Here is a 223,489-nt window from a genome sequence, read left to right as displayed (position 1 = left end):
AACAGAGGCTTCCGATAAAAAATCTCGTTCCACAACCAATTGGCCGATCTTGGCATGCAGCCGGGCAATCTCGGCATCATTACCCTGATGCTCGGTTTCCTTGCCCTTTGAAAAGCCTGACGCCATATTCTCAATCGCAGTTCGCTTCCAAGCGCTGATCATGTTGGGATGGACATCATACTTCTTCGACAGCTCTGAAAGCGTCAATTCTTCGCGGATTGCTTCAAGCGTAACCTTGGCCTTGAAGTCGGCAGAGTAGCGTTTTCTCTTCGTCATTTCGGATCGTCTTTCTGTTCAGGCGATCCACCTTAACACATGGTCCAAATGCCTGGGACCAGCTCTGGCTTTTTCGATTACTGCCATTGCGCATTCCACAACCGCGATAGATACGAACGTTGGCAAAACATTGACTTGAAGGCCATAGCGACAGAGGAAATATTAGGATCAGAAGCTAAATCTTTTGTGATCTCGGAGGAGTCGCTTAGTGTCCCTGATCGTAAAATTCCAGAAAAACTAGAGTTTCTGAAGAATTTGGGGCAGGCCAAAATAGTGATGTGTGTTCGCAGACAAGATAAATTTCTTCAGTCTCTGTACCTACAGTTCATAAAAGAAAATGGTCGAAAAATAAGCCAGACCTTCCAAGAGTTTATAAAGGACCCCAAAATAGTCAAGCTTGCAACGTTCGATGAAACGTTAGATTTTTGGGCTGGGGTATTCGGGAAAGAGAACATAATAGTTTTGGATTTTGATATATTGAAGGAAAGACAAAATTTTATATCTTCTATGGTTCAAATATTTGGAGTTGTCCCGAATTTTGAGTTTGCGGAAGTTCGCCAAAATCAAAGCATCTCTTATGAGAAAGCAGAAATTATTAGGCGCTTTTCTCAAATGTATCCGAGAGTAAATAGACATCGCTTGACGCATGCACTCAACAAATTAAACCTCGATCAAAATTTGGAGAGGTACGAGCCGCCACAGGTTTCCAGAATAGCTTCGCATTATAGGGCCTCCAATGAGCGGTTAAGAGAGCGATATGGTGTGGATCTCTTGGCTTATGGATCTCCGATGGACATGAGGATGAACAGGAAGGCGAATTTATCAGAAAACATTCAGTTTGAAAAAAGCATAAATCGAATATTTATGAGACTAGTTAAGGATGCGCACCAAGGCGGGAATTGGGATTTCATATAGAGGTAAAACTGAACCCAAAAGCAAACTTTTAAAAACATATTCTTCTAGGAAAGACTCATCCGTATTTCAGGCTGGTCAAGACTCTGCGGCCCTCTTCGCTCCAAAGCTGCTTAATGACTTCATCAGTCAGAAGGTCAAGAAACTGCCGCTTTGCTTCGTCCTCAGAGATCGGCTTGCATTCCAGCATCTCTTCAATGTCAGTGAAAAACATATCTCTGCCGGATGTGTCAGAGAGCCATTGATGAATTGGCTTGAACTTCTCAAACATGACTTGTCTTTGCTCTTGCCCCAAAAGCTCAACCTGCTTGGACGATAGCAAAGACATGTTGCAGGATAGGTCAATCAGCTTTTGGCGGATCGGCTCAGAGTGGCCTTGTCCAAGCTTTGCATTGACATCGCGGATAACGGCCAAGGCGCCTGGCGCGATGCTCTCATTCATCTTTTCAACGGGAATTAGACAGTCGCTTTGCACAGGGAGCTCCGCGAAAAAGTCTTCGACGGACCCGCCTTGTTGCAGCACTTCGCGATATGGACGAAGGATAATTTTACAGTCTTGAATTCGACTAATCCACGGTCTCACTACATCCAAATAGTTAAAATGTATGCCGTTATAATTTACACCATGTTTTAGGTTTTGCAACTTCACAGGAGTTTCTCCTGCGCGTATCGCTTGGCCATGCCATGCAACGACCTGCTCATCGGGACGACGAAGCGTACACCAGAGAGTAAAATCATCAGCAAGGCGTAAGGCTTTTCTGAGACGGTTAATTAGGTTTGGTGCAAGTCTCCCGAAATTTGACATGACCTCTGAACAGATAACAGAGACATCGGGTTGAACAGCCTCAAGCTGATTGTGCAGGCTCACTAAAATTTGGTTCGAATGCGGGATATTAGGATGGAAGGAGGGGACGCGCCAGTCTTTGACGTTATCAGTCATCATCCTGAAAGCAAGTGCATTATGTGCTTCTCGAATGTTCCAAGAAGGGATCTCTTTTGTATCTTTCCCCGACATGGCTTTTTTGAGTGCATAGGAAGCGCCTTGCGATTCAGTCCATGGATAATAAATGCCATGCTTCAGTAGCTGATATGAATTTTGAGAGAGAAAAGTTTGAAGAGAACTGGTTCCGGTTTTGTGGTGGCCAATATGACAAATAACACGCATTAATAATAACTCCCATTTGACCAACACATAATAAGTTTAAAATTAAAAAACAATAAGAAATGCAACCAAGCTGCCATAAGGTGGCTTTACTACGGCTGGTCTTTTAATCGGAGACACCCATGGAACTCGTAACTGACTGGCGGCGCGTTGTCGCAACATCTCTTTCTTTCTGGATGCAAGTGATTGGGCTGCTCCTGATGATCGTCCCAGAAATCTGGTATGCTGCAACAGGGCAGGACTATAACCCCGCTGTGGCTTGGTGGCTTGGAGTTCTGTTTCTGGTCGCGGGTCTTGCTGGTCGTCTCTATCAACAGAAACTTTCGGTAGTGCGTGAATGGATGCGCATTGCCGGCATTGTCTTGATCGTCTTTCTACTTGCCCTCCTGTTGGCTGGGCGCGTCCTTGCCGCTCCTGTCAGCGAAAAGGACACACTGGCCGTGGCCGTGCCTTTCATCGCCCAGGAGGAAGGAGAGCGGCTTGTTGCCTACAAGGATATTGTCGGTGTTTGGACGATCTGTAGTGGCTCAACGCGGGGTGTTTATCCAGGCATGCGCAGGACGGTGACTGAATGTCGGGATCTGCTAAGGGCAGAAGTGGCGGAATACCGCTCCAAGCTTCATCGATACTTCACGGACACGACCAAAGCAAGGCGCCTCACTTCCAAGCGAGATACGGCCTATGTGAGCCTTGCTTATAATGCCGGTGTTTATGCGATCGGACGCAGCACTGCGACACGCCGATTGAATGCCGGCAACATCAAGGGCGGGTGTCAGGCGCTAACCTGGTGGAATAAGGCTGGCGGCCGTGTCATTCGCGGATTGGTCAGTCGTCGAACGCGAGAAAAAGCATATTGCATGGATGGGCTGTGATGACCTGGATCCTTTCTCTCTTCTCAAACTGGCGTGTGATCCTGGCATGCGCTGGATTTGCTTTTCTCCTTGCCTCCCACACCTTCGCTTATTGGAAGGGGCACTGGATCGCTTCTCAGGCCTGTCAGACAGCAGCCCTGGAAGCAGAGAATGCAAATCTCAAGCGAGACATAGAGATCAATAAGAAAGCGCTGGAAACCGCCGTACAGCGAGCACAGGTGCGAGATGCTCAAGCTATCACCCTCGAACAGAAGGTTGAGGACTATGAAGCCCAATTGGAAGATGCTGGCACTTGTGTTCTTTCTGCTGCCGATGCTCAGCGCTTGCAAGAAATCAGATAAGCCACTTGATCCATCCTTGCCGGTGTTGCCTGCAGATCTAGCCACGCTTTGCAAGGATCCGGGTGTAAGGGCAGGGCGCGACGTGCGTGTGGAGCTCGCTACACAAAGGAAGTTTCTGGCCCTTTGCAGCAATCGCCACCGCGACACAGTCAAATTCTACAATCAAGTAAGAGCTCTATACGAAGAGGAAGTCATCAAATGAGCGCGACCGATACCAACATGGAAGCCTGGCGCATAGATCGCCGCGTTCCTTTGCCACTGCTGCTCGCTCTAGCTCTTCAGGCCATGGCCGCTGTTTGGTGGGCTGCCAGTCTTGAGGGGCGTATGGTGGCGATTGAAGCCAAGTATGATCAGCTGATCAAGCAGTCTCAACAGGTTTTATCCCAAGACCGTCGCGTGACAATTTTGGAGACAAAAATCGATAGTCTTTCACAGGACATAAAGGATCTGAAAAATCTAATTGAAAACCGATACAGACAACCTTAAAAGGGGCTTCAATCTCAAAAAGTCTCATATGAGACATGAGACCATATAATTCAGGTCTCACGAAGAGATTGAAAAGAACAGAAAGTTAAGTAATATCAAAAAGATGGCCCCTTAGCTCAGTTGGATAGAGCAGCTGACTTCTAATCAGCAGGTCGCAGGTTCGAATCCTGCAGGGGTCACCACTTCTTTTCCCATGGTCATTCTGCCGTGATGCTGCATTCATGCGCCTTGGGGCATGCGTACACCATTGCCGGATTATCAAATAGACATTCAATTTCTTTATGGTGTCCCTTGTTTATCGAGGCCGCAATCAATAGCATTGCGAAAAATTTGGGACCGATTTGGAAAAGAGAAAGAATGATGAAACTGTCTACTGCCACAACCATTTTAATCATGTCGACATCCGCAGCTTTTGCAGATTGTTCTGAAGTGACATTTTCGGATGTGGGCTGGACAGACATTACGGCAACAACGGCAACAACGGCAACAGTGTTGCAGGCCCTTGGCTATAAAACAGAGACCCGTATGCTCTCCTTGCCTGTTACCTATATTTCGCTGGAGGAAAGCAAGGTAGACGTCTTTTTGGGTACTTGGCTCCCCACGATGGAAGCTGACATCAAGCCCTATCAAGAAAAGGGGACAGTGGATACCGTTCGCGCCAACCTAGAGGGCGCGAAATATACGCTCGCCACCAACGAAGCCGGAGCAAAGTTGGGCATTACGAGTTTTGACAGCATTGCCGAACATGGCGACGCGTTGAAGGATACGATCTACGGTATCGAACCGGGTAATGACGGCAACCGTCTGATCATGTCCATGATCGAGAAGAATGCCTTTGATCTTGGCGATTTCAAACTGCGCGAAAGCTCCGAACAGGGCATGCTCAGTCAGGTTCAGCGCCTTTCCAAGCGCGATAAGCCGGTCGTTTTCCTCGGCTGGGAGCCTCATCCGATGAACTCAAGCTTCAAGCTCACCTATCTAAGCGGAGGCGATGACTATTTCGGAGAAAATTACGGCGGCGCAACAGTTTACACCAACACCCGTGCAGGTTATGTCAAAGAATGCCCCAATGTGGGCAAACTGCTGAACAATCTCGAATTCTCCCTGAAAATGGAGAATGAGATTATGGGCTATATTCTGGATGACGGCATCAAGCCGGAAGAAGCCGCAAAGATTTGGTTGAAAGACAATCCTTCCGTTTTGGATCAATGGCTTGATGGTGTAAAAACACGCGAAGGCGAAAACGCTTTGCCAGCAGCCAAGGATTCTCTGGGGCTGTAATCTCGCAAGCGACGGGTCGCGTGCACAACGGGGCCTCGTCAAATGAAAGATACGCTGAGACATGAGCGCATCAAGACATAAGGAATGCCAGCTTTGGAATGGCTCTATTCCCACAAGATCCCCGTAGGGGATTGGGCAAGCGCAATCTTTGAATGGATTCGCTGGAATCTGGAAGGCGCCCTTGATGCAATGAGCATAACCATCGAGAATATCATCGATGGCATACTATGGTTACTGCACACCCCGCATCCACTCATCATCATTGCCGTGTTCGTTGCCATTACGTGGATTTTGCAACGCAGCTGGAAGACTTGCCTGCTTGTTGGTGTCGGATTTCTCTTTATCCTCAATCAGGGCTACTGGCGCGAGACCACCGAAAGCCTGACGCTTGTCCTCTCGTCTTGCGCCGTGTGTATGGCGCTCGGAGTACCCGTCGGCATTGCTGCGGCCCATCGGCCGCGCCTTTATGCTGTTATGCGCCCGATCCTTGATTTGATGCAAACCCTTCCGACCTTCGTTTATCTCATTCCCGCTATCGTTTTTTTTGGCATCGGTATGGTGCCGGGGCTGATCGCGACGGTGGTGTTCGTTTTGCCAGCCCCGATCCGTTTGACCCAATTGGGCATTTCGTCGACCCCGCCCACGCTCGTTGAAGCCGTGAAAGCGTTTGGAGGCACGAAGAAAGATGTACTGTTAAAGGCCGAATTGCCTTATGCGATGCCGCAAATCATGACAGGTCTCAACCAGACCATCATGCTCGCCTTGTCGATGGTGGTGATCTCGGCACTTGTTGGAGCGGATGGGCTCGGTGTACCGGTGGTTCGGGCGCTCAATCAGGTCAATACGAGCCTCGGCTTTGAGAGCGGCTTTGTCATCGTCGTTGTCGCGATCATCCTTGATCGCATTTTGAACAGGAAGCGCGAAAATTGACCACCGCCATTAAACTGGATCAGGTTTCAATCGTCTTCGGAGACGACCCGGAAACCGCCTTGCCATTTATGGATAAGGAATGGGACCGCGCTGCTATTCAGGAAAAGACCAATCAACTCATGGCCGTGCGTGATTGTTCTCTGGAAGTCGAGGAGGGCGAAATCTTCGTGCTGATGGGGCTTTCCGGCTCTGGCAAGTCCACTCTTTTGCGCGCTGTCAATGGCCTCAACCCGGTGATACGCGGCGCAGTCCATGTCAACAATGGCAATGCGCTGCTTGATGTCACCAAAGCATCCGCAATGCAGTTGCGTAAAATCAGGCGCAATCGCGTCGCCATGGTGTTTCAGCAATTTGCTCTTCTACCTTGGCGGACGGTAGCCGAGAATGTCGGGCTTGGCCTTGAATTGGCCGGCATGCCCAAACGCCACCGGCGGGAAGCCGTGTTGGAACAGCTGGCCCTCGTCGGCTTGGAAAACTGGGCTGACAATCAGGTCAGCGAGCTATCCGGCGGTATGCAGCAGCGGGTAGGGCTCGCACGAGCCTTTGCTACACAAGCCCCGATCCTGCTGATGGATGAACCATTCTCCGCCCTTGATCCGCTGATCCGTTGCAAGCTGCAGGATGAGTTGCTCGACCTGCAGCAAAAGTTAAAGCGTACGATCCTGTTTGTCAGTCATGATCTGGATGAAGCCTTTAAGCTTGGCAACCGGATTGCCATCATGGAAGGGGGCCTCATAAAGCAGATCGGCACGCCACAAACGATTTTTTCCAAACCAGCCGATGCTTATGTTTCGGACTTTGTTGCCAACATGAATCCCCTGGGCGTTCTCAGGGTGAGTGACGGCATGGTCAAGGCCAGCCGGAGCAGCTATGAAATGACAATCGCCCACGATACGCTTCTGTCGGAAAGCCTGGATCATCTGGTTACCACACAAACTCCTTTGGGGGTTACTCGGGACGGAGAAATCATCGGCGAGCTATCCTCTCGCAACGCATTGCAGCTTCTCTCGGGACACCTGTCCGAAGATAGCAACTAAAGCGCTGCCTGATCTACGATTGTATTTCTCCGCTTTCTATCGCTATGATGAAGAACCATGAATCCATTTGAGGTTTGATGCAATGAAGAGCCGCAGCTTTGCCGTTATTGGCCTTGGCACATTTGGCAGCACAGTCGCCAGCGAGTTGGCCAATTTTGGCAATCATGTGCTGGGCATCGATGTGAACGAACAGAATGTAGCCCGTCTAGCTGATACGCTGAGTGAAGCCATCATTGCAGACGGCAAGGATGAAGCAGCTCTGAAAGAAGCTGGACTGGCCGACTATGATGTTGCGATTATTGCCATCGGCGAAGACCTGGAAGCCAACATCCTATGCACCATGAACATCAAACTTCTCGGCGTGGAAACCATATGGGTGAAGGCCCTCAACAAAACCCACCACAGAATTCTATCGCGCCTCGGGGCGGACCGCGTCATTCTGCCTGAACAGGAAGTCGGTCAGCATATTGCGCAAATGCTCCACAATCCGCAGGTGCGTGATTATGTCAGCCTTGGCAATGGTTTCCATGTGGTCGACTTTAAGGTTCCCGAAGTACTGGATGGCAAATCCATATCAGATCCGGACTGGTTTAACCACGGAGAGTTGCGCGTACTCGGGTTCATGCGGGAAAGCCAATATTTTTCAGGCGAAAACCAACAGGCAACCCTCAAAGAAGGCGACAAGCTGCTTCTGCTGGGCAAACGCGCCAACTTGAGACAGTTTGGAGACACTCTGCGTGCCCGGAGCTGACAATCATGGTCGTATCGCACAGTAAACGCAAAGCGACGCAATTGCCGCCACCGTTGGTGCTCGTCCTGCTTTATGCCTCCCTCATCGTAGCTGGAACCATCGGCCTCAAGCTGCCCGTCGCGACGGTGGCGCCCATTGGCTGGTCTGATGCGATATTTACCGCCACGTCAGCGGTCACAGTCACAGGTCTTGCCGTGCTCGATACGGGCAGGGACTTCACGATCTATGGCCAGATCATTATCTGCAGCATGATCCAGCTAGGTGGATTGGGCTTGATGACATTTGCGGTCCTCATCCTTTCCATGCTCGGCCTTCCCATAGGCTTTTCCAATCGCATCTATTTACGAGAAGACCTCAATCAGACCTCGGCAACTGATCTCATGGCCCTGACAAAGGTCATCATACGCATAGTGCTTCTATGTGAGTTGGTCGGCGCACTTGTTCTCTCCATTGTCTTCATTCCAGATCTGGGCGTGGCTCAAGGGGCATGGAGTGCGGTGTTCCACTCGGTTTCCGCCTTCAACAATGCCGGTTTCTCACTCTATTCTGATAGCCTCAGTCAATGGGCGGGGAATCCGTTGCTGAACCTGACAATCATACTGCTCTTTGTAATTGGCGGACTGGGCTTTACGGTTATTGCAGATGTCTGGCAGCTGCGCTCATGGCGCAAATACTCACTGCACACCAAGCTGATGCTCTTTGGCACTGCTATTCTGCTCGTATTCTCAACTCTGGCATTCACCTTGATGGAGTGGAACAATCCCGAGACACTGGGTGGAATGAATTGGGGAACCAAGCTTGTTGTCAGTCTGTTTCAGGCGGCAACCCCTAGAACGGCGGGCTTTAACACCGTCGACATGGCCTCCCTTAATGACAGCACCACTCTGATGTTCATGATCCTGATGGTGATAGGCTCCGGCAGTACGTCCACCGGTGGAGGGATCAAGGTCACGACTTTCATCGTGCTCTTGTTGGCTACCATCGCCTTCTTCAAGCGCCAAACAGCCATCGACATTTTCGGACGCAGGCTCGGCGCCGATCAAATCATGAAGGTTCTGGCGCTGGCCATGGTGTCACTTGCCCTGATTATATCGAGCATGTTTGTGATGCTTGTGTTCCACGAAGGGAACTTTCTGGATATCGCCTTTGAAACCGTATCTGCATTCGGAACGGTAGGTCTTTCCAGAGGCGTCACTGGTGATCTTGACCAGATCGGCCGCACCATCATCATGTTCATTATGTTTGTTGGGCGCGTTGGTCCTCTGACGATCGGGTTCGTGCTAGCGACCCAAAAATCAAAACGGATTTCCTACCCATCCGGCACTGTCTATCTGGGATAGTCAATGCAAATTGATAGTCTAGGCCTATCGATTTCTTATCGTTAGCAACAGACCGTCAAGCTTAGATAAAGACCTGATTGCTATTCACTGGTCGCTCAAGGAAGGTGAACATGGGTCTCGTCTTGCCAAATTTGGGCGTATCGAGATCGAGCCTTTTGTGCATGATGCTATCGATATCGGCCGCCGTGAAGGGCTTTTTCAGGAAACCGGTGATGCCAACAAAGGCGGCAGACCGCTCCAGATGATCGGTGTCGCTCGTCGACATCATATAGATGCCAATGCGCTCCGAAACACTGCGGATCATGCCCGCAAGCTCCAACCCGTCAACATCCGGCATATGAAAATCTGTCAGAATAAGGTTAGGGCGCTCGGCGACGATTGCCTGTAGTGCGGTACGGGCACTGTCTGCTTCTATGACTTCAAAGCCGAACCGGCTTTTCCCAAGGATCTTCTTCGTCAGTTTTCGCATCGTAGCAGAATCGTCAACAACGAGAATGCGATAGGTCTGTGTCATGACGATATAAGTCATGAAAACATCAGCAGCATCCTGCGCTTTGAACGGCTTCTGCATAAAATGATAAGCGCCAAATTCCTTCAGAACGGCTTCAGACTTTTCATCCATTCGTCCAGAGATGGCGATGGTCAAGCATTCTTTGGAAACCGTATTCGGTAATTCGGAAACAAGCTGTGGACCGGTCAGGCCCGGCATATGGATATCGATAAAGGCGACATCGATCTTTTTAGACTTCAGAACCTTTAGCGCTTCCGCGCCATCCGCCACAAAGGTGACGTCCAGATAATGATCATTCTTGAAAGCCAGAATGCCGCGTCGAATAACATCGCGCGTAATCGCGCTATCATCGGCAACAAGCACCCGAAGCATCTTGTGAAGAACATGGGGTTCTTGCTGAACCTTTTTCGGAGAAATCATATCATTTCGCTCTAGCGCAAAAAATATTGGTAAATAGGAAGGGCCAGTAGGTTGGCTGAGTGCTTTTGACATAAAAAACAAAAATTACTATTTCATGACCACAATTGTTCCGGTTTAGATAAAAAGATCATACCACACCCTACTAGGTTTTGAGTTACGCAATCAAAACAAGCACAATATTTAGTGTAAAGCATTGAATTTTATGGAATAATTTTCTATAAATAGTCGGAATAGGCCCAAACCAAACCACCATTGAGTGCTAAATATATTTATACATCCCTGTCCATATTCCAAAATTTCCTACACGCAATTCGCCTCATTTTTCATAATCGGCACCCCTCACAGCCACGCTTCTTCGAACGCGAGAGCACCCGAATTTCATATATTGTAATTGTTGGGCAGAGGGGACATGTCATACCAAGCTTTTTCATCCCGAATGGGCAAGAGCTCTGTCCAACCCACTCGAAATCCGCTAAACAACAAACACCAGTCCCATTTATACGCTGGAGCTGAATAGCATTCTAGGAGACATCCATGTCAGATTTTGGCCCATTTTCTGTCGATCCAAACAGTCCTCCCGGCTATCAGACCACGGGTCCGCAAAAGCCTGAAGCGGACTGGATCACATCCTTAAGCGATTCCATCGAGCATCATCTGTCATCGCTTTGCTCTTCGCGCACCAAGGCCTTCATAGCACTGATGCTTTTTGCGCTTGTTTGTTTTCTGCCCGGCTTCAATTCCATTCCGCCAGTTGATCGTGATGAAGCCCGCTTCGCTCAGGCCTCAAAACAGATGATGGAAACCGGAGACTATGTCGACATCCGCTTTCAGGATGAGACACGCTACAAAAAGCCGGTCGGCATCTATTGGCTGCAAGTGGCCAGCGTCAAGGCGACGGGACAGGACTGGGACGCCCCGATTTGGGCCTACCGCATCCCGTCACTTGCCGGAGCCATGCTCAGCGTTGGCTTGACCTTCCTTGTCGGCATGCGCATGGGATCTGTGCGCAGCGGCTTTCTCGCCGGCCTTGGTATGGCCGCAGCCATATTGCTGGGTGTCGAAGCGCGGCTGGCCAAAACGGACGCCATGCTGCTCGCCACAATTCTGGCCGTGCAGTGGCTCCTTTGGGAAATGTATGATCTGCGGAGTGGCTTGAGCAAAGGGAAGGGCGCCTTACTCTGGGTCGCTCTTGCCTTCGGCGTTTTGATCAAAGGACCGATCATCCTGATGGTCAGCATCATGACCATAATCATTCTTTCCATTCGGGAGCGATCTGTTGGTTGGCTGAAGGGCTCTGGCTGGAAATATGGCCTCCCGCTGTTCCTTGTCATAACCATTCCGTGGTTTCTGGCAATCGGCATCAAAACCGATTGGGCCTTCTACATGGATTCCATCGGCAAGGACATGATGGCCAAGGTCGCTTCCGGCAAAGAATCCCATGGCGCTCCTCCGGGCACCTATCTTGCGGCCAGCATCGGCACTTTCTGGCCTATCTCCGTCTTTTTCATTTTGTCCGTCGTCTGGATTTGGAAACAACGGGCGCAGCGGACGGTATTCTTTGCTCTGGCGTGGCTCTTGCCTACCTGGATCATTTTCGAACTCGTTCCGACAAAGCTGCCACACTATGTGTTGCCCGCAATGCCTGCGCTTGCCATTCTTATGGCAGAAGCGCTTGAGGCCCGCGCTACCAGTTGGGCGAGCCTGTGGGGACGTATTGTCTCCCTACTCATTCCCATTGTCGCAGTCATTCTGGGGCTGGGTGCTCCCATCGGTCTGATTTTCATTGAAGGGATCATCAACCCCGCTGCCTTCGGTCTTGGACTTGTGGCGGCCGGTCTTGGGTTGCTCAGCTATGCCGTGTTGACACGCGGCCGCGTAATGGCTGCCTTCACACTTGCGTGCCTTACAGCGCCTGTTCTGTATCTCTCGCTGCATGGAACCATTTTCCCTCAATTGCGTTCTGTCTGGATATCAAACCAGCTGCAGGAAAGCGTCAATATGGTCAAGCCTTGCGAGAGCGTTGAAGTGGCCAGTGCGGGCTATAGCGAGCCGAGCCTTGTCTTCCTCATCGGAACAGACACATTGCTGACCAATGGCAAAGGTGCTGCCGACTTCGTAAAGGAAGCGGGATGTCGCCTCGCAATTGTTGAACAGCAGCAACAACCTGCCTTCCTCGAGGCGTTGGGGGATAGAAGAGGAGACTTTGAACAAGCAGCAACCGTTGAGGGCTATAAACTCAATGGTGGCAAATGGCAGAGTTTCGGCCTCTATCGCTATAAGATGTAAGAAAAGCAAGGATTGAGACGAAAAGGCATATGTCCCTGTTTACTCGTGTAAAAACCGCGCTCGTCCAGTTGAAAAGCCAGTATTCTGCCTTTTCGACTCTAAGAGCCGTACGCGCTTTCCATGCCAGGTCGAAACGGTATGACCCGACCATCAAGGAGCCCGATTGGGTGTTGGTTCTGGTGGTGACTTTGAGCTTCATCGCTCTGGGCATGCTCTTTGTCGATGAGGCGGCTGGCCATTGGAAAGCAACGCTCTCAAAAGAAACCTACGATCTTTTCCAAAGCGTGACACGCTGGGGCAAATCTGAGAATTATCTCGTGCCATCGGGCCTCGCGGTTCTCATTACAGCGCTGCTTCCATGGCAACGCCTGAGCCTTGGTGCAAAGGCCGCCCTTTGCCAGATACAATTGGCGGGGCTTTTCATCTTTATCGCTGTTGCCGGGGCAGGGCTGTCGAACAATATCCTGAAAATACTCTTTGGCCGCGGCAGACCCCGCTATTTCGAGGAGTTTGGCGCCCACTATTTCAATTCACCCGGATTTGCGTCCTCCTTTCAGAGCTTTCCTTCTGGCCATTCCACAACGGCTGGCGCTATGGCCATTGCTCTTACGCTGTTGTTTCCGCGCCTTAAATGGCTTTGGATCGCCGCCGGGCTCTGGATTGCCTTTTCGCGCGTTGTCGTGGGCGCGCATTATCCGTCAGATATTGTTGCAGGATTTGTCTATGGCGCGGTTTTTACATGGCTCCTTGCCAAATACAGCACAAAACGCAGGCTGTTGTTTCGCGCGCAAGAGGGATTAATCAGATTGCCAAAAACCGGCGGATTTTCCTTTGCCAAACTCATGAAAGCTCTTCACATGCTAGTGCAAAAAGCCTAAAGAGTGAGCAACTCGGCATAAAGTGCCGAAATGATCACCTCGCAAGGCTGAGCATCTTAAAGCTGTCGCATTCTCTGGGCTAATGATATGGCCGGATTGCATTCAGACGACGATGCAAGACTTATCGAAACCATACTCAGCGTCGGGAATGCGCCATGCTATCCACCTTGCCACCGCTCAATCACACCCTTGAAGTCAGTGTGGTTATTCCATGCAAGAATGAAAGAGAGAATCTGGCTTTTCTCATCGACGAAGTGCATGCAGCCCTTAAAGAGCGCGCATTCGAACTGATTATCGTGGATGATGGCTCGACAGACGATACAGGGCCTTTTCTGAAAGAAGCAGCTGCAACCCGCCCGTGGCTGCGTCACGTGCGTCACGAAGCCTCCTGCGGGCAGTCCAACGCCGTGCGTACGGGGCTTCTGCTCGCCAAGGGGGAATTCATCGCAACCCTTGACGGTGACGGCCAGAATGATCCGGCCTTCTTCCCCCAGATGATTGACGCCCTCAAAGCAGGGGGTCCCGATCATGCTCTGGCTGCGGGGCAGCGTATGAAACGTACGGATGGCTTTGTCAAAAAGCATGGCTCACGCCTTGCGAACAAGATCCGCCAGTCCATGCTCAAGGACAACACCCGCGATTCCGGTTGCGGTCTCAAGGTTATCCGCCGGCAGGTTTTTCTCAATCTGCCATTCTTTGAAGCATGGCACCGTTTTCTGCCCGCCTTGGTCGTACGCGAAGGATTGAAGGTGGTCCATATCGATGTGATTGACCGCGGGCGCAGTCACGGCGTTTCCAAATATGGTATTTTCGATCGCCTTTGGGTTGGCATCATCGACCTGTTTGGTGTTCTCTGGCTGCGCAAGCGTCGTAAGAAAATTCCTGTTATCACCGAAATCGACCTCAGCCCCGACACCTCTTCAGATGCCTCTGGCAATGATCAGCACTAACCTTCGCGCAAGATTGCTTAGAAAGACCCTTTGATGCACTCAACTTTGTGGAATGACATTCAAGTCTGGCTCAATACTGTTTTTGTCGCGCAGTGGGATGTCTGGCTGGTCCTTGGTTTTGTGGCTCAGGCCATGTTTACGATGCGCTTCGTGGTCCAGTGGATTGCCAGTGAGCGCGCCGGCAAGTCCATTATGCCCGTCGCTTTCTGGTTTTTTTCCATCGGCGGAGGTGCCCTGTTGTTCATCTATGCGCTCAAACGGGCCGATCCTGTATTTATTGTGGGGCAGGGGGCAGGCCTGCTGATCTATCTTCGCAATGTTTGGCTGATCTTCAAGGAACACAAAGCCAAGAAGTTGATGGAAAATACGCCCGTCGAATAGCAATGCATCAAGCCGCAGCGGCGTGACCAAACATAAAGATCGCGGTCGCGACGATTGCAAGCATCAAAAAAGCGAAACTGCGCCATTTGTCCTGCGGTCGCTTCCTGGCAGCCTCGAAAGCCACGAAGCACTGGAGAGCATAAAATAAAGCGAATGCACGACTGGCAAGAGAAATGACCTCATTTACATTGGTTGCCAGCAATATACCCATGCCGATCACTGTCACCAGAAGATAGGCATGTCTGGCGTCTACCTTGCCGTGCGTTACTTCTCGAATGAGACCGACATTGCCAATACCATCTGCAAGAGCCGCCGATATCTGGCTCCCCATCGCAGCAATCGTTAGAGCTGCAGGCAAGATCAGTCCAACAGAACCGGCGACGGTAATCACAGCGGCTACGCCTTCTCCTTGTTGCAAATCTTTGTAAAGAGGCAACAACAGCAAAAAGAAGACAAGATAAATAATACCGGAAATAAGTTGCGCGTCTCTCATCGCCTTTGTCCGTGTATCCGCCTTGAAGCGCCCTCCGGTAAACCGGGTCGTCTCAAATCCTTGCACAACGACCAAAAGGCCTAGTAGCACAGGAATAGAGGCCGTGGACAGCTTTCCAGCGACTGCGGAAAATGCACTTCCATCAAGTATTATTTGTGAATTCAACACTGCGAGGGAAGCCAGAAACCCTCCAATCACTGCGAGATTGAAGGTTGTCGCAAATCGTTCAAGCCTTGCAACCCTCTCTGCTCCGCCTGACCACCCTAGAATACCGATACCTAAAAGCAGCCCCAAAGCGATAACTGTGCCCCAGTGATTGCTACGGATGCCGAAAGACGTGAGCAGGAAACTCCCCAATAGGGACAAATAATATGCGACAGATATGAAATAGGCAAAAGCGAGAATAATATGGCTTAGTTCTTCCATGGACGAGAGGAGCTTATCACGGCCCTTATCCAACTCGCTTTCAACAACGACAATATTGTAACGAATTGCCCAGCCGAAGAAAAAAGCCAGTAAGACAAGGACCATCATGGCCGGGGCAGCAAATCCACCAAATGATCGAACAAGCAGCGGCGCTGAAACAAGAAACCCACTTCCAACAATGGATGCCAGAGGTGTTATGGTTGCTTGCCACTCTTTACTACGAGAAAAATTAGAAAATTCCAGAAAAACGACGACGGCTATCGCTACTACAAAAAAGGCTATTTGTGTCATGGACTTTGTCTCAGATAAACGCAGCTTGTCGGAAGTCACGATAACCACAAGACAAACTACCTTAAGATAACGCCCGGACAGGGAAATTGTTCCAAAACAAAAGCGGATCACCGGTAAGGCAACCCGCTTATCTTGAACGCGACGACAATTGAACTTTAGATCTTGAGCGCTGCAAACCCCTTTTCCAGATCCTCTTTCAAATCAGCAACATCTTCCAGCCCGACATGCAGTCGGATCAATTTGCCTGGCTCGTCCCATGAGGTTGCCGTGCGGTAGCTACGCGGATCAACATAGGTGATGAGGCTCTCAAAACCACCCCAACTGAAGCCGAGCCCGAACAGCTCCAGCGCATCAATGAAAGCAAAGGCCTGCTTTTGCGTGCAGTCCTTAAGCACAACGCCCAGAAGCCCGCAAGCACCCTTGAAGTCCCGTTTCCAGATGGCATGTCCCGGATCGCTTTCGAGCGCCGGATAAAGAACGCGATCCACTTCAGGACGAGCCTCAAGCCACTTGGCAATCTCAAGAGCACTCTCCTGATGCTGCCTCAAACGCACCCCCATTGTCCTTAGGCCACGCAAGGCGAGATAAACGTCATTCGGCCCCACATGATATCCCATGGCCCCATGCACGGCTTCCAGACGTGGCCATGCTTTTTCATTGGCAGAAACCGCGCCCAGCATGACATCAGAGTGACCAACAATATATTTTGTGCCCGCCTGAATGGTCATGTCAACGCCATGCCCCATGCTGTCGAAATAGAGCGGCGAAGCCCAGGTGTTGTCGAGCAGGACCAGAATATCGCGTGCATGAGCCGCTTTCACGATCGCAGGAATATCCTGCATCTCAAAGGTCTGGGAGCCGGGCGCTTCAGTAAATACCGCACTGGTGTTGTCCTTAAAGAGCGTCCCGATGTCAGCGCCGATCAGAGGGTCATAGTAATCAACCTCGACGCCCATGGAAATAAGCACCGTGTCAGCAAAATGCCGTGTCGGCTCGTAGGCGCTATCGGTGATCAAGACATGGTCACCACTTTTACAGGCAGCAAGCAAGGCCAGCGAACAGGCAGCCAACCCGGACGGCACCAGAACTGTTCCAGCCGCACCTTCTAGATCCGTTAAAGCATCACGCAGTGCATTGGTCGTGGGGGTTCCTCTGCGCCCGTAAGAATACTTAGCCTTGCCAGAGTAAAGTTCTTCTGTAGACTTGAAGATTACGGTAGATCCATGAATCACGGGTGGATTTACAAAACCATCATTTTCTTCCGGGTTTCGTCCGGTAGTGACTAATCTTGTGTCAGTGTGATAGTTTTTTGTGCATTTTTCGTTTTTAGCCATTTTTATTTGGCCCTCCTGGCACTGTTAGTCCGTTTGAAGTTCAGCATATTTAACTGCTAAAACCATAAAAAAGAACAGATAGTTTCAGTTTTACGACATCCGTGCACAATTTTCGTGCGAAATTCGTCTTATTGTCCGCATGTCTGTATTTTGCCTCTTGACCCAAGTGCAATAATTTTCTGAGATACCCCCTGTCAAACGGTATATTTAACGCTTGGCCAACAAAAACGACAGGGGCATGGGCTGCTCATGCAATCCATTGCTATCTGAAACTTATCGAGACAATCCTATTCTTATTTGGGCAACAAACGAAGGCTGCAAAATGAAGAAAGTTCTTATTTCCGTACTTATGGGTTCTGCCATGGCTGTAGGCGCGTCCGCTGCCAGCGCAACAACCCTTGAAGATGTTAAAGCCAAAGGCGCTGTTCAGTGCGGTGTTAGCCAGGGTCTGCCAGGCTTCTCCAACCCGGACGATCAGGGCAACTGGACCGGCATCGACGTTGACGTTTGCCGCGCTGTTGCTGCTGCCGTATTTGGCGATGCTACTGCTGTTAAATACACCCCGCTGTCTGCTAAAGAGCGTTTCACTGCTCTGCAATCCAGCGAAATTGATCTTCTTTCCCGTAACACCACCTGGACCATGACCCGTGACACATCTCTGGGTCTGAACTTCGCTGGTGTGAACTATTATGATGGTCAGGGCTTCATGGTTCGTGAATCTCTGGGGATCACTTCTGCTCTGGAGCTTGATGGCGCTTCTGTTTGCACCAACACCGGCACCACCACCGAGCTGAACGTTACCGACTATTTCCGCTCTCATGACATGCAGCTCGAACTGGTTCAGTTCGAAAAGTCTGACGAAGTTGTTCAGGCTTATGACAGCGGTCGTTGCGACGTTTACACCACTGACGCTTCCGGTCTCTATGCACAGCGTCTGAAACTCACCAACCCTGACGAACATATTGTTCTGCCAGAAATCATTTCCAAAGAGCCTCTCGGCCCAGTTGTCCGTCAGGGCGACGACGAATGGTTCAACATCGTGAAATGGTCTCTTTTCGCCATGATCAACGCTGAAGAACTCGGCGTGTCTTCCGCCAATGTTGAAGAAATGAAAGAAAGCAAAAACCCTGCAATCCGTCGTCTTGTCGGCGTTGAAGGTGCTTTCGGCGAAAATATCGGTCTGTCCAACGACTGGGCTTACAACATCATCAAGCAGGTTGGTAACTACGCTGAAATCTTTGATAACAACGTAGGTCCGGATACTCCGCTGAAAATTTCCCGCGGCGTAAATGCCCTGTGGTCTAACGGTGGCTTCCAGTACGCACCGCCTATCCGCTAATTGGCAATAAAGATCCCCGGCAGGACAAAACCGTCCGCCGGGGTTTTTTATAAGCGTCATCTAAAGAATAACAAAATCTAAACGCGCATACTGTTTGGATGTCGCACTCGATAGATCGGCCTTTTTAGATAGGTCGGTGTCACACGAGGATAATATGGCTGCTAAACCTCAACAGACCGCCGAGCGAAGCTCTGCCAAAGGATCGATATTCAACGATCCGAAGGTAAGAGGCATTATTTATCAGCTCTTGCTGGTCGCCGGGCTCGTATATTTTTTCTGGAGCATCGTTCAAAACGCCTCCCATAACCTGGAAAAACAAAATATTGCTTCCGGGTTCGGTTTTCTGGGAAACACCGCTGGCTTTTTGCCGAACCAGACCCTTATCGACCTTTCCGCAACATCTACCTACGGGCAAGCATTGCTCGCGGGGCTTTTGAATACGCTTTTGATCGCCGTGATCGGCATTTTTCTTGCCACGATCGTTGGCTTTGTCATGGGTGTTGCACGGCTCTCCAACAACTGGGTCATTTCAAAACTCGCTACGATGTATATTGAAATCGTGCGCAACATTCCTTTGTTGCTGCAGCTTTTCTTTTGGTACTTCGCAGTTTTGCGCTCACTGCCGCATCCCAAGCAGTCATCATCGATATTTGATACATTCTTCCTCAACAACCGCGGGCTCTACATGCCGCGCCCTGTTTTTGAAGATGGATCAGGGAGTATTCTGCTGGCACTTGTCATTGCAATTGTCGCCAGCATAGGCATCAGCATTTGGGCAAAACGCCGACAAATGGCAACCGGTCAACGGTTCCCGGCCTTTCTGACCAGTCTGGGACTCATTATAATTCTACCATTTCTAGCCTATCTCGTCTCCGGCATGCCCGTCAGCTACGATTATGCGCAGCTCAAAGGCTTCAACTTCAAAGGTGGCATGAAGGTCATTCCCGAATTTGTCGGCTTGCTGCTGGCTTTGACGATCTATACCGGCGCCTTCATTGCCGAGATTGTTCGCGCGGGTATCCTTGCTGTGAACCATGGCCAAACGGAAGCGGCCCACGCCTTGGGCTTGCGCAATGGTCCGACCTTGCGTCTGGTCATCATTCCTCAGGCCATGCGGGTCATCATTCCGCCACTCACCAGCCAATATCTAAACTTGACGAAGAACTCCTCTCTGGCCGTTGCCATCGCTTATCCCGATATCGTTTCGGTAGGCGGCACGGTGCTCAACCAGACAGGGCAGGCGATCGAAGTTATTGCCGTCTGGATGATCGTCTATCTCAGTATCTCGCTGTTAACATCGATCCTGATGAACTGGTACAACCGGTCCATTGCGTTGGTAGAGAGATAGGAGAACCTCATGTCACAAAAACCATTCTCCTTTGTCCGTAAGGAAATGCTCGACGAGCGATCTGCGCCGATTTCATCGCAAGGGCCGCTCTACTGGATGCATCAGAATCTCCTATCCTCGATCCCGAATGCCTTATTGACGCTGTTCGGTATCTTTGTGATCTATCAGATCCTGAGCGCAATCATTCCCTTCGCCCTCCTCAATGCAGTTTGGGAAGGCTCCGATCGTGAAGCCTGCATCGCCAATGGCGCTGCTCATGGTGCCTGCTGGGCCTATGTAAAGGCCTACTTCCCGCAGTTCGTCTATGGACGCTATCCTGACGACCAAATCTGGCGCGTCAATATCGTCTTCATCGTCGGTGCATTAGGTCTCATTCCAGCACTTATCCCGTCTATTCCCTTCAAGCGGGCCAATGTTCTGTTCATGCTGCTGGTATTCCCGGTCATGACATTCATCCTGCTGACGGGTGGCAATCTGTCCTTTGAAGATCACATTCTGGGCTTCATCATCGGCTTTGCGATTATTCTGGGATTGGGAGCATTGATCACCTATGCCACGCAAGGCAAGATGAAGCCGGTTCTTCTGACCCTGTCGGCCATCGGAGTCGGCATTGCCATCATTTATGCGGTCATGTCCATCGATTTCGGACTGGAACCCGTTGAAACGGCAAACTGGGGCGGATTCCTTGTTACCCTGGTCATTGCGATCACCGGCATTGTGGCATCCTTGCCTTTGGGGATCGTGCTGGCACTTGGCCGCAGATCCCAGATGCCGGTTGTCCGCTTGGTGTCGATAATCTTTATCGAGTTCTGGCGCGGCGTACCACTCATTACGGTGCTCTTCATGTCGTCTGTCGTGCTTCCGCTTTTCCTGCCGGAAGGCGTCAATTTCGACAAGTTGTTGCGTGCGTTGATCGGTGTGGCCCTTTTCTCCGCTGCCTATATGGCGGAGGTCGTTCGAGGAGGCTTGCAAGCCATACCCAAAGGACAGTATGAAGGGGCAGACGCTCTTGGTCTGACATTCTGGCAGTCTACCGGCTTGATCATTATGCCGCAGGCTCTCAAACTCGTCATTCCGGGCATCGTGAACACATTCATCGGGCTATTTAAGGATACGACACTGGTTTTGATCATTGGTCTGTTCGATCTTCTGGGGCAGGTACAATCCTCCTTCACTGATCCAACCTGGTCGACCCCTGTTACATCACATACGGGTTACCTCTTTGCAGCTATGACCTTCTGGATCTTCTGCTTCGGTATGTCCCGATATTCAATCTTCATGGAAAACCGGCTGCACACCGGTCATAAACGATAAGCAGTCAGGAGTAATAAAATGAGTGACAACGCAGTCGAAGCGTCTCCGGCCGAAGTCAAAAAAATGCAAATCTCCGAGACCGATGTTGCCATCGAAATCGATGGTATGAACAAATGGTACGGTGACTTCCATGTACTCAGAGACATCAATTTGAAAGTCATGCGTGGCGAACGCATCGTAATTGCCGGTCCTTCCGGCTCGGGCAAATCGACGATGATCCGCTGCATCAACCGTCTTGAAGAGCATCAGGAAGGCAAAATTATTGTCGATGGTATCGAGTTGACCAACGACTTGAAAAAGATCGACGAGATCCGCAGGGAAGTGGGCATGGTGTTCCAGCACTTCAACCTTTTCCCGCATCTAACAATCTTGGAAAACCTGACGCTGGCTCCAATCTGGGTACGCAATATGCCCAAGAAGGAAGCCGAAGAGATTGCCATGCACTATCTGGAACGCGTCAAGATTCCGGAGCAGGCCCTGAAATATCCCGGACAGCTTTCCGGTGGTCAACAACAGCGTGTGGCGATCGCTCGCTCGCTTTGCATGAATCCGCGCATCATGCTGTTCGATGAGCCGACATCAGCCCTTGACCCTGAAATGATCAAGGAAGTGCTCGACGTTATGGTCTCTTTGGCCGAAGAAGGCATGACCATGCTCTGTGTGACCCACGAAATGGGTTTTGCCCGGCAGGTCGCCAACCGCGTGATCTTCATGGATGCAGGCCAGATCGTTGAACAGAACGAGCCTGAGGAATTCTTTACCAATCCTCAGCATGAACGCACCAAGCTGTTCCTTAGCCAGATTCTTCACTAGAAACAAACCTCTGGATAATCTTGGCAGAAACAACAGAGCCCGGGCAAATGCCCGGGCTCTTTTTTTCAAAATACAAAGGTCAGGTGAGCCAATCAGGCTCTGTCGCAAATAGCGCGATCTTAGAAGTGATAGGTCAGGCCAACTTTTGCCACCGCGCCATCAATATCTGTCTTGGTGCTGGCACCACCGATATTGTAGGTTTTGTCATCAGACCAACGGTAACCGGCCTCTGCACGCATGGATACATTTTCAGCAACCATGGCTTCCACACCACCGGTCAGACCGACAAAGGTATGGACATTGTCGTCATTTGCATCCGTTGCAAGGTTGGTGAGTTCAGCATCCTGAAAACCAACGCCAACGGCTGCATAAGGCATAAAGAAGCCCATATCATAGCCTGCGCGGGCGCGCAATTCGGCGTCCCAGTTGCTTTCAAAGCGAGTGGTTGCGCTTTTGTCGTTGATAGTATTGTAGTTGGCGAGCAATTCAGGGCCGAACACGACATGATCATAAACCATGTTGTAACCAGCATAACCACCAAGTGTCATACCGTCCCCATCCACAGAAGCAGAACCGCCATTGGAGTTGGTTTCGCTCCAGATGCCGCCAAGTGCAACACCGGCATAAGCACCTTCCCATGGATTACCCGCCATGACCTCAGCCGGAGCCGGAGGCGCTACGTAGGGATCAGATTGCGGCAGGTCAGCAGCCATGCTGGCCCCGGTCGCAGCCATCAAAACAACCGCACTTGAAATAATTACTCTTTTCATATTCATCACCGCTAGTTTGTTGTCTTCTCGTGTGAATTACGTAAGAGACTAACGTTTAGCAGTGAGACTTGTTCCTAAAGTGGTCGAAATAAGCCATAAATGTGACGACACTCCGCCGTGACAACTTTGCAACATCTGTCATGCTGAAACCGTCAAATCAAAGCAAAATTATGAAGTTATCCGGTGGAAAACCGTAAAAATGCTAGTCTTTTTCGATGATGCTATCGTCCCTTGAGGCCCATTCTGTCCAAGAACCGTCATAAAGTGAAAGCTTTTTCTGCCCCATTGTGTCGAGTGCCAGAAAGAGGATCGCAGCTGTCGCACCCGAACCGCACGAGGTGATGATGGGCTTGGACAGGTCGACACCGGCCTCAATAAAGCGCTCTTTCAAAAACGCAACATCCTTCAATTGGCCGTTATCATCGATAAGGCCGTTGAAGGGAACATTCTTTGAGCCAGGCATGCGACCAGAGGACAGGTGAGGGCGGGGCTCAGGTGCAATCCCACGCCAACGTTCTTCCGAGCGCGCATCAACAATCTCTACGCCGTCATCCTTGATCGCCTTGAGCATGTCATCAAAATTGCGCACGGCCCCATGGTCCAACTGTGCATTGAAACGACCGCGCGCGCGTGGTCGGATCTCATCCGTAACCGGCCTTTTCTCAGCCTTCCATTTCGGCAGCCCCCCATCAAGGATATAAACGTCTTTGACACCCATAACGCGGAAGGTCCACCAAAGGCGCGGTGCGGAGCTTAGTCCCAGCCCATCATAAACAACCACGGTTTGGCCATCACTGATTCCCATTTTAGAGACTTCGGCGTTAAACAATTCTGCACTTGGCAACATGTGCGGCAAATCCGTAGACAAGTCTGCAATTTCGTCAATATCGAAAAACAGCGCACCCGGAATATGCGCACGCCTGAATTCGGCCTTAGGATCACGTTCAAGCTGAGGCAAATACCAGGAGCCATCTAGAATAACGACATCAGGGCTATCCAGATGCGCTTCCAACCATTCCGAATCCACCAACCAGTTCGTACGCTCAGCCATGTTTATTCTCCGACACTTTTCCTCTGACGACAAGCTGCCGCCAAGAGCGGTGACAAGTCATTCCAATGCATAGCATTTTTTCAATGGCAGACACCATCTTTGCAAACAACAAATCACGACTAAAAAGAAAGAGCGACCCAGCGCTGACGACCAAACACAAAAAAGGCCGGCGCAGGCCGACCTTTCTGTCTTTGAAAATTACTCGAACTGCCGGATCGATTAATCCTTTTTGGAAAGCTGTTCGAATGCTTCCATTGCATGGGCAGAATACATGAGAGCCGGGCCGCCGCCCATATAAATGGCGCAACCGAGTGTTTCTTCGAGTTCTTCCTTGGTGACACCAAGGCGAACCAATGCAGCAGTATGGAAAGCCATGCAAGGCTCGCAGCGCAAGGCAACAGCAATTGCCAGGGTGATCAGCTCTTTGGTCTTTTCGTCAAGCGCGCCATTCTTGGTCGCTCCACCAGCCATGGCATAGAATCCGGCGATGGTGTCTGGCTGGTCCTTTTTCAGAACCGCAACCTGCGAAGAAACGTCTTTCATCATTTGTTTGTAATCGGAAGCCATTACGAACCTCATTTTTAGAATTGTGAACCATGATGGTCGACTAATGTATTACGCGCTCCTGCATGTTATTTCAATAGTTTCAAACATATTCAGGTACAAATATTGAGTATTTGTTCTGCTTGTTTAAAACTTGGATTTATGATTCCCCGAATGCGCATAATCAACACCTGTCCATCTCAGGCATCTGCTGAACACTATAACGCTGTTTAACATATGATTGGACGGGGCGCGTCCAGTTTTGAACTAACAATATCGCGATAAAGAGACGCAAGCCAGTCTCAATAATTGAGACAGTACTAAATGAAGCCCAGCCCAACTTTATATTCAGTCGGCGAATTTGATTCGAATTCTGCGATTCTGTTTACCCTTATTTTCAATCTTGGACACAACAACGGCACCAATCTCGGATGTTTTCTTGACATGAGACCCGCCACAGGGTTGTAAATCCACGTCGCCAATTGCAACCAGACGCACTTTGCCAGACCCACGCGGCGGCTGAACAGACATGGTCTTCACAAGATCTGGCTGGGCATCAAGCTCTTCATCAGAGATCCAACGGGTTGAGACCTCGTGATCCTGATTGATGAGCTTCATTAGCATTTCGGTGAGAGATTCTTTTGTAAAATCAGGATCGGGCAACTTGAAATCGAGGCGCGCTTCCTTTTCACCGACCTGACCACCAGTCACGGGGTAGGGAACTGCAACAGAGAGCAAATGCAGAGCCGTGTGAAAGCGCATATATTTATAGCGCAGATCCCAATTGATTTCACAACTCACAGTGTCGCCCACAGACAATGAATGGCCCTGACCTTCGGCCGGAACATGAAGAATATCAGAACTTTCCTTGTCTTTTAACGTCGTTGCGACATCGACCTTTGTGCCATCGGCCGCTGTAAGAACGCCCGCATCCCCAGGCTGCCCACCCCCCATGGCGTAGAATACGGTTTGATCCAGAACGATGGATCCATCTTCCCTTATATCAACGACCTTGGCTTCGCAGCCGGTCAGGTAAGAGTCATCACGAAACAGATCTTTGGTCACGGGAATTGCCTCACAAATTGTCTATGAAAATTGTTTGCAGGACTGCAGTATTCAAACTGTTGCACGGCCATGAGAGAAGAGCAAGGGACTGCAATCGACGTCATCTCACCAAGAAAAATGGCAAAAAAAAGCGCTCTCTGTCTTGGAGGACTGAAGAGAGCGCTCAGCTGGTTCACAAGGGAGGAAGTGAACCAGAATGGTTGCTTATTGCTTAGTAAGCCTGACGATAGATCGCCTCGATATCGGCAACAGACAAATCAACAGGGTTCCAGTCGAGCAGGCGACGAATGTCGTGCGCTTCTTTCGCCATGGAAGCGAGGTCTTCTTCTGGCACGCCATGTGCGCGTAGACGCATGTCAAGCCCAAGCGCTTCGCAGAAAGAACGAGCCCCTGCCAGAACATCTGGTGTCGTGGTGCCGGTGAAGCCCAGAGCCTTGCAAACCTTAGCGGTCTTCTCAGGTGCAGCCGGTGCATTGGCAGCCAGCGTATGCGGGAAAATCAGCGCATTTGCGATGCCATGCGCCAGTTTGTAGCGCGTTCCCAGAGGGTAGGAAATGGCATGCCCCGAGGTCGTATTGACCGGACCAAGACAAACACCGCCATAAAAAGCAGCCAGAGCCAAGCCCGTGCGGGCTTCTGCGTCTGCACCATCCTCAACCGCACGTTTGAGATATTTACCAACAAGTTCAATACCCTGCAGCGCATAGCTATCGATGATCGGGTGGGAGCGTTTGGACGTGAAAGCTTCTACGCAATGGGCCATAGCATCAACACCCGTTGCCGCAGTTACCATGGCAGGAACCGTCATGGTCATGGTGGGATCGACGATGGCCAGGTCAGCCAGCATATGGACGCTTTCCGTTGCAACCTTGCTCATGGTTTCCGGATTGGTCACCAATGCGCGCGTGCCAACTTCAGAGCCAGTACCGGCAGTCGTCGGAATCTGAACAAGGCCGACTTTGCGGGGGAGGGCGCGGTGAGGGCCTGAGATATCGTCAAATTTGACATCCTGCCAAACGAGAACAGCTACAAGCTTGGCAAGATCCATGGCAGACCCGCCACCAAACCCGATAACGACATCGCAACCGGCGGCAGCCTCAACAGCCTTTTCCATATTGGCAATATCAGGTTCCGGCACAACATCACCAAAACAGGTAACATTTTCCAGCCCGAGAAGATCTAGTCGCGCAACATTGACATCATCTGCGACAACGAAGGGGGCTTTATATCCCTTCTGCTTGATCCAGTCAGCAAGGGTACCAATGGTCCCTTCGCCAAACCTGATGACAGATGGAAACTGCATTTCTAGTGGAGATGTAAGGGTTAGCATCAGTTGAATTCCTCCCAACGAAGATCTTCCGGATATCTGTATGAACGAATGAAAACACCCGTCTCTTTATTAAACTCAGCGCCCAAATTGCGCTCAAAGAGAATATTTGTCAATCTTGTATTTACATGTAAATTCCGAACTTTGAAACCACCAAACACGAAATGCATACCAGCATTGCAAACCAATAATTGTATTTATATGTTATTTTACAATGATATAGAAGATCTTTTCTATCATCGGTAAAGGACTAAAAATTCACACACGCCAACAAAAGTACCTATACTATTCGCTAGGCGATACAATTTAAGTTGACAAATTGGCAGATTGTAAGCATGGTAGCCATCAAGGTCCGAGGAGACCTGTGGGGCCAACCAGCCTCGCCCCTAATTGGAGGACTAAATGTCGACAGTATCGGAACCCAAAAGCGACATGTGGATTGGCAGTGGTTTGCTGATCTTCTGCGCTATCTCAGCCTGGCTAACGCTGGACATCAAAAGCGGCATGAGCAGTTCAGTTGCCGGCCCATCCATGGTCCCATGGCTCATGATTGGTGGCACCGCGCTCTTATCTCTTCTTTTGATTTTTCGCGCCAAAGCCCAAGCGGGTGGGGAAGAAGCCAAGACCATTTCTATGCCTGATGCGCACACTTTGCTCATCATGCTGGCTTTCGTACTCCTTCTGGTCGCCTATGCAATCGCATTTTATCCAATCGGCTACATACCAGCCACACTCGTGACCTTCTTCGTTGGTCTCTGGTTGCTTGGCGAAAGACGCTGGCTCGTCTTTGCCCTGTTCCCGGTGATCATGACACTCGCCGTCTATTATGGCTTCACAGAACTTCTGTCGGTCTGGCTGCCATAAACCCTATAGCCAAACCGTTCATTCTCGGGAGGATAAAGAATGAAAAAATCACTACTCACCCTTTCCGTCGCAGCTGCCGCAGTCATGGCCGCTGGCACAGTCTCCGCAGCAGATTTCCCGGCACGTCCTATTCAGGTCATTGTCCCTTACTCCGCAGGTGGCTCTACCGACCTTTCCCTGCGTGTCTTCGCTGACATCTTCGAAAAGAACTTCGAAGACAAACAGATGGTTATCCGTAACCAGCCAGGTGGAGGCGGTGCTATCGGTACATCTGCAGCCGTTCATGGTCGTCCTGATGGTTACACCCTCGGCGCTGCTGCTCAGGGTCCGATCGCCATCAAGCCACATATTGGCGGCGCTGACTATGAAGTAGACGACTTCAACTTTGTTGGTCTGTTTGCTCGTTCCCTGCAGGTAATGGTTGCTTGTAAAGACGCACCGTTCACCGATTTTGACAGCTTCGTAGACTATGCAAAATCCAAGAAGCCGCAAGTCGGCAACTCCGGTGCTGGCGGTGCCAACCAGGTCTCCGCAGAGGCATTCGCTGAAGCAGCCGGCATCAAGATCGAGTCTATCCCGTTCCAGGGCTCTTCCAAAGCCCGCACAGCCTGCATCGGCGGTCATATCGATGCCATGGTTGCCTCACCGGCAGAAGCCAAAGCTGCTGCTGACGCTGGCCAGATGACGCCTCTGTTCGTCATGGAAGAAAAACGCATCGACCTGTTCCCCGACACCCCGACGGCAGTCGAAAAGGGCGTTGACTTCACATGGTCTTCCTGGAAAGGCCTGATCGCTCCGAAAAATGTAGACGCCGATGCTCTGGCATGGCTGCGTGACGCGGTTAAAACCGTCGCAACTGACCCTGCATTCATTCAGAAGATGACCGACATGGGCGAATTCGTAACCTACGAAGACGCTGAAACCTTCGAAAAGCGCGTTCACAACGACAGTGACGTTGCCAAGAAGGTTCTTGAAGACCTCGGCATGCTGGGCATGAACAAGTAAGCCAAATTGCTTGCTCAAGCCGACTATTACTGGAGCGCGGTCCCCGCGCTCCAGACTCCAACGAAAACAACTGTCACGTCTGAAGACGAAGACTTCAGCAGATTTGCCTGAAAGTTGACCATGGACACGCTCTCCTATCTCGCACCCCTCCTTGACTTCGAAGTACTCTGGACGATTGCTCTGGGCACTTTGGGCGGGCTGGTAATCGGCGCCCTGCCTGGCCTGACTGCCACAATGGGTGTTGCCCTGCTCATTCCCCTCACTTTCAGCATGACGCCCGTCATGGGCCTGAACATGTTGATCGGCATTTATATTGGCGGCATCTATGGTGGGTGTGTTTCGTCCATTCTCCTTAGAACCCCCGGCACGCCAGCCTCTGCAGCCACCGTGCTTGACGGCTATCCACTCGCTCAAAAAGGGCAGGCGGGTAAGGCCCTCGGAATGGCGACCATCGCCTCTACCGTTGGCGGCCTCATCGCAGCCATTGTGCTCGCAACGCTTGCCCCGCAGCTCGCTAGCGTCGCTTTGGAATTCGGTGCTCCGGAATATTTTGCCCTTGCTCTTTTCGGCCTGACCATCATTGCATCGCTCTCTGGCGATCTGGTGAAGGGGGCTATTTCGGGTTTGCTTGGCATTTTGATCTCTTGTGTGGGTGCAGACCCGATTTCCGGCGTCATGCGCTACACCTTCGGCATCAATGGGTTTGCCTCCGGCTTTGCCTTCACACCAGCCCTGATTGGCTTGTTCGCTCTGTCTGAAGTCTTTACCCAGCTCGAACGCTTGTCCACCAAGGACGATTCAATCATTACCGATGTGACTGGCCGCTGGCCAACAATGCAGGAAATGAAAGAAAGTGCCTCGGCCCTGATCCGCGGTTCCCTGATCGGTACCTTTATCGGTATCGTACCGGGCACAGGTTCTGGCACCGCCTCCTGGATTTCCTATAACGAAGCCCGTCGTTCTTCTAAAACACCTGAGAAATTCGGCACCGGTCACGTCCCAGGCGTTGCCGCAACCGAAAGCGCCAACAACGCGGTTTGCGCCTCGGCGCTTATTCCGCTGCTTGCCCTTGGCGTTCCCGGCGATGTTGTGACTGCCGTTCTTATGGGCGGTCTGATGATCCAGGGCCTCGCTCCCGGACCGATGCTCTTCCAGACCAACCCGGACGTTGTCGTCGGCATCTTCGGCGGCACCTTCATCGCAACGATCTTCATGTTCATCTTCGGCATGGCGCTTATCCCGCTCTTCTCGAAGATCCTGATGGTTCCACGCAGAATGCTCACGATCTCCATCGTTATCTTCTGCTTTATCGGTTCCTTCTCGATCAACCTGAACCAGGTCGACTTGCTGACGATGGTAGGCTTCGGGGTTCTGGGCTGGGGTATGCAGAAATTCGGCTTCAGTCAGGCTGCCCTGTGTATCGCCCTTATCCTTGGCCCAATGATGGAATCAAACCTGCGCCGCGGTCTTCTTCAGACCGGTGACAATGTAATTGAATTCATCTCCGGCCCGATCACCCTTCTGTTCATTGGCCTCACAATTCTGTCACTTGGCTGGCCATTCATTTCCAAGGCTATTGCGAATTCCAAAAATTCCAAGCAAGCCACAAACCCAACGGAGTAACCCCATGACCAAAGAGGCATATGTTGCACTCGTCACATGCTTTAACGAAGACGAGACACATAATTACGAAGCAACCCGCGCCCAGGTACGTCGGCAGATCGAAGCAGGAAACAACATCCTGTGCGCAGGCACAAACGGCGATTTCTCAGCCCTGACCTTTGACGAAAAGGTACGCCTGACTGACGAAGTGGTTTCCGAAGCCAAAGGCAAATGCAAAGTCATCGTCAATGCCGGCATGCCCGCAACCTTTGAAACGGTCAAGCTTGCCAAAGAATTCGACCGTATTGGTGTTGATGGTATCGCAGTCATTGCGCCTTTCTTCATCGCCTGCACACAGGACGGTCTGGAACGTCACTATCTGACGGTTGCTGACGCAGTCAACACGCCGATCTATCTCTATGATATCCCGGCACGTACCCAGAACCATATCGAGCCGGAAACCGCTCGCAAGCTTTCGTCCCATCCGAACATTGCCGGCATCAAAGATTCTGGTGGTCAGCAAGAAACGCTGGAAGCTTACATGCAGGTTGGCAAGGACGTAGAAGGCTTTGACGTCTATTCTGGCCCTGACCATCTGGTTCACTGGGCTTTGCAGAATGGCGCTGCTGGCTGCATCTCCGGCCTCGGCAACGTGATGCCTGAAGTGCTTGCCAAGATCGTATCCTGCTTCAATGCTGGCGACGAAGCGGGCGCTGCAGCAGCACAGGAAATCTACGGCAACTTCCGTAAAGACCTCTATGGCCTCGGCTTCCCTCCAGCCATGGTGAAGCGTGCCCTGTGGGTCATGGATCACTCTGTTGGTGCCTCCCGTCAGCCAGCCCTTCTGCCAGATCCTGAGCAGGACAAACAGGTTGAAGCCCTTCTCAAGAAATATGAGCTGATCAAATAATGGTTAAGGTACTCACCACTTCACCCGGCTTTGGCAAACATGGCCGGGTGCCAGATGAAATCGCGGCTCACGGGTGGGATCTCGTGCGCTGTGATGACACCTCCAAACCGGACGGCGGTGTTTCCGAGCAGATCGCAGATGCAGACATCCTTGTTGTCGGTCTGGTTCCTGTCACTGCGGATACACTGGTCGGTGCGGACAATCTCAAGGCCGTCATCAAGCATGGGGTAGGGGTCGACAATATCGACATTCCAGCCTGCACCGCCAAAAACATGCCGGTTTGCAACACGCCTGCCGCGAACGCAGACGCTGTTGCAGAGCTCGCAGTCGGCTTCATGTATGCCATGGCCCGCTTCATCCCGCAGGGGCATGTTTGCGTGACCAGTGGCAAATGGGAACGCCGCGTTGGCACTCAGCTTGGCGGCAAGACCCTGGGCATCGTAGGCCTCGGCAACATCGGCAAACGCCTCGCCAAACTGGCCATCGGCGTTGGCATGAAGGTTGTTGCAACCGATCCTTATGCTGACATGGCATTCGCCAAAGAGAACAGCATCGAAATCCTGTCTCTTGAAGACCTGCTGGGCAAATCCGATTATGTGTCCCTGCATATCTTCGGCGGCAAGGACAATGCAGCACTGATCAACCCGGATACCATCGCCAAGATGAAACCGGGCGCTAAACTGATCAATCTTGCCCGCGGTGAAGTTGTTGATCTGGACGCCATTGCTGCGGCTCTGGATAGCGGCCAGTTGGGCGGTGTTGCCATTGATGCCTATGTCACGGAACCTCCTGAAACCTCTCATCCGGTCTTTAGCCACCCCAATGCGATCTTTACCCCGCATTCCGGTGCCGATACCAAGGAAGCAGTTGAGAATGTTGGCTTGATGGTCGTTGAAGACATTGCCACCATCATGGAAGGCGGCATGCCGAAGCGTTGCCTCAATGCCGGCGACCTGAAATAGGTAAGAAAAACAGGTGAGGGCTGCAAAGCCCTCCGTTTCTATTCTAAGGAGAGAGACATGTCTAACAGCCCGGTAGTCATCACCATGGGCGATCCTTCCGGCGTAGGCGCGGAAGTGACTGTAAAAGCCATGGCAGCGCTTTCTGCCGAACAGAGAGCCCAGTATGCTGTTATCGGCGACATGGACACGCTGGAACGCGCAATCGCGGTGAGCAAAGTGGACCTACCATTGCACGCGCATGGCACTGTGGGTCAGGAAGGGTCTCTGGCCGTAATCCATCTGCCAATTGAAGGACTGCCCGGCGAATTCGGCGTTCTGTCACCGGCCTGTGGCGAAGCTTCCTTCCAGTATATCAAGAAGGCTGTTGACATGGTGCAAGCTGGCAAAGCTGCCTGCATTGTGACCGCACCGATCAACAAGGCCGCCCTCAACGCTGCCGGCCATCACTATGATGGTCACACCGGCATGCTGGCCCATCTGACCGGCTCGAAAAGCTCCTTCATGTTGCTGGCGTCCAAAACACTGAACGTGCTGCATATCTCCACCCATGTGTCTCTCAAGACCGCCATCGAGCGCTCCACGCCTGAACGCGTACTTGACACCATCCGCATGGGCCACAAGCACTTCAAGCGGATGGGATATGACAATCCGCGCATTGCTGTTGCAGGCATCAACCCCCATTGCGGGGAAGGCGGTCTCTTCGGCGATGAAGATGACGAGCATACCTTGCCCGGCGTTGAAATGGCGCAGAAAGAAGGCATCAATGTTGTCGGACCAGTTCCGGCCGATACCGTCTATCACCGCGCACATAACGGCGCCTTTGACCTTGTCATTGCGCAGTATCACGATCAGGGCCACATCCCGATCAAGATCATTGCCTTTGATTCAGCGGTCAATGTTTCGCTCGGTTTGCCAATTGATCGCTGCTCCGTAGACCACGGAACGGCCTTTGACATCGCGGGTACCGGCAAGGCAAATCACGTCAATATGCTGAGCACCCTCGATTACGCAAGCAAGCTTGCGGCAACTAGGGACAAACGGTGATATCACCTTTTCTCCTGATCCCTATTCAAACTAATCCACCTTTATGGGAGCCTTCGGGCTCCCTCTTTTTTACCTTCCTTCGGGTGTGCCACAAGCATGTGCCGCAACAGACAAAGAAAAAGCGCAGAGACCTGATGATCTCCGCGCTCATGTTCGATACTCAATTACAAAAAATAATGCGTTACTGATCCGGCATTGTCAGATCAATAAGGCCACCACCAAACAAACGATCCCGCGAATGCTCAAGGTGGGCACGCATCAGGGATGAAGCCAGCTGGCTATCGTGATTCTTGATAGCCTGATAGATTTCATCATGCTCTTCAAACACATGATAAAGCGCCTTACCACCCTCATTAAGCAGGGATTGCCCATGCATCTGCATGCCCACATAGATATGTTCGCGCAAGGCACGCATCGCCGTTTCGAAATAGTGGTTGTTTGAAGCTTTAGCGATAGCAATATGGAAAGCAAAGTCGGCATCTTCCCTGTGAACCAGACTGCCGGTTGCTGTCCGCATCATTTCCAAAGCTTCTTCCATATCGGTAAGAATGGCCTTATTGTGCCGCTCCGCAGCCAGAACAGCAGAGGTTGTTTCAAGATTCAGCCTGAACTCATAGCATCTCTGGATATCGGCAAGCGTTTCCACCCGCGCAAAGCCAACCGGAGAAACAGAAGGCGCACGCACGAAATTACCTGCACCTTGCCGGGCATAGATCATGCCTTCCTTGCGAAGCTTTTCAAGAGCACTGCGCAGCACCGGCCTGGAGACACCGAGTTCTTCAGACAAATGATGTTCCGACGGCATGCGTTGATTGACTGGATAGTCGCCATTTGAAATCCGGCTGAACAGGGTGTGATACACCTTGTCAGCCAAAAGCCTTCTTGGCCGGCTCTTTGTTTCATTGGCTTCACTGCTCTGAGTCACGATTCTAAACCTCTGGCATTAATTCATTCTGTCTTTTACTAGCTTTGACGCCAAATTTACAAGTGTGTCCTTAGACCCAAAGCCACCTGATTTCGTTATGATATACAAGTGATCGCCGCTTCCAATGGATTTCGACATGGGCAGGCCTGGCAGCACCTCACCAAGAACTTGTAAGATTCCGATATTCAAGCGCGCGCAAATAGCTGCGGCACTTTCTCCCCCACATCCTAGGAATGTGCGGGGTTTTGCGTGTGCAATCCATTTAGAAATACCGTCGGCAAACAGGTCTCCGGCTTCCTGACCCGAAATAACAGTTTCACCGGGCGTCATCTGGATGACCTTTACATCCTTCTGCAATGCGGCAGGCTCTGGCACAACCCCGTTTGGCGCCCCAACAATGTTGAACGTTCCAAGCTGGGCCAGAGTTACAGGATCGCGTGACCCGATGGCAAACAGGGCAGGGGCCTCAGGCGCAGGCATAGCGTCCGTTCTTGGATCGGGTGCAATTTTGCTCGCCAACGCTTCGGCAAGGCCAGCTGCACCAACAAACAGGCCATCATCTGCAAATCCTGAAATGGCAGCCTCGATGTCTTGTTGCGTAGCAGCATCAAGACCGCATGTTTCCGGTAAATCTGCGATGTCAGTGACAGCAATGGGCGTATCAACACCTGCGCCAACCAGAAGCCCGTTTTCGACAAAGCGCCCCAGACGCGGAATAGCCGGACAAATCAGTGTCTGATCACTTGCAAATCCCAGCGCCTTGATCTCAGCGGCCACATGCCCTTTGAGGCGACTGTCGACCTTTTTGAAAATGCGAAGTGATTGCGCACCCTCGTGGGATCGGATCATCGACAATACCTGTTTCACACGAGAAACAGCATCTTCCTGAGAAATTTCTCTGGAACCCGTGGACACGGCAACAACATCGGCCCCCTCGGACATAGCCGCAGGCAACTCGGAAACAGACAAGGCACAGAGAACTTTCAGGCCACGATCCGCAAAGGCAACAGAACTATCAAGCGCCCCTGTCAAATCGTCAGCAACGATAACTAACTTCACGTCTAGACCCATATATTTGTTAATTTTGAATTCCACGTGATGCACGGGATATTTGATTTGAAAAATATAGCATGTTCTGTGCCTTAATCCAACAACGCATTTAGCCGTACCCATGTGTAAAGAAAATTTTATTGACAAATTTGCAAGTCGAGAAGTACCGGTTCTTTGGCTGCAATTATTACGCTAAAGGTTTCTTTGTCAGAACGAAAAATAGATGTTCTCCCAGAGGCAAAAGGTAACTATTACCCAGCACAGTTTAGATAATCACATTTCAAAATTTAAGAAATTAAGCAGTGATACACAAAACCATAACTGAAAGCTATACCATTGTTTTCAAACAACAAAGTCGAGATGGATAGATCTCCATTTTTTTGAATTTAGTTTAGAATTTCTCAAATCAAGTTTGCATCATGAACCCTTTGCCCTTACTGTGTACGTGTATGTACGACGTAACTTTAGATCGAAAAAACCAATTGTTTCTGACTTCTGAGCTGCGCTGCGCTTAAAAATGCATCCGGATTTCCCAAAGGCTCAGACCGAGTTCTCTCCTGCAATTTCGCTGGCAGGATTGACAGGATCAATTGCCACCATATCAGTTGGTTGACACTTGAGAGAGTAACGAATGCCGGATCCCATTATCTCCATTGCCAGTCTGTCTCGCACAGAAGCATTTCCCTTTCTTTTCACCGCCACCCTCTCGGAAGCATCCACTTCGGAGGTATCCGTCGATTGGGGCATACTGCAAGATGGTAGCGCCCGCATTCAGGACGACGTGAATATCGGTTCTGGCACCTTGACGTTTGCTGCAGGCGAAACTGAAAAGACGTTCTACATTTTTTCTCAAAGCGACTCTATAGATGAGGCAGACGAGAACTTTACCGTTGTCCTGACCAACCCTGTCAATGCCACGCTGGCAGGCGGAGAAAATCGCATGACGGCCACCGGCATTATCGAGGATAATGATGGCAGCGGTTCCGATCTTGCTCTGTTTGTCTCTGACCCGATCATCCATGAAGGGGATAGCGGAACCAAGCAAGCTGTCTTCGAGATCCGTCTTTCCGAGGCACCCACGTCGAGTATTTCTCTGGCCTATCAGACCGTTGATGGCTCTGCTGTCGCAGGCGTTGACTATACCGCCAAAAGCGGAACAGTAACCTTTCAAGCGGGCCAGACCGTCGCCACCATTGCAGTGGATATATCTGGCGACACCACCACCGAAGGGGATGAGTTTTTCAACCTTGTTGTCACACCAAACTCTAGCATCGCAAATTCTGTCGAGGATTCCACGGGCACTGCCTATCTACTCGATGACGATGCTGGGTCGGGAAACCAGCCCGTCGTTTCCCTTTCCGGCGGTGTGATGGAAGAAGCAGACTACCAGACCTATCTCTATTTCACGGTTACACTTTCCGAGCCATCCAGCGACACCGTTACCGTCAGAGCAACAACACGCGAAGACGGCAGCGCTACGGCATTGAGCGACTATTACACCAAGTATGATACGATCACGTTCGCACCCGGAGAAACCGAGCAAAAGGTAATCATCTCCATTCTGGCGGATTCGGACGTTGAAAATTATGAGAATTTCTCGGTCGTTCTGTATGAGCCAACAAACGCCGTTTTGGCTGGCGGCGAAGATAGTATTTCTGCCACAGGTATCATTCAGGATGACGACGGCAGCGCAACCGACGTCTCTTTGTTTGTTTCCGATCCGGTCGTCAGCGAAGGCACGACCAGCGGCAAGCAGGTGTTTTTCGAACTGCAACTTTCTCAGCCATCCAGCTCGGATATTACACTCAGTTACAGCACGGAAAACGGGACTGCGACGGCTGGACAGGATTATGTTGCCAAAAGCGGAACGGTCACGTTTCTTGCGGGCCAGACCGTCGCGTCTGTTGGCGTTACGCTCCTTAATGACACGGTCAGTGAGGGAGATGAAATCTTCTCTCTCGTCGTTACGCCCAATGGCAGCATTGCCAATGGAAGCGCGGATTCCACTGGCATTGCTACCATCCAGAATACGGATGTAACGAAGCAGACCATCCGCGGCAATGCGGCAAACAATAGTCTGTCTGGCGGCGTGGGAAATGACACTATCTTCGGTTATGCAGGCAATGACACGATTGTTGGAGGCGCGGGCAACGACCGAATTTATGGCGGAGCCGGTCTGGACACCATGTCAGGCAATGCGGGCAATGACATCTATTACGTCAACGCCTATGGCGACAAGGTCAACGAACAGCCCGGAGAAGGCACCGACCGTGTCTTCAGTTCATCCAACTACAATCTCAAAGCCAACAGCCAATATATCGAGCATCTGACGCTGACAGGTAACGCCAATTTCAACGGCACCGGCAACATGCAAGCCAACATCATGAATGGCAACATGGGCAACAACCGGCTCAATGGCCTCGCGGGAAATGACTCACTCTACGGCAGGGGCGGGGCTGATACCCTCATAGGAGGCACCGGCAATGACCGTCTTTATGGCCACAATGGCTATGACACCCTTAACGGCAATCAGGGCAATGACCGCCTGTTTGGTGGCAATGGCAATGATGTGCTCTATGGCGGCAACGGCAACGACACGCTGTTTGGAGGCGCCCATAATGACCGCCTCTATGGTGGAGCAGGCTTGGACACCATGTCGGGCAATGGCGGCAACGACAGCTATTATGTCGACGCCTATAACGACAAGATAAACGAGCTCGCCGGGCAGGGAATCGATCGTGTCTTCAGCACCACCAACTACAATCTCAAGGCCAACAGTCAGTATATCGAGCATCTGACCCTGTCGGGCAACGCCAACATCAACGGCACCGGCAACATGCAAGCCAATATCATGAATGGCAACATGGGTAACAACCGCCTTAATGGCCTTGCCGGAAATGATACGTTGAATGGCAAGGGAGGAAACGACACTCTTAATGGCGGCACCGGTTTTGACCGTCTCAACGGGCAGTTGGGCAATGATCGTCTCAATGGCAATCAGGGCAACGACATACTCAATGGTGGAAATGGCAATGACATCCTCAACGGGGGCCTGGGCAACGATCAGCTCTATGCGGGCGCGGGTGCTGACAGACTGATAGGCTCCGCCGGAGCCGACAAAATGTATGCAGGCAATGACAATGCCGTTGATACCTTTGTCTTCAATAGCATCAATGATAGCCGGGCGGGCGCAGCCCAGCATGACATGATCTACCTCTTCGAGAGCCGGGAAGATCAGATTGATCTCTCTGGCATCGATGCCAACCTGTCGGCGGTAGGAAATGATAGCTTCCAATTTTCCAGTGCAGGAGCTAGCGCCAACGCTGTCTGGATCCAGACCTCGGGCTCAAGCATCATGCTTTTCGCGGACAATAACGGCGATGCTGTTGCCGACTTCGAAATTGAGTTGGTCAATCTGACTTCACTCGATGGATTGGATATCACATTGTAACCCGTCGTAACCCGACGTGTCTGTCGCTTGTTGACAGAGATGGCAATAGATCGCTGTCAACAAGCGCGCTCTCATTTCATAAAATCACGGTGCCATAAACGCCTCGATCTCTCCTTCTTTCTCTCGAAAAAGGAGGTGGATTTTTCACGCCTATCTGTTGCTAATCAGCAATTGCTTTACTTGATTTGGTGTTTCCAATAGTTTCTGCAACAAACAGACCAACAGACCCAAATGCACGGACCAGATAAGCGATGAAAGACCCAGTCAAAAGCGCCAGCTATCGCACGGAGATCGACGGTTTACGGGCATTCGCGGTGCTTTCAGTCTTCCTGTTCCATCTCAACTTTGCCTTCATTCCTGGTGGCTTCGTTGGGGTAGATGTTTTTTATGTTATTTCCGGATATGTCATTCTGCGCAGCATGCTGCCAGACATTATCGATGGGAAATTCTCGCTTGCAGGCTTTTACGACCGGCGCATCCGCAGGATCTATCCTGCGCTGATTTTGGTTGTCGCCCTCGCGCTGGCGGTTGGCTTCATCATCAACACGCCCAAGGAGTTTGTTTCACTGGCGGAATCATCCGTTGCTGCGTTATTTTCCGGCTCCAATATCTATTTCAATGATCGTCTGGACTATTTTGCCGCAGCGGCCAGAACCATCCCGTTGCTACACACATGGTCGCTCGGTGTAGAGTTCCAATTCTACCTCCTCATTCCCCTGTTGCTGCTGCTATCGGCACGCTTTGCGACCAATCGTTCCAAAGCTATTCTGATGGTTCTGCTGGCCTTGCTCGCTATTTCCTTCATCAGCAATGTGCTTACCGTCTATTTGCTTTTTGACAGCAACTTTGCCTTCTATATGCCCATCACACGCTTCTGGGAAATTGGTGTTGGTGGGCTGATCGCCTATTGGGACGGTCGCTTCAAGCCGGGCAAAGCGCTGTCAGCTGTCTTGACCTATTCGGCAATCATTGGCCTTGTTGCATCCGTAACGCTCATAGATGAGAACACCACGTTCCCCGGCCTTGTCGCTTTGTTGCCCGTCTCGGCAACGGCAGTTCTGGTGCAAATCGTTCCGCGAAACGGCAGTTTTTACAAAAGGGTTGTCACGTCTCCTCCAGCACTGTTCTTTGGCCAGATTTCCTATTCGCTCTATTTGTTCCACTGGCCAATCATCGTATTTCCGGCCTTGTATCTAGGGCGCGACCTGGTTTTTGCAGAGAAATGCGTTCTGTTCCTGCTTGCCACCGGCTTGTCTTTTCTCAGCTGGAAATTCATAGAAACCCCCTTACGGCGAGCGCGTGAAGGGCGTCGCCATAGTCTGGCCCTTGGCGGGATGGGGGCAATACTAGCTGCCCTGTGCCTGATAGCCGGTATCGTGATCAATTTGAAGGGTATTCCGCAGCGGTTGAACCCGCCAGCACAAGAGATCTATTATCAGGTTGAAAATAAGGGCTCCCCGGTTCCGTCTTGTACACCGATTGAAGGATTGCACAGCATGCGCAAAGCGGCGATCTCTTCATGTCAGACTGAGGGCGCAAGCAACAATGAGCTGTTCATCATGTGGGGCGATAGCCATGCAGGAATGCTTTGGCATGAACTCAAGCCTGACCTTAATAAGCTTGGTATGAGTGGCATATTGGCCGTGATGCCAGCCTGTCCGGCGCTACTGGACGTTCATATATCAAAGCTGAAAAACCGCGAGGAATGCGCACAACTGGGACACTATTTACAGGAAGTCGTAAAAGCGAAAAAGGTGCCACTTGTTGTACTCTCCACCCGCTGGGGCAACTATGCCTCGGATATGGTTTCGCCCGGCGATGGGGGCTTGCCTACACCGCTGTTCGACGACAAGAACAATGGCCAGAAAATCAATTTCAACGATGCCTTGGCGCGCACCGTAGCCAATTTTACAGATCTGGGTGCTCATGTCGTCATTGTCGGCCCCGTGCCCGAGATCGACTATAACGTACCCGAGATGCTTATTCGCTCAACAAATCTCGACTTCCTGTTGCCCATCTCTAAGCGAGAAGCATTTGACAAGCGACAGGCCAAAACACTCCAGGCCCTGGAGCGGTTGGCCAAAAGACCCGACGTTACCGTTGTTTATCCTCATGAGAGGTTTTGTTCTCAAGGCGCATGCGCGGTGGTAGAGGGGAAAAGACCGCTTTATATTGATGATGATCACCTAAGCAATCTTGGGGTTGATCTCATCTTGCCCGATATCATCGCGGCGATGCGCTCAAGCCATAGAGCCCTGAATTAACGCGCATCGCGTCGCGCAAGCCGCGCTTCAAGATCTGCAATGCGCACGTCCCGCTCCGCAAGCAGTTCAGACACTTTGTCTGTGTCCATCTTGCGAGGAATATGCTGCGGACAATTGACGTCCCACGCGATAAGATCAAACAGGATAACCCGCTCAGGTCGCCCCTTGCTCTCCGCCATTTTGAGCTGATCCAGCAGCGCTTCATCATCTTCCACCACTCTTGCCGTGCCCCAAAGCTTGATACGCCGCGCTTCTTGGTAGTCGATCAAAAACAGATAGGCTTGCTGATTTTCCGAAAGATTGCCAAGCGTGATATATTGCCTGTTTCCAGCCAGATCGGCAAAAGCAAGTCGGGTATCGGTGAGCACTTGCAGAAATCCAGCGGGCCCGCCCCGATGCTGAATATAAGGTTGGCCCTGAGCATTGGCTGTGCCAAGGAAAAAGCTCGTCTGCTGCGATATGAAACGCTCCAGTTCCGGCGTCACTCGTTCGGACCATGGGCGCTTTTGTTCCATACGGGCATAGAGCTCTCGCGAGCCCTTCGCCTCTTGTGTGGCTTTTACCGCGCATGAAAACGCCACATCACTAGGTGTGAAACCATGAGGGATCATCTTACAGCCCCAGCGCAGCAAGGGATGGATGATCATCAGGCCGACGCCCCAGTGGCCAACGGAAAAGACGATCCGTTTCCTTGATGGGCAGGTCATTGATGCAGGCAAAGCGCACTGCCATCAGTCCTTCTTCATCGAATTCCCAGTTCTCATTTCCATAGGACCGTGTCCATTGACCGGTTTTATCCTGCCATTCATAGGCAAACCGCACTGCAATCCGGTTACCTTGAAAGGCCCAGAGTTCCTTGATCAGGCGATAATCCAGCTCTTTGCTCCATTTCTCGCTCAGAAAGGCAACAATCTCCGCGCGTCCATTGAGGAATGTGCTGCGGTTGCGCCAACGGCTTTCTGGCGTATAAGCGAGCGAAACCGCTTCGGGGTCGCGGCTGTTCCAGGCGTCTTCGGCCAGACGGACTTTTCGAACAGCATCATTGCGCGAAAACGGGGGTAGGGGTGGTCGGCTCATGAGAAACTCCTCAAGCGAGATGATAAGAATAGGGAGAAGAAAAAAGGCGGCGAACACAGGGAACGCCGCCAGTTGGGCACCGATTAGGCGGCGACGCCTTCTGCCACTGGGAAGTCGATCTCTGTTTTGGCGACTTCGTTGAGATAGTTGGTCCAGATATTGAACGCGACATGCAGGACAATTTCGATAACCTGAGCATTGTCGTAGCCAGCAGCGCGGACAGCGGCCAGATCGGAATCCGCGATGTGACCGCGGTTTTTGGCAACTGCCAAAGCAAAGACGATAGCGGCATTTGCCTTTGCATCAGTGGAGCGCCCTTGACGGTTTGCGGAAATCTCTTCGGCTGGCAGCTTGGCAATGTTGGTTGCCAGATAGGTGTGAGCCGAAAGGCAATAGCCGCAGCCGTTAAACTCGGAGATAGCCAGCGCAATCCGCTCACGAGTGGCCGCAGGCAACTGTCCTTTGCCCAACGCACCGAAAAGACCAAGATAGCCTTCAAGAGCAGCAGGGTTTACCCCTGCAAGACGGAAGAGGTTCGGCGCGCTGCCCAACTGCTTGGTTACTTGTTCAAGAAGGGGGCGAGACGCTTCTGGGGCTGCATCAATCGTGGATGGGTATGGTATGCGAGACATGTTTGTTTCTCCTTTGTTAGTATCGCGTTTGCTTTCGATGCAGTCAAAATAGGGCTTCCAATTTATTTGATAAGACAATAAGATTGGAAGGAAACCTTCCGGAATTTGGAAACATGTCTGATCGTCTTGACGCCATGTCTGTTCTCGTTGCCGTTGTTGATGCGGGTAGTCTCTCAGCCGCAGCGCGCAGCCTTGGTTTGCCACTCACAACGGTCAGTCGTCGGATATCCGACCTTGAAAGCCGTATCGGCACCACCATTCTCAACCGGTCGGCCCGTGGCCTGACAGTGACTGATCAGGGCACAGCCTATGTAGCGGCCTGTCGCCAAATTCTTGAGGAAGTTGATGAAGCAGAGCGCACTGCGGCCGGGGAGTTTTCTGAACCCAAGGGGCTCTTGACGCTAACGGCACCGATTGTGTTCGGGCGCTTGCACATATTGCCGGTGCTGACAGATTTTCTGGCGTCCTACCCGGATGTAACGGCGCGTCTGGAGCAAACGGATCGCAGTGTCAATCTTCAGGAAGAGCAAATAGATGCAGCCATACGCATTGGCCATTTGCCAGACAGCAGCTTGCGCGCGCGCCGATTGGGTGAGGTGCGACAAGTGGCCTGTGCGAGCCCATCCTATCTGCAAAACCATGGACACCCACAGACGCCAGAAGACCTTGTCTCTCATCCCTGCGTCACATTTGAAAATCTAATGCCCGCAGACCGCTGGTCATTCGGTTCAGACAAATCCGCAAGACAAGTACCGGTCAATACGCGTCTCGGCGTCAATACCGCCGAGGCCGCAATCGAAGCCGCCGCTTCCGGATTGGGTATAACGCGTGTTTTGTCCTATCAGGTATCCAAAGCAGTCAAAGAGGGCCGCTTGGAAATCATCCTTATGGAAGATGAGCCACAGCCATGGCCCGTCAACATTATCTATCTCGGTCGACCGGTGCCACAAAAGCTGCGCAGTTTCATAGACTTCGCCTCACCGCGTTTGCGCAGTGTCCTCAGCTAGAACATCCACAAACTCCAAGTTGCAACACTCCCATCTCTATCGACATAGCCGCGCGTTTGCATATCGCAGCAAACCGCGACGTCTCGCCTCAATGGATACAAAAGGATACCATAGGATAAGATTTGCGACTTGTACAAAGGCTCAACCGCAAGCTACTTTCAAAACATTGAATTAAAGGAAATTCTGTCCTGATTCTTCCCCGTTTCGAAAGCACCATGAGCCTCGCCATGAACATTCTGAAAAAGACTCTTGTTCTTCCGCCCATCTTGATAGCAATCGCTCTTTTCATGTTTTTCAGCCAAGCGGCCAAGCCTCCAAGGGCAGCAACCGATAAACAGGAAAAAGCAACACCGGTCAAAGTGATTGCCGCCAAACCCGTCTCCGCAATTCCTTCCATATCAGGCTTTGGCAAGGTGCAGCCCAGCCGCACATGGGATGCCGTGGCGCAAGTTGCAGGTCCGGTAATCTGGACTTCAGAAAAACTCCGTGACGGTTTGCTCATTGCAGCGGGAACCTGTCTTCTTCGTATCGACGAACGTGAATATGACCTAGCCCTGGCTCAGATAGACGCTCAAAGCGAAGCCCTTGATGCAAAAGATGAAACCACGAAGGTATCATTAAAGATCGAGGAACGCTCTCTTGCTTTGCTCAAGGAAGATCTGGCTCGCAAAACCGAATTGCTTTCACGTGGCTCGGCGTCCCAATCGATTGTAGACACCGCAGAGCGAGCACTGCTGACGCAGGATGCCAAGGTGCAGTCTTTGTTGAGCGCGCTCAAATTGAATGAGGCTGAACGCAAAGTGCTGCTGCAACAGCGCGAAATTGCTGCACTCAACCGGGAGCGCACCGAGCTGAAAGCCCCCTTCGACGTGCGGCTCGAAAGCGTAGATATCGCCGTCGGCCAATATGTAAACAAGGGCCAACAGCTTTTCTCGGGGGATAGTATAGCCATTGCGGAAATCGTCGCGCAATTCCCCATTGGCGCGCTCAATCCACTCTTTGGCAAAGCTGGCGAGGAGGGGGCTCCATTGGAAGCTCTTGCAGAGGGAGGCGGACTATCGCAGAGACATGACGCCTTGAAAGCCAAGGTGATCCTGCGCACACCGAAAAAAGATATCCTGTGGGATGCCAAGGTCGACCGCGTTTCGGCGGTCATGAACCCCAAAACCAGAACCCGCGGCATCGTGTTGACCGTTACAGACCCGTATGGTCAGGCAACTCCGGGCCAAAAACCACCTTTGGTCAAAGATACCGCCGTGGAAGTCATCCTTCAGGGGCAACCCAAGAAAGACAAGATTGCCGTTCCCGCATCAGCCATTCGCAAAGGCAAGGTGATGGTTGTGGACGCTGAAAAGCGTCTGCATTTCAAGCCGGTCAAGGTGGCTTATATTCAGGGCGACATTGCGGTTCTGATGTCAGGTCTTGAACCAAATGACAAGGTGGTCGTATCCGACCTGCCTGCACCGGTGGACGGCATGCTAGTCGGGCCAAAACCGGACAAGAAGCTTCTGGAACGTGTAATGGCTGAAGCCTCTGGCAAAGCGCCTAGCGAGGGGAACAAATAGTCATGATCCGCTATTTCGCCAAACATCCCACAGCAGCCAACCTGCTGATGGTCGGCATTCTGCTGATCGGTATTCTGGCTTTGCCGAAACTGCAACGCGACACATTCCCGGCAACCGACCCCACCCAGGTGGAGGTCCGCGTCAGCTATCCCGGCGCCACGGCGCTGGACGTTGAAGAGGCGGTATGCCTCCGCTTCGAAGAAGCGCTCGGCGTTATTCCCGACAAGCTGGAAATGACCTGTGAAGCCAGAGAAAATCTCGCCATCGCAGTCGTGACCATGATCGAGGGGCGCGATTTTGATACCTTCTACAACGATATCAAAAGCGAGATTGAAGCCATTACCGGTTTTCCGGCCAATGTAGAGCGCCCCACCGTTACCAAGATGGAGCGGACCGCAACAATCTCGACAATCGCGATTACCGGCATTGACGATCCGGGCGCCCTGTTTGCCTATGCCGACAAGGTGCTCTCGCGGGTAATGCGCAACAAGCAGATCGCGCAAGCCACAATGAAGGGCTTTGCCGACCCATTGATTGACATTCGTGTATCCGAAACGGCCTTACGCGACCTGGGCCTTAGCATCACCGATGTGGCCAACGCCATCAAGGTGCAGAGCGTCGACCTGCCAGCAGGCACATTGGAAACAAAGAGTGGCGATCTGGTGTTGCGCTATGCGGACCAGAGGCGCAAACCACGTGAATTTGCCGAACTCGTCATCAAGAGCTCAGATGATGGTGGCATCGTTCGCCTGAAAGACATCGCCACCGTCACCAAGACTTTCGAATTTGCCGAGGACAAAGTCACTTTCAACGGCCAGCGCGCCGCCCTGATTGAAATTGCCAAGACGCCCAATCAGGATACCCTGAAGATCAAGACCCTCATCGATACCATTCTGGAAAGCGAACGTGCCAGCGCCCCTCCGGGTGTCAGTCTCGATATCTCGCAGGATGTGTCGCCGAACATCGTCGACCGGCTGCGGATCCTCACAGACAACGGCATACAGGGGCTTGTTCTCGTGTTCCTGACCATGTGGGTCTTCTTCTCCCTGCGCTACAGCTTCTGGGTTGCCATGGGACTGCCGGTCTCCTTCCTGGGTGCAATTTTCGCCATGCAAGGGCTGGGCTATACGCTCAACACCATGACCATGGTTGGGCTCATTGTCTCCACCGGCCTCTTGATGGACGACGCGATCGTCATATCGGAAAATATCGGCGCCCGCCTCAAGCGGGGCGAGAGTGAGCTGGAAGCAGCCGTAAACGGCACAAGGCAGGTACTGCCAAGCGTCATTTCCTCCTTCCTGACGACAATCCTCATTGTTGGCCCACTGGCCCTCATGGCAGGCAAGATCGGCGCTGTGCTCAAGGTACTTCCGGTCATTCTGGTCATTACGCTTGCTATCAGCCTCATTGAGGCTTTCCTGATCCTGCCATCGCACCTTTATCACTCGCTCAAGAATCAAGGCAGCAAGAAACAATCCCGATTTCATGCCGCTTTCGAGCGAGGCTTTGAACGCTTCAGAACCGGTATTTTCGGCCCGATGATCGATTGGGCCGTGAGTTGGCGTTATCTCACGACTGGCTTCATCATTGCGTTGCTGATTCTCTCCTTTGGCGCCTTCTCCAGCGGGATGCTCAAATTCCGGTCCTTTCCCAATCTGGAAAGCGACACGATTCAGGCTCGTATCCTGATGCCTCAGGGGACGCCACTTTCTGAGACTGAGCTGGCTGTGCAGCAGGTCGTCAAAGCGCTCGACAAGGTCAACGCGGATTTCGCCCCCATGCAGAAAGATGGCAAGGATCTGGTGAACAACGTCCTTGTCTATTACGGGATCAACGCAGACGCCAACGAGAAGGGCCCCCATCTGGCAACCATCAGTGCCGATCTCCTGCGGGCGCAAGATCGGGAGGGCTCGCTTCAGGAAATGCTCTCCAAATGGCGTAAATATACCGGACCGGTTCCGGGCAGCCTTGCCATGAAATTCACCGACAAGGAACGCGGAGTGGCTGGCAACGCCATCGACATCCGTTTGCGCGGCAGCAATCTTGAACAGATCAAGCAGGCAGGCAACGACCTCAAGGCCTTCCTTTATAATTACGAAGGCGTGGTGGATGTGCTGGATGATCTGCGCCCAGGCAAACCCGAATATATCGTCAAGCTGCATGATGACGCCGGAGGCCTTGGCCTGACAGCCAAATCCGTCTCAGAAGAGCTCAGAGCGGTCGTTCAGGGCAATACAGGTCTGGAGATCCAGACGGGTCGCTACGGCGTTGATGTGCGCGTCAGGCTGGCCGAAGGCGCCATTGATAGCCGGGGAGGGATCAACTCCATCTATGTGACGGCAACAGACGGATCAAAAATCCCACTATCGACCGTAGCGGATGTCACCGAGAGCCGCGGCTATGCCCGCATCAACCGCGTGGACGGTCTGCGCACGGTCACCATTCAGGGCTCCATCAAACCCAAAGTAGTCAATGCGCGCGAATTGATGATGGAAGTGAAAACCGGGTTCGTACCGCAATTGAAGAAAGCATATCCGGCAGTAAGCGTCGCCTTCAATGGACAGGGCAAGGAAGCAGCCACAACAGGCGGTTCGCTTCTCACCAACTTCTATATCGGGCTGGCGTTCGTCTTCATCCTGCTCAGCTTCCAGTTTAGAAGCTATGTCTTGCCTTTCGTGGTGCTGGCAGCCATTCCTCTGGGTGCAATCGGCATGGTAATCGGCCATCTTCTCATGGGGCTGGATATCTCCATACCAAGCCTTGTGGGATTGGCAACACTTTCCGGCGTGGTAGTCAACAACTCTATCCTGCTGGTATCCTTCATCCATGAGGAAATGGCAGCAGGACACGACCCGTTGCAGGCAACAAAGCAGGCAGCCAAGGCCCGTTTGCGCGCTGTGGTGATGACATCCCTCACAACGATAGCAGGCTTGTTGCCGCTGCTCTCCGAGACGAGCACACAGGCGCAATTCCTTATCCCGCTGGTCAACAGTCTCGCCTTTGGCTTGCTCACCGCCACCGTGTTGTCGCTCTTCCTTGTGCCTAGCCTCTTCGCCATTCTGACAGACTTCGGATACGGAAAGAAAAAGGCCTGATCGACACCATGATGTAAGGAATCAAAAAGGCCTGTTACTCGAAAGTAACAGGCCTTTAATATGGCTCCCCAGGCCGGACTCGAACCAGCGACCCAGCGATTAACAGTCGCTTGCTCTACCAACTGAGCTACTGGGGAAAACTCTTTTTCGTTGATCCGTTGTTTCCGTCTCAACGTTGGTGAGGTGGTTTCTAATGGAGAGAGCCGCGCTTGCCAAGCCCCTTTTTTCATCTTTTTAATTTCTCTTGTGGATCAGTGGAAAAGACAGGGCAACTGTCATAGAAAGCTTAAACTGCAGAACAGCACCAAGCAGTGCATAAGCGCCATAATTCCGCTGTTTTGCTGTGGTGGATTGGCAAAAAGAGTAAATTATCAACAACATCGCAAAGATTGCCCGTCAGATGATCAGCCCGCAAAAAGAATTTCGCTTTGGTCCCAAAACGATAAAAATACCCCAGTCACCATTTGCCAGAAAGGTCTTGGGCGTGCTTTTGATTCTGGGTGGTATACTTGGCTTCTTACCGATCCTCGGATTCTGGATGCTCCCGCTCGGCCTACTGATCCTTTCGATCGATTTGCCATTCTTACGCAAATATCGCAGAAAGATCGCCATCAAGATGGAAAAGCGCAAGAGAAGCCAACTGCTTCCAGCGCCTCAGAAAACACAGGAGCATGATCTGGCATGAAGACGCATTCCGCACGAACGACGCTCGTTGTGGGCGGAGCGAGATCTGGCAAAAGCGCATTTGCTCAGACGCTCTGTGAAGACAGTCCCTTCAATCTGATCTATGTGGCTACGTCACCGGTTTTTTCTGGCGACAAGGAGATGGCAGCACGGATACAGAAACACAAGGACGACCGGGGCCCACGCTGGCAAGCGATCGAAGAAGAGATCGCCATTGATCGCGTCGTGAAAGAACATGACAACGCAGAGACAGTGCTTCTAATCGACTGTGCCACTCTTTGGCTTAACAATCTGATTTATCATGATTTACCACTGCAAGACCATGTGGGCGGTTTTCTCGATGCCATGGCAGAAACGCATGCTCATATTGTTATCGTTTCAAATGAAGTGGGGCAGGGGATTGTTCCGTCATCCCCGCAGGTGCGGCAATTCCGCGACCATCAGGGCAGATTGAATCAGCAACTTGCCAAAGCGTGTGAGCGAGTCGTTGAAGTGCGCTGTGGCTTACCCCTTCTGCTCAAACCAAATGACCAACCAAAGCTCGTTCTTTGACGAAGAGGCAATAAGTCGGAAGCTCTACACAAGGACTTCCAGCCTTTAGATCAGAGCGCCGGTGCCAAGCAGTGCAACGATCACAAACTGACACTGACAGGCACGTCCATACAGCTTTAGAGCCAGCACAATATCATCTGCTCCGATCTGCCGCCTTCCGGTGTCGTTGACAAACGGCTCATCCACCAACACGCCTTCATAATAGCGCGGGCCGGAGAGGGCAATGTCAAGCCTGCGCGCCATGGCCCCTTCAGGCCAGCCGGCGTTGGGAGACCGGTGGCGCCGTGCATCAGCGAAAAAGCGCGTCCATGACTGGAAGGCAACCGTGCGGGAGCGATGCAGGGAAACAGGCGAGAAAAGCAATAGAATCATGGTGAGACGCGCCGGAATGAGATTGAGCACATCATCGAGCCTCGCCGCCGCCCAGCCGAAATAGAGGTAGCGCTCATTCCGGTGACCAATCATGCTATCGGCAGTATTGACGATTTTATAGCAAATAAGCCCCGGCAGCCCGAACAGCACCAGCCAAAAAAGTGGTGCAACGATTCCATCGGAATAGTTCTCCGCAAGACTCTCTATGGCCGCGCGCGTAACGCCCGCCTCGTCTAGCTTACTGGTGTCGCGTCCGACAATCATGGAAACAGCAGCGCGTGCACCTTGCAAGTCAGATTGAGATAGCGGCACGGCGACCCGCTCCACATGCTCATAAAGACTTTTCTGAGCGAGCAGGGTCGAAGCAATCACGGCAATCAGAACGCCCCCAACGCCACCAAGCTCCATCAACCCGAGCTGTATCCCGGTTCCCAGAGCGCAGCCCAGCAGAAGAAGGATAGCCAGGGAAAAAGTCCCCGCTAACCGCCCCAATAAGGCACTTTGGTCCTTGGGGCGATTGAAACGTGTCTCGAAAAAGGAAATCGCTTTACCGAAAAAAACCACAGGATGCGGCATCCGGCGCCATAACCAATCAGGCTCACCAAACACCGCGTCCAGAAGCAAAGCCAGAAGGACCGCACCAGCGAACAGTCCACCAAATGGAATCACCGATACATAACCTTGCCAAGTGCTTCGTCAAATCGGTTCATCGCTTTCTGATCGATAGGAATACCGAAACGGATATAATCGGAGCGATAGTCGAAGATACGTGACCAGATGTGCATTTCAGCCAGCTTGCGGTGAAGATCGCGCGCGTCTTCCTTGATCACCAGACGGAAAAGCGACGTGCCTCCAGCGGTGTAAAGACCACGTTTATCGAGTACCTTGTCCATCAGCTCGGCTTGAGCCTGAAGCTTTTCACGCTGGCTCTTTTGCCATTCCAGATCACTCAGCGCTTGAGTGCCAACGCGCAGGGCAGGGGTGGAAACAGCCCAAGGACCCAGCATGTCGCGAATCTTGCTAATCTGGACCTCATGCCCCATGAGGAAGCCGAGCCGGATGCCGGATAGACCAAAGAATTTGCCAAAGGAGCGCAGAATGACGCAGTTTGGCATTTCAGCGAGATGCGGCATTACGCTCAACTGAGGATTTACATCCGCAAAGGCCTCATCAACGATGAGTAGTCCCCGCTGGCGATGCAGCTTGCTCGCCAATTCAACGAGCAACTCAGCTTCCAGCGTTCGACCATCCGGATTGTTCGGGTTGCAAACCAGCAGGCAATCGCCCGGGAAGAATTCCTTCGGCACTTCATTGACCATCGCCACATCAACACCGGCACGCGCCATGGCGCGCTGATGCTCAGAATAGGTCGGTCCGAGAATGAGGCAACTCTGGTTTGTGCCCAACAGCACCGGCATGGACTGAATAAGAGACTGCGTCCCGGATGACGCAACAATCGATACTTCATCGGGAACATTGTAAGCCACGCGCGCAGCTGCCAGACAATCGACAAGATCCGCTTGTGTCGGAAGACAACCAATTGAATCCAGTGCAGAATCTCTATCAAATGGATAAGACACGTGGTTGATACCAGCAGATAGATCCAGCCAACCTTCCCGTGTTCCGCCATATCGGTTCATTGCTGCGGACAGATCGCCCCCATGCATCATAATGTTGTCGTCGCTGGCTACCATAATCCAAGCCCCAAATTGTTCGGCAATTGAGACTAACGCATAGACCTTTTAGCCATGGGATGCAAACCCAAACGGGCTTTTGAGCAACCGTTCGGATTGATATGACCAGAATAATTGCCAATGCCAAATTGATTTGAGAATTCAACAAAACAATAGCATTTACAAATAAAGCGCACCCATTGCGTTAACTTTTGCACCTTTCCCAACAGGGCCGCCCAATAGATGCAATTGTAATCAATTTTTCAATAGCAGAAAAGGCCTGGGTCATGTTCGCATCAGACCCCAACATAACTAATGAAACGTCTGTAAATCTATGTAATGACAAATTTTTTTTCTATCCATGTTTGTCAAGAACACGCCAGAAATTATCCATTTAGAGAAAGGCCATTTCATTCCGCATGAAAGTGCAAATTTCAGCAAGTTTTATTCAATTACGATCACAACTTGAGGTCACATTTTATTAATAAACTCTATGCAAAATACCGGCCAAATTGCCCCCACCAGCCAAGGGAGTTTTCTGGTGACTTGTACTGAACATCGCCGCCTGCAGGAATTGAAGCGCTATGCGATTCTGGACACCGAACCAGAAGAGACATTTGACCGCATTACACGCCTGACCAGAGATTTGTTTGATACCCCAATCGCCCTCATTTCCCTTGCAGACGAAAACCGCCAATGGTTCAAATCCAAGCAGGGGCTGCATCTGGATGAGGCCACCAGAGAAGGGTCTTTTTGCGCCGTCGCATTGGAAAGTGGCCACCCACTCGTTGTCGAAGACAGTTTGCTGGATGATCGCTTCAAAAACTCCGATATCGTACAGGGCCCGCACAAGATCCGCTTTTACGCGGGCGTGCCTTTGACATCGCCTTCGGGCCATCATCTTGGCGTCCTTTGCATCATGGACCACAAGCCACGCAAGCTTACTCACGATCAACTGGCCAATCTATATGATATGGGGCGCGTTGTGATTGACGAAATCGAACTCAGATCTCTCGCAACATTCGATTGCCTGACCGGACTGCAACAAAGACAGGGCTTTTGGCTCAAGGCGCGACAAGAACTTGAACGTTCAAAACGATATGATTCCGATTTGAGTCTGATCCTTTTCGATATCGACAGATTCAAGAAAGTGAATGATTCTTATGGCCATGCGGCAGGGGACAGAGTGTTGCAGCAGATCGCAGATATCTGTCGCAGCCAGATACGCGCTTTTGATACACCAGCTCGTTTTGGAGGGGAGGAGTTCACCATATTGCTACCCCAGACCGAAATAGCTGACGCCTTTCAAATTGCGGAACGAATCCGCACAAGCATTGCCAATATGCCAACCTACTATTGTAATCAGGAGATTTCCGTTACCACCAGCTTTGGCGTCTCATCCCTCAACACAAGCAACGTCTATTCTGTCACGGAATTGTTACGCGTCGCGGATAAATGTCTCTATCAGGCGAAAAGCAAAGGCAGGAACAGAACCGTCACAATCGCAGCATGACATGTCCTTATCTGGCCAGTGTAAAAAGCGCGCCATGAAAGAGGAGGCAGATGTCACAGCATGCACAAAACCAGAAGACCTGCTTTAGCAAGTCTTAATAAGCGCTTGAATTATTTAGGAGAGTTGGAGGCTCGAGCCGGAATCGAACCGGCGTACACGGATTTGCAATCCGCTGCGTCACCACTCCGCCATCGAGCCATCCGTGCGTATGTGGTGGAAGCTCAATAGCAAATGGCTATTGATGTCTCAAGTCCAAATCCACGACATTTTTGACATTTTTGATAACACCCCCAGAAATTTTATCTCCCGGCACAGAAAGTCATACACCTTTAAGTATATATACAGCCTTTGCCCTTGCCACGACGCCATCAGAGCGATATTGAAATTGAAAAGAAATACGCCTTCCCACGGAAGGAATAGCACTTAATATAGTGCACTCTATAAGCCCGCCGGTACAGGCCTGTGAAGCGATGAGGAGTTCGGAAGATGATCCAGTTCGATCAAGCGCGGCGTAACATGGTGGACAACCAGATCCGCACGACAGATGTCACGTCCTACGCTATTCTGAAAGCCTTCCTTTCGGTGCCGCGAGAAAAGTTTGTTCCAGACAGCAAACAGGAATTGGCTTATTCGGACGCAGACATCCGCATCTCCGATACGCGCGTGATGACGCAACCATCGCCTTTGGCGAAAATGCTGCAACTGGCCGACATAAAACCAGACGATCTCGTTCTGATCATCGGCTCTGGCTCTGGGTACACGGCTGCTATCGCATCTTGGCTATCCAACACAGTCGTTGCAGTGGAAAGCGATGAGGCGCTGGCGACAGCCGCAGAGGCAGCCATTTCGGATCTGGGGTATGACAATGTCGCTGTAATTCCGGGCGATGTAAAAGAAGGCGTTCCTTCCGAAGGGCCTTATGATGTCATATTCATCAATGGCACCGTGGAAGAGATCCCTCAATCACTCCTCATGCAGTTAAAAGAAGGGGGAACCCTTGTTGCAGCAAAGGGTGATAAAACCATGGCTGAAGCGGTGCGCATCCTGCGCAAGGGAGACAACTTTTCCAGCATTTCCGCTTTTGATACCAACGCGCCAGTGCTGAGAGAATTCCAGAAGCCGCAAGCCTTTCATTTCTAAGCGCAATCGCCTGATAATCATTTCATAATGACTCGCCGTCAGAATCAGGAATTAAGAGCAGAAATGACCGCTACCAGTATCTTGGAAGAACATTTCCACGAGGAAATCCTTTAGCTTCCACAATATGATACACATGCACGACATCATTGTGCGACAAAATAGTGGCTACATCTTTACGGCACCGTTTCTTAAAGTGTTGCAATAAAGCAGTATTCACATTTTTTTAAGAGAATCGAACGACTGACCTCTAGGAATACATTTGTCTTCCTATTATGGTCCTCGACAAAAGAACATCCAAGTATCGACGTGGTGAGGCTAACCATGTCGAAAATTCATTTAGGAGTAATGGTGTGGCTAGGCTTCGGACAATTTCGCTATGTGCTTTAACTGCACTGCTATGCAACGTGCATGGCGCTTCTGCTGAAAATCTTTCAAACGCATTGTCGCTTGCATATAGCAACAACCCGACGCTCAACGCGGCGCGTGCTGGTTTGCGCGCAACCGACGAAAATGTGCCTCAGGCCCTGGCAGGTTATCGCCCGACGATTTCGGGGACAGCATCAGCCCAGCGCAGTTGGACAAATTCCGAATTCCGTTCCGGGTATCTGGAAAATAGCCAAGCCAATACGCTGAACATGGTGCTTCAGGTCCAACAGATTCTTTATCGTGGCAATCGCACCCAAAATGGTGTCAAGCAAGCTGAAGCAGCCATTGAAGCAGCAAGAGAAAGCCTCAAAAGCACAGAACAGTCCGTTTTGCTCGAAGTAGCCACAGCTTATATGGACATCCTGCAGAACCAGGCCATTCTTGAGTTGCGCAAACAGAATGTTGCTTTCCTGAGAGAGCAGGCGCGCTCCGCAAGAGATCGCTTCGCCGTTGGTGAAACCATCAATACCGACGTCAATCAGGCTGAAGCAAGCCTCGCTGCAGCAATTTCCATGGTACATGCTGCGGAAGCCAATCTGACGGCAAGCCGCGCAACCTACGAACAACTGGTTGGCAAAAAGGCAGGCACTCTGGTTGCCGGCTATTCGGTTGACAATCTGTTCCCCAAATCCTTGAACGCAGCCGTCAATCAGGGCCTTTCCCAGCATCCGGCCATCCGCTCAGCAACCTACAATGTTGATGTATCCGAATTGGCTGTAAAGATCGCTGAAGGCGCTTTACTTCCCACTGTTTCAGTAACAGGGCAAGCCGGCCGAAGCTGGTCGAACAACAACAATAATGCCAACATTGACGGCGCAACCAACAGCGCTTCCATTACCGGTAACATCAGCATTCCGCTTTACTCTGGCGGCGCCAACCATTCAGCCGTTCGTCAGGCCAAGGAAAGTCTCGGTCAGGCGCGCATCCAGCTGGATCTGGCGCGAGCACAGATTCGAGCCGGCATCGCTTCCGCATGGGCGGCCCTGCAGGCTAGTATCCCGTCAATCACAGCCGCTCAGGCACAGGTCAAGGCAGCACGACTGGCCACGCAGGGTGTGATCGAAGAACAGAAAGTTGGTCAGCGTACACTGCTCGACGTTCTTGATCAGCAGGAAGACCTGATCTCTGCACGCATTGCCTTGGTTCAGGCGCAACATGATCGCATCGTTGCATCTTTTGCGGTTGCCTCCGCAACCGGCAATCTTTCCGCTTCCAATCTGAAGCTGAAAGTGCAGCGTTACGATCCTACCGAGCACTACAACGCGGTTCGTGACAAGTGGGTTGGCTTGCGCACCCCAGATGGACGCTGAGTAGCCAACATTCAGATCGCGAAGAAAACTCAAACGAAAAGCCGGCTCATAGTCGGCTTTTCGCGTTTTGGTAGGTCTGAGACCAAATTGATCGCGTACCAAAACAAGTATTTCAGCATCGTTCATTTGTTGCGCATGATCGAAAAGAGCAGGATTACGGGGAAATTAACGCATATTTCCTTCACTCCACATCTCATTGATGCTTTTTTGCGGAACAGATTTCAACAAATTGACAAACACTCTATAGTTAAAAGATGGGCGAATCATGTTCACGGCGGAACATGCGCGCTCTATGACCTGTTTGTCGTTAGTTTCGGGTGAGGCCATGTCAAATTCCAGTGCAGCTCAAGAACCTTCCATGGAGGAGATTCTCGCTTCCATCCGTAGGATTATCTCGGATGAAGAAGCTGCTATCGGAGATGAAGCAACTCCAGCCAAAGAGCCAGAGGCAGATCCCGATGAAGCCATGAGTCAGGAAGCGCTCGACGCCCTGTTTGATGAACCTTCTCCTCAGCCGGAACCGGAAGAAGAGGAAATCGACATGGCCGCGGCTATGGCTGCCATGGAAGAGGAAGAAGCCCCCAAGGAAGAAGACGTTCTTGAGCTTTCATCCGAATGGCAAGAATCCGACTTTGTCGAACCCCAAGACGACGACGTCATGTTCGCCAATGCAGAGCAGGCGACCAAGGAGCAGGAGGAAACGGCTCCGATCGAGGATATCGTCAATCAGAAGCTGGAAGAGGCTGTTCCTGAAGCTCTTCAGTCTGCCTTCAGTTCCGCTTCAATGCCCGATGGACCTCTGCCGAATGTCGAACGCGGCGCACCTCTGGTCTCCGATGACACATCTCAGAAGGTCACCAGCGCCTTTGGTGATTTGACTCATACAATCTTGAACAACAACTCACGCACGATTGAAAATGTCGTCGAAGATATGCTGCGCCCGATGCTCAAGGCATGGCTCGACCAAAATTTGCCAGTGATGGTAGAACGCCTGGTGCGTGCGGAGATCGAACGAGTGTCCAGGGGCGAGCAGCATTACCGCTGATCGCCCGCCCCAACTCCTTCACAATCGTCTCAAGACTCCCCCAATTGCGTGTTTTTGTCGTAAAAATTGCGCCCATAGCACGAAGTTTGACCAGTTAGCCTCGCAAATGGTTGACAGCTTTGGGGGAATGGGATTTACACCATAACCGATACAGTTTTCGTACCGACCAGTGCGCTGTCGTAACTCTGCTTGTGTCGGTTCAAGCCTCAGAATGACAGATCTGCAAGCGAACGCGCTGGGCGATCTGCAATATGGATGTGCAATGCTTGAAAAAACTTTTGATGCGGCGACCGTAGAGCCGCGCCTTTATGATGAATGGGAAAAAGCCGGCGCATTCAAAGCCGGCGCTGGCAAGAAGGATGGACAGGACAGCTTCTCCATCGTCATCCCACCGCCGAACGTCACCGGCTCGTTGCACATGGGACATGCCCTGAACAACACCCTTCAGGACGTCATGATCCGCTATCACCGCATGAAGGGGCTGGACGTCCTCTGGCAGCCAGGCATGGACCATGCAGGTATCGCAACACAGATGGTTGTTGAACGCCAACTGGCCGCCAACAATGAGCCGGACCGCCGCTCCATGGGCCGCGATGCCTTTGTTGATCGCGTCTGGCAGTGGAAGGGCGAATCCGGAGGCACCATCTTCAATCAGCTGCGTCGCCTTGGTGCCACTGCTGACTGGTCTCGCGAACGCTTCACTATGGACGAGGGCCTCTCCAAGGCCGTTCAGAAGGTTTTCATTCAGCTTTACAACGAAGGCCTGATCTACCGTGGCAAACGCCTGGTCAATTGGGACCCGAAATTTGAAACCGCGATTTCCGATCTCGAAGTCGAGAACAAGGAAGTCGACGGCCATATGTGGCACTTCAAATATCCACTCGCAGGCGGTGAAACCTACACCTATGTCGAGAAGGATGAAGACGGCAATATCCTCTTCACCGAAGAACGCGACTATATTTCCATTGCAACGACCCGTCCTGAAACCATGCTGGGCGATGGCGCCGTTGCGGTTCATCCGTCCGATGAGCGCTATGCACCAATCGTTGGCAAGCTTTGTGAAATCCCGGTTGGACCGAAAGAGCATCGTCGTCTGATCCCGATCATTTGTGATGAATATCCCGATCCGGACTTTGGCTCTGGTGCCGTTAAAATTACCGGTGCGCACGATTTTAATGACTATCAGGTTGCCCGACGCAACATGATCCCTTGCTACCGTCTGATGGACGTACAGGCAGGCATGCGCGCCGATGGCGCCCCTTATGCCGAATGCGCTGCCAAAGCACTGGAAATCGCCAAGACCGGCGAATTGCCCGGCGAACGCGAAGTGGATGAAATCAACCTCGTTCCTGACGAATATCGCGGTCTTGATCGCTTCGAGGCTCGCAAGCAGATCGTTGACGCCATCAACGCTGAAGGCCTTTGCGTTTTCGCCAAGGATGAAGAAGGCAACGACGTTCCTTTCGTCGAAAACAAGAAGATCATGCAGCCGTTTGGCGACCGCTCCGGTGTTGTCATTGAACCAATGCTGACTGACCAATGGTTTGCCGACGCCAAGACCCTTGCGGGTCCAGCGATCGACTCGGTCAGGGAAGGGCGCACCAAGTTCGTTCCGCAGAATTGGGAAAAGACCTATTTCGAGTGGATGGAAAATATCGAACCTTGGTGTATTTCCCGTCAGCTCTGGTGGGGCCATCGCATTCCGGCCTGGTTCGGCCCGGATGATCACATCTTTGTTGCCCATGATGATGCAGAAGCGGCCGAACAGGCCAAGGCGCATTATGGCAAGGATGTAGACCTGAAGCGCGACGAAGACGTGCTGGACACCTGGTTCTCCTCGGCGCTGTGGCCATTCTCAACCCTTGGCTGGCCTGACAAGACACCTGAGCTGGAACGCTATTACCAGACCGACGTTCTGGTTACCGGCTTTGATATCATCTTCTTCTGGGTTGCCCGCATGATGATGATGTCCATGCACTTCATGAAGGAAGAGCCGTTCCACACCGTTTATGTTCATGCGCTGGTGCGCGATGAGCATGGCGCCAAGATGTCCAAATCCAAAGGCAACGTCATCGATCCGCTCGATCTGGTTGACGAATATGGTGCGGACGCCGTTCGCTTCACCCTGACGGCCATGGCCGCACAGGGACGCGACATCAAGCTGGCCACCAGCCGCGTTGCAGGCTACCGCAACTTCGGCACCAAGCTTTGGAACGCAACCCGCTTCACCCAGATGAATGGCTGCGAACGCACCGCTGAATTTGATCCGTCTACCGTTAAGGAAACGGTCAACCAGTGGATTGTTACCGAGTTGGCCAAGGCCGCAAAAGACGTGTCTGACGCCATTGAAGCCTATCGCTTCAATGATGCAGCCAACACGCTTTACCGCTTTGTCTGGAACCTTTATTGCGACTGGTATATCGAGCTTTCCAAACCTGTTCTGCAGGCCGAAGGCGAGAGCGCAGCCAAGAGCGAAACACAGGCCTGTGCAGCTTGGGTTCTGGACCAGATCTGTTTGCTTCTGCATCCGATTATGCCATTCATCACGGAAGAGCTCTGGGCAGAAACCGGTAAAACCGGTCCGGCTCGCAAGGGTCTGCTCATTCTGGAAGACTGGCCAAGCTATGACATTAAGGACACAGGCGCAGCTGATGACATCAATTGGCTTGTCGACATGATCACTGCCATTCGGTCGATCCGGTCTGAGATGAATATCAAGCCGTCTACCCAGCTCAAGCTTGAAGTTGTTGGTGCATCAGATGAAACCAAGGCCCGCCTTGCAGCCCATGATGCCATCATCAAACGTCTGGCACGGGTTGAAGACATCAAGGTCTCTGAAGCCGTGCCACAGGGCTCCGCTCAGGTTGTTGTTCATGAAGCAACCGTTGCGCTGCCACTGGCAGGCATCATCGATCTGGATGCGGAAAAGGCGCGTCTCGAAAAAGACCTCGACAAGATCGCCAAGGTCGCCGAAAAATTCGAGAAAAAGCTGGGCAACGAGAAGTTCGTTGCCAACGCTCCAGCAGAGATCGTTGAAGAGCAAAAAGCCAAACTGGCCGAGCAGAATGAACTGAAAGCCAAGGTTCAAGAAGCCCTCGACCGCATTCTGGCCGCTCTCTAGCGTCTGGTCGCACACGACACAAATTGAAACCCCGTTAGCATCCGCTGGCGGGGTTTCTATATCCCTTGTTTGAATTGAGGAGAAGAGCAAACAGGCGTAAACTCGCATTGTAAGGCCCATCAAATGCACCTTAACACTGGGAGGATTTTATGTCTGACTGGGTCATCAAGGGATATGATTGCGCCGAAGAATTCTACTCCAGATCCTTCAGGCGGATGGAACAGAGTCAGGTAGAGCATTTATTGAGAAAGCTCTATGAACAAACACTACCGATCAACGACAGGACGCGCTACACGATGAGTGAGGATGCTTCCTTCATCGTTACGCACCCTGACCGTATCGGCAAAACAATGGCAATCGGCTCCGAGCTTCGTTTCATCGCGCAGAGAATAACCCACTAGCGCCAGACAAAAGGGCGCTGTCTTTACGAAATCTGCACACCCTTGGCGCCAGCGAGATCCTGAATGAACTGCCAGGCTACACGGCCTGAGCGGGATCCACGCGTCGTTGCCCATTCCAGCGCAGAAGAACGCAACTCATCCGCATCCACCTCGATGCCATATTCAGTCACGTAGCCCTCAACCATCGCCAGATAGTCATTCTGAGAGCAATTGTGAAACCCGATCCAAAGCCCGAAACGATCGGAGAGGGATACCTTTTCCTGTACGGCCTCACTCGGGTTGATCGAGGTTGAGCGTTCATTCTCGATCATGTCCCGTGGCATCAAGTGGCGCCGGTTCGAGGTCGCATAGAACAATACATTCCCCGGACGGCCTTCGATACCCCCGTCCAAAACCGCCTTGAGCGACTTATAGGCCGTCTCGCCAGTATCGAACGACAGGTCATCACAGAAGAGAATGCAGCGCTCTTCGTGCTCTCTGAGGATACTCATCAGAATTGGCAGGCTATCGATATCCTCGCGCGCAATCTCTATCAGCTTGAGTGCGGTCGCCTTGCCTTCCAGTTCCTTGTTGACCGCCGCATGACAGGCCTTCACGAGCGAACTCTTGCCCATGCCGCGCGCGCCCCAGAGCAGGGCGTTGTTGGCAGGCAGGCCCTTGGCAAAACGTTGGGTATTTTCAAGGATCATATCGCGGTTGCGATCGACCGCTTTGAGGAGAGAAAGCTCTACCCGGTTCACCTTACTGACCGCCTGCAAATGCGGTACCGGATCTGCATGCCAGACAAAGGCATCCGCCGCTCCAAGATCCACATCTTCGGGAAGTGGGGGGACAGCACGCTCGATGCTCGCATGTATGTCCTTCAGAATTGCGGCAATATCAGCAAGTGTTTTGGCAGTCATGAAACCGGAGTCTCCGTCTTTTGTCGCCCTGTGCCAAATTAGGTGCAGAAAAACAGCAATAATGGCTGCCTTCACCCTTTCCCTTTGCACAAAGGATCATTATGTCTAAGCCTTGATTAGCAGAATTGGACCGGACGTTGCAAACCATCAACTGACTATTTGCAATCTCCGCCGGGACCGCTATAGTCCGCTCAAATTTACAAAAGCCTAAAGGGACGGGATACGTCCATACTGGCCTCAAAGGAGCAAGAAATGTTTGTAACGCCAGCTTATGCACAGGGCGCAGGTGCCGCCGCCGGTCCGGAATTCCTGATTTCCGTTTTGCCGTTCATCCTGATTTTCGTGATCATGTATTTCCTGATCATTCGCCCGCAACGTCAGCAGATGAAAAAGCACGCTGCATTGATTTCCAATGTTCGTCGTGGCGACACAATCGTCTCCAATGGCGGCATTGTCGGCAAAGTGACCAATGCGACTGACGAAAATGAAATTTCTGTCGAAATTGCAGAAGGCGTAAAGATCAAATTGATGCGTAAGTCGATTGCCGAAGTCCGCTCCAAGAGCGAACCAGCAGGCGACGCTAAATAATCGCATTCGAATATTTGATACTCATATGCACTCGGACATGGTCCGGGTGCACTGCCTATGGTGGTAGGATAGCCTTATGCTACATTTTGCCCGATGGAAGGTGACACTGGTTTTACTAGTGGTTATTGTAGGCCTTCTCTTTTCTATTCCCAACCTCTTTTCCGACCAGGAACTGCAAGACGATTATCCAAGCTGGCTGCCAAACAGCAAGATTGTGCTTGGTCTTGACCTGCAAGGTGGTGCGCACATTCTCATGCAGGTGGAAAAAGAAGGCATTATCGAGGATCGGCTCGAGATCCTGCGCGGTGATGTTCGTTCTGCTTTGCGTGAAGATAAAATCGGTTACACTGGTCTGGCTGCTAGAGATGGCGCTGTTCAGGTCCGCATCCGCGATATCACGCAGCTAGACGCTGCGCGTGAAAAATTGCAAGATCTGGTTCAACCTGTCTCGACCTCGCTACTCACTGGTGGTGGCGCGATGGAAACCTCGCTCGAAGTCAATGACGATGGCCTGATGCGCCTTGTGTTGACCGAGGAGGGCATCACCTCGCGCGTATCAAACGCAGTGGCTCAGTCGGTAGAAGTCATTCGCCGCCGCGTTGACGAACTCGGAACGACCGAACCATCCATTCAGCGCGAAGGGGAAGATCGCATTCTCGTTCAGGTCCCTGGCCTGCAAGACCCGGATCGCCTGAAAGACATTCTAGAAACAACCGCGAACCTGTCTTTCCGTATGGTCGACACGTCCATGGCGCCAGAAACGGCTCTTCAGACGCGTCCACCGCTGGATTCCGAAATTCTCTACGAGGCTGACGATCCACAGAACCCGACAGCTCAGGAAAACCGTGTTCCATATCTCGTCAAGAAACGCGTTCTGATTTCCGGTGACGAACTGGATGACGCGCAGCCCACATTTGATTCCCGTACAAACGAACCGGTTGTCTCCTTCCGCTTCAATACATCGGGCGCCAAAAAGTTTGCTCGCGTTACCGAGCAGAATGTTGGCCTGCCATTCGCCATCGTACTTGATGATGAGGTTATTTCAGCCCCATCCATCCGTGAACCAATCCGCGGCGGTTCCGGCATTATTTCCGGCTCCTTTACAGCCGAAAGCGCCAACGACCTTGCCGTGTTGATGCGCGCCGGTGCGTTGCCCGCCAAGCTGACCATTGTTGAAGAACGGACGGTTGGTCCGGGCCTTGGTGCTGACTCCATTGCTGCCGGTGAAATTGCCGGTATCGTGGGTGCTTTTGCCGTCGTGATCTTCATGATCATTGCCTATGGCCTGTTCGGCATTTTTGCCAATATCGCGCTGGCGGTGAACGTTTGCCTGTTGCTCGGGGTACTTTCCTTCCTCGGTGCCACGCTCACATTGCCCGGCATCGCCGGTATCGTGTTGACTGTTGGCATGGCAGTGGACGCCAACGTTCTGATTTTCGAACGCATACGAGAAGAAAACAATTATGGTCGCTCTACAATTGCTGCAATTGATGCGGGTTACTCCCGCGCTTTGGGCACCATTCTCGACGCCAACATCACGACCTTCATCGCCGCAGTGATCCTCTTCTCTCTGGGCTCTGGTCCAGTGCGAGGCTTCGCGATTACGCTGGCCGTTGGCATCGTAACGACCGTCTTCTCGGCATTCACTTTCAACCGATTGATTGTTGCGACATGGATCAAATACCGTCGCCCATCCAATCTGCCAATCTGACCTACCGGAGATAAGAAAATGAAACCAATTCGTTTTATCCCGGATGGCACCAAAATCCGGTTCATGCGGCATCGGTACTGGAGCTTTCCGCTTTCAGCCACCTTGCTTGTCGCATCCATTGTATTGTTCTTGATCGCGGGCCTCAATTACGGCATCGACTTCAAGGGCGGTACGCTGATTGAAATCCAGACGGCTGAAGATGTCGCCGATCTGGCGTCTATCCGTGGCAACCTCAATGCGTTGGATCTGGGCGATGTGGAAGTACAGGAATTCGGCGCACCGAATGACGTGCTGATCCGCGTTCAAACCCAGGGCGGCGAAGGCGAAAGCGCAGAAGAGGCACAGCAGCGTGTCGTGTCTCTGGTCAAGGAAACCCTCGGCAACGCAGTGACTTACCGCCGCGTTGAGGTGGTTGGTCCCCGAGTTTCGGGCGAACTGGCAACGACCGGCGCCATCTCGGTCCTCTCGGCGTTGCTCGCCATCATGGTCTATATCTGGTTCCGGTTCGAATGGCAGTTTGCTGTTGGGGCTGTTGCCGCTACGGCGCATGACGTGATCATGACCATCGGTGTGTTCGCATTGTTGCAGATCGACTTCAACCTGACCACCATCGCAGCTATCCTGACGATTGTCGGTTATTCTTTGAACGATACCGTGGTTGTTTACGACCGTATTCGTGAAGATTTGCGCAAATACAAGAAGATGCCGCTCAAGGAAGTGCTTGACCAGTCCATCAACCGGACGCTCTCTCGTACGACCCTGACATCCTTCACAACTTTGCTGGCACTTGGCTCGCTCTATTTCCTTGGCGGGGAGGTCATTCGCTCCTTCACCTTCGCCATGATCTGGGGTGTTTTCGTCGGCACCTACTCATCGATCTTCATCGCAGCCCCACTGCTGATCTTCTTCAATCTGCGGTCTGAACATGTTCAGAAGCCAGACGATGGAGAAGAAGTAGAAGGCACAGCAGCGTCCTGATCGATGGTATTCAAATGGCTGCAGGGCAAAAAGGCCTCGCCCAATTTGAAAGACAATTCCCACGCCGGAGAGACAACCTCTGGCGTGGACACTGATCCAACGGTTGAAACAGACCAAGATACTATGGCTCCGGCATCCGGCCTTGAAATGACAGATGCCTATTATCCCGGACATGACCCAATCGATTTCTATGGCAATGGCGGCTTCCGCTTTGGCGAAATGTCCCATCAGGGAGCCATTCTGTTTTTGCCCAGTGGCGTGCACCGCTGGGACGTCGAAACAGTCAATGCTCTGACGACTGATCACTTTGCCAAGCTGCTGGCTGAAAGCCGCGACATCGAACTTCTGATCCTTGGAACGGGCAATCTCATTGTGCCACTCGCCCAATCGCTTGCGAACCACATGCGTCAAGCGGGCATAAAGCTGGATATCATGAACACGGGCGCAGCGGTAAGAACCTTGAATATTCTGCTATCTGAGGACCGGGCCGTTGCTGCGGCGTTATTTCCGGTGTCATAACCGACCATCAACGCGGAGTACTCCATGTCTGGTTCCGAAGATGTCTTTTCTTTCTGCCAGAGTGAATTAAAGGCCCTCGATCCTGTCAGCCATTTCGCGGCCCTGACGGCCCCGCAAGAGAAGCGGCCTGCACTGATGGCGCTTTTTGCCTTTCTTACCACTCTTCGCCGCATACCCGCTCAGGTCAGCTCAAAAGAAATGGGCGAAATCAGACTGCAATGGTGGCGAGACATCCTATCGGACACCCAATCAAACTTCACCGACGGATGCGGGCTGGCCAATATTGGCCCCCTGGCTACAGCACTCAAGCAAACGCAGAAACAGTTCCAGCTCCCGTCCGATCAACTGGAAGCCATCGTGGATGCCTACTCATTAGATCTTTCTACCAGTCCGATTCCGAATGACAACACCTATGATAGCTACGCGAGATCGACAAAGGGCATGCGCCTCGCTCTTGCCTGTCGCATTTTGAATGATGGCCAATCGCCAGACCAGCTTGCCCTGCTATTCATGACAGCAGGCAAGGCCATAAGCCTGGCTGAACACCTTCGGACGTGGCCAGAAGCGGCAAAGGCAAAACGGCTCTTTCTGCCGCTTGATATATTTGAAAGTTTTGGCCTTTCCGAGCAGGACCTTTACGCTACGCCGCACTCCAAGCAGAGCGCAGAGGCGATCATGGCCTTGTGCCAGAAAGCGTCCGATTTGCACAAAGAGTCCATAGAGGGTCTCAAGGACATAAAAGAGGGTGGAAACGCCCATCTGACACCAGCCTTTATGGCGCTCGCACCTGTTCTGCCAATATTACTAAAACGCCAGTGGAAACCTCATGATCATCTTGAGATTTCCAACTGGCGCAGCTATTGGAGCATTTGGCGTATGGCCAGCAAATTCTAGAAATCAACTGATTTGAATGGCGTCCAACCAGGCTTTGGTGTCATCCAGCGCGCGTTTGGAAAGAGCTTTTTTCTTGGACAGCTGCTTTTCTACGCCACGCATCTTGGATCCATCCTCACGTCGGCGAGAAAATTCGACCGGTGGAAACAAGCCAAAATTGATATTCATTGGCTGGAAAGAGCGTTTGCCTCCGTTGGAGTCAATCAAGTGCCCACCGGTAATATGAGCCAACAAGGCACCAAAAGCCGTAGTCTCAGGTGGAGGCACAGCAGCCCGCTCATGCATTTCAGCTGCAATGAAACGACCAGCGAGCAAGCCAATAGAAGCGGATTCCACATAGCCTTCACAACCGGTAATCTGTCCGGCAAAACGCAGGTGCGGATGGCTCTTCAGCCGCAAGCTTTCATCAAGAAGCTTGGGCGAATTGAGGAAGGTATTGCGATGAATACCGCCAAGCCGCGCGAACTGGGCATTTTCCAACCCCGGGATCATACGAAACACCTCAGCTTGCGCACCATATTTCATCTTGGTCTGAAAGCCGACGATATTGAACAAGGTACCTAACTTGTTATCCTGTCTGAGCTGGACGACTGCAAACGGGTCTTCATCAGGCTTATGCGGGTTGGTCAGGCCAACCGGTTTCATCGGACCATAACGGGGCGTGTCCCGTCCACGTTCGGCCATGACCTCGATGGGCAAGCAGCCGTCAAAATATTTCGCCTTTTCCCATTCCTTGAACTCGGCTTTATCAGCGCTCAACATAGCCTCGAGGAAAGCGGTATATTCCGCTTCATTCATGGCGCAGTTGATATAGTCAGCTCCGGTGCCCGACGGGCCTTTTTTGTCATATCGCGACTGAAACCAAGCTTTATCCATATCGATGGAATCGAAATGAATGATTGGCGCAATCGCATCATAAAAGGCGAGGGACTCTTCGCCCGTCAGCGCCAAAATAGACTTGGACAGGGCCTCGGACGTCAAAGGACCGGTCGCCACCAAACAAGGGCCTTCATCCGCAGAGGGCAAGGAGTCCAGCTCGCCCCGTTCAATCACTATCAGGGGATGACTGGAGAGCTTTTCCGTCACCGCTTCAGAAAAAGCTTCCCTTGCAACCGCCAAAGCGCCGCCAGCCGGAATGGAATTGGCATCTGCGCATGCCATGATCAGCGAGCCAGCTTCACGCATTTCCTGATGCAACAGGCCAACCGCATTGGCCTCATGATCATCCGAACGGAAAGAGTTGGAGCATACAAGCTCGGCGCAATGATCCGTCAAATGAGCATCCGTTGAACGATTCGGCCTCATTTCATGAAGGGTAACCGGAATGCCCGCATTGGCCAGTTGCCAGGCGGCCTCTGATCCGGCAAGCCCGGCCCCGATGATACGCACCGATTTGTTGCTCTGTGTCACTTCGCTGATCTTTCTGTTTGGATTGACTATGCCTGACGAACCGGCAGAAATCCGTCGAGTAGCGATACCTAACACTGTTTTGGAAAAATGCAAGACATGCTGAAAATCTGACTCAAATTTCATCGCAGGAAACTCGGGTCTTGTTCGTAGGACAATAGCCACTTTTTTGTTGGCAGTTTGACGACGCAGTGATAACACACATTGAACCACAGATCGAAGGCCTATCAAACGGGAACAATCTTCATGAAATTCAAACTCATAACAACCGTTCCCCTTTTGATTGCGTTGGCAGGATGCAACGCCCAGACATCCAGCTCCACCAGCGGCTGGATCAGCGCCATGAACAATCGCGCCCCCACGAAAACTACCATCTATGTTTGCCACGCATTCGGCTGCAGCCTGAAATATGGCTATCACTTTACCAAGGGCGATCTTGCAAAACTCAAGAGAATACTCCACGCCGGGCGCAAAAGCCCCGAGGCGGAGCTTAAGGCCATAGGCAATGCCGTCGCTTGGTTTGAAAAACGTGTCGGCCCCTATGTCGGTTCAGATAAGGACAAGGGTGGGCTGGATATGAGGAATGCCGGCGTCCCCGGCCAGATGGACTGCATAGACGAAGCCAGTAACACCACATCGCTCATCACTTTTGCCCAGCAGCATGGCTTTCTGAAATACCACAAGGTTCAATCGCCGGTCGCACGAGGCTTCTTCCTTGATGGCCGCTACCCTCACGCAACCGCCGTCGTACTCAATACCGAGAATGACAGACGCTACGCGATCGATAGCTGGATCTATGACAATGGCGTCTTTCCCAAGATCAAGCCTCTGGAAGACTGGATGGCTGAATCCCCAGCCAGACATTAGAGCCTCTTTTATCCCACAGCACACCATGATGCTCAGCCGCTAAGCCTGGAGATAGCTGGCTGGCAGAGCATCTACGCATAACAAAAAACACATTCTGCGGCCACTGACCGTTGAGTGTCGATTCTTTGGATTTAATGCCTGAAATTAGAAAAGCCCACCGGGGGAGGAGATCCGGTGGGCTTCTAAGGGTGTTTCAAAACGGGGAGGAATCGTTTCGAAACGTCTCAGACTTTCGGGAGGAGGAGAAAGTCTGGATTCCTATAAATCTGTTACATACCAACCGCGCGTCGTGCGGTCTGCGTTACGTCTGCACGAGAAATGCTGACTTCGCATTCTCTATTCGACAGACGATTAAGATTATCGACCGTGTCACGAAAATTGCGCCACTGCCTATAATTCTGAACAACCGTATCAAGCATCTTTTCGATCCTACGTTGCCGAACCTTCAAGTGACTCTGCATCTCTAAAGAGATGACTGTTTCGTTTTTTAATCAACATCTCGTTGCTGTTGATAAATAGATAGCAAAAGACACCCGACATTTGCACTGCAAAAATATGCATAGCTGTCTTGCAGATCATGCAAAACCGTCATTGCTATTTCAAAGGCCTCGCACATTTCGCATAGCCAGAACGAAATTCAGGAAATTAATACATCACTTCAATGACTTGGAAATATGCGGTTTCGAATCTCAAAATCACGCGAACATACGTAGTAGGACGTATGCTTACTTGGTCAAGAGCAGGGGGCTTGTGAAAAGCAAAAATCTTGAGAAGGAAAGTCAGAAAATTGCAATATTCATTATTGCGAATTTTGCAACGCAACACAAATAGCGATCACATCAGTGATTTAGATCAATGCATGCTAAAACACAATGAGAGTTTTGGAAAAAAATGAACAAGTTCAATATCTTGAAATTTTTCCCAGAAACAATTCTCATTGTGCATCGCCGAAAGTATTACGTATTTTCCCTCAATAAAAATCAAAAAGGACTCACGATTTAGAATCACGCCGTTCCTTCAGTTCTTTCAAAAACTGACCCGTGTAGCTTTCTTCGCACTTCATGACGTCCTCAGGCGTTCCTTCAACGACGATCTGCCCGCCGCCGTCACCACCTTCCGGTCCAAGATCAAGAATCCAGTCTGCAGTCTGGATCACTTCAAGATTATGCTCAATCACGGCAACCGTGTTGCCCTGATTGACCAATTCATGAAGAACTTCGAGCAGCTTGGCCACATCATGAAAATGCAAGCCTGTGGTCGGTTCATCCAGAATATAGAGCGTCCGCCCCGTTGAGCGTTTCGAAAGCTCCTTGGCAAGCTTGACCCTTTGCGCCTCGCCACCAGAAAGCGTCGTGGCTTGTTGCCCCACTTTCACATAGCCCAAACCGACCCGTTGCAAAGTCACCATCCTGTCACGTACAGCAGGAACCGCAGAGAAGAAGTCAGCCGCTTCATCAACGGTCATATCAAGTACGTCTGAAATCGACTTACCCTTGAACTGAACTTCCAGTGTTTCTCGGTTATAGCGATGCCCTTTGCAAACATCACATGTAACATAGACATCCGGCAGGAAATGCATCTCGATCTTGATGACGCCGTCGCCCTGACAAGCTTCACAGCGCCCGCCTTTAACATTGAAGGAAAAGCGACCGGGTGCATAGCCGCGCGCCTTGGCTTCGGGCAGCCCCGCGAACCAGTCTCTAATAGGCGTGAAGGCGCCAGTATAGGTGGCCGGGTTGGAGCGCGGCGTCCGTCCGATGGGGGACTGGTCGATATCGATCACCTTGTCGACATACTCCAGCCCTTCGATCCGCTCATGCGGCGAGGGCATCTCCCTCGCCCTGTTCAGCTTCATGGCCGCGCTCTTATATAGCGTATCAATAAGGAAAGTGGACTTGCCGCCGCCAGACACCCCGGTCACACATGTAAAAGTGCCAAGAGGAATGGAAGCCGTAACATTTTTGAGGTTGTTGCCACGCGCATTGACGACCGTGATCTGTTTCTTTTTCTTTCCCTTGCGGCGACTATGGTCAACAGAAACGGTCTTCGCACCAGAAAGATACTGGCCCGTGAGAGACGCCGGATCGGCCATGATTTCGGCCGGCGTGCCTTGAGACACAATGTGCCCACCGTGAATACCAGCCCCAGGCCCAACATCGACAACGAAGTCAGCTTCCAACACAGCGTCTTCATCATGCTCAACGACAATCACCGTGTTGCCTAGATCCCTCAAATGCTTGAGTGTTTCCAATAAGCGTGCGTTATCGCGTTGATGCAAGCCGATAGATGGCTCATCCAAAACATAAAGAACTCCGGTCAACCCAGAACCAATCTGGGAGGCCAACCGGATGCGCTGGCTTTCACCGCCAGAGAGCGACCCCGAACCACGCGAGAGCGTCAGATATTCAAGGCCAACATCGTTGAGGAACTTCAGCCGTTCGCGAATTTCCTTAAGGATACGTTCCGCAATCTCGATCTGTTTTTCAGACAGGGTGGCGGGCAGATCCTGCACCCACCGGGCTGCGGCGCGAATGGAAAGACTTGAAATCTGTGAGATATGCTTGCCATCCAGCTTGACCGCAAGCGCTTCGGGTTTGAGGCGATGCCCATCACAGGCAGAGCAAGCGTGGGCAGATTGATATTTGCCAATATCCTCGCGCACCATGCTGCTCTCGGTTTCTCTAAACCGACGCTCAAGATTGGGAATGACACCTTCAAACGGTTTGGTCGTCTTGTAGGATCGCGCCCCGTCATCATAAACAAAGAGCACCTTCTCCTTGCCGGTACCATAGAGAATGACTTCCTGCGCCTTGAAGGGCAGCTCGATCCAGGGAACCGTAAGAGAGAAATCGAAATGCTTGGCCAACGCCTCCAACGTCTGGCGATAGAAGGGAGACGAGGTCTTGGACCAAGGCGCAATCGCCCCATCCTTGATGCTCCGGGAGTTGTCAGGGATGACGAGCTCGGGGCTCACCTGAAGTTCACTCCCCAGACCATCACAAACAGGGCAGGCGCCGAACGGATTGTTAAAGGAAAAGAGCCTTGGTTCGATCTCCGGAATGGTGAAACCGGAAACAGGGCAGGCGAACTTCTCCGAAAAAGTAATCCGCTTGGCTTCCCCATTCTCTTCCTTCTGATCCACCATTTCGACGATGGCCAGCCCATCGGCCAACTCCAGAGCCAATTCGAGCGAGTCGGCAAGGCGTTTCTCGATGCCTTCCTTGACCACCATACGGTGAACGACAACCTCGATATTGTGTTTGAACTTCTTGTCCAGCGTCGGCAAATCGCCGTCATCATACATCTGCCCGTCAATCCGGAAGCGCGTGAGCCCGCGCTTGACCAACTCGGCTAACTCCTTGCGGAACTCGCCCTTGCGCCCACGCACAATGGGCGCCAAAAGCAAAAAGCGGGTCTTCTCGGGCAGCTCCATGACACGGTCCACCATCTGGCTGACCGTCTGGCTTTCAATCGGCAAGCCTGTCGCCGGACTATAAGGAATACCCACGCGCGCGAACAGAAGGCGCAGATAGTCATAGATCTCAGTCACGGTCCCGACTGTCGAACGCGGGTTACGCGAGGTCGTTTTCTGTTCGATGGAAATGGCAGGCGAAAGCCCCTCAATGGAATCCACATCGGGCTTCTGCATCATTTCAAGAAACTGGCGAGCATAGGCCGAGAGGGATTCAACATAGCGTCGCTGCCCTTCGGCATAGACGGTATCAAACGCTAGCGAGCTTTTGCCGGAGCCAGACAGGCCGGTCATGACCACGAGCTGATCGCGCGGAATATCAAGATCAACATTCTTGAGATTATGTTCCCGGGCACCGCGAATCGATATCGCTTTCATCGAAGGTGCAACGGACACTTTTTTATCAATCGTCATGTCAAACAGTCTTTCTATCAGCGCGAGGCAGGCGTCTGGTTTTCACCCGACTATGCTTTACGATGCCTGGAGAGCCAGAGATCACAGCTCCCTTGGCAACGGGTCACATTTTTCTCCCGATGCAATATCGGTTTATAAAAATCAAGGCAATGGCCAATTTTGATTGCTTCCAATCATGGTCATGTTAGGCGCAGGGCTTTTATTTGTACCTGATTTGTTCTATGTTGTGAACCTATTCATTGCAACACGACTATGCAAATTACGCATGAACCAAAGGATGGGGATTGCGCCAAAGCCCATATGGAAGTCAGCAGCGAAGCCGCATATGCTGTGCCAAAACCCTGATCGGATCATCAGGACACAGCAAAGAAACAAAGGACAAAGCAATGGCCGGTAGCGTAAACAAAGTCATTCTGGTTGGCAATCTGGGAGCAGATCCCGATATTCGCAGAACTCAGGATGGCCGCCCGATCTGCAACCTGTCTGTCGCCACTTCCGAAAGCTGGAAAGATCGCAACTCTGGCGAACGGCGCGAACGGACCGAATGGCACCGCGTGGTCATTTTCAATGAGGGCCTGTGTCGGATCGCCGAGCAGTATCTCAGAAAAGGCTCAAAGGTCTATCTGGAAGGCCAGCTGCAGACGCGCAAGTGGCAGGACCAGAGCGGACAGGATCGATATTCCACAGAAGTCGTCTTACAAGGCTTTAATGGCAACCTCACCATGCTGGATAACCGCGGCGAAGGCGGTGGCGGTGGCGGATTTGGCGGCGGCCAGTCCGGTGGCGGCGATTTCGGCGGCCCTGGTGGCGGTGGTTATGGTGGCGGAAACCCGGGCGGCTTCGGCGGCGGCGGGCAGGGCCCTTCAGGGGGTGGCCAGCCTTCTGGTGGCTTCCGCGACGAAATGGACGACGATATTCCGTTTTGATGCGTATCCCATCACAGATAAAGAATCAAAAACCCGGCTCAATGCCGGGTTTTTCCTTTAAAGATCTATTTTTTAGCCAGTCGTTACAACGCATATCGGTTCAAAGGATCTCGAGTAACTCAATGAGATGAAGTCAGCTGTGCTTCGACCGATTTGTGGTCTACATAAGACTGCGCTTCAATATAGACGCGATGGACCTGCGGCACACGCTCACGAATGTGACGCTCAAGATCTGCAATCACTGTCTCCAACTGCCCCACAATCATGTCATCGCGAAAATCAAGACTAAGCGCGAGCAGAATTTCGTTCGGCCCACGATGCATGGTGCGCAATTCATTGACCGTGGTCACGGCCGGATGCGCATTGACGATTGCAGCGATCTCGGCCTCGCTCTCGGTGGAAGCAGCTTCCCCAATCAACAGGCTCTTGGTTTCATAGGCCAGCAATATCGCGGTCATGCCAAGAATAAGGCCGATAACAATAGAGGCCGCCCCATCCATCCAGGGAAGCTCAAGATAATGGGAAAGGCCAATACCTACAGCTGCAACGATGAGGCCGAGCATGGCCGCACTATCTTCAAACAGCACAGTGAAGACTGTTGGGTCTTTGGAGTCGGCAACCGCCTGAAAATAACTCCGCTTGCCCTTCGTATTGCGGAATTCGCGCAAGGCCACAAACCAGGCCCACCCTTCAAAGCAGAAGGCTACTCCCAATACGACAAAGTTGATCGTCGGGTCTCCGATCGGTTCGGGATGCAGCACTTTTTCAATGCCCTCATACAGAGACAAACCGGCACCGACAGCAAAAATAAGCAGAGCCACAACGAACGCCCAGAAATACAATTCAGCCCCATAGCCGAAAGGATGCTTGATGTCGGCAGGTCTCCCCGAGCGTCTTATACCATAGAGTAACAATCCCTGATTACCGGTATCGACAAGGCTATGAATGCCTTCCGACAGCATCGCGGATGATCCTGTAATTGTAGCTGCGACGAATTTCGTAATTGAAATCAACGTATTGCCAGCCAATGCTGCATAAATGACTTTCTTTGAACCGTGAGATGCCACGTTATTTTCTCCCAACGACGGTATCTATAAGCAAATTGTCGCTCAATCTTCTACCGGATAGACCTGAGTATGAAAATAGATAAAAACTGGAGATGAGGCTTTGACAATGTAATTGTTTTCTTATATTCGTAATTACTAATATACGTAATTTGACAGCAGGAGAGAGTTTCCATGCGCAAGGCACTCCAAAAACGAGGCACTTTTCTTTCAGCCTGTTTGTTCGCTCTGACCGTTGCAGGCTATGCGACCACCGCAAACAGCTTCACAGTCCAGCAAACATCCATTGAAGACAAAAAGGCGGTTTTTGCCACCGTGCAGAGCACTGATTCCCTCTCGGCCCGCGTGCGGACATCTGGCACCGTGGAGGAACTGAACGTCACTGAGGGCAGCTATGTCGAGGCTGGAGAAACCATCGCCATGGTGCGAGACCCCAAGCTGAGCCTTCAGATCGAAGCCCTTGATGCCCAGATCAATGCGGCGCAGCGACAAGTATCCAACCTCAAGACCGAACTTGATAGGGCCCAGCAACTATTCGAACGCGGCTCGACCACGAAAGCGCGGCTTGATTCTGCAAACACACAGTTTGATGTCGCCCAGAGCAATCTCGAAGCTGCCAAAGCACAAAAAGCAGTCGTTGTTCGCCAGATGGAGGAGGGGGCCGTTTTGGCGCCTCAGGCCGGGCGTGTGCTCGAAGTGCCCATCACGGTTGGTGCCGTGGTGATGACCGGCGAATCCATCGCCACCATTGCCAAAGACAACTATATCCTGCGCATGGCTCTGCCAGAGCGCCACGCCCAATTCCTCAAGAAGGGCGATCCGATCGAGCTGGCCGGTCGTGGCATGGAGTGCGATCCGTCCTGTCTGCAAACCGGCGAGATCGTAAAGGTTTATCCGGAGATCTCGGATGGGCGGGTTCTTGCCGATGCCAGCGTTGAAGGCTTGGGCGACTATTTTGTTGGCGAACGCATTCAGGTCCGCGTCGGAGCGGGCAGCCGCCAGGCTTATCTCGTGCCACAAGATCTGGTCTTCACCCGTTCAGGCATCGATTTTGTGCGTGCCAAGGGCATAGACGGCCAACCGACTGAAATCGCGGTGCAGGTGGGCCAACCCTACAATGAGAATGGCAAGAACATGATTGAAATTCTGACCGGCGTTGCTGTCGGCGACGAACTCATTCAGCCATAAAGGGACGAAAGTCATAAAATGAGTAAGAAATCCCATGCTCTTGGCATTTCGGGCAACCTGGCCAAGAATTTTATCACGTCGCCCCTGACGCCCTTGATGCTGATTACGGCTTTCGCGCTTGGCCTCATCGCCCTAATGATGTTGCCTCGCGAGGAAGAGCCGCAAATTTCAGTGCCGATGGTGGATATTCAGGTCTCTGCGAATGGCCTCAAGGCAGAAGATGCTGTCAAGCTTATCACGGAACCGCTGGAAACCATCATCAAGAGCATCAATGGCATCGATCATGTCTATTCCAACACCTATGACGACCGCGTCATCGTAACGGCCCGTTTTCTTGTGGGAACGGATTCTGATGCCGCCGTTCTCAGGGTGCATGACAAGATCCGCGCCAATCTGGACCGGATGCCCGTGGGCATATCCGAACCCCTAATCGTTGGACGCGGCATCGATGATGTCGCCATCACGGTGCTCACTCTGTCTCCCGAGCCATCGGTAGCTGACAAATGGAACGACACCGCTCTTTATGACATAGCGGACGAGCTGCGCGTAGAATTGGCCAAGCTCGACAATATTGGCCTGACCTATATCGTCGGCGGCCAGACCAACCAGATCCGCGTGGAACCGGACCCGGAAAAACTGGCCCTCTACGGCGTCACCTTGCAACAGCTGGTTGGCAAGATACAGGCAGCGAACAAATCCTTCACGGCCAGTTCCGTGCGTGAAGCGGGCAAAACAGTGCCTGTTGCCGTTGGTCAGACCCTTGATGGTATGCCTGATATCGGCCTTTTGCTCCTCACCACGCTTGATGGACGCCCGGTCTACGTCAAGGATGTGGCGACCATCGTGGTTGGAGGCAGTCAGGATGACCACCGCGTCTGGAACCTGACGCCAAAAGAAGGGGGCGGCTTCAACAGATTGCCCGCTGTTGAGCTGGCCATTGCCAAGCGCAAGGGTGCCAACGCCGTTGTCATCGCGCATTCCATTCTGGATCGCGTCGAACAGCTCAAAGGGGAAATCATCCCTCAGGGCATTCAGGTGGACGTAACACGAGACTATGGTGAAACGGCCAACGAAAAGGCCAACGAACTGCTCTATCATCTGGGGCTGGCGACCGTATCCATCGTTATTCTTGTGGGGCTCGCCATTGGCGTTCGCGAAGGCATCGTTGTGTTGATCGTCATCCCGACGACCATCCTGTTGACACTCGCTGCGGCCTATCTGATGGGCTACACGATCAACCGCGTATCCCTGTTTGCGTTGATCTTCGCCATCGGCATCCTCGTGGATGATGCCATCGTGATGATCGAAAACATCTCGCGACACTGGGCCATGAAGGATGATCGCTCCAAGATTCAGGCAGCCATCGAAGGCGTAGCCGAGGTGGGCAACCCGACTGTTATTGCCACGCTGACTGTTGTGGCTGCGCTTCTGCCAATGATGTTCGTATCCGGCATGATGGGCCCCTATATGAGCCCGATTCCGGCCGTCGCCTCTGCCGCAATGGTGCTGTCCTTCTTCGTTGCTGTCATGCTGACCCCATGGCTGATGAATCTCATCGGCAAACCGGGCCATAGCGAAGCTGAGGACGGCGGCGTGTTGGGGCGCGTCTATCGCTCCTTTGCCAGACCCGTACTCCACGGTCGCAGCCACGCCTGGGCCTTCCTGCTGATCGTCGGCTTTGCCACCATCGGATCGACCATGCTGATCTATACCAAGCATGTGACCGTGAAGCTCTTGCCCTTTGACAACAAGTCGGAAATGCAGCTCATTGCTGATCTGCCCGAAGGCTCTTCCATGGAAGATACCGACCGGCTTCTGCTGGCGGCTGCCCACAAACTGGAGGGCGTTGAGGAAATCAAGTCCATCCAGTCCCACGCGGGCACAGCGGCTCCGTTTGGCTTCAATGGCCTCGTGCGGCACTATTTCTTCCGCTCAAGTCCGGAAATGGGCGATCTGCAAATCAACCTGTCCGGCAAGGCGGATAGAAGCCGCACGAGCCATGAAATCGCCCTTGAAGTGCGTGACCTGATCAAGGATCTGCCAGCCCCTGAAGGCACCGTGCTGAAGGTGGTGGAAGTACCACCAGGTCCGCCGGTTCTCTCGACGCTTCTTGCCGAGATCTATGGCCCCGATCCGGAAACCCGTCGTGCCGTGGCAACCGAAGTACGCAAGCTGTTTGAGGAAGTTCCGTTCATTGTCGATGTCGACGATAGCTTCGGCACACCGACGACACGGGCACGCCTACGCATCGATCAGGATAATCTGGAATATCACAATGTTTCACAAGGCGATGTCTACAACACCATCTCCTATTATCTGAACGGTCAGGTGGTTGGCTATTCCCATAAGGGCGGCGGACGTCGACCGGTTGAGATCGCCGTGAAACCGGACAAATCCGACCTCACTATTTCCGAACGGCTCCTGACCATTCCGGTGCCGCAGAACTCCATTCCCGACGAACGCGGCGTGGTGGAACTTGGCGACGTGATCCGCATTGATCGCGAGCAGGCAAGCTTCCCGATCTATCGCCACAATGGACGGCCCAACGAGATGGTTCAGGCTGACCTTGCCGGAGACTTTGAGGCGCCCATTTACGGCATGCTGGCCGTACAGGACAAAATCGATTCCCATGACTGGGGTGATCTACCAAAGCCAAAGATCATTCTACACGGGCAACCTGAGGATGATTCCGAGGTCGCTCTTTTGTGGGACGGCGAATGGGAAGTCACGTGGGTCACCTTCCGTGACATGGGGGCAGCCTTTGGCATCGCCATCCTTGCCATCTATGCCCTTGTTGTTGCACAGTTCCACTCCTTCCGCGTGCCGCTGGTGGTCTTGACGCCAATCCCGCTGACACTCATCGGCATCATGATCGGTCACTGGATCTTCCATGCGCCATTCTCGGCCACCTCGATGATCGGCTTCATTGCGCTTGCTGGTATCATCGTCAGGAACTCGATCCTGCTGGTCGATTTCGTTGGCCATGAAAAGGGGTCTGGCCGGCCGCTCGAGGAAGTCCTGCTGGAAGCGGGCTCCATCCGCTTCAAACCCATCATGCTCACGGCGCTTGCCGCCATGATTGGTGCAGTGGTCATTCTCGCAGACCCGATCTTCCAGGGCCTCGCCATTTCGCTTCTGTTCGGCTTGGCGTCCTCCACCCTGCTGACAGTGCTGGTGATCCCGGCCATCTATATCGCCCTCAAAGGGACTGACCGGCCGGTCTAGCGAGAAGGAAGAGCACACAAACAAAAGAAAAGCCCGGCACAGTGTGTTGGGCTTTTTATTGAGGCATTTTATACTGACGAACAAGTTTCAGCTATGCTGACGAAGCTGACTTTTGCTCAAGAGCGCAACTATTCGAAACTTGTTATCTAAACTCATAGTTACACAGAACATTCTGGCAATGGAGTATAGCGTTACCAAAAGCCTTTTATTGATCCTGTCTAGAGTGTAATTATCCAACTATGCTACTTACATTGTTTAAAGGATCGATTGTTGTGACGAATGAGAAAAATGTGCCTCCAATCTGGGAAACTTTCTGCGCGGCTATTGGTACAGAGTTTCGTGAAGCCAAGGAGATACGCGGAGCGAGTGGCATTTCACATCCAGTTGAAGCTATCGGGGTCGATGATAGTAGCAAACGGGTAGTTTTGGTTTCTGCCGAATACAATCCTCGAATAGCTGCACTAATGCGAGTTGATGTACAAGCAACAATGACCGATGTGAAAGTTCTTGTAGCTAGGCCACTCGCTCTCGACCTTGCCCATACAGCCCGAAATATGTTTTTCACGGACTCAGGCTCCATCGATATTCAAAAAATCATGCCGCTCACGATGCTTCCTCAGTTAGGTGACAAAGCGAGTGATTTTTTGAAGGAGACTTACGGGGCACCTGCTACTGCTGCACTAAATTCGATTGCCAAAAGCAATCTTCCAGTGAAATCTCATGTACTCACCTTCATGGAACAAATCACATCAATTGATTGGAAGGAGATGGCGCGATCTACAAATAGCGAGGACTTGCCTCAGCTCCTTGTTGACGCTCTGACAAAATTTTCAAAAATAGATAATTTGGCAGCAGATAGACAGCAAGGAATTTGTCCTTTACCAACTTACGAATTATCAGACGATGATTGGGATTTATTCAGCGACATAAAGAAAATTGACAAGGTTAAAGAACGACTTTGCGAGTTGAATATCTTCCAATACTTTTTTCCACCAGCTGATAGCTTGGCATTGGGTCTTATCGATATGGGGTATAGTACAGAAGCTCAAATCGAGGCTAATATGAAAACGGCTACTGAGCATGGCCACCGGATCACCGGAAACGAACTACTTTCTGAAGTAGATCAACTCCCAGAGATTGTGGAACAATTGAAGGACTGTGGTTACGTAGTTGAAGGCGAGTTCGCCAACGAGCTTACAGAAGAGGGGAAAACATTTCGACGATCTGTTAGTTTTCGACCTAGCGAGAGCCTATTTCACAAACTCGCTCGACTTTTCTCCGTGAAAGTTAATCTCAATATTAGAGACCTTTTTGATCGAAATTAGGGTTAACAAAGTAGTCACGGAGAACTGAGTGTGCTTGATTTGATTGATCGACATGCAATTTCAGAACAATGCCCGCAATGCCCCCCTCCAGACCTTCACCCAACAGCGATGATCGCCTTGATGCCATCGGCGATGAATTGCACCGAAAGCGCGGCGAGAAGAACGCCGAGCAGGCGGGTCAGGATGTTCCGTCCGCTTTCGCCCATCATCTTCTCCACCCAGCCCGCAATGACGAAGGTCAACAGCACCAGCAAAAGCACAAAAATGACGATCGCGAAGATCGCCCCGCGGCTGATCCAGTCAGAGGATTGAGAGCCCAAAAGCAGCACGGCGGAGATAGCGCCGGGCCCGGCGATGAGCGGGATCGCCAATGGGAAAACAGCAATGTCATGCATCTCATCATCTGAGAGCGCTTGCTCGGCAGACTGCGATTTCCGCTTTTCGCGCTTTTCAAACACCATTTCGAAGGCGATGGCAAACAACAGAAGACCACCGGCGATTCGGAAGGCTGGCAGCGAAATACCCAGCACCTGCAGTATGACATGGCCAATCAGCGCGAAAATCAATAAAATACCGGCAGCCACGATGACCGCTCGCGTCCCGATTTTAATGCGTGCCTGTTTGGACGCACCACTGGTTACAGCAAGAAAGATCGGCGCAAGGCCAATCGGATCAATGGTAACGAAAAGGGTGACAAATGCATTGAGCATGACGTCAATTGGCGGCATTCAGGGCGCCTTTCTGCGAAAAACAGGGTTGGACAATGAGCGATAAAGCAATGCAATATCAAATGTGAACCCCATCATTGACCATGCGTGCAGCATATTCAACATCCATCCTGTGATTGTTGCGCCATTTTGCGCACAGGAAGCGAGCAAAACTTTGCTGCGCGAGGCTAAATCAGCTATACAGGGATACCTTTTGACAGGGATAGAGATTCTCCTTTGACAGATACACAAGATACACTCTCGGGCGACGGTCCCGGTACCGATATCAAGCCCGTATCCATAACGGATGAAATGAAGCGCAGTTATCTCGATTATGCGATGAGCGTGATCGTGTCTCGTGCGCTGCCCGATGTTCGCGACGGCCTCAAGCCGGTGCATCGCCGTATTCTTTATTCGATGCATGAAAATGGCTACGAGTGGAATAAGGCGTACCGCAAGTCTGCGCGTGTTGTCGGTGACGTCATGGGTAAATATCACCCTCATGGTGATAGTGCCATTTATGATGCATTGGTGCGCATGACGCAGGACTTCTCCCTGCGCGTTCCGCTTGTCGAGGGCCAGGGTAACTTCGGCTCGGTCGATGGCGACAGTGCTGCTGCCATGCGTTATACCGAATGTCGCCTTGAAAAGGTCGCCTCCACGCTGTTGGACGATCTGGACAAGGACACCGTCGATTTCGTCGATAACTATGACGGCTCCGAAAGCGAACCGGCTGTTCTGCCTGCCAAATTCCCGGACCTGCTGGTCAACGGGGCAGGGGGTATCGCCGTCGGCATGGCAACCAACATTCCGCCGCACAATCTGGGCGAAGTGATTGACGCGTCCGTTGCTCTTATCGACAATCCGAGCCTCAGCCCCGAAGAGCTGATGGAAATCGTCCCGGGTCCGGACTTCCCGACCGGCGGCATCATTCTTGGCCGTGCCGGCATTCGCAGCGCATATGCAACGGGCCGCGGCTCGGTCATGATGCGAAGCAAGGTCGATGTGGAAGAGATCCGCAAGGACCGCATGGCGCTGATCGTTCACGAGATTCCCTATCAGGTAAACAAGGCGACGATGATCGAGAAGATCGCTGAAGCCGTGCGCGACAAGCGCATCGAAGGCATCTCCGATATTCGCGACGAATCTGACCGTCAGGGCATGCGCGTTGTTATTGAATTGAAACGCGACGCGGTCCCCGATGTCGTTCTCAATCAGCTCTACCGCTTCAGCCAGCTGCAAACCTCTTTCGGCTGCAACATGGTTGCGCTGAATGGTGGCAAACCAGAGCTGATGAACCTGCGTGATATTCTGGTCGCCTTCAACGCCTTCCGCGAAGAAGTTGTCAGCCGCCGGACCAAGTTCCTGCTCAACAAGGCCCGTGATCGGGCTCATGTGCTGGTTGGCTTGGCCATCGCTGTTGCCAACATTGATGAAGTCATCCGCACCATCCGTCAGGCACCGGATCCGGCAACGGCCCGGGCCCAGTTGATGGAACGCCGCTGGCCTGCGGAAGATGTTGCGCCCCTGATCACGCTGATCGACGATCCGCGACACACGATTCATGAAGATGGCACCTATAACCTCTCTGAAGAGCAGGCACGCGCCATTCTCGATCTGCGCCTGCAGCGCCTGACAGCTCTGGGGCGTGATGAGGTTGGCGATGAACTGAATGCGCTGGGTGAGAAGATCTCGGACTATCTTGACATCCTGCGCTCACGTGAACGCATTTTCACCATCGTTAAAGATGAAATGCTCGCGCTCAAGGAAGAGTTCGCCACCCCGCGTAAAACGGAAATTGTCGAGGGCGGCGCAGACTTTGACGACGAAGATCTGATCCAGCGCGAAGACATGGTCGTTACCTTCTCGCACTCCGGCTACATCAAGCGCGTTCCGCTTTCCACCTACCGCGCACAGCGTCGTGGTGGCAAGGGGCGCTCGGGCATGGCCACCAAGGACGAAGATTTCGTCACGCGGCTGTTTGTGGGCAATACCCACACGCCGGTGCTGTTCTTCTCCTCGCGCGGCATTGCCTACAAGATGAAGGTCTGGCGCCTGCCACTCTCTGCCCCTCAAGGCAAGGGCAAGGCCCTGATCAACCTGTTGCCACTGCAACAAGGCGAAATCATCACGTCGATCCTTCCTCTGCCGGAAGATGAAGAGAGCTGGGATACGCTCGACCTGATGTTCGCCACCGTTTCCGGCTCCGTGCGTCGTAACAAGCTGTCGGACTTCAAACAGGTCAACCGCAACGGTAAGATCGCCATGAAGTTTGAAGACGGGTCTGAAGACGGCATCGTCGGCGTTGAAACCTGCAGCGCGACCGATGATGTTCTTCTGACCACAGCCAAGGGCCAATGCATCCGCTTCCCGGTTGAAGATGTGCGAGTTTTCCAGTCTCGCGGGTCCACCGGCGTGCGCGGCATCCGTCTTGAAGAAGACGACAAGGTCATCTCCATGTCGATCCTTCATCACTTCGATGCAACGCCTGAAGAAAGAAACGAGTATCTACGTCAGGCAAATGCCGCCCGTCGCGCCGTCAATGGCGAGGATGGGGCAGAAGTCGCCGCAGATGCACCAACCACCGCATTGCCGGTTGAACGCTACGCTGAAATGGGAGCGGCAGAACAGTTTGTTCTAACCCTTTCGGAAAATGGCTACGGCAAGCGCTCTTCCTGCTATGAATATCGCACCTCGGGTCGTGGCGGCAAAGGCATCGTCGCCATGGCAGTCAACGAGCGCAACGGACGTCTGGTCGCCAGCTTCCCGGCTGAAGAAACCGACCAGATCATGCTTGTCACCAATGGTGGCCAGCTCATTCGTTGTCCGATTGATGGTATCCGCATCGCAGGTCGCTCCACTCAGGGTGTCACGGTCTTCAAGACCCGTGAAAACGAGAGTGTGGTTTCGGTAGAGCGTATTCCTGAGGACGAAAAAGAGGAAACCGACGAGACGGGTGTTGATCCGACAGGTGAAGCACCATCCGGCGAAACGCCTTCTGACGATACGCCTTCGGATGATACGCCAGAACAGGAATAAGCGCTTCGGCGGCATTCAATATGATCACGAAAGAAAAGGGCTCTCATGGAGCCCTTTTTATTTGCCCAAAACGGCAGAGATAAAGAAGCCGCAAAAAATAAGCAAGTGATCCGTCAAGATCACTTGCTTATTCTACCAGGTCAGAAATCTCGGTGGTGTCGCCATGGACCATCGTCCAAGCCACCGGGGTAGGGTATTCTATGGAATTTAGAGGCTCACCGGCTCACAGGTTTGCGCTCCTTTTCGCGCAATGCACTGGCCAGACTGGACATCATTCCAAAGAGACAGACTTGAGAGTTCAAAATCGGAACCATAACCTTCAGAGAGGGCGGCATGCCCGCTTGCTGCAATAAAGGTCAGCCCCATGAAGCAAACAAGAAGGCCAGTTGCTACGATTAACTTGGTTCTTTTAAGAGCAGTCATTTTATCAGTCCCGAATACAGGATCCTCATTCTGTCTTTTCGTGTCCATTTTAGAGCTCCTCAGATGAAAGGGCACTGAGCGAGCCGTTCATCTTTCATTCACCTTCGTTAACATCCTTCATTTATAAGACGCGCGAAGGTGCAGAATGGTTCAATTTTTTTTTCTTCCTTGTTTGTTAGACCATTTCTGTCTTGTGCTTGAAGAGCGGTGAGTCTAGGACTTTCTTCATGACAGACAAAATCGCCATATACCCGGGATCCTTCGATCCGATCACCTTGGGGCACCTCGATATCGTTGAGCGCGCGTGCCATATCGTGGACAAGCTCGTGCTCGCCATTGGTGTGCATCACGGCAAGAAACCATTCTTCTCCAAGGATGAACGCTTTGCCCTGATCAACCAAGTGGTTGCGCCCATCGCGCGGGATACGAACACCGTGCTTGAAGTGGTGGCTTTTGATGACCTTGTCATCGACGTTGCCAAACGCGTTGACGCCACCATTCTGATCCGCGGACTGCGCGACGGCACAGACTTCGATTACGAAATGCAAATGACGGGTATGAATGAAACACTGGCGCCAGAAATTCATACGATCTATTTGCCTTCGAGCGGAGCAGTCCGCCACATTGCCGCCAGCCTTGTAAGGCAGGTAGCAACCTTGGGCGGAGACATATCTCCGTTTGTGCCTGATGCAGTTCAGGCCGCATTCCAACAGAAGCTCACTAGCTGACAGGAAATTTCATGGCTCTCATTCATCGCACATTGGCATGCATCGCTCTCGTTATGGCGCTTGCGCTGACTGCTCCCCTGACCGCACAGGCTCAGGACAAGGAGAACACGCTCTATCTGGACACCAAATATGGCCGGGTGGTCATCAAGCTGCTTCCCGATATTGCCCCAAACCATGTCAAACGCATCAAGACCCTGACAAGAGAAGGCTTTTATGATGGCCTCAAATTCCATCGGGTCATTGATGGCTTTATGGCCCAAACGGGCGACCCTCTTGGGACTGGCGCAGGCGGATCTGATCTTCCTGATCTGAAAGCCGAGTTCAGCAACCACGCCTTCAAGCGCGGCACCATTGGCATGGCCCGCACCAACAACCCCAATAGCGCCAACAGCCAGTTTTTTATCACTTTCGGCAATGCACCATGGCTCAATCGCCAATATACCGTGTGGGGTGAGGTCACCTCCGGCATGGAATATATTGACCAGATCAACAAGGGCGAACCGCCGCGCAATCCTGACGTCATCGTTAAGATGCAAGTCGCTGCAGACGCAGCCGAATAACTCCATTAAAACAAACTTTAACAGGATGAAGCCACCTGTGGCTTGAATTCAAGGACCCTTTCGAACCAATAAGGAAGAGACAATTGGCAGAGATTAAAGATCCCGAAAACACACTCGTTATGGAAACCACAAAAGGCAAGGTTGTCATCGCGCTGCGCCCGGACCTGGCACCGGCCCATTGCGAACGCCTCAAAGAATTGGCCCGTGAAGGCTTTTACGATGGCATCGTCTTCCATCGCGTAATCGACGGCTTCATGGCACAGGTTGGCTGCCCGCATGGCACCGGCACCGGTGGTTCCGACAAGCCGAACCTGAAAGCAGAATTCTCCGCAACCAAGCATCTTCGCGGCTCCTGTTCCATGGCCCGCTCCATGGACCCGAACTCTGCCAACAGCCAGTTCTTCATCTGCTTTGATACCGCTCCTTGGCTCGACAACCAGTATACCTACTGGGGTGACGTTATCGAGGGCATGGAAAATATCGACAAGATCAAGCGCGGCGAACCGGTTCAGGATCCTGACAGCATCGTTTCCATGAAGGTTGCAGCTGACCTCTAAGGTCTGGCACCCATTAAAGATCGAAGAGCCCGGACCAACATGAGCTATGACACCCGTTTTCCCAAAATGCGCGTCGCCCGCTCATGTCGCAATTTCGAAGCCATCAAGCGCTTCTATTGCGATGGTCTGGGCTTTTCCCTTCTCGGCTCCTTTAAAGGGCACAATGGCTTTGATGGACTGATCATCGGCCACCCGAATGCACCCTATCATCTTGAATTCACCAAAGAGCAGGGGATAACCGCCCCCAAAGCCCCTGATGAGGAAGGCCTGCTCGTCTTCTATCTGCCAGACAAGACAGAATGGCAGAAACGGGTTGATATGATACGCAATGCGGGATATGAACCCGTTCAATCCAACAATACCTATTGGGATGTCGACGGGATCACCTTTGAAGATCCCGATGGATATCGTGTTGTCCTGCAAAACCGCGCTTGGTCAAACTGAATGACCGGGCGCCCTGTAAACGCCCATTTGAGAATCGCCTGAACCATGCGCGTCGACTCCTTCGACTTTGATCTCCCCCAAGACTCTATCGCCTTGCGCCCCCACAATCCGCGCGATGAAGCAAAGCTGCTTCTAGTGCCACCAACCGGCGCTTTCGAAGACCATAGCGTGCTCAACCTTCCCGATTTTCTTGAGCCGGGCGATGCGCTTGTTTTCAATGACACAAAGGTTATTCCTGCCGAGCTTTCCGGCACGCGGGTACGGGGCGAAATCCGCGCAGGCATCCATTTCAATCTGCACAAGCGCGAAGATCTTTCCACCTGGCGCGCCTTTGCTCGACCAGCCAAGAAAGTCCAGCTGGGTGATCGCATTGACTTCAGCGATAGATTCTCGGCAGAAATTTCAGAAAAAGGCGATGCGGGCGAGGTGTGTCTGCGGTTCAACTGCGACGGAACGGCCCTTGATCAGGCCATCGCATCCGTGGGACATATCCCGTTGCCCCCCTATATTGCCTCAAAACGCGCAGAAGACGAAAAAGACAAGACCGATTACCAGACGATCTACGCAGACAAGGATGGCGCTGTAGCTGCCCCCACGGCCGGTTTGCATTTTACTGACCGTCTGTTTTCCATGCTTGATGAAAAGAAGATCGAGCGTCATTTCGTAACCTTGCATGTGGGCGCAGGCACCTTTCTGCCCGTCAAGGCAGAAGATACCGACGATCACAAGATGCATGCCGAGTGGGGCGAAATCAGCCCCGCGCTTGCCGATAAGCTTAACGCGGTTCACGCCCGCGGCAACCGTATCATTGCAGTCGGCACCACATCCTTGCGGCTGCTGGAAAGCGCAGCAGGGGACGACGGCATCATCCGGCCTTTCTGCGGAGATACGGACATCTTCATCACGCCCGGCTATCGCTTCCGTGCCATTGATGGCTTGATGACCAATTTCCATTTGCCAAAATCAACCCTGTTCATGCTCGTTTCCGCCATTATGGGGCGCGACCGCATGCAGGCGGCCTATGTCCATGCCATTGCCAATGGCTATCGCTTCTATTCCTACGGAGATTCTTCGCTTCTGCTGCCTGAAAGACACAAAGGCGCGGCGCAAGGAGAAGAGACCAAATGACAGATCAGATGCAAATGAGTGAAACCACGCCACCTCTTGGCGCCGACCGCATGAACAAAGGCCAGCCTGTGCCGAATCCGGCCCCGACCGAATTTGGCTTCAAGCTTTTGGCAACGGATGGCAAGGCACGGCGCGGCGAAGTCTTCATGCCACGCGGTACCATTCGCACCCCAGCCTTCATGCCGGTAGGCACCGCCGCAACGGTCAAATTCATGTATCCGGGACAGGTGCGCGACCTTGGGGCCGATGTCATTCTGGGCAACACCTATCATCTGATGCTACGCCCAGGTGCAGAGCGTGTGGATGCCCTTGGGGGCTTGCATAAATTTGCCAACTGGCCTTACCCGATTCTGACGGATTCGGGCGGGTTTCAGGTCATGTCGCTGGCGCAGTTGCGCAAGATGAGCGAAGAGGGGGTTGAGTTCAAATCCCACATTGATGGCGCCAAATTCATGATGACGCCGGAACGCTCCATCGAAATCCAGTGCCTGCTCGGATCTGATATCCAGATGCAGCTGGATGAATGCACACGTCTGCCAGCCAAGGAAATTGAAATTGAGAAGGCCATGCAGCTTTCCCTGCGTTGGGCCGAGCGGTGCAAGACCCAATTTGGCGACCGTCCCGGTCAGGCCATGTTTGGCATTGTTCAGGGGGGAGACATCCCGCGTCTGCGTGAAGAATCGGCTCGGGCACTCAAGGCTATGGATCTCAAAGGCTATTCCATCGGCGGATTGGCCGTGGGTGAGCCTCAGGCCGTCATGCTGGACATTCTCGATGTCACATGTCCTATTCTGCCAGAGAACAAACCACGCTATCTGATGGGCGTCGGAACACCCGATGACCTGATGGAAGCGGTCAGCCGCGGTGTAGACATGTTTGACTGTGTCATGCCAACACGGGCAGGACGCCATGGCTTGGCCTTTACGCGCTTTGGCAAGGTCAACCTCAAGAATGCCCGTCACAAGGATGATCCGCGCCCACTGGACCCTGAGAGCGATTGTCCAGCCGCGCGTGACTATTCCCGAGCCTATCTCTATCACCTCGTCAAATCCAACGAGGCCCTCGGTGCCATGCTGCTTTCCTGGAACAATCTTGCTTACTATCAGAGCCTGATGCAGGGCATGCGTGATGCGATCGAGGCGGGCCGGTTTGAAGACCATAAGGCCGAAGTCAAGGAAGGCTGGGCTCGGGGCGATATGCCAGCCCTCTAGAGCGCTTGTGTGTCCCATTTAACAACAAGGCCATAGTCTCTTTCAGAGGCTGTGGCCTTTTCTTTAGGCCAAATCTGAGAACGCAGCCAGAGATGACATAAATCGTCTATGCATAAAACGCAGGTCAAAGTGAAAGAAGAGAGTGGTACGCCATCAAGGGTTCGAACCTTGGACCGTCCGATTAAGAGTCGGATGCTCTACCAGCTGAGCTAATGGCGCTTAACCAACAACAAAACGAGAAGTCTTGTTTATCAATTTGATGACAGTCTTTTACCAGAGCAGGAGAAAAAATCAATATACGCGTTAATACGCTTTTGGGTGTTCTGCACCGTTTTGTTAAATTTTTTCATCCAAGCGGAACACGTCGATGCAAAGCGGCCTGCATCACAAGCCAGACCAGATGTCTTCTTTGCAATATCAATGATTTGGGGGGAGAGGGGAATGGTATGCCCGGAAGGATTCGAACCTTCGACCGTCCGATTAAAAGTCGGATGCTCTACCAACTGAGCTACGGGCACATATTCCATAAGTGATGGTAAAACCATCGCATTGCCTTTGTGTTAAAGGCCGGACCCTTGTAGCAGAATTTTCCACTCAGTCGAGCGATGAATTCCGCTAAATATGGTTTTCTACAACAAATTTGTCTGGAAAACCAAACCAAACCTAAAAACCAAAACGACTGAATTCCTCAATTAAGAGAATCCCATAAGCGCTTCAAATTTTGAGGAAAATGGTATGCCCGGAAGGATTCGAACCTTCGACCGTCCGATTAAAAGTCGGATGCTCTACCAACTGAGCTACGGGCACTTAACGTTGGTGAGCGCTGTTGTAACGCATTTTGCGCCCCAGTCAACACCCTCGCCAAATTCATTTTACTTTTCGTGGAAAACCCTCATTAAGGTCATAAATTCGTGATTTCAAACCTGAATAGAGAAGCGATCAAGGCGTGTTTGGATGCACGATTCAATCTCTGGGTTTCTGACGTCCTGGAATCGACCTGAACGGCATCGTGCCCCCTTATCCGATCTCCGAGTGCAAAGGTGGATAAATAGGGATATGGACATCATATTTGAAAGCAGCATGCTACAGCTGAAATGGATGACGAGTGCAAGGCATATCGCGACAGCGTGATTGGACAAAGCAATCTCCACCCCCTAAGCAGAAAACCGCGCTTTTTTTAAACATGAATTCGAAAATTTGGTATTTCGCAATTGAAGGAGCTAGGAAATGAATTTTGATGTATCGATCACCGGCGCGATTCTCGCTGGCTTCATCTCCTTCATTTCCCCTTGCGTTCTGCCGTTGGTGCCGCCTTATCTTTGCTATATTGCTGGCGTGAGCATGGATGAGTTCACCGGCAACGAGAACAAACAGCGTGCAGCAACGCGCATTTTCATTTCCGCTCTGGCCTTCGTTCTGGGCTTTACCACCATCTTCGTGCTTCTGGGTGCAGGGGCCTCGGTGATAGGGCAATATCTCAAGCTCTATTCGGGTTTCTTTTCCTATGTTGCTGGCGCCATCATCATCATCATGGGACTGCACTTTCTGGGCGTTTTCAGAATTGCCTTCCTTTACCGTGAAGCGCGCGTAAACGTTCAAAAGAAGCCGGCAGGGATCATTGGCGCCTATTTGATTGGATTGGCTTTTGCCTTTGGCTGGACCCCCTGCATCGGCCCCGTCCTCGCAACGATTCTGGCAATCGCGGGAACCGAGGAAAATGTTCAACGCGGCATGATGCTCCTGACCGCCTACAGCCTTGGTCTGGGCGTGCCGTTCCTACTCGCAGCGCTCTTTGCCGGGCAGTTCATGAGCACCATGCAACGCTTTCGCAAGCATATGGGAACCGTTGAAAAGGTCATGGGGGCTTTGCTGGTCCTGACTGGCATTCTTTTCATCACTGGTCAGGTGCAGAATGCAGCCTTCTGGCTTCAGGAAATGCTGCCAGCTCTCAACTCCATCGGCTAAAGGAAAGGGGCTGGAAGCAGCTCCCAACCCCTTTTAAAGACCAAGCCAGCTTGAAGGGCGCTTACTCCTGAGCAACAGCCTCTACCGCTCTATGTCTGCGCAGAAGGCTGAGTGGAAAGGTTGCCAGCACAACGCCACTCATCACCAAAATAAAGCCGACAAGATGGAAAATTCTGAAGTCTTCGCCAAGGAACATCACGGCCATAAAAATACCGAAGGGCGGCATCAAATACATCACAAGGCCTGCCGTTGCCGGACCAAGCACCCGGATCATATATTGATAGGCCAGTAGCGCCCCGATAGAGGCCGAAAAGACCAATCCAGCCACGCTCAACCATTGATTCATACCGGTGGGCAGCGTGTCATAATTGGCTAATTCCCAGATCATGAACGGGATCTGGATAACAGCGCCCACCAGCCCAACAATCGTGAACATGCCAATCGTGGAAAGCGATTGAAACAGCTTTTTCTTGGAGAGCACCGTATAGACAGCCCAAGAAGTTGCCGCCGCCACAAACAGCAGATCGCCGCTTGAAAATTCAATCGCCAATAGCGTTTCAAGGTGACCTTTACACACAATCAGCAACACACCGGTAAAACCCAGAATAATCCCTATGGCTTCGCGTAGCGAGATCTTGCGTCCCCTGAAGATCCATTCCAGCAGGATGATAATGATCGGACAGGAGGAATAGATCAGCGTGCCATTGGTGGCCGAGGTGTGTTTGAGCGCCATATAAACGCCCGAACCGCTAAATCCCATCCCCATGAAAGCCGTCAGCAGAATAAGTTTCCACTCAGACAGGAGCGCCTTGCGGTTGGCATAAAGTGATGACCACGCAAAGGGCAAAACGAGCGCTGACGCAATCCCCCAGCGCAGGAAGGTGAGCGTAAAGGGTTCAATCGTATGAACGGCAGCAGCACCGACAACAATATTCGAGGCGAGCAGAAACGGGCAGACCGCCATCAGCAGATAGGCAAAGAACTTGGGAGACAAGAGACAATTCCGAAAAACTGGAAGAAGGAGGGTATTCTGGGGCCGATAATAATTGCTTTAAAGAGCGGAAACAATCTCTATCTGTCGACAGACACCATACAAAAGAGCAGGCCTACTGATAACAAAACCGCATTCTAGTTCAAAGCAAGGCTTTGTCCACGATAGGCGGAAACCGAACAATCATAATTGGCATAGTTCAATTGCGCACAAACCGACGCAGCCTGTGCTGCGTTGGGAATAGGCCCAAGAACGAGGTGAAGAGCAAGCCGCCCATCGTCAAGCTCTGTAACCCGACTAAGCGGACGCAAATCACCAACCAGATTCTTCTGCGCACCAGAAACCTCTTGCCATGCTGCTCGGATATCACTGATGGAAACAAAAGCTCCTAGATCAATCCCAAATGACGTTTGACTACTTAACCTTACGTCTGTTGGAGCAGAAACAACCTGACTGACAGGCTGTAACGCACCGCCTGAAGCCACGTGCTCTGTGGGTTTGTCTTTGGGCAGCATCTGTGCGTCATGAGGCGTAGACCTTTCAAAATCCATGGTCAAGGGCTGCTCGGTCACCTTGATGTTCGGTTGATCATTCACCTTGAAGGGGTCAAACGCACCGCTATTGGCTTCCAAAGCGCCGGTTGCTCCGATGGATCCCGTTGATTGGGTATCAATAGGCTGAGAGATCTGACCATTGGCCAGAATAAAGGGGTTGCGGCTGTCATCCCGTCGCGGAAGATCCACGACGCGTACTGAGCCACTCTGCCCAACAGGACCATCAAGCTCCAGTTTGGCCAAACGCTGTTTCAGACGATCATTTTCATCACGCAACCGTTTCATTGTTACATGAAACGCACCGACTTCCTGCTTGATCTTGTGCAATTCAGCGATTAAGTCCTGCAACTGCTGCGCATTGATCTCAGTTCGTTTCGAAAACGGATTGAAGGTCTGATTCTGTTGGTCGACGAGAGCCGTTTCCGACTCACCAAGTGCCTTTTCAAGGTTGGCGGACGGCATTTGATCGATAGACCCGGTAACTAGACGTGCATCGGCGCTGTCCAATGTTGCCACAACATTGGGGTCTCGGGCGGAATCACCGGTGTCATCCACCATCGTCAAGGCAACCAAACCTGTTAGCACTGCCGCAAACGCCCAACCGGCCATCATGGTCACATCGAAGATGGCTTTGCCTGGCCGCGCCATACAAATGCCTCCTTACACGCGCGAATCTTATGTTTCACGCATTTTTAAGGAAAGTCTTTTTTTGCTGTAACCGCAAGGCCCGTTCGTATATCTGTTTCAATTGTTCCTTAGGAAAATACTATAAACGGTCCTTTACTCTGCAAAGACAGGTCTCAGGAGGCTAAAGATGACACATCGCACATGCCAGGCAATCATTCTGGCAGCCGGACACGGCACCCGCATGAAATCAAAAACACCCAAGGTCCTTCACAAGATCGCCGGGTTGTCTATGGTTGGTCATGTGGCCCACGCCGCACATCAGGCCGATGTCGATCAGGTAGCCCTCATCGTCGGACCGGATATGGATCCTGTTTTGCAGGCTGCCCGCAAGATGCATCCATCTGTCGTAGCTTGCGAGCAGACAGAACGTCTGGGCACCGCCCATGCGGTTCTGGCCGCACGCGAAGCTCTGGAAGAGGCAAAGGACGATGTCATCGTGCTCTTTGGCGATACCCCGCTCTTGCGCGCAGAAACGATCAGCTCCATGCGCGAAAAGCTGGCGGAAGGCTTTGACGTTGTCGTTCTGGGCTTCCGGACAGAGACTCCGGACCCTTACGGGCGCTTGCTCGAATCAGATGGCAATCTGGTCGCCATTCGCGAAGCCAAGGACTGCACCCCCGAGGAATTCCAGATCAATTTCTGCAACGGTGGAATCATGGGCTTCTCCGGGGCTCATTTACTCGAGCTTCTGGACAAGATAGAGAACAACAATTCGCAGGGCGAATATTATCTCACCGATGCGGTGGAACTGGCCAACGCACAAGGGCTCAAAGTGACAGCAATCGAGGCCCCAGAAGCCGAACTGCAGGGGGTCAACAGCCGCGCCCATCTGGCCAAAGTCGAAGCGACATTCCAACAAAGAGCCCGTCAGGAAGCCATGGAAAATGGTGTTACATTGACCGCGCCGGAAACTGTTTTCTTTGCCTATGATACGAAATTGGGCCAAGACATCACCATTGAGCCAAACGTCTTTTTCGCACCCGGCGTAACCGTGGCGGACAATGTCACCATTCTGGCCAACTGCTATTTCGAAGATGCAGAAATCGGCGAGGGCTGCGCCATTGGCCCCTATGCGCGTCTACGTCCGGGCACAGTTCTGGAAGCAAAGGCGAAGGTGGGCAACTTCGTGGAGATCAAAAAGTCTCTTGTAGAAGAGGGCGCAAAGGTCAACCACCTGACCTATATTGGCGACGCACGCATCGGCTCCAAGGCGAATATCGGCGCAGGCACCATCACTTGCAACTATGATGGCTTCAACAAATTTAAGACGGATATCGGCAAGGGCGCCTTCATCGGCTCCAACACATCTCTGGTCGCTCCGGCAACCATTGGAGATGGTGCAATCATTGGCGCAGGCAGCGTCATCACCGATCCTGTTAACGCTGATGATCTGGCATTCACACGCGCAAGACCCATCATCAAGGCCGGCTGGGCCGCACAGTTTCGCTACAAAAAATCAAAAGATTCCAAATAATTAAGTGTGAACAAAGGGGCGCTTTGCGTCCCTTTTTCCGTTTTCGTTAGAAACTGCAATCGGATTTGATTTCAAGAATCTCACAACAGTGCGTTAGTGATTATTCAAATCAAATTATCCGTAGTCATTTGTTGGAAAGAGATTGCCATGTGTGGAATTGTCGGAATTCTTGGTAAGGAAGCGGTAGCGCCACAATTGGTGGATGCCCTCAAGAGGCTTGAATATCGCGGCTATGATTCCGCTGGTGTCGCCACGATCAACCAGAACAAACTCGACAGACGCCGCGCTGCAGGCAAACTGCGCAATCTGGAACAGTTGCTGAGTGAAAACCCATTGCCGGGCACCATCGGCATCGGCCACACCCGTTGGGCGACCCACGGCATTCCAAACGAGATCAATGCGCATCCCCATCAGGCTGGCAACGTGGCTGCCGTGCATAACGGCATCATCGAGAATTTTCGCGAGTTGCGCGAAGAGTTGACAGCCAAGGGGCATAAATTCGAGACGGAAACAGACACCGAAACTGTCGTGCACCTCATTCATGACGAAATGCAGGCTGGCAAGCGCCCCATAGAAGCCGTCTCCGCCGTTCTGGGTCGACTGGAAGGCGCGTTTTCTCTCGCAATCATCTTTGGCGGCGAAGAAGATCTGATGATCGGTGCCCGCCGAGGCTCTCCTCTGGCGGTTGGCCATGGGGATGGAGAGATGTATCTGGGCTCTGATTCCTTTGCCCTTGCGCCGTTCACCGATGAAGTGACCTATCTGGAAGAAGGCGACTGGGTTGTCCTGACCAGAAGGACGGCCACTTTCTATAATGAAGACAACATGCATGTCGAACGGCAGGCCACCACGGCACTTGCGTCTGCGAACATCGTGGACAAGGGCAACTATAAGCATTTCATGGAAAAGGAAATCCATGAACAGCCAGAAGTGATTCAGCATACGCTGGCCCATTATGTGGATTTTGCCAACGGAACAGTTCGCTTCAAGGGCAAACTGCCGTTTGATTTTGCTAGCCTTAACCGCATCTCGCTTAGCGCTTGCGGCACGGCTTACTATGCAGGCGTGGTCGCCAAATACTGGTTTGAGAAGCTTGCCCGCATTCCGGTCGACATGGATGTCGCCTCCGAATTTCGCTACCGCGAAATGCCAATGCAGGAGAATGGGCTGGCGCTCTTTATCTCCCAGTCTGGCGAAACCGCCGATACGCTGGCTTCCTTGCGCTATTGCAAACAGGAAGGCCAGCATATTGCCTCCATCGTCAATGTGCCCGAAAGCACCATAGCGCGCGAAAGCGATGTCATTTTCCCGACCCTTGCCGGAGCAGAAATCGGCGTCGCGTCCACCAAGGCTTTCACCTGTCAGCTCTCGGTTCTGCTCGCCCTTGCCATCATGGCAGGCCGTGCGCGTGGAACCATTTCGGCAGGAGAAGAGCAAGCCTATGTCAAAGCGTTGAGCGAGTTGCCCAAATTCATCCGTCAGGCATTGAAGGCAGACAACACCATCGCCGATCTGGCCCATGAGCTTTCCAAGGTCAAGCATGTGCTTTATCTGGGCCGTGGAACCAACTTCCCGCTGGCCATGGAAGGCGCGTTGAAACTGAAGGAAATCTCCTACATTCACGCCGAAGGCTATGCGGCAGGGGAACTCAAGCACGGCCCGATCGCGCTGATTGACGAAACCATGCCGGTCGTCGTCATCGCTCCCGATGACAGCTATTACGACAAGACCGTTTCCAACATGCAGGAAGTCGCCGCCCGCGATGGCCGGATCATTCTCATCACCGATGAGTCGGGCGCCAAGAAGAATGCGCTGGAAGACAGCACCACAATCGTCATGCCCACCGTCCCAGACGTCATCGCACCGATTGTCTTCGCTCTGCCTGTGCAGATGCTGGCTTACTACACTGCCAATTTCATGGGTACTGACGTGGACCAGCCACGCAACCTTGCAAAATCCGTAACTGTGGAATAAGCCATCTGCACCATTCACACAAACAGGCCCGCTTGCCTTTGGCTGGCGGGCAGTCAAGTGTACCCCCATGCCCCTTATCCTGCGGACCATAACGCTTGAAGACCTGCCACTATACCGCGCCCTGATAGCCCCCAAGCAGGCGTTTCATCGTCTCAATGGCCCTTATCTGGGCATGCCGACAGAAGCAGATCAGAACAAGAAAATCATGGAATTCGGTTTCGAGCTGACCAAGCCGAACCCGTCTTTCAATTTTCAACTGGTTTGTGATGAAGAAAATGGCCGTATTCTGGGTGAGGTTTCCTACTACTGGAAAGACCAGAGAACCAACTGGCTGGAAGTGGGTATTGTCCTCTTCAATCAATCACATTGGGGCAGGGGCATTGGTTCTAAGGCCTTGCCCATGTGGATAGACAAGCAATTGGCTGAGCGGCCTGCGCTTGTGCGGATCGGCCTCACAACATGGTCCGGCAACGCTGGCATGATGGCTCTTGCAGAAAAAATCGGTCTGAAGCAGGAGGCCTGCTACCGCAAGGCTCGAATACTCGACGGCAAATATTTTGACTCTCTGGGTTACGGTATCCTGCGCGAAGAATGGGACGCGCTGAGAGAAAAGCACCAGGAAACGCCTTCAGCCTCAGCCATTCAGGGCTGAGCACCCACCGCTCGGCTCAGTCGTCCGGGCCATCCGGCCGCGTGCCGACATAAAGCGCGGAACCGGCAAAAAACAGGATCACCGGGATCAAAAGCCAGACACCGGGCTGAACCGCAGTAACAAACATGGCAAAGCCCAGCGCCATGCCGCCAAAGGCAAAATATTTAGCCTTGCGCGGTATCGCCTTATGATCGCGCCATGCCAGAACCGGTGGCCCAAACACTCTGTGCTGCAAGAGCCAGGCTTCAAGCCGTGGTGACGATCTGGCAAAACAGAAGGTGGCCAGAATGAAAAAGATGGTCGAGGGCAGCAGAGGCAAAAAAGCGCCCACAATGCCGATGCCCGTCAAGACAAGACCCGCAAGCAAATAGAGCGGCTGTTGAAACCTTTTCATGCTTGTGCCCTTTTGGCCTTTAGCAACAAAAAACGGGGAAAATTCTGAACATTACATACAAGATATTGCGTTAAATGCCATTCTACAACTGGTCTCGCTCATTTTTCGAGCAGGAAACCGCTTTCTTAATCTTTTAAGTCGAAGCAGGGCGCATTATCTTAGTATAGATTGAGTGCGTAAATTGATTGACAGCTTGCCATCTCACATCATGATCAGGCCCGAGGTTGAATCTGACTCTTTCTGCGCCCCAAAGGAACATGGAAAGAGACAATTGACGCATCAGGTGCCAATCTCATACGGAAACAACACAGATGACATCGAAGAATAATGAAGAAAAAAAAGGCCCTCTGGATCGCGGCAGGCTCACCTTTGGCGCCCGCGTGCGAAACTATTTTCTGACCGGCCTTGTCATCGCTGCCCCAATCGGGATCACGCTTTACATCACATGGGCCTTCATCGGCTGGGTCGATTCCACCGTAAAGCCCTATATTCCGCATATCTACAACCCGGATAACTATCTGCCATTTTCCGTGCCCGGGGTAGGGCTTGTCTTTTCCTTCCTCATCCTGACGATACTGGGTTTTCTGACGGCGAACTTTGTCGGACGTTCGTTGTTGACCTTCGGTGAGGTGTTCGTCGGGCGGATGCCGCTCGTACGCAACCTTTACAATGCCCTCAAGCAGATTTTCGAAACGGCGCTGTCGCAAAAGGGCAAGACATTCACCAAGGCTGTGGTTATCGAATATCCTCGCCGCGACCTTTGGGCTCTTGCTTTCGTTGCCACTGAAACGACCGGTGAAGTAGCCCACCGCATTGAGGAGAAAGAAAAGCCGGGTGATGCCCATCAGGGATATATCTCGGTATTCCTGCCAACCACCCCGAACCCGACATCCGGTTTCCTGCTGTTTGTGCCACGCCGTGACATCATCATGCTCGACATGAGCGTTGAGGATGCCGCCAAGCTCGTGGTGTCAGCTGGTTTGGTCTCTCCTGAATTCATCGCAAAGCATGCCGTTGAAGAAGACCACGAAAAGGCCCGAAAACTGATCGACATAGAGGTGGATGACGAAGAAAAGGCCCCAGCGTCAAAGGATCAACTTTCTTCACTCAAGAAAGTAAAATCCAAAGAGTCAGAACCTGCCGAATAAGGCCTCACCTTCGCTCTTCCCATCTTGGACGCCCCGATTGGCGGGCGTCCTTGTTGGCTATCCAGCCTTCAAAAGCCGGATGGCTTCATCTCTTCCGAATAGATACAGAAGATCACGCAAGGCATCCCCGCGCTTGCCAGTCAGCCCCGGATCCATCTCGATAATGAGACGTGCTTCCTTGCGCGCCATTTCCATCAGATCCTTATGCACCTCAGGGTCGGTGACCCGAAACCCCGGCATGCCAGATTGCTTGGTCCCCAGCACATCGCCTTCGCCCCGCAGGCGTAAATCGGCCTCTGCAATGCGGAACCCGTCCTCGGTTTCGCGCATCATGTTGAGCCGCTCCTTGGCGATGTTGCCCAAAGGACCCTGAAACAGCAAAATGCAGGAAGAGGCCTTGTCGCCGCGCCCGACACGCCCGCGCAACTGATGCAACTGAGCCAAGCCAAAGCGCTCGGCATGTTCAATCACCATGATGGTGGCTTCAGGCACATCCACGCCCACTTCAATCACCGTGGTCGCAACAAGGATTTGTGCGTCACCATCCTTGAAATGCTCCATCGCCGCCTTTTTCTCATCAGCTGACATACGGCCATGGATAAGCTCAACCTTATCACCAAACACCTTCTTGAGGCTCTCGTGCCTGTCTTCTGCGGCTGTGACTTCAAGCACTTCGGATTCTTCAACCAGCGGGCAGACCCAATAGCATTTGGCACCTTTTTCAAGCGCAGTGTTGAGCCGACCGACCAACTCTCCAAGCCTGTCAAGCGACATGGTGCGGGTTTCAATGGGCTTGCGACCGGCGGGTTTTTCGGTCAACAGCGATACATCCATGTCGCCATAATGGGTGAGCACCAAGGTGCGCGGAATTGGCGTTGCCGTCATCACCAGAAGATCGGTCGCCACCCCTTTGTCAGACAGCGTCAAACGCTGATGTACGCCAAACCGATGCTGCTCATCAACGATGGCCAATCCCAGATCGGCAAACACCACAGACGGCTGGAAGAGGGCATGGGTTCCGATGAGAAAGTCGATATCCCCCTGTTCCAGCGCCTTGAGCGTTTGTCGCTTCACTCCGGCGCTGTCCTTGCCCGTCATCACGGCCACGCGAATACCGACGGCCTCGCAAAGCGCTTTGACGGACTGATAATGCTGCCGTGCCAAAAGGTCCGTCGGAGCCATCATGGCCACCTGTGCACCGGACTCGATGACATCCGCTGCCGCCATCAGGGCGACCATCGTCTTGCCGCTACCCACATCGCCCTGAACCAGACGCAGCATCCGCTCAGGCAGGGCCAGATCTTCCTCAATCTCGGCGATGGCCTGTTGCTGGCTCCCCGTGAGCGTAAAGGGCAGGGCCTCTGTAAGCTCGGCTTTGAGTTTGCCCTCCCAACGACGCGCCAGCCCCTTGGCTTTCTTCACATTGCTACGCACCAGCGACAGCGCAAGCTGACTGGCCAGACATTCATCATAAGCCAACCGACGTCTGGCGATAGATGTCAGATCAAGATCCGCCAACCCCAGAGGATTATGAATGCGGTCCAGTGCTTCATGGAAGGCTGGCCAGCCTTCACGTTCAAGCAATGCCTTTTCCTGCCACTCCGGCAAAGGCTCAAGATCTTCAAGGCTAGCCTCAACGGTCTTGTGTACCATCTTGCCAGACAGACCGGCGGTCAAAGGATAGACCGGCTCAATCAGCGGCATGGTAGCGAAATCATCCTCGGACACCACATGGTCCGGGTGCGTTATCTGCGGCACCCCGTTAAAGCGCTCCAGCTTGCCCGAAACATATCGCACAGAACCAACGGGCATTTGCCGCTCTAAATAGCCGCCATTGGCATGGAAATAGGTGATCGTGATTTCGTCGGTCTCGTCATGGGCCAGAATCCGATAGGGCACCCGCTTGTTATGCCGTGGTGGCGGCAGATGCTTGTCAATCGTCAGGCACAGCGTCACGATCACGCCATCTGGCGCCTCGGCGAGCGCAGGCTGCAAACTGCGATCAATAACAGCGACGGGCATATGCAACAGCAGATCGATCCGCCGCGCTTCCAAAAGCACATCGCCTCGCAACAGCCGCGCAAAGGACTGGCTGATTTTCGGGCCAACACCCTTCAGGGTCGTCAGAGACGCAAAATAGTGATTGAGACGGTTCGGGCGCATTGCAGTAAGTATGATTCTGTAAACGGGAACGGGCTAACATCAAGCATGGCCAACTCAAAGGGCCGCGTCAATACATGTTCTCCTTTTGTTTTGTGATAGACGAACGATCTATAGCTGACAAGGCGCCTTCTAGTCGCTATACAGGGGCAAAGAATGACAACGCCCTAAAGGAGCAAACAACTATGTCCCATGGCACCACCCGCAGCAGTGAAGGTATGGATGTACGGCACAAAAAGATTTTGATGCGTGCCTGGCACCGTGGCGTCAAGGAAATGGACCTGATGCTGGGCCGCTTCGTCGACAATGAACTGGACAATCTGACCGATGATGAGTTGGACCAGTTGGAAATGCTCATGGACCAACATGACAGAGACCTGATGCAGTGGTTCACCAATGAGCTGCCCGTGCCCGAAGCTTTCGACTGCCCGATGTTCCATAGAATCAAGCACTATCACAAAAATTTCGAGTCCGGGCTTCTCTAAGCCGCCTGCGACCCTACATTCAAAAGACCCAAGAGACAGAAAGGCTCTATTCGTGCTATAGAGCCTTTTCCCGTCTTGTAGCACCAACCTCCTTGCTGTTTCTCCGCCATGTCCACAATTGCCAAATCCCTAGCCTCTTCCATGATGCTCCACGTCAGCCATGTGCCTGATGGACTGGAGGGATTGGCCGTTGCCGAAGTGGCTGAAGCCCACCTGAAGGCAGACAAAAGCAAGAAAATCGCCGCCGTCTATATTGCGCGCGATGACCGACGCATGGCCTCCATGGAGCAGGCGCTCAAATTCTTTTCGCCCAAGCTCACCTGCCTGTCTTTTCCGGCATGGGATTGCGTGCCCTATGACAGGGTGTCGCCCAATGCCGAAATTTCAGCCCGTCGCATGACCGCGCTGTCGCGGCTTGCCTACAATATCTTTGATGCCCCCGTCATCCTGCTGACCTCCGTCAATGCCATGCTCCAGCGCGTGCCGAGCAAAGAGTCGGTCAAAAAGCAGAGCTGGTCTGCCAAGCCGGGCAATTCGGTCGACATGGACGACCTCATCGTATGGCTGGAGACAAACGGCTTTCTGCGCACTCCGACTGTGCGCGAACATGGCGAATATGCTGTAAGAGGCGGTATTGTCGATCTTTTCGTGCCCGGAGCAGAGGAGCCGGTCAGACTGGACTTCTTTGGCGATACGCTGGAAAGCATCCGCAAGTTCGATCAACATACCCAGCGCACAGTCGGCCAACTGCGCGGTATTGATCTTGTCTCAGCGTCAGAAGTGGTTCTCACCGAAGACGCCATTTCCAATTTCCGGCGGCGCTATACATCCAATTTCGGCGCAACCACACGCGACGATCTGCTTTATCAAGCCATTTCAAACGGCCATCGCTATCAGGGCATCGAGCACTGGTTGCCCTATTTCAATGAAGATCTGCAAACGCTGTTCGATTTTACCGATGATGCGCCGGTGATCCTCGATCCACTCAGCGATGATGCCATCACCGAGCGGCTGGATGTTATTCAGGATCATTATGCCGCCCGCCGCGAAACCCTTGATAGCGGGTTAGATCAGGGCGTGCCCTATAAGCCGGTTGAGCCTCATCTGCTCTATCTGGATCGCGAAGGCTGGTCGGGCATTCTTGGCTCCCAGAAGCGCGTAAGGCTTTCCCCCTTTGATGTGCCCGAAACCGGCGTTGAAACAGTCGTCAATATGGGCGGCAAGCAGGGACGCACCTTTGCTGCCGAGCGCAGCGCAGAGAATGTCAACGTGTTCGACGCGGTCATCGAGCATATCAAGACCGTCAAGGAGAATAAAAAACGCGTCACCATCGCCTGCTGGACCCCGGGTTCAGCCGAGCGCATGCATCAGGTGCTGACAGACCATGAGATGCGGGGCCTTGTTCCCTTCGAGACATGGCAAGCGCGACAGGTCATCAAACCCAATCAGGTCGGCCTGACGGTCCTTGAGCTGGAAAGTGGCTTTGAGACCGACAAAGATGTGGTGATTGGCGAACAGGACATTCTGGGCGACCGCCTTGTCCGCTCCAAACGCCGCCGCAAGAAAAGCTCTGACGTTCTGACAGAAGCTGCCAGCCTCACCGAAGGCGACATCGTTGTTCACATCGAGCATGGTATTGGGCGTTTTATGGGCCTTCAGACCGTCGATGCAGCGGGCGCACCGCATGATTGTCTGGAAATCCACTATGCCGGCGGCGACAAGCTCTTCCTGCCGGTAGAGAACATAGAACTGCTCTCGCGATACGGCTCCGAAGACACCGAAGCGCAGCTGGACAAGCTGGGCGGCGTCGCTTGGCAGGCGCGTAAATCCAAGATGAAAGAACGGATCCGCATGATGGCGGATCAGTTGATCAAGGTCGCTGCCGAACGAGAGTTGCGCAAGGCCGAGCGCATCACGCCGCCAGAAGGGCTGTATGACGAATTTGTCGCTCGCTTCCCGTTTGACGAGACCGAAGACCAGTTCAATGCCATCGAGCAGGTATTTGACGATATGGGCTCCGGCCGCCCGATGGATCGCCTCATTTGCGGCGATGTGGGCTTTGGCAAAACCGAGGTTGCCCTGCGAGCGGCCTTTATCGCGGCGATGAACGGCCGTCAGGTCGCGGTGGTCGTGCCGACCACCTTGCTTGCGCGTCAGCATTACAAGAATTTCGTGGATCGCTTCGCCGGTTTCCCGCTGGTCATCGAACAGGCCTCCCGGCTGGTCTCCACCAAAAAGCTTAATGAGACCAAGAGAGGCCTCAAGGACGGTTCAGTCGATATCGTCGTTGGCACCCATGCGCTGCTTGGCAAATCCGTCGATTTCCGTGATCTTGGGCTGCTGATCATCGACGAAGAGCAGCATTTTGGCGTCAAACACAAGGAGCGCCTGAAAGAACTGCGCGCCGATGTGCACGTATTGACCCTGTCCGCGACACCGATCCCGAGGACCCTGCAATTGGCGCTTACGGGCGTCCGCGAATTGTCGTTGATCGCAACGCCGCCGGTAGACCGGCTTGCCGTACGCACCTTTATCTCACCCTTTGACAAGCTCACCATCCGTGAAGCCCTGTTGCGTGAGCGCTATCGCGGCGGCCAGAGTTTCTATGTCTGTCCGCGCGTGTCCGACATTGCTCAAGTCCACACCTTCCTTGAAGAGCAGGTGCCTGAAGTCAAGGTTGCTGTTGCCCATGGACAGATGCCCGCCGGTCAACTCGATGACATTATGACAGCCTTCTATGACGGCAAGTTCGATGTGTTGCTCTCTACCACCATCGTGGAATCGGGCATTGACGTTCCAACGGCCAACACCCTGATCGTGCATCGTGCCGATATGTTCGGTCTTTCCCAGCTTTACCAGCTGCGTGGGCGGGTAGGGCGTTCCAAAACCCGTGCCTATGCGCTCTTTACTGTTCCCGCTAAAAAGACCCTCACGCCAACCGCAGAGCGACGCCTCAAGGTTCTGCAAAGCCTCGATACCTTGGGCGCAGGCTTCCAGCTTGCCAGCCACGATCTCGATATACGCGGTGCAGGCAACCTGTTGGGCGAAGAACAATCCGGCCATGTCAAGGAAGTCGGCTACGAGCTATATCAGCAGATGCTGGAAGAAGCCGTGGCATCCCTGCGTTCCGGTGATTTGACCATCATGGAAGACAAATGGTCACCGCAGATTTCCATTGGCACTCCGGTTCTCATTCCGGACAGTTATGTGCATGATCTACAACTCCGGCTCAATCTCTATCGCCGTCTGGCCGATCTGGTGGAAGCTGACGAGATTGATGAATTCGGTTCCGAGCTGACAGACCGGTTCGGCCCTCAGCCCGAAGAGGTCAAACATCTGCTCAAGATCGTCTATATCAAAGGGCTCTGCCGCAAGGCCAATGTCGAGAAGATCGATGCAGGCCCCAAAGGCGCCGTGCTTGCTTTCCGCAACAACGAGTTCGCAAACCCTGCGGGGCTGGTTCAATATATTACCGAGCAGGGAAGCCTTGCCAAACTCCGGCCTGATCAGAAGATCTTTTTGGCCCGCAGCTGGAACTCTGCCAGCGACCGCCTCAAGGGCACGGCCGTGATCATGACGCAACTGGCCAAGCTGGCACAATCTGTCACATAAGTTTCAAAATACAAAAATACAATCAAAAGTATCTTTTTAAATATTTCAATTTTATAGGGTACTTCAGATGTTTTCAAAAAATATTCGAGTTATTTTCATTAGTACGTTATTTCTTTTCGTAATTTCGCCCCCCATATTTGCACAAACTATCAGTTGCCCTAAATTGCAAGAAATGAGTGACAGAGTTGGAGATGAAATCGTGCAGCTTCTTGCCGAGTACCCAGGGACTCATATCGCACTTGCAACATGCATGTACGGCGCTGAAGAAGTATACAAAAGTGAACATGACGCAGGAGCAGCGACAATTACCTTTGGTGGCTGTGCATTTTTAGCGTGTTATCTTGCAGGTACTGACAATTGCATGTCAGTTGGGAAAAGGTGGCTTAATTTGACTATTCAAAAGGTTAGAATTGACCAAATAGGCAACAGATCTCATTGCACATAGTATATTTTAATTGCATCAAAATATTCAAAATCGCACAACAGGATTTTCAAACAGATCCTTGAGGATCTTGTCGACATCGAAATCCGGGCTGCGTGTATCGCAATAGTGCAGAGAGAAGTCCAGCGTGACATAGACCGCTCGCGTCGAACTATGCTCAACAAACGGGCTGAGCTGAACAATGGAGCGAATGCGCTGCAACGCCATGCGGGCTTCAAACAGATCCGTATCCGGAAAAAAGGCAACCACTGAGCCATTATCAAGACGGGCCAACATGTCTTCAGCCCGCATCAAGGAGGCAATGAGCCGACTGACCTTGGCCAGCAGAGCAGGGGGCAGACTCTCGCCGCCTCTTTTTTCATGCACTAAATCGAACGTGATATCAAAACCAACGAAAGTTACCGAAGCTCCGGCGTCTTCCTCCCGCAGCACATCCAGATGAGATTTGAGAAACTCTTCTGAATAGAGCCGTGTCACTTCATCGGTCGGCATCAGCAATCGAGCTTCAGAGAAGATCTTGCGCAATTGCCGTCGATAACGTTCTTCTCGCACGAGAATATCAATGCGATTTTCAAAGAAGCGTTCCGAGAAGGGGAAGGAGACTATATCCGTAGCGCCAGCCGCAAGACCTGCCAATCCATCCTGAACAGCCCGCTTGTGGCAAACCAGAATAATCGGGAATGAGAAATAGTTGGGATTGCGCCGAAGTTCGGAGATAAATTCGACGAGATGCTCATTATAGTCGCAAAGCTCCACGACGAGCGCATCAAATGGCTTCATTTCCAGATAATGCAAAGCCATGGAAGGCGTGAGGGCAGCCACCGTTTCCACCGTCTCGGGCAATGCCAGCTGAACCGGCAGGAAAGCCGCACCAGCCCCAAGATAAAGCAGGCTTTGCTTATCGAGATCCTTAGGCGGCGGCACCACAGGCAAGCCCACGCCGAACCGCTTGAAAGTCAGCGAACGTCTCTCGGCCTCCCGCCGCATGGTTGCCAGGCGCATAAGGGATGTCAGACGATTGGCGATCAGATCCTGCGTCAATGGCGGTTTGAGCACATCAGCGAAGGGTTTCATCTGTTCTTCGGTGAGGCTGATGGATGCATCGGCGATGGCCACCATAGGCACCCGCGCGTCGGCAAAACCGAACTGCTTGCGCAAGGCATCGGCCCGGGCGACCAAATCGGGCACATCCTCACTTTTTACATCGAACAGATCCAGCAGCAGGATGCCGGCTTCTTGCGAGACCTTGTCCAGATCTTCATCCGAATGGACATAATGAGACCAGACCGCAAAATTGACTTGAATGAGAACATCTGCCCAAGCTGGAGTATCAAGGCCAAGATCAGAAGAAGTGAAAATGAGTGCATGCTTGGCCATTCGGCTGACTTACGCCTTCATATGAAAAGGAACAGAAACACGCTATTCAAGAACAGCGCAAAACGGATTTATGCGACGTTGGCCACCTGACTGGCCTCGATCAGGCTTTCTCGCATGACCCTGCCATTCGTCTGGCGCGGAATAGCTTCGACAAATATGATATCGCGTGGCCATTTCATGCTGGAAACGCGTTTTTCCTTTAGATAGGCGTAAAATTCTTCCCGCGCAGTCTCCTTGTCATCCACCACGAGCGCAGCCATCAAATGGGCAGGATTATTTTCCTCCGAAGGTACAACAAATGCCGCCGCATCGGTAACCACGATACAATCCCGATAAAGAGCATCAAGATCCGTCCCACGCTCGGTAAAGCCACCAAAGGCCAACACGTCGCCCAAATCACCAAGCGGGCGAAACAGAGCACGCTGATCGCCATGTTCTTCGGTTACAAGATGGCAGCCAATTTCGGTATGAATATAACCGTCTTCCGTCGCACGCAGGGCTTTGCCTTCTACAGCACCGGCCAACGGAAAGGCGCATTGAGGCAGCATGGAGCCTTTGAGGCAGAGTTCACCCCCGACAATCGCGCTGTCTGTCTGTGCGCGAGATTCTTCCATGCCATAAAGGAAGGTTTCCATCCAGACGCGCGAAGGATCATGCAGTGAATTGATTGCACCCAAGGGAACCGATCCGACTTCACTTGGATGACGCCGGATTTGCGAGAAGAGGGCGAGATCCTTGAAGTTGGTCAGGTCAATCAGGCGAGCTGCAGTTTCATTCTCTGCAAAAACGGTCTGCTCTGCATGCACCCGGTTCCACACCAGCATGATGCTGATCAGCTGCTCGCGCACCTGCATCGGCAGGAGTGCGTGCGCCTCTTCCCAAAGGCCACCAGGCAACACCACATGCTGCCCGCCAAACTCGGCCAACGCATTGATATAGCGCCCGAGCGTCCGGAAATTGTGAAACTGAAGTCGGGCTCCGACATCAAGAGCCGCAACCATTCCCACGGCGAAGCCGATCAGCCCGGACAAATGGTGGCTCACAAAAGAGCAATGCTCGCTACTAAGATCCGTTTGTTCATGAACATAGCGCGCAATGGCAAGCAACTGATTGTGGCTGCGCCCGATCGGCATGGCCTGTTCGCTCCCCGCAGAGCTCCAGTGGATTGCCAGAACGCTGTTGGCGCTGATCTGGCTGCCATGCTCGAACAATCCATCCTCGGCCACATTGTCTTCGCCATCCAGAATATCGCCAAGATCAATAAGACCTTCAGGCGCATTCTCCCCGATGCAGAAAACAAAGCGGATGGAGAACATCTCGGCGGCCACATTGCGCACGCGCTCGGCCACGGCTTCTTCTTCATAATGGGAACAGCAAACGATGGCCTTGGCACCGACCTGCTCAAGCTTCTCGCGCAAATCCGCTTCACCGCTTGTCAGAGGGATTGGCGCCAGTATGAGCCCCATGCGGCTCGCCACCAGTGTCAGCACAGCGGCATCGGCACTGGGCGGAATAAGCATCGCAACCACCGTATCGGCCTTCATGCCGATACCGGTGAGAAACTCTGATAGCGCGACCACACGCCGCCATGTGCGGATGAAAGAGAGGCATTGAGGTCTTCGACCGCTCACTGAATGCAAACCCTGATCATCGATCAGTGCAAGATCATCCGGCCGTTGCTCGGCGTGCCGCGCAAAAACCAAATCAAGGCGATCTTCCCCCCACAGACCTGATGAAGAATAGGTTTCGATTTGTTCAGGGGTTGAGAGGAGCATTCTGGACCTCTTGGTATGTTAGACACGCAAACAATTTTACTAAATTGTAGCTGATTCCGATATCTGCCACACAGCTTTTATGAGGGCTATACTACCGTTTCTGCTTGTTTCTTGCAAAAAACAGCAGCTTTTTTCTGCTATTCCCCATCATACCAGAAGGTTGTCGGACGATATCCAGCCAAAGGACGCCCCTTGGCCTCTGATTCCGGATAGCGAATCCTCTTCCATAAACCAACCCATTGCTCGCCCTTGTGAAAGAGCGGAACACCATAAAAGCCGTTGATCAGCGTTCGGTCAAAGGCTCGAACGGCCGCCGTAAAATCGTCCTGACTGCGCGCAGAGAGAAGAGCATCAATCATCGCATCAATGGCAGGGTCATCAGCGCCGGCCTGATTAAACCACCCATCCACATCTCTCTGGGAGGAATGCCAACGGGACATTTGTTCATTCCCAGGTGAAAGGGATGCGCTCCAGGACATCTTCATCATGTCGAAATCCATGGTCTTGCGCCGCTCCCAATATTGCGCGGAATCGACGGTCCGTATTTCCATCTTAATGCCCAATCGCTCCAGCACACGCGCATAGACCAACGCAAGGCGCTCTTCCTCTTTGGAAGTAGACAGAAATTCAAAAGCAAGTGGTGCACCTTTGGCCAGATTCACCATGGCCCCATCCTTCAGCCCATAGCCTTGGGAGGCCAGCGCCTTCATGGCGTTGCGCATCACTTTGCGCATCTCGTTGTTATTGGCTGCAGAAACCGGAACGTAGCTACCATCCAGAATATCGGGGTCCATTTCATCCAGATAAGGAGCCAGCAATTCCTTCTCCCGATCATTCATCGGCACACCTAGCGCGGAAAGAGAGGAATTCTGGAAGTAGCTGCCTGAACGCTTGAAGAGGCCGTGATAGAGATTCTTGTTCACCCAATTGAAATCAAATAGCGTCGCCAGCGTGCGCCGAACAATGCGGTTTTGAAAAACGGGTTTGCGCGTATTGAAAACAAAGGCCGACATGCCGGTAGGTAGATTGGACTGAAAGACCTTTTTTTCGACGTCCCCCTTTTCTACGGCATTGAAATCATATTGATCGGCCCACCGTGCAGGATCGGACTCTGGCTGAAGATCAAACTTGCCTTTCTTGAAGGCCTCGAACATTGCTGTGCCGTCCCGATAATATTCGATCTGGATTTCATCGAAATTGTCTTTTCCCACCTTGATGGGCAAATCCTTGCCCCAGTAATCAGGGTTCCGTTTGAGCACAATCTTCGAGCCAGGATCCACTTCATTGATCATATAAGGACCGGAGCCGATAAACTGATACATACCGGACTTGGAGAATTTCTCCGGATCGATTGCATGTTTGGGTAACACTGGCAGCATACCGATCAGCAGGGGCAACTCTCGGTCTTCGCCATTTTCAAACACAAAACGGATTTGCCCTTCGCCCGGCTCTTCCAGCGCAGCAATACGCTTGATTCGGCTTGTGTAGGCGGGGCGACCATACTCACGCAGCAAATCGATCGTGAATTTGACATCTTCAACCGTGATTGGGGTTCCATCCGAAAAGCGTGCTTCATCACGAATTTTGAAGGTAATGGAAGAGCGATCTTCGGGCATATCGACCCATTCGGCAATCAAGCCATAAAGCGAGAAGGCCTCATCGTCACTGCGCGCCAACAATGCTTCATAGACATTATGGCCATAGTCCACATCCCAAAGGCCGCGCGGAGCGACGCCCTTAAGCAAGAACGGGTTGAGACTGTCAAAACTGCCCTGTAGCCCATATGTGATCTTGCCGCCTTTGGTTGCGTTAGGATTGACATAATCCAGATAGGCGAAATCCTTGTCATATTTGGGCTGACCATGCATGGCGATGCCGTGAACAGGCTCTGCCTTTGTCTGGCTTGCTGCAATTGGAGAAAGCATCAACGCGCAAGCGGCAAGCACCGAAAAGAGCATCTTCTTCGAAGCCATTTTCTGCATCGATAGCTGGCGAATATCTCCCAAAACCATATGAGGGGTCCTTTGTCGCAAACCGGAGAACCGGAGGAAATAAGTTGAATCAGTCTCTGCAAACAATCTAACACAGGCGGGAAAACCACCGCAGCATGATTCTGCCTCTGGAATTTTGTGCGGACAGCTTGTAGAAGAAATAGCGCATAGTCACTATTCTGCCCAATTCATTGTGAATGAAGAGGCTAGTTTTGGATTGAGGACTGCTGTTGAATTGCAACCGTTTGCCGCGTTTGGCATAGATGCTGGGAAAAGCAAAGACGAGATCTGCAATTTCAATATCAGTCATAACGATCGAGCGTCGCACAGATCGACATATAGAACAGGAACTTCGCCTTCCTGCAGTAACGGAACAAAATCGGGATTTTTATTAATGGTCATGTTTGACAGGGCTTTCAAAAGAATTTTGCCGGTTGCGTCGGCCACCATGGCCCTCACAGCGATCGCATTTCTTGCACCCGTGCACAGCGCCCAGGCACAAGCACAAGCAAACAACGCCAATGCTCCGCATTGGATGAAATTCTGCAGCGAAGATGCGAAAACCAAAAAGCAGCTCTGCGCGATCACTCAGGAACTGAAGGCTGAAACCGGCCAGTTTCTTGCTTCGATTTCGCTGCGTGAGCTGGAAGGGGCCAAACGCAAGGCGCTCGTCATCGCTATCACGCCGGGCATGCTGCTGCGTCACGGCCTGACCATACAGATCGACAAAGGCAAGCAGATCAAGGGAACCTTCTCCATCTGCTTCCCCAATGCATGCTTCTCTGACGTAGCTGTTGACGCCACATTCGTCGATCAGATGAAAAAGGGCGCAACCATCTCTGTCACCGCGCTCAACCAGCAAGCACAGCCAGTGCGCTTTGATCTAACCCTGAGCGGCTTCACTGCAAGCTATGACGGCGACCCGATCGATCTGAAGAAAACCGCTGAAGAACAGCAGAAGCTTCAGGAACTGCTGCGCAAACGTGCTGAAGAACAGCGCCAGAAGCTGCTTGATCAGAAGCAGAAGGCCGAATAGGCCAGTCATGGCTTTACAAATAAAAACCGCGATCCGTTCATTTCGGATCGCGGTTTTTTATTGCGACATTTTGAATCGGCTCTTTCGGTCTAATTCACCAGATCATCTTCCGGCTGATAGATGCCTTCTTTCATGCCCTTGAAGAGTTGCCGAACCTGCGGATGCCGAATAGGTTCACCTGAACTGTCCTTGAGCAAATTCTGCTCGGACACATAGGCCACATATTCCGTCTCATCATTCTCCGCAAAGATATGATAGAAAGGCTGATCGCGACGCGGGCGAACATCTTCAGGAATGGAATCATACCATTCTTCCGAATTGTCAAACTCGGGATCGACGTCGAAAACGACGCCACGGAAAGAATAAACCCGGTGGCGCACGATCTGACCGATCTGAAATTTTGCTATTTTCATTTCCGCCATGAGACCAGGCTCCATTTTCTTATAGTTGCCTAACGTTGCCTCGCAAAAGGCCATTGTCCTTAGCCTAGCATATATTTTGATGCAGACGCTATGAACATTCTTTTGATCAGCTCGTTAAAAAGTGAAGGACTGTACTCATCACACTCGGCAAGCCAAGTCAATAAAGGCCAACACGAGGCTGGCCAATATTTGCTCGATTCCGAGCCTTTTTACGCATTTTATCCGCTTGTCAGTGCCAATAGACGCCCGCAGCGGAGATCATAAAGCTAGCCGGACAAACCATAAAGTGCGCCCATTTCCGGATCTTTCTCCGCCACCTGTTTTGCCAGATCGACGATCACCTTGGCTTGTTTCCAAGTGGCATCATCCTGCATTTTGCCGTCGATCATTACGGCTCCGGTTCCATCTGGCATGGCTTCCAGAATACGCAAGGCCATTTTGACTTCATCTACGTCCGGACTGAAAACACGCTTTGCAATGCTCACCTGTGAGGGGTGCAGAGACCATGTTCCCATACAGCCCAAAAGGAAGCTGTTGCGGAATTGCGCCTCGCAAGCGTCAGGATCGGAGAAATCCCCAAAGGGACCATAAAAGGCCTTGAGACCGTAGGTCATGCAGGCATCGACCATCTTGGCCATGGTGTAGTGCCAGAGATCCTGCTGGTAGAAAGCACGCTCTGTGCCTTCTTCTACATCACCAAGCACCCGATAACCCGGATGGCCACCGCCCACGCGAGTCGTTTTCATACCACGCGATGCGGCAAGGTCCGCAGGCCCAAGGGAAATGCCATGCATACGCGGGGAGGCGGCACAAATGGATTCCACATTGGCCACACCCTCTGCCGTTTCCAAAATCGCGTGAATCAGGATCGGCTTTTCTACCTCATGCTTGGCTTCAAGTTGCGCGAGAAGCTGATCGAGATAGTGAATATCCCAAGCGCCTTCCACTTTGGGCAACATGATGACATCAAGCTTGTTGCCCACTTGCGAAACAATGTCGATCACATCATCCAGAAACCAAGGAGAATTGAGGCAATTAACACGCGTCCAAAGGCCGGTAGAACCAAAGTCATTGTCTTTTGCCAACTGGATAAACCCAGCTCGCGCTTCTTCTTTCATATCTGCCGGGATGGCATCTTCCAGATTGCCCAATATCACATCAACCGTCTTGATCAGATCAGGAATCTTGGCGCGCATCTTCTCGATATGTGGCGGCACGAAATGAATCATGCGCTCCACTCTAACCGGCAAGTCGCGATAGGGAACAGGCGCCCCAATGGCCAATGGTTTGTAAAATGCACGTGGCGTTTTCATCATCTCTCTCCCCTTATGCGCGCTGCCGCAAGAGGCTCTCGATTTTGCCTAATCGAGCAGCGCAATCCTCGCGCCTATTTGCACCGCAAAAATTGCTGCAGCGCAATAAGACTGTAGGGGAAGATACGGAAGAGGTAGAAGCTATGGCGTATTGACGGGCCAGAGTAGGGTGCGCGAGCAAGGCAATTCGCCCCGCTTAGCCCCAGCGGCGATGTGCCCACATCCATTGGTCCGGAGCTTCACGGATCCAGCTCTCAAACTGGGCCTGTTCAGCGATGGTCGCTTGCAGAATATCGTCTTCAACTGCGTCACTGTGGGGCATCGGAACGATTTCAGCCTGCACCTTGAAGTGAATGCCTCTGGTGCGTTTGATACGCAACGCAATAAGCGGAGCCCCTTTCTTGCGAGCCAGACGGGCAGGAAAGCTGTTGGTCGGGGCAGGGCGGCCAAAAAAGTCGATTGTGGCCCCGTGACGATCGCGCAAATCGCCCATGATCGCCACAGCCGTTCCGCCAGAAACTGACGTAAGCGCACGCATACCGGCACGGTCGCCTTTCACAAACACGCCACCACTGAAGGTTTCGGCGCGCTTTCGCACCATATAGTCATGAACCAGAGGATTCTTGAGCTTCTGCATGACGACAGAGCAATCAAACCCGTTATGCGAAGAAATCGCGCCGCCCAGTTCCCAGTTGCCAGAATGCAGAGAGACGATCACGCCGCCGGATCGCTTGATCTCGTCCACGATCAGCCGGTAATTCTCAGGCTGCTCGACCAGTTCGTCCATGCGTTTGGCGATTTTGTCAGCCAGCACGGCCTCGGCGAAGGTCCGCCCGAGATTCTCCCACATAGCAAGAGTAATGGCATAGAGCTCGTCGTCGGATTTTTCTGGAAAGGCGAGCCGAAGATGCTCCATCGCCCGCTTCTGTCGCCTAAGGCGTGGTGCGATTGAGCGCCAGAGCCAGCCCATGAAACCGGAAGACACATAGAGTGGCATCGATCGCAGGATAAAGATGACAAACATCAGCAATGCATATTCAATGCGATGAGCCAGCGTGACTTTCTTCATGCAAAATACCTGCGGCCTTCTGTTAATTCCCACCGGACGGTTCGGTATCGGCCCTTTGTAGCTCAGTGACACAAAAGCGCAATGTACAATGTGGAAAGCTTGCGTTCCAGCCAAGCGCCCACGCCGGATAAAACTAAGAATGTTTCTCGCGCTTGTTGATGGCGTCAGCAGTCCAACCAATCTTCGTTGGCGCATCCAGTCCCGCTTTCATCATCAACTTGCGTAAGGAAGGAACCATGTTGGCCAGAGCCAAACCGGCTGTGCGCGCACCTTGACCGAAGGGCAGGGCGGAGATGAGCGACATATTCAGCATATGCACTCCTGCGGTGCGAGACCAGATATCGCTGCGCCGCAGCTGACCATAGGTCTGCACCACATCATCTGCTCCGGGATCGCCTGCGCCATCTTCTCGGATGACATCGGCCAAGCTGGAGATATCGCGCAGGCTGAGATTGAGCCCCTGTGCCCCGATTGGCGGGAAGGCATGGGCGCTCTCTGCAATCAACGCTGCGCGCGGACCGTAAAACTGTTTCGCCACCATACCAGAAAGCGGGAAGCTCTGCGGATCACTGATCACCTCAAACGCACCGTAAATAGAATGGGCCCGTCGTTCGAGCTCAAGCGCCAACAGATGCCGATCCATCCCCTTGAGGCGTTCCGCATCTTCAGGCTTGACCACACAAACGAGACTTGATGTAAAGCCGTCCCGATATGGCACCAGCGTGAAGGGGCCTGTCTTGGTGTGAAACTCTGTCGAGATATTGTTGTGCGGTGTTGAGGGATGATGCAGGTTGACCACCATGGCGGTCTGCGGGTAGGCCCATTTGCGCATCTCCACTCCGGCTGCCTCCCGCACGATGGACTTGCGTCCGTCCGCAGCAATGGCAAGCCGTGCCTGCCAGACAGAGCCATCCTCCATCTCGATCATGGCCCCATCGCTCTCCAACCGAACAGAGCGAGCGAGCTGCTTATCCTGAATAACACGCTCCTGATCCTGCACTTCCAAAGCGGCATGCAAGGTGGCAACGAGGCGATTGTTATCAATATTGTAGCCAAAGGCCTCCAGATCGATCTCGGAGCTGTCAAATTCCGTTGTCGGCGCCTTAAAAAGGCGTCCGGTATCGTCAATGAGACGCATGATCTTGAGGGCTTGCCCCTCCGCTGCAATGCCATCCCAAAGTCCCAGACTTTGAAGATAGGGCACCGAGCTGCCAAGCAGGGCCGTGGTTCGCCCGTCTTCACCGCCATGCTCAGGGCCAATCAGAACACAAGAGAGTCCGAGCTTTGCCATTTGGATGGCAGCAACATGGCCTGCAGGCCCGCTTCCAACCACAGCAACATCCACTTTTCTTTCGTGCGACATGACAGCTCCCTTTGCGGACTGATTCCGCAGGATCATTTGAGTTCGCATGGGTCATAGCCTGTAAGGGGCAGAAAATCCAGCCTGAGCCGATCAGAGCATCTATACCGCCTTGACACTATGACACCATGGCTATCTTGCAATTTGCACCAACTCCGGTTCATATGACAGCGTGAATCCACTTACGAAGAAAAGGCGGTGTCCAGATGAGTCCACTGGGAAATTTTTTCGACACCAGCAGCAGCCGGGAATTACAAAAGCAAATGGCCCGCTTCCGTGCGGAGCATCCCGAACTCGCTGCAGCCGAAGCAAAGCCTCGCATCGCCCTCTTTCTGGCGATCGCAGCGGCCTCTCTTTTTGCATGGTTCTATTTGTTTGCCATGGTAGTCGACATGGCACCGGACATGGACATGCGCGCACTTGGGCCTGGCATGTCTGCCTTCAACGTTTTCAACGGATTTGAGAGCCTGGACCCGACAACGCGTGCCTTCATCGCCGCTGTTTGCGCGCCGTCTGCTGCTATCGGCCATTTCGGCATGCCCAGTCTGGACGCCTGGGGCATGCAGGATCTCATCATCGTCTTTGCCATGTGGGTCATGATGGCGATTGCCATGATGTTACCCACCGCCGCACCAATTCTGAAAAGCTATGCGTCCGTGCAAGAAGCAAAGGGCAGAAAAGCCGGACCATTCTCCGTCTTGTTGCTGACTTTGGGCTATCTAAGCATCTGGATCGGCTTTGCCTTCCTAGCCACCCTGCTGCAATGGGGACTGACGGAAATCCAGACCATGTCACCAGTTATGGCACCCGCATCCATGGTATTCTCTGCAAGCACATTGCTGCTCGCTGGCATTTATCAATTTACACCAGCCAAGCAGGCCTGTCTGTTACGTTGCCAGCTGCCCTTTCCCTATTTCAATCGACGCACGGAGAAGGGCTTCTTCCGCTCTTTTGCTGGCTCTTATATCATGGGACTGGAGCAGGGGCTGTTTTGCACCGGCTGCACATGGGCGCTCATGGTTGTGATGTTTGCTGTTGGGGTCATGAATGTGATTTGGATGGCAATTCTGGGATTATTGATGGCAATAGAGAAGGTTGTTCCCAATCCATGGGTAACGCGCGGTATCGGTATTTTCCTCATAATCTGGGGACTTTTAGTGCTCTCCATCTCCCCTGCAGGGCGAACCATTCTCGGCATTTGATTTTTGTGGCAGTTGCCTGATGTTTCCGATTGCTTCCCGCAGCAGTTTGGGATAGGGACAGCGCATGCAAAAACAAACCGCATTTCTAGTTCATCTGTTGACTGCCTCTGGTGCAGCATTTGCCTTGTTGGCAACACTGGCCGCTTCGAACAGCGACTGGACAGCCTTGTTCTTCTGGCTGCTCGCCGCCCAGTTCGTCGATGGCATCGATGGACCGATTGCGCGCAAAATGAAAGTCACGCAGATTTTGCCCAATTGGAGTGGCAACAGTCTGGATTTTGTCATCGACTATGCGACCTATGTCTTTATCCCTGCTTTCGCTTTCATGAAAGCGGATTTGATGCCAATGCCTTATTCGCTTATCGCGGGTGCCATCATCGTCGTAACCGGCGGTTTGTATTTTGCCAATGACCAGATGAAATGCCCCTCGAATGCCTTTCGTGGCTTTCCGGCGGTCTGGAATGGGGTGCTCTTTTATTATTTCCTCTTCACGCCAGATCCGATCACCGGCTTCATCATAATTGTGTTGTTGGCTGCGGCCCAATTTATTCCCGTTGAGTTCGTTCATCCTGTCCGGGTCAAATCCCTGCGCCCGCTGACACTGGTTTTCGTGGCCGTCTGGTCCGTATTTGCCTGCCATGTCGTTTTCAACAATATGGTGCCAACGTCACTGGACCGTATTATTCTGGCAATCAGCGGCATCTACCTGTTCGCCATCGGACCACTACTCCATTTGCGCAGGATCAGACCCGCAAGCTGACAGCAATAAGGGCAGCCCAACAGATCAAAAGCACGCTCCGAAAGTCAACCAATGCCTTTGCGGGAGACATCCTGTTCTCTTCGGTTGTTGCCATAAACAGACGATACCTTACACACAATGTGAACAATCCAAGGCGCTTGGCAATCCGTCGTGCTTGTTTCATCCTGCTATATATGTCAATGTCCTAGCAGAAAAACACCAAACCATGGAGCAGCATTCTGGACCGCGCTCGACTTCTTTATTCTCCGGCTTTGCGTTATTTTGCGGCGGTCGCCGAGCATGGTGCGATCCGCGCGGCTAGTCGTGAACTCAATGTTGCCTCCTCGGCCGTCAATCGACAAATTCTCTGGCTCGAAGACAGCCTGGGTGTACCGCTGTTTGAGCGGGTAGGGCGCCGGCTGCAACTCTCACCCGCCGGTGAGATTCTCTTGCGACACGTTACCCATGTTCTGCGCGACTTCGAACAGACAACCTCTGAACTGGACGCCCTGCGTGGCCTCAAGCGCGGCATTGTACGCATCGCCAGCGTAGAAAGCGTTGCAACCGAACTTCTGTCCGATCTTGCGGCTTCCTTTGGCAAGAGCTATCCCGATATCCAGCTCAGGATCACGGTGACCCATTCCGACAATATCGCCCGTCAGATCATCGATTCCGACGCCGACATCGGCTTTTGTTTCGATCCGCCGGATGAAGACCTGCTTGCGGTCAATTATTCCCACGCCTTTGAAATCGGTGCCGTGGTGAACAAGAATCACCCGCTCGCCCAGATGGATTCCTGCTGCTTTCATGATTGTCTGGATTTCCCGATCATCCTGCCGTCGCGCGGTCTGTCCCTTCGCACAGCCCTTGACCGCTTGCTCGCAAAGACAGAGACCGAGCCATCCATTTTTGCAGAAGTCAGCACGCTTCAAATGATGCGCCGATTGGCAGCGCGGGATCTAGGGGTCTGTTTTCAAACCCGGATTGGCCTTAACGACTCGCTCGATCATGCAGAATTGCGCTTTGTGCCGCTTACCGATGAACAGCTCCATTATAATACGCTGTCGATCCTGACCCATCAGCAACGCAAGTTGAAGCTGGCCCCGGCGATGTTCCTGACTCATGCTCAGCAATTCTTCAACAATCGCTTTTCCTGAGCAACAATCACCCTGCCATCAGACGCATAAGGAGAACAGTCAGAGACCATCTGATCACTAATTGTGCACATTTATTGGACCTGATTAATTTCCGTTCAAAAAATTCGTTAAAAGGTCAAAATTTTAGCGACGAAAAGGATTTTGCGTATGGATTGTCAATTCATTGTCACTTAAACAGAGTGTGAACCCAAGCTGTAATAAGATTGGCGATTTTCCGCCGCTACACTGACTGCTGAAGAAGCATTCAGTGTTTTGCATTTATGGGAATGATGGGAAATCGTTCAAAACAAGCTCTGTAAACAGGTCGTGATGACATCAGTTCCCCTTCTTGAAGCCAAAGGCCTTACCAAGCGCTTTGGCACTCTGCTGGCCAATGACGCGGTGGATCTTGTCGTGCAACCGGGCGAAATCCACGCACTTCTGGGCGAGAATGGTGCAGGCAAATCGACCCTTGTTAAAATGCTTTACGGATCTCTTGAGCCCACTGCGGGCGAGATCATCTGGAAAGGCAAAAAAGTCCATCTGAAAGACCCGGCTGAAGCGCGTAAGCTCGGTATCGGGATGGTATTCCAGCATTTTTCCCTGTTCGACAGCATGACGGTTGTTGAGAATATCGCCTTGGCCTTGCCCAAAGGGCAGAAGATGTCGGATCTTGCCAAGCGCATTGAGCAGGTCAGCAACGAATATGGGCTGCCTCTCAAGGCGAACAATCTGGTAGCAGATCTGTCAGTCGGGGAACGCCAGCGCATCGAGATCGTACGGTGCCTGCTGCAAGATCCTCAACTCATCATCATGGATGAACCAACCTCCGTTTTGACCCCGCAAGAAGCTGAATTGTTATTCAAAACGCTGCTGCGTCTGGCCAGCGAAGGGCGCTCGATCCTCTATATCAGCCACAGGCTGGAAGAGGTGCAGCGCATTTGTGATACGGCCACTATCCTGCGTCATGGCAAGCTGGTAGCCCAGTGCACGCCGTCTCAAGAAACGGCGTCTTCGCTCGCCAGCCTCATGGTTGGCTCGAGCGTCAAATCCGTTGAGCGCGAGAAAGCCGATCTGTCCAATGCCCCGGTAAGACTTCAGCTGGAGCATCTGGATCTACCCGCATCAGGGCCATTTGCCATTGAACTCAAGGATATCTGTCTCTCCCTAAAGGGGGGAGAAGTCGTTGCCATTGCCGGTGTGGCTGGCAATGGGCAGTCCGAGTTGTTCGACGCCATTTCGGGCGAACGGGCGACACTGGCCGATGCCGTTGTGATCGATGGTCAGAAAGTCGGCAACAAGAGCATCACCATACGCCGCAAGCTTGGCGCTGCCTTCGTGCCTGAAGAGCGGCTAAGCCATGCGGTTGTTCCATCCTTGCGGCTATCAGAAAATGTTCTGTTGACCCGCCATGGCTCCGATGTGCCATCAATGACCCGCAAGGGCATGTTCATCAAGCGCACCAAAACCGGCAAAGTCGGTCAGCGAATTGCCGAAAATTTCGATATCCGTAAAGGCGAACCAGACCCGAATGCAGGCAGCCTTTCTGGTGGCAACCTGCAAAAATTCGTTGTCGGTCGCGAGATTGACCGATCCCCGACCATTCTCATCGTCTCCCAGCCCACATGGGGCGTGGATGCAGGGGCAGCAGCGCTCATTCGTCAAGCGCTGATTGATCTGGCCAGAAAAGGCACTGCCGTTTTGGTCATTTCGCAGGATCTTGACGAGATTTTTGAAATTGCAGACCGCATCGCGGTCATCAACAAGGGCTCCCTCTCTGAGGCGAAGCCAGTAGAAGAAATGACCCTTGAACGTGTTGGCCTGCTCATGGGTGGGGTCCACGGCGATGCGCCAGATGACGTTGATCTGTCGATCCCCGCCAAGGCAACGCCCGAAGATGGAGGCTCCAATGCGGCTTGAAATGCAAAAGCGCGGCGCGCCATCCCAAGTCATGTCCCTCATGTCACCCGTTTTGGCGATTATCCTGACGCTGATCACCGGCGCCATCATGTTTGGTCTGCTCGGCTTTAACCCCGGCAAGGCCCTCTATGTCTATTTCGTGGAGCCTCTGCTGGACCCATGGAGTCTTCAGGAGCTGGTCGTCAAGGCATCACCACTCATTCTGATCGCGGTGGGTCTGACAATCTGCTACCGCTCGAACAACTGGAACATCGGCGCTGAGGGGCAGTTTACCATGGGAGCCATCTTCGGCTCCGTGCTGCCGATCATGTTCCCGGACTTCCAGAATTATGCCGTATTCCCGATCATGCTGGCCATGGGCGCGATCGGCGGCGGGCTATTTGCCTATATTCCGGCCTTGCTTAAGAACCGCTTTGCCACCAACGAAATCCTGACCAGCCTGATGCTCACCTATGTGGCGCTGCTGTTCCTCGATTTCCTCGTGCGTGGCCCATGGAAAGACCCGGATGGTTACAATTTCCCAGAAAGCCGCCTGTTCAATGATTATGCGCTGACGCCAAGCCTGTTTGAAGGTGGGCGGATGCATATCGGCGCGGTATTCGCCGTCGTTGCTGCAATCCTTGTCTTCGTGCTCTTCATCCGCACGCTGAAAGGCTTTGAAATCAAGGTCATCGGCGAAACACCGAGGGCAGGGAACTTTGCCGGTTTCTCAAAGGAAAAGATGACCGTGTTCGCCTTCGTCGTGTCTGGCGCGCTCACAGGGCTTGCCGGTATTCTCGAGGTTGCCGGACCAATTGGCCAACTGCGTCCGACCATTTCGCCGGGCTATGGCTTCACTGCCATCATCGTGGCCTTTCTGGGCCGCCTCAACCCGATTGGCGCCATCTTTGCTGGCCTGTTGCTAGCTCTTTCCTATCTGGGTGGCGAGGCCGCACAGGTTGATCTAGGCATTTCGGAAAAAACAGCCAAGGCATTCCAGGGCATTCTGCTCTTCTATGTTCTGGCCTGTGACACGCTCATTCACTATCGTATACGCATTGTGTGGCGCAACAAGCTGCGCGCAAAAGAGGTCGCCTGATGGAATTCGCAGATGCCTTGCTTGTCTCTATTGTAACGGCCTCAACCCCGCTTCTGCTTGCCGCAATCGGTGAGCTTGTCGTGGAACGGTCCGGCGTTCTCAATCTCGGTGTCGAAGGCATGATGATCATGGGTGCGGTCTGTGCCTTTGCCACATCGCTGACCACCGGCAACCCCTATCTGGGCATTCTGGCCGGTATCGCAGGGGGCGCAGTCATGGCGCTACTCTTTGCGTTCCTGACCTTGGGCCTGGTGGCCAACCAATATGCGACCGGCCTAGCGCTCAGTCTGCTGGGTTTGGGCTTTTCCGGCATGATCGGCGAGCATTATGTTGGCACACCCGGCGTCAAACTCCCGACCCTTGATATTCCGGTTCTATCTGACATCCCCGTCATCGGAGACGCCATATTCAATCAGGACATCCTGTTTTATATGACCATTGCGCTCGTCTTCGGCGTAAGCTGGTTCCTGTTCAAGAGTCGCACGGGCCTCATCTTGCGATCTGTGGGCGAAAACCATAACTCCGCCCATGCTCTGGGTTACAATGTCAACCGGGTGCGCCTTTATGCCGTTCTGTTCGGCGGCGTTTGCTCCGGTCTCTCTGGCTCATATCTATCGCTCGTCTACACCAACTTGTGGATCGAAAACATGACAGCAGGCCGCGGCTGGATCGCACTGGCGCTGGTTGTGTTCGCCTCCTGGCTACCATGGCGTACAATCGCCGGAGCCTATCTGTTTGGTGCAGTTCTGATCTTACAGTTCCATGCGCAAGGCGCTGGCTGGGAAGTGCCTTCGCAGCTACTATCGGCCTTGCCCTATCTCGCAACAATCGTCGCATTGGTTTTCATTTCCCGCAACCGCACAGTGGCTCGGGTCAATACACCTTCCTGTCTGGGACAATCCTTTGTTCCAGACCGTTGACGGCCAAGCTTTTGGTCGCTTTCTGCCATAGTTGGCAGCAACAAACAGCGCTCTGGTCTTTTTGTGAGGGCAGCGCGCGATAAAAGAGACAAGTCTCAGAACATGATCCGAACCATCGGATCAGGCAATGAAAGAGGGATGCAACATATGCGTAAACTATTCGCAGCGGCAGCAGCCGTCGCTCTCGGCCTGACCGCCTCTCTGGGGGCACAGGCTGCAGACAAAACCAAAGTCGGCTTTGTTTATGTCGGACCAGTGGGAGACATGGGCTGGTCCTATCAGCACGATCAGGGCCGTCAGGCTATCGAAAAGAAATTCGGCGACAAGGTTGAAACCACCTATGTCGAAAGCGTTTCTGAAGGCCCGGACGCTGAACGCGTTATCGAAAAGCTGGCTCGCGCAGGCAACGACATCATCTTCACCACGTCTTTCGGTTACATGAACCCGACCGTGAAGGTAGCCAAGAAATACCCTGACGTGAAGTTCGAACACGCAACCGGCTATAAACGCGCTGACAACGTATCCACCTATGCTGCCCGTTTCTATGAAGGCCGCTATGTGATCGGTCAGATCGCAGCCAAGATGACCAAGTCCAAGATTGTTGGTTACATCGGCGCAACCCCGATTCCGGAAGTTATTCGCGGCATCAACTCTTTCATGCTGGGCGCACAGTCTATCGATCCGGACATCAAGGTCAAGATCATCTGGATCAACAGCTGGTTCGACCCGGGCAAGGAAGCTGACGCGGCCAAAGCACTCATCGACCAAGGCGCCGACATCCTGGTTCAACACACTGATTCCGCAGCACCTTTGCAGGTAGCAGCAGAACGCGGTGTGGTTGGCTTCGGTCAGGCTTCCGACATGATCAAGTTTGCTCCGAAAAACCAGCTGACGGCGATTGTCGACCATTGGGACGAATACTACATTTCCCGCGTTCAGGCCGTCATGGATGGCTCCTGGAAGTCTGAAGACACCTGGGGTGGCTTTGACATGGAAATGGTTCACATGGCAGACTTCACCAACATGCCGGAAGACGTTGCCAAAATGGCCGCTGAAACCGAAGCAAAGATCAAGTCTGGCGAGCTGCATCCATTTGACGGCCCGGTCTACAAGCAGGACGGCACCCTGGCGGTCAAAGAAGGCGAAACCCTTGACGACGGCACTCTGCTCGGCATGAACTGGTACGTTCAGGGCATCGACGGCAAAGTTCCGCAATAATATGCAGAACTCGGCTCTTAGCCATTTCTGAATAAAAAAGCCCTCGTGACATAATGTCTCGGGGGATTTTTGTATTCAGAACACTCACCCAACCAACATTTCGCCCGCTTTCCCGAGAATTGAGAATAGATGTCCCATTCTATTTTCGTTTATTTATAAAAAATACGCCCAACAGGCTTAATAACGAGAATATCTCATTAAAATCATAATCAAACAGCACCTAATACATGGAACAAGAGTCCAAAAAATCAACAAACATTTTATCCTAAAGTATATATTTTAAAGAATATGCAATTGAACTGGTACATTTCTAGACTTGCTTTTTGAGTTGAGTTGGCGCAAAATCCATAACGTTGATATTTTATCACCAGAAGTTTCCAGGGCAGCACTCCAGGAGCCGTTTTATTTGGGGGACCCGTTCTAACGATTGCTGTCAATGAGGTCCAGCCAACAGGTCGGGCCTCATTTTTTTTGAGCCCCCCCTCTCATAACGCTCCTCTCTCCAGATCGGAACCGATACAAACCTGCCTAACCATGGGTGGGATGAAAAGAGTTACTGATGGTATTCCGCAGCCAGACATGCGCCGGAGACTTATCAAAGGAGGCATGCCAGACAAGCGCTATAGGAACTTCCTTGAGCTTAAACGGCGGCACCGCTACCTTAAAGCCATGCTGCTGAGCAAAGCGCATGGCAATGCTTGAGGGCAGAGTGGAAACCACTGGCGCTTGCTTTATCAGATGCGGAACAAGCATTAGCCGTGATGTGGTAGCCGCCACTTTGAGCCGCTTGTAGGTTTTGCCCAAAGCCCGCCGCAGCGGATCCGGCTCGCCCTTGCTTTCCTGCATGACCAAATGCGGCAAGGCCAACCATTGTTCTTGCTCATCAGGCAAGATCTCGTCGAAAAATGCTGGATTGTAAAGGCAAAGGAATTGCTCATAAAACATGAGTTTCCGCTTATGGTGCACACGTCCTTCCAGATAGGCTCCGATTGCGAAATGAATGGAGCCACTATCGAGCTCATCATAGACATCAATCGACCCAAGAGGGTTAAAATGCAACGTCATGTTAGGCGCTTCTCTTCGGACCAGAGCCAACAATCCGGGTGCAAAATCGGCTTCAGCGATATCTGGCAGCGCAATGACAAAACTCTCATGACACTGGGCAAGATCCAGAGACTTATCCTTGACGGTAAGCGCTTCCAGACTGGCAAATACCTCCTCAAGGGGTGATTGAAGCCCGTGCGCAAATGGAGTCATAACCATTTTGCCGCCCTGACGGGTCAAGAGTTCATCCCCAAAATGGGTGCGCAGTCGAGCCAGATTGTAACTCATGGCAGACTGGCTCACGCCTTGGGCCTTTGCAGCCAGTGTCACATTGCATGTTTTGAGCAAAAGCTGAAGGCTCCGCAGAAGATTGAGATCAAACTTATCCATCAATATGACTTATTTCGCCTATGAGTTTCACTGATTGGTCTTTCACTGACGATACTCATAAAATCAGCACCGAGCAAAGGGACTAAGTCAATAAACCCAAACCTTTACGCCAAATTATGGTTGAAAAAATATTTTATGCCCTCTATCCGATTAGAAACAGATTTAAGGATAGTGTTCGGGACTTCGAGATACGGGAGGATCACGTGGACCTCAGAGAGTTACACTTGACGCACTGGGCCTTGACAAAGCGTGGTATCAGAAAGGACTGTCTGGATGCTTGAGCCAACGCCTTTTCCCGCCATAGACTCCGATCTGTATTTCGCGCAAGCAGCGCAAAAGACAGCCAGACTACCTCTTACAGACGCAGAACTGGCAGGCCCCTTGGCCAAATATTTTAAGGAAGCCATTCCTGAACCCGATCCGTCGCAACTCGCACTGATAGACGAACCCTGTAATCCTCAAAAGGCGATTTTACCAGACCAGATCAATGATCTTCTCGATCCGGGATATCTGGAAACGGAAACAGGCTGGTGTATACTGCCCAACGGAGCCGGTTTCATTGCCAACAAAATGCTCTACCCCGATGTCACGACGGACATGATCGATTGGTGGTTTGTCTGGCATCCGCTCGAAGGTCTGCACTATCGCCTCTGGTATCCCGATTGCCACGCGGACACTCAAGTCTCTCCAGAAGATAGAGAGCGGCTGCTGGATGAGAGCATTCCGCTTTCAAAGCGAAATTGGGGCAGGGTGCACTATGTGACAGAAGACGCCGGCGGTGGCATGGAGAATATCGCCATTCAATTCCTCTCGCCTCAAGATTTCGGGTTCGACATAGAGCGCTTCAGGGAGCCCAACATAGCCGCCTTTGCAGGAGGTTTCGGGTTGTCCAAACCGGTTGGAGCAGCAAAGGATGCAATACCGGCACCAGCCATCATGTGCCATTCCTTCCGGAAAACAGAACTGGGCCTTGAACACCGTACGCGTTTCTGGATGGGCTATCTGATCAGAGATGGCAAACCTCGCCTCATGCTCCCACCGGACAGAGCGGTTCCTGCGCCAGCGGTGAAAGGTCTCGCCCAGCATTGCTTACGAGAGTTTACCCGCCTTGGCGAGATGCTACCACGCATTTACGCGGATCTGGGGAATAGCCCGATGATTTGAACCAATTGGCATATTGTATCGGGTAGGCGCCAATCGCCACTTAATGTGGGGATTAAAGTGAGCCAAAGGCGCGACCCGACTGAGAGGCCAGTCACCCGTATGACAAACCTCTCTATAAGGAAAGCCGGTCAGAGCCATCTCTTGACCGGCTTTTTTGTTTAAAATCCAGTGAGCGCTTCAGATACGCGTTTCCGTTTTCTTATCGAAGACATTGGTGCGCTTCATATCGATTGCACAATTGAACTTGTCTCCGATAGCAACATCGATGCGGTTGTTGATGCGGGCCAGCACCGAGTTGATGCCCCATTTGATGTGGCAGAGAGTATCAGCCCCTGTTGGCTCGACAACATCCACTTCACCTTGAACCACTTCATGGCCATCCTTTACAGGTTCTTCGGTGTAGCTGATATTTTCAGGACGAATGCCGATTATGACCTCCTTGCCGATATAGGCGGACAAATCGGAGTCATAGCCCTTGAGCGAAAGATCAAGCTTTTGACCGTCGGGATCTTTGGTCAGCGGAACATGGGCCACCACATCATCATCCACGGTTTCAAGCCGCGCATTGAGAAAATTCATCGGCGGTGACCCGACCAGACTGGCGATAAAGACGTTGGTAGGTTTGTTATAGATCTCTGCCGGTGTCGCATATTGCTGCACGATACCGTCCTTAAGGATGGCAATCCGGTCCGCCAGCGTCATGGCTTCGATCTGGTCATGAGTCACATACACGATCGTAGCGTTAAGTTCCTTGTGCAAACGTTTGATTTCCGTGCGCATTTCAAGACGCAACTTGGCATCAAGGTTCGACAGTGGCTCATCGAACAGGAAGATTTCCGGCCGACGCACAAGGGCCCGCCCCATGGCTACGCGCTGCCTCTGACCGCCCGAAAGCTGCGCCGGTTTCCGGTCCAGCAAGTGATCAATCTGCAACATGGTCGCCACTTCCGACACCAGCTTGTTGCGTTCCTCCTTCGGGATGCCGCGCATCTCCAGACCGAAGGCTATGTTTTTCTCCACGGTCATATTCGGATAGAGCGCATAGGACTGGAACACCATCGCGATGTCTCGGTCCTTGGGATGCACATCATTGACGACCCGATCTCCGATCCGGATTTCTCCTTCCGTGATATTCTCCAGACCGGCAATCATATTCAACAGAGTGGATTTGCCACACCCCGAGGCGCCAAGGAGAACGAGGAATTCACCATCATTGAGATCGAGGGATACATTCTTGATGACCTCGACCGCCCCAAAGCGTTTGACCGCATTTCTTATTGATAGGGATGCCATATTTCTTCTCCTTATCCTTTTACCGAGCCTGCGGTCAGGCCGCGGACAAAATATCGACCGGCAACGATATAAACCAGCAGCGTCGGCGCTGCGGTGATCAGGGCAGCAGCCATATCAACGTTATACTGCTTGACCCCGGTGGTCGTGTTTACAAGGTTGTTGAGCGCAACCATCAGCGGCTGCGACCCTCCGGTGGTAAAGCTGACACCGAAGAGGAAGTCGTTCCAGATCTGGGTGAATTGCCAAATGACCGCCACCACGATGATTGGTGGGGAAATCGGCAACAGGATACGGAAGAAGATCGTGAAAAATCCGGCGCCATCAATGGTCGCAGCCCGAATGAGTTCATCAGGAATCGTGACATAATAGTTCCTGAAAAACAGGGTGGTGAAGGCGAGGCCATAGACAGAATGCACCAGAATGAGGCCATAAACCGTGTTGGTGAGCCTCAGAATACCAAGCGTCTGAGCCATTGGCAGGATAACCACCTGAAACGGCACAAAGCAGCCAAACAGAATGAGCGCAAAGATGATGTTGCTGCCCTTGAAACGCCATTTGGTCAGCGTGTATCCGGTCAGCGCGCCAAGGATTGTTGAAAACAACACCGCTGGAATGGCCATCATCACCGAATTCATGAAATAGGGCTGCAAGCCGGTGCATTGAACACCGATACAGGCCTGATTCCATGCATGCTGCCATGCGGTAAAATTCAATTCATGAGGCAAGGCCAGCAGCGAACCGCCCCGAATTTCTTCCAGATTTTTCAAAGATGTGCTGATAACCACATAGGCAGGCATAAGAAACCAGAAGCAAAACAGCAACAAAATGCTCCAGATCAGCAGCCGTCCGACCCACTGGAATGACGAATTTTCGGGTCTTACGATATCCAGATTAGACATTTTTCGACCCCCTCAGTTCTGAATAGAGATATGGCACCATGATCGCCATCACGGTTAGAAGCATAATGATGGCTGATGCGGCACCAACGCCGATCTCGTTGCGGCGGAAGGTCATCTCATACATGAAGTTGGCTGGCAGCGTAGAGGAGTATCCCGGGCCACCGTTGGTCAATGCAACCACGAGATCGAAGCTCTTGATGGCGAGATGGGCCAGAATGACCACCGCACTCATGAAAACCGGCCGCATGGAAGGCAGAATGATCCTGAGATAGATCTTGGCGGTCGATGCCCCATCCAGACTGGCTGCCTTGATGATATCCTGATCAACACTCCTCAGCGCTGAAAGGAACAGGGCCATGACGAAACCGGATGATTGCCAGACGGCCGCCATGACAAGCGCATAGACAGCCATATTCTGATCGACGATCCATCCAAAGGAAAAAGACTCCCAGCCCCATGAGCGCACCACGGTCTCCAGGCCCAGAGACGGGTTCATGATCCATTTCCAGGCGGTACCGGTGATCACGAAGGAAATCGCCATTGGGTAGAGGTAAATCGTGCGGATCGCGCCCTCTATGCGAATGCGCTGATCAAGCAAAATTGCCAGCAAAACACCAATAATGATGGATATGGCGATGAAGGCCACACCAAAGATTATCAGGTTCGTGAATGCGACATTCCACCGGTCCATCTGGAACAATCGCTCATACGGACGTAATCCGATCAGGGTGTAATTGGGCAGCATCTTCGACTTGGAAAAAGAGATATAGGCCGTCCAGATAATGAATCCGTAGACAAACAGCAATATCGCCAAAAAGCCGGGAGCGATTACAAGCTTGGGGATCAGTCTCTCCAGCCTAACCGCGATTTTTCCCGCAACACTAGCCATTTGGGCTCTCCTTTCTGGGGTGTGGAGGCCAAGGCAAACTCTGCTTTCAAGCGATATGAAAGGAGCGGAAAGCCTCCCTGGATGAAAGGGCCGACCAAAAGGCCGGCCCAAACCCCGCAAGCTTTTATTTGGCGAGCCTGATCGCATCGATCAGTTTCTTGGTTGCTTCTTCTGAGGACATGTCAGAATTGAAGTGCGCCGTTACAACGTCAAGGAAAGCACCGCGAACGGCGCCAGCCTGTGCAATCTCGTGCGCAACAGAGCCAACCAGCGTGTCATTTTTGGCAGCTGAGGTCATGTCTTCCATGGATTTGATTGCGCAGGAGTCGAATTTATCCATAGGCACATCCATGCGAGCAGGAATAGATCCCTTGTAAAGATTGAAAGTTTCCTGGAACTCCTTGCCCAGGATCAGTTCTGCCAACAAATCCTGACCTTCTTTCTTGTCTTCGCCTGAGACATTGAACATGGCGAAGCTATCAGAGTTCAGAATATAGCCACCATCGGATGGTGTAGGAGCGCAGATATAGTCGACGCCGGGTTTCTTGCCCGCCGCGGCGAATTCGCCTTTGGCCCAGTCGCCCATGATCTGCATGGCGGCTTCCCCGCGCATAACCATAGCGGTGGCCAGGTTCCAGTCGCGACCCGGATAATCGGGATCAATATAGTCACGCATTTTCCGCATCTGGTCGAACACCTTGATCATGGTGTCAGAGCCAAGAGCGTCCTCATCCAGATCTACCATTGCTTTCTTGTAGAAATCGATACCACCGATGCCCAGAACGACGGTTTCGAAAACCGTTGCATCCTGCCAGGGCTGCCCACCATAGGCCAACGGAACGATACCGGCTTCCTTTAGCTTGTCAGCCGTTGCGTTGAATTCGTCCCAGGTCTTTGGCACTTCAGCTCCGACTTTTGCCAGAACTTCCGGGTTAGCCCAGATCCAGTCGACACGATGCACGTTGACCGGCACGGCAACATAATGACCATCATATTTGACAACATTCTTGATGGCTTGTGGCAGGATGTCGTCCCAGCCTTGAGCGTTGGCTACGTCGGACAAATCGCCCAGAGCGCCAGCTTCTGCCCATTCGGCAATATTCGGCCCTTTGATCTGAACGGCAGCAGGTGGATCACCCGCCAATACGCGAGAACGCAGCACTGCGGCCTGCGCATCGCCGCCGCCACCAGCGACAGGCGCGTCGATCCATTTACCGCCACGTTTTTGAAATGCTTGTTGAAGTTCCTTGATGGCCTTGGCTTCCCCGCCAGATGTCCAATAGTGCAGGACTTCGGCAACAGGTTCAGCCTGCGCTGCAAGTGGCGTAGCAGCCAACGCAATCGCTCCCATAAGAGCGAGCTTCAGAGATTTCATTTTTTCCTCCCAAGATAAAATGAAAACAAAATATGCCTATTGATTGTAGAATGGATTCTCTGGAACCAGCAGCCGGTTTTTGTAAGTTTTTGTATCAGAAACTGTGTTTGGTACCGATGTATGTTACAAATTGTAACATTGACACTCTTGTTGTCTAAAATGGATTAGTCAAGAGTATTAGGGGGGAGGAAACAGGATGCAGCGTATCCATATCATTGAGGATGATCCTGAAATTTCAGCGCTTTTGTCTTCCTATCTGGATGCACGCCATTTTCAGTGCGTGGTCTCGGAATCCGCAGAGGTTGCCTATAGGCGCGGCAATGTCATGTTTGATCTACTGATCGTCGATCTGATGTTGCCCGGTGAAAGCGGCCTTGAATTCTGCAAGAAGGTGAGGGCCACGTCTTCTGTTCCGATTATCATCCTCTCGGCAGTAAAGGGAGACACCGAACGCATCATCGGGCTGGAACTGGGAGCCGATGACTATATGGAGAAGCCCTTCAATCCACGCGAACTGTTGGCACGCATCAATGCGTTGTTAAGGCGCACAGGGCCGGGCGAGCGCAAGACATCCGCTGGCAAGCTCTCCTTTGATGGCTGGGTACTGGATCTGACGAACGAGCAGTTGCATGCGCCAAGGAATCTGCTTGTTCCGCTCAGCACGCGCGAATATGCCGTTCTCTCCATATTGGCACAGGCGTCCCCCAATCCGGTATCCCGTGACGAATTGGCCCAGCTGCTGATTGGCCATGACATTGAGCCTGGTGATCGCCGTATTGATATTCTGGTTAGTCGCTTGCGCAAGAAGCTGACCGACGTGGATAGCAAGGCTCAGTACATCCGTACGGTGCGCAATCAGGGCTACAAATTCTGTTGCGAGATTGAAAGCTCCAATGGAACGAGTTCAGCGCGATCGACCACTCTCTAGAAAGAGCTGAAGGCCATGCGGCAATCCATTCTGTCCATATTCCCACGCAGCCATGCCGCGCGTATCGCGACAATGCTCTCTCTGGCCTTCATGGCAGGTATCGCTACGACCTGGATAGTGGTGCAAACCTATCTGGACCGAAGAGCAGAGCTCTCCATTGCAGAAATGACGGGCGGCCGCCTGTCTCAGATCATAGAGCGCTGCCTCAATAGTCTCGAACCGGCCAAAATGAATTGCGCTGGACAGGAGAAACCCTATAGCTTCCGCTTTCATAATAGCTTCCCAAGGGAGCAAGACAGCTTTGTGTCACCGCTGATCCTTATATTGAACGATAAGCGCGTCAGGGCAGCGGTTCGCTTCAGGGATAATCCGCCTTTACCGGGACTGCTCAGTTCGCGCAACAACAGCACGGATTTGCAGCAAGACAGCATCTATAACCCGACACTGGATGCGACAGATGGATCACGCACCTTCAATCAGCCCATCCCGGCTTCTGTGCGTCTGGCATCCCTTTCTCTGGCCATCGCCAGACAGGATATAGAAGCCACGCTCTATATCTTCCTTGAACAAGATCAGGTGCTTGAAATCTCGTCTCCCTTGCTCTGGCGGGCGCGTTTTTCCGAGACACAAGGCGCATTCCTCACGCTCTTCGTCGCCGCACTCACTCTTTCGCTTTGCTTCCCCTTTTCCTCCACTCTCATGCTGCCATTCAGAAAGCTGAGCCAAGGCACCAAATACACGCGCAAATCTCTCGGACCGTTCGCTCCCACTGAGGCGCTAGCCATTCAGGACAATATGCGCGAACTGGTCAAACGTTTCGACCGGGAACGCGAACGACAGCTACTCGGCCTTGCTGCCATTTCCCACGATCTGCGTACGCCTGTAACCCGCATGTTGCTTCGCACGGAAATGATCAAGGAAGAAGAGACCCGAGAGCGCTTTGCCAGCGATCTGGAAACCATCCACGATCTTGTGGAAGGGGCGCTTGATTTCCTCTCTCTGCACAAGAATACCGAAGAGCGTCATCGCTTCTCGCTGAGTTCGCTCATCACAAGCCTGTGCGATGACTATCAGGATATGGACAAGGATGTGAGCTTTGACTCAACGCTTCCGATTGAAATTGAAGGGGTTGCTTCCGTATTCAGCGTTGCCCCATCCATCGAGCTCTCCACCCAGACACGCGGTTTCATGATAGGCAAGCCCAAACAGTTGCGCCGGGCACTCTCAAACATTATTGATAACAGCCTCAAATATGGGAAATACGCCAAGGTGTTTCTTGGCTATGATGGCAGCGAGCAAACCGTTATCACCATCGTTGATGGAGGTCCAGGCATCCCCAGTGACCAGATCGAAAAGGTGTTGCTTCCTTTCGAGCGGGGCAATGAAGGCCATAAAACCAAAGGCGTTGGGCTGGGGCTGAGTATCGCCAATGAAATCGTGCACAACCACAAGGGCGAAATGACCCTCAACAATAGCAACGAAGGCCTGCGCGTTGAAATCACACTGCCACGCGACATTTTCACGAACTAGTACCGAAAGGTCCGTAAAGCGCATTCGATGGACAAGAACCTGTCGATAATCTGCCTCTGAATTAGAGAACTTAGTAGCATTGACAATTCATGCAATCGGCGTGTCAACCAACAGACAATAGGGCACAGCATTCGCACATGTGTAAAGTCTTCTTGCAGATTCAAAGCCTTACAAACCAAAGTTTTAGCTTTTCTCAAAGCCCCCCCAGAACAGCCAATGAATAGGGATGAAATCGAATTCATAATTTTGTTTGAAATCGATTTCATTTCTCCCCAGACTGCAACCATCATTTGTGACATGGGAGGAAGCAGATGAAGTTGAAAACAGCACTTCTGGGAATGGCCGTGATGGCTCTGGCTGTTCCTGTAGCGCAAGCTGAAGACTTTACCATCGGCTTGTCAAACGGCTGGGTTGGCTCTGAATGGCGCACCCAGATGATTGAGGAAGCTCAAGCAGCTGCCGAAAAATGGAAAGACAAGGGCGTAGACATCAAGGTCGTTGTGCAAAGCGCCAACGTTGATGTGCCCGGACAGATTGCGCATGTTCGCAATTTCATCAATCAGGGCGTCGATGCCATTATCATCAACCCCAACAGCCCGACCGCCTTTGACCCGGTCTTCGCACAAGCCAAGGAAGATGGCATTCTGGTCATTTCGACCGATGCGGAAGTCTCCTCGGAAGACGCAATCTATGTGGGCATCGATCAGACCAACTGGGCCGCTCTGAGTGCACAGTGGCTCGCAGATACCCTTGAAGGCTCAGGGCAGGTGGTCGCCATCAACGGCGTTGCCGGACATCCGGCCAATGAAATGCGCATTGCTGGCTATACCAGTGTGTTTGACCAATATCCTGATATCAAGGTCGTCAACGAAGTCAACGCCAACTGGGATCAGGCACAAGGCCAGCAGGCCATGCAGAACCTTCTGGCAACCTATCCCGATATCGACGGTGTCTGGGTACAGGATGGCATGGCAGCGGGTGCCTGGCGCTCTCTGATGGATGCCGGAAAAGCCGGTGAAGTGGCCGCTACAGGCGAAATCCGCAAAGATTTCATCGATCTGTGGGTGAAGAATGATTTCACCTCAGGTGCCTCTGTGAACCCTCCTGGCGTCATGGCCAGCGCTCTTAATGTCGCTGTCTTCATGCTGAAGGGTCGGGAACTGAAAGAACCCGCCTCAGCAGGCCAGTATAAGAACGCCATGTATCTGCCTATTCCGTTCATCGACGGGGACAATGTCGAAACCGTCGCCAAGGAACTGGAAGGCAAACCGGGCTTCTATTCCTACACAAGCGCGCTGAGCATCGACGAAGCAGAAGCATACTTCAAATAATCACGGTGACAGTGATGCCGCGGACCTTGAGTGTTTGTGGCATCCTTCGAAAGAAGATAACGAAGGTGCATCGCCATGAGTCGATTGAAGCTACAGCAGATTTGCAAATATTACGGTGCAACAACTGCTTTGGCCTCCGGGGATCTGCTGCTCGAGCGCGGCGAAATCCATGTTTTGATTGGAGCCAATGGATCGGGCAAGAGCACGCTCTGCAAGGTCATCGCGGGCAGCGTTCGGCCAGATGGCGGCACGTTTGAACTCAATGGCAAACCAGTCATGCTGTTTGGCCCGCAAGCTGCGCGGGAAATGGGCATTTGCCTGTTCTATCAAGAGCTGAGCCTGGCCAACAGCCTATCAATCGCCCAGAATATCAACCTTTATCACCTGCCAACCCATGCAGGTGGCCTGATAGATGATGCCGAACTCAACAAGAGAGCTGAGCATTATATCAGCAAATTCGAAACGGTAATCGGAGAGGGGTTCACCCCCGATGCTCCGGTGGCGAAGCTGCGCCCCGACCAGAAACAACTGGTTGAAATCATGAAGACGCTGGCCAGCGAAGCCGAGATCCTGATTTTTGATGAACCGACCTCAGCGCTTGATCGCTCGCAGGTGGAATGCTTTTTCTCAATCTTGCGCGAGCTGAAGGAGGAGGGGCGTTCGATCATCTTCATTTCCCATCGTATGGACGAGATCTTCGATATTGCGGACAGGATCACCGTCATTCGCGACGGCACGACTGTTTCCTCGCGCCTTATTGAAGAGACGGATCACTCTACAGTCATTCGTGACATGATCGGAGAGCAGCCCGAAGCCGCAGCCCTAGAGGCCAGCCTAGCCCCGCAAGCCGAAAAGAAGACCGAAAGCTGTCTGGTCGCCGAAGGACTCTCGGGAGCGCATATTCGCAATGTCGGCTTTTCCCTTGCCAAGGGTGAAATCCTCGGCCTTGGAGGCTTGCACGGTCAGGGTCAATCGACCTTGCTACGCACCCTGTTTGGCGCCGAAAAGCTCCAGTCCGGCACACTGCTGCTCAATGGTGAGGCGGTTCACCCGACAAACCCGCGCGCGGCCATCAAGAATGGCTTTTCCTATGTTTCCGGTGATCGCGTGCGTGATGGTGTCATAACCGGCCGTTCCATCATGGAAAATGTGTCGCCCATCCATTTCCTCAAGGACAAGACATTTCTCGCCTTCCCGAGTGTGCTTGCACGCATCATCGAGCCTGCTCTCGGCGCACTCAATACCAAATATTCCAGCCTCGGAGCCTCCATCAGCTCTCTTTCGGGAGGCAACCAGCAGAAGGTGGTCATCGCCCGCTGGTTGACCAATCCGCCCGATATCCTGTTGTTGGACGACCCGACAAAGGGCATCGACCTCAGCGCCAAAAGCGAACTCTTCGCGCTGGTGCGCAAGCTCGCGGACGAAGGCATGGCGATTATTCTCTATTCGTCCGAAGATGGCGAGCTGCTTGCCCATTCAGACCGCATTCTGGTCTTCAACAATGGCTCGGTTTCGCGCGAACTCCTGGGCGAAGACAAGACACGCTTCAACCTCTATGAGGCAGCATATTCGGGGGCACAATGACCAAGGCCATATCATTCAAATCCCGCATGGCAACCTTGTTAAGGCGCTTTCCCTTCATACCGGCGCTTGGCATGCTGATGCTGCTGTTCATCCTGAACGGCATCGCCGAACCCAACAGTATGACGGTGCGTGCGCTCAAGGGCGTTGCGAGCACCTATCTTGCCCTTGTGTTTCTGTCCGTGGGCCAGACCTTTGTGGTCTACACCGCCGATATTGACCTGTCTGTGGGAGCCATCCTGTCTCTGGTCAATGTATCCATTGTGGTGATCATGAGCCAATTCGGCGGCGAACCCTATGTGGTTTTGTTAGCGCTGGGCGCAGGCATAGCGATCGGCGCCTTATGTGGCCTGATGAATGGCATCGTCGTCTCCGGCTTGCGTATGCAAGCCATCGTGGCAACCTTTGCCACCAGCATTCTTATTTCCGGTATCGCGCTCTGGGTATTGCCGGTGGCTGGCATGCCGGCACCAAGCCTCTTCTGGAAGGTCTATGGTGGGCGCAGCTATGGCATTCCCAATGTCTTCTTCTTCATCGCCATTCTGATCGCGCTTCTGGCTATCATGGCGAAAACCGGGCTTGTCACCAAGCTGCTCGCCGTGGGCAATGGACAGCTATCGGCTTATCAATCCGGCCTGTCAGTGACGCGCATCCGGATCTACGGCTATATCATCTGCGGTATTTTTGCAGCCCTTGCCGCCTTCTGCATCACGGGTGATACGGCCAGCGGCGATCCGCTCGTGGGCGGAGCCATGACACTGTCGAGCGTGGCCGCTGTTGTGCTGGGGGGGACAGCCCTTTCCGGCGGCATCGGGTCAGCCTTTGGCTCGGCCATCGGAGCGATCATCATCGGCTTGATCAGCTCGCTTGTCTTTTATGCAGGCGTCCCGTCGCAATGGCAGAATCTGGCCCAAGGGGCGACAATCCTTGTGGTGCTGATGCTTGGTGTTCTGGCTTCCAAGAGGATCAACCAATGACCATTATGCAGCATAGCAACCCGCAAGAGTCCCGATCCGCACTCTTTGTCTATCTGAAAAACCCGCTTCTGGTCGCATTCATTCTGATCGTGCTTCTACTCACTGCGGGCGAAGCATTGTCACCCGGCTTTGCTTCGATGGAACAGATCCTGCGTCTGCTCATCGTGGCAGCCTTGCTCGGTATCGTCGCTGCCGGGCAAAATCTGGTTATATTGGGGGGACGCGAGGGGATCGACCTCTCTGTCGGAGGGGTCGTATCCCTGAGCGCCGTGCTCGCTGGCAATGTCATGGATGGCAGCAACGCCAATATCATTGCCGCCATCCTCGTTTGTCTCGCTGCTGGCGGGCTGGTAGGTCTGATCAATGGCGTTGGCGTAACCATTTTCGGCATTCCGCCGCTTGTGATGACCCTTGGCATGCTCGGCGTGCTTCAGGGCCTTCTGGTGGTCATAAGACAGGGCATTCCATCGGGCCTAGCAGCTCCTGCGCTTGCCAATTTTGTCTCCAAACCCTTCCTGTTCAATCTACCCGGCATCATATGGCTCTGGGCAGCGGTAGGGCTGCTGATGGCCTTCCTGCTGATGCGCACATCCCTTGGACACAAGATTTACGCCATCGGCTCAAACGAAAATGCCGCCTATATGGCGGGTGTGCCGGTGCGGCTGATCCGCATCATGCTGTTCGCCCTGTCGAGCATGTTCGCAGCGCTCGCGGGCATCTGCATTCTTGGCTATTCAGGTACCTCCTTTGCCAATGTGGGCGATAGCTACATGCTGTCTTCGATCATCGCGGTTGTTCTCGGAGGAACCCCACTTTCCGGAGGCAAAGGCGGCTATACAGGCACGATGGCCGGTGCTTTCCTGTTGATCCTGATGCAAAGCATCCTGACCACACTCAGCATAGGCGAATCCGGTCGACAGGTCGTGTTTGGCCTCACCCTGCTTGTTCTCCTCTTGTTCTATGGTCGCAGCAAGGCCTTGCGCGGATAGCAACAACAACAGGAACAAAAAGGGGGACCATAAGAAGCGAACGAGGGCAATCGTGAACAAGAGGGCAAAAATCAAAGATATCGCACTCAAGGCCGGTGTATCGCCGACGACGGTCTCGCGCGCCTTGAGTGGCACAGGGCTGGTCGCGGAGCCGACACTTAGCCATATTCGCGCGATTGCCGAAACACTGCACTATCGCCCCAACATAAGCGCGCGCAACCTCAGAACCCAGAAGACAATGTCGATCTTGGTGGTGGTCCGCGACATCGGCAACCCCTTTTATCTGGATATCTTCAAGGGCGCAGAAAGCATAGCCCATGATGCAGGTTACTCGCTCTTGATGGCCAACACCGAGGACGACCCCAAGCGAGAAGCCGACTATTTCAACATGTTGAGCGATGGCCGTGCTGACGGCATGATTCTGATGACCGGCAAAATGCCGCTCGATTGCGACTTGCCTCACGACATCTCCCAAAAAGTGGTTGTGGCTCTTGAAATGATCGACAATGTCGACTTGACCCACGTGGTCATTGACAATGAATACGCCTCCATCGAGGCGATTGATCATCTCGTCTCGCTGGGGCACCAGAAGATTGCCTATATCGCAGGCCCCATTCCCGAAGGCATGAGCGTGAGGCGTTTGGCGGGATTTCGCCACGCCATGATGGCCGACGGGCTCAAGCTGCCGGAGGCCTATATCCAACAGGGCAATTTCAGCTATCAAAGCGGAGAGAGAGCCGCCGACCGTCTTCTTGATCTGCCAGACCCACCGACCGCCATTTACACGGCCAATGATGAAATGGCTTTCGGCGCCATACGTGCGGCCAAAAAGAGAGGGCTTTCCGTACCCGAGGATCTTTCGATCTTCGGCTTTGATGACACCTATCTCGCCGAGGCTTTCGTGCCCGCCTTGACGACCGTGCGCCAGCCATGCCTTGAAATTGGACGTCGTGCCATGACACGGCTGCTCGCCCATCTTTCCGGCGATAATCCGGACACGGACTCCATCGTGGTTCCAACAGAGATTGTCATCAGGGAAACAACCGCACCACCGCCACAAAAGACCTATCATCCATCGTCTTGAGCAGGAATCCGGCTTGATTGGCTGTTCAGGGAGACACAGACCTCGGTCCCTGTATCAACACAAAAACCAATTAGAACCAGTATCTGAATATGAATTAGGGGGAAGACACGCATGACAATGACACCCAAAGACACTCTGACGATGGGCCTCGTGGGAAGTGGTTTCATCACTGAGTTTCATCTCAAATCGATGCTCGGTGTACGTAATGTCAAAGTAGGTGGGGTTTATAGCCGTAGCGAAGAAAACCGCCAGCGCATCGTCGATCTGGCCGCGGAGCTTGGGCTTGGTCCATGCACCTCCTTTTCTTCGCTGGACGGCATGCTTGAAGATGAGGGCATCGACGCCATCTGGATTCTGTCGCCTAATCACACGCGCCTTGATATCATGCGCCAGATCCATGCAGCCGTGACCGAGAAGCGCAGCAAGATTGTTGCCGTTGCCTGCGAGAAACCGCTCGCGCGCACCATCGGTGAGGCAAATGAAATGCTCCGGCTGGCGGAAGACGCCAAACTCAATCATGGCTATCTGGAAAATCAGGTCTTCTGTACGCCAGTCTTGCGCGGTAAGGAGATCATCTGGCGGCGCGCAGCGGCCAATGCCGGGCGACCTTATCTCGCGCGCGCAGCCGAGGAACATTCCGGCCCCCACGCAGCCTGGTTCTGGCAAGGCGACAAACAGGGCGGCGGCGTGCTCAATGACATGATGTGCCACAGTGTCGAGGTTGCGCGCCATCTTCTGACCGATCCGGCAAAACCGCGCAGCTCGCTCAAGATCAAGGCGGTCAATGGCACCGTGGCCAACCTAAAATGGACCCAACCCAAATATGCCCAGCAACTCAGCGAGCGCTATGGACCAGATGTTGACTACCGTAACAGGCCATCGGAAGATTTTGCCCGCGCCACCATTACGTTGGAAGATGAAGAGGGCAACGACCTGATGATCGAGGCGACGACGTCATGGGCCTATGTTGGCGCAGGACTGCGCATCCAGCTGGAACTGCTGGGACCGGAATATTCCATGGAATTCAATTCTCTGGCGACCGGCCTAAAGATCTTCATGTCACGCGAAATCTCGGGTGCCGAAGGCGAAGATCTGGTCGAAAAGCAAAATGCCGAGCAGGGGCTCATGCCCGTGCTGGAAGATGAGGCGGGCATTTATGGCTACACCGATGAAAACCGGCACATGGTGGAATGCTTCCGCAAGGGAGAAACCCCAAGCGAAACATTCATGGATGGTGTTGCCGTGGTGCAAATGCTCATGGGGCTTTATTATTCAGCGGAGGAGGGCAGGACGGTCACCTTCCCGGCAGAGGAGCTGGAAAATTATGTGCCAATGGTCGCGCGCGTGGGCGCCAACTAAGCATCAAGGGAAATAGAGTATTCCGGGCGACGCAGACCCTTTGACGTCGCCCATTTTCATCATCTGGAGAAACTCACGGGCAACGTGAATCTGATCTGACTTTTTCCCGTTCCAGCCGGAATGTCGGGGAAGGGGGCAGCTCTTTGCGCCATCTTCAAGGCCGCCTTATCGAGGGTGTCGCTCCCGGATGAACGCACCAACTGCAAACCGGACATGGCCCCATTGCGCGCAACGACAAAGCGAATGACCGCCGTTCCGGTTTCCCCTCTGCGCCGCGCCGCATTGGGATAGCGTTTCTTGCGTGCCACTTCAGAACGCACCTTGCCCTTATAGTTTGACGTCAGAGCATCGCCGTTGGAAGTGGTGCTTCGGCCCCCGTTGCCGCCTGTCGCGCCAGCTCGCCCCTTGCTGTTGGCAACAGAACCACCCTTGCGAGATGCTACAGTTGCTTTGCGAGCTTTCTGTTGCTTTTCAGCGGGCTTGGCTGCTACCTGTTTGGGCGCAGGTGGGCGCACTTTAGGCTGCGGCAAACGCTCGATAACCTGGGCTGTGGCTTGAACAGGTCGCGCTTCCACTGTCTTCACAGGATCTGGCCCGATCTTGCTTTCTTCAACTATCTGACGCGGAACCACCACTGACGCGTCTTTCAATACTGGCGCTTCATCCGTATCGACGGGCTCAATCGCCTCGGCCTTGACAATATCAGGGCTGTCCAACGCATCATTTGCAGTCAGATCTTGTATCTGGTTCTCTAAAACAGCGTCCGGCGTAACCGCTGCCATCTCTTGCGCTTTGATAGGCTCAACGGCGGGGCGAGCTTGTTCGGCGACCACCTCTCTTGGTTCAACAGGCTCGACAGGATCAACGGGTCTCTGACTCTCGGATACCTCCTCGACGCGCGTCGGCTCCACAGCATCCTGCGCCACGGAGTCAAACAGGCTACCCACTTCGAGCGCCGTCGCACCAGCCCCCCGTTCCTCGCGGAACTCTTGCGGAGCATCAAGCAACAGCCATGCACCGAGACCATGCACGAGAAGGGATAACAGGATAAATAGGGACAAACCGGATAGGCGCATCAGTCTCCCTCACGCAAGGTAACCAATCGGATTTTGCGATGCCCCGCAGCACGAAAGGCCTGCAATAGGGGCATCAGTTTTTTGGCGGGTAGTGCCTTATCAGCCAGTATATGAAGGATTTCATCGCTTTGGGGCGAAGCAGGAGCAACACCGCTCGCACTGTTGGCCTTGGCTGGTTGCTGTGCATCGGCAACAGGGAACAGCGCTAACATCTCTTTAAGGCTCAGCTCGCGTCCGTGATGAATGAGCGTGCCATCAGCCAATATTTCAACCGCATTGCCAGCAGGGGGCATTTGCTCAAGCTTGTTGGCATTGGGTGGCGTCAACTCAGAGGAAACCGGAGGCGCAACCGTACCGGCAATCAGAAAGAAGATCAGCATCAGAAACACGATGTTGATGAGCGGTATGGTATTGTCCGGCTGGACTTTCTTATGGGCTTTCGCCTTATGCATACGCATGGTGATCAACCAGCTTCAAAGGCTGGGTCTCCTTCAATCAATTCGCCAGAGATACGGATTTGAGTTTGCTCGACTTGACGGTCTCAAGAAGCGCAACCAACTCCTGCAGGGTGACATCGCCCCTTGGCACAATCACAGCCCGCTCAACACCTTCTGCAAGAAACGGCTCCAATGCCGCATCCAAACCGCCAAGCTCCGTTACACGGCCATTGAGCAGCAGCACGCTATCATCAGAAAGAGACATGATCAGCTTGGGCCGTTCCCCGCCTGAGCCAGACCCAACACCCGCGACGCCCAGATCCAGCTGACTATAACGTGAGAAGGTGGAGGACAGCATGAAGAACAGCAACAGCAGAAAAATGACGTCGATAAGAGACGTCAGGCCGACAATTGAGCGCCTTTTGCGTGGCGCACTAAGTCGCATAGCCAAGCCCCCCATGACCGGACGCCGCCCCGGCATGGTGTGCGGCTGACGCTTTGTCTGTCAGCTGGCCAGTTAGCACCGCCGTTACCAATTCTTCCATCATGCTCTGTTCGCGCTCAACCCGGCTAGCGAACCAGTCTGCGAATAGGCTCGCCGGAATGGCCACAGCCAAACCCACAGCAGTCGTCAGTAGAGCCACCCAAATACCACCCGCCAGCACCGACGGATCAACAGTCGCCCCGGCTTCCTGAAGCCGCTGAAAAGCTTCAATCATGCCGATCACAGTGCCGAACAAACCCAGAAGGGGTGAAATCTGACCAACGGTTTCAAGAAACCGCAACATGACCCGCGTTTGCGAGAGAGACTGCAAAGCAACCCGCTCGATATCTTCACGTATCAGGGCCTGTTTATCCGGATGGTTCACTTGTCCCCGCATGGCATGCGCGACAACGATTGTGACCGGAGACTTGCCTTTATCCAGCAAGGCAAGCGCATCTTCCCGGTGCCCGGCGCGCCACAGCCCGATGGCCTTGCGTGCCCGGCTGTGTCGCCCGATTCCGATAAAGGAAAACTGCCATAGCTTATAGAGAATGACAGACAAGGAAAGAACCGACAAGACAGCAAGCAGCATGACCACCGGACCACCCATATCGATCATGGAGTGAATTTGCCCCCAGAGGGCATTCAGATCAAAACTGCTCGAGGTGTCGGCAGGCGCATTTCCAACGGCATCGCCAACCACATCCATAGCGGGCCTAACTTCAGAAGATTGCCCCATGGTTTGAGAGGTTTGAGCAATTGTCGTGGCAAGATCCGAAGCTGCCCCTGTTGCGCTTTCAGTCATGATGAAACTTCCGATTAACAGAATATAAGGTTAGAAAAACGAGGACTGAGGGTCCAAAGGACCTACAGGCCCAGCTTGATATTGGTGCGAGAAGAGGGGCGCAACGCAGCAAGACAACTGCTGGCTGTCATGCCTTCTGCCTGGCAGTCCGACACGTCATTGATCAGGATTTCACTCAGCGCGTCGCAGTCCACATCGGGCAAATCAAATTGACGCAGCCGACGTTTGCCTTCGCTCAAGGCGCCCGTACTCAGAACCATCAAATCCTGCGCCAATCCCTTTTTGTCCAGCATGACAATCTCTATTCCCATCGTCTCCAAGGGCACACCAAGGTCATTGCGGATTAGGAAGGACAGTCGGCAGGCACCTTCAAGCGCTTGAGCATTGTTAAGCTCAACAGAAATCACCCTATCGCTATTCGGTGCAGCTTCTGTTGCCTGTGCAGAAGCGTGCAGCAGAGGAAAAAGGCAAGAAAATCCAATCAGAAAGGACTTACGAATTGGCATTCTATACGCTCCCAAATTTAAGAAACCATCCATCCATCAATGCAGCAGAGCTGGTGATCTCTTCAAAACGAGCATGAAGGTCAACCCTAGCCATCACAGCGTCAGGACAAGAAGAAACGCACCCCTTTGACCGATTCAGGCAGAGATGTGCGTGAATAGTTAGAATATCTATTTATGAGTAAAATATTCAAGTTAACAGACTTGCGCTAAAGTGACATTTTCTATCGCTCAGACGCCACGCGATCAAAGCCGGCTTTAGCGATAATGCATGACAAAGCGATGCTCACCGACGTCGTGAATATCGGCCTGCATGTCGAAGACTTGCTCAATCGTTTCGTTGGTCAGGAAATATTTTGTCTCACCGTTGGCCACCAGGCGCCCGTCTTTCAGGCCAACAATCCAGTCTGCATAAAGCGCCGCATAGTTGATCTCGTGAAGAACGACAACAATGGTCTTGCTCGACTGGGCTGAAAGGGAACCAAGGCGCTGCATAAGCGTGCGGGCGCTTTTCATATCCAGATTGTTCAAGGGCTCATCAAGCAGCAAATAATCCGTATCCTGCGCATAGGCCATGGCCACAAAAGCCTTCTGCCGCTGCCCCCCCGATATTTCATCAATGAAGCGATGCCGGATGGAAGTAAGCTCAAGGCTTTCGATGGCTTCATCAACAAGCTTATTATCCTCAACCGTTGGCCGACCCTGATGATGCGGGAAGCGGCCAAAGGCAACGAGATCTGCAACGGTCAACCGCGAGGCCAACTGGTTGGATTGGGTAAGGATAGCGAGTGTCTTGGCCAGTTGCTTGCTCGGTGTCTGGGTTACATCCAGCCCGTCGACCTCAATGGTGCCTTTTTGCAAGGGCTGCAGGCGAGCGATGAGGGAGAGCAGGGTGGACTTACCAGCCCCATTGGGGCCAACCAGCGCTGTGACCTTGCCCTTTGGCAACTGGACCGAAATATCACTGAGAATTGTCTGCCCATGCAAAGCATGGCTGACAGAGCGGATGTCAATCATCGGCTCCTTCCTTTCAGGATCAAGAGAAGGAAGGTCACGCCTCCCAGAAACTCGACAATCACGCTGAGAGGCGTAGAGAAGTTGAGAAGTTGCTCAAGGATGGTTTGCCCCCCGATAAGTACACAAGCCGACAGGAGCGAGGCCGCAGGCAGCAGAATGGCATGTCTATGGGTGGGAAACAGATGGTAGGTGAGGTTACTGACCAGAAGTCCGAAAAAGGCAACCGGCCCGACCAGTGCGGTTGAGACAGACACCAGACTGGCGATGATAACAAGCGTTACATAAACCCGCTGCTTGTAATTGATGCCAAGATTGATCGCCGCATCGCGCCCCAGCGCCAACACATCCAGATCAAATCGTAAATACCAGGCAGCGATCAGCCCCAACGCCATGATCACACTGCTTACCAGAAGCAGATCGCCGTTGATGGAATTGAAGCTGGCCATGGAAGAGGTGGCAGCAACCACGAAATCATTGGGGTCAATCAGGCGCTGAAAAAAGGAGGTAACCGAGCGAAACAGAACTCCGAAGATAATGCCCGTCAACAACAGACGATGCATATCTTCCCCGCGCGCTTGCTGCGATTGCCCGAGCAGAGTGCCGAACAGAGCCAGTGAGGCAAGCATCATGAAGAAGAAAGACGTAAAGAAGGAAACCTGAGGCGCCAATTGCGCAAAGCCGAGGCCGCCTAGAAAGAAGACCAGCGCGGTTTGTAGCAGTGCATAAAGGGCATCGAACCCCATAAGGGAGGGCGTCAGAATGCGGTTCTTCGTCAGCGTTTGGAACAAAACCGTTGAGACCGCAATCGCAATCGCCACCAGAGAGATACCCAAAAGCTTGGTCCCGCGAAACCACAATACGAACTCCCAGTTACCCCGAGCGTTGACCGTCAAAAAGGCAACGGCGCAGACCACAAACAGCAGAAGCGCATATATCAGGCGTCTTTCAACCATCAGGCGCTTTTCTCCTGCTGGCTTTCAGCTGTCGACGGACGGCGCGGCGGAAAATAGAGCAGCCACAAAAACAGCGCAGCACCGACAAATCCAAAAATGGTTGCTGCCGGAATTTCGAAGGGATGGCGCACGATCCGCCCAATGAGATCGGAGAGCAGAACCAGCCCCGCGCCCATCATGGCTGTAACGGGAAGCGTCTTACGCAAATTATCACCCAGCCACCGGCTGACGATGTTGGGTACAACCAGCCCGACAAACGGAATGACCCCGACAGTGACCACCGTCACCGCTGAAATCAGAGATACAATCACCAACCCCAGCCGTACTATCTGGTGGTAATTGAGCCCCAGATTGATGCTGACATTGCGGCCAAGTCCGAGAATGGCGAACTGGTCAGCCACAAGATAGGCCACAATCATCAATATTCCGGTCAACCACAAAAGCTCGTAGCGCCCCTGAAGGATGCCCGAAAATTCGCCGTTGAACCATGTTTGGAGATATTGCAGCAGATCCGTCTGGAAGGCGATGAACGTCACGAGCGCGCTTACAACCCCGCCATAGGCTATCCCCACCAACGGCACCAGCAATGGCTGATGCGCAGGCAAGCGGCGCACCATCGCCAGAAACACCATCGTACCCAGAAGCGAAAAAACGCAGGCAGCAATCATCTTGAGAAATATGGATGCCTGAGGCATCAAAAAGGTGATGAGCAACAGCCCAAGCGCCGCAGTCGAGCCGGAGCCCGCCGTCATCGGCTCAACAAATCGGTTGGAAACAATCATCTGCATAATAATACCGGCAACAGCCAACGACGCACCGGTCAGCAAAACGGCCAGCGTACGCGGAATACGACTGACCAGAAGCAGATTCAGACCTTCTCCGGTTTGCAAAAAGCGACCGGCATCCAGATCAATCGCACCAACAAAAAGGCTCGAAACGATTCCGAGCCCCAAAATGGCAAGCGCGAATATCCAACCCTTGATCATGTTTCATCACCTTTGAATGACAATGATAAACAAGGCAGCCAACACACATAGCAATGCAGGCTGCCTTGTTGTCATCACGATCAATCAGCCTTGCCAAATGCCTTGATAACCTCGTCAAGCGTGTGGGTCATGGACTGTATGCCGCCGCTGGCGATATAGATATTAGCCGCATCGAGATAGACAATATGGCCTTCTTTCCATGCCTTGGTTTCATGCACGAGAGCATTGTCCAGAGTGGTATCTGCCGAGGCGCCACTGGCTCCGATCGCAGCAGAACGGTCAATTACCAGCAACCAATCGGGATTGACGTCGCGGATAAACTCGAAGGAAACCGCCTCGCCATGAGTGGCATCTTCCACACTTTCAATGGCTTCAGGCAAGCCAACCGCATCATGCAACCAACCGAACCGGCCCGTTGCACCATAGGCCGAAATCTTCGGGCCGTTGGCCAGAATGATCAGCCCGTTGCCTTTGCCCTCAACAGCGGCTTGCGCCTCGGCAACCTTGGCATCGAATGCCGCTTCCAGCTCCTTGGCTTTTTGCTCCTTGTCAAACAGTGCTCCATAGGCTTCCAGACGGGCCTTGGCCTGACCAACCATGTCGGTCCCCCAGATCGTCATATCGATGGTTGGCACCATTTTCGACATCTGGTCATACTGCTTGGCGGAGCGACCACCAACGACAACCAGATCCGGCTGCAGCGCATTGATGGCCTCGTAGTTTGGCTCAAACAGACTTCCAACGCCTTCCGCCGATTGCGACAGATGATCCAGATAGGAAACATAGAGCTTGTCGGGCACACCGACCGGCTCAACCCCCAAGGCATCAATCGTATCCAGAGCGGCAACATCCATCACAACCACGGAGCTCGGATGGCTGGAAAAGTGCACGGCATCCCGTGCCGTTGGTATTTCCAAGTCTTCAGCCAGAGCTTGCGGAGCAACAAATGCAAGCAGGCCAGAAAAAGCCAAAGCAAGGCGAAACGGTCGTGAAGTCATCTATCAATCCCTTGTAAGCACTTCAAAAAAAGAGGAGGCGGGAGAGGCAGAATTGCCTCTTAAACATGAGTGTCACTTGCAACATAGGCCAAGATGTGACAATGAAAAGCACCAAAACAGGCTCATGACTTAAATTTGAATATCAAATTCAAGATATCAACAGCCTATTTGCCAACCACTCGCGCATTGGCATCCACGCTTCCCAGCAATGCAATCAGCCCTTGAGGCAACTGCTCTCTCCAGGCAAACATGTCGTGCGCCGTTGGGAACTCCTGATGGACCACGCTATAGCCTTTAGCAAGGAGCACATCATGCAGATGCCTGTTTGGCTCCAAAATGCTCGCAAAGCCATCGCCACGGCTGGTCTCGAACAGGCCTGCTGCAAGATAGAAGCGAACCGGCGCACGATCATGGGTCGCCACGCGCCGGGCAATCATATTGGCGCCAGAATATGCTCCCTTGTCCGACCACCAATAGGACCCCGAAAGCGACAACACCGCGCCAAAGGCTTCAGGATGCTTGAGCGCGATGGTTGTCGAGCCAAGGCCACCGAAGCTTGACCCGCTGAGAATTGTTCTCTCGGCCCGCGGAGAAAAGCCTAACTCTTCACGCACCAGGGAAAGGACATCCTTGGCCATAAAGGCAGCAAAGGCGTCATTATCCGGCAGTTCTTTCGCGCGCACCACATTGTCGATAGAAGAAACGAATACAGCGGCCAGAGGCGGAATTTTGCCTGCGGCAACCAGCGCATCAATGCTGCGATCCAGATGCCCTTTGCGCAAAAACTGTTCGCCATCAAAAACAAAAAGCAAAGGCGTATCGGGATCGGATGAATCAAAGCCGGCACTGCGATAGATCCAGATATCTCTTTCATTCTCCAGTTCGACACTCGCAATTCGGTGATGGCTAAGCGCTCCCTGTGCTTCAGACACGACCTCAAACCATGGTTCCAACGCACCGCCACCGGCTCGGAAGGTCGAAGACTGATTGTAGGCATCCGGTGCCTTAGTCGGCCATGGATAGCGATTGAGCGGGTCTGCCTTGGCCTTTGCCAGAATCGCCACACGGCGTGCGCGTTTAGAGCCATCAAAATCAGGCACATCCTTCGCCAACTGATAGGAGAACAAAGTTCCTGCAGGCACAGACACCGTCCGGAACCAGACATCGCTGTTGCCAAGCCTTTCCAGCGCATAGATATCATTGGCAGGGCCACCTAGCATTTTGACATTTCGTTCAGCCCCTCTTGCAAGAAAGGTCAACAGTGTTTCGCCCTTGTTGCCCGGTTCCACCATAGGCGTGCCTTCTTTGGTGATGTCCTGCCAAAAGGCATCAGTGTTCCCCTCCTGTTCCAGCTTCTCGGCCAAAACACGAAGGCGAGGGCTTTGATAGCTGCGCTTTGGAGCATGCAGGTCCTTTTCAGCGACCATGCTTGTCTGCGTTATGGCAAGAGAGCCCGCCTCAGAGCTGGAGACTGCCAGATAGGAAGGCTTGTCAGGCATCATGAACACCACATGCTTGCGTCCTTCGCCTTGAGCCAGAAACTGCCGGTAATGCGTCCCGTCTTTCCCCGCAAGAGCGATATCAAATGGCAAGCCAGACGTTTCAAATGACACACCAACCAACGCTCCGGAATCACCAAGCAAATGGATAGCGACAGGCTTATTGGCGACCACGTCAACACGAATGGGGTCGTGGATGGCATCTATTTGTTCAATCACCTCGGGAGACATGGCATGGACACTCTGGGAAAAAACACCCACGCCGACAACGAGCAACGCCCGCACGGCTTGAGCGATAAAACGGGACTGGATGAACATTTGGGCAAACTTTCCAGTAGGGACATCAGAAGATCAGGAAAACGCTGATAAACGCACCAAAACCTCCCGCCCGAAAACGGGCGAGAGGCGGGTCAGAATTCATTTCTGGTAAGGATCAGAATTTAAGATTGGCGGAGAAATAGTATCTGCGCCCATCCACGTTGAAATCATCCGAGACATCCCGATAGACCTGCTTGTCAGCAACATTGAGAACACCGGCTTTCAAGGTGAAATTATCATTCACCTCATAGGCTCCCGTCAGATCTGCGGTGAAATATCCATCCACCTTGGAAGCCCCGCTCATGTCCCCATCGCTAGGCACATAGGTATATTGCTCTCCGGTATAGTTCGCCTTGGCGCTCAGCGTTAATTGATCCGTCGCCAGCCAATCCACGCCTACATTCACCGTATGCTCTGGCTGATAGGCAAGAGGGCGCTTCACTCCGCTAATAGCCTTGGCATCCAGATAGGTATAGTTGGCGGTGATTGTCACATCATCACGCGGACGCAGTGAGAAACTCGCCTCTACCCCCATGGTGCGGGCTTCATCGATATTCTCATAGGTAAACATCGGGCTGCCATCGGCCGCAAGGCCGACATAGTTGGTATACCCCAGAGAGGCCACCGTGTCAGATGTCCGCGCAGGCGGGAAGGGGATCATGTCTTTGATCTCGTTATGAAAGGCTGTCAGCCCTACCGAGAAGAGATCGCGATCATAGGAAACTCCAGCTTCGAAGCTGGAACCGATCTCCGGATCAAGATCTTCACTACCGATCATATAACATCCGCCACCACAGGAAACCTGATACCAGTTGGGGCTGTTTTCCAGCAGCGTTGGCGCCTTAAAGGACGAAGACCAACCGCCTTTGAGGGTCAGCTCATCCGTCAGGTTGAAAACGCCATAAAGACGCGGACTGACATTCCAGCCGAATTTCTCATGATTGTCAAAGCGTGTGCCGAACGTCATTTCGAACCGGTCGGTGATCATGGCCTGATCTTCAAGGAACAGCGCACCTTGCCAAACCGAAGACTCCGTTCCACCGGCCCCCATCAGGACATAGTCATCATTGATCTCCTGATATTTGTAGGAAGCACCAACGGTCAGCTTATGCGGAACGATCAGATCAACCTCGGTGTTGACCTTGCCGTCGGCATTGAAGTTATAGGCGGTGTTGGGCTGCATTTCTCCCGTGCGGTTGCCATGCCCATAATCATTGTGGATCTGGTCTCCATATACCTTCACTTCCGACGAGCCGAAATCATATTCACCGCGATGGGTAACGCCTACCGATTTGCGCTCTAGTGTGGTTTCATCCTGCTTGCGGCTGGAGAAGCCCAGATTGAAGTCCATTTCATGACTGTCATTGATCAACCAGGTTGCTGTGCCATCAATGAATTTGTCGTCGCTTTCGGAAAATCCAGGAAGAGGCGTACCATCACGCTGGAGGCCGGGGTTTAGATCATCATCATCAGCCACGCGCACATCATAGCTACCGAAGGTTTTCAAGAACAGCTTGTCTTTGACAAGCGGCCCGGACAGGGAGAAGGACCCGCGCCCATAGTCACCCGACTTGCGGTTTTCCTGCACGGTCACTTCTGTGGTTAGAGAGCCATGCCATTCATTCTGCGCTCTCTTGGTGATGATATTGACAACACCGCCAATGGCATCCGACCCGTAGAGTGAGGACATGGCGCCGCGAACGACCTCAATCCGTTCGATCGCCTCAACGGGCACCCAGCCGGAATCATAATCATTGCCGCGGAACACGTTGGGCGCAGAATTGACTCGCTTGCCATCAATCAGAAACAGGGTGTAGCGCTCGCTGAGGCCGCGAATCTGAACCTTCTTCTGGTTGCCCGAATAGTTGAAGGTAATACCGGGCACATCGCCAAGAAGCGCACGGGCATCCTGAGCGGGCAGTTTTTCAATGTCTTCAGAAGTGACAACACTAACGCTGGCCGGTGCATTGGTAACATCCGTCTCGGACCCTGCCGCAGTCACGACAATGGCGTTGAGCATGTCTTCTTCGGTTATCTCCTGAGCCTGGGCTAGAGCTGTGGTGGTCAGAAGCGATGCCAGCACGAGGGTCGGGCTGGTCAGGCCCAAAACAGTGTGACGGGTCTTTTGGTCCTTGTTGTTGGTTATTCTATTGAACGCATAAGAAGTCATTGGAAAACAACGAACCTTTTTGTTTGGAAAGGGATCGAGCCAGATATTCGGGCCACATTCGCGCCCGAAATATATCTTGACTTTAATAGTCAAGTTAATGGAAGTTGGCGTTTGATGTAAATTTCGAAGACTTTCGCCGACGCGCCATTCTTTTGCGCAAAAGCGTCAAGTCAGCAGCGCTCATGACTTGCCCGCATGCAGCGACGCACCCACGAAATCTAAGTAGAGTATCCCGACTGGAGAAAGAAATGGCTGGTTTCCAAATGTCACCAACCTTTGCAAATGTCGCTTTCCTTGATGGGAAACCAAAACATCATACCGGCATTGTAGCCCAAGAGCTGTCTCCCTGTTTCCAGCTTTTGCTGTTTCTGGAAGGCGGACAGAAATTCTATCTTGATGACATGTTGTTCGATATCGATGCGGGCAGGGGCTGTCGCAGTCAGCCGCAAATCGCAATCATCCAGCGCAATAAGTCCTGCACCCTGCGCAGCCTGCCAAACCATGGCGACAGCATCCTGCGCAAGATCAAGCTTTCACTACCAGTTGATTGGCTCCAGACCGTCACAGATGCACAAGACGGAGGAATTCTGAAGCAGTTCCAGAATGGGCAGATCACCAGCTATTTATGGCAGGCCAACTGCGACATGGTGCAATTGGGCGAACTGATCATCAATCCGCCCCCCCAATTTCAGGAATCCAATGCCCCCGAAAGTCTCAGGCTCTATCGGCTGGCCAAGGCCATGGAACTGCTATCACTTGCCTGTATGGATTTAACCAACAGGCAACACCAAACGCGGCCCCTTGAAAAGGTCCATATCTACAATCAGGCAGAGCGCGTGCGCAGCTATGTTGTCGAGAATCTGCACGCAGACCTGACCATCGAGACCCTCTCACGGGAAACCGGCACGAGCAAACGCTCTATCCAGCGCAATTTCAAGCATCAATTCGGCCTGACAGTATCTGACTTCATTCGCAAACAACGTCTTGAGAAAGCCCGGCAGGCCATCGAAAATCAGGGCATGCCAATCGGTCAGGCCGCTTTTCTGGCAGGGTATAACAACCAGTCAAGCTTCACCAACGCCTTCAAGCAGACTTATGGATCAACACCCAAAAACTGGCGGAGAAAGGCCGAGCCGCGCAAATCTGGTGCTTAGCTTAGCTTAGCTTCTTACACGTCTATGCTTGCCTAAAGCCAGCTTTTCCCGCTTTCGGCGTCAAAAATGGAAAGCTTGTCCATTGACGCATAAAGCCGGATCTTTTCGCTAGCTCGAAACTCATGTTCGGGCTTGAAGGTGGCAATCAGCCTTTGACCTTTCACGTCAAAGGAAACGATTTTCTCCGGACCGGTCAATTCCACAATTTCAACCACGCAATCAAACGGAATACCGCCTTCAATAGGCTCCAGCCTGAAAGCCTCGGGCCGAATGCCAACCAGCAGCTTTTGAGGCACATCTGTTGCAGCCGAGGAGCGCTGTTCGCGATCAAGAACAAATGGCTGATCAGCAGCGTCCAGTTCGATAAGATTGGTGCCCGCAAGCGGCTGCCCCTTGAACATGTTGATCGGAGGTGATCCCATGAAATCGGCAACAAAGGTTGTCGCAGGCCGATTATAGATTTCCTCCGGCGTGCCTAACTGCTCGATATGGCCATCGCGCATGACGGCAACGCGCGTTGCCAGCGTCATAGCTTCGATCTGGTCATGGGTCACATAGACAATCGTAACCCCCAACATCTGGTGCAGCCGTTTCAATTCCCCGCGCATCTCCATGCGCAATTTGGCGTCGAGGTTGGATAGGGGCTCGTCGAACAGAAACAGTTTCGGCTTGCGCACCAGAGCGCGACCGATCGCAACACGCTGGCGCTGTCCGCCAGAAAGATCTGATGGTTTGCGCTCGAGCAGATGATCAATCTGCAATACCTTGGCGGCTTCCAATACCGCGCTCTCGCGCTCGGCTTTCGGCACATTGCGCATTTCCAGCCCGAAGCCGATGTTACGCGCAACCGACAAATTCGGATACAGCGCATAGGACTGGAACACCATGGCAATATCGCGATCTTTGGGATGAACCCCGTTTAGGGTGCGACCATCCAGCGTAATGGTGCCAGAGCTTGGGTCAAGCAAACCCGAGATCAGGTTTAGCAAGGTTGACTTGCCACAGCCAGAAGCTCCCAACAGCACGAGGAATTCGCCGCTCTCCAACGTCAAGTCGATGCCCTTAAGCGTTTCTTGCGAACCGAATTTTTTGGTAACACCACTAAGGTCAAGCGAGCTCATGAAACGACTCCGGCTTTGTGTTGGGAAGGTAACATCTGGGATGAGTGGAAATGGCGAGCGACGCCGTTTCGATGGCAGCTTGCACAGCCTCTGGCCAGTCTTTGCCTTGCGCACGCGCTGCAAAGAAGGCGGCATTGAACACATCACCTGCGCCGATAGTATCCACGAGCGCCACTTTGGGGGCAGGGCATGACAGAATGCCATCCGCGCGCACAAGCATGGCCCCATTGCCGCCCCGCTTGATGATCACGGTTCCCCCATCAGGCATATGGTCCAGCAGCCACCTGCCAGCAGATTCAGGATCATCCTGCCCGGAAAGAGAGGTAGCCTCGATTTCGTTGAACAGAATATACTGACAATTGGCGAGCCACTTCAGAGTCTCGGCTCTGATCGCATCAGTCCAATCCTCAAGCGGCCAACCTGTATCAAGGGCAATCGCAACGTCATGCTGCCGGGCATGCGCGAACATCAGCGGATAATCTTTGGTCAGGCTGTCGGTCAGGAAGGAACCGCACACCAGAAGAACGCCACCTGAAAGCACCTGCCAATCGATCATCTGCTTCACCTGAGGCCAGGAGAGAGCGAGCAAATGCCCCTTGGTCGTCAGAAAGGTGCGTTCCCCATCCGGATGCGTTGCGCCAACCGACACAGTCGTATTTCCAGAGGCGGCAGGCCAGCCTGCAGCAGGCGCTCCGAACTCGGCTTTCAGCCAGTCGCCAAAATGGTCAGACCCGATATTGGCCGCAATCTGATAGGGACACCCCAAGGCTTGCCATGCAAGAGCTACGTTGCCAGCAGCGCCTCCAACACGTAACTCATCATGTTCGACAATCAGTTCCGTCCCACTTGGAAGGTTCGGCGACACCGGCCCCATGATCAGGTCGACATTCACATTGCCAACCGTTGCCAGAGCTAAGCTTTTCTTCTTCATTCTCAACTGAACCCTTGTTATTCCACTCTGGTGACTTTGGTGCATCGCAATGGCGTACCGACATTTTCGACGCGCGAGGCGGCGAAATCGACCATGAAGCGCTGTGCTGCAGGCAAAACCGAGAAGATGGCAGCAAGGCCCTGCGCTGACGGACAAGAAACCGTAATCGCCCCCTTGATCGGCTCTTTGCCCGATGCGTCAAACACCACCAGAGGCGAACTCGTTTCCGCTACAAATTCGGCAAAACCGGTCACCAGATCGCAGGTTTCATCTCTAGCGCGAAACAGAACAACACCGACGCTCACACCAAGCATTTCCACCGGCCCATGGCGAAACTGCCCACCTTCCAGACCGAAGCATGGCAAACGCGAAAGCTCGGTCAGACCAAGCGCGATAGCCTCTGCCACCCCCTGCAACTGACGCGAGGAGGTGACAACCGTATTCACATCACCGAGCGCCTTGACTGCTTCATCAATCGCAATAGAGGGCTCGCCCTGAAGGATGGCAAACAGATCCTCTAGATCCTGCCCCAAGGCGCCAAGAACCGCCGCATGAAGCGCGGCAGAGACCGTAAGGCTCCTTGTCGCCGCAAAGGGGATCTCCGATCCGCCAGCCCCCACCAGACAAGGCGCAAGCCCTGCTAGACTGGAATTGGGCTCCATCGTCAGGCCGAAGACATGGTCCTTGGGCGCACAGTCACGGAACCAGCGCAAAACCTCTGCACTTTCTCCCGATTGCGAGGTAACAATAATCGTCCGCCCATCAACCGGCAGCGGCTGGCCAAGCTGTTCAGACAGGGGAACGGCGATGGCGTCGATGCCACTAGCCCGGTATAGCGGCTCCAGCGCGCGCCCAACGGCATGGGATCCCCCCATGCCCAGCAGCAGCAACCGGCCGGTCTGGCGCAAGGACGCAGCAATCTTTTCAGCAGGCTCTTTCGCACCATCGATCGATGCCTTGCTGTCTTTGAACTGTCTAGCCATTTCGTTGTAAATGGCCAATTGTGCCTCGGTTTCTGGTTTCTTGTTCATTTTCAACCTTTCACGCCTCCATTGGTGAGACCGGAAATTAGGGCTCTTTGCATGAGGACACCGACAAAAACGGGGGGTAACGCGGCCAACACACCAGCCGTTGCGATGAGGCCATAATCAGACACGCGCCCGCCAGCCAGATCGGCAATGGCAACAGTCAGGGTCTTGGCCTGCTGGTTTGAGGTAAAGAGAAGCGCATAGAAAAATTCATCCCACGCCAGGAGAAAAGCAAAGATCAGCGAGGTCGCAATCACCGGCATGGCAAGCGGCAGAATGACAATGCGCAAGGTCTGATCCAGACGCGCCCCGTCTATGGCGGCGGCCATTTCCAGATCCCGCGGGATGGGATCAAAACCAGCCTTGAGCAGCCAGGTGGAAAAGGGCGCCAGAATACTGAGATAGACCAGAGCAAGCCCCCACGTGGTGTTCAACAGGCCCGCCTTGGCAAGGATCATGTAAAGCGGTACGGACAGCGCCACCGGCGGCAACATATAGGTAGCAACCACAGCGCCCAGAGACCACCCGACGCGGGGATTGCGCGATGCGGCCCAACCCGCGGGAATGCCGATGGCCAACGCGATCAACGTTGCCATACTGGCCACCTTGATGCTGTTGAATAGCGAGGCGACGAAAGCCTCTCCCATGGAATTATTGCTACGCGAGAGCAATTGCCCATAGCGGGAAAAATCAAACACCTCCGGCCAGAAATGCAGCGGTTTGGCAGAAAGGTCCGCATTGGAAGACACGCTCATGATAAACAGCCACAACAGCGGCGCCAAAATCACCATCGCCACCAGAAGCGCCATGGCATGGACAAATATGGAGAAAGCACGCGATTGATGCTCCATCAGTTGGTTCCTCCTGCCCAGCTGCGCATGATGCGAATGTAAATGACGGCGAGAACGGTAATGGCGAGCGTGATGATCAGCGCGAGCGACGCGCCGGATCCGGCGCGCTGGAAGGCAAAGGCTTCCTGATAGACAAGGATCGACAAGGTGCGCGTCGAGTTCGCCGGTCCGCCACGGGTCATGATCCAGATAATATCGAACACCTTGAAGGCCTCGATCGTGCGCAACACAACCGCCACCATCAGGGGGCCGACGAGATAAGGCAAGATAACATAGCGGAAGCGGCGGAACGCATTGGCACCGTCCGATATGGCGGCGGCCCTTATGTCATTGGGCACTGATTGCAAGGCGGCCAGCGCGATCAGGGCCACCAGCGGAAAATTCTTCCAGAGGTCTGCCAGAATGAGCGCCATCATCGCCGTTTGCGGCTGCCCCAGCCACGACTGATATTGATCGATTATGCCAAGCTTGAGCAGGGCAGCATTGAAGGCGCCATATTCAGGATTATAGATCAAGCGCCACAGGGTGGCATTGACAACGGTCGGCAAGGCCCAGGGCAAAATCAGCATGCCGCGCAATATGGTGCGGCCGTAGAATTTCTGATTGAGTAGCATCCCCACCAGCACACCAATCACAATTTCAAGGGTCACCGAGATCAGCGTAAACTGCATGGTCGTGGAGAATGCACGCTGAAAATTCCGACTTGATAGCATCTTGGTGAAATTGTGTAGACCAACGAATTCGCCCTCAGACCCGACAAGACGGGTGTTGGTAAAGGAAAGACGGATCGTGTCGATCAACGGCCACCCGATCACAGCGATCATGACGCACAGAAGCGGAAGCATCAACAACCAGACATGAAGAGTCTTGCGGTCAGACAACATGAGATTGGACCTTCATTCAATTTGGATTGACTGGAGCGGACGTCCGGAGGGCGAGACGGCGGCGTTGAGCGCAGTGACATACGCAAAACCAAAGCCCAATTAGGCTGAAGGATGCAGCACGATAATATAAAAGTCACACCTTACAGCAGCAAACCGGACGGAGCCGGGACCAAGGATCCCGGCTCGCAATCTATTTATTCAAGTCCGCTATTCTCAGCAGCAGCCTCAAGCGCATCCTTCGGAGAAGACATGTCCAACAGGGCTTCCTGAATGCCCTGCTGAAGCGCAAGGGACATTTCCTGATAGTGCGGCGTCAAAGGACGGGGATACATGGCTGCAAGGCCTTTCTCGGCGGCTGCAATCAGTTCTTCCTGACCTTCGGTCACTGCGGGGTCTGTGTAGGAGCTGGCCCAGATTGGCAAGCTGAGGCGAGCATAATCGTTCTGAACCTTCTGGGAGGTCATGTAGACGATATAGTCCCATGCTTCGTCAGGATGTTCGGACGTGGAGGTGATGCCAAGGCCCATGGAACCGTTGACGGCGGATTCTTCGCTGATACCTTCAACGCCCGGAGCAGCAACGACGCCAACATTACCGCCGACCTTGCTCTCTTTGGGATCGTTGGCAAGGTTATACATGTAGGTCCAGTTGAGCGCGAAAGCCGCATCCCCATTCTGGAAGACATTGCGGACGTCTTCTTCAAGAAATTCCTTGGAGTTCGGGTTCGTCAGGCCGGACTTGTAGCTATCCACCATATAGTCGAGGGCATCCAGTGCACCACCTTCAGCAAAGGCTGGTTTGCCATCTTTGATGAAATCGCCCCCATAGGCACTGACAAGCGTGGTGTAATCGCAGATTGCCGCTTCGGCCTGTGCCCAGCTCCATGCGATGGGATATTCAACGATCCCGGCATCCTTGATCTTCTGCGCATCGGCCTTCAATTCGGCCCAAGTGGTAGGCGCTTTCTCGATACCTGCTTTCTTCAACATTTCCTTGTTGTAGAACAAATACTTGGTATCAAGAATCCAGGGCATACCATAATATTTGCCATCATAGCTGACCGTCGTCCATGCGCCGGGAAGAATGCCGGATTTCATTTCGTCAGTGATCTTGTCAGAGACATCAACCAGAACACTATTCTGGGCATATTCGGCAGGCCAGATCACATCATACAGAACCACATCATAGCCACCGCCGGCCCCCTGAGAGAGCACGGTCTTGTCATGCAGACCTTCATAAGGCACGAATTCAAGATTGATCTTTACGTCGGGATTGGCTTTTTCAAATTCGGTCGTCATGGCGCGAATATCATCTTCGCTATAGGCGGCCTGCGCCATGAACAGGGCATTGAGCTGGGTTTCGGCAAGCGCGGCACCGGAAACCATGAAGGTCAGGGCGGTGGCTGCCAAAGAGACTGCTGTAATCTTCGAACGCATAAATGTTCTCCTCAAATGAAACTCGACACATCTGTGCCGAGGGTTCTGATAACGCCATGAAAAAGCTTGAGTAGCGTCACGTAGGGGGTGATTAGGCCGTCTTGGGAAATGGCCGATAGCTCTTGGTTGGCTATTTAGTCAAGTAATTGGACTTAATGATTGCGTAACTTTCGCAAGCATGTCAATGTCTTTTTATGAAAAACAGAAAAGCGACCATTCGCGCAGTGTTTGGAAGCAATGCCGGAAGCGCCGGAGCCCATAACCGTCGCGTGATCATAGATGCGATCCGCGTAAACAAGGCTCTGTCCCGGGCAGAGCTTGCGCGCGCCACAAAGCTGACCAAGCAGACCGTCTCCAATATCATTGATGAATTGGAGCAGGACGGGCTGGTCATGCCTTTGAAGACGATCCGCGAAGGCCGCGGCAAACCGGCTAAGCCTTATACACTGGCATCCAATGGTGCCTTCGCCATAGGCCTGCAAATCGACCGCGATGTTGCGCGCCTGATTGTGGTGAATCTCACCGGAGACATCATGATACGGCACTCTGTGAAACTTGATTCCGTTAATCCGGAGGAGGGGTTCGAAACCCTTGTCGATCTGATCAACGCGGCCAGAGCAGAGCTTGAGCAGATGTGCTGTGGTGCTTCGGGACGCACGGCCGGCCTTGGCGTCGCCATGCCGGGTCCGTTTGGCAAGCTGGCAGCAATGGCCAATGAAGCCAATGGGGCCAACGACGATGCCTATTCCATGGCAGTCTGGCAAAGGTTCCCCCTTGTCGAACGCCTCAAGGAAAGAACCGGTCTGGACGTGAGCCTGCAAAATGACGCCGCAGCGGCGACCATTGCTGAAAAGCTTATGGGCAACGCCGACAGCTTCCGCAACGTCGTTTGCTTCTATTTCGGCTTCGGCCTCGGCGCTGGTTTGATCATCAATGGCGAGCTCTATACAGGTGTAGATGGCAACGCGGGCGAGATCGGGCTTCTCAAGCCAGTCATCAGTAGCGCGGAAACCGAAAGCCTTGAGCATATGGCCTCGTTAGCCTCCTTGTGCCACGCCATGGGCTGGAACCCCTCAGATGACAATTTGTTTGCGCACATAACAACGGCGCTGGAAGAGAACAACTTTGTTATGGAGCGCTGGCTTGAGCAGGCAGCCTCCTATCTCAGATGGGCAGCGCAAGGCATGAATCTGATGTTTGCTCCGGAAGCGACCATTCTGTGTGCCACAGCCCCAAAGCCATTGATTGATCGCCTAGTATGCATGATCAACGAAGACATGCGCAAAATGATCAATCCGTCCGGCGCGCCATTCATGATGGCAGGAACCGCAGATCAATGGGCTGTCGCAATAGGGGCAGCATCCGAACCCATCAGCAACAGTTTTTCGCCGCGCCATTCCGCTTTGGTCAAGAGCTAAAAGACGAAGGGCAAACAGCGCCATAGTTTTATTCGTAAAAACCCGCAGGTAAAAAGCGACTATTCAAACAGGAATTTAAAGCGCCTAATATTGTCTAGTGCAATTGTATCCACGTCTATACAAACAGAAATAATAATACTACAATGCCTCCCGGGTTATATTATTTTGTGATGATTTTTTGTCGGGGGACAAAGGTTTTGCTAGAAGATTCGGACTCTTGAAAATCAGGACTGTATTTCTGAGATGACGTTTTCTCAACGAGTGTTGTGAAGATGATCTCTAGAATTGTGCCATAAGTAGAGCTGCGGTTATGATTGAGAATTCAAATACTATTGCAAATCGGAAAAAGCGTTTGGCCTATATTGATGCCGAACCGCTGATATTTGAGGGTGCCAAGGCTCTTCTGAATGGCTCTGACTTTGTCGTGGTTAGAGCCATGGATGACTTCGAGCAGACGTCGGTCGAACAAGCCCTGAGCCTACATCCAGATATTGTCATGATACGCGTTCAGAATATAGAAGAAGGGGAAGTGCTCATCGATCAATTGGGCAGCCGTGGCATTAATGTGCCCTTTGTCTTTCTGGATGCCGATGAAAAGCTGTCCGAGCTGTTCAAGGAACGCGGCTCCAATTATGCATTTTTAAGCAGGACGGTGACCTCGCAAAATTTCATGAATGCTGTATCCATCGTAGCCAATGGCGGAAACTATATCGACCCAAACATTTTACTCAACAAGCACAACGGGCACCGCTCCATAAACAGTGAAACAGACAACGCGCAAGACGACCAGATTGAAATCAGCATTCTGAGCGAAAGAGAAAAGACAGTCTTGCATCAAGTTGCACTGGGGCATTACTCAAAAGAAATCGCCGCCAATCTCAATCTGAGTATCAAGACCATCGAAACCTACAAGAACCGCGCGATGAACAAATTGCAGCTCGCCGACCGGGCATCGATCGTGCGCTATGCCGTGACAAACGGCTGGTTTGATACCTGATTAAAGAGCCATTTCTTTAAAGGCGCTCCATGAGCCTTGGCATGGTCACCAAATGCGCGAACATGCTCTCCAAGCGGAGATGACCAACTTCCGAAAATACACTGGGAATGAGATTTGAGGGCAGGAATTGCCGAAATACACCAGAGATTGAGCTCGACGCGAGCCCATGCGAGGCAAAAAGACCTTTAAAGAAGCACCAAAATTGTGGCTGGAGCCACCGCGCCCAATGGCTCCTATACGATAGATTCCCGGCGAGTTTAAAGCGAGCGCATATCAGGCGCTCTGAAGCTTGCCGCGAATATCGGACAGAGAGATCACGTTGGAAGGGCGATCCTCAAACAGCGTCTCTTGCGCATCCTGCTTGACCAACTCCTTCAGAGTATCAGGATTGATGGACTTACCATCAAGGTCACTCAGCGTATTAGCCAGTCTTTCCACCAAAGCTATCGAATCCATGGCCAGATTCCTCTCGTGTTGCTACTCAGCACCCTTGTACAGAAATAACATTTAAGAAAAATAAATAAGAAGACCGACGAAAATAAGGTCTGGCAAGCAATAGGATTGAAAAGTACGTCCGGAAAAGACGAAAGCGGGATAAATTTTATTTCTTCTGTTTAAGGCTCGATATCGGTTTCCCGAAGATTGAAACGGAAAATAAGAGATAAATTTGGCGATTTCAAGATCTAAATATTGGACTGTCAAGACTTTATTATCAGCAATTGTGATGCAAATCAAAAACGGCATGTGAAATACTTTGATTCATGAAAAATCATTCTAAGTCACTGAATTATGCGGCTTAGTTCCACTCTCATTGTTCGGCATACAAATTCCCTCAAAATAGTTGCTCAAAAATTAGGCGCACACAGTTCCTCGAGCTGTCGGTTGCGCGCAACCTTAACTACACGCATGTAAACCAAAACCATTAACTAATTGAAAAATCATGAGAAAGGATTTTCCTTACAAGGGTTCCATTTATTCTGACTAGGTATTTTTTGGTAGCCACGCTAATCGTTAAGACAAGATTAATATTTGCATAAAATTTGCCCATTTACGGGCCGAAGCTCAGCCCCTCGGGAAATGAACAAGACTTTCCGGGGGTGCATCGAATTCATCGAACAAAAATTAATACTATGAGAACATGAGGTTTGTCGTGGCCAGAATTAGCATTTTTGGTATTGGATATGTTGGAACGGTAGCCGCAGCTTGTCTTGCAAGAGACGGCCATACTGTCATTGCTGCGGATGTTGATCAGAGCAAAGTCGATTCGATCAACGCCGGGAAAACCCCCATTGTAGAGAATGGGCTGGAAGAGCTTATTGAAACCGGCGTCGCAAGTGGTCGATTGACCGCCACGACAGATGCCCGTAAAGCGGTGTTGGAAACAGATGCGTCATTCGTATGCGTTGGCACCCCCAGTGCTCCAGACGGATCTGTCGGTCTGGACTATGTGTTGAGCGTTTGTACCGCCATCGGCAGTGCGCTTTCCCTCAAGGACACGTTCCATTCCGTCATCGTCCGCTCGACGATTGTACCAGGCTCCATGGAAAAGTCCTGCATCCCGGCTCTGGAAGCATCCTCCGGCATGACAGCGGGCGAAGAATTTGGGGTGGGATATTTCCCTGAATTCCTGCGCGAGAGCACCGCCATTGAAGATTATTATGATCCGGGTCTTATCGTCTTTGGCGCTCTTGATCAAAAGACTGACGATATTCTGACCGAGATCAATGGCCAGCTAAATTGCGAAATCAGCTCGGTCAATCTGCGCACCGCGGAAATGATCAAATACACCAGCAACTGCTGGCGTGCCGTCAAGATCACCTTCGCCAATGAAATCGGCAACATCGCCAAGGCCGTCGGCCTTGATGGACAAGAGGTGATGCGCGTCCTCTGTTCAGACATGAAGGTCAACATGTCGCCTTACTTCATGCGCCCTGGCTTCGCCTTTGGCGGCTCGTGTCTGCCGAAAGATCTGCGCGCTTTGCGCTTCCTGGCAAGGTCCAACAATGTCCCATCTCCGATGCTGGACGTGGCTCTTTCTGCGAACGAGGCGCAAATCCGCCGCGCAGAACATCTCGTCGACAATCTGGTGGGCCGTTCGATTGGCATGGTGGGCATCAGCTTCAAGGCTGGTACCGATGACCTGCGCGAAAGCCCCTTGGCTGCGCTGGCAGACCGCTTGATCAAGAAGGGTTACGATCTCAAGATCTATGATCCCTTCGTGCAGGAAGCCTATGACGAAGCAATGAGTGGCGCAGGTCGTGGCAACGACTATGTCGAAAATCTGGAACAACGCCTTGTCAGCTCTATCGATGCACTGATCGAGCAATCCGACATCCTGCTCGTCGGAAACAAATATTCCGAAGTTGTCGAACCTCTCTCCAAGGCCGCTTCAACATTGCCGATGGTCGATCTGGCTCGCCTCAATAACAAGGTGACGTCCAACGGCAATTACGAAGGCATCTGTTGGTGAGGACGAGACGATGGTGGCTCACATTGCATATATAATGGTGATGCTGATCCTTGCTTTGTCCGTGCCGGTCGAGGTCAGCACCAATGCTTCCGGTGCGATCGTTGTTCTGGGCATTGTCGGAGCATGGCGGTACAGTTGGGCCGCGACGAACTTCCTTCGTGCCTTCTGGTACAAGCGGGTTGTGTTTCCCCGGCGGCGTAATGCTGCCGAGGAACGCTATTTCGCCAAGCCAACCCGGGCGCATGCCTTCTTTCTGACGACAACTTTCAAGATTGCGCCAGAAATTTCAGCCCGCGTCTATCGCTCGATCTTCGAGGCGGCGGCCAATTCAAAAGGTGGCGCAACGATCGTAGCCTCCGTGGTTGATGCCTCCGATGTGCGCCTCATCAAAAGCGCATTTGCTTCCATGCCGATGGATATGAGCCGCGTGCAGCTGGTCTTTGACCGGATCGAAGGCACAGGCAAACGTGATGCGCTGGCAACCTCATTGAGGACCATCGCCAAGCATTATCCTTCACGCAATGACATCGTCATCTTCGTGGATGGGGACAGCTGCGTCCCCAAGGATGTGGTCGATCGCTCGGCACCATATTTCCTTGATCCAAGCTATGGGGCCATGACAACGGACGAAACCTCTGAATCCACGGGTGGGCGCCTGTTCCGCGACTGGTTCAACCTTCGCTTTGCCCAGCGTCAGATGATGATGTGTTCCATGGGCATCAGTGAGCGTGTCCTGACGCTGACTGGCCGGATGTCAGTCTTCCGGGCTGACCTTGCCACCAACGCCGAGTTTATCGAGGCGGTACAGAGTGACCATATCGATCACTGGCGGCTGGGTCGGGTGAACTTCCTCACCGGAGACGACAAATCGACCTGGTACTGGTTGCTGCGCAATGGCTACAAGATGGGCTATTTGCCCGATGTCAAAACGCTTTCCATTGAAACCCAACCACGTGCAGGCTTCTTTGACTCCGCCATTACCCTGATGACGCGCTGGTTCGGCAACATGCTCAGAACCAACGGACGAGCCCTATCGCTCGGTCCGGGACGCATCGGGTTCTTTACCTGGTGGTCCATTCTTGACCAGCGCCTGTCAATGTGGACGACCCTTGCAGGCCCCATCGGCTTGCTATTGGCCGCCATTCTGGTCGATCCACTTGTCCTGCTGCTTTACCTCGCATGGGTGATGCTGACCAGATACCTGTTTTGCCTGCTTATCTCTTCGTTCCGGGAAGGGCGTTTCCCGATTACCTATCCCTTCCTTCTCTATTTTAGCCAGACCTTTGGTGCGTTGGTCAAAAGCTACATCCTGTTTCGGCTCGATAAGCAGAAATGGACGCGCCAGAACACCACCAACAAAGCAAAAGCCGTTCGCACTAATTTTATGAAATCAAACTCATTTTCCTGGTTTCTCCAGGGGCTGACCTTCTGTTGGTTGGCTCTGGGCGTTTCCTGGATCACCGGACTTGTTTGAATTGGGAATTAATTGCCATGCATATCGACGATCACAACAAACTACCTGACCATGAGCCTTATGAAACTCTGGATGCCGTTTCGCTCTCTGATGATCATACAAGCGAGCAGGCCATGCTGCAGATGCCTTTCTCGGTCGTTATTGAAGGACGGCAATATGAGGGCGATGGGATTTCGCTGGTCAACGCCTATGTAAAAGGGCTCGCCTCGCGCGACTATGGGCAGGTCATCAAGCCAGCCACGTTCCGGGTACCTTTTGAAGGCTTTCAGGTGACCATGGCCATTGAGGTCGTAATGGTCTGTGTGGACGAGGTGACCGGGCTCTACCGGCTTGATTTCCTCAACCCGACCGGGCCACACCTGCCGCGTTTGCGCTACATTCTCAATGCCTATATCGCAGGCGAAGTCGTCGATATCAACGACCTGCTGAGCGTCACCGCAGACAAGGCCAAGAAAACACCTGCCGGAGCTGCTGATAGCGAACGCTCTTTCGTCCAGCGCTTCAAGTCGATGGTGGGGACCGCCTTTGTCGGCGCGGCCACACTTGGCCTCGTCGTGCTGGCCGGTTCCCTGATCCAGAACCGACTGCTCATCAGAGATGTGCCAAAACTGGCAACCGTCATGCCAAGCGGTGCCGTTATCAAGTCCGGCGTTGATGGACAAATCGTCTATGTCAATCCGCAAGCAGGACTGGAAGAACCGCTCGTCGCCATTCAGGGGGCCGATGGTCGTCAACTGACCGTCGTTAACCCCTGCGACTGCACGCTGACCATCGCCAAGTCAAGCGTGGTGGGCAACGTGGTGGCGACAGACGATAATCTTGCCTTCATTCCGGGCAATGACAGCGGCATTTTGGTTTCGGCCATTCTGCCAGACAAGGAAGCCGAAATGCTCGTCTTTGGCGGTGTTGCAGAAGCAACGCTGGCTGACGGCAGAACAGTTAATCTGCAAACCAAAGACATCAAGCCTCCCGTTTCCGGCCAGTCAGTGACGCGCGTCACTTTCACCGCGCCGGAAGGATTATTGACGCTGGCTGATACGGGAAGCCCTGCCAAACTTCGTATCAAGGACGGCAGATACGTCTCTTTTATGAGTTTATTTAATGAGTACAAACAACAGGTTCTCTGATCCTGTGTGAAGGAATGCCCCATCAGTCGCAAGCCGGGGCAAAAGACCGAACATTGTGCATTAAAATGACAAGGATGAGAAAAATGGTTGGCATCTATCCATTGGTATTGTGTGGAGGGGTGGGGACACGCCTTTGGCCTCTTTCGCGCTCGAATAACCCCAAACAGTTTCAGGCCATCAACGGGTCTGAGGACACGACATTCTTCCAGGCGACCGTCTCCAGACATGTTGCAGACGGCTTCGAAGAACCCATAATCAGTGTGAACAGGTCACATCTGGGGGTCGTCAAACAGCAGCTCAATGATATCGACACCAATGCGACGATTATCGCAGAGCCGCTTGGCAGAAACACGGGGCCGGCCGTATTAGCTGCCGCTATCCACCTTTCCCTTCGGGATCCCGATGCGGTCATGGCGGTTCTGCCCTCAGACCATATCATCAAGGGCGACCTCAACAAGGCGCTCAAACGCATGGTCCCCGCTGCCCACGCAGGCAAGATTGCCCTGTTTGGCATCGAGCCACGCTATCCGGAAACCGGGTATGGTTACATTGTCGATGGTGGCCCACATGACGAAGTGGCCTTTGCACAAAAGGTCTCGCGCTTTGTCGAGAAACCACCGTTTGAAATCGCCGAACAGATGATGATCGACCGCAATGCCTTCTGGGCATCCGGCATCAGCATGTTCCGCGCAGACGTGATCATGGAGGAATATCGCAGACTTGATCCGGATTCCTTTGAACAGGTCATGGCGGCCTATTCAAACGCTGAATATTTCCCGGATCGACTAGAGCTGGCTGGCGAAGACTTCGCCCGCGCCGTGAGTGGCCCGACCGAAGCCATCGTATTTGAGAAAACCGACCGCACCATTCTCGCTCCAACCGATATCGACTGGAATGATGTCGGCGCCTGGAAGGCATTCCATGCTGTGAGTGAAAAGGATGATCAGGGCAACTATGTCTCCGGTGACGTCGTTTGCATCGACTCCAAGGATTCTTACATCCGTGGCTCACAGAACCGCCTGATCGCCGTATTGGGCATTGAGGATCTCGTGATCGTGGACACCGACGACGCTTTGCTGGTGACCACCCATGACCATAGTCAAAAAGTGAAATCCATCATTTCCACTCTGGAGGAAGATGGCCGCAATGAAGTGGTCGCCCACGCATCCAAAACCCTGCCTTGGGGACAGGCAATCAAGATGCAGTCTGGCAAGAGCTTCAATCTCACCATGCTTCGCATCGAACCGGGCCGCACGCTGCTGTTTGATGAAATGGCACACTATCATCGCCTTCTCACTTTCTCCGAAGGGCAGGGCGTCTTTACCAACAAGGCAGGCATCAGCCAGTTCACGCCCGGCGATGTGGTTGAAGTGAAGGAAGGGGAAGCCGCAACCTTCCGCAATACAGGCAACGAAACCGCTGTCATCGTTGAGATCCAATATAAGGTCGAAGGCGAAGAAGTTCTCGACTACCAGAAGTCCGCCGTACTTGGTGTCGAAGTCCGCGCCGAAGAGGTGGCATGATGATTGGCCTGATCCGGACAACAGCATTCATATTGGCTGCGATGGCTCCGGCTCTGTTGCCCGGGGAAGGGATCAGTGCGCGTGCAGAACAGGGGCTCTTGCGCGCACTGCCCGACCCTTTGGGCGATGTAACAGAGCTCAAGCAGCAATTGGCTCTGGCGCCGGATCTGGATATCTATGCGTTGTCAAATTCTGTGTCGCAAATCATGCCAAGCCTGACCCCTGAAGCTTGGGGACAGGACGGTGATGATGTAACAGCCTCTCCCCTTGAAGGCGTAAAGAAAACCGCTCGGAAACAACGGCTCGATTTTCTGCCGATGGATCTGGTGCTCGGGCAGGTCAGAAAGCAGATGGGCAGCAAGCATCATGCCGATTTGCGCTTGGCAAACCCGAGAGCGGGCCAACCTGTACTGACCTTACAGAGCGGAGCCTTCACACTGGCCGATATCCATGCAGCCCTTGAAAAAGCGGGCAATAGCGAAGCTCTGACCAAAAGCGACAGTGTCTACAGCCTGCATTATCCGCTGTTCATCATGTCGGCGGCCAAATTGCAAATTGAAGCTGGAGAAACCCTGACCCTTTCGACAGCTGAAGGCGTATTTGTCGTCAATATCGGCAATTTCTCCATGCACAAGGCAGAGCTTAAGGGGAGCGAGCAGCGCAATAAGGTCAAGGATTTCAAACCCTTTATCCTGACAGCTCTTGGTGGCGGAACGGATATCGTTGGCAGCAAGCTTTCCAATCTGGGTTTTGGCGACCGTACCTATATGCGCGGCATCGATGTTGTCTCCAATCTGCTCTTTCCGATCCAGACACAAATGCGTCTGCTATCCAACCGCATTGTCGATGTTGGATCCATTGAGATGATCGGCATGAAGCAGATTGATATTCGAAACAATCTGATCTTAAACAGCAAAGATTCCGCGCTTCGCATCAGAAATGTCGAAAACGGTCAGGTTCAGAACAATATCATTGTCGGCAGCCAACATCACGGCATCCATCTGACCCAGAATCCGAAAAACCTAATGATCAGTGGTAATGTCATTTCCAGCGGGCAGGGGGCTGGAATCTATGCTTCCGGCGGCGTTTCCAAAGCGCATATTCTGAACAATCTTCTTCTGGACAACGCACAGGACGGCATCGCTCTGGAAGGGGCAGCCTGTTCCGAGATCTCCGGCAATTCGATCTATCAGAATGGCAAAGGCGGCATTGCAACAACCAACAGCCTAGCCATGCATTTTCAGAAGAATATTATCGCGGGCAATAGCGGGGCTGCCATTGCCATCATCGGCGGCATCGCCACCGAAGACCGCCATCAACTGAATCACAACCGTTTTATTGACAATGAAATTGGTGTTCTGGCCCGTCACTCTCCCAAGTTGGAACTGACTGGCAATGATTTTTCCAGACAGCTGCCGGTTCTTTTCTCCGGCGAGCTGAAACGCAATTTACCTCAATATTTAGCCCGTGCAGGAAAGCTCGACAACGGGGTTTCCGGCATCTTTACGACCACCAACTCAACAGCAGCCGCGGTTGGCAATGGTGGCGCTCGTCAATTTGTTCTTCTCAATCTGGAAAGCTGTAAGCTCTAGGTGTCAAAATGGTATTTTCATCAGAACAATTCCTATTTTTATATTTGCCGCTGTTTCTGGCTTTCTATTACCTCACGCCAGTCAGACTCCGCTCATGGACGCTCGTTCTGGGGTCCTATATCTTTTACGCCTGGTGGCGCGTTGATTTTCTCATGTTGCTCTTTCTGGTGACGCTGTGGACCTACGGCTTGGGCCTGAAGATCCAGCTTGCGACCAGCGAAGCCAGAAAGCAGCTTTTCTGCGCGATCGGCGTGATCGGTTGCCTGTTGGTGCTGGGCGTCTTCAAATATCTCAATTTCTTTGTCGACAGCTTTGCCGCTCTTGCTGGCATGACGGCACAGGAGATGGGCGTGCATTGGCGCCTTATCCTGCCGATCGGCATTTCCTTCTATATTTTCCAGTCGATCAGCTATCTGATCGACATCCGCCGCGGCGATGCACCTGCAACGAAAAGCTTTATCGATTTCGCAGCCTTTATTGCCCTGTTCCCGCAATTGATCGCCGGTCCCATCCTGCGCTTCAAGGATCTTGCAGACCAGATCGATCACCGCGAGCATAGCGTCAAGCTCTTCACTGACGGCATGACACGGTTCACCATTGGTCTGGCCAAGAAAATCCTTCTTGCTGACAGCATCGCGCCCATTGCCGATGCGGCTTTTGCCTCTAGCGATCCGACATTCGGCGAGGCGCTGCTGGGCACGGTTGCCTATACGCTTCAGCTCTATTTCGACTTCTCCGGCTATTCCGATATGGCCATCGGCCTTGGCATGATGATCGGCTTCCGCTTCATCGAGAATTTCAACCGTCCCTATATCTCTCGCTCCATTACCGAGTTCTGGAGACGCTGGCATATTTCCCTGTCTGTCTGGCTACGCGATTATCTATATATTCCGCTCGGGGGGAACCGTGGCTCCGTTTACAGAACCTACCTCAATCTCTGCACGGTCATGGTGCTGGGCGGCTTGTGGCACGGAGCCAGCTGGACCTTCGTCATCTGGGGTGCCTGGCATGGCGGATGGCTTGCCCTTGAGCGCATGACGGGCTGGGTCAAGCGGGCAGACAGCGTCTGGTTCTCGCTGCCAATCACATTTGTCATCGTCATGATCGGTTGGGTTGTCTTCCGTGCAGAAAATGTCGGTGTGGCGATGGATATGTATGCCGGACTTGTTGGCGCCAACGGCGTTGTAATCCGCCCGGATTTCCTCATTGGCCTACCGCAGGATGCGTTCGTCTTCCTTTGCATCAGCGCCCTGATCGCCGCTCTTGAAGGCAAATTGCAAACATGGTTCGGCTCTTCCAAAACAGAGCAAGAAGACAGCGGATTGCTGGTCAAGAATGGCCAAGGGGGCTTATCGGCCGCCGCCATGCTCCCGGCTGTACGCTCTATGTCGCTGACACTGGCCACAAGCGCACTTCTGGTGTTGGCCGTTGCCAAGCTGGCTGAACAAAGCTTTTCACCCTTCCTCTACTTCCAGTTCTAGGAGAAAGATATGATTGTTAAGATCGCAAATGCTTTTCGTCTTCTGACTCCGGCTCTCTTTATCGGCTATGCCGTTTATGCCAATGCAAGCCTGTTTCTGAGCGATGAAACCAAGCTTCAGAGCACCAGTGAACGGAGCCTTCTGGAAGGTGGGCTGACCCGTGAATTCGAAGAGATCTACAAGACCAGCCTGCCGCACCGCGAACCGGCTGTGGGCCTGTTGGGCGCGGCTCGTTACCTCACGCTCGGTGTTGGTAAAAAGGGCGTCGTCGTGGGGGATGACGAATGGTTCTTCACCGAAGAGGAATTCGGTCCAGACATCGATTCCGAACCACTGATCGAGCGATCCGTCGCAGAGATTGCCGCTGTCAAAAACGAACTTGGCAGCCGCAACATCAAACTTGTGCTGGTGCCTCTGCCGCAAAAATCCGACATCTATTCGGAGCATCTGGAAACTGTTTCAGACACCTCCAATGCGATTAGCCAATATCACCAGTTCGTTTCACGTCTGCAATCCCAGGGTATCGAGGTAGTCGACACGCGCGACACCATGATGTCTGCCAAATCGGAAGGGAATGTCTTTTTCAAAACCGATACGCACTGGACGCCTCTGGGTGCGCAGAAAGTCGCGGCAGCAATCGAGCAGGACATGTCGTTGCCCGATGATCTCGACAGCAAATCCTTCAAGCTCTTCAGCGCAGAAGAGGAGACCTTCTGGGGCGATCTGGTCAATTTCGTGACTGGACAGGATTACGGCAAACTGGCGGGCATTGATCAGGAGCACACCAATATCTGGCGCGCAGAAGAAGAGGTATCGGACAATGCTACGCTGGATCTGTTCGGCTCCGAAGACAGCTTCCCGGTCGTACTGGTTGGTACCAGTTACAGTGCAGATACGCGTTGGTCCTTCGCTGAATTTCTCAAGAAAGATTTGAAAGCCGATGTCCTGAACCTGGCCGAAAAGGCCAAGGGCCCGGGCGCGCCGATGTATGCCTTTCTTCATGGCGACATCCTCAAAGACACGCCCCCTCGGGTCGTCATCTGGGAATTCCCGACGCGCTATCTGGCGCAGAAGGGCATCTGGGATGAGAAACCACAGCCAAAGGACGACACATCGGCCGGCGCTGAAACCGTCGATTTGAACCTCTTGTTGAAGGAGCAGAGTGATGAGCATTCGTAACATCAAATCCCTGATGCTTGCATCCTGCCTTGCTCTTGCAACTGGCAACGTCAATGCTGCAGCCAATAGCCAGCGCCAGCATGTCATCGGTGTTGAGGTCAACAGTCCGCTAAACCTGCCGCAGATCCAGTCTGCCAATAATGGGCAGCCACAGCGCCCTGTCGTCAAGGTGTCTTCGGCCTTCAATCTCGATACCTATCGCTTGAAGCAAATCCGCAAACGTTTGGTCAGAAAGCAGCATGTTTCCTACAAGGATCTGCGTGAGCTTGCCGATACGGGCGATGGTCTGGCCGCCTATCGCTTCGCCAAGCGCCTTATGGGAATGGGCCGCAACGATATTCTCTCCGATGTCGCGCATTATCTGTCCATCGCAGCTTATGACGGGCGCAGTTATGCCGTCCGGCCACTGGTCAAGATCCTGAAAAACCAGAATGTCGAATTCACTGACAGCAGATTGGAACATCTGGAACAGGCACTTCTGCGGCAGGCCAGAAGTGGCGATCAGAAGGCGCTGTTGGCCCTCGCTCAATTTTATGAACAGGGCTCGCCATTCGGAGCCAAACCGGATCTGGCCATGGAGCTGATGAAACGGGTGGATACGTCAGCCTATGACGACAAGATTGCCCTGCGTCTGGCGGCCTCCATAGCCTCTCACCAGCCTTTGATGCCCAAGGAAAAAGAGGAAGTGAAGCGCTATCTGGATGTTGCGGATCGCAGCGATGATTTTGGCATTCGGGCAGCCGCGAAGAATTTGAGAAAACTTATTAATTTGCCTCAGCCTGTGGGCGAGGAAACCTAAAAACGAGTATTTGTCATGACCGATTTGAAACCTCTATTTGCCGCTCTATTATGCGCCACCATATTCTCGGGGGACGCCGAAGCGAAAGGCGATCTTTCATCTTCGGCCTTTGGCTGCAAGCATCTTGAAGATGTGGCCGACCCGCGTTCACTGGAAGGAAAATCCGGATATTTCTACCGGATCTTCACGGATATGAGACTGCATTTCAGCTTCTCCGATGAATCGATCCAGAATCTTGCAAAACTGTCTGAAGTCCTGAAGGAAAAGGGCACAACGCTGATCTATGCGCCCGTACCGACCAAAAGTCAGGCCATGCCGGATTTCTTGCCCGAAAGAGCCAAGCTCTATGGCTATGATCGTAAGCTCGCGGCGCAAAGCTATCAGACCGTTATTGATCGTCTGAAAGCAGCCAATATTCTGGCTGTCGATCTTCAAAGCCCCATGCTGGCGGCAAAATCCGAAGACGGACTGTTCTTTCGCTCCGATTTCCACTGGACAGCTCAGGGGTCACGCCTTGCGGCCAAGGCCATCGCCGATGTCATCAAGGCGCAGCCGGGATATGCCTCTATAAAGAAAACCAAATTCAAGACCCGCGAACTCGACCGTATGGTGTCCTTCTCGACATTGCGCAACAATCTACAGCGCTTCTGCAAGGATGCCCTTCCTGTGGTCGAAAGCATGGCCTACGAGACCACCAAGGTTGATCAATCCTCGGGCACGGTTGACCTTTTCGGTGCCGAGGCCGCAGACCCGATTGCATTGGTCGGCACCAGTATGTCAAACGCTGAGGCTGGCAATTTTGGCGGCTTTATCAGCCAATACAGCTCCCTGACGCTGACCAACTATGCCATATCCGGCGGCAACCAGTTTGGCTCGATCCTCTCTTACATGACCTCACGCGAATTTCAGGAAAACCGCCCACGCTTTCTCATATGGGAAAACCCGATCTACAACAATCTGGGACAATATGGGCCCGCCCCATGGGTGGAATTGCTGGCCGCGGCATCGCAGACCTGCCAGCCCGCGCTTGAGGTGCAGAATATCGGCGAGCAGCAAGATGAATTTTTCGTTGATCTTGCCTCTGTGAAAGTCGCCTCCAATCAGGCTGTGATGGTGGAAACCCAGGACCAGACCATTCGCAATCTCACAGTTGAAGCTGCGTTGGCCAATGGACAGCATCGCAGCATTGCCATGCATCGGGGCGACCGCCTACGCGCCACAGGCCGATTTTATTTCCCCTTGCTGCCGCTTGAGCAGGCTCCAATCAAGAGCTTGAAGTTGACTTTCAACCGGCCTCCCGAAGGTGGGAGCGAACTCCAACTTTGTTCATACTGATAACGGACGACGACCATGTTTAAGACATTTCATTTCGCATTCTTCCTCATTGCTTCTGTTCTGCTTTCTGCGGTAGCAGCCAGTGCAAACGACTCCGGCCTTTACGCAAAGGCCCTCGATCCGAATTCTTCCTTTGTGCGGGTTCTGGTGAGCGGCAAGACAGCTGTGAGAATTGACAGCAAGATCTATCCGCAACTGGAAACAGGCATTTCGCCATATGTCGTTGTCTCTCCCAGCAGCGTTGAAGTCGTCATTGGAGACCAATCCGGAACCGTGCAGGCAAAACCTGGAAAATTCTATACCATTGTTCAGAACAAGTCCGGCGAACTGAAGGTGATCGACGATCAGATCGCCGTCAACCCGGCCAAAGCGAGCCTCAGCTTTTACAATCTGACGGATATATCTGCATTGGATTTCTATGTACCACAGGCAAAGGCCAACGCCGTGTCCGCTCTTGCTGCCGGCCAAGCCAAAACCGTGCAGTTGAAGGCCCCTCTGACGCTTGATTTTTCCGCCATGGCAGATGGAGCATCGCAAGCGACTGTACACGAGGTGCTTCTGGAACGCGGCAGCGGAACATCCATTATTGCGGAAAACCGGGATGGCACCTTCCATCTGCGCTCGGTTCGCAACGAAATAGCCCACTAACCAGAATGAGGAGAAACATCACTATGAGAAACTCCAGATATGGTTTGGGCAGACTGCTGCCCGGAAGCATTATCGGGATCGCGGTGGGACTGCTGACCAGCACCAGCATTCAGGCAGCGCCTGTTGCGGTGAAATTCGCCCCTCCGAAGATCGAACTTGGCAAAATTTGCGAAGCACGGCGCCCGGACGCCCAGATCATTGCCAGTTGGCAGGACTGGGATGGCAAGGTGCTGCCCAAGGGCCGCTCGACCGAAGAATCCTTCCGTGAGTTGGTGCGCCTGCAATATATTGATGCGAGCAGCTTCTACGACAAGATCCTCGCTGGCTTAAAGCTGCAAAAGGCTGCAGATCCCTATTACGACGATGCACGTTATCTGGTAGACCTCATCCAGCTCCATATGCGCGCGGGCAAATTTCAGGAGATCCGCGACAAGCAACTGGTTGAACAGCTGGAAAAGGTGAGTGGAACCTCACCCAAGGCCCAGAACTATCTGGCAGACCTGCATCTGCAAGGCTTCCATCCCGATAGCGATCCGCAAAAAGCAATCGAGCTGAAAATTCAGGCGGCCTATGACGGCGAGCCCAACGCCATGCTCTATCTTGCCCAGCGCACAGCTGGCGGCGAAGAGATTGCAGGGTGGGATGTCGCGCCTGATATCGCGGTTACGCTGGCTTTTGGCGCCATTCTGGGCAAGCTCAATTCGTCCATATGCGAGCGAACAGTTCGGCTCGCTCGTGAATATGCCAATGGCGATGTGGTTCAGCAGGATCACGAATTGAGCGATGCATGGTATCGATTTGGAGCAGATCTGGGCGACGACTTTTCCGCATGGAAGTCGGCCGAATATCATCTCACTAGCGAGTATTTGACCAAGAATAACGACTATCTGGTGAAATATCTCAAGCAGGCTTCTGACGGTGACATCCTTTCAGCTCAGCTTGAATATGCCCGAGCGCTGGAAATCGGCGCGCTGGTTGATGAAAACAGGCAAGAAGCTCTGGCGATCTATCGCAAGATCGTCAAGAAAAACCCGCGTCTGGGCTATTTACGCATTGTGCAATTGCTTGATGCCGACCGCAAAACAAGCCCCAAGGCGGCCAAAGCGTTCAAACAGGCTCTCGTGAACCTGTCCGAGCAGGATGAAGCGCCCGGCTGGGTTTTTGCCAAACTGGGGCAGGTTGAACTGGAAGAAAAGGGCAAGTGGCTCGGCACCCCCATGGCCAAGACCTATTTTGAAAAAGGGGCGAGCAAGGGGGACGCGGAATCGCAGTATCAGCTTGGTAAATTGCTGATGCATGACAATGATGATCCGTCCAACTATGAAAAGGCCATAGACCTCTTCAATGAAACCATTTCAGCAGATGGCAAGGTGGCATCTCTGTCCGCCCTTTCACGCGCCCACAGCTGCTTCTCGCGTCGTCAGAATGACACCAAAATTGCTCGATTCTGGCAACGTGCCGAACGCGGCGCTGGCAACAGCAGTTTGAGGGTCACACCTGAGAGCCTACGCCTTGCGTCAGTCGGTGAGAGCAACAGAAACTGGGAAATCCAGAGCCGCACCCAGAATACGGCTCTGTTTGGCCGCACCAAGGCCCTGCAGAATTTTGCCACTCTGATGTTAGACAAACTCGCCATAGCCGAGGATGAAACAAAACGGCAAGAATTGCTGCAGCAAATCAGCTTCTGGCAAGATTTCTCCAAGCAATATGATGGCGGAGAAGCCTCTTTCGTTACCGGCCTCTATAACGCCGCAAGAACGCCAGAAGGCAAGGCTCGTTACCTTGAAGAATTGCAAGCCCTTGCAGATCAAAAAGACGATAACGCCATGTTGCGCGTTGCCAACATCTATCTTGCAGATGAGGCTGGCAGTGTGGACAAGGTGAAAGCGGCCGAAGATCTGATCCTGAAGAGCGAAGGCAAAATCTCCGAAGATCTATTGCAGGCGCTGCTCAATGCTCGCATGGCTCATGGCATGGAAACGGTTGCCTTTACCAACAAACATCTCGACAATCTGACAAAACGCGCCAGTGCGCAGTCTCTGTTGATATTGGCGTCTATACAGTCTGATGAAGAGCGCCAACGCGATCTGTTCAACAAATCCGTCGTCCAGATGGGCTGCGATTTCGACACGTCGTTCAAGATGGTCGAGTTCTTACGCAAGACATACGGCCATACAGACATATTCAATCACTGGCTAAATGTCGCTGACCGCCTGCATACGCAAGACTGGCAAAGCGTAAAACTGGGCGATATCTATGCCGAGCAGGAAACGCAGGAAGCGCGCGCCAAAGCTTTCAATCTTTACATGGAAGCAGCCAGAGCAAAGAACAATGTCGCAGCCATTCGTCTGCTCGATTGGGTCGCAGACCCGAAAAGCGAGTTTTACGATACCGCACTGGCCGTCGATCTCTTCAATCAGGCCATCGAAACCGCAAGACCAAGCTTGTCCTTTGGCATAGCGAACCGCGTAAAGCGGGCACCTGAACCCATCAGGGTTGCTGTTCTGGAGAATAACAGTCTGGAGAATCTTTATCGCTCTTCAGCTGAGGCAAGAAATCCGGTCGCCATGCGCGAACTGGCGAAAATCCTCAGAAGCGGCGAACCCAATGACAGTCGCCTGAAGGAAGCCAGCAGCTGGTTGCAGTTGGCAGCTGAAAAGGATGATGTGGAAGCCATGGCAATTCTGGCTCAGAACTACGCCTTCGGCATTGGGGTGAACCCGTCCGCAGAGCTCGCACAAAAATGGCTCCGTGCGGCAGCGGAAGCCGGAGACAAGACGTCGGCAACTTTGCTGGCACTTTCTGAAAATCAAACTGAGGCACAGTGAACCCGGCATGATTTATAAAATCGAAGAATGGATCAGAAAAGGAGGGCGAGCAACTTTGCTCGCCACTCCGCTTCTGTTTGCAAGCCTTGTTTCTCAGGCTGCAACGACCTCTTCTAACAATGAGGCGGAGGGCTTCCAATGCCCAGACTTTCCCGAAGCTACCATTTCCCTAAGCTATGGCAGTCGCTACAAAGACGATAGCAAGTCGCGCTCGGAGCTTGATAAAGAAGCCAATGCGGCGGTTAACAAGGCGCTTGGCCCATCGGACAAATTCATCCAGATTCTGGCAAGACTGGCCGACAAGGCACAAAAGAAGACATCGCAAAGAGAGGATATCGTCCGCTGCGCCATCGGCGCGATCCATCACTGGGCGGAAGCGGATTCCTTCAGCGAAATCGACAGTCTGACAGCCAATCTTTCCTATGCATCACGTGTTGGCGGCATCGCCATTGCCTATGCGCAATTCAAAGCGCTCATCCCGCAAGAACAAGAGGAGCCAACAGATGAGGTGACATCGGTTGGCCAATTACAGCTGCTTGAAGAAACCGACCCGCAGGACACCGAAGAGGAAACAAAGAAAGCCAGCGCGGAGGCTTCTGACGATCTCAATGAGTCTGAAAGCCAGGCAAAAAAGAACACGGTCCAGCTACCGGAAGAGTATCGCGAAGACACAAAGACCATCGAGCATTGGTTGGCTGGTTTGGGTGACTCTATCATCCATTTCTGGGAAACAGACGGGCCACCGATGGCCAGCAAGAACAATCTCAGGGCATGGGCCGCGCTGGCTATCATCCAGATCGGCCTGACCGTTGAAAATGAGGATTTCATCGAATGGGGCCTGGAGAGCCACCGGGTGATTCTGGATACCATAGAACCCGACGGCAGTCTCCCCATGGAAATGAGACGCGGCAGATATGCCCTGCATTACCAGTTGCATGCTGTCGCCCCGATGGTCACGGCAACAGCCATGTTGCAAGAAGCAGACAAACGCAACTCGCAGATTTATATGGATCGCCTGATGATGGCGGCAAAATTCTCCTTACGGGCAATCGAAAAGCCCGAACTTGTCGAAGAAAAGACAGATAAGCCACAAACCGTCAAATCTGGCCTTCTGGAACAGAAGAAATACCAGATTGCCTGGCTTGAACCTTTGCTGGCACTTGAAGAAAACCCTCAACTGGATGCCACAATCAACGATTTGCGGCCACTTCGAAATTCCAAATTGGGGGGCAACATGACCTTTAGATTTCATGATAGCAAAAATGACAAGCAAGATTTCGGAGAGAATGATCAATAAGTATTCAATGAGTAAAAATTAAACAAAACAAATAATAAACATACTGACTAATTTTTAATCATGTATTTATTGATTTAAATCATGGGGATTAAATGGATCAATATTCATGGTTAACAATTTTTTAACCATATTCTTTCGATACTTTCGTCCAAGTTGGTGAGTGAATTGCGAGTCTCTTTAGACTATCCTGTTTTTATACAAGACAGTCTAAATCCCCCAAGGGAATACCAAGAATTCCAGATCGCTTTTCAGACCAAAACTTGGGTCTTTGACATGTAGTGAGCCTGTCAAAGGCGAAAGAGCTGAGGAAAAACGATGACAACGAATTCCGACAATTTTGACTTATCCGCCTGGAAACTCAACTTGCCTATTGATTTCGATGGTGGAACCGATGGTCGCGCCCGAACCATAAGCAAGCTGGATGGGTATGAAAGCGAGTTCTTCTATGACGCAGCAGATGGCGCCATGGTAATGACGGCAAGCGTTGACGGCGCAACAACCGGCAATGCCCGCTATGCTCGCACAGAGCTAAGAGAGAAAGACGGCGACGAGAGTGCCGCCTGGTATCTAAGCGAGGGCGGCACAATGACCGCGACCTTGCGCATCGATGAAGCCCCGACCTGGGACAATGGCCAAGACGGCAAGATCGTTATTGGTCAGGTGCGCGGCAAGGTAGACGAGCTTGTTCGTCTCTATTGGGACAATGGCTCTGTCTACTATTACAGTGAGCATAGCGGACCCGACGACAAGACCCTCAAATTCCGCTTTACGAATGAAGACGGAGATGAACCTTCTATCAGTATAGGCGACAATTTCTCCTATCAGATGGAAGTGCGAGGGGATGAAATCAAAGTGGTGATCTATGCTGATGGAGAGGTTTATACCTCCGAAACCTCCATCACAGACCACTGGACAAACGAGCCTCTCAACTTCAAGGCTGGCTGCTATCTCCAGCTTAACGAATCCATGGGAACCGGCACAGGGCAGGTTTCCTTTTACGGTTTGGACTATTCCCACACGGAAGGTGAGGGATATGGCGGGCTGGTTGATGTAGAACAACCCGTCGATAATGGAAATACCGGAGAAGGCGAACCTGGCGGCACTGACGGTGGAGAAACCGGAAGTGGCGAGACCGGCGGCACTGACGGCGGAGAAACCGGAAGTGGCGAGACCGGCGGCACTGACGGCGGAGAAACCGGAAGTGGCGAGACCGGCGGCACTGACGGCGGAGAAACCGGCAACGGTGGAAACCATGATGACATGAACGAAATCACCGGTGACGACTCCAATGATCGCCTCTATGGCACCGGCGATGATGACATGATCACCGGCCTAGAAGGACGCGATCGCATTCTGGGCGGTGATGGAGATGACACGCTCTCTGGTGGCGATGGCAAAGACAAGATCTTTGGCGGTGACGGTGCCGACACCATTTATGGCGGGGCTGACAAAGACCGCTTGCTTGGCGAAGACGGCAACGACACGATCTACGGTGACGGTGGCAATGACAAGCTCTATGGCGAGGATGGTGATGACATCCTGCATGGCGGCTCCGGCAATGACCGGATCAATGCCGGTGAGGGTGACGATACCCTTTACGGTGGTGCTGGCAAAGATGACCTGAGAGGCGGGCAGGGCGACGACACTCTCTATGGTGGCGATGGCGATGACAAGCTCTTCGGCCATAGTGGCGATGATGTCCTGGTCGGCAGAGAAGGTGCTGACACGCTCATAGGCTCGTCTGGCGCTGACAAATTCGTGCTGGAATCCATTGACGACAGCACGGTTGATGTGGGTGGTCGCGACCTGTTCAAGGATTTTGACCTCACCGAAGGCGATATCATTGATCTCAGCACGATTGATGCCAACAGCACGGTTTCGGGTGATCAGGCCTTCTCCTTTATCGGTGAAAACGCATTTTCCGGCGTAGCTGGTGAATTACGCACCGAAGTTGATGGCAGCATCCAGACCATTCTGGGAGACGTTGATGGCGATGGAGACGCAGACTTTGCTGTCGACATCAGAACATCAGACCATTTGTTGTCTGGGGATTTCAGCCTTTAGGGCAGAACAACCAACACGAAAAAGCAGGTGAATGTGACGATATCAGCTTCACAAAACAATCCGGTCGGGGTTGGTATTGTCCTTCGCTTCGGAGTTTGGCTGTTGGTCTTCTCGATCTCAGCCAATCTTCTCTTGCTGGCCATGCCTATCTATCTTTCCCAGATCTATGATCGGGTTTTGCCAAGTGACGGGCTGGATACACTGCTCTATCTCACCCTGTTGATCCTGTTTTGTATCGGGCTTTTCAGCATTTTCGAAATTCTGCGCCGCACGGTGGCCCAGAAGCTCAGCGTCCATTATGAATTGCGCACCAAATCGGCGCTACTTGAGCATGGAGTGAAGAATCGGGAGATAGATCGCACGCGCCTTGCTTCCCTGCTCAATGACGTCACCACGGTGCGTCAGTTCCTTTCGGGGCGCGGCCTCTTCAGCATCTTCGACTTGCCCTTTGTCCCGATTTTTCTCGCCATTCTCTTTTTTGTCCATCCTTGGATCGGAGCCGTCGCAAGCCTGGGCGCCTTAATTCTGCTCTTTTTGGCGCTTGGCAACGAATTGATGGCCTCTCGGCATCAACACAACACATCCCGCCTATACCAGCAATCCACGGCGAAAAGCTCGGAAATTCTGCGGCATCTGGATGATGTTTGCGCCATGGGCATGGGCAAGGCCCAACTGAATAGATGGCAGCGAACTATTGTCGATGCTGTCTATTCCTCCAATGAGCTCTCCGCAGTCAACGGCGTCTTTTTCGGTCTTGTCCGCTTTGCCAGACAGGCCATTCAGATCATGATTCTGGGATGTTCGGCCTATCTGGTCATGTCCGAGCATCTCTCGGCGGGCCTGATCTTTGCGTCCAGCATCATCTCGGGCCGCGCGCTGATGCCGATCGAACAATTTGTCGGCAGCTACAAACAATTGACCGCCGCGAGCGTGGCTAACAATCGCCTCAAGCACTGGTTTAACGGCACACAAGATGCAAGCAACATGCCCGCACCGCTGACCCTGCCAGAGATCAAGGGCTATCTTCGCAGTGACAATGTCAGCCTCGTGCCGCCCGGTGCGACATCAGACAAGGCACTGCTGAGAGGTATTTCCTTTGAAGTGGAGCCGGGCGAGGTCATCGCCATTGTCGGCTCCAGCGGGGCAGGCAAAAGCACCTTAATGCGCGTTCTGGCCTCGGTTATTCGCCCCAGCATGGGAAAAGTCTCCATTGATGGCTTCGAACTGGAGCAATGGGATCCCGAACAATTGGGTGCTGAGATCGGCTATGCCGGACAGGAAAGCGACTTTTTTCACGGCACAGTGGCCGAGAATATCGCTCGCTTCAATCCCGATGCCAGCGATGAGGCTATCGTCAACGCCGCTCTGAATGCCGGTGCGCACGAATTTATCGGCAGTTTGCCGCAGGGCTACAACACCAATCTCGATACCGTATCCTTCAACCTGTCGGGCGGACAAAAACAGCGCATCAATTTGGCTCGCGCCTTTTTTGGCGATCCGCAAATTCTTCTACTCGATGAACCCGATGCGCACCTGGACAAGGAAGGCGAACGGGCGTTGGTCGCCGCCATCGCAAATGCCCGCGCCCGTGGCAAAACAGTTTTGTTCGTGACCCAACGCATGCATCTGGTCAACTCAGCCAACAAGGTGCTGATTGTTGATAATGGCATGGTCGTTAAATTCGGTCCGCGAGAAGCCTTGATGGCACCGCGCGATACAAACAGGAAAACGGAAGCCATAGAGGACAAATCCAGCCAGAAAACGCTCGAAAACACGGACCACTAGAAAGGGTTACCCGCTTTGGAAAGGAACGGGGCTGAAGCATGAATATGATCGACTATGAGAAAGAGATCCAATCCCTAAGCACTTTCAGGGCTCTGAAGGTGTTTGGCGGCGTGGTCATTTTTCTCTTCTTCGGCGTATTCTGCGTCTGGGCCGGATATGCCCCCCTTGAAGGAGCAATTATCGCCCGTGGCACCATAACCAAAGAAGGGCGCACGCAGGTGGTGGCCCATGAACGCGGCGGCGTGGTGCAGAGCATTGCTGTTGACGAAGGCCAGCATGTGGAAGAGGGGCAGTTGCTGCTGTCCATCGAAGACAGCGAGAAAAAGGCCGAGTTGGCAAAGCTGGAAACACGCATGGCCTATAGCGCCATCAAGGAACTGCGGCTTGAAGCAGAAGAGCAGCGAGGCACATTCGACACAGATACCCTTCCGGCAAAGCTGGAGCAATATGCGAATCTGGCGGCGTTCGATCGTTTGGTGCAAGATCAGGAAAAGCAGTTCACCACACGGCAGCGCCTGAAAAATCGAGAACGATCCGTACTACAGGAACAAAAGGCAATTCTTGAACAACAGCTGACGGGCTCTCAGGCCGAACTCAAGGCATTGGACGACTGGCGCAAAATTCTGCAAGAGCAGGTGGAAATGCGCGAAATCCTGATGAAAAAGGGCGTCGTCAGTAAAGTAGCCTACCAGAACACCTTGAAGGAATTCGCCGAAGTCGAAACCGACTATCAGAAGCTGAAAACACAAACGGAATCCTTGCCCATCCAGATGTCCGAAATCGACCAGCGGCTCAAGCAGCTCGTCGACCAGTTCAATGAAGCAGTCTCGCGTGAATTGGCAGAGCTGCGCTCTGAAAAGCTGGCACTGGCCAACGAACTGCAAGCCGCGCGCAAGGCGGTCGATCGGGTCGCTCTGCAATCCCCCGCAAGCGGGACCATAGACAAATTGCATGTCAACACCATTGGCAGCGCCATCGCAGCCTATCAGCCGTTGGTGGAGATCGTGCCGGATCAGAAGCGCCTGCAAATCGAAGTCGAGGTGCGCCCGGCAGATATCGATCAGGTCAGGGTAGGGCAGAATGCCAGATTGTCCCTGAGCGCCTTTGATCCAGCCGAATTTCCAGCAGCTAACGGACGGGTGGTTTTCATTTCACCGGACAGACGCATAAACCAGAGGACCCAACGGCCCTATTTTGTCGTGCGTCTGGAGCTTTTGCCCGAACAGGACACGGAGCTGCCCGATCTTGTTCCTGGCATGCCGGTGGAAGCCTTTCTGGAAACAGGCACCCGCACATTCTTCCAGATGGTGTTCGAGCCAGTCACAAAAAGCATGCAACGCTCGTTTAAATCCTAGATGTCCAACAGCGTAAAACCGAAAGGGGAAACAAAAAAGCCGGGCCTGTTATGGTCCGGCATGAAGATCCTGCAGTTTGTTTGCGGGGACATTTTCTAGATTTTTAGGGAGGTTAGCCTTAAACGGGCCAGATCTGCTGAAGCTTTTCTCCAGCAAGAATACGATCGCGAGCCTTGGCTTCCTGCTCACCCAAAGCATCAGCCTGATCGGCAACAGCCTTGACATGTTCCTTGGGAATAACCACCAGACCATCGATATCACCAAAGATGATATCTCCGGGTTTCACGGTAGCCTTGCCGATCTGCAGGGCAACCTGACTTTCTACCGGCTCTTTCTTGCCTGTCACACCAATCGGGCTTGGTGCTGTGCCAAAGAGCGGATAGCCAAGGGTGCGTACCTGAGCAAGATCGCGCACGGTACCGTTGACCACGGTCGCAACTGCGCCGGAGGTTTTCGCGCCTGTGCTCATCAGCTCCCCTGAGCAGGAACCCGGAGCACAAGAGGCATCACACACCATCACAGCCCCTTTGGGCGCATTATCAATGGCATTATGGTAGACATCCTGTGGCTCACCCTTGCGATCAGAAGGAGCAAACAGCACCGTTACGGCGGGGCCGCAAACCACATCACCAGCCTCCAGAGCGCCGAGCAGGGAGATCCCTTCCAGACATCCCCAAAGCCCCAGTGCTTCCATGCTGTCATGGATATCGCCTGAGTACCATTTTTTCAGACGCTCGATAGCCTCCCAATCGGTGTCCGAATAATCGAATTTATCCATTTTCATCCTCATTCTTGGATTGTTTCAAGTTCGATTGCTCTATGGCCTGACGCAGATAATCCGCACTCGTGTCAATTTGCGCACGAATGCGCTCCTTGGCACCAGCCTTGTCCCGCCGATAGATCTGATCATAAATCTCTGCATGTTCCTTGTAGGCTTCGCTGAGAGACTTGATGGGAACACGGCTGGTCACGTGGATCACGTCATTGATCAGGCCAGAAAAATTGTCATAGATATGCATCAGGATCTGGTTGCCGGTGGCATGCACCAGTTCAAGGTGAAAAGACGCATCGGCATCAACAAACCCGTTGAAGTCCTTCTGCTTGACGGCCTTGCGCATGGCCTCGAGCGCCGCTTCGACCTTGGGCATCTTGGGCAATTCACCGTCGGTGAGGATTTCCAACACCTCCGACTCGATCATGCGACGCACACTCATCAACTGAAGCAGATAGTCGGGATCGGAATAGAACTGCTGTCTGACAGTCACCGCGAGCGCGTCCAGATAATTGTTCACATCGTCGCGCACCACCTCGGTTCGTTCGCCATGGCGGCGTTGAACCAACCCCTTTACTTCTAATTCCTGTATGGCTTCGCGCACCGCACGGGTAGAGACGCCGAATTCACGCGCAATGGCGCTTTCCGACTCCAGTCGGTCTCCCACCTTGAGTTCGCCATTCAGAATGCGGCTCTCGATCACCGAGGAAACCGCAGAATGCAGCCGTCCACGCCTGCGCAGGGGCATTCGAAGGTCTTCGTCTGTTGCTGGTTCCATAACCATTTATTCACCACCATCCTGTCTATGGTATATTGACAATACTTATGTCATGAGTCATAAGTCAAGTGTTATCTGCACTACCCGTTTCCCCTATCTATAGGGAAAATACGGACATAGCATTAGATCTAAGGGAGGAAAGATCATGAAACATTCAATCAAACAGATTTTCCGTGCCTCTGTTGCCACACTGGCAGTTTTTGCTGCCGTGGGAGGAGCCCAGGCAGCTTGGCCGGAACGCGCTGTTACAATCATCGTTCCCTGGTCCGCCGGTGGTGGCACCGACGCAACGGCACGCATGGTTGCCGCTGACCTGCAGGAGCATTTCGGACAGCCGTTCAACGTGGTAAACCGCACCGGTGGTGGTGGTCTTGTCGGGCATGCAGCTATTGGCAATGCAAAGGCTGATGGCTATACGCTGGGCGTTATCACCATTGAGAGCACCATGTATGAAAGCCAGGGTCTGCCGGGCGTCACACCTGATGATTTCGACTATATCGGTCGCTACAATGCTGATGCCATTGGCATCAACGTCTCTACCAAAGCCGATTATGGGTCTGTTCAGGATCTGATCGAAGCGGTCAAGGCAAATCCGGGCAAGATTACGGCTTCGGGTGCCAACCGTGGTGGTCTGTCTCACCTAGCCTGGGCAGGTTTGCTCAACACGCTTGACATCAGCCCAGAGGCCAGCAACTGGGTCGCATCCGCAGGCTCCGCACCAGCCATGCAGCAGCTTGCAGCCGGTGCCATTGATGTCGTTTCCACATCTCCGGCCGAAGCCCGTTCTCTGGTTGAAGCTGGCGAAGTGAAAACCCTTGCCCTGATTTCGGGCGAGAAGAGCGAGCTTTTCCCTGACCTGCCAACCACTGACGAAGCTTTTGGCATCAAATGGTCTCCAATGCCTTTCCGCGGCCTTGCCGGACCTGACGGCATGCCCAAGGAAGTGGTTGAACAGCTTTCTGCTGCTCTGAAGGACATCACTGAAGACAAGGAATTCAGGGACTTCATGAAGTCTCGTGGTTTCTCTGTGGCCTATCAGGATGCTGCAACCTTCAAAGACACCGTTATGGCTGCCCGTACCGGCCTTGCCGAAACCATGAAAGCTGTCGGCCTCGCCAAATAAAGCTGCGGCGGAGAGATACTCATGCGAATTTCTGACCGGGTATCCGGCCCTGCGATCCTGCTCTTCGGAGCGGCGGTAATTTGGGGGGCTACCAAGCTCCCCTCTGTTCCCGGCGTAAGGTTTGGTGCCGATCTCATGCCGACCCTGATCGGGGTCGGCCTCATCTGCCTGGGGCTGTCGATTTTCATCGGCAGTCTCTCCGTCAAGGTGCCTGTCCGGATCCTTGATCTGTCCGAATGGGACGTTCCCTTGCGCAACAAGTTGGCAGCCATCTGGAGTCTCGCTGGCCTTGTGATTGGCGGTTTGCTTTTCGAGCAAGTCGGCTTTCCGCTCATGGGGATCATCTATATGGCGGTGCTCATGACGCTAATGGGAACAAAGCCAAAGGTAACGGCGCTTGTTTCGATCCTCGTGGTCGGCGCTCTATATATCGGTTTCTCCAAGGGGCTTCTTGTTCCCTTGCCGATCGGCCTTTTGGGAGGGCTTCTTCCATGACGGCAGACATCCTCTATCACTCTCTTGGCATGATCCTCGACCCTGTCGTGCTCTTGTCCATTCTTCTGGGGGCTGTATATGGCTTGTTCATCGGCGCACTGCCGGGACTGACGGCCACTATGTCGACTGCGCTTCTGGTGCCGATCACCTTCTACATGGATCCGTTGCCAGCCATTGCCTTGATCGTGGCAAGCACAGCGATGGCTATTTCTGCGGGCGACATTCCCGGCACCTTGTTACGCATTCCCGGCACGCCGGCCTCAGCAGCCTACACCGATGAATCCTACCAGATGACCGTGAAAGGCAAGGCCAGTCAGGCTCTGTCGCTGGGCTTCTTCTTTTCTGCAATTGGCGGTTTGTTCGGTGCGACCGTTCTGCTGTTGACCGGCCCGCTGTTGGCGCGAATCTCCCTCAATTTCTCAAGCTTCGAGTTTTTCTGGCTTGCAGTTCTTGGCCTTCTCACATGCGCTCTTGTGAGCGGCAGTAATGTCGCACGCGGCTTTGTATCCCTGATGCTCGGCCTGCTCATTGCCACTGTCGGCCTTGATGTGACGACAGGGGCCCCGCGCTTTACCTTTGGCCAGATCGAACTGATGGGCGGCGTTTCCTTCATTCCCGTGATGATCGGCATGTTCGCCTTCTCCGAAATCTTGCGAGGCTTTACCACCAACAAGATAGGCGAGGGCACGATGCCTCAGCTTGGCCGTATCGTGCCGTTTAAAGGCATTGGCGAGTTGTTGCGCAAATATCCGTTCTCGGCCATTCGCGGCGCTACGCTTGGCACCACGGTCGGGGCTCTGCCCGGCGTTGGTGGCGATTTGGCAGCCTGGATCGCCTATGGCATGAGCCGTCGCTTTTCCCGCACACCGGAGAAATATGGCACAGGCCACCCCGAAGGTCTGATCGAAGCAACTTCATCCAACAATGCAGGCCTTTCAAGTGCCTGGATTCCGGCCCTTGTGTTCGGCATTCCCGGAGATGCGGTGACAGCCATTGCTGTGGGCGTGCTGTTCATGAAGGGGGTTGCCCCCGGTCCCCGCTTGTTCGTTGAAAACCCGACCATGCCAACGGCCATCATCATGACCTTCTTCGCCTCGAACCTGCTGCTTTTCCCGCTTGGTTTCATTGCGATCAAGGTTGCGCGTCACGTGCTTTCCATCCCTCGCTCGGTCATCGTGCCAATCATCCTGATCTGTTGTTTCCTTGGCTCTTATGCCGTTAACAACACCCTGTTCGGGGTCTGGATCATGCTCATTGCGGGGATCGTGGGCTATCTGATGGAGCGCAACGGCTTTCCAATTGCTCCGGTCATTCTGGGCCTCGTGCTGGGCCCTGTGCTGGAACGCAATTTCATCATGTCAATGCAGATTTCAGGTGGCAACCTGCTCGGCTTTTTCCAACGCCCCATTGCCTGCGGGCTCGGGGTCGTTATCTGCACCATCTTTATTTTCGTCTTGCTCAAATCGATCCGCAGTTGGTTGACCGGAGCGTCAGCCCGCAGACGAGAGGATCTTCTGACAAATGCCGAAAATGTGGCCAAGAGCCGCAGCGGCGATCACTGATCAGACCAGACACATCGAACAACGCCTCAACAGGCGGCTGTTCGGACACAGAATATGAAAGGAACACACTATGTATAATCCGTTTTCCGTTGAAGGACGCATCGCAATCGTCACAGGTGGTCTGGGCCAGATTGGCACCCAGATTTCAACCACGCTCGCACAGGCTGGGGCAAAAGTGGCGATCTATTCCCGTCGTCCTTTCTCCGCTGAGCAGATCGCCGAAAAATTCCCCGGCCTTGAAGACAACATCAAGGTCTATGAAGCCAGCGTCACCGACAAGGATGCTCTGGAAGCTGCCACCGACCAATTGATCAAGGATTGGGGTGTCCCTGATATCCTCGTCAACAATGCTGGCATCGATTCCAAACCAGATGGCGATGCAGACCAGAACGCGCCATTTGAAGTCTATCCAAAGAAATACTGGGACGACATCATCGAGACCAACCTGACCGGCGTCATGCTGACCTCACAGGTCGTCGGCTCCAAGATGGCCGAAGCAGGGAAGGGGTCCATCATCAACATCGGTTCGATGTATGGCATGGTGTCTCCCAATCAGGCACTCTATGCCTATCGTGAAGAACGCGATGGCAAACCTTTCATCAAGGCCATCTCCTATGCTGCTTCCAAGTCGGGCCTCATCAACATGACACGCTATCTTGCCACCTACTGGGCTAAGAAAGGCGTGCGCGTCAATCTGGTCACTTATGGCGGCGTAAAGACCGGTTCCTTCGACAAGGAATTCATCGATGCCTTCCTCGAACGCGTTCCGATGGGCCGTCAGGCCGATATCGGCGAATTCAGCCCGATCATCCATTTCCTTGGCTCGGAGGCTTCGTCCTATATGACTGGCGCTAACCTCGTGCTGGATGGCGGTTTCACCAGTTGGTAATTTCTCGACCCAGTCGAGACCAAGAGATCTTCCCTGATCTATTAAACTTGGATCTGTGAAACAGGCTATCGACGGGGTCATCTCGCCGGTAGCCCGAGTTCTTTTGAGAGGAGAATTGAAACATGACGCGTATTGCACTGGTTGTAAGCGGTGATCTGCGCGAAAGCGCGAATACCACCTGCTGGCCTGCCCAGAAAGCAATGGAGGAGACGCTGACCGCAGTTCTGGCCAAGATGGGCCATGAAGTCTGGCGCGCCCACCCGATAAAACCCGAAGGGCACGGCTTCATTTCATCCCAGCGCGAGGGCATGGATGTCTTTGCCGGGATCGACCCCGACATGCCTTTGATCGTTGCAGAATCCGTTTGGCAATATAGTCATCATGTGCTGCCCGGTTTGCTGTCCCATCGCGGGCCGATCCTCACCCTTGCCAACTGGTCAGGGCAATATCCGGGCCTTGTCGGCTTGCTGAATCTCAATGGATCGCTCACAAAGGCCGGCGTTGCCTATTCCACGCTCTGGAGCCGTGATTTTGACGATAGCTTCTTCCTTGAAGGCCTCAAGAGCTGGTTGAATACTGGCAAGATCGACCATGACCAATCTCATGTGAAGGATTTTGATCCGGCAGCAATCGATGCCAAGACTTCCAGTCTCGCCCAGCAGATCGCCAATGAATGGCGCCAGAAGAAACTGATCATGGGTGTGTTCGATGAGGGATGCATGGGCATGTATAATGCGATCATCCCTGATGAACTGCTGATGCCCATGGGCATTTTCAAAGAGCGCCTATCGCAATCCGCGCTCTATTATGCTGCAACTCAGGTTCCTCTGGAAGAAGGCCGTGCGGCCTACCAATGGATGGTCGAGAAAGGCATGACCTTCCATTTCGGCTCAGATCCCAAAACCGAGTTAACTGAAGGGCAGGTGATTGACCAGTGCCGGATGTATATTGCAGCAGTCCGCCTTGCCGACCAGTTCGGCTGCTCGGCCATTGGCATTCAATATCAGCAGGGCCTCAAGGATCTCTGGCCGGCTTCCGACCTTGTTGAAGGCATGCTCAACAACTCCGAACGTCCGCCCGTCGCGCGCGCAGACGGCAGCATCATCCGTGACGGACAGCCAATCGTACATTTCAACGAAGTGGACGAATGTGCCGCGCTCGACGCCCTGATGATCAACCGGGCTCACGCAGAGCTGAACCAACCGGTCGAGACCACCTTACACGATATTCGCTGGGGTGACGTTGATGAATCCGGCACCGTCAATGATTTCGTCTGGGTCTTCGAGATTTCCGGAGCAGCTCCAGCTGCGCATCATCCTGGCGGATGGGCCGGATCAGAGAGCTATCGCCAGCCAGCCATGTTCTTCCCGGCTGGGGGCGGAACGCTCAAAGGCTACGCCAAACCGGGCGACATTGTCTGGAGCCGCGTATTCGTTGAAGGGGGTGCCCTGCATATGGATATCGGACGTGGCACGGCGCATGAATTGCCCGAAAGCGAATGCGAACGGCGCAGCAAGGCAACCGACTATCCATGGCCGATCATGAATGCGACCCTTAGCGGCATTGATCGCGATCTGATGATGGGACGGCACAAGGCCAACCATATTCAGGTAGCCTATGTCGATGACGAAGATGCAGCACGCCGCGTCATCGCACTGCGCTCGGCTCTTGCCCATGACCTTGGCATCAAAGTCTGCCATTGCGGCGATATCTGAGCGGCTGCAAGTCGCTCCCAGCATACAAGCAAACTGTGAAGAGGGGAGGTGCGCTCATTGCGCATCTCTTTTTCGTTTGGCCAAGAGGTCTTGCACAAAGGCACCTAAAGGCAACAATCAAGCATACAGACACAAAAAGAGCTGGGCCAATTGGCCCAGCTCACTTCTGTTTTCTGATAAGCGCTCAGTAGAAATTACTGAGAAATGCCAACATTGTTGTTCGACCCGCTCTGGGTGACAATAGATGTATTGCCAGCGCCATTTTGGTAGATGGCGACTTCGTTATAATCCCCACCGGAGATATCAACCGTCGAGTTGTTGTCATCACCCTCTTGGAGCATAGCAACCAGACTGTTGTTGCTATCGATAGTAAAGCTGGCAATGTTGTTTATACCATGCTGCGTAAGCTGACCGGAGGACAAAGAGGCAGCCCCTGCTACCGAGCTTGCAACACCCGAGAAGATCCCGGTGTCTCCGTTGCTATCGCCTGTGACAGTCAAGGTGAGGGAGTTATTGTCCGGAAAGCTGAAAGCACTATTCCCGATTTGCTTAACATCGAAATCGTTAAAGCTACCAGTTACATTAACAGTTGCTGTGCTGTACGAGCTGTTGCTCTGAAGAGACACAATCTCGTTGCTATCACCCTCAATGGATATTTTGGTATCGCTGTATCTGGTGTGGCCGTTTGCCTGAGAAGCGTTGACCGTATTTCTTCCGCCGTCAACATCCACCACCAGATTGTTATGCTGCGCACTGTTTTTCTGCACAGTGTTCACATAGTTGGCATCACCATCAATATAGGTCGAAGCGGTGTTCGCAACAGATGCCTGATAGGTGCGACTGTAGTTGAGATCGCCCAATATCGTTGTTTCCGCTTCCAGACCATTGCCACCTTGTAAAACAATGACTTCGTTGTTCGGCCCGGCGCCGATCGCACTGGATGTAATGCTCACTTTTGCATTGTGCCGAATGGTGGATGCACCGCTCTGAGAAACATATACATCGTTATAGTCACCGGCATAAACCACGATGTCCGCGTCCGCTCCGTCCTTCTGGCTAAGAGAGATCAGGTTGCCATTGCTGCTGTTAGATGTCTCACCCAATGAGATGGTACCGACATTGTTGCCCCAGCCGGTCTGGCTGACGCCCACATTGTTGTCGTCGCCTTTGATCTTATTGATAGTCAGGCTGTTGGCGTCGTTCGGATCCCCAGTGGTCTGCACAACACCAAGCTCGTTGCGATCGCCCTGAAGCTGCAACGCTTGCAGCGAGTTAGAGCCACCATTTACATTTTCCTGAGTGACACCAAACTGGTTGTCATTCCCGTTGATGGTCAGCTTTGCTTCATTGTTGCTACCTGACTGGGAAATTTCGCTCGAGATCGCACCGGCCCCCAGAGCATAGCCGCTCAGACTGCCAGCAGTGCCGTTGCTGTTGCCATCAATATATACATTGACAGTATTTACATCGGTCTGCACATTCGCGTCATTGGTCTGGCTAACAGTGTCAATCGTGTTACCAGCACCTTTCATAACCAGCTTGGCAACATTTTTGCCGCTAACGGTCGTCGTCTGAGCAACAGTGTTCACTTTGTTTCCATCACCGACGCCTTGCTCGATTTTCAGAAAGTTCTTGCCATACGCGCCTGACGCTGTGTTTTCATCCTGCAGAATAGAACCAACACTGTTGCCATTGGAGGTTTGCTCAATCTGCGCGGTGTTATTGCTACCAACCTGATCAAAGCCGCTACCGACAAGCCCGATTTCGTTGCTATCGCCGCTTTGCGTAACTGTTAAAGTATTTTTGTTTCCAACTTGCGAAGCTGCATCGGCAGAACTGCCAAGCGTATTGTTTTCTCCACTCGATTGATCGAGTGAAACGCTGTTTGCATCGCCTGTTTGTTCAACAAAAGCCTCATTTCCACCCGCAGCATAAGCATAACCAACTGACAGCAGTCCCATGGCAGTCGCAGCTAGAAGACCAAAACGAATTTTGTTCATTTTAATTCTCCAAATAGAATACTCAAAAATTGCCACCAGTCATTACATCCAGGCAGCACAACACACCGCTTAGGTATAAACACCTAAAAAATACACGGCCCCGTTGCAGTATTTACCTTTCATTAACTCGCAACGTCAACAAATTGTTTAAAATATTAAATATATTGTAAACAAATGTGATGTACTGGTTAATTTTCGAACTAGAGCAAACTGCACACGCCATAGATACGTTATTTTTCAAATCTAATTTTGTGCAAGCACGGTCAGGCGAAATTGGTAATTTTATCAAGAGACTAGCTTATTCAGCATCTCAATGCGGAAATCAAAAATCAGGAAATGAATTTAGGGCACGTATAGACAGAACCGTCGTGGTAGCCCAAGGCAAAATGTCAGAACGAGAATTCAGACATCGCAAATCTGATCGATGAACCTGAAGCAAACCAGTCTTCATTCAAACGTTTCTGCGATTTTATTCCGCAATATCGACATATCCGGAAAATGCGACGACAAATCCGGCACAGCTTCTTCCTTCACGTTGGAAGATTTGACCGACAGGCAACGCCTGCATCATCGAGGTGCTCAGACACCACGGCAGCACAATAGCCGCGTTGAGTGATGGACTTGACAGCTTCAATCTTGAATTCTTTTGAGAAATGGAAACTAGGCGTCGCAGACTCCTTGCCTCATTTTCTGGATACATGGTGTCTTCAATTCCAAGGACAATCCACTTTGCTTTTGTCAGGCAGTTATTCGCTGTTATCAGAGCATGTACTGGTTGAACAACTTGACAATCTCAACTTAATTAGTTAACTAACTTAGTAAACTAATTAGAGAGTGGGACTATCTTGCAAACAACAGCCGGAAAAATTCTTACTGTTTTGCGTGACCAGGGGCCTTGTTCAAGGGCTGATTTGGCTCGAACGATCGGTTTATCAACGGCAGCGATGTCGAAATTTGCAGCAGAATTGCTGAATGCAGATATCGTGCGCGAGATCGATGCGACGGGCAGGCAAGCCGTAGGGCGCCCTTCCATCGATCTGGCGCTAAACCCGGGAACCTTTTTGATGATCGGCGCTCATATTACCATCGGCCGTGTCGAAATCGTTTTGACCGACAGCTTGATGACAATATTTGAGAGCGACCATTTCGAATTTGATCTGGAAATCAAAGTCGATGATCTCATCGCGAACCTGGCTGGAAAGATTGATGCATTGATCGCGAAAAGCGGGTTTCAGCGGAGCCGCTTTCGGGGGGTAGGCCTTACAGTCCCCGGCGCCGTTGATGACGATGGCCGCGTCAATCTATTTTCCGTCTTTTCTCAATGGAGCAACATCGCCTTTGCCGATCTTCTTGAAGAACAACTGAACTTACCTGTGACATTGGAGCATAATGCCGCAGCCATTGCGCTTGCAGAGTCCCGCTTTGGAGCGGGACGGGACAAAGAGCGCGTACTGTATGTCTATATGGGTGGTGGCATCGGTGCGGGGATCACCTATTCCCGAGAAAGAAGCAATAGCTTGAGGCGCTGTCGCCAAGTTGAACTTGGACATATCGTTGTAAACCCACACGGGGCTCACTGCCGTTGTGGTAAAGACGGATGCCTTGAAACCCTGTTTTCTGAAGGGCCATTGCTGAAGTCACTAGGGTGCCCGTCGGTTCCAGAAGAAGGCTTGATCAAAGCTTTGATGCAAACGGACATCTGGTTGGCGCGGTATGAGCACTTTCTTCAAATTCTGGCAACATCAAGCATTCTTCTGCTTCCAGACATGATCGTTCTTGGAGGGCATTTTGGCACGGCTCCGGACGCGTTTTTCAAAAAGTTGGAACGGGATCTTACACCGCGTGTGACCGTACCCCAACATCGTGCCCAATTAAGTGTCGTGCGCACGTCTTACCTGGACGAAGCAGGAGCCGTGGGGGCGGCTTGTGCCGGACTGGAGCAATTTATCTATGGGGATCCGCTTTTGGCACATGGCCGATCACGGCAGGGCCGAGAGAGCCGCGGGGGGTAGGAGCGCGGCGCACTGTAATTAGTCACATAGGGAGGAACAGGTGACGAAAACGGACAAGAACAAGAGGTCAATCTTTGTGAGGATGGACAAACTCGCAACAATCGGCCTTGGTATTATCTCATTCATTCTCGGCATTGGCTTGTGGTGGTTTGCCACATATGTCGGGTCAACCAACCTTCCCAGTCCTATCGATGTTGTCATCCGTTGCTTTGAGCTGGCGGGAAATGGCCAGTTGTTCGTTGACATTTTTGCCTCGATGCGCCGCGTGCTCATTGGCTTCTTGCTAGGGGTTTCGATTGCGGTTCCCATCGGCTTTTTGATGGGGTGGTATCGATTGGCAAGGGGACTCATAGAACCCTGGATCCAGTTTTTTCGAGTGATTCCGCCGCTTGCGATCATTCCTCTGGCAATCGTAACGATGGGGATCGATGAAACTCCGAAAATCTTCGTTATCTTTCTGGCGGCTTTTCTTTCCTCAGTTGTGGCTACCTTTCAGGGTGTCGTCAACGTTGACCGGACCTATATAAATGCGGCCCGCGTGTTGGGAGCGTCCGACTGGGTAATCTTCCGCTCTGTTGTCGTTCCTGCCTCAACGCCGTTCATTCTCGTAGGATTTAGAATCGGGCTTGGTTCTGCATGGGCTACCGTTGTGGCAGCCGAATTGATCGCCGCACAATCAGGGCTGGGGTTCCGGATGCAGCAGGCGCAGCTCTACTACGACCTTCCCACCATTTTTGTCAGCCTTGTTGCCATTGGCATATTGGGCCTCATCATGGATCGTCTGGTTGGGCGAGCCGATGAATATCTAACCCGGTGGCAAGAAAAGGGGACCGCATGATGGCCCAGCCAGAACCCAAGATTATATTCAGGCATGTCAACAAGATCTTTGGAGAAGGGCCGGGAGCTTTTCAGGCAGTGAAAGACTTCAGTCTGGACATTGCCGAAGGCGAAATCGTGACCGTAGTAGGCCCCTCCGGGTGCGGCAAGTCGACAGTGATGAATATCGCCGCAGGGCTTATTCCGCTCACCGATGGTGAATGCCTTGTGCATGGGCGTGAAGTGAAAGGACCGGGACCTGATCGAGGTGTTATCTTCCAGCAATATGCTCTCTTCCCGTGGTTGACTGTGCGCAAGAATGTGGAGTTCGGCTTGAAGCTGAAAGGCATCAAGCCGGAAGAAAGGCGGACGTTGGCCGAACACTATATCGAGATGGTTGGCCTGTCCGACTTCGCGGACTCTCTGCCCAAAATGCTCTCGGGCGGCATGAAGCAGCGCTGTGCAATTGCTCGCGCTTACGCTGTTGATCCTGAAGTCTTGCTAATGGACGAACCATTTGGCGCACTGGATGCTCTGACGAGAGTGCGCCTTCAAGAACAATTGCTTGAAACCTGGTCCCAGGACAAACGCACAATCATGTTCATCACCCACGATGTGGATGAAGCGGTCTATTTGGCCAATCGCGTCATTGTCATGGCCGCCCGGCCCGGACGGCTGAGCAAGATAATTAAAGTGAATCTGCCCTATCCCCGCACAGATGAAATCCGGCTTTCGGAGGAGTTTATAAGAATCCGGAACGAAGTCTGGCGAGGTGTCTATAGCCGCGGGGCAGATGCAGCTTAACCAAGGAGGAGAAAACAGATGGCTATTACCAAACGGACACTGGTCAAAGCTTTGGGAACAGGAATATTCGGGGTCTCGCTGGGGATCATGACCGGCGCTGCGTCCAGCGCCGATGCCGACAATATTCGCATGGGCTATATTGCAGACTATTTCGGAACCAGCATGGCTGCAATAGCAACCGAAAAGGGCCTGTGGGAGAAGCATGGTCTCAAGGCAGACTTGAAAGTCTTCACCAACGGACCGATACAGGTTCAGGCTCTTGGAGCCGGATCACTGGATTTTGCCTATATCGGACCAGGAGCGCTTTGGCTTCCCGCTTCAGGCAAAGCCAAAATCATCGCAGTCAATGCGCTCGGCTACACAGACCGTGTAATTGCCCAGCCGGGAATTGAAACGATTGCCGACCTAAAAGGTAAGAAAGTAGGCGTGCCAGAAGGCACATCTGGCGACATGCTGCTGCGTCTCGCGCTTGAGCGGGCGGGCCTGACGCTTGACGACATCGAAGTAGTCAGAATGGATCCCAGCACCATAGTAACCGCCTTTGGCTCCGGTCAGGTAGATGCAGCCGGTATCTGGTATCCCTTTGTAGAGGTCATTCGGAACCGTATTCCAGACATGAATGAACTCACCTCCAACGAAGACTTTTTCCCTGATGTGGCATTCCCGTCCAGCTTTATCGTCAGCGACGCCATGAGCGGCAATGCCGCTGTGGTCAAGAAGGTCAATGCGGTTATCAAAGAGGCATTGGATTTTCGTCGCGACAATATGAATGAAGCTGTGGCGATTACAGCCAAGTTCCTGAATGTGCCCGAAGGTCCGCTTGCCAAGGAAGCCAAGCTAGCCAAGCTACCAAGCAGCAAGGAACTGGAAGACCTGACCAGAGACGGCAAGGTGGATGCCTGGTTTGATACGCTGGCCCGGCTATATGCCGATTTCGGCAAGATCAAAGATCCTCTACCGGCAAAGGACTTCTATTTGTCGGATCTCTACGCTGAATAATCTTTCATGACCGGCCGCACCGGCTTTCGCCGGTGCGGCCCTTGGTGAACCTGATTACACCATCGGGGCGGGCAGCCCTCTGCTATGCCCGTTGAAAGAAAAGGAACAAAACAATGCGCCCCAACATTATATTTGTCATGTCCGATGACCATGCCAGCCGAGCGATATCAGCCTATGGTGGCGGTCTGAACCATACGCCGCATCTTGACCGGTTGGCCAATGAGGGTATGCGCCACGATGCAGTGTATGTCACGAATTCCATTTGCACCCCTAGTCGCGCAGCCATATTGACGGGCACCTATAATCACGTCAACTGCGTTACAACGCTGGACACGCACATAGACAATCGCCTCCCCAATGTAGCCAAGCATCTGCGTAGCAGCGGCTATCGCACAGGCATGTTTGGCAAATGGCATTTGGGCGAAGGTAAAGAACATGAGCCAACGGGGTTTGACGAGTGGGCAGTTGTGCCTGGCCAGGGGGACTATTGGGACCCGATGTTCATCCATCCCGAAGGGGAGCGGCGCCATCCGGGCTATGCAACAGATCTTATCATGGACATGTCACTCGACTTCATCGAGCGCTGCGGTGATGAGCCATTTTTCCTGATGTGTCACAACAAGGCGCCACATCGGAACTTCCAGCCTCATCCGCGTTATGATCATCTTTGGGCGGACGAAGACCTGCCGCTGCCGGAAACATTCAATGATGACTATGCCAATCGCGCAGCCGCAGCCGAGGCGGCGCAAATGCGCATCAAATCAGACATGACCTACGAAGATCTCGGTCTGGTGCAGCCGGAAGGACCGGCAGAGCAGGTTGGGGAGTTGGTGACGGACTATTGGCCACAGCGAAAGATCCCTGAATTGGCTCAAGGCGAAACCATTACCGTCATCGACCAGAAGACGGGTGAAAATATCACCTTTGATGATCCGCAGGCATTCGCCGAATTCAGATATCAGCGTTATATGAAACGATATCTGCGCACAATCCAGGCTATTGATGACAATGTCGGGCGATTGCTTGACTATCTCGATAAGACCGGCAAGGCAGAAAACACGATCGTGATCTACACGTCCGATCAGGGCTTCTTTCTTGGCGAGCACGGCTGGTTCGACAAACGCTTCATGTATGAAGAATCTCTCCAGATGCCGTTCCTTGTTCGCTATCCGGCAGCCATCAAACCGGGCAGCGTCAGTTCTGATATTGCCAGCAATGTAGATTTTGCTCCAACCTTCCTTGATTTTGCGGGCCTTCCGGTGCCCAGCTATATGCAAGGGACCTCGATGCGCCCTGTTTTGGAAGGCAAAACGCCGGATAACTGGGATCAGTTGGCCTATCATCGCTATTGGATGCACAATGACGAGATCCATCATGCCTACGCCCATTATGGTATCCGTGATCCCCGTTACAAGCTGATTTATTGGTACAACAAGGATCTTGGACAGATTGGGGCACGCCCAAATGATGCGCCACCTGAATGGGAGCTGTTTGATTGCGAAAAAGACCCGTTCGAGCTCACCAATCTTGCCGATGACCCTGCCTATGCAGAAATATTCAGCACGATGCTATCGAAGCTGGATCACAAGATGGCCGATATCGGCGATGTTCCCGAGCATTGCAGCGAGGAGGTTCGCGCTGCCTTGTCCTCTCTTTGAGAAGAGACCGATTGTTGTCCCCCTGGTGCATTCCTTTGCTGGTCTTGGCTCAGTCAAGTCTGGCGAAGGGACGACGCCCGATACCAAACATAGCAAGCAAGGAATCAATCCCATGCGTTTGGGTTCCTTTATCCGGCACTTGATTGCCCTTTATAAAAAGCACTATCAACCAGAGAAGCATTATATGCGAGGTCCCGGCCCAGCGTGTAAGTCTACCAAAGGCCCCAGATCTGATTAAGAGCTTGCGAAGAGATCTCCGCTCTCTTTGCGTTCAAGTTTCAATCTGAAAAGGATTTGATTTTATGACAATACATACTGAAAGTCCCTTTCAGGTCATGGCCAAACCGATTGGTCCAAGATGTAACCTTGATTGCAAATATTGTTATTATCTGGAGAAAGAGGACCTCTATTCGCAGACCAAGCGGTTCGAAATGCCTGCAGAGATTCTCGAAACATATATCCGCGACTTTATCACCTCTCAAGCAAACCTCAAAGGAACGGATATCTGGTTCAATTGGCAAGGAGGCGAGCCGACCATATTGGGCGTTGACTACTTTCAAAAAATTGTCGACTTGCAGGCACACTATGCTCCCAAGGGAAAGAAAATCCGCAACGCCTTGCAGACCAATGGCACATTAATTGATAATCGCTGGGCTCGTTTCTTAAAAGAGAACAATTTTCTAGTCGGTATCAGTATTGATGGCCCGGAAGAGATCCATGATCTCTATCGCTATGACCGGGCAGGGCGCGCCAGTTTTGCCAAGGTCATGGCCGGCTATGAGCTTCTGAACAAATATGGGGTCGAGCATAATATTCTGACGGTTGTTCATCGCGACAGTGCGACACGCCCGCTTGAAGTCTATCGTTTCTTGAGAGAGATTGGAGCGCAATTTATCCAGTTTATACCGATAGTGGAACGCTCATCCGGCGCGCAAAAGCTCGCACCAGCACCACAGATTGATGAGGATCGCGTTGAATATAAAGTAACTCCATGGAGTGTCTTGCCGCGCACCTATGGCCGTTTTCTAACCACGATCTTCGATGAGTGGGTTCAGCGGGATGTTGGTCAGGTTTTTGTTCAGTTCTTTGACATGCAACTGGGCCTTTTTATGGGGCAACCTGCATCTCTGTGTGTCTTTGCCGAAACGTGCGGGCAGGGGCTCGCTTTGGAGCATAACGGCGATCTTTATGCTTGTGATCACTATGTCTATCCGCAATTCAAGCTTGGCAATATCACGCAAAAACCGATTGATATATTGGCAAACTCGCCTGAGCAGAAAGAGTTTGGCAATGCCAAGAGAGACACTCTTACTCAACAGTGCCTCGGCTGTGATATTCGCTTTGCCTGCAATGGCGGATGCCCCAAGCATCGTTTTCTCAAGAGCAAGGATGGAGAACCGGGACATAATTATTTCTGCCGCTCCACCACGCATTTTGTCAAACATGCCGGGCCGACTTTGCAAGTGATGGCCAATCTTATTCGTGCAGGACGCCCCGCCACCGATATCATGAAAATAATCCGGCAAGGCCAAGCGGAAAACCGGTCACATTCCGGCTTGCAAGCACAGTCCATTGGCCGCAATGCTCCGTGCCCTTGTGGTAGCGGAAGAAAGTACAAGCATTGTTGCGGGGCGCATAGCGTCAATCGTTAAATGAGGCCTATTGACGAAGCCAATCGATCCAAAGATGTCGAATAGCAGCGCTAAAAGCTGAAGGGATATGCAGGGGAGCACCCTCTGTTTGGTTGCTGCTTCATTTGAATGGCCCGAATAACGAACCTGCTTTGCGACATATACCCGACAACAAATGCCCGAATTGGGGCGGATGCAGAATATCTCCAATAATTGATATATGGGTTGTGATCAGTTGGCCAAGTCATATTGTCCGGATCATCCTCTTTTGGAACTCTGCGTTCAAAGACACTACCTGAGCCCGAACTGGGCCCTGAGTAATAAACCTTCTCCCACCAACGAGGGTAATTGAAGGACCTGGGGTATGTTTAGGGCGATCGCATCTATCGGACAGGTTATCGTGTCGTGGGTGATAGGGCTGTTGAAGACTTGTTCGAGGCTTTACTGTGAACTGCAGAAGCGGCCGGATGGCCTATAGCCGAATAGCTTCATACGTGCGAGATAAAGCGCACAATGAGGAGTATGAACTTCCACTAAGGGTCTGTAAAAATATCCTTATTTTGTCAATTTGTGAGTTTCTGCCTTTCGATCAGGGCAGCTGGCAAGATTGTAGCACAGGTTATTCCTCCACACTCCCAGCCATAGAGACCATAAGTTTTGTCCTCGGGAAAGGTGGACAGGGATCTCGTTGAGCGGGAGCTTTGATAGACGCCAGATGTCAGCCTTCCATCTTGACAATCAATTATCTGTATGACAGAAATTAAATTAATATGACAGAAAGCAAGCCTGCGCCTAACGCTCGGCGGTTTGCATCATGGGAGGAGGAGCCACATGATTGCGTACAGGAGCCAGGTACAAGCCATTTTGTCCAAAGTGGGCACGATCGCTGTTACCTTATTGGGTCTACTTACTCTCACTTTCATAATCGGCAGGGTCATGCCCAACGATCCCGTACGAGCAATCGTGGGAGAGGAGGCCACACGAGAAGTCTATGAAAATGTGTATCGGCAACTCGGGCTAGATCGCCCCATGTGGGAGCAATTCTACATGTATTTGCATGACGTGGTCACATTAGATCTGGGTAAATCAGTAAGAACTGGCATGCCCGTGCTGGAAGATATTCTCCACGTTATGCCAGCAACCATCGAACTGGCACTTTTCGCAATCATCATCAGCGCAACGCTGGGAGTGACCTTGGGTATGGTGGCCGCGGTAAACAAAGATCGCTGGCCCGATCATCTTATTCGTGTATTCAGCCTGATGGGCCATTCCATGCCAATCTTTTGGACCGGAATGATAGCTCTGATCATATTTTACGCCAAACTCGGCTGGGTAGGAGGATCTGGTCGCATGAGCCAGTTTTACATCGGACTAGAGCCGAACACGACTGGCTTTCTCTTGCTCGACAGCGCCATGGCGGGTGAATGGGATGTCTTCAAGAGTGCTCTGCAACACATCATTTTGCCTGCGTCCTTGTTGGGCTATTCTTCGGCAGCCTTCATCACGCGTATGACGCGCAGCTTCATGCTCGACCAGATCAACCAGGAATATATCACAACAGCCCGCGTGAAAGGGCTCAGTCAGTGCAAGACCATCTGGTTTCATGCCTTCATCAATATCCGGGTGCAGTTGATTACGATTGTCGCCTTGGCTTTCGGTACCTTGCTTGAGGGGTCAATCCTGATCGAGACCGTTTTTGCCTGGCCCGGCTTTGGGTCCTATCTGGTCGGCAACTTGATGATTGGCGACATGAATTCTCTTATGACCTGCGTATTGATCGTCGGCCTTATATTCACAGCGCTCAACCTGATTTCCGACATTCTTTACCGTGTGTTCGACCCGAGGACTCGCTAATCATGACAGATCTCAACCTGACACCGAACGTCACACAAAAAGCAAGCAAGCCTCAATGGCTTGTTTCCACTCAGAATCTTGTTCTGTTCCTCTTGAAAAATCCCACGTCAGCCTACGGTCTGTTTGTGCTGGCACTGTTGATCATACTGGCAATTATCGGGCCGTTGCTTGCAACACACGATCCCTATATTCAGGATTTACGCAATGCTTTACAGGCTCCAAGCGCGGAGCACTATTTTGGCACAGACGAATTGGGGCGCGATATATATAGCCGTCTTCTTTACGGAACGCGCATTTCTCTAACAATCATCGGAATTGTCTCCGTCGTCGTTGGTCCGATTGGCCTGACGATCGGGACGGTCGCAGGCTATCTTGGAGGCAAGGTAGATACGGTATTGATGCGGATCACCGATATCTTCCTGTCGTTTCCCTCCCTCATCCTATCGCTGGCATTCGTGGCAGCCTTGGGCCCGAGCCTTTACAATGCGATCATTGCCATTTCCTTGACTGCGTGGCCACCAATTGCGCGCTTGGCACGAGCGGAAACCCTGACTTTTCGGCAAACCGATTACATTGCCGCGGCGCGCCTTCAGGGGGCATCAAGTTTCCGTATCATCTGGCGCTCGATTGTTCCGATGTGTCTGCCATCGGTGATCATTCGCCTCACTCTCAATATGGCAGTCGTGATCCTCACTGCAGCAGGGCTCGGCTTTTTGGGTCTCGGAGCTCAACCGCCTTTGCCTGAATGGGGTGCGATGATCGCAACGGGTCGTCGTTACATGATCGATAGCTGGTGGGTGGTTACCTTCCCTGGCATTGCAATTTTCTGCGTCTCACTTGGCTTCAACCTCTTGGGTGATGGCTTGCGAGATGCGCTAGATCCCAAACAGCTGAACCGGAGATAACAGGATGAAAGAGCTGAACTCTGATACCATTCTCTCGGTCGAGAATCTTTCTATCCGCTACCGAGGCACCCCAACGGACGCGGTTCGGAATGTGTCCTTCAATTTGGGCAAAGAGCGCCTCGGCATTGTCGGCGAAAGCGGATCTGGCAAATCAACGGTAGGACGCGCACTGCTGAAACTGCTCCCGACAGCGGAGATCAAGGCGGATTGCATGCAATTCCGTGATATCGACCTTCTGAATACGCCCGAAAAGCAAATGCTAAAGGTCCGTGGCCAGCGCATCTCGATGATTTTGCAAGATCCTAAATTCTCGCTCAACCCGATACAGAAATGCGGCCCACAAGTGGACGAAGCGTATCGTAATCACATCCGGTGCAGCAAAAAGGAAGCCAGGCAGCGAACACTCGCGATGCTTGAATCGGTGCAGATTCGAGATCCAGAGCGCGTTTACGGCCTTTATCCGCACGAAGTTTCCGGCGGTATGGGGCAGCGCATTATGATCGCCATGATGCTGCTCACCGACCCCGATGTCGTTATCGCGGATGAACCAACTTCGGCACTTGATGTGACCGTGCGGCTTCAGGTGCTTGATATTCTGGATGCGTTGGTTCGCGATAAGGGTATCGGCCTTATCATGATTTCGCACGACCTCAATCTGGTGCGCAATTTCTGTGATCGAGTGCTCATCATGTATGCGGGGCAGGTAGTTGAGGCCCTCAATGCATCTGAAATGCATAATGCCCGGCATCCTTACACGAAAGGGCTTCTTGCTGCTCAACCGCATATTGGCGGGCCGCGAGCGCCTTTGCCTGTGCTGGAGCGTCGTCCTGAATGGCTTGAAGATGTGAAGGTGGTGTGATGAAACCTGTTTCAATAGATAAACTTAGGATACAGCTCGGTTCCGCGGTCATTCTGCCTGACGTAAGCTTCGAAGTGAATGGGGGTGAGTGCTTTGGCTTGATTGGCGAAAGTGGATCTGGCAAATCGACCGTACTGCGTTGCATGTCGTTGCTCTTCAACTCCTGGAGCGGAGACATCCGAATTGATGGAACATCTGTACGAGAGATGAGTGCTTTTGAACGGTGCCGTACGTTCCAGATGGTGTTTCAGGATCCTTACGGGTCGCTTCATCCGCGCCATTCTGTGCGAACGACGCTGTCTGAGCCTCTCAAAATCCACAAGCTGGACAATCACCAGCAGCGCATGGAATCTGCTTTGACCGATGTTGGGTTACCCGTTGATTTTCTGGATCGCTATCCTCACCAGCTCTCAGGGGGGCAAAGACAACGTGTCGCTATTGCGAGAGCCCTTATTCTTGAGCCGGATATTCTGCTGTTGGATGAACCGACCTCCGCTCTAGATGTTTCTGTTCAGGCTGAAATCCTGAATTTGCTTGTGCGGCTCAGGGAAGAAAAAGGCTTCACCTATCTGATCGTCAGTCATGACCTGGCTGTGGTCGATCATATGTGTGATCGCTTCGCGGTCATGCAGGGCGGAAAAATCGTCGAGATTCTGCCGCGAGAAGCTATCCCGGACAATCAAGCGGCGATGCCCTATGCCAAGGAGTTGATTGCAGCAAGCCTCAAATATGAGCGTACTGTAGAATAAAGAACGCAATCCCGGTTCATGGCCACCGGCGGCTTCTTCGATAAGGATCAAGATCAAAGATAGGGCAAGGGCGCTGCACTTGCCCTATCGAAAATGTCTCGGAAATGATCAATGACACTTGCACCATTTCTTTTCAAAATCATCCATAGTCATCAGTGCAGTAGCGTCCTCTCCGGCATCACCTTCTGGACAATAATTGCATCCGCACGAACGAAGCGATGGCCAGCTCCCCACTTTCTAGCACCCCACATCCTCGCCAGCCACTAAGAGACACACACCCGTTGCTTCTTTTTCGATGGCTCCGTCGTCATCAGGAGGTGTTGGGCGCCGACCATTCAGCAACCGGCTGGAAATCCTCAAGCGAGACAAAAAAAGAGCGTACCGTAAGATACGCTCTTTCAGTGTGGTTGCTATTTTGTACGTCTTGGAGGTTTATTGAGTCTTCGTGACGTTTTCAAAGCGGCAAACCCATGGGTCAACGATCACATTCTTGACATTGGCCTGATATGCTGCGGTCACGACGCGTTCCGAGAATGGTTGGATAGACGGAATGATTTCCTTGTCCATTTTAATCTGAACGTCCTTGTATAGCTCGGTCTGTTTGGCCTGATCGGGTTCAACCAAAGCTTTCTCAATTATGCTGTTGAGTTCTTCACTGAAGAAGCTGGTACGCCAGCCCTGATAATTGGTCAGCTTAGCCTCGTCAGCATTATTCGGATTGTAGACCAATGCGCGGAGGTTGCTATCTGGATGCGGGAACTGGCCACCGCCGCCGCGCCCAACGAGCAATTCAAAATCACGGTTGCGCATGGCACCATAGATCTGGCTGCCACCGCCAGTAATGATTTCAGCATTGATACCAGCCTGTGCCAACGTGGACTGAATGGCCGTCGCTGAATCGAGGAACTGCTGGGTTGAGATTACACGAATGGTTGTATCAAATCCGTCCGGATAACCAGCGTCAGCAAGCAAGCTCTTGGCCTTTGCGACATCCAATGTATACCCCGGGTCCTCCATCGCCGAGAAAGCACCGGAGTTGATCGGGCGCTGACGCTGAACACCGAAGAATGACATGATCGTCTCGTTGATGCCTTTGTAGTCAATCAGATAACGCAGGGCTTCTCGAACTTTCGGTTTGGCAAACCGTTCATCCTTCATGGACACGGCGAGATAGTAGAACCCCACGCTGGGTACTGAGTTGATGGTCAGAGCTGATTTTTCCTTGAGCGCCTTAAGGTCTGCTGCGGCAAGCGAGAAGCCGATATCAAGATCGCCCTGTTCAAGGCCTAGCCGCTGAGTTTGAGACTCAGGCAGATGGCGCATGAGCACGCGTTTCATTTCCGGAGCGCCACCCCAGAAATCATCGTTCCGGCCGAGAATGACATACTCGTTTGCGCGCCATTTGGTCAGAGAAAACGCGCCTGAGCCAGCGGAATTGTTCGCTAGCCATTCTTTGCCCATGTCGCCGTTTTTCTCATGGCTTTTGACGAGCTCGGAATCAAGAATGGAGCCAGGACCAGCCTGCGTCAATATCATGATGATGAGCTTCGGGTCGTCCAGCTTAGGCAGGTTCAGGACAAAAGTATGCTCATCTTTGGCAACGAAATACTTGTCAACATCTTCAGATTTGAAGCCTCGGGATTTGAGATAAGATGCCTGAGCCAGATTGAGTGTAAGCAAGCGCTTAAAGCTAAAAGCAACATCGTCTGCCGTTACCGGATTGCCTGATGCAAATTTGGCATCCTTGCGCAGGTGGAACGTCACAGACATATTGTCAGGAGCGATATCCCAACTTTCCGCAATGCGTGGTTGGAGCTGCCGCGTTTCAGGATCAAGCTGAGCAAGGGCGTCATAGACGTTGTTCAAAATCTGAACCGCTTCGCCGCCTGTAATGGCGGCCGGGTCCATCGTCAACACGTTGTTCATGTTGAACGCAACGATGAGTTGATCCTTCGGTGTTTCTGCCATTGCGGCAGAGTTGAAGCTTGCAGTGCCAGCCAACAGAACGGCACTGAAAGCAACAGTAGCGAGTAGTTTTTTCATGTTTCCTCCCAATAGTAACCATGAATACTCTTGCTATGTACGACGGATTAAAAATATGTCTGACAATTTAGTCAACACTCATAGCGTCGCACCCTGGATTTGGACAGAAACTCGATACTCCTCATTGAGAGAGATTTCTCTCCAAGCTTCTGCCTCTTCTTAAACTTCAACTTGCACAAACAGAGAGGGGAGTAAGTGAGCGCCCTCTCAAAGCTCATTGAACGCGATTGTTTTCGATAAAGTCGAAGTCGATGTCTTCGCCCAAACCAGGACGGTCTGGTACCTGCACAAATCCATCCTCATCCATTGGATCGGACAGGGATTTCAGATAGTCAAACCCGTCGTCATATTCGAGGAATGGATGCAATAGGCCACGTTCATACCAACGACAGTTTTTTGAAGCTGCTACGACATGCAGGTTCATCGCCGTATTGCCATGCACTTCGCAATTCATGCCGAAACACTCGGCCATGCGCATCGTTTTGATGGCTGGTGTTATGCCGCCAACATCATTAACGCCAGTGCGCAGAATATCACATGCGCCGAAGCGCACCCATTCCGCTCGGTGCCAGTGCTTGCCAGCCGCACTTTCCGGCCCCAGAACGGGAATCTCGAGGTTGTCTGCCAGCCATTTATAGGAAGAGAGAGATTGCTCGTCGAGTGGCTCTTCTATCCAGTCAAAGCCAAGTTGCTCGAGGCCACGCCCCAACGCCAATGCATCCGCGCGCGAATACCAATGAAACGCGTCAATCATCAAGCTGAAATCAGGGCCTACGGCTTCACGAACCGCTGCGCAGGCTTTGAGATCCATCTTGACGTTTGGAGCCCAGCTAACTGGTGGCATCCAGGTGTGAAGCTTGATGCCCTTGTAGCCGCGCTTCACGAGTTTCTCAGCAAATCGGGCATAATCTTCCGGCGTCGCCAGTCCGCCTTCCAGCTCATCACCACACATAATCGACCCATAAGCAGGCATCTTGTCGCGATAGCCGCCGAGGAGTTTATAAACCGGCTGATTGAGTGTGCGGCCAGCCAAGTCCCAGAGCGCGCAATCAACCACAGCCAGCGTTCTGTCAGTAAGCTGTGCAGCAGAGCCGCGTTGCCAGTGGGCCAAGTCCTGCCACAGACGCTCGCGATCCCGGTAGTCCTGGCCTATCAGCACCTTCTTGACAAATTTCTCGAGAATATGGGGCCGCACGATTTCTGGAGGGCAGAAAGAGTAACCCTGATGACCATCTTCCGTGTTGATCGTCAACATCGCTTGCTGCACTTTGTGAGCCGGTCCGGGGTGCCCATGACCTGCGCTGTCCGAATGGCGGCGTGTGGTGGTTGAAAAGACCGAGACTGAGACATCAGTAATAATCATGAGCAAGACCTTCCCGTAGCCTTCTGGTGGCTATCATTCTGTATTTTTCATTGTTAAGGGAATTTTCAAAGTACGTCAATATTTGTCATACAGATTATTAATATCTTTCATATAGATTTTCGATAGATTTCGCATTAAGCTGTTCAAACAGCAGATTTTCAGGCCTGCCTGATGGGCTTCTGTCGCTTTTGACACGAAAAATGACAGGAATCTAAAAATTTCAGAGACACTTCACCAGAAGAGAAATTGAATGTGCTGAAAAATATGATAAATAGTCATATTGATTGAAAATCAGGCATACAGATTTGGTTTTGTGAAAGGTGAAAGATGGAAGCGGAGCAAGACGGCAAAAAGCAAAAAAGTGGCAAATCACAGACTTTGGTCAGCCGGATCAGCGAGCTTCTCCGACAAGAAATTGCTTCGACAAAATTTGTTCCTGGCGATCGCTTGCCGAGCGAAGCAGATCTGGGGAAACGGTTTGAGGTAAGCAGAACCGTCGTTAGAGAGGCTATTGCCATTTTGCGTTCTGATGGTCTGGTGGAGGCACGCAAAGGGGCAGGGGTGTTCGTTCTCGACCCTCGCAATGCGCGTCAGAATCATCCATTCTCCGATCTTTCCCCGGATAGAATATCTGAAGTGATCGAGCTGTTGGAAATGCGCTCCGCTTTTGAAATTCGTTCCGCAGGACTTGCAGCTGCTCGTCGGTCTTCTGCTCAATTGGAGAATATTCTGAAAGCTCACGCCGTTGTCGGCGAGGCGATGGCTGCTGATGAATGGCCTTATGAAGCGGACTTCCAGTTTCATTATGAGATCGCGGTCGCAACGCAGAACAAACGTTTCCCGCAATTTTTGGCCATGATACGCCCCGGTATCATTCCGCGAAAAGATCTGACCGGCGCGCTTGATCGACGCAAGATCCATCCGAATCCGCATCTTCATCGCGAACATGCCATTATTTTGCAGGCTATCGTCGACGGCGACGCGGAAGCCGCAGAAAGTGCCATGAAGACGCATCTCGAAGGGGCTCTGTCGCGCTATCGCAACATGCTGCGCGAAAGCCTGTCGTTGGACATTTCAGCATGATGAGAGGATGAAGGAGCCCGTCGCAGAGTTTTTAGCAGGTCCTATTTGTCCTGAGATCTGCTTCATTTTGATGCTGCGTTAGTTTTTGAAGTCCGAAGAGGAGTTGGCACCGTCTGTACCAATGTGCCCGTAGACAGAAGCGGTTCGCCCTTGAACGTCGTGCTGAATACGCACCAAGATCTCTCTTGGCTCTAGGCAGAAAAATCAACCGGGTTCCTGTAATTGTCCATAGCCCGATATAGATATTTCCAGAACCCGCACACCTTGATATAGGTTTCATCAACATAGCACATGCTTGGCTGAAGCTCGAATGGCACGGACCGAACAACAATCTCAACGGACGCATCTGCCTAAGCGTTCGACAAGCAGCTCAGAGACTTGGCGTAAACGAAGAGCATCCCAATCTTATTTCGATTTTGGCAGAAGCAAATGAAAAACCCGTTGGATATCTCTACGCTGCGGCAGGGGAGTATTATGTCGGTACAGAAATCTTACTCACCACAGTCCACGTCATCCATGTCACCCAATCCATCAGACGTAGCCTTCTCGGCGGGAAAGTAGCCATTCGTTTAGTGAGGGGGATTAAGCAATAGTCAGATCAAATCGGCGCCAAACATCTGCTATTCCATATAACTTCAGATATCCGCCCAGCCCAAAACGACCGCTTTATGCGCAAAATGGGATTTAGAACGCTCGGAGGAAACTATGCAAAGTAAAGTGTGCACCAAATATATTTTATTTATTTTCTCTTTAATCTCGAAAATTATATTCTCGAGCAATTCATTTTCTCAAGAAAATATAAATAATAGTACAATATTTGAAATTCAAAATTCGCTAAGATGCCCAAAAAACTATATATGCGAATTAGAAATAAGCAAATGCGCTCTCAGAATAAAAAGATCAAGAAAAATAAATTGTAATTTCAACGGAGAGAAAAAAGAAATTAATGAAACCTTCTACTTTACAGATATAGAAGCGTTAAATATAATTAAAGACACTATTTTTATCAAATTCAGCAATGAATACAATAAAACTATTTCAAAAATAGTAAAAGATTACAAAACAAAAAGAAAAAATATAATACATAATTACAAAATAAATAATGAGAAATTTGACCTAGAAGAAATAAATTCACTAAATACAAACAAAAAAATAAGTATAAGTGAAATAGTATACTGCTCAAATGAAAATGAATACTATCAATCATACAACTTTATTGCGCTAAAAAATATCAACAATAAAAAAAACAGAAAAATAGTCAATTACTTAAACAGAACAATAAAAAAATGTAATATAGGTGAATAAAATGCCAAATTTTCTAGAAAGAATAATATTTCAATTACTGAAAAGAAAATGGCGGAGGGGGAGGGATTCGAACCCCCGGGACCGTGAAGCCCAACGGTTTTCAAGACCGCCGCAATCGACCACTCTGCCACCCCTCCGGCGTCATGTGGTTGGGAGCCCTTTTGCCGCTATTTTCAAACAATTGCAAGCCTTCTTGCAATTGTTCGTGCCATGCTGTTGAAAAATAGACGATCAAGCCCCGTCATTGCGTATATCTATCTGGGTACAACACCTGATCGGCAAGCAAAATGCACGAGTTAAGTGCATTATCTTAATCGCGACCACATTTTTGCCACCATCGCTTTACACTCCCTTTACCACGATAGACGGAATAGTCTATTTTCTCTGGCAATATCAGCCATTTTCGTAAATATTGAACTTTTGCGAGCTATCGTCGTAGAAATAGGCACAGCTTGTGTTGTTAACCTTGATGATTAGGGGTAAAACAACTTCGAGTGAAAGCCGGCGTCAACATGATGAGTTTTGTCGACATGCCAAAATGAAGTCGACATTCCATAAAGACAAGCGGATCCCGCTTTTAAAGAAGCCATCAATGGGGTTTGAAGTGCTGTTTTCAAATCGAAAAAATTGCCGCACGGGCATGGTTCTGACGCTTCTTGGCGTAGCAGGCATCGCGCTCTCGGGCTGCTCAGGATCGAGTAAAAGCAAAGTTGATCCCAAATACGGCGTTTCTGCCAGTGCGCGCGTCGCGACGAAGAAGGGTGATTTCCGCAAGGGTGGTGGCTCTTACAAAATCGGCAAACCTTACAAGGTAGCCGGCAGAACCTATGTGCCCAAGCATCAACCGTCTTATAACAAGACAGGGAAGGCCTCTTGGTATGGTGACGATTTCCATGGCCGGTTGACGGCCAATGGCGAAATTTTTGATATGAACTCGCTGACAGGGGCACATCCGACGTTACCACTTCCTTCTTATGTGCGGGTCACCAACCTCAAAAATGGCAAGTCGACTCTGGTCCGCGTCAACGATCGCGGCCCTTATGCGCATAACCGCATCATCGATTTGTCCAAACGCGTGGCTCAGAAGCTTGATTTCATCAATGATGGCATCACCAATGTTCGCGTTCAATATGTGGGCAGGGCGCGCATGGATGGTCACGACACAGCATTCTTGGAGGATTCCTTCAGGGACAAGGGCCAACCAATCGGCAACGACCGCAAAAACCTGCCAACCGGTGGTGGCACTACTGGCTCTGAGGCACCTGTAATGATGGCGTCTGCGTCTGTTCCCAAATCGAAGCCGCAAAGGCAGTCTTCCAACTTCCTGTTGGCTCACCTGCCACAATTGGGGGCGCCGGACGCAACAGCCTTTGCGCCGAGCCCAAGCCCGGTTGATCTTGCCCAGGCACCAACGTCTGGCTGGGCTCCGGTGGATCTCGTAGGAGATGGCTATTTCCCGCCCGAAGGCATGGGCAATGTTGCCGCGCCTCTGGAACTGGCGAGCATGGCTCCGGTGCAGCTGAACTATGCGCCAGACACCTCCCGGCGTGTTGAAGCAGGGTATCAGGCCATCGACAGTCTCATGACGGGCGACAAACAGTCCAACCTGAGCGCGGCATTAAAGAGAAAAGCGCAAGCCATCGCGCAGACACCTGATATCGCCTCTCAGAAATCAATGAAGCATCTTGGCACCTTCACGCAATCCTATGGCATGCGACTCGCCGAGGAATTTGCCCTGCTTGCCGCCGTTGATATCAGTGATCAGCCCGATGGTTCCGTCTCTCTTGAGATCAGCAAACTCAAGCCCGGTGTAAAATGGAATGACATTGCCGCTTTGAGACATCGATTAGGGCTCAGCTGACAGCCAAGCGTTGCGTTTCGCAAAAATATCGAGATTTTTCAAGGAGAGTAGCGATGCTCTCCTTTTTCTTTGCGCCCACTTAAGCTACTATCGCGCCAACTGGATGGTACACGCAAAGGTGACTTGTCAGCCTCGACGTATTGTTCAAGCATGCCTGTCAGCGCCTATACCGCGCTGGCTTCATACCTAACGTTGAGGGGGGAAGGATGCTCAACGAAATGTTTAAAAGATTTTCCCGTCTTATGCTTCTGCTCATAGCGGCCACTTTTTCGGCTCAAACCGCTGTGCAGGCACAGGTCTATCAGACAGCGGCGAAACACGCCTATCTGATAGACTGGAATTCCGGCTCGGTACTCTTTTCCAAGGACGAGGATGAACAGGTTCCCCCCGCATCTCTGGCCAAATTGATGACGCTTGAGGTGGTGTTCCATGCTTTGAAAACCGGCGAGCTGACCCTTGAGTCAGAATTCTACATTTCCGAGCATGCCTGGCGCGATGGTGGAGCCAATTCCGGCGGCTCGACCATGTTCGCAAAGCTGGGCTCCATGGTGCCGCTTGATGCGCTGCTCCACGGCATCATCGTGCAGTCCGGCAATGACGCATGCATCGCGGTTGCCGAGGGCATGGCCGGAAACGAAGAAACCTTTGCGCAATTGATGAACAAGCGTGCCGAGGACATCGGCCTTACGCATTCTCATTTCATGAACTCCACGGGTCTGCCTGCAGAGGGGCAGATGGTGACCGCAAAGGATCTGGCCAAACTCGCCCGCCACCTTATCGATGACTATCCTGAATATTACCACTATTTCGCCATTCCAGAATTTACCTGGAACGGCATCACACAACATAACCGCAACCCGATCCTCGGCTTCACCGAAGGGGCCGATGGGCTCAAAACCGGCCACACAGAAGCGGCTGGCTACGGCCTTGTCGCTTCGGCCAAACGCGGTGACGAACGCCTGATTGCCGTATTGACCGGCATGAAATCCAAAAAAGAGCGCCGCGAAGAAGCGCGCAAGATCATGAATTGGGGCTTCAGGGCCTTCACCTCTCAACGCATTTTCGATCCGGATGAAGAAGTGGCCTATGCAAGCGTCTTTGGCGGAGACAAGTCCGAAGTCCTCTTGGTCAGCGAACGTCCCGTCAGCCTCTTTATGCCACGGGCACAGCAAGGCCGCCTCAAGGCTCGTGTCTATTATGATGGCCCGATCAAGGCTCCGATTGAAGAGGGTGTCGAGGTCGCAACACTCAAGGTCTGGAACGATGACAAGCTGATCTATGAGGCTCCCTTGATCACAGGAGAGAGCGTTGGACGCGGAACAACGACCCAACGTGCAGTCGGAGCGTTGAAAGAACTTGTGCTTGGTTGGTTCTGAGCCGACTTCCTGCTACAAGCTAAGCTCGAAACCAGCATGAGGGAAGCGATTCCCTCACTCGACCATGCCAGATAGAATGGCACGGTGTTTGCCGATCGGGAGCGAGCTCAGCAATGGCGCTTGGAAAATTTATCACCTTTGAGGGCGGCGAGGGCGTTGGCAAGTCAACGCAAATCCGCCTTCTTGCCGAACGGCTTGCTCAAAACGGCATTGATTGCATTCAGACCCGCGAGCCCGGCGGCTCAAGCAAGGCCGAAGCCATGCGGGAATTGCTTCTCTCTGGCACAATTGCAGACATGGGCATTCCGCCAAGCGGCGAAGCTGTTCTTTTTGCCGCAGCCCGCGCCGACCATGTCGACACCAAAATAAAACCAGCACTGGAAGAGGGCCAATGGGTTCTGTGCGACCGCTTCATGGATTCCACCCGCATCTATCAGGGTGAAAACAAAGAGGTCTCCGAAGAGCTGGTAAATATGCTCGAGCGCCTCGCCATTGATGGCGCAAAGCCAGACATCACCTTTATCCTTGATCTCCGGGCGGAAATCGGCATGGCGCGCGCCAATAGCCGCAGGTCAGAAGGCGAAGCCGCTGACCGGTTCGAGCGCGAAGCCTTGGCTGTACATGAGAACCGACGCAATGCATTCCTGTCCCTTGCCTATAAGGATCCGAAGCGATGTAAGGTGATTGATGCCTCCCAGTCAATCGATGAAATCGCACAGGATATCTGGCAGGTTGTTGACCATGAATTGCTGTCAAAAGAGCAGGGGGCCGCGACGGGCTCTCAAACTTCTTCATCTGATCAGACGGCTGATACTTCAGAAGAGAGTTAAATGGCGGAAGCAGATCTGGATTTTCCGATTTATGATATCTTGCCCGATCTGGAGCCTCCGCATCGGCAGCGGCTCTTCTTTGGCCATACGGAAGAAGAACAAAAATTCCTGTCCTCCTGGCAATCAGGCAAGATGCATCATGCGTGGCTTCTGACTGGGCCCAAGGGCATTGGCAAAGCAACATTTGCATTCCGCGCAGCCCGTTTCATTTTCAATGAGGGGATGGCACCTCAAGGTGGCGGGCTCTTGGGCGACATGGCTGCCCCAACGCGTCTGGACAGTCCGGATGACTGTCAGGCCGTGCATCTTGTTACCAATCTGGCCCACCCGAACCTTCTGGTGATCGACAGGCCCTACGACCAGAAGTCAAAGCGGTTTAAAACGGAAATCACCGTCGATGAAGTAAGAAGGACCGTGCGCTTTTTCGGCTCCACAGCCGGCGAGAAAACCTGGCGTGTCTGTATCGTCGATCCGGCGGATGACCTCAACAACAATGCCGCCAATGCGCTCTTGAAAATCCTTGAAGAACCGCCCGTCCGCACGCTCTTCTTTCTGATCTCCCATGCTCCCGGCCGTTTGCTGCCAACCATCCGCTCGCGCTGTCGACGCCTTGGCTTTTCGCCGCTGGAAAATCCGGCTCTCAGTGAGGCAATAGCGGGGCTAGGCATTGCGGAAGGAGCCGACACGATAGAACAGCTTAGCCAGAGCTGCGATGGGTCCATTCGCAAGGCCGCAGAGCTGCAATCGGATGAAGGGCTGGTGCTCATTCACGCCTTCGAGCGCATGCTGGCGCCCCCCTATAATCCCGATTATGAAACGCTCAATGCTTTCGCTGAAACCGTAGCCCAACGTGGCAAGGACGAACGCTTCGACGGCTTTTCCGATTTAGTGCACCGCTATCTCAGCCGTCAATTGCATGAAAAAAGCGGCATTGAGGGCACGAGAGGCGCGGATCTCTATCCGCTTGCCCGCGTCTGGGATGACGCGCGCGAACAGATCCAGCAGACCCGCATTTTCAATCTGGACAAAAAGCAAACCGTCATAGAAGTCATGCGCATGTTGGCCAAAGCATCGCGCGGTGAGCGCTAATTCGCACAAGTTTGCGCTCTGTCCACCGTCATTTGCACAAAAATCCTTGACGATACGCGCCCCTTCGCCCACAAACCTCTTGAAAGAACTCCATGCTCCGATTGTGACCGTTCTTGGCAAAAACATCTGCACCGTCGCAATATGAGCGAAAATCCACTCAACGATAGAAGACAACCATCGGCATGACTGACAAATCTCCGTTTTTCATCTCCACTGCTATCTCTTATCCCAATGGCGCACCGCATATCGGCCACGCCTATGAAATGATGGCAACGGACTCGATGGCACGCTTCAAACGTCTTGATGGACATCCGGTCTTTTTCATCACCGGCACCGATGAGCATGGCCAGAAAATGCAGCAGACGGCCGAGAAATTCGGCATGACAGCGGCTCAGTTGGCAGACCAGAACGCCCCAGTGTTTGAAAAGATGGCCAAGGTTCTCAACCTGTCCAACGATGATTTCATTCGCACCACGCAGCCGCGCCATTACGAAGCCTCCAAGGCCATTTGGAAGGCCATGGAAGCCAATGGTGATATCTATCTGGATAGCTATGCTGGCTGGTATTCGGTGCGCGATGAAGCTTACTATGCTGAAAGCGAAACAGAAGTTCGCGAAGATGGCGTGCGTTATGGCCCGCAAGGCTCTCCGGTTGAATGGACTGAAGAGGAAAGCTACTTCTTTCGCCTGTCTGCTTATGAAGACAAGCTGCTCGCCCTTTATGAGGCTCAGCCCGATTTCATGGGGCCATCCGAGCGCCGCAACGAAGTCATCAGCTTTGTGAAAGGCGGCTTGCGCGATCTGTCCATTTCCCGCACGACCTTCGATTGGGGCATTCCGGTTCCGGGTAATGACAAACATGTCATGTATGTGTGGGTCGATGCGTTGACCAACTATATCACCGCGCTGGGCTATCCCAATATCGATGCAGACAAGTTCAAGACCTTCTGGGGCAACGCGACCCACATCATTGGTAAGGATATCATCCGCTTTCATACGGTTTACTGGCCAGCATTCCTGATGTCTGCGGGCCTTGATATCCCCGGACGCGTCTTTGCCCACGGCTTTCTGTTCAACCGCGGCGAAAAGATGTCCAAATCCGTCGGCAACGTGATCGATCCGTTCGGCCTCATCGAGGAATATGGTCTGGACCAGACCCGCTTCTTCTTCCTGCGTGAAGTGCCATTCGGTCAGGATGGCAACTACAGCCACGAAGCGATCGTCAACCGCACCAACGCGGACCTTGCCAACGATCTTGGCAACCTTGCCAGCCGCTCGCTTTCCATGATCGCAAAGAACTGCGACAAGGCTCTGCCAGAGCCGGGCGCATTCAGCACTGAAGATCAGGCAATGCTCGATCAGACCGATGCAATGCTCGAAAAATGTCGTGAATTCATGGACAAGCAGTTGATTCACAAGGCGCTTGAAACCATATGGGATGTAGTGGGCGAAGCGAACCGCTATTTCGCAAGCCAGGAACCTTGGGCACTGCGCAAGACTGATCCAGCCCGGATGAACACCGTGCTTTACGTTACGGCCGAGATCATTCGTCAGGTCGGCATTCTCGCTCAGCCTTATATTCCGGAATCGGCAGAAAAGCTGCTCGATCTCTTTGCTCTTCCATCTGACAAGCGCGATTTCGCGTCTCTTGGTCCGGTCGGTCGCCTGGCTGCAGGCACACCGATTGACAAGCCAAGCCCTGTATTCCCGCGCTATGTCGAAAAAACCGAAGAAAACGAGGCATAGACTAAATCATGCTGGTTGATAGCCATTGTCATCTGGATTTTCCTGATTTCAAGGAAGAACTGGACGATGTCGTACGCCGCGCCGAATTGGCTGGCGTCGGGCATATGGTCACCATATGCACACGCATCAAGAAATTCGATGAAATCAAGGCCATCGCCGAGCGCTATGACAATGTCTTCTGTTCCGTCGGCTCCCATCCGCATAATGCGGATGAAGAGCTGGACTATAGTGCCGAAGACATCGCCAAACTGGCCGAGCATCCCAAATGCGTGGCCATCGGCGAAGTCGGTCTTGACTATTTCTATGACAATGCCCCGCGTGAAGCGCAGGCCGAAGGTTTTCGCCGTCATATCAAGGCAGCGCGGATGACTGGGCTGCCTTTATCCATTCACACCCGAGACGCCGAAGACGATACCATCGCCATCCTGAAGGAAGGCATGGAGGAGGGGGCCTTCCCGGCCCTTTTGCATTGCTATTCCTCCAATCGCGAGTTGGCCATGCGCTCGCTGGAAATGGGGCTATATGTCTCCCTCTCCGGCATTCTGACTTTCAAGCGCAGTCAGGAAATCCGCGATACCATCAAAGACGTACCTCTGGATCGATTGCTGGTGGAAACCGATGCGCCATATCTTGCGCCAATGCCATATCGCGGCAAACGCAATGAGCCTTCCTATGTGGTCAATACCGCTCAGGTCTTGGCTGACGTAAAGGGCGTGTCGCTGGAAGAAATCACGAAGATCACGACGGACAATTTCTTCCGCCTGTTCAGCAAAGCAACGCGATAAGGCAACAGGTAGCAGGAACCAATGAACAATGACAAAGGACAACGGATTTAAGCTGCGTATTCTGGGCTGCGGATCATCGCCCGGCGTGCCCCGTGTGGGCAACGACTGGGGCAAGTGCGATCCGAGCAACCCGAAGAACCGGCGGACCCGTTGTTCAGCGCTCGTTGAAAAATGGCAAGACGGGCAGGTCACCCGTGCGCTGATTGATTCCGGCCCGGATTTTCGCGAGCAGATGCTGCGTGAACATATCGACTGGGTCGACGGTGTTCTTTATACCCATCCCCATGCAGACCATACCCACGGCATCGACGACCTGCGCGCCTTTGTTTTCAATCGGCGCGAACGGGTCAAGGTCTACGCCAACGATATGACACTCAAGCGTCTGCAAGAGGGCTTTGGCTATTGCTTTAAGACGCCAGAAGGCAGCAAATATCCTCCGATCCTTGATCCATCCTTGATCGCTCATGGCGACACGGTATGTATCGATGGACCGGCAGGCACGATTGAGGCGCATCCTTATAATCAGGTACATGGCGATATCCATTCACTCGGCTTCCGCATCGGCAATCTGGCTTATTCATCCGACGTCAGTGATCTGGAACCAGATACCATAGCCATGATGCAGGATCTGGACGTCTGGATCGTCGACGCCTTGCGCTATGCGCCACATCCAAGTCATTTCTCACTGGATGAGGTGTTGGCATGGTCGGAGCGTCTCAAGCCCAAGAAGACTATTCTAACCCATATGCATATCGATATGGATTATGAAACGCTGCGCCGCACGCTGCCAGACAATGTCATTCCAGCCTATGACGGCCTGACCATTTCCTTCTGAAGATCTTCTGCTAGAGCCTTGAAGCAGGTATCGCATAAACGCTTGCCATTAGACGAACTAGGCGCGCGCTCATAGTCCTCTGTATCCATATTATACAGTGAGGCATATGAAGCGGCACAGACAAACCATGGTCATGCGTTGAGAAGCAGGCGCTTCAAAACTCTCTTTCATCCATAGCCGCACACATCTCTATCGCTCCCAGCGATTGCTCCTGACAGAGAGACGCCGCCGCCGTCATTGGCGAGCGCCTTTCACACAGGAACACGCATATGACCGGACAATCTCTAAGCTTCTGCAAAGAAATAGAGATAGATTTTGTCCGTATAACTTTCACCTCAGGAGCAATAGAACGCACAGAAGCCATTGTGGCATCTGTCACTTAAAGGGATGAAAGCAAAGGATTGATTGCTTCAATTTTTATGGATATCATCCTGACTCTAAAGACTCTTTAGACCATGACATCAAACATGAGTACGCCCGTTCAATCGCCACCTAAATATTTTTAGTTCCATAATATTGATTACGCGTCATTTAGATCGATCGTGTAGCTTTCAACTCCAACACTCTGAAAAGTCTACCTTCTTGCATTTTCCTACAAATACGCCCATCCTATTCATGAAAAACGTAACTGTAATTTTGGTGATATATGTATTTTTGGACTCCTCGGCTCATCAAGTTTCGTGACGGTGAACGCTTCGCAACATGTTTTGACAAAAATGGAATTCCTGCATATTACCCGACAGCCCTTGCTTTGGAATATCGATCTCTGAACCTGGCATCAAGCACGCTCCTTTCATATATGAAGCATGTTGCTCATTTTGAGCGCTGTTGCATCTACAATTCCGTCGACATCATCCGGAATATCGAAGCCGGCAAATACCCAACCGCCGCTGATGCAACGTTTCTTGCACAAACAGCCTCAGTTAACAGCAAAGCTCTTGCAAATGCGATCTCACCAAATGTCTCTCGCATCAATGGTAAAAAATGGTCAAGAGCCGAGATGGTTAACAATCAAACCAAAGCCCAACGCATCACAGTGTTTGCCGCTCTCATTGATCTGGTTTGCCGAGCCTATGAAAGTCGGCAGTCAAAAGAAATCTTCTTCGGTTTGGCTAATCAGCGCGAACGCTTTCTTGAAAAACTTCTCGCTTTGCGCCCCAAAGTCCGGGATCTAAACCGCATCTCCAAAGGTCCAACACACCATCAATTGGGACGTCTAACCCGATTTATGTTGGATCACGGCCCGCATGATTGTGAAGGTGTAATATGGCAAAACCCCGCCCTGAACGAAAGAAACTGGGCAATTGCTCAAACCCTCTTCGAAACAGGCTTCAGAAACTCTGAGCTGCGCGCTTTGCGGGTCAAAGATGTCAATTTTGAACTCATGGAAATCCGTGTTTTTAGAAGACCCGATGACCCAGATGATCCTCGATTGCGTGAGCCAAACGTCAAGACCTATGAGAAAGTCTATCCAATCTCGGACCGCCTCTGCATGTCCTTGGAAAAATACCTTCTGTCACATGGCGGTAATGCTGCAGACCGATCTGGTTCTCCCTTTTTCTTTCTATCTCACAGCAACCGAAACTTCGGCCAGCCAATAGCAAACGATACTGTAAATAGAATTGCTACAGATATAGGTCTTCACCTTGAAATTTTGAATCTGACACCACACCATTTTCGTCATCAATGGATCCAAAATTTAGCGGATTGGTCAATTCGAGAAAATATCGAACCTGCCGAGTTTGATCGTTTTGCCAACATGTTGGGAGGATGGTCACTCCTTTCAAATATGGCAACCCAATATCGTGGCGATCAACTCACAAAATATGCATATAAAAAAGGCCTGATGGTAGAACAGGAGCGCAATAATGACATCTAATTTCCCCGTCTCCAATGACCTCCAGCTCCCCCTGTTTGAAACCCCTGCCCTGTCTGCCTCTGGCATCGAATTTGACCCAAACAAAGATTTCTGGAAACTGGACGGCACTGCCACGATCAATTTCAAGAAGCTCATAGGCACTTGTTCACCGCGCTTCTTCCAGAAGACTAAATCTATCGCCAAAATCCTTGTTGAAACTGGAAACTCGCACAGCGCAAAATCAGCTTTGAGGCAATTCCTAAATTTGTCATTGGCTACATCACAAGCACATTCATCAAACATTGATGTTATCGACTGTGAGAGTCTAGTTGCTTGGGTGACGGCCGGCAATAACAGGAATTACATTGCACAGCTCCACATTTTTACCAATGTTGCCAAGACATTCGAAGCTAAACTTCTCACTGAAGAAGCTTACCACTATCTCGAAAACATGAAGCCTTCTCCAATAAACAATCAACTGGAGGCCGTGCAACTGTGGGATCCGACCAGAGCTGGTCCCAGGCATTTGGACCATGTGTTAAGGTGGATCGCCTGAACAGAAAGACGATCCGAAATGACGAAGAGAAAACGCTACTCTGCCGACTTCAAGGCCAAGGTTACGCTTGAAGCAATCCGCGAAGAATTGACGCTTTCAGAGCTGTCGAAGAAGTATGATGTCCATCCCAACATGATCAGCGCTTGGAAGCGAACTGCGATTGAGAATATGGCGTCAGGCTTTTCAAAGGGCAAGGAAACCGAGCATCAGGGTAATGATGCCGAGATTGCCCGGCTGCATGCCAAGATCGGCCAATTGGTTGTGGAACGAGATTTTTTATCGGAAGCCTCTGTT

At 52.4% G+C, this 223,489-nt stretch carries 185 protein-coding genes and 7 tRNA genes; 123 read left to right on the top strand and 69 right to left on the bottom strand.

The window, feature by feature from the left end; genetic code table 11:
• Positions 1-276, bottom strand: a 276-nt coding sequence (locus tag BM258_RS15560) for a transposase (RefSeq protein WP_139229285.1), incomplete at its 3' end; no start/stop codon positions are given.
• Between the two features lie 39 nt (positions 277-315).
• On the opposite strand from BM258_RS15560, the gene BM258_RS15555 reads away from it, so the two are divergent.
• On the top strand, positions 316-1,191 hold the full coding sequence (locus tag BM258_RS15555; RefSeq protein WP_090073792.1) for a hypothetical protein: 876 nt from the start codon (positions 316-318) through the stop codon (positions 1,189-1,191).
• A 55-nt stretch (positions 1,192-1,246) separates the two neighbouring features.
• Here BM258_RS15555 and BM258_RS15550 read toward each other — a convergent pair whose 3' ends face one another.
• Positions 1,247-2,353, bottom strand: a complete 1,107-nt coding sequence (locus BM258_RS15550; protein ID WP_139229292.1) for a hypothetical protein — start codon at positions 2,351-2,353, stop codon at positions 1,247-1,249.
• Positions 2,354-2,472: 119 nt separating this feature from the next.
• Here BM258_RS15550 and BM258_RS15545 point away from each other — a divergent pair, with 119 nt between their 5' ends.
• The 9 genes from BM258_RS15545 to BM258_RS15505 all read left to right on the top strand — a co-directional run bounded on the left by BM258_RS15545 (position 2,473) and on the right by BM258_RS15505 (position 9,388).
• On the top strand, positions 2,473-3,222 hold the full coding sequence (locus BM258_RS15545; protein ID WP_090073789.1) for a lysozyme: 750 nt from the start codon (positions 2,473-2,475) through the stop codon (positions 3,220-3,222).
• Complete coding sequence (locus BM258_RS15540) at positions 3,222-3,563, top strand: hypothetical protein (RefSeq protein ID WP_090073788.1); 342 nt, start codon at positions 3,222-3,224, stop codon at positions 3,561-3,563. Before BM258_RS15545 ends, BM258_RS15540 begins: the two co-directional genes overlap by 1 nt.
• A 198-nt stretch (positions 3,564-3,761) precedes the next feature.
• Positions 3,762-4,049: a hypothetical protein gene (locus tag BM258_RS15535; protein ID WP_090073785.1), complete on the top strand. Its 288-nt coding sequence runs from the start codon at positions 3,762-3,764 to the stop codon at positions 4,047-4,049.
• A 105-nt stretch (positions 4,050-4,154) separates the two neighbouring features.
• Positions 4,155-4,231 (top strand) — tRNA-Arg (locus BM258_RS15530).
• A gap of 175 nt (positions 4,232-4,406) precedes the next feature.
• On the top strand, positions 4,407-5,330 hold the full coding sequence (gene choX / locus BM258_RS15525) for a choline ABC transporter substrate-binding protein (RefSeq protein ID WP_210186770.1): 924 nt from the start codon (positions 4,407-4,409) through the stop codon (positions 5,328-5,330).
• A 93-nt stretch (positions 5,331-5,423) separates the two neighbouring features.
• A complete protein-coding gene (gene choW, locus BM258_RS15520; RefSeq protein WP_090073837.1) occupies positions 5,424-6,260 on the top strand; it encodes a choline ABC transporter permease subunit in 837 nt (278 codons plus the stop codon).
• Positions 6,257-7,297: a quaternary amine ABC transporter ATP-binding protein gene (locus BM258_RS15515; RefSeq protein WP_244544721.1), complete on the top strand. Its 1,041-nt coding sequence runs from the start codon at positions 6,257-6,259 to the stop codon at positions 7,295-7,297. Before choW ends, BM258_RS15515 begins: the two co-directional genes overlap by 4 nt.
• A gap of 82 nt (positions 7,298-7,379) precedes the next feature.
• A complete protein-coding gene (locus tag BM258_RS15510) occupies positions 7,380-8,048 on the top strand; it encodes a potassium channel family protein (RefSeq protein ID WP_090073783.1) in 669 nt (222 codons plus the stop codon).
• Between the two features lie 5 nt (positions 8,049-8,053).
• Positions 8,054-9,388, top strand: coding sequence for a TrkH family potassium uptake protein (locus BM258_RS15505; protein WP_175528094.1), 1,335 nt, complete (start codon positions 8,054-8,056; stop codon positions 9,386-9,388).
• A gap of 61 nt (positions 9,389-9,449) precedes the next feature.
• On the opposite strand, the gene BM258_RS15500 is transcribed toward BM258_RS15505, so the two are convergent.
• The gene (locus tag BM258_RS15500) at positions 9,450-10,319 is read right to left on the bottom strand and encodes a response regulator (protein WP_210186769.1); all 870 of its coding nucleotides are present in this window, start codon (positions 10,317-10,319) and stop codon (positions 9,450-9,452) included.
• 534 nt (positions 10,320-10,853) lie between these two features.
• Here BM258_RS15500 and BM258_RS15495 point away from each other — a divergent pair.
• The 4 genes from BM258_RS15495 (at position 10,854) to BM258_RS15480 (ending at position 14,814) form a co-directional block, all read left to right on the top strand.
• Positions 10,854-12,605 (top strand): ArnT family glycosyltransferase, encoded by a 1,752-nt coding sequence (locus tag BM258_RS15495; protein ID WP_090073781.1) that lies wholly within the window; start codon positions 10,854-10,856, stop codon positions 12,603-12,605.
• Positions 12,606-12,634: 29 nt separating this feature from the next.
• Complete coding sequence (locus tag BM258_RS15490; RefSeq protein WP_090073780.1) at positions 12,635-13,483, top strand: phosphatase PAP2 family protein; 849 nt, start codon at positions 12,635-12,637, stop codon at positions 13,481-13,483.
• Positions 13,484-13,638: 155 nt separating this feature from the next.
• Entirely contained in the window at positions 13,639-14,433 is a 795-nt protein-coding gene (locus BM258_RS15485) for a glycosyltransferase family 2 protein (RefSeq protein WP_090073778.1), read from the top strand.
• Positions 14,434-14,466: 33 nt separating this feature from the next.
• Positions 14,467-14,814: a lipid-A-disaccharide synthase N-terminal domain-containing protein gene (locus BM258_RS15480; protein WP_090073777.1), complete on the top strand. Its 348-nt coding sequence runs from the start codon at positions 14,467-14,469 to the stop codon at positions 14,812-14,814.
• A gap of 7 nt (positions 14,815-14,821) precedes the next feature.
• Here BM258_RS15480 and BM258_RS15475 read toward each other — a convergent pair whose 3' ends face one another.
• Positions 14,822-16,024, bottom strand: coding sequence for a hypothetical protein (locus tag BM258_RS15475; protein ID WP_090073775.1), 1,203 nt, complete (start codon positions 16,022-16,024; stop codon positions 14,822-14,824).
• Between the two features lie 155 nt (positions 16,025-16,179).
• Positions 16,180-17,358: a cystathionine beta-lyase gene (gene metC / locus BM258_RS15470; RefSeq protein ID WP_090073774.1), complete on the bottom strand. Its 1,179-nt coding sequence runs from the start codon at positions 17,356-17,358 to the stop codon at positions 16,180-16,182.
• A 322-nt stretch (positions 17,359-17,680) separates the two neighbouring features.
• Here metC and BM258_RS15465 point away from each other — a divergent pair, with 322 nt between their 5' ends.
• The 4 genes from BM258_RS15465 to BM258_RS15450 all read left to right on the top strand — a co-directional run bounded on the left by BM258_RS15465 (position 17,681) and on the right by BM258_RS15450 (position 22,172).
• Positions 17,681-18,697: an amino acid ABC transporter substrate-binding protein gene (locus BM258_RS15465; RefSeq protein ID WP_090073830.1), complete on the top strand. Its 1,017-nt coding sequence runs from the start codon at positions 17,681-17,683 to the stop codon at positions 18,695-18,697.
• A gap of 154 nt (positions 18,698-18,851) precedes the next feature.
• Positions 18,852-20,045: an amino acid ABC transporter permease gene (locus BM258_RS15460; RefSeq protein WP_090073772.1), complete on the top strand. Its 1,194-nt coding sequence runs from the start codon at positions 18,852-18,854 to the stop codon at positions 20,043-20,045.
• 9 nt (positions 20,046-20,054) lie between these two features.
• Entirely contained in the window at positions 20,055-21,359 is a 1,305-nt protein-coding gene (locus BM258_RS15455) for an amino acid ABC transporter permease (protein ID WP_090073770.1), read from the top strand.
• An 18-nt stretch (positions 21,360-21,377) separates the two neighbouring features.
• Positions 21,378-22,172 (top strand): amino acid ABC transporter ATP-binding protein, encoded by a 795-nt coding sequence (locus tag BM258_RS15450; RefSeq protein WP_090073768.1) that lies wholly within the window; start codon positions 21,378-21,380, stop codon positions 22,170-22,172.
• 119 nt (positions 22,173-22,291) lie between these two features.
• On the opposite strand, the gene BM258_RS15445 is transcribed toward BM258_RS15450, so the two are convergent.
• The 5 genes from BM258_RS15445 to BM258_RS15425 form a co-directional block, all read right to left on the bottom strand.
• Complete coding sequence (locus tag BM258_RS15445; protein ID WP_175528093.1) at positions 22,292-22,942, bottom strand: outer membrane protein; 651 nt, start codon at positions 22,940-22,942, stop codon at positions 22,292-22,294.
• A gap of 202 nt (positions 22,943-23,144) precedes the next feature.
• On the bottom strand, positions 23,145-23,993 hold the full coding sequence (gene sseA, locus BM258_RS15440; RefSeq protein ID WP_090073765.1) for a 3-mercaptopyruvate sulfurtransferase: 849 nt from the start codon (positions 23,991-23,993) through the stop codon (positions 23,145-23,147).
• A 219-nt stretch (positions 23,994-24,212) separates the two neighbouring features.
• A complete protein-coding gene (locus tag BM258_RS15435; RefSeq protein ID WP_090073764.1) occupies positions 24,213-24,560 on the bottom strand; it encodes a carboxymuconolactone decarboxylase family protein in 348 nt (115 codons plus the stop codon).
• Positions 24,561-24,884: 324 nt separating this feature from the next.
• Positions 24,885-25,601, bottom strand: coding sequence for an alanyl-tRNA editing protein (locus BM258_RS15430; protein WP_090073762.1), 717 nt, complete (start codon positions 25,599-25,601; stop codon positions 24,885-24,887).
• 211 nt (positions 25,602-25,812) lie between these two features.
• Positions 25,813-26,931, bottom strand: coding sequence for an iron-containing alcohol dehydrogenase family protein (locus BM258_RS15425; protein WP_090073761.1), 1,119 nt, complete (start codon positions 26,929-26,931; stop codon positions 25,813-25,815).
• A 399-nt stretch (positions 26,932-27,330) separates the two neighbouring features.
• Here BM258_RS15425 and BM258_RS15420 point away from each other — a divergent pair, with 399 nt between their 5' ends.
• The 6 genes from BM258_RS15420 to pdxA all read left to right on the top strand — a co-directional run bounded on the left by BM258_RS15420 (position 27,331) and on the right by pdxA (position 33,315).
• Positions 27,331-27,792: a tripartite tricarboxylate transporter TctB family protein gene (locus BM258_RS15420; protein WP_090073759.1), complete on the top strand. Its 462-nt coding sequence runs from the start codon at positions 27,331-27,333 to the stop codon at positions 27,790-27,792.
• Positions 27,793-27,831: 39 nt separating this feature from the next.
• Entirely contained in the window at positions 27,832-28,797 is a 966-nt protein-coding gene (locus BM258_RS15415) for a Bug family tripartite tricarboxylate transporter substrate binding protein (protein ID WP_090073757.1), read from the top strand.
• 120 nt (positions 28,798-28,917) lie between these two features.
• Positions 28,918-30,420: a tripartite tricarboxylate transporter permease gene (locus BM258_RS15410; protein ID WP_090073756.1), complete on the top strand. Its 1,503-nt coding sequence runs from the start codon at positions 28,918-28,920 to the stop codon at positions 30,418-30,420.
• Positions 30,421-30,424: 4 nt separating this feature from the next.
• Positions 30,425-31,309 carry a dihydrodipicolinate synthase family protein gene (locus BM258_RS15405; protein ID WP_090073754.1) on the top strand — a complete coding sequence of 295 codons (885 nt, stop codon included), beginning with the start codon at positions 30,425-30,427 and terminating at the stop codon, positions 31,307-31,309.
• Positions 31,309-32,271 (top strand): phosphoglycerate dehydrogenase, encoded by a 963-nt coding sequence (locus BM258_RS15400; protein WP_090073752.1) that lies wholly within the window; start codon positions 31,309-31,311, stop codon positions 32,269-32,271. The genes BM258_RS15405 and BM258_RS15400 overlap by 1 nt, the downstream gene beginning before the upstream one ends.
• Before the next feature lie 57 nt (positions 32,272-32,328).
• Positions 32,329-33,315 carry a 4-hydroxythreonine-4-phosphate dehydrogenase PdxA gene (pdxA, locus tag BM258_RS15395; protein ID WP_090073751.1) on the top strand — a complete coding sequence of 329 codons (987 nt, stop codon included), beginning with the start codon at positions 32,329-32,331 and terminating at the stop codon, positions 33,313-33,315.
• Positions 33,316-33,496: 181 nt separating this feature from the next.
• On the opposite strand, the gene BM258_RS15390 is transcribed toward pdxA, so the two are convergent.
• Together BM258_RS15390 and BM258_RS15385 are read right to left on the bottom strand one after the other, a co-directional pair.
• Positions 33,497-34,189 carry a FadR/GntR family transcriptional regulator gene (locus BM258_RS15390; RefSeq protein ID WP_244544720.1) on the bottom strand — a complete coding sequence of 231 codons (693 nt, stop codon included), beginning with the start codon at positions 34,187-34,189 and terminating at the stop codon, positions 33,497-33,499.
• Positions 34,190-34,258: 69 nt separating this feature from the next.
• A complete protein-coding gene (locus BM258_RS15385) occupies positions 34,259-35,299 on the bottom strand; it encodes a four-carbon acid sugar kinase family protein (RefSeq protein ID WP_210186768.1) in 1,041 nt (346 codons plus the stop codon).
• 622 nt (positions 35,300-35,921) lie between these two features.
• Here BM258_RS15385 and BM258_RS15380 point away from each other — a divergent pair.
• Complete coding sequence (locus BM258_RS15380; RefSeq protein ID WP_090073746.1) at positions 35,922-38,741, top strand: Calx-beta domain-containing protein; 2,820 nt, start codon at positions 35,922-35,924, stop codon at positions 38,739-38,741.
• 251 nt (positions 38,742-38,992) lie between these two features.
• Positions 38,993-41,005 carry an acyltransferase family protein gene (locus BM258_RS15375; RefSeq protein ID WP_090073744.1) on the top strand — a complete coding sequence of 671 codons (2,013 nt, stop codon included), beginning with the start codon at positions 38,993-38,995 and terminating at the stop codon, positions 41,003-41,005.
• Here BM258_RS15375 and BM258_RS15370 read toward each other — a convergent pair.
• The 3 genes from BM258_RS15370 to BM258_RS15360 all read right to left on the bottom strand — a co-directional run bounded on the left by BM258_RS15370 (position 41,002) and on the right by BM258_RS15360 (position 42,714).
• Positions 41,002-41,520, bottom strand: coding sequence for a pyridoxamine 5'-phosphate oxidase family protein (locus BM258_RS15370; protein WP_342029358.1), 519 nt, complete (start codon positions 41,518-41,520; stop codon positions 41,002-41,004). The two genes, BM258_RS15375 and BM258_RS15370, sit on opposite strands and share 4 nt — an antisense overlap.
• Before the next feature lie 97 nt (positions 41,521-41,617).
• Positions 41,618-42,082 carry a nuclear transport factor 2 family protein gene (locus BM258_RS15365; RefSeq protein WP_090073740.1) on the bottom strand — a complete coding sequence of 155 codons (465 nt, stop codon included), beginning with the start codon at positions 42,080-42,082 and terminating at the stop codon, positions 41,618-41,620.
• 83 nt (positions 42,083-42,165) lie between these two features.
• Positions 42,166-42,714 carry a carboxymuconolactone decarboxylase family protein gene (locus tag BM258_RS15360; protein WP_090073738.1) on the bottom strand — a complete coding sequence of 183 codons (549 nt, stop codon included), beginning with the start codon at positions 42,712-42,714 and terminating at the stop codon, positions 42,166-42,168.
• Between the two features lie 113 nt (positions 42,715-42,827).
• On the opposite strand from BM258_RS15360, the gene BM258_RS15355 reads away from it, so the two are divergent.
• From BM258_RS15355 to BM258_RS15345, 3 genes are all read left to right on the top strand, one after another.
• Positions 42,828-43,721: a LysR family transcriptional regulator gene (locus tag BM258_RS15355; protein ID WP_090073828.1), complete on the top strand. Its 894-nt coding sequence runs from the start codon at positions 42,828-42,830 to the stop codon at positions 43,719-43,721.
• A gap of 227 nt (positions 43,722-43,948) precedes the next feature.
• Positions 43,949-45,286 (top strand): efflux RND transporter periplasmic adaptor subunit, encoded by a 1,338-nt coding sequence (locus tag BM258_RS15350; protein WP_139229291.1) that lies wholly within the window; start codon positions 43,949-43,951, stop codon positions 45,284-45,286.
• A 2-nt stretch (positions 45,287-45,288) separates the two neighbouring features.
• Entirely contained in the window at positions 45,289-48,381 is a 3,093-nt protein-coding gene (locus BM258_RS15345; RefSeq protein ID WP_090073734.1) for an efflux RND transporter permease subunit, read from the top strand.
• A 61-nt stretch (positions 48,382-48,442) separates the two neighbouring features.
• Here the strand turns inward: BM258_RS15345 and BM258_RS15340 are convergent.
• Positions 48,443-48,518 (bottom strand) — tRNA-Asn (locus BM258_RS15340).
• Positions 48,519-48,531: 13 nt separating this feature from the next.
• Between BM258_RS15340 and BM258_RS25095 the strand changes: the two genes are divergently transcribed.
• Together BM258_RS25095 and cobU are read left to right on the top strand one after the other, a co-directional pair.
• Positions 48,532-49,056, top strand: coding sequence for a hypothetical protein (locus BM258_RS25095; protein WP_175528092.1), 525 nt, complete (start codon positions 48,532-48,534; stop codon positions 49,054-49,056).
• 6 nt (positions 49,057-49,062) lie between these two features.
• Complete coding sequence (cobU, locus tag BM258_RS15330; protein ID WP_090073732.1) at positions 49,063-49,617, top strand: bifunctional adenosylcobinamide kinase/adenosylcobinamide-phosphate guanylyltransferase; 555 nt, start codon at positions 49,063-49,065, stop codon at positions 49,615-49,617.
• Positions 49,618-49,662: 45 nt separating this feature from the next.
• On the opposite strand, the gene cbiB is transcribed toward cobU, so the two are convergent.
• Positions 49,663-50,658 (bottom strand): adenosylcobinamide-phosphate synthase CbiB, encoded by a 996-nt coding sequence (cbiB, locus tag BM258_RS15325; RefSeq protein ID WP_244544718.1) that lies wholly within the window; start codon positions 50,656-50,658, stop codon positions 49,663-49,665.
• Complete coding sequence (cobD, locus tag BM258_RS15320; RefSeq protein WP_090073730.1) at positions 50,655-51,683, bottom strand: threonine-phosphate decarboxylase CobD; 1,029 nt, start codon at positions 51,681-51,683, stop codon at positions 50,655-50,657. Before cobD ends, cbiB begins: the two co-directional genes overlap by 4 nt.
• A 520-nt stretch (positions 51,684-52,203) precedes the next feature.
• On the opposite strand from cobD, the gene BM258_RS15315 reads away from it, so the two are divergent.
• Positions 52,204-53,175, top strand: coding sequence for a sensor domain-containing diguanylate cyclase (locus BM258_RS15315; protein WP_175528091.1), 972 nt, complete (start codon positions 52,204-52,206; stop codon positions 53,173-53,175).
• Positions 53,176-53,299: 124 nt separating this feature from the next.
• Here the strand turns inward: BM258_RS15315 and BM258_RS15310 are convergent.
• Positions 53,300-53,373 (bottom strand) — tRNA-Cys (locus BM258_RS15310).
• Positions 53,374-53,661: 288 nt separating this feature from the next.
• On the opposite strand from BM258_RS15310, the gene BM258_RS15305 reads away from it, so the two are divergent.
• The 5 genes from BM258_RS15305 to BM258_RS15285 all read left to right on the top strand — a co-directional run bounded on the left by BM258_RS15305 (position 53,662) and on the right by BM258_RS15285 (position 60,618).
• Positions 53,662-54,315: a protein-L-isoaspartate O-methyltransferase family protein gene (locus tag BM258_RS15305; protein ID WP_090073727.1), complete on the top strand. Its 654-nt coding sequence runs from the start codon at positions 53,662-53,664 to the stop codon at positions 54,313-54,315.
• 350 nt (positions 54,316-54,665) lie between these two features.
• A complete protein-coding gene (locus BM258_RS15300; protein WP_210186767.1) occupies positions 54,666-56,051 on the top strand; it encodes a TolC family outer membrane protein in 1,386 nt (461 codons plus the stop codon).
• A 325-nt stretch (positions 56,052-56,376) separates the two neighbouring features.
• Positions 56,377-57,096 carry a PopZ family protein gene (locus BM258_RS15295; protein WP_090073822.1) on the top strand — a complete coding sequence of 240 codons (720 nt, stop codon included), beginning with the start codon at positions 56,377-56,379 and terminating at the stop codon, positions 57,094-57,096.
• Positions 57,097-57,358: 262 nt separating this feature from the next.
• Positions 57,359-60,217 (top strand): valine--tRNA ligase, encoded by a 2,859-nt coding sequence (locus tag BM258_RS15290; RefSeq protein ID WP_090073821.1) that lies wholly within the window; start codon positions 57,359-57,361, stop codon positions 60,215-60,217.
• Positions 60,218-60,366: 149 nt separating this feature from the next.
• Positions 60,367-60,618 carry a hypothetical protein gene (locus tag BM258_RS15285; RefSeq protein WP_090073723.1) on the top strand — a complete coding sequence of 84 codons (252 nt, stop codon included), beginning with the start codon at positions 60,367-60,369 and terminating at the stop codon, positions 60,616-60,618.
• Between the two features lie 23 nt (positions 60,619-60,641).
• On the opposite strand, the gene BM258_RS15280 is transcribed toward BM258_RS15285, so the two are convergent.
• On the bottom strand, positions 60,642-61,520 hold the full coding sequence (locus BM258_RS15280) for an ATP-binding protein (protein WP_090073819.1): 879 nt from the start codon (positions 61,518-61,520) through the stop codon (positions 60,642-60,644).
• A 252-nt stretch (positions 61,521-61,772) separates the two neighbouring features.
• On the opposite strand from BM258_RS15280, the gene yajC reads away from it, so the two are divergent.
• The 5 genes from yajC (at position 61,773) to BM258_RS15260 (ending at position 66,210) form a co-directional block, all read left to right on the top strand.
• Complete coding sequence (gene yajC, locus BM258_RS15275) at positions 61,773-62,108, top strand: preprotein translocase subunit YajC (protein ID WP_090073721.1); 336 nt, start codon at positions 61,773-61,775, stop codon at positions 62,106-62,108.
• Between the two features lie 76 nt (positions 62,109-62,184).
• Positions 62,185-63,819, top strand: coding sequence for a protein translocase subunit SecD (gene secD / locus BM258_RS24805; RefSeq protein ID WP_244544717.1), 1,635 nt, complete (start codon positions 62,185-62,187; stop codon positions 63,817-63,819).
• Between the two features lie 18 nt (positions 63,820-63,837).
• A complete protein-coding gene (gene secF / locus BM258_RS24800; protein WP_244544716.1) occupies positions 63,838-64,797 on the top strand; it encodes a protein translocase subunit SecF in 960 nt (319 codons plus the stop codon).
• 123 nt (positions 64,798-64,920) lie between these two features.
• On the top strand, positions 64,921-65,316 hold the full coding sequence (locus tag BM258_RS15265) for an Mth938-like domain-containing protein (RefSeq protein WP_090073818.1): 396 nt from the start codon (positions 64,921-64,923) through the stop codon (positions 65,314-65,316).
• Between the two features lie 24 nt (positions 65,317-65,340).
• Positions 65,341-66,210 carry a squalene/phytoene synthase family protein gene (locus tag BM258_RS15260; protein WP_090073720.1) on the top strand — a complete coding sequence of 290 codons (870 nt, stop codon included), beginning with the start codon at positions 65,341-65,343 and terminating at the stop codon, positions 66,208-66,210.
• 3 nt (positions 66,211-66,213) lie between these two features.
• Here the strand turns inward: BM258_RS15260 and trmFO are convergent, their stop codons facing one another.
• The gene (gene trmFO, locus BM258_RS15255; protein WP_244544715.1) at positions 66,214-67,620 is read right to left on the bottom strand and encodes a methylenetetrahydrofolate--tRNA-(uracil(54)-C(5))-methyltransferase (FADH(2)-oxidizing) TrmFO; all 1,407 of its coding nucleotides are present in this window, start codon (positions 67,618-67,620) and stop codon (positions 66,214-66,216) included.
• Positions 67,621-67,863: 243 nt separating this feature from the next.
• On the opposite strand from trmFO, the gene BM258_RS15250 reads away from it, so the two are divergent.
• Entirely contained in the window at positions 67,864-68,484 is a 621-nt protein-coding gene (locus tag BM258_RS15250; RefSeq protein ID WP_090073717.1) for a hypothetical protein, read from the top strand.
• A 991-nt stretch (positions 68,485-69,475) separates the two neighbouring features.
• Here BM258_RS15250 and uvrA read toward each other — a convergent pair.
• The gene (gene uvrA, locus BM258_RS15235) at positions 69,476-72,370 is read right to left on the bottom strand and encodes an excinuclease ABC subunit UvrA (RefSeq protein WP_090073714.1); all 2,895 of its coding nucleotides are present in this window, start codon (positions 72,368-72,370) and stop codon (positions 69,476-69,478) included.
• A 386-nt stretch (positions 72,371-72,756) separates the two neighbouring features.
• On the opposite strand from uvrA, the gene BM258_RS15225 reads away from it, so the two are divergent.
• Positions 72,757-73,296, top strand: a complete 540-nt coding sequence (locus BM258_RS15225; protein WP_090073711.1) for a single-stranded DNA-binding protein — start codon at positions 72,757-72,759, stop codon at positions 73,294-73,296.
• A 119-nt stretch (positions 73,297-73,415) separates the two neighbouring features.
• Here the strand turns inward: BM258_RS15225 and BM258_RS15220 are convergent, their stop codons facing one another.
• Complete coding sequence (locus BM258_RS15220; RefSeq protein ID WP_090073710.1) at positions 73,416-74,363, bottom strand: cation diffusion facilitator family transporter; 948 nt, start codon at positions 74,361-74,363, stop codon at positions 73,416-73,418.
• A 171-nt stretch (positions 74,364-74,534) separates the two neighbouring features.
• On the opposite strand from BM258_RS15220, the gene BM258_RS15215 reads away from it, so the two are divergent.
• The 3 genes from BM258_RS15215 to BM258_RS15205 all read left to right on the top strand — a co-directional run bounded on the left by BM258_RS15215 (position 74,535) and on the right by BM258_RS15205 (position 80,098).
• Positions 74,535-75,548: an efflux RND transporter periplasmic adaptor subunit gene (locus BM258_RS15215; RefSeq protein ID WP_090073708.1), complete on the top strand. Its 1,014-nt coding sequence runs from the start codon at positions 74,535-74,537 to the stop codon at positions 75,546-75,548.
• Positions 75,549-75,566: 18 nt separating this feature from the next.
• Positions 75,567-78,773 (top strand): efflux RND transporter permease subunit, encoded by a 3,207-nt coding sequence (locus tag BM258_RS15210; protein ID WP_090073706.1) that lies wholly within the window; start codon positions 75,567-75,569, stop codon positions 78,771-78,773.
• 272 nt (positions 78,774-79,045) lie between these two features.
• Complete coding sequence (locus tag BM258_RS15205; protein WP_139229290.1) at positions 79,046-80,098, top strand: hypothetical protein; 1,053 nt, start codon at positions 79,046-79,048, stop codon at positions 80,096-80,098.
• 95 nt (positions 80,099-80,193) lie between these two features.
• Here BM258_RS15205 and BM258_RS15200 read toward each other — a convergent pair whose 3' ends face one another.
• On the bottom strand, positions 80,194-80,826 hold the full coding sequence (locus BM258_RS15200) for a MarC family protein (RefSeq protein WP_090073703.1): 633 nt from the start codon (positions 80,824-80,826) through the stop codon (positions 80,194-80,196).
• Between the two features lie 291 nt (positions 80,827-81,117).
• Between BM258_RS15200 and gyrA the strand changes: the two genes are divergently transcribed.
• On the top strand, positions 81,118-83,844 hold the full coding sequence (gyrA, locus tag BM258_RS15195; protein WP_090073701.1) for a DNA gyrase subunit A: 2,727 nt from the start codon (positions 81,118-81,120) through the stop codon (positions 83,842-83,844).
• Positions 83,845-84,051: 207 nt separating this feature from the next.
• Here the strand turns inward: gyrA and BM258_RS15190 are convergent, their stop codons facing one another.
• Positions 84,052-84,315, bottom strand: coding sequence for a hypothetical protein (locus BM258_RS15190; protein ID WP_090073700.1), 264 nt, complete (start codon positions 84,313-84,315; stop codon positions 84,052-84,054).
• Positions 84,316-84,494: 179 nt separating this feature from the next.
• Here BM258_RS15190 and coaD point away from each other — a divergent pair, with 179 nt between their 5' ends.
• The 6 genes from coaD (at position 84,495) to tgt (ending at position 88,895) form a co-directional block, all read left to right on the top strand.
• Positions 84,495-84,995: a pantetheine-phosphate adenylyltransferase gene (gene coaD / locus BM258_RS15185; RefSeq protein ID WP_090073699.1), complete on the top strand. Its 501-nt coding sequence runs from the start codon at positions 84,495-84,497 to the stop codon at positions 84,993-84,995.
• A 53-nt stretch (positions 84,996-85,048) separates the two neighbouring features.
• Positions 85,049-85,555, top strand: coding sequence for a peptidylprolyl isomerase (locus tag BM258_RS15180; RefSeq protein ID WP_090073815.1), 507 nt, complete (start codon positions 85,049-85,051; stop codon positions 85,553-85,555).
• Between the two features lie 83 nt (positions 85,556-85,638).
• Positions 85,639-86,112, top strand: coding sequence for a peptidylprolyl isomerase (locus BM258_RS15175; RefSeq protein WP_090073697.1), 474 nt, complete (start codon positions 85,639-85,641; stop codon positions 86,110-86,112).
• Positions 86,113-86,151: 39 nt separating this feature from the next.
• The gene (locus BM258_RS15170; protein WP_090073695.1) at positions 86,152-86,556 is read left to right on the top strand and encodes a VOC family protein; all 405 of its coding nucleotides are present in this window, start codon (positions 86,152-86,154) and stop codon (positions 86,554-86,556) included.
• 45 nt (positions 86,557-86,601) lie between these two features.
• Positions 86,602-87,684, top strand: a complete 1,083-nt coding sequence (gene queA, locus BM258_RS15165) for a tRNA preQ1(34) S-adenosylmethionine ribosyltransferase-isomerase QueA (protein WP_090073693.1) — start codon at positions 86,602-86,604, stop codon at positions 87,682-87,684.
• Positions 87,685-87,734: 50 nt separating this feature from the next.
• Positions 87,735-88,895, top strand: a complete 1,161-nt coding sequence (gene tgt / locus BM258_RS15160) for a tRNA guanosine(34) transglycosylase Tgt (RefSeq protein WP_090073814.1) — start codon at positions 87,735-87,737, stop codon at positions 88,893-88,895.
• Between the two features lie 143 nt (positions 88,896-89,038).
• Here the strand turns inward: tgt and BM258_RS15155 are convergent.
• From BM258_RS15155 to BM258_RS15145, 3 genes are all read right to left on the bottom strand, one after another.
• A tRNA-Lys gene (locus BM258_RS15155) sits at positions 89,039-89,114 on the bottom strand.
• 223 nt (positions 89,115-89,337) lie between these two features.
• Positions 89,338-89,413: transfer RNA gene (locus BM258_RS15150), tRNA-Lys, on the bottom strand.
• 213 nt (positions 89,414-89,626) lie between these two features.
• Positions 89,627-89,702, bottom strand: a tRNA-Lys gene (locus BM258_RS15145).
• Positions 89,703-90,122: 420 nt separating this feature from the next.
• Here BM258_RS15145 and BM258_RS15140 point away from each other — a divergent pair.
• A complete protein-coding gene (locus tag BM258_RS15140; RefSeq protein WP_090073691.1) occupies positions 90,123-90,860 on the top strand; it encodes a cytochrome c biogenesis CcdA family protein in 738 nt (245 codons plus the stop codon).
• A 61-nt stretch (positions 90,861-90,921) separates the two neighbouring features.
• On the opposite strand, the gene BM258_RS15135 is transcribed toward BM258_RS15140, so the two are convergent.
• Positions 90,922-91,854: a DMT family transporter gene (locus BM258_RS15135; RefSeq protein ID WP_090073690.1), complete on the bottom strand. Its 933-nt coding sequence runs from the start codon at positions 91,852-91,854 to the stop codon at positions 90,922-90,924.
• A 134-nt stretch (positions 91,855-91,988) separates the two neighbouring features.
• Complete coding sequence (locus BM258_RS15130) at positions 91,989-93,053, bottom strand: SPOR domain-containing protein (RefSeq protein ID WP_090073689.1); 1,065 nt, start codon at positions 93,051-93,053, stop codon at positions 91,989-91,991.
• 166 nt (positions 93,054-93,219) lie between these two features.
• Here BM258_RS15130 and glmU point away from each other — a divergent pair, with 166 nt between their 5' ends.
• The 3 genes from glmU (at position 93,220) to BM258_RS15115 (ending at position 97,192) form a co-directional block, all read left to right on the top strand.
• On the top strand, positions 93,220-94,566 hold the full coding sequence (gene glmU, locus BM258_RS15125; protein ID WP_090073687.1) for a bifunctional UDP-N-acetylglucosamine diphosphorylase/glucosamine-1-phosphate N-acetyltransferase GlmU: 1,347 nt from the start codon (positions 93,220-93,222) through the stop codon (positions 94,564-94,566).
• Positions 94,567-94,713: 147 nt separating this feature from the next.
• Positions 94,714-96,540: a glutamine--fructose-6-phosphate transaminase (isomerizing) gene (gene glmS, locus BM258_RS15120; protein WP_090073685.1), complete on the top strand. Its 1,827-nt coding sequence runs from the start codon at positions 94,714-94,716 to the stop codon at positions 96,538-96,540.
• Positions 96,541-96,607: 67 nt separating this feature from the next.
• Positions 96,608-97,192 (top strand): GNAT family N-acetyltransferase, encoded by a 585-nt coding sequence (locus tag BM258_RS15115; RefSeq protein WP_090073682.1) that lies wholly within the window; start codon positions 96,608-96,610, stop codon positions 97,190-97,192.
• Between the two features lie 16 nt (positions 97,193-97,208).
• On the opposite strand, the gene BM258_RS15110 is transcribed toward BM258_RS15115, so the two are convergent.
• Positions 97,209-97,586 (bottom strand): YbaN family protein, encoded by a 378-nt coding sequence (locus tag BM258_RS15110; RefSeq protein WP_090073680.1) that lies wholly within the window; start codon positions 97,584-97,586, stop codon positions 97,209-97,211.
• 311 nt (positions 97,587-97,897) lie between these two features.
• Here BM258_RS15110 and BM258_RS15105 point away from each other — a divergent pair, with 311 nt between their 5' ends.
• Positions 97,898-98,734, top strand: coding sequence for a DUF502 domain-containing protein (locus BM258_RS15105; protein ID WP_090073679.1), 837 nt, complete (start codon positions 97,898-97,900; stop codon positions 98,732-98,734).
• Positions 98,735-98,791: 57 nt separating this feature from the next.
• Here the strand turns inward: BM258_RS15105 and recG are convergent, their stop codons facing one another.
• A complete protein-coding gene (recG, locus tag BM258_RS15100; RefSeq protein ID WP_090073677.1) occupies positions 98,792-100,897 on the bottom strand; it encodes an ATP-dependent DNA helicase RecG in 2,106 nt (701 codons plus the stop codon).
• Positions 100,898-101,079: 182 nt separating this feature from the next.
• Here recG and BM258_RS15095 point away from each other — a divergent pair, with 182 nt between their 5' ends.
• Positions 101,080-101,379, top strand: a complete 300-nt coding sequence (locus tag BM258_RS15095; protein ID WP_090073675.1) for an FAD assembly factor SdhE — start codon at positions 101,080-101,082, stop codon at positions 101,377-101,379.
• A gap of 108 nt (positions 101,380-101,487) precedes the next feature.
• Positions 101,488-104,991 carry a transcription-repair coupling factor gene (gene mfd / locus BM258_RS15090; protein ID WP_210186766.1) on the top strand — a complete coding sequence of 1,168 codons (3,504 nt, stop codon included), beginning with the start codon at positions 101,488-101,490 and terminating at the stop codon, positions 104,989-104,991.
• A 469-nt stretch (positions 104,992-105,460) separates the two neighbouring features.
• Here the strand turns inward: mfd and BM258_RS15085 are convergent, their stop codons facing one another.
• The 3 genes from BM258_RS15085 to BM258_RS15075 form a co-directional block, all read right to left on the bottom strand.
• Complete coding sequence (locus tag BM258_RS15085) at positions 105,461-106,810, bottom strand: diguanylate cyclase domain-containing protein (protein WP_090073672.1); 1,350 nt, start codon at positions 106,808-106,810, stop codon at positions 105,461-105,463.
• 68 nt (positions 106,811-106,878) lie between these two features.
• Entirely contained in the window at positions 106,879-108,585 is a 1,707-nt protein-coding gene (locus BM258_RS15080; protein ID WP_090073671.1) for an AMP-binding protein, read from the bottom strand.
• Between the two features lie 137 nt (positions 108,586-108,722).
• Positions 108,723-110,597, bottom strand: a complete 1,875-nt coding sequence (locus BM258_RS15075; protein WP_244544714.1) for an extracellular solute-binding protein — start codon at positions 110,595-110,597, stop codon at positions 108,723-108,725.
• Positions 110,598-110,970: 373 nt separating this feature from the next.
• On the opposite strand from BM258_RS15075, the gene BM258_RS15065 reads away from it, so the two are divergent.
• Positions 110,971-111,612, top strand: a complete 642-nt coding sequence (locus BM258_RS15065; protein ID WP_090073668.1) for an invasion associated locus B family protein — start codon at positions 110,971-110,973, stop codon at positions 111,610-111,612.
• Positions 111,613-111,701: 89 nt separating this feature from the next.
• Here BM258_RS15065 and hspQ read toward each other — a convergent pair whose 3' ends face one another.
• The 4 genes from hspQ to BM258_RS15045 form a co-directional block, all read right to left on the bottom strand.
• Complete coding sequence (hspQ, locus tag BM258_RS15060; protein WP_090073811.1) at positions 111,702-112,025, bottom strand: heat shock protein HspQ; 324 nt, start codon at positions 112,023-112,025, stop codon at positions 111,702-111,704.
• 275 nt (positions 112,026-112,300) lie between these two features.
• Entirely contained in the window at positions 112,301-113,347 is a 1,047-nt protein-coding gene (locus tag BM258_RS15055; protein WP_090073809.1) for an HpcH/HpaI aldolase/citrate lyase family protein, read from the bottom strand.
• Between the two features lie 196 nt (positions 113,348-113,543).
• A complete protein-coding gene (locus BM258_RS15050; RefSeq protein WP_175528089.1) occupies positions 113,544-114,416 on the bottom strand; it encodes a lysophospholipid acyltransferase family protein in 873 nt (290 codons plus the stop codon).
• Between the two features lie 133 nt (positions 114,417-114,549).
• On the bottom strand, positions 114,550-115,779 hold the full coding sequence (locus BM258_RS15045; RefSeq protein WP_090073807.1) for an FAD-dependent monooxygenase: 1,230 nt from the start codon (positions 115,777-115,779) through the stop codon (positions 114,550-114,552).
• A 260-nt stretch (positions 115,780-116,039) separates the two neighbouring features.
• Here BM258_RS15045 and BM258_RS15040 point away from each other — a divergent pair, with 260 nt between their 5' ends.
• The 7 genes from BM258_RS15040 (at position 116,040) to BM258_RS15010 (ending at position 123,989) form a co-directional block, all read left to right on the top strand.
• Positions 116,040-116,978 carry a DUF2182 domain-containing protein gene (locus BM258_RS15040; RefSeq protein WP_175528088.1) on the top strand — a complete coding sequence of 313 codons (939 nt, stop codon included), beginning with the start codon at positions 116,040-116,042 and terminating at the stop codon, positions 116,976-116,978.
• Between the two features lie 64 nt (positions 116,979-117,042).
• Positions 117,043-117,738, top strand: a complete 696-nt coding sequence (locus tag BM258_RS15035) for a CDP-alcohol phosphatidyltransferase family protein (RefSeq protein WP_090073664.1) — start codon at positions 117,043-117,045, stop codon at positions 117,736-117,738.
• Between the two features lie 251 nt (positions 117,739-117,989).
• Positions 117,990-118,874: a LysR family transcriptional regulator gene (locus BM258_RS15030; RefSeq protein ID WP_210186765.1), complete on the top strand. Its 885-nt coding sequence runs from the start codon at positions 117,990-117,992 to the stop codon at positions 118,872-118,874.
• Between the two features lie 309 nt (positions 118,875-119,183).
• Complete coding sequence (locus BM258_RS15025) at positions 119,184-120,773, top strand: ABC transporter ATP-binding protein (protein ID WP_090073661.1); 1,590 nt, start codon at positions 119,184-119,186, stop codon at positions 120,771-120,773.
• A complete protein-coding gene (locus BM258_RS15020) occupies positions 120,763-121,851 on the top strand; it encodes an ABC transporter permease (protein ID WP_090073659.1) in 1,089 nt (362 codons plus the stop codon). Before BM258_RS15025 ends, BM258_RS15020 begins: the two co-directional genes overlap by 11 nt.
• A complete protein-coding gene (locus tag BM258_RS15015; protein ID WP_090073657.1) occupies positions 121,851-122,771 on the top strand; it encodes an ABC transporter permease in 921 nt (306 codons plus the stop codon). Before BM258_RS15020 ends, BM258_RS15015 begins: the two co-directional genes overlap by 1 nt.
• 147 nt (positions 122,772-122,918) lie before the next feature.
• Complete coding sequence (locus BM258_RS15010) at positions 122,919-123,989, top strand: BMP family ABC transporter substrate-binding protein (protein ID WP_090073805.1); 1,071 nt, start codon at positions 122,919-122,921, stop codon at positions 123,987-123,989.
• Positions 123,990-124,517: 528 nt separating this feature from the next.
• Here BM258_RS15010 and BM258_RS15005 read toward each other — a convergent pair.
• Positions 124,518-125,423 carry a LysR family transcriptional regulator gene (locus BM258_RS15005; protein WP_090073656.1) on the bottom strand — a complete coding sequence of 302 codons (906 nt, stop codon included), beginning with the start codon at positions 125,421-125,423 and terminating at the stop codon, positions 124,518-124,520.
• Between the two features lie 273 nt (positions 125,424-125,696).
• Here BM258_RS15005 and BM258_RS15000 point away from each other — a divergent pair, with 273 nt between their 5' ends.
• On the top strand, positions 125,697-126,587 hold the full coding sequence (locus BM258_RS15000) for a DAPG hydrolase family protein (RefSeq protein WP_090073655.1): 891 nt from the start codon (positions 125,697-125,699) through the stop codon (positions 126,585-126,587).
• A 177-nt stretch (positions 126,588-126,764) separates the two neighbouring features.
• Here the strand turns inward: BM258_RS15000 and BM258_RS14995 are convergent, their stop codons facing one another.
• From BM258_RS14995 to BM258_RS14980, 4 genes are all read right to left on the bottom strand, one after another.
• Positions 126,765-127,880, bottom strand: coding sequence for an ABC transporter ATP-binding protein (locus BM258_RS14995; protein WP_090073653.1), 1,116 nt, complete (start codon positions 127,878-127,880; stop codon positions 126,765-126,767).
• A gap of 11 nt (positions 127,881-127,891) precedes the next feature.
• Entirely contained in the window at positions 127,892-128,779 is an 888-nt protein-coding gene (locus tag BM258_RS14990) for a carbohydrate ABC transporter permease (RefSeq protein ID WP_090073651.1), read from the bottom strand.
• Positions 128,772-129,668 (bottom strand): carbohydrate ABC transporter permease, encoded by an 897-nt coding sequence (locus BM258_RS14985; protein WP_090073649.1) that lies wholly within the window; start codon positions 129,666-129,668, stop codon positions 128,772-128,774. Before BM258_RS14985 ends, BM258_RS14990 begins: the two co-directional genes overlap by 8 nt.
• A 124-nt stretch (positions 129,669-129,792) precedes the next feature.
• Complete coding sequence (locus BM258_RS14980; RefSeq protein WP_090073648.1) at positions 129,793-131,043, bottom strand: ABC transporter substrate-binding protein; 1,251 nt, start codon at positions 131,041-131,043, stop codon at positions 129,793-129,795.
• 196 nt (positions 131,044-131,239) lie between these two features.
• Here BM258_RS14980 and BM258_RS14975 point away from each other — a divergent pair, with 196 nt between their 5' ends.
• From BM258_RS14975 to BM258_RS14940, 8 genes are all read left to right on the top strand, one after another.
• Complete coding sequence (locus tag BM258_RS14975) at positions 131,240-131,971, top strand: response regulator (RefSeq protein ID WP_090073646.1); 732 nt, start codon at positions 131,240-131,242, stop codon at positions 131,969-131,971.
• A gap of 15 nt (positions 131,972-131,986) precedes the next feature.
• Positions 131,987-133,501, top strand: coding sequence for a sensor histidine kinase (locus BM258_RS14970; RefSeq protein ID WP_090073645.1), 1,515 nt, complete (start codon positions 131,987-131,989; stop codon positions 133,499-133,501).
• 338 nt (positions 133,502-133,839) lie between these two features.
• A complete protein-coding gene (locus BM258_RS14965) occupies positions 133,840-134,832 on the top strand; it encodes an ABC transporter substrate-binding protein (RefSeq protein WP_244544723.1) in 993 nt (330 codons plus the stop codon).
• Between the two features lie 75 nt (positions 134,833-134,907).
• A complete protein-coding gene (locus tag BM258_RS14960; RefSeq protein ID WP_090073642.1) occupies positions 134,908-136,416 on the top strand; it encodes a sugar ABC transporter ATP-binding protein in 1,509 nt (502 codons plus the stop codon).
• Positions 136,413-137,390 carry an ABC transporter permease gene (locus BM258_RS14955; protein ID WP_090073640.1) on the top strand — a complete coding sequence of 326 codons (978 nt, stop codon included), beginning with the start codon at positions 136,413-136,415 and terminating at the stop codon, positions 137,388-137,390. The genes BM258_RS14960 and BM258_RS14955 overlap by 4 nt, the downstream gene beginning before the upstream one ends.
• A gap of 5 nt (positions 137,391-137,395) precedes the next feature.
• Entirely contained in the window at positions 137,396-138,379 is a 984-nt protein-coding gene (locus BM258_RS14950; RefSeq protein WP_090073804.1) for an ABC transporter permease, read from the top strand.
• Positions 138,380-138,431: 52 nt separating this feature from the next.
• Complete coding sequence (locus tag BM258_RS14945; protein WP_090073639.1) at positions 138,432-139,463, top strand: LacI family DNA-binding transcriptional regulator; 1,032 nt, start codon at positions 138,432-138,434, stop codon at positions 139,461-139,463.
• Positions 139,464-139,574: 111 nt separating this feature from the next.
• A complete protein-coding gene (locus BM258_RS14940) occupies positions 139,575-140,822 on the top strand; it encodes a Gfo/Idh/MocA family protein (RefSeq protein ID WP_090073637.1) in 1,248 nt (415 codons plus the stop codon).
• Between the two features lie 59 nt (positions 140,823-140,881).
• On the opposite strand, the gene BM258_RS14935 is transcribed toward BM258_RS14940, so the two are convergent.
• The 11 genes from BM258_RS14935 to BM258_RS14885 all read right to left on the bottom strand — a co-directional run bounded on the left by BM258_RS14935 (position 140,882) and on the right by BM258_RS14885 (position 152,068).
• On the bottom strand, positions 140,882-141,898 hold the full coding sequence (locus BM258_RS14935; RefSeq protein ID WP_090073635.1) for an energy transducer TonB: 1,017 nt from the start codon (positions 141,896-141,898) through the stop codon (positions 140,882-140,884).
• The gene (locus tag BM258_RS14930) at positions 141,898-142,356 is read right to left on the bottom strand and encodes an ExbD/TolR family protein (RefSeq protein ID WP_090073634.1); all 459 of its coding nucleotides are present in this window, start codon (positions 142,354-142,356) and stop codon (positions 141,898-141,900) included. Before BM258_RS14930 ends, BM258_RS14935 begins: the two co-directional genes overlap by 1 nt.
• Positions 142,357-142,393: 37 nt before the next feature.
• Positions 142,394-142,780 carry an ExbD/TolR family protein gene (locus tag BM258_RS14925; protein ID WP_175528087.1) on the bottom strand — a complete coding sequence of 129 codons (387 nt, stop codon included), beginning with the start codon at positions 142,778-142,780 and terminating at the stop codon, positions 142,394-142,396.
• On the bottom strand, positions 142,770-143,624 hold the full coding sequence (locus BM258_RS14920) for a MotA/TolQ/ExbB proton channel family protein (protein ID WP_210186764.1): 855 nt from the start codon (positions 143,622-143,624) through the stop codon (positions 142,770-142,772). Before BM258_RS14920 ends, BM258_RS14925 begins: the two co-directional genes overlap by 11 nt.
• Before the next feature lie 62 nt (positions 143,625-143,686).
• Positions 143,687-144,130, bottom strand: coding sequence for a hypothetical protein (locus tag BM258_RS14915; protein WP_090073632.1), 444 nt, complete (start codon positions 144,128-144,130; stop codon positions 143,687-143,689).
• Positions 144,131-144,385: 255 nt separating this feature from the next.
• Positions 144,386-145,144: an iron ABC transporter ATP-binding protein gene (locus BM258_RS14910; protein WP_090073630.1), complete on the bottom strand. Its 759-nt coding sequence runs from the start codon at positions 145,142-145,144 to the stop codon at positions 144,386-144,388.
• Complete coding sequence (locus BM258_RS14905; RefSeq protein WP_090073628.1) at positions 145,141-146,097, bottom strand: iron chelate uptake ABC transporter family permease subunit; 957 nt, start codon at positions 146,095-146,097, stop codon at positions 145,141-145,143. Before BM258_RS14905 ends, BM258_RS14910 begins: the two co-directional genes overlap by 4 nt.
• Positions 146,097-147,080: an ABC transporter permease gene (locus BM258_RS14900; RefSeq protein ID WP_210186771.1), complete on the bottom strand. Its 984-nt coding sequence runs from the start codon at positions 147,078-147,080 to the stop codon at positions 146,097-146,099. Before BM258_RS14900 ends, BM258_RS14905 begins: the two co-directional genes overlap by 1 nt.
• An 83-nt stretch (positions 147,081-147,163) precedes the next feature.
• On the bottom strand, positions 147,164-148,081 hold the full coding sequence (locus BM258_RS14895; protein WP_090073625.1) for a siderophore ABC transporter substrate-binding protein: 918 nt from the start codon (positions 148,079-148,081) through the stop codon (positions 147,164-147,166).
• Between the two features lie 164 nt (positions 148,082-148,245).
• Positions 148,246-149,898: an alpha/beta hydrolase-fold protein gene (locus tag BM258_RS14890; RefSeq protein ID WP_090073623.1), complete on the bottom strand. Its 1,653-nt coding sequence runs from the start codon at positions 149,896-149,898 to the stop codon at positions 148,246-148,248.
• Between the two features lie 115 nt (positions 149,899-150,013).
• On the bottom strand, positions 150,014-152,068 hold the full coding sequence (locus BM258_RS14885; RefSeq protein ID WP_090073622.1) for a TonB-dependent receptor domain-containing protein: 2,055 nt from the start codon (positions 152,066-152,068) through the stop codon (positions 150,014-150,016).
• A gap of 248 nt (positions 152,069-152,316) precedes the next feature.
• On the opposite strand from BM258_RS14885, the gene BM258_RS14880 reads away from it, so the two are divergent.
• Complete coding sequence (locus tag BM258_RS14880; RefSeq protein ID WP_175528086.1) at positions 152,317-153,222, top strand: AraC family transcriptional regulator; 906 nt, start codon at positions 152,317-152,319, stop codon at positions 153,220-153,222.
• A 32-nt stretch (positions 153,223-153,254) separates the two neighbouring features.
• Here BM258_RS14880 and BM258_RS14875 read toward each other — a convergent pair whose 3' ends face one another.
• The 6 genes from BM258_RS14875 to BM258_RS14850 form a co-directional block, all read right to left on the bottom strand.
• Positions 153,255-154,343 carry an ABC transporter ATP-binding protein gene (locus BM258_RS14875; protein WP_090073618.1) on the bottom strand — a complete coding sequence of 363 codons (1,089 nt, stop codon included), beginning with the start codon at positions 154,341-154,343 and terminating at the stop codon, positions 153,255-153,257.
• A complete protein-coding gene (locus BM258_RS14870; RefSeq protein WP_090073616.1) occupies positions 154,330-155,274 on the bottom strand; it encodes a carbohydrate kinase family protein in 945 nt (314 codons plus the stop codon). The genes BM258_RS14875 and BM258_RS14870 overlap by 14 nt, the downstream gene beginning before the upstream one ends.
• Before the next feature lie 17 nt (positions 155,275-155,291).
• Positions 155,292-156,305, bottom strand: a complete 1,014-nt coding sequence (locus tag BM258_RS14865) for an SIS domain-containing protein (RefSeq protein WP_090073615.1) — start codon at positions 156,303-156,305, stop codon at positions 155,292-155,294.
• Positions 156,306-156,307: 2 nt separating this feature from the next.
• Positions 156,308-157,153 carry a carbohydrate ABC transporter permease gene (locus BM258_RS14860; protein WP_090073612.1) on the bottom strand — a complete coding sequence of 282 codons (846 nt, stop codon included), beginning with the start codon at positions 157,151-157,153 and terminating at the stop codon, positions 156,308-156,310.
• Complete coding sequence (locus tag BM258_RS14855; RefSeq protein ID WP_090073611.1) at positions 157,153-158,037, bottom strand: carbohydrate ABC transporter permease; 885 nt, start codon at positions 158,035-158,037, stop codon at positions 157,153-157,155. Before BM258_RS14855 ends, BM258_RS14860 begins: the two co-directional genes overlap by 1 nt.
• Positions 158,038-158,231: 194 nt before the next feature.
• Entirely contained in the window at positions 158,232-159,422 is a 1,191-nt protein-coding gene (locus tag BM258_RS14850; RefSeq protein WP_244544722.1) for an extracellular solute-binding protein, read from the bottom strand.
• A 245-nt stretch (positions 159,423-159,667) separates the two neighbouring features.
• Here BM258_RS14850 and BM258_RS14845 point away from each other — a divergent pair, with 245 nt between their 5' ends.
• Both BM258_RS14845 and BM258_RS14840 read left to right on the top strand, forming a co-directional pair.
• The gene (locus BM258_RS14845) at positions 159,668-160,891 is read left to right on the top strand and encodes an ROK family transcriptional regulator (RefSeq protein WP_090073607.1); all 1,224 of its coding nucleotides are present in this window, start codon (positions 159,668-159,670) and stop codon (positions 160,889-160,891) included.
• A gap of 352 nt (positions 160,892-161,243) precedes the next feature.
• Positions 161,244-161,888 carry a response regulator transcription factor gene (locus BM258_RS14840; protein ID WP_210186763.1) on the top strand — a complete coding sequence of 215 codons (645 nt, stop codon included), beginning with the start codon at positions 161,244-161,246 and terminating at the stop codon, positions 161,886-161,888.
• 273 nt (positions 161,889-162,161) lie between these two features.
• Here BM258_RS14840 and BM258_RS14835 read toward each other — a convergent pair whose 3' ends face one another.
• Positions 162,162-162,344, bottom strand: coding sequence for a hypothetical protein (locus BM258_RS14835; protein ID WP_090073605.1), 183 nt, complete (start codon positions 162,342-162,344; stop codon positions 162,162-162,164).
• A gap of 694 nt (positions 162,345-163,038) precedes the next feature.
• Here BM258_RS14835 and BM258_RS14830 point away from each other — a divergent pair.
• The 15 genes from BM258_RS14830 (at position 163,039) to BM258_RS14760 (ending at position 184,845) form a co-directional block, all read left to right on the top strand.
• Positions 163,039-164,358: a nucleotide sugar dehydrogenase gene (locus tag BM258_RS14830; RefSeq protein ID WP_090073797.1), complete on the top strand. Its 1,320-nt coding sequence runs from the start codon at positions 163,039-163,041 to the stop codon at positions 164,356-164,358.
• A gap of 10 nt (positions 164,359-164,368) precedes the next feature.
• Positions 164,369-165,832: a glycosyltransferase gene (locus BM258_RS14825; RefSeq protein WP_090073604.1), complete on the top strand. Its 1,464-nt coding sequence runs from the start codon at positions 164,369-164,371 to the stop codon at positions 165,830-165,832.
• A 17-nt stretch (positions 165,833-165,849) separates the two neighbouring features.
• Complete coding sequence (locus BM258_RS14820; protein ID WP_090073602.1) at positions 165,850-166,959, top strand: hypothetical protein; 1,110 nt, start codon at positions 165,850-165,852, stop codon at positions 166,957-166,959.
• Positions 166,960-167,042: 83 nt separating this feature from the next.
• Positions 167,043-168,482, top strand: coding sequence for a mannose-1-phosphate guanylyltransferase (locus BM258_RS14815; RefSeq protein WP_175528084.1), 1,440 nt, complete (start codon positions 167,043-167,045; stop codon positions 168,480-168,482).
• Positions 168,479-170,074 (top strand): right-handed parallel beta-helix repeat-containing protein, encoded by a 1,596-nt coding sequence (locus tag BM258_RS14810; RefSeq protein ID WP_090073598.1) that lies wholly within the window; start codon positions 168,479-168,481, stop codon positions 170,072-170,074. The genes BM258_RS14815 and BM258_RS14810 overlap by 4 nt, the downstream gene beginning before the upstream one ends.
• Before the next feature lie 8 nt (positions 170,075-170,082).
• Positions 170,083-171,555: an MBOAT family O-acyltransferase gene (locus BM258_RS14805; RefSeq protein ID WP_090073596.1), complete on the top strand. Its 1,473-nt coding sequence runs from the start codon at positions 170,083-170,085 to the stop codon at positions 171,553-171,555.
• Between the two features lie 9 nt (positions 171,556-171,564).
• Positions 171,565-172,734 (top strand): alginate O-acetyltransferase AlgX-related protein, encoded by a 1,170-nt coding sequence (locus BM258_RS14800; RefSeq protein ID WP_090073594.1) that lies wholly within the window; start codon positions 171,565-171,567, stop codon positions 172,732-172,734.
• Complete coding sequence (locus tag BM258_RS14795) at positions 172,721-173,533, top strand: hypothetical protein (protein ID WP_090073593.1); 813 nt, start codon at positions 172,721-172,723, stop codon at positions 173,531-173,533. The genes BM258_RS14800 and BM258_RS14795 overlap by 14 nt, the downstream gene beginning before the upstream one ends.
• 15 nt (positions 173,534-173,548) lie before the next feature.
• Positions 173,549-174,868, top strand: a complete 1,320-nt coding sequence (locus BM258_RS14790) for an alginate O-acetyltransferase AlgX-related protein (RefSeq protein WP_090073591.1) — start codon at positions 173,549-173,551, stop codon at positions 174,866-174,868.
• Between the two features lie 15 nt (positions 174,869-174,883).
• Complete coding sequence (locus BM258_RS14785; RefSeq protein WP_090073590.1) at positions 174,884-175,516, top strand: alginate O-acetyltransferase AlgF; 633 nt, start codon at positions 174,884-174,886, stop codon at positions 175,514-175,516.
• A gap of 23 nt (positions 175,517-175,539) precedes the next feature.
• Entirely contained in the window at positions 175,540-178,344 is a 2,805-nt protein-coding gene (locus BM258_RS14780) for a tetratricopeptide repeat protein (protein WP_175528083.1), read from the top strand.
• A 7-nt stretch (positions 178,345-178,351) separates the two neighbouring features.
• Positions 178,352-179,641, top strand: a complete 1,290-nt coding sequence (locus tag BM258_RS14775) for an alginate lyase family protein (RefSeq protein ID WP_090073586.1) — start codon at positions 178,352-178,354, stop codon at positions 179,639-179,641.
• A gap of 315 nt (positions 179,642-179,956) precedes the next feature.
• Positions 179,957-181,705, top strand: coding sequence for a polysaccharide lyase family 7 protein (locus tag BM258_RS14770; RefSeq protein WP_090073584.1), 1,749 nt, complete (start codon positions 179,957-179,959; stop codon positions 181,703-181,705).
• A gap of 33 nt (positions 181,706-181,738) precedes the next feature.
• On the top strand, positions 181,739-183,490 hold the full coding sequence (locus tag BM258_RS14765; RefSeq protein ID WP_139229286.1) for a type I secretion system permease/ATPase: 1,752 nt from the start codon (positions 181,739-181,741) through the stop codon (positions 183,488-183,490).
• A gap of 38 nt (positions 183,491-183,528) precedes the next feature.
• Positions 183,529-184,845, top strand: coding sequence for an HlyD family type I secretion periplasmic adaptor subunit (locus tag BM258_RS14760; protein WP_090073580.1), 1,317 nt, complete (start codon positions 183,529-183,531; stop codon positions 184,843-184,845).
• 118 nt (positions 184,846-184,963) lie between these two features.
• On the opposite strand, the gene BM258_RS14755 is transcribed toward BM258_RS14760, so the two are convergent.
• Together BM258_RS14755 and BM258_RS14750 are read right to left on the bottom strand one after the other, a co-directional pair.
• Entirely contained in the window at positions 184,964-185,623 is a 660-nt protein-coding gene (locus tag BM258_RS14755; protein WP_175528082.1) for an RraA family protein, read from the bottom strand.
• On the bottom strand, positions 185,616-186,401 hold the full coding sequence (locus BM258_RS14750) for a FadR/GntR family transcriptional regulator (RefSeq protein WP_090073575.1): 786 nt from the start codon (positions 186,399-186,401) through the stop codon (positions 185,616-185,618). Before BM258_RS14750 ends, BM258_RS14755 begins: the two co-directional genes overlap by 8 nt.
• A gap of 139 nt (positions 186,402-186,540) precedes the next feature.
• On the opposite strand from BM258_RS14750, the gene BM258_RS14745 reads away from it, so the two are divergent.
• The 5 genes from BM258_RS14745 to BM258_RS14725 all read left to right on the top strand — a co-directional run bounded on the left by BM258_RS14745 (position 186,541) and on the right by BM258_RS14725 (position 192,179).
• Positions 186,541-187,518, top strand: a complete 978-nt coding sequence (locus BM258_RS14745) for a Bug family tripartite tricarboxylate transporter substrate binding protein (RefSeq protein ID WP_090073574.1) — start codon at positions 186,541-186,543, stop codon at positions 187,516-187,518.
• Between the two features lie 21 nt (positions 187,519-187,539).
• Positions 187,540-188,013: a tripartite tricarboxylate transporter TctB family protein gene (locus BM258_RS14740; protein WP_090073572.1), complete on the top strand. Its 474-nt coding sequence runs from the start codon at positions 187,540-187,542 to the stop codon at positions 188,011-188,013.
• The gene (locus BM258_RS14735) at positions 188,010-189,575 is read left to right on the top strand and encodes a tripartite tricarboxylate transporter permease (protein ID WP_090073570.1); all 1,566 of its coding nucleotides are present in this window, start codon (positions 188,010-188,012) and stop codon (positions 189,573-189,575) included. The genes BM258_RS14740 and BM258_RS14735 overlap by 4 nt, the downstream gene beginning before the upstream one ends.
• 70 nt (positions 189,576-189,645) lie before the next feature.
• Entirely contained in the window at positions 189,646-190,464 is an 819-nt protein-coding gene (locus tag BM258_RS14730; protein ID WP_090073569.1) for an SDR family oxidoreductase, read from the top strand.
• Between the two features lie 122 nt (positions 190,465-190,586).
• Positions 190,587-192,179 (top strand): fucose isomerase, encoded by a 1,593-nt coding sequence (locus BM258_RS14725; RefSeq protein WP_090073567.1) that lies wholly within the window; start codon positions 190,587-190,589, stop codon positions 192,177-192,179.
• Positions 192,180-192,373: 194 nt separating this feature from the next.
• Here BM258_RS14725 and BM258_RS14720 read toward each other — a convergent pair whose 3' ends face one another.
• Positions 192,374-194,179 carry a beta strand repeat-containing protein gene (locus BM258_RS14720; protein WP_090073566.1) on the bottom strand — a complete coding sequence of 602 codons (1,806 nt, stop codon included), beginning with the start codon at positions 194,177-194,179 and terminating at the stop codon, positions 192,374-192,376.
• 944 nt (positions 194,180-195,123) lie between these two features.
• Here BM258_RS14720 and BM258_RS14710 point away from each other — a divergent pair.
• The 10 genes from BM258_RS14710 (at position 195,124) to BM258_RS14665 (ending at position 206,466) form a co-directional block, all read left to right on the top strand.
• Positions 195,124-196,191: an ROK family protein gene (locus tag BM258_RS14710; protein WP_090073562.1), complete on the top strand. Its 1,068-nt coding sequence runs from the start codon at positions 195,124-195,126 to the stop codon at positions 196,189-196,191.
• Positions 196,192-196,273: 82 nt separating this feature from the next.
• Positions 196,274-197,029: an ABC transporter permease gene (locus BM258_RS14705; protein WP_090073560.1), complete on the top strand. Its 756-nt coding sequence runs from the start codon at positions 196,274-196,276 to the stop codon at positions 197,027-197,029.
• Positions 197,029-197,811, top strand: a complete 783-nt coding sequence (locus BM258_RS14700; RefSeq protein ID WP_175528096.1) for an ABC transporter ATP-binding protein — start codon at positions 197,029-197,031, stop codon at positions 197,809-197,811. The genes BM258_RS14705 and BM258_RS14700 overlap by 1 nt, the downstream gene beginning before the upstream one ends.
• 87 nt (positions 197,812-197,898) lie before the next feature.
• Positions 197,899-198,810, top strand: coding sequence for an aliphatic sulfonate ABC transporter substrate-binding protein (locus tag BM258_RS14695; protein WP_090073795.1), 912 nt, complete (start codon positions 197,899-197,901; stop codon positions 198,808-198,810).
• A gap of 113 nt (positions 198,811-198,923) precedes the next feature.
• Positions 198,924-200,468 (top strand): sulfatase family protein, encoded by a 1,545-nt coding sequence (locus BM258_RS14690; protein WP_090073556.1) that lies wholly within the window; start codon positions 198,924-198,926, stop codon positions 200,466-200,468.
• Between the two features lie 302 nt (positions 200,469-200,770).
• Positions 200,771-202,120, top strand: a complete 1,350-nt coding sequence (locus BM258_RS14685) for an anaerobic sulfatase maturase (RefSeq protein ID WP_090073555.1) — start codon at positions 200,771-200,773, stop codon at positions 202,118-202,120.
• Positions 202,121-202,930: 810 nt separating this feature from the next.
• Positions 202,931-203,953, top strand: a complete 1,023-nt coding sequence (locus BM258_RS14680; protein ID WP_210186762.1) for an ABC transporter permease — start codon at positions 202,931-202,933, stop codon at positions 203,951-203,953.
• A gap of 2 nt (positions 203,954-203,955) precedes the next feature.
• Positions 203,956-204,858, top strand: a complete 903-nt coding sequence (locus BM258_RS14675) for an ABC transporter permease (RefSeq protein ID WP_090073551.1) — start codon at positions 203,956-203,958, stop codon at positions 204,856-204,858.
• A 4-nt stretch (positions 204,859-204,862) separates the two neighbouring features.
• Entirely contained in the window at positions 204,863-205,717 is an 855-nt protein-coding gene (locus BM258_RS14670) for an ABC transporter ATP-binding protein (RefSeq protein ID WP_090073550.1), read from the top strand.
• Entirely contained in the window at positions 205,717-206,466 is a 750-nt protein-coding gene (locus BM258_RS14665) for an ABC transporter ATP-binding protein (RefSeq protein WP_090073548.1), read from the top strand. Before BM258_RS14670 ends, BM258_RS14665 begins: the two co-directional genes overlap by 1 nt.
• Before the next feature lie 432 nt (positions 206,467-206,898).
• Here the strand turns inward: BM258_RS14665 and BM258_RS14660 are convergent, their stop codons facing one another.
• Together BM258_RS14660 and BM258_RS14655 are read right to left on the bottom strand one after the other, a co-directional pair.
• Entirely contained in the window at positions 206,899-208,509 is a 1,611-nt protein-coding gene (locus BM258_RS14660) for an ABC transporter substrate-binding protein (protein ID WP_090073546.1), read from the bottom strand.
• Positions 208,510-208,723: 214 nt separating this feature from the next.
• Entirely contained in the window at positions 208,724-209,872 is a 1,149-nt protein-coding gene (locus tag BM258_RS14655) for a mandelate racemase family protein (RefSeq protein ID WP_090073544.1), read from the bottom strand.
• A 327-nt stretch (positions 209,873-210,199) separates the two neighbouring features.
• Between BM258_RS14655 and BM258_RS14650 the strand changes: the two genes are divergently transcribed.
• A complete protein-coding gene (locus BM258_RS14650; protein ID WP_090073543.1) occupies positions 210,200-210,955 on the top strand; it encodes a FadR/GntR family transcriptional regulator in 756 nt (251 codons plus the stop codon).
• A 191-nt stretch (positions 210,956-211,146) separates the two neighbouring features.
• On the opposite strand, the gene BM258_RS25090 is transcribed toward BM258_RS14650, so the two are convergent.
• Positions 211,147-211,248 carry a DDE-type integrase/transposase/recombinase gene (locus BM258_RS25090; protein WP_090073542.1) on the bottom strand — a complete coding sequence of 34 codons (102 nt, stop codon included), beginning with the start codon at positions 211,246-211,248 and terminating at the stop codon, positions 211,147-211,149.
• 412 nt (positions 211,249-211,660) lie between these two features.
• Here BM258_RS25090 and BM258_RS14640 point away from each other — a divergent pair, with 412 nt between their 5' ends.
• Positions 211,661-212,260, top strand: coding sequence for a hypothetical protein (locus BM258_RS14640; RefSeq protein WP_090073540.1), 600 nt, complete (start codon positions 211,661-211,663; stop codon positions 212,258-212,260).
• A gap of 49 nt (positions 212,261-212,309) precedes the next feature.
• Here BM258_RS14640 and BM258_RS14635 read toward each other — a convergent pair.
• Positions 212,310-212,397 (bottom strand) — tRNA-Ser (locus tag BM258_RS14635).
• 401 nt (positions 212,398-212,798) lie between these two features.
• Between BM258_RS14635 and BM258_RS25035 the strand changes: the two genes are divergently transcribed.
• From BM258_RS25035 to BM258_RS14585, 10 genes are all read left to right on the top strand, one after another.
• Positions 212,799-214,121 carry a septal ring lytic transglycosylase RlpA family protein gene (locus BM258_RS25035; RefSeq protein ID WP_342029357.1) on the top strand — a complete coding sequence of 441 codons (1,323 nt, stop codon included), beginning with the start codon at positions 212,799-212,801 and terminating at the stop codon, positions 214,119-214,121.
• Between the two features lie 218 nt (positions 214,122-214,339).
• Positions 214,340-215,497 (top strand): D-alanyl-D-alanine carboxypeptidase family protein, encoded by a 1,158-nt coding sequence (locus BM258_RS14625; RefSeq protein WP_090073793.1) that lies wholly within the window; start codon positions 214,340-214,342, stop codon positions 215,495-215,497.
• Positions 215,498-215,610: 113 nt separating this feature from the next.
• Positions 215,611-216,327, top strand: coding sequence for a dTMP kinase (gene tmk, locus BM258_RS14620; RefSeq protein ID WP_090073536.1), 717 nt, complete (start codon positions 215,611-215,613; stop codon positions 216,325-216,327).
• Positions 216,328-217,416, top strand: coding sequence for a DNA polymerase III subunit delta' (locus BM258_RS14615; protein ID WP_090073534.1), 1,089 nt, complete (start codon positions 216,328-216,330; stop codon positions 217,414-217,416). It begins immediately after the preceding gene.
• A gap of 182 nt (positions 217,417-217,598) precedes the next feature.
• Positions 217,599-219,161 carry a methionine--tRNA ligase gene (metG, locus tag BM258_RS14610; RefSeq protein ID WP_090073533.1) on the top strand — a complete coding sequence of 521 codons (1,563 nt, stop codon included), beginning with the start codon at positions 217,599-217,601 and terminating at the stop codon, positions 219,159-219,161.
• Between the two features lie 8 nt (positions 219,162-219,169).
• Positions 219,170-219,946 carry a TatD family hydrolase gene (locus BM258_RS14605; RefSeq protein ID WP_090073531.1) on the top strand — a complete coding sequence of 259 codons (777 nt, stop codon included), beginning with the start codon at positions 219,170-219,172 and terminating at the stop codon, positions 219,944-219,946.
• A gap of 28 nt (positions 219,947-219,974) precedes the next feature.
• Positions 219,975-220,781, top strand: coding sequence for an MBL fold metallo-hydrolase (locus BM258_RS14600; protein ID WP_090073530.1), 807 nt, complete (start codon positions 219,975-219,977; stop codon positions 220,779-220,781).
• Between the two features lie 646 nt (positions 220,782-221,427).
• The gene (locus tag BM258_RS14595) at positions 221,428-222,660 is read left to right on the top strand and encodes a site-specific integrase (RefSeq protein ID WP_090073528.1); all 1,233 of its coding nucleotides are present in this window, start codon (positions 221,428-221,430) and stop codon (positions 222,658-222,660) included.
• Positions 222,650-223,195, top strand: a complete 546-nt coding sequence (locus BM258_RS14590; protein ID WP_090073527.1) for a hypothetical protein — start codon at positions 222,650-222,652, stop codon at positions 223,193-223,195. The genes BM258_RS14595 and BM258_RS14590 overlap by 11 nt, the downstream gene beginning before the upstream one ends.
• An 18-nt stretch (positions 223,196-223,213) precedes the next feature.
• Positions 223,214-223,489 (top strand): transposase (locus tag BM258_RS14585; protein WP_139229285.1); only part of this gene is annotated, 276 nt, incomplete at its 3' end.

It is taken from the genome of Cohaesibacter marisflavi, assembly GCF_900115225.1.
GTDB classification, from domain to species: domain Bacteria; phylum Pseudomonadota; class Alphaproteobacteria; order Rhizobiales; family Cohaesibacteraceae; genus Cohaesibacter; species Cohaesibacter marisflavi.
This window is presented reverse-complemented; position numbering and strand designations above follow the sequence as displayed.

Coding starts and splice junctions, on each gene's coding strand:
- BM258_RS14755 (WP_175528082.1), bottom strand. CDS start 185,623: ATGGATAAATTCGATTATTCGGACACCGATTGGGAGGCTATCGAGCGT.
- mfd (WP_210186766.1), top strand. CDS start 101,488: ATGTCCACAATTGCCAAATCCCTAGCCTCTTCCATGATGCTCCACGTC.
- cobD (WP_090073730.1), bottom strand. CDS start 51,683: ATGGTAGCCAGCGACGACAACATTATGATGCATGGGGGCGATCTGTCC.
- glmU (WP_090073687.1), top strand. CDS start 93,220: ATGACACATCGCACATGCCAGGCAATCATTCTGGCAGCCGGACACGGC.
- BM258_RS15345 (WP_090073734.1), top strand. CDS start 45,289: ATGATCCGCTATTTCGCCAAACATCCCACAGCAGCCAACCTGCTGATG.
- BM258_RS14705 (WP_090073560.1), top strand. CDS start 196,274: ATGGACAAACTCGCAACAATCGGCCTTGGTATTATCTCATTCATTCTC.
- BM258_RS15065 (WP_090073668.1), top strand. CDS start 110,971: ATGGTCATGTTTGACAGGGCTTTCAAAAGAATTTTGCCGGTTGCGTCG.
- BM258_RS14880 (WP_175528086.1), top strand. CDS start 152,317: ATGGCTGGTTTCCAAATGTCACCAACCTTTGCAAATGTCGCTTTCCTT.
- BM258_RS14650 (WP_090073543.1), top strand. CDS start 210,200: ATGGAAGCGGAGCAAGACGGCAAAAAGCAAAAAAGTGGCAAATCACAG.
- BM258_RS14655 (WP_090073544.1), bottom strand. CDS start 209,872: ATGATTATTACTGATGTCTCAGTCTCGGTCTTTTCAACCACCACACGC.
- BM258_RS14940 (WP_090073637.1), top strand. CDS start 139,575: ATGACAATGACACCCAAAGACACTCTGACGATGGGCCTCGTGGGAAGT.
- BM258_RS15025 (WP_090073661.1), top strand. CDS start 119,184: ATGACATCAGTTCCCCTTCTTGAAGCCAAAGGCCTTACCAAGCGCTTT.
- BM258_RS14890 (WP_090073623.1), bottom strand. CDS start 149,898: ATGTTCATCCAGTCCCGTTTTATCGCTCAAGCCGTGCGGGCGTTGCTC.
- gyrA (WP_090073701.1), top strand. CDS start 81,118: ATGAAGCGCAGTTATCTCGATTATGCGATGAGCGTGATCGTGTCTCGT.
- BM258_RS15050 (WP_175528089.1), bottom strand. CDS start 114,416: ATGAAGAAAGTCACGCTGGCTCATCGCATTGAATATGCATTGCTGATG.
- BM258_RS14690 (WP_090073556.1), top strand. CDS start 198,924: ATGCGCCCCAACATTATATTTGTCATGTCCGATGACCATGCCAGCCGA.
- BM258_RS14825 (WP_090073604.1), top strand. CDS start 164,369: ATGGTGGCTCACATTGCATATATAATGGTGATGCTGATCCTTGCTTTG.
- BM258_RS14780 (WP_175528083.1), top strand. CDS start 175,540: ATGAGAAACTCCAGATATGGTTTGGGCAGACTGCTGCCCGGAAGCATT.
- BM258_RS14665 (WP_090073548.1), top strand. CDS start 205,717: ATGAAACCTGTTTCAATAGATAAACTTAGGATACAGCTCGGTTCCGCG.
- BM258_RS15285 (WP_090073723.1), top strand. CDS start 60,367: ATGTCTGACTGGGTCATCAAGGGATATGATTGCGCCGAAGAATTCTAC.
- BM258_RS14815 (WP_175528084.1), top strand. CDS start 167,043: ATGGTTGGCATCTATCCATTGGTATTGTGTGGAGGGGTGGGGACACGC.
- BM258_RS14760 (WP_090073580.1), top strand. CDS start 183,529: ATGAATATGATCGACTATGAGAAAGAGATCCAATCCCTAAGCACTTTC.
- BM258_RS14925 (WP_175528087.1), bottom strand. CDS start 142,780: ATGCGACTTAGTGCGCCACGCAAAAGGCGCTCAATTGTCGGCCTGACG.
- BM258_RS15290 (WP_090073821.1), top strand. CDS start 57,359: ATGCTTGAAAAAACTTTTGATGCGGCGACCGTAGAGCCGCGCCTTTAT.
- BM258_RS15280 (WP_090073819.1), bottom strand. CDS start 61,520: ATGACTGCCAAAACACTTGCTGATATTGCCGCAATTCTGAAGGACATA.
- BM258_RS15535 (WP_090073785.1), top strand. CDS start 3,762: ATGAGCGCGACCGATACCAACATGGAAGCCTGGCGCATAGATCGCCGC.
- BM258_RS15435 (WP_090073764.1), bottom strand. CDS start 24,560: ATGGCTTCCGATTACAAACAAATGATGAAAGACGTTTCTTCGCAGGTT.
- BM258_RS14735 (WP_090073570.1), top strand. CDS start 188,010: ATGACGGCAGACATCCTCTATCACTCTCTTGGCATGATCCTCGACCCT.
- BM258_RS14625 (WP_090073793.1), top strand. CDS start 214,340: ATGTTTAAAAGATTTTCCCGTCTTATGCTTCTGCTCATAGCGGCCACT.
- BM258_RS15095 (WP_090073675.1), top strand. CDS start 101,080: ATGTCCCATGGCACCACCCGCAGCAGTGAAGGTATGGATGTACGGCAC.
- BM258_RS14600 (WP_090073530.1), top strand. CDS start 219,975: ATGACAAAGGACAACGGATTTAAGCTGCGTATTCTGGGCTGCGGATCA.
- BM258_RS14725 (WP_090073567.1), top strand. CDS start 190,587: ATGACGCGTATTGCACTGGTTGTAAGCGGTGATCTGCGCGAAAGCGCG.
- BM258_RS15425 (WP_090073761.1), bottom strand. CDS start 26,931: ATGCTAACCCTTACATCTCCACTAGAAATGCAGTTTCCATCTGTCATC.
- BM258_RS15380 (WP_090073746.1), top strand. CDS start 35,922: ATGCCGGATCCCATTATCTCCATTGCCAGTCTGTCTCGCACAGAAGCA.
- BM258_RS14980 (WP_090073648.1), bottom strand. CDS start 131,043: ATGAAATCTCTGAAGCTCGCTCTTATGGGAGCGATTGCGTTGGCTGCT.
- BM258_RS15040 (WP_175528088.1), top strand. CDS start 116,040: ATGGCCCGCTTCCGTGCGGAGCATCCCGAACTCGCTGCAGCCGAAGCA.
- BM258_RS14800 (WP_090073594.1), top strand. CDS start 171,565: ATGATTGTTAAGATCGCAAATGCTTTTCGTCTTCTGACTCCGGCTCTC.
- BM258_RS25090 (WP_090073542.1), bottom strand. CDS start 211,248: ATGTGCTATGTTGATGAAACCTATATCAAGGTGTGCGGGTTCTGGAAA.
- recG (WP_090073677.1), bottom strand. CDS start 100,897: ATGCGCCCGAACCGTCTCAATCACTATTTTGCGTCTCTGACGACCCTG.
- BM258_RS14845 (WP_090073607.1), top strand. CDS start 159,668: ATGAAAAACAGAAAAGCGACCATTCGCGCAGTGTTTGGAAGCAATGCC.
- BM258_RS15005 (WP_090073656.1), bottom strand. CDS start 125,423: ATGGATAAGTTTGATCTCAATCTTCTGCGGAGCCTTCAGCTTTTGCTC.
- secD (WP_244544717.1), top strand. CDS start 62,185: ATGCTACATTTTGCCCGATGGAAGGTGACACTGGTTTTACTAGTGGTT.
- BM258_RS14740 (WP_090073572.1), top strand. CDS start 187,540: ATGCGAATTTCTGACCGGGTATCCGGCCCTGCGATCCTGCTCTTCGGA.
- BM258_RS14615 (WP_090073534.1), top strand. CDS start 216,328: ATGGCGGAAGCAGATCTGGATTTTCCGATTTATGATATCTTGCCCGAT.
- BM258_RS14915 (WP_090073632.1), bottom strand. CDS start 144,130: ATGCCAATTCGTAAGTCCTTTCTGATTGGATTTTCTTGCCTTTTTCCT.
- BM258_RS14695 (WP_090073795.1), top strand. CDS start 197,899: ATGACCGGCGCTGCGTCCAGCGCCGATGCCGACAATATTCGCATGGGC.
- BM258_RS15445 (WP_175528093.1), bottom strand. CDS start 22,942: ATGAAAAGAGTAATTATTTCAAGTGCGGTTGTTTTGATGGCTGCGACC.
- pdxA (WP_090073751.1), top strand. CDS start 32,329: ATGTCTAACAGCCCGGTAGTCATCACCATGGGCGATCCTTCCGGCGTA.
- BM258_RS15200 (WP_090073703.1), bottom strand. CDS start 80,826: ATGCCGCCAATTGACGTCATGCTCAATGCATTTGTCACCCTTTTCGTT.
- BM258_RS14775 (WP_090073586.1), top strand. CDS start 178,352: ATGATTTATAAAATCGAAGAATGGATCAGAAAAGGAGGGCGAGCAACT.
- BM258_RS15020 (WP_090073659.1), top strand. CDS start 120,763: ATGCGGCTTGAAATGCAAAAGCGCGGCGCGCCATCCCAAGTCATGTCC.
- BM258_RS15295 (WP_090073822.1), top strand. CDS start 56,377: ATGTCAAATTCCAGTGCAGCTCAAGAACCTTCCATGGAGGAGATTCTC.
- cobU (WP_090073732.1), top strand. CDS start 49,063: ATGAAGACGCATTCCGCACGAACGACGCTCGTTGTGGGCGGAGCGAGA.
- BM258_RS14920 (WP_210186764.1), bottom strand. CDS start 143,624: ATGACTGAAAGCGCAACAGGGGCAGCTTCGGATCTTGCCACGACAATT.
- BM258_RS14670 (WP_090073550.1), top strand. CDS start 204,863: ATGAAAGAGCTGAACTCTGATACCATTCTCTCGGTCGAGAATCTTTCT.
- BM258_RS14785 (WP_090073590.1), top strand. CDS start 174,884: ATGTTTAAGACATTTCATTTCGCATTCTTCCTCATTGCTTCTGTTCTG.
- BM258_RS14895 (WP_090073625.1), bottom strand. CDS start 148,081: ATGACTTCACGACCGTTTCGCCTTGCTTTGGCTTTTTCTGGCCTGCTT.
- BM258_RS15420 (WP_090073759.1), top strand. CDS start 27,331: ATGTCGACAGTATCGGAACCCAAAAGCGACATGTGGATTGGCAGTGGT.
- BM258_RS15370 (WP_342029358.1), bottom strand. CDS start 41,520: ATGGAACAAAAGCGCCCATGGTCCGAACGAGTGACGCCGGAACTGGAG.
- BM258_RS15010 (WP_090073805.1), top strand. CDS start 122,919: ATGCGTAAACTATTCGCAGCGGCAGCAGCCGTCGCTCTCGGCCTGACC.
- BM258_RS14955 (WP_090073640.1), top strand. CDS start 136,413: ATGACCAAGGCCATATCATTCAAATCCCGCATGGCAACCTTGTTAAGG.
- BM258_RS14935 (WP_090073635.1), bottom strand. CDS start 141,898: ATGCGCCTATCCGGTTTGTCCCTATTTATCCTGTTATCCCTTCTCGTG.
- queA (WP_090073693.1), top strand. CDS start 86,602: ATGCGCGTCGACTCCTTCGACTTTGATCTCCCCCAAGACTCTATCGCC.
- BM258_RS14730 (WP_090073569.1), top strand. CDS start 189,646: ATGTATAATCCGTTTTCCGTTGAAGGACGCATCGCAATCGTCACAGGT.
- BM258_RS14860 (WP_090073612.1), bottom strand. CDS start 157,153: ATGGAGCATCAATCGCGTGCTTTCTCCATATTTGTCCATGCCATGGCG.
- BM258_RS14960 (WP_090073642.1), top strand. CDS start 134,908: ATGAGTCGATTGAAGCTACAGCAGATTTGCAAATATTACGGTGCAACA.
- BM258_RS14660 (WP_090073546.1), bottom strand. CDS start 208,509: ATGAAAAAACTACTCGCTACTGTTGCTTTCAGTGCCGTTCTGTTGGCT.
- BM258_RS15110 (WP_090073680.1), bottom strand. CDS start 97,586: ATGAAAAGGTTTCAACAGCCGCTCTATTTGCTTGCGGGTCTTGTCTTG.
- BM258_RS14675 (WP_090073551.1), top strand. CDS start 203,956: ATGACAGATCTCAACCTGACACCGAACGTCACACAAAAAGCAAGCAAG.
- yajC (WP_090073721.1), top strand. CDS start 61,773: ATGTTTGTAACGCCAGCTTATGCACAGGGCGCAGGTGCCGCCGCCGGT.
- BM258_RS14685 (WP_090073555.1), top strand. CDS start 200,771: ATGACAATACATACTGAAAGTCCCTTTCAGGTCATGGCCAAACCGATT.
- BM258_RS15080 (WP_090073671.1), bottom strand. CDS start 108,585: ATGCTCCTCTCAACCCCTGAACAAATCGAAACCTATTCTTCATCAGGT.
- BM258_RS15055 (WP_090073809.1), bottom strand. CDS start 113,347: ATGAAAACGCCACGTGCATTTTACAAACCATTGGCCATTGGGGCGCCT.
- BM258_RS14680 (WP_210186762.1), top strand. CDS start 202,931: ATGATTGCGTACAGGAGCCAGGTACAAGCCATTTTGTCCAAAGTGGGC.
- BM258_RS14710 (WP_090073562.1), top strand. CDS start 195,124: ATGTCGAAATTTGCAGCAGAATTGCTGAATGCAGATATCGTGCGCGAG.
- BM258_RS25035 (WP_342029357.1), top strand. CDS start 212,799: ATGAAGTCGACATTCCATAAAGACAAGCGGATCCCGCTTTTAAAGAAG.
- BM258_RS14875 (WP_090073618.1), bottom strand. CDS start 154,343: ATGAGCTCGCTTGACCTTAGTGGTGTTACCAAAAAATTCGGTTCGCAA.
- BM258_RS14985 (WP_090073649.1), bottom strand. CDS start 129,668: ATGGCTAGTGTTGCGGGAAAAATCGCGGTTAGGCTGGAGAGACTGATC.
- BM258_RS15455 (WP_090073770.1), top strand. CDS start 20,055: ATGTCACAAAAACCATTCTCCTTTGTCCGTAAGGAAATGCTCGACGAG.
- BM258_RS15265 (WP_090073818.1), top strand. CDS start 64,921: ATGGCTCCGGCATCCGGCCTTGAAATGACAGATGCCTATTATCCCGGA.
- BM258_RS14885 (WP_090073622.1), bottom strand. CDS start 152,068: ATGACTTCTTATGCGTTCAATAGAATAACCAACAACAAGGACCAAAAG.
- BM258_RS15460 (WP_090073772.1), top strand. CDS start 18,852: ATGGCTGCTAAACCTCAACAGACCGCCGAGCGAAGCTCTGCCAAAGGA.
- BM258_RS14770 (WP_090073584.1), top strand. CDS start 179,957: ATGACAACGAATTCCGACAATTTTGACTTATCCGCCTGGAAACTCAAC.
- BM258_RS15105 (WP_090073679.1), top strand. CDS start 97,898: ATGACATCGAAGAATAATGAAGAAAAAAAAGGCCCTCTGGATCGCGGC.
- BM258_RS14820 (WP_090073602.1), top strand. CDS start 165,850: ATGCATATCGACGATCACAACAAACTACCTGACCATGAGCCTTATGAA.
- BM258_RS15480 (WP_090073777.1), top strand. CDS start 14,467: ATGCACTCAACTTTGTGGAATGACATTCAAGTCTGGCTCAATACTGTT.
- BM258_RS15225 (WP_090073711.1), top strand. CDS start 72,757: ATGGCCGGTAGCGTAAACAAAGTCATTCTGGTTGGCAATCTGGGAGCA.
- BM258_RS14720 (WP_090073566.1), bottom strand. CDS start 194,179: ATGAACAAAATTCGTTTTGGTCTTCTAGCTGCGACTGCCATGGGACTG.
- BM258_RS15085 (WP_090073672.1), bottom strand. CDS start 106,810: ATGGCCAAGCATGCACTCATTTTCACTTCTTCTGATCTTGGCCTTGAT.
- BM258_RS15350 (WP_139229291.1), top strand. CDS start 43,949: ATGAACATTCTGAAAAAGACTCTTGTTCTTCCGCCCATCTTGATAGCA.
- BM258_RS15305 (WP_090073727.1), top strand. CDS start 53,662: ATGATCCAGTTCGATCAAGCGCGGCGTAACATGGTGGACAACCAGATC.
- BM258_RS15450 (WP_090073768.1), top strand. CDS start 21,378: ATGAGTGACAACGCAGTCGAAGCGTCTCCGGCCGAAGTCAAAAAAATG.
- tgt (WP_090073814.1), top strand. CDS start 87,735: ATGAACAAAGGCCAGCCTGTGCCGAATCCGGCCCCGACCGAATTTGGC.
- BM258_RS15415 (WP_090073757.1), top strand. CDS start 27,832: ATGAAAAAATCACTACTCACCCTTTCCGTCGCAGCTGCCGCAGTCATG.
- uvrA (WP_090073714.1), bottom strand. CDS start 72,370: ATGACGATTGATAAAAAAGTGTCCGTTGCACCTTCGATGAAAGCGATA.
- BM258_RS15365 (WP_090073740.1), bottom strand. CDS start 42,082: ATGAGCCGACCACCCCTACCCCCGTTTTCGCGCAATGATGCTGTTCGA.
- BM258_RS15045 (WP_090073807.1), bottom strand. CDS start 115,779: ATGTCGCACGAAAGAAAAGTGGATGTTGCTGTGGTTGGAAGCGGGCCT.
- BM258_RS15550 (WP_139229292.1), bottom strand. CDS start 2,353: ATGCGTGTTATTTGTCATATTGGCCACCACAAAACCGGAACCAGTTCT.
- BM258_RS15260 (WP_090073720.1), top strand. CDS start 65,341: ATGTCTGGTTCCGAAGATGTCTTTTCTTTCTGCCAGAGTGAATTAAAG.
- BM258_RS15035 (WP_090073664.1), top strand. CDS start 117,043: ATGCAAAAACAAACCGCATTTCTAGTTCATCTGTTGACTGCCTCTGGT.
- sseA (WP_090073765.1), bottom strand. CDS start 23,993: ATGGCTGAGCGTACGAACTGGTTGGTGGATTCGGAATGGTTGGAAGCG.
- BM258_RS14975 (WP_090073646.1), top strand. CDS start 131,240: ATGCAGCGTATCCATATCATTGAGGATGATCCTGAAATTTCAGCGCTT.
- BM258_RS14965 (WP_244544723.1), top strand. CDS start 133,840: ATGGCCGTGATGGCTCTGGCTGTTCCTGTAGCGCAAGCTGAAGACTTT.
- BM258_RS15190 (WP_090073700.1), bottom strand. CDS start 84,315: ATGGACACGAAAAGACAGAATGAGGATCCTGTATTCGGGACTGATAAA.
- BM258_RS14640 (WP_090073540.1), top strand. CDS start 211,661: ATGCAAAGTAAAGTGTGCACCAAATATATTTTATTTATTTTCTCTTTA.
- BM258_RS14970 (WP_090073645.1), top strand. CDS start 131,987: ATGCGGCAATCCATTCTGTCCATATTCCCACGCAGCCATGCCGCGCGT.
- BM258_RS15375 (WP_090073744.1), top strand. CDS start 38,993: ATGAAAGACCCAGTCAAAAGCGCCAGCTATCGCACGGAGATCGACGGT.
- BM258_RS14905 (WP_090073628.1), bottom strand. CDS start 146,097: ATGGTTGAAAGACGCCTGATATATGCGCTTCTGCTGTTTGTGGTCTGC.
- BM258_RS15075 (WP_244544714.1), bottom strand. CDS start 110,597: ATGGTTTTGGGAGATATTCGCCAGCTATCGATGCAGAAAATGGCTTCG.
- BM258_RS15490 (WP_090073780.1), top strand. CDS start 12,635: ATGTCCCTGTTTACTCGTGTAAAAACCGCGCTCGTCCAGTTGAAAAGC.
- tmk (WP_090073536.1), top strand. CDS start 215,611: ATGGCGCTTGGAAAATTTATCACCTTTGAGGGCGGCGAGGGCGTTGGC.
- BM258_RS14750 (WP_090073575.1), bottom strand. CDS start 186,401: ATGGTTATGGAACCAGCAACAGACGAAGACCTTCGAATGCCCCTGCGC.
- BM258_RS15210 (WP_090073706.1), top strand. CDS start 75,567: ATGAGTAAGAAATCCCATGCTCTTGGCATTTCGGGCAACCTGGCCAAG.
- metG (WP_090073533.1), top strand. CDS start 217,599: ATGACTGACAAATCTCCGTTTTTCATCTCCACTGCTATCTCTTATCCC.
- BM258_RS15170 (WP_090073695.1), top strand. CDS start 86,152: ATGAGCTATGACACCCGTTTTCCCAAAATGCGCGTCGCCCGCTCATGT.
- BM258_RS14590 (WP_090073527.1), top strand. CDS start 222,650: ATGACATCTAATTTCCCCGTCTCCAATGACCTCCAGCTCCCCCTGTTT.
- glmS (WP_090073685.1), top strand. CDS start 94,714: ATGTGTGGAATTGTCGGAATTCTTGGTAAGGAAGCGGTAGCGCCACAA.
- BM258_RS15215 (WP_090073708.1), top strand. CDS start 74,535: ATGCGCAAGGCACTCCAAAAACGAGGCACTTTTCTTTCAGCCTGTTTG.
- BM258_RS15250 (WP_090073717.1), top strand. CDS start 67,864: ATGAAATTCAAACTCATAACAACCGTTCCCCTTTTGATTGCGTTGGCA.
- secF (WP_244544716.1), top strand. CDS start 63,838: ATGAAACCAATTCGTTTTATCCCGGATGGCACCAAAATCCGGTTCATG.
- BM258_RS14995 (WP_090073653.1), bottom strand. CDS start 127,880: ATGGCATCCCTATCAATAAGAAATGCGGTCAAACGCTTTGGGGCGGTC.
- BM258_RS15355 (WP_090073828.1), top strand. CDS start 42,828: ATGTCTGATCGTCTTGACGCCATGTCTGTTCTCGTTGCCGTTGTTGAT.
- BM258_RS14865 (WP_090073615.1), bottom strand. CDS start 156,305: ATGAACAAGAAACCAGAAACCGAGGCACAATTGGCCATTTACAACGAA.
- BM258_RS14850 (WP_244544722.1), bottom strand. CDS start 159,422: ATGGTTTCCGGTGCCGCGCTTGCCGAAACCCAGCTCAATGCCCTGTTC.
- coaD (WP_090073699.1), top strand. CDS start 84,495: ATGACAGACAAAATCGCCATATACCCGGGATCCTTCGATCCGATCACC.
- BM258_RS14930 (WP_090073634.1), bottom strand. CDS start 142,356: ATGCGTATGCATAAGGCGAAAGCCCATAAGAAAGTCCAGCCGGACAAT.
- BM258_RS15500 (WP_210186769.1), bottom strand. CDS start 10,319: ATGATTTCTCCGAAAAAGGTTCAGCAAGAACCCCATGTTCTTCACAAG.
- hspQ (WP_090073811.1), bottom strand. CDS start 112,025: ATGAAAATAGCAAAATTTCAGATCGGTCAGATCGTGCGCCACCGGGTT.
- BM258_RS14810 (WP_090073598.1), top strand. CDS start 168,479: ATGATGATTGGCCTGATCCGGACAACAGCATTCATATTGGCTGCGATG.
- BM258_RS15465 (WP_090073830.1), top strand. CDS start 17,681: ATGAAGAAAGTTCTTATTTCCGTACTTATGGGTTCTGCCATGGCTGTA.
- BM258_RS15130 (WP_090073689.1), bottom strand. CDS start 93,053: ATGGCGCGGCCAGGCAAAGCCATCTTCGATGTGACCATGATGGCCGGT.
- BM258_RS15540 (WP_090073788.1), top strand. CDS start 3,222: ATGACCTGGATCCTTTCTCTCTTCTCAAACTGGCGTGTGATCCTGGCA.
- metC (WP_090073774.1), bottom strand. CDS start 17,358: ATGGCTAAAAACGAAAAATGCACAAAAAACTATCACACTGACACAAGA.
- BM258_RS15475 (WP_090073775.1), bottom strand. CDS start 16,024: ATGACACAAATAGCCTTTTTTGTAGTAGCGATAGCCGTCGTCGTTTTT.
- BM258_RS15115 (WP_090073682.1), top strand. CDS start 96,608: ATGCCCCTTATCCTGCGGACCATAACGCTTGAAGACCTGCCACTATAC.
- BM258_RS15555 (WP_090073792.1), top strand. CDS start 316: ATGGTCCAAATGCCTGGGACCAGCTCTGGCTTTTTCGATTACTGCCAT.
- choX (WP_210186770.1), top strand. CDS start 4,407: ATGATGAAACTGTCTACTGCCACAACCATTTTAATCATGTCGACATCC.
- BM258_RS14745 (WP_090073574.1), top strand. CDS start 186,541: ATGAAACATTCAATCAAACAGATTTTCCGTGCCTCTGTTGCCACACTG.
- BM258_RS15495 (WP_090073781.1), top strand. CDS start 10,854: ATGTCAGATTTTGGCCCATTTTCTGTCGATCCAAACAGTCCTCCCGGC.
- BM258_RS15505 (WP_175528094.1), top strand. CDS start 8,054: ATGGTCGTATCGCACAGTAAACGCAAAGCGACGCAATTGCCGCCACCG.
- BM258_RS14790 (WP_090073591.1), top strand. CDS start 173,549: ATGACCGATTTGAAACCTCTATTTGCCGCTCTATTATGCGCCACCATA.
- BM258_RS15360 (WP_090073738.1), bottom strand. CDS start 42,714: ATGTCTCGCATACCATACCCATCCACGATTGATGCAGCCCCAGAAGCG.
- BM258_RS14805 (WP_090073596.1), top strand. CDS start 170,083: ATGGTATTTTCATCAGAACAATTCCTATTTTTATATTTGCCGCTGTTT.
- BM258_RS15545 (WP_090073789.1), top strand. CDS start 2,473: ATGGAACTCGTAACTGACTGGCGGCGCGTTGTCGCAACATCTCTTTCT.
- BM258_RS14700 (WP_175528096.1), top strand. CDS start 197,029: ATGGCCCAGCCAGAACCCAAGATTATATTCAGGCATGTCAACAAGATC.
- BM258_RS15400 (WP_090073752.1), top strand. CDS start 31,309: ATGGTTAAGGTACTCACCACTTCACCCGGCTTTGGCAAACATGGCCGG.
- BM258_RS14835 (WP_090073605.1), bottom strand. CDS start 162,344: ATGGATTCGATAGCTTTGGTGGAAAGACTGGCTAATACGCTGAGTGAC.
- BM258_RS15180 (WP_090073815.1), top strand. CDS start 85,049: ATGGCGCTTGCGCTGACTGCTCCCCTGACCGCACAGGCTCAGGACAAG.
- BM258_RS14910 (WP_090073630.1), bottom strand. CDS start 145,144: ATGATTGACATCCGCTCTGTCAGCCATGCTTTGCATGGGCAGACAATT.
- BM258_RS15485 (WP_090073778.1), top strand. CDS start 13,639: ATGCTATCCACCTTGCCACCGCTCAATCACACCCTTGAAGTCAGTGTG.
- BM258_RS15510 (WP_090073783.1), top strand. CDS start 7,380: ATGAAGAGCCGCAGCTTTGCCGTTATTGGCCTTGGCACATTTGGCAGC.
- BM258_RS15410 (WP_090073756.1), top strand. CDS start 28,918: ATGGACACGCTCTCCTATCTCGCACCCCTCCTTGACTTCGAAGTACTC.
- BM258_RS14870 (WP_090073616.1), bottom strand. CDS start 155,274: ATGAAGAAGAAAAGCTTAGCTCTGGCAACGGTTGGCAATGTGAATGTC.
- BM258_RS15015 (WP_090073657.1), top strand. CDS start 121,851: ATGGAATTCGCAGATGCCTTGCTTGTCTCTATTGTAACGGCCTCAACC.
- BM258_RS15000 (WP_090073655.1), top strand. CDS start 125,697: ATGCTTGAGCCAACGCCTTTTCCCGCCATAGACTCCGATCTGTATTTC.
- BM258_RS14595 (WP_090073528.1), top strand. CDS start 221,428: ATGTATTTTTGGACTCCTCGGCTCATCAAGTTTCGTGACGGTGAACGC.
- BM258_RS14990 (WP_090073651.1), bottom strand. CDS start 128,779: ATGTCTAATCTGGATATCGTAAGACCCGAAAATTCGTCATTCCAGTGG.
- BM258_RS15140 (WP_090073691.1), top strand. CDS start 90,123: ATGAATTTTGATGTATCGATCACCGGCGCGATTCTCGCTGGCTTCATC.
- BM258_RS14795 (WP_090073593.1), top strand. CDS start 172,721: ATGAGCATTCGTAACATCAAATCCCTGATGCTTGCATCCTGCCTTGCT.
- BM258_RS15405 (WP_090073754.1), top strand. CDS start 30,425: ATGACCAAAGAGGCATATGTTGCACTCGTCACATGCTTTAACGAAGAC.
- BM258_RS14950 (WP_090073804.1), top strand. CDS start 137,396: ATGCAGCATAGCAACCCGCAAGAGTCCCGATCCGCACTCTTTGTCTAT.
- BM258_RS14605 (WP_090073531.1), top strand. CDS start 219,170: ATGCTGGTTGATAGCCATTGTCATCTGGATTTTCCTGATTTCAAGGAA.
- BM258_RS14855 (WP_090073611.1), bottom strand. CDS start 158,037: ATGTTGTCTGACCGCAAGACTCTTCATGTCTGGTTGTTGATGCTTCCG.